The following is a 230,410-nucleotide window of genomic DNA, read 5'->3' on the forward strand; positions in this document are numbered from 1 at the left end:
CGATCCGCTCCCACAGGCTGTCCCGCACGATCCACGGAGGCTGCTCGCCCTTCTTCACGGAAGATGATCAAAGCTGCCCGGCAGCCACCGTGGGACCAAAGTGATCATTTTGTTAGGACCTCTTAGGGGAGCTGGCCGCCACGAGTCTGGCGGGCATGAGCCGCCGGCTGCCCACCCTGGTCGGCGCGGCCATCCGCCTGGCCTGGCGGGCGAGCCGGTTCGACACGACGGCGACCGTCCTGCTGAACCTCGCCGCCGGCGTCTTCACCGCGTACGGCCTGCTGGCCACGTCCGGTGTGCTGACGGCGCTGTTCGCCGGTGGGGCGACGCCCGACCGGGTGCGGGCGGCCCTGCCGTCGCTGGCGCTGGTCGCGGGGGCGGCGGCGTTGCGCTCCGGGCTGCAGGCGGGGGCGGGCTGGGCGCAGGCCCGGCTCAAACCGAAGGTCAACCGCATGGTCGAGACCCGCTTGTTCGACCTGACCATGCGGGTGGACCTGACGGCCTTCGACGACACCGACTTCCACGACGCCATGCACCGGGCCCGCCAGCGCGGCCTGTACGAGGCGTCGGCGGTGGTCCAGGAGGCGATCGACATCCTGACCGGCCTCGTCGGGCTCACCGCGGCGGCCGGGGCCCTCGGCCTGCTCCATCCCGTACTGCTGCCGCTGCTGCTCCTGACGGCGGTGCCCGACGGGTGGGCGGCGGCGCGATCGGCCCGGATGCGTTACCTGGCGATCTTCACCCTGTCCCCGGTGCGCCGGCGCAAGTGGGTGCTCGCGGAGCTGATGGCCGACCGGGACTCCGCCGCGGAGATCCGGGCCTTCACGATGCGCGGTTTCCTCGGCCGCGAACACGACCGGCTCGGTGCCGAGGAGTGCGGGGTCCACGTGGGTCTGGCCCGCCGGCAGACGGTCGTGCAGGTGCTCGGTGAGATCGTCGGTGGTCTGGCGACCGGGGCGGTGTACGTCGTGCTGGGCGTGCTGCTCGCGACCGGTGCCGTGCCCCTGGCCGTCGCGGGAACCGCGGTCCTGGCGATCCGCAGCGGGAAGACCTCGCTCGCCTCGCTCCTGTTCGCGGTCAACCAGTGCTACGAGTCGGGCCTGTACTTCGCCGACTACCTCGACTTCTGCGCCCAGGCCGAGCAGCGGATCCCCGAGCCGCGGAACGGACCGGTGCCGGTGACCTTCGCCGCCATCTCCGCCGAGGACGTCTGGTTCACCTACCCGGGAGCGGAGGAGCCCAGCCTCCGCGGCGTGTCGGTCCGGATCCGCGCGGGGCAGGTCGTCGCCCTTGTGGGCGAGAACGGCTCCGGCAAGACGACCCTGGCCAAGATCCTGGCCGGGCTGTACCGGCCCGACGCGGGCGAGGTCCGCTGGGACGCCGACCGCCTGTCCGAGGTGGACCTCGAACGTCTCCGGGAGAACGTCGCGATGATCCCGCAGGACTACACCCACTGGCCGATGACGGCACGGCACAACATCGCCATGGGCCGTACGCCCGACGACGCCGGGATCGCCGAGGCGGCGAGGGCCTCCGGGGCGGACGAGGTCATCGAGCCGCTCTCCCACGGGTACGGCACGCTGCTCGACCGGCGTTTCAAGGACGGCCATGAGCTGTCGGGCGGGCAGTGGCAGCGGATCGCGGTCGCCCGCGGCTTCTACCGGGACGCTCCGCTGCTGATCTGCGACGAGCCCACCGCCGCCCTCGACGCCCGTGCCGAACACGCGCTGTTCGAGCGGATCCGCGGCCACGCCGACGGCCGTACGGTGCTGCTGATCACGCATCGGCTCGCCAGCGTCCGCCTCGCCGACCAGGTCTACGTCCTCGACCACGGCAAGGTCGTCGAGGAGGGGCCGCCCGCCGCGCTGCTCGCGGCCGGCGGCGTCTTCCGTGAGCTCTACGACCTGCAGGCGCGGGCGTACCGGCTGGAGACCGGACGGCCGGGCGAACCGGATCCGGGGCGATGAGCCCGGCGGAGGTCAGAGGGTGGCGTGCCGCCGGATCCACTCGTACATCGCGACGCCGCTGGCGACACCCGCGTTGATCGAGCGGGTCGAACCGAACTGGGGGATGTGCAGGACGACGTCGGCGGCCTCCCGGGCCTCCTCCGACAGGCCCGGCCCCTCCTGACCGAACAGCATGAGACACGCGGTCGGCAGCTCCGCGCTCTGGATCGGACGGGACCCGGGCAGGTTGTCGATGCCGATGATCGGCAGGTCGCGCTCGCGGCACCAGGCCACCAGGTCGCTCGTCGCCGGATGGTGCCGTACGTGCTGGTAGCGGTCGGTGACCATGGCGCCGCGCCGGTTCCAGCGCCGCCGGCCGACGATGTGCACCTCCGCGGCGAGGAACGCGTTGGCGTTGCGGACGACCGCGCCGATGTTGAAGTCGTGCTGCCAGTTCTCGACGGCGACGTGGAAGGGATGCCGCCGGGTGTCGAGGTCGGCGACGATCGCCTCGTTGCTCCAGTACCGGTACTCGTCGACGACGTTGCGCCGGTCGCCGCCCGCGAGCAGAGCCGGGTCGAAGCGCGGGTCGTCCGGCCAGGGCAGCGGATGCGGCCCGACCCCCACCGGCTCGGTCTCGCTCTCCGGAGCGCTCACCGGCGCCACGCCGTCTCGCGGACCGGCCACGGCCCCTGCGTCGTCCCGCGGGTCGATCACGGGCGCCGCGCCGTCTCGCGGACCGGCCACGGGCGCCGCGCCGCGCGGCGGAACGCGATCAGGTGCCGCGGTCTGCTCCGGGCTCGTGCGGTTCGTCGGATCCTGTGGGGGATGCGGTGCGACGTCGGACGTCATGCGCCCGAGCATAGAAGGTCGTCACGCTAGTCCGGCTCGGCGTGCCTGCTGCGCTGGAACAGTGTGAAGAGCCAGACGAGCGACGGCACCAGGAGGACCAGCCCGATGAGGACCGAGGCCAGCGTCGTGCGCAGGACGGTGGCCTGGGCGGCGGCGTTCATCACGGTGACGTGCGGCGGCAGGAGCAGCGGGTACTGCGCGACGGGCCAGCCCCAGATCACCGCGGCGACGGCGAGGGCCGCGGTGACCCGCGCGAGGGCGTACCGCCGTGCCGCGAGCAGCGCGAGCGAGACGATCCCGGCGACCGCGGACAGGACGACGATGGGAAGGGCCCGGCCGATCAGGCCGGAGTACAGGCGCGGCGCGTCCTGGCGGATGACGAAGATGCCGCCGATCACGATGACGCCCGTGACCACCGCGGCGATGATCCCGCGGTGCCGGAACGCCTCCGCCAGGTCCCGCCGGCCCTCCCGGCGCGCGTCCGCGGTGAGGTAGACGGCCGCGAGGTACGCGGTCGTTCCGATCGCGAGCACCCCTCCGAGGAACGAGGTGGGGTTCACCCAGCTCCCGACGATGTCGCCCTTCGCGAGGCCGGCCGGGACCCGCCCGGAGGCCACGCCGCCCGCGATGGCGCCGAGGAAGAACGGGGTCACCACCGAGGACAGCGCGAACGCGCCGCCGAACAGCCGCAACTGCCAGAGCTCGGTGCTGGCCTTGCGGAAGGCGAACGCCGCCCCACGCGCGATGATGCCGAACGCGACGAGCGTCAGCGGGATGTACATCGTGGAGGCGACCGACGCGAACACGATCGGGAAGCACGTCCAGAAGATCACCAGGACGAAGATCAGCCACACGTGGTTGGCCTCCCAGACCGGCCCGATCGCGTGTTCGATGAGCCGGCGCTGGCCGTAACCGCGCCGCGGGCTCCCCGCCAGGGTGTCCCAGAACCCACCGCCGAAGTCGGCGCCGCCCAGCAGGGCGTACATCATGACCCCGGCCCAGGCCAGGGCCAGCACGGCCTGGGCGGCGGTCACGGCGCGTACTCCTCGGTCCAGCCCTCCTGCGGCGCGGTGACCCGCTGACGCCGCAGGCGGTCGAGCACGTACACGGCCGCCACGGTCAGGACGGTGTAGACGGCCAGCAGCGAGAGCAGGCTGATCCACAGGCCCGGCACCGGGTTGACGGCGTCGGACGTGCGCATGTACCGCCAGACGATCCAGGGCTGCCGGCCCACCTCCGTGGTGACCCAGCCGGCCTCCAGGGCGACGACGGCGGCCACGCCCGCGATCGCCGAGAGCCGCAGGAACCAGCGGGACCGCGGGAGGTCGCGGCGCCGCCACCAGGCGAGCGCCAGCCAGAGCCCCAGCAGGACCAGCCCGAACCCGATGGTCACCATGACCTGGAACCCCAGGTGGACCGGGTTGACCGGAGGGCGGTCGGCGGGCGGGACCTCGTAAAGGCCGTGCACGACTGTGCCGGGCCGGTACCCGACGAGCAGCGACAGCGCGTCCGGGACCCGTACGGCGTACCGCATCCTGCCGCCGACGTACAGCCCGCCGATCGAGAGGGGCACGTGGGACCCGGTCTCGTTGAGGCCCTCGATCGCGGCGAGCTTGGTCTGCTGGTTGGTCGCCAGGAACCGCGCCATCGAGTCGCCGACGATGACCTGCACCGGGGCGATGATCGCGGCCGCGGTGAAGGGGAGCAGGAACCCGATGCGGTGGTACCGGTCCCGGCGGCCGCGGAGCATGCCCACCGCGTAGACGCTCGCGATCCCGAAGCCGGAGACCATGAACGCGGCCAGGACCATGTGGAGGACCTGGCGGGGCATCGCCGGGTTGAACATCGCCGCCCACGGACGGACGTTGACGGGCATCCCGTTCACCAGGTCGAAGCCGCGGGGCTGGTTCATCCAGGCGTTCGCCGACACGATGAAGAACGCGGACGCGACGCCGGCCACGCAGACCGGCAGCCCGGTCAGCACGTGCCAGCGGCGCGGCAACCGGTCCCATCCGTACAGGTAGATGCCCAGGAAGATCGCCTCGATGAAGAACGCGAATCCCTCCAGCGCGAACGGCAACCCCACGACCTGGCCGTACCGCGCCATGAGTCCCGGCCACAGCTGGCCCATCTCGAACGACAGGATCGTGCCCGAGACCGCGCCGACGGCGAACAGCACTCCCATCGCCTTGGCCCAGCGGTGCGCGAGACGGATGTAGTCCTCGTTCCCGGTACGGTGCCCGCGCCACTCGGCGAACACCGTGAACGCGGGCATGCCGACGCCGAAACAGGCGAGGATGATGTGCCAGCCGAGGGAGAATCCCATCTGCCCCCGCGCCGCGAACAGGTCGATCGGGCCGCCTCCGGCCCCGAACGGTTCCGGCATGGCGACCGTGTACCCGCGCAGCACGAACATCACTCTCCGTGATCGCCTCGAATCCCGGAAATGTCGGCGGGTCCGGTCATAATCGGCGGATGACCGTACGGGCGATAAAGAGCGAGGAGCGCCGGGCGCGCCTCGGAGCACGGCACCACCTGGCGGATCCGGCGGACACCGCCGTCGACGTCGCCCGCGCGCTGGTGGCGCTGCACGGTACCGACCCGGCGTCGGTGCACCTCGCCGCGGCGGCCCGCATGCGGGTTCCCGACGTCGGCGCGGTCGAGCGGGCGCTGTACGACGACCGCCTGCTGCTTCGGATGCTGGCCATGCGGCGGACCGTGTTCACCGTCCCGGCCGAGTCGGCTCCGATCGTCCAGGCGGCCTGCTCCGACGAGGTGGCGCGGCGTGAGCGCCGTAAGACCGTGCGGTACATCGAGGAGGCGGGCCTCGGCGACGACGCCTGGCTACGGGAGGTCGAGGAGGCCACGGTCGCCGCGCTGCGGGCCCGCGGTGAGGCGTTCACGCCCGACCTGTCCGCCGACGTGCCGCGACTCAAGGAGCGGATCGTGCTGTCGGAGGGCAAGGCGTACGAGGCCCGGCCGACCATCGCCAACCGGGTACTGCTCGTCCTGGCCGCCGAGGGCCGGATCATCCGGGGCCGGCCACGCGGCTCATGGACGAGCAGCCAGTTCAGCTGGTCCCCGGCCGAGGCGTGGTGGCCCGGCGGCCTGCCGCGCGTCCCGGCGGAGGAGGCGCGCGCCGAGCTGATCCGCCGATGGCTCGGCGCGTACGGGCCCGGGACCGCCGCCGACCTGAAGTGGTGGACCGGGCTCACGCTCACCCAGGTCAGGAGGGCGCTGGAGCTGATCGCGGTCGAGCGGGTCGAGCTCGACGGCGAGGACGGGTACGTCCTGGCCGAGGACGTGGAGCCCGGGCCCGACCCCGGTCACTGGGTCGCGCTGCTGCCCGCCCTGGACCCGACGGTCATGGGCTGGGCGGGCCGGGACTGGTATCTCGGCGAGCACGGCCCGCTCCTGTTCGACCGCAACGGCAACGCCGGTCCCACGGTCTGGTGCGACGGGCGGGCCGTCGGCGGCTGGGCGCAGCGCGCCGACGGCGAGGTGGTCTGCCGGCTGCTGGAGGACGTCGGCACGGAGGCCGCCGCCGCGATCGCCGCCGAGGCCGCCCGGCTCACCTCCTGGCTGGGCCCCGTCCGGCTCGCCCCGCGCGCCCGGGGCCGCTCCCCGATCGAGGCGGAGCTCGTCGCCTAGGACCTGTCTCGAAGCCGCGCAGTAGGACAGCGGGGCTTTGAGGCAGACCCTGGGACCGGGGATCAGGAGGCGGTGGCCTGGTCGAGGGCCTTGAGGATGCGCTTCTCCGAGACGGGGTAGGCGGTGCCGAGCTGCTGGGCGAAGACGCTGACCCGCAGCTCCTCGATCATCCAGCGGACCCGCCGGATCTCGGCGTTCCCGGGCCTGGCGTCGCGGGCCCGGATGTAGGCGGCCTCGACCTGCTGGACGCGCTGCATGCGCAGGCGGTCGCCGTGCGGGTCGTCGGGGAGCTTGTCGAGACGGCGTTCGATCGCGCGCAGGTAGCGCAGGAGGTCGGGCAGCCGACGGCGGCCGGTGACCGTGACGAAGCCGGGGTAGATCAGCCGGGACAGCTGCGCCCGGATGTCGGTCAGCGCGGGGATCAGCGTCGGGCTGTTCGTGCTCTTCAGCCTGCGCTCGACCTGGTGCGCGGCCGCCAGGACGCGCTGCACGTGGGCGAGGACGTCGGCGGCGGTGTCGGCGAGGTCGGCGCGGACGTGGTCGGTCAGGCGCCGGAACCCGGCCTCGTCCCAGGCGGGGCCGCCGCCCTCGGTGATGAGATGGTCGGCGGCGCAGGCGACGCAGTCGTCCAGCAGCTTCGGGACGCTGCCGTGGGGGTTGTGGCTGAGCACCAGCTTGGCCTGGTTGTCCAGTTTGCTCTGCAGGTACTTCAGCGGGGAGGGGCTGTTCAGCAGGACGAGCCGCCGGGTGCCGCGCCACATCGCCCGCTCCTGCTCGGCCTCCGTGGCGTACGTGCGCACGGCAACGCTGTCGCCCTCGTCGGTGAGCGCCGGATACGCCCTGACCCGGCCCTGCTCGTACACGCGCGGGAGCGTGCCGATGTCCCAGGCGCGCAGGCCCTTCCGCTCGATGTCGTCGGCGGCCTTCGACAGCGTCGCGGACACCTTCGGCGCCAGGCGGCGCTTCAGCGCGGCGAGGTCCTTGCCCTCGGCGAGGGTGCGCCGCCGGTCGGTCACCCGGTAGGTGATCTTCAGGTGGTCGGGGACGCGGGACAGGTCCCAGGCCTCGCGCGGGACCGTGACGCCGGTCATCGCGCGCAGCTCGCGCTCCAGGGCGTCGAGGAGCGGCCCCGAGCCGGGGGTCATGCGGGCCAGGACCTCGCGGGCGACGTTCGGCGCGGGCACGAAGTTGACGCGCAGCTGCTTGGGCAGCGACCGGATCAGCTCGGTCACGAGGTCCTGCCGCAGGCCGGGGATCTGCCAGTCGAACTCCTCGCCGCCGACCTGGTTCAGCACCGGCAGCGGGATGTGCACGGTCACGCCGTCGGCGTCCGTGCCCGGCTCGAACTGGTACGACAGCCGGAACCGGTGCCCGTCCGCCTGCCAGGCGTCGGGGTAGTCGGCCTGGCTGACCTCCCCGGCGGCGTCGTTGACCAGCATCGACGTCGAGAAGGTGAGCAGCTCCGGCTCGTCGCGCTGCGCCTTCTTCCACCAGGCGTCGAAGTGGCGCGCGGAGACGACGTCGGCGGGGACCCGCTCGTCGTAGAACGCGAACAGGGTCTCGTCGTCGACGACGATGTCGCGGCGCCGCGCCCGGTGCTCCAGCTCCTCGGCCTGCTCCAGCAGCCGGCGGTTGTCGCGCAGGAACCGGTGGTGGGAGTCCCAGTCGCCCTCGACCAGCGCGTGGCGGATGAACAGCTCACGGCACAGCTCCGGGTCGATCCTGGCGTAGTTCACCTTGCGCTGCGCCACGATCGGCACGCCGTACAGCGTGACCCTCTCGTACGCCATCACCGCGCCCTGGTTCTTCTCCCAGTGCGGTTCGCTGTAGGTGCGCTTGACCAGGTGGCCGGCGAGCGGCTCGACCCACTCCGGCTCGATCTTGGCGGCCATGCGCGCCCACAGCCGGGACGTCTCGACCAGCTCCGCCGCCATCACCCAGCGCGGCGGCCGCTTGGCGAGCGCGGAGCCCGGGAAGATGGCGAACCGGGCGTTCCGGGCGCCGAGGTACTCGCGGGGGCCGCGCCGGGCGTCGTCCTTGCCGCCTCCGCCGTTCTTCTTCTCGGTGTCCAGGAGGCCGATGTGCGACAGCAGGCCCGCCAGGAGCGAGACGTGGACGCGCTGCGGGTCGGCGGGCGTGGTGTTCATCGTGACGCCGAGGTCCCTGCCGACCTGCCGCAGCTGCCCGTAGATGTCCTGCCACTCGCGGATGCGCAGGTAGTGGAGGTACTCCTGCTTGCACATCCTGCGGAACTGGTTGCCGGACAGCTCCTTCTGGCGCTCTCTCAGGTAGTTCCAGAGGTTGAGGTACGCCAGGAAGTCCGACTCCTTGTCGGCGAACCGGGCGTGCTGCTGGTCGGCGGCGGCGCGGTTGTCCGCCGGACGCTCGCGCGGGTCCTGGATCGACAGCGCGGCCGCGATCACCATGACCTCGTCCACGCAGCCGTTCCGGTCGGCCTCCAGCACCATGCGGGCCAGCCGCGGGTCGACGGGGAGCTGCGCGAGCTTGCGGCCCAGCTGCGTCAGCCGGTCCCCGTCGAGCGCGCCGAGCTCCTGCAGGAGGTTCACGCCGTCCTTGACGTTGCGGCGGTCCGGCGGGTCGATGAACGGGAAGTCGAGGATGTCGCCCAGGCCCAGGTCGGTCATCTGCAGGATGACCGAGGCGAGGTTGGTGCGCAGGATCTCCGCGTCGGTGAACTCCGGGCGCGCGAGGAAGTCCTCCTCGGAGTACAGCCGGATGCAGATGCCCTCGGAGACCCGGCCGCACCGGCCCTTGCGCTGGTTGGCCGACGCCTGCGAGATCGGCTCGATCGGCAGCCGCTGGACCTTCGTACGGTGGCTGTAGCGCGAGATCCGGGCGGTGCCCGGGTCGATGACGTACTTGATGCCCGGCACGGTCAGCGACGTCTCCGCGACGTTGGTGGCCAGGACGATGCGGCGGCCGCGGTGCGACTGGAAGACCCGGTGCTGCTCGGCCGTCGACAGCCGGGCGAACAACGGCAGCACCTCGGTGTTCTTGAGTTTGCGCTTCTCCAGGGCGTCGGCGGTGTCGCGGATCTCCCGCTCGCCGGACAGGAACACCAGGACGTCGCCCGGCTCCTCCAGGGCGAGCTCGTCCACCGCGTCCATGATCGCCTGGACCTGGTCGTCGTCCTCCTCGACCGGCCGGTAGCGCACCTCGACCGGGTAGGTGCGTCCGGACACCTCGATGATCGGCGCGTCGTCGAAGTGCTTGGAGAACCGCTCGGGGTCGATCGTCGCCGAGGTGATGATCACCTTGAGGTCGGGGCGCTTGGGCAGCAGACGCTTGAGGTACCCCAGGATGAAGTCGATGTTCAGGCTGCGCTCGTGCGCCTCGTCGATGATCAGCGTGTCGTAGCGGCGCAGCATCCGGTCGCGGGACATCTCGGCGAGCAGGATGCCGTCGGTCATCAGCTTGACCAGCGTGTCCTCGCCGGAGTGGTCGGCGAAGCGCACCTGGTAGCCGACGGTCTCGCCGAGCTCGGTGCCCAGCTCCTCGGCGATCCGGTCGGCGACGGTCCGCGCGGCCAGCCGGCGCGGCTGCGTGTGCCCGATGAGCCCCTTGACGCCCCGGCCCAGCTCCAGGCAGACCTTGGGCAGCTGGGTCGTCTTGCCGGACCCGGTCTCCCCGGCGACGATCACGACCTGGTGGTCCGCGATCGCCTTGAGGATCTCGTCCTTCTTCTGGCTGACCGGGAGGGCCTCGGGATAGGTGACCGCGGGGATCGCGGCGCGGCGGCGCGCGACGCGGCGCTCGGCGGCCTCGACCTCCGTGGCGACCTCCGCGAGGATCTTCTCCCGGGCGTCGGCGGCGCGCACCTTGCGCAGTCCGTCGAGACGACGACGTAGCCGATGCCGGTCGCGCAGCATCAGCTCGGGCAGGCGGGTCTGCAGGTCGGTAATCGAAGATCCCATCGCAACCGGAAGGATAGGCAGGCAGCCGGACAGTCCAGCCTCCGGCGTCCACCGTGCCCGATCGGCGGGCACCGCGCCACCCGATTTTCGCCGCCCTCAGGCCGGCGGACCGGGGCGCACGTTCCAACACCGTTTCGTCGTGATCTGTTCCGGCACGATCACCCGCGCCGGATCTCGATCGGTATCGCGCTCACTCCAGCCAGATGAGCCCGGCGAACCGGCCGGTACGGCCCTCACGGCGGTAGGAGTACAGCTCGGGGCTCTCGATGGTGCAGCGCGCGTCGTGCCGTACGTCGGCCACGCCCACGGCGGTGAGCTGCGCGGTGATCCCCGCCCTGATGTCGAGCGCGGGCGTCCCCTGCCGGGTCGTCGACCAGGCCGCGGGCAGCACGGCGGACACCTCGTCGCGCAGCTCGGCGGACACCTCGTAACACGAGCCGCAGGCGTTCGGGCCGATCAGCGCGATCATCCGGGCCGGGTCGGCGCCGCGCGCCGCCATCGCCTCGACCAGCGCGGGGACGACACCGGCGGCCGTGCCCACGCGGCCCGCGTGGGCGCCGCCCACCAGCCGTGCGACCGGATCGGCGACCAGCACGGGAGCGCAGTCGGCGACGAGCACCGCCAGGGCCAGGCCCCTCTCGCCGGTGTGGACGCCGTCGAGGGCCGGCGGGTCGTCACCGAAGGGCTCGGTGACGTACCGGACGTCGGCGCTGTGCACCTGGCGCATGTACACGACCCGTTCGACCCCGAGCTCGGCGGCGGTCTTGGCGCGGTTCTCCCGGACCGCGGCCGGATCGTCCCCGACGCCGCCCCCGAGGTTGCGCGAGTCGTACGGCGCGGCGCTCGTCCCGCCGGACCGGTCGGTGAAGACCGCACCCACTCCATCGGCCAGCTGCATCGGCCCGCTCCTCCCGCTCTCGGCCCCCGACGTTACCGGGTTCTCGGATGCTCGTCCGGGTCCGCGCCCGTCGCCGCCCAGGCGGCGAGGATCCGGCGCTCCTTCTCCGGGGCGATGCCCTGTCCGCCTTCGACGGCCCGGTCCCTGGTGATCTTCTCCTCGAGGATCCAGGACCACGTGTCGCGGACCGTCTCGGTGACCGGGCGGCAGCGCAGCCCGGCGCGCAGCGCCTTCTCGGAGGAGGGCAGCCAGACGCCCGCCGACGCGGGGCCGTCCGCGGTCCACATCGGCAGCTCGGTCCACTCGGTCACCTCCTGGGCGAGGAGGAAGTCGTCCTCCACCCACGTCGGCACGGCGTCCGACCCGGTGACGCGGACGCACTCGTCCAGCAGCGCGCCGAACGTCGTGTTGCCCGGAACCCCGCTCAGCAGGAACCGTCCGGTCGCGCCGTCCGTCAGCCGCGCCAGGCCGAACGCGGCGATGTCCCTCGCGTCGATCAGCTGCATGGCGCGGCCGGGGTCGCCCGGTGCGAGGACGGGCCCGCCGGCCGCGACACGGGTCAGCCACCACGTCAGCCGGGGCACCTGCTCGCGCGGCCCGACGATCAGTCCCGGGTTCAGGATCAGGACCCGGCCGTCGAATTCGGACTCGACCGCGCGTTCGCATCCGGCCTTGAGGGCGTTGTACGGGACCTCGGCGTCCGGCCCGGCGTCCGGCGGGCACGGCAGCAGCGCGGAATCCTCGTCGACCCGCCGCTCCGGCCAGTCGGCATGGGCGTGCACGGAGGAGACGAACAGGTAGGCGTCCGCGTGGCCCGACAAGGCCCGCGCCGACCGCCCGACGACCCGGGGCACGTACCCGCAGGTGTCGATGACCGCGTCCCAGCGGCGGCCCTCGACGAGCCGGCGCAGGTCGTCCTCGTCCTCTCGGTCGCCTCGGATCACCTCGGCCCCGGGCACGTCCGTGCCGCTCCGCCCGCGGTTGAACGTCGTGACCCGGTCGCCCCGCCGGAGCGCCTGCGTCACGAAGTCACGGCCGAGGAAGACGGATCCGCCGATCACCAGGAGTCGCATGATCCGATCGTCGATCATCCCGACCGGCCCGAGCGAGATCTTTCGCGAGCGGCGGAAGCCGGACCCCGGGATTTCCGCTCAGCGGAAGGAACGCGGTGGCCGGGGCCGGGCGGATTGACAGGGTGGGGACATGGACAAGGTGCTTCCCTCGGCCGCCGAGGCCGTGGCGGACATCGGCGATGGCGCGTCGATCGCGGTCGGCGGGTTCGGGCTGTGCGGCGTCCCCTTCACGCTGATCGACGCGCTGTACGAACGGGGCAGCTCGGAGCTGTCGATCGTGTCGAACAACTGCGGCACCGTCGGCCGGGGGCTGGGACGCCTCCTGGACGCCGGCCGGATCATCCGGGCGATGGGGTCCTACGTCGGGGAGAACAAGGAGCTCGCCCGGCGCTACCTGTCAGGGGAGATCGAGCTGGAGCTCGTGCCGCAGGGGACTCTGTCCGAGCGCCTGCGCGCGGGCGGGAGCGGCATCCCGGCGTTCTACACCCCCGCGGGCGTGGGCACGCTCGTCGCGGAGGGCGGTCTGCCGTGGCGGTACGGGCCGGACGGCGACGTCGTCGTCGCCTCCCCGCCGAAGGAGGTCCGCGAGTTCGGCGGCCGGTCGTACGTCCTGGAGGAGAGCGTCCGGACCGACTTCGCGCTCGTCCGCGCCGCGCGCGGGGACCGGCACGGCAACCTGGTGTTCGACAAGGCCGCCCGGAACTTCAACCCCCTGTGCGCCATGGCGGCCCGGACCGCGATCGCCGAGGTCGACGAGCTCGTCGACTTCCTCGATCCGGACGAGGTCCACCTGCCGGGGATCTTCGTGCGGCGCGTGGTCGCGCTGACCCCGGAGCAGGCCGCCGACAAGCCGATCGAGAAGCGCACCGTTAGAAGGTCGAGCGACCGATGAGCTGGAGTGAGGCCGCCGCAGCGAGTGGAGTGGCCGGGGGAGGAACGAGTCCGGCCGCGGAGCGAGTGAGAAGGTCGAGCGACCAATGAGCTGGAGCAGGGACGAGATCGCCGCGCGGGCGGCGGCGGAGCTCTCCGACGGGATGTACGTCAACCTGGGCATCGGGCTGCCGACGCTCATCCCCGGGCACCTGCCCGCGGGCGTGGACGTGGTGATCCACTCGGAGAACGGCGTGCTGGGCGTCGGCCCGTACCCGGCCGATGACGAGGTCGACCCCGACCTGATCAACGCGGGCAAGGAGACGGTGACGGTCCGTCGCGGGGCGTCGTTCTTCGACTCGGCGATGTCCTTCGGGATGATCCGCGGTGGTCACGTCGACCTGGCCGTGCTGGGCGCCATGCAGGTGTCGGCCCGCGGCGACCTGGCGAACTGGGCCGTTCCCGGGAAGATGATCAAGGGGATGGGCGGGGCGATGGACCTCGTCCACGGCGCCCGGCGGGTGATCGTGGTGATGGAGCACACCGCCAAGGACGGCAGCCCGAAGATCGTCGAAGAGTGCTCTCTGCCGCTGACCGGCGCGTCGTGCGTCCAGCGGATCATCACCGACCTGGGCGTGCTGGACGTCACCCCGGACGGTCTGGTCCTCGTCGAGACCGCGCCCGGCGTGAGCGAACAGGAGATCCGCGACCGCACCGAACCCCCGATCGGAGCATCTCGATGACCGACCCGAATCCGCCGTATCTGTACCCGCCGTACGGGAGCACGCCGCTGCGGGCGCCGTCCCGGCCGCTGGTCATGCCCAAGTACGGGCCCGACGCGATCGAGCTGGTCAGCCCCGTCTTCGGCCATGAGGAACTGGGCGTGCTCGACAACGACCTGACCAAGCACCACTCCGGCGACCCGCTCGGCGAGCGGATCGTCGTCACCGGCCGGGTCCTGGACTCCACCGGCCGCCCCGTCCCGGGCGCGCTGGTCGAGATCTGGCAGGCGAACGCCGCCGGGCGCTACATCCACCTGCGCGAGCAGCATCCGGCGCCGCTGGACCCGAACTTCACCGGCGCCGGCCGCTGTCTCACCGACGCCGACGGCCGGTACCGCTTCGTCACGATCAAGCCGGGCGCCTACCCGTGGGGGAACCACCACAACGCCTGGCGGCCCGCGCACATCCACTTCTCGGTCTTCGGGACGGCGTTCACGCAGCGGCTGGTCACCCAGATGTACTTCCCGGGCGACCCGCTGTTCGCCTACGACCCGATCTTCCAGTCGATCCCCGACGAGAAGGCCAGGGAACGTCTCGTCTCCCGTTTCGACATCGACACGACCGTGCCGGACTGGGCCCTCGCCTACCAGTGGGACATCGTCCTCGGCGCGACCCCGATGGAGGCCTGATGACCGAGCGGCACACGACCACCCCCTCGCAGACGGTCGGCCCGTTCTTCGGCTACGCCCTGCCGTACGCCGACGGCCCGTACGTCGTGCCGGAGTGGCATCCGGACGCGATCCGGATCCGCGGCCGGGTCCTGGACGGCGCCGGTGAGCCGCTGCCGGACGCGCTCGTGGAGATCTGGCAGGCGGACGCGGACGGCAACGTCCCCCGGGGCGGCGGCGCGCTGCGGCGCGCCGGCAAGGACTTCTCCGGCTTCGGCCGCTGCGGCACCGACGCGGCCGGGAACTACTGGTTCTCCACGCTCAAGCCCGGCGGACCGGCCCCGCACATCGCGGTGCTGGTCTTCGCCCGCGGCCTGCTCAAGCCGGTCGCGACCCGCATCTACTTCCCGGGCGAGCCGGGCAACGCCACGGACCCCGTGCTGTCCGCGGTGCCGGACGACCGGCGTGACACGCTGGTCGCCGTACCGGAGGGCGAGCGGTCCTACCGCTTCGACGTCCACCTGCGTGGAGAACGGGAGACGGTCTTCTTTGAGCGGTACTTCGGCTGATCTGCTGTCCCCGGTCGCCGCCGGGACCGCGGCGGAGGCCGCGACGTCCGCCGAGGCGTGGGTGCGCGCCCTGATCGACGCGGAGGCGGCCCTGGCCCGGGCCCAGGCCCGGCTCGGGCTGGTCTCCGATGACGTCGCGCGCGCCCTCGCCGGCGCCCGGATCGACCCGGCCGACCTGGCCGTACGGGCGCGCGGCGCGGGCAACCCGGTCGTGCCGCTCGTCGCCGCGCTCCGCGAGGTCGCGGGCGACCAGGTCCACGCCGGCGCGACCAGCCAGGACATCATGGACACCGCCGCGATGCTGGTGGCGTCGCGCGTCCGCGCGACGATCCTCGCGGACCTCGGCCGTACGGCGGACGCCCTCGCCGGCCTGGCCCGCCGGCACCGGGACACCCCCATGGCGGGGCGGACCCTCGGCCAGCAGGCCGTGCCCACGACCTTCGGGCTGCGGGCCGCCGGCTGGCTCACCGCGGTCGCGGAGGCACGGGACCGGCTCGCGGCCGTGCGGCTGCCCGCCCAGCTCGGCGGCGCCGCCGGGACCCTGGCCGCGCTCGGCACCACCGACCTGCTGCCGCTGTTCGCCGAGGAGACCGGACTGGCCGAGCCGGTGCTGCCCTGGCACACGCTGCGCGCGCCCGTCGCCGAACTCGGCGCCGCGCTCGCCCTGGTCGCCGGCGCCCTCGGCAAGATCGCCACGGATGTCGTGCTGCTCGCCCAGACCGAGGTCGGGGAGGTCGCCGAGCCGGCCGCGCCCGGACGCGGCGGGTCCTCGGCGATGCCGCACAAGCGCAACCCGGTGCTCGCCACGATGATCAGGTCCGCCGCGCTGCGCGTTCCCGCGTACGTCCAGATCCTGTTCGCCGCGCAGACCGCCGGCCTCGACCGGCCGACGGGGGAGTGGCACGCGGAGTGGCAGCCGTTCAACGACTGCCTGCGCCTGGTCGGCGGCGCCGCCGAGACCGCCGCCGAGCTGACCACGGGCCTGGAGGTCCTCCCGGACCGCATGCGCGCCAACCTCCGCGACGAGCTCCTCGCCGAGTACGTCGCCGGCCGGCTCGCCGAACGGGAGGGCCGGGCGGCCGCCAAGGAGACGGTCGCGCGGGCGGTGCGCGAGGGACGCCCGCTCGGCGACCTGCTCGCGGAGGACATCGACCTGGCCGAGGTGATCGGCCGCGCGCCGGAACTCGTCGACCGCGCCCTCGACGCCTACGCCGGAAAGGACCGGAGTGAGTGAGCTGAACCATCGTCTCGACGGCCCGGAGGAGGCGCCCGTCCTGATCCTGGGCCCCTCTCTCGGCACGACCCTCGACCTGTGGCGGCCGCAGCTGCCGGCCCTGACCGCCTCGTGGCGGACCCTCCGGTTCGACCTCCCCGGCCACAACGGTTCTCCCGCGCTCCACGGCTCGATCGCGGACTTCGCGGACGCGGTCGCGGACCTGCTCGACGGGCTCGGCGTCGGCCGCGCGGCCTACGCCGGAGTGTCCCTGGGCGGGGCGATCGGCACCAGCCTCGCGCTGCGTCACCCGGACCGGCTGACGAGCCTGGCCCTGTGCTGCACCTCGGCCCGGTTCGGGGACCCGGGTCCGTGGCACGAGCGCGCCGCGCGGGTCCGGGCGGGCGGACTCGAGCCGCTGACCGGCATGTTCCTGGAACGCTGGTTCACCGCCGGTTACGCAGGCCCCGGTGTGGCCGCCGTACGGGACATGCTCCGGCGGATCGACCCGGAGGGGTACGCCGCGTGCTGCGAGGCTCTCGCCGGCTTCGACGTCCGGGACCGGCTCGGCGACGTGACCGTTCCCACCGTGATCATCGCGGGCGCCGAGGACGTGGCCACCCCGCTCGACCACGCCGAGATCCTCGCCGGCGGGATCCCGGGCGCGGAGCTCGTCGTGGTGCCCGGGGCCCATCTGGCCGGCCTGGAGAACCCCGGTCCGGTCACCGAGGCGCTGGTACGCCACGTGGAGAGGACGGCATGAGCGAGGGAATGAGGGTTCGCCGGGAGGTCCTCGGCGACGCGCACGTCGACCGCGCGCAGGCCCGTACGACGGAGTTCACCGCCGACTTCCAGGACTTCATCACGCGGTACGCGTGGGGGGAGATCTGGACCCGGCCCGGCCTGGACCGCCGGACGCGCAGCTGCATCACGCTGACCGCGCTGGTCGCCCGCGGGCACCTGGACGAACTCGCGATGCACGTGCGCGCCGCCGTCCGCAACGGGCTCACGGTCGACGAGATCAAGGAGGTCCTGCTGCAGACCGCGGTATATTGCGGTGTCCCGGCGGCCAACTCCGCCTTCGCGGTGGCCCAGCGGGTCCTCGCGGAGGAAGGGCTCATCGCCGAGAGTGAGTGATCGATTTCTCTCCGTGTTCGCTCTGAGCATAATCTGTCGCTCACGCTCCGCGTCGGCGGGTGCGTGATCGAGTTCCCCGATCCCCCCAGGGAACGCGAAGCACGGGAGGTAGGGTCATGGACGTGGCGGACACCGAGCGGCGGATCAGCCAGCTCAACAACGACGTTTACGCGATCTACGACCAGCTGACGATCATTCAGCAGACGCAGCAGTCGCACGGTCGTCAGCTGACGGCGCACGGTCGTCAGCTGGCGGAGCATGGCCGGCAGCTCACAGAGCACGGCCGTCAGCTCACAGAGCACGGCCGTCAGCTCACAGAGCATGGCCGGCAGCTGACAGAGCACGGCCGTCAGCTGGCGTCCCTGAACGACACGGTCACCCGCATCTGGACCACCCAGCAGGACCACGGCGAGCGGCTCAACCACCTCGACAGCGCCATCGCCGTGCTGACCGAGAAGGTCGAAGGGTACGACGAGCGCTTCGCCCAGGTCGACAAGCGGTTCGGGCAGATCGACGCGCGCTTCGGGGCGATCGACGAGCGGCTCGACGAGCAGGGCAGGAAGCTGGACCTGATCATCGAGGCGCTGCACATCCGCGCCAACTGATCGGGGCTCTTACGCCCCGCGACCCGGTGCCGGGTCGCGGGGCGTTGCCTATCGTGAAGGTCCAGGGTGAGAAAGCGGGAGCGATGCCGAGTGTCGAGCGCCCCCCCAGCGTGGCGGGCAAGGTGATGGCCATCCTCGAGTCGTTCGCGCCCGGCGGCGTCCGGCTGACCCTCACCGAGATCTGCGGCCGCGCGGGGCTGCCGCTCGCCACGGGGCATCGCCTCGTCCGGGAGCTGACCGGCGGCGGCTTCCTCGAACGCCTGCCCGACGGGTCGTACCGCATCGGAACACGTCTGTGGCGCATCGGCGCGCAGGCGTCGGCGGCGCGGAGCCTGCGCGAGCTCGCCCTGCCCCACATGGAGGAGCTGTACGCGGCCACCCACGAGAACGTCCAGCTCGCGGTGCTCAGCGGCGACAAGGCGCTCTACCTCGAACGGCTGCGCGGACCCCGGTCGGTGCCGATCGTGACGCGGGTCGGGGCCGAGCTCCCGTTGCACGCCACGGGGGTGGGCAAGATCCTGCTCGCCTTCGCCGAGGGCGACTTCGCCGAGAAGGTCATCGCGCAGGGGCTGCCGCCGTACACCCCCCACACCGTCACGGACGCCGATCGCCTGCGGGCGTGTCTCGTGGAGGTGCGGCGCTCCGGATTCGCCGTGACCCGTGAGGAGATGTCCCTCGGGACCTGCTCGGTCGCGGCGCCGGTCCGTGATGCGGCCGGTGAGGTGTTCGCGGCGTTGTCGCTCGTCACCCGGCGGAACGTCGTGGACCTGCGGCGTCTGGTGCCGGCGGTCCTCGCGGCGGCGAACGCGCTGGCCCGGGACGTCGACGCCCATGGCGGTTCCGCTGAGTGGAAAGACTGGGGGTGACAGCGGGGGCGCCGGCGCGAGGATCGTGCCGAGGACATTCGAAAGAGGATGATCGATGCGCACCCAAGTCGCGATCGCCGGGGCCGGACCCGCCGGACTGCTGCTCTCTCACCTGCTGCGGCTGCGCGGCATCGACTCGGTCGTACTGGAGAGCCGGGACCGCGCGTACGTGGAGAAGCGGCAGCGGGCCGGGATGCTGGAGCAGGGCACCGTGGACGTACTCCGCGAGAGCGGCGTCGGAGAACGGCTCGACCGCGAAGGCCTCACCCATCACGGCCTCGAACTCCGCTTCGCCGGCGCCGGGCACCGGATCCCGCTGTCCGAGCTGACGGGCGGGCGCACGGTGACGGTCTACGCGCAGACCGAGATCGTCAAGGATCTGATCGCCGCGCGGCTGGGCGCCGGGGGACAGATCCACTTCAAGGCCGAGGTGCTGGAGGTCGACCCGAGCACGCCGACGGTGACCTTCCGTCGTGACGGACGCGTCGAGACGCTGGAGTGCGACGTCATCGCGGGCTGCGACGGCTTCCACGGCGTGTGCCGCCCGGCCGTTCCGGACACGCGGATCCGCGAGCGCGAGTACCCCTTCGCGTGGCTGGGCATCCTCGCCGACGTCCCGCCGTCGACGGACGAGCTGATCTACGCGTACAGCGATCGCGGGTTCGCGCTGCACAGCCTGCGCTCCCCGAAGATCAGCAGGCTGTATCTCCAGGTCGACCCCGCCGAGGACATCGCCGCGTGGCCCGACGAGCGGATCTGGTCCGAGCTGCGGGCGCGGTTCGCCACCGACGACGGCTGGGAGCTGCGGGACGGGCCGATCCTGGAGAAGTCGATCACCCCGATGCGCAGCTTCGTCGCGGAGCCGATGCGCCACGACCGCCTGTTCCTCGCGGGAGACGCCGCGCACATCGTCCCGCCCACCGGAGCGAAGGGCCTGAACCTCGCGATCTCCGACGTCGTCGTCCTCGCCGAGGCGCTGGGCGCCTGGTACGACTCCGGGACGACCGAGCTGCTCGACGCCTACTCCGACACCTGCCTGCGCCGGGTGTGGCGGGCCGAGCACTTCTCGTACTGGATGACGACGCTGCTGCACAAGGACCCGCGCCAGGACGCCTTCGGGCACCGGCTTCAGCTGTCCCACCTGGAGTACGTCGCCGCGTCCACGGCGGCCGCGACGACGCTCGCCGAGAACTACGTCGGCGCCGCGCCCCTGCTCTGAGGACCTGGGCGGACGGTCAGAAGATCCCCTTGGGCGGGGGAGGCGACGGGCGGGCGGTCGCGTCGGTGACCGGGGCGGCCCCGGCCGTGAACCTCGCCAGCTCCTCCCCGTCCAGGACCCGGCCGGGGAAGGGATCCCCGGCGGCCCTGCGGGTGAGCTCCGCCACGGGCGGCGGTGTCCGCCCGGCGATGAGGATCAGATTGCCGAACCGGCGGCCGCGCAGCACGGCGGGGTCCGCGATGAGGCACACCTCCGGGAGGACGGCCCGCAGCGTCGCGACCTGCGCCCGGGCGAAGGACAGCGGTGCGCCGTCGGCGACGTTCGCGGCGTACCACCCGTCCGCGCGCAGCGCCCGGGCCACGGCGCCGGCGAACTCCACGGTCGTCAGGTGCGCGGGCGACCGGGTTCCCGCGTACGCGTCCCCGACCACCAGGTCGAAGGAGTCCTCGTGGGTCCGGGTCAGGACCTCACGGGCGTCGCCGTGCCGGATCCGGATCCGATGGCCCTTCTCCAGCGGGAGTTCGCGCCGGACGAACTCGATGAGCGCCGCGTCGATCTCGACCACCTGCTGGGTCGAGCGCGGCCGGGTCGCGGCGACGTAGCGCGGCAGGGTGAGGGCGCCGCCGCCCAGGTGCAGCACCCGCAGCGGACGCCGCTCCGGAGCCGCCAGGTCGACGACGTGGCCGAGCCGCCGCACGTACTCGAAGTCGAGGTAGGCCGGGTCGTCGAGGTCCACGTGCGACTGCGGCGCGCCGTCCAGCATCAGGACGTGGGCCCGGGGGCGGTAGGGATCGGGGACCAGCTGCGCGATGCCGGAGTCGACCTTCGCCTCCACGGTACGAGCGCTCTGCCGGTGTGCCACCGGCCCACATTAATGGACCTGCGCACCGAACGAAGATCGCGATACCGTGCGTCCTGCCAGAAAGGGGGCATGGTGGCGAAACTGAACCAGATCATCGCCGTCGAGAAGGGGATCAAGAGCGGAACGCTCCGCGACCTGACCGACGCTCACCACGGGCTGCAGAAGCAGGCTCTGCTGTCCGGCATCTCGCGTACCTACCAGCCGAAGGACGAGGAGGGCGAGCAGCTTCCGCCCGAGTCGACCCGGGTGCAGGTGAAGGCCGATGAGGTTCTGCGCCGGACGGCCGAGATCATGACGCGGCTGTTCGACGTGACCGCCACCAAGGACTGGGCGAACTGCGAGGCCAGGGCGGACGTCACGGTCGACGGCCAGACGCTGCTGCGGGACGTCCCCGTCACGTACCTGCTCTTCCTGGAGAAGCAGCTCACCGACCTGCACACCTTCGTCAAGAAGCTCCCGGCGCTGGACGCCGCCGAGACCTGGGCGTTCGACGACTCCGCGGACGCCTGGCGGACCGAGCCGGTGCGCACCATCCGCACCAAGAAGGTCCCGCGCAACCACGTCAAGGCGGAGGCGACGGACAAGCACCCGGCGCAGGTGGAGGTCTACTACGAGGACGTCGCCGTCGGCTACTGGACCACGGTGAAGTTCTCCGGCGCGCTGCCCGCCCGGCGGATCAACGAGCTGCTGGAGCGGGTGGAGAAGCTGCAGCAGGCCGTGAAGTTCGCCCGCGAGGAGGCCAACGGCGCGGAGGTGACCGACCGGCGCGTCGGTGACGTGGTGTTCCGCTACCTCTTCGGGTAGCGTCACAGACTCCCCCGTCTCTGCGGGGGAAGCGCAAGGAGCGCAAGCTGAAACTGAAGTTCAGTCTGATCGCGGTGGACAGTTGGGGGTTCGAGTCCCTCTCCCGGCACTCGCGCCGGGATGGCCCAATGGCAGAGGCGGCCGCTCAAGCTCAGGCTCTCGCTCCAGATTCAGCATTCGCCGCCGAACGCCGGATCACGTGAGAACGGACGAAACTCGTCGGGGTGCCGGTTCGAGCCCGGCATGCGCCTCTCCGCGGCGCGTTAGCTCAATAGGCAGAGCACGGCGATCTCAGGACTGATCCGTTCTCTTAAACGCCGCCGGCGTGCGCAAATGGGCGGCAACCCGGGGTCCGGGAGATGGACAAGCTCCCGGACCCCACCGCCGCGCGTCAGCGAATGCCGCCGCCGGGTCAGAGGCGTTCGATGATGGTGACGTTGGCCTGGCCGCCGCCCTCGCACATGGTCTGCAGGCCGTACCGCCCGCCGGTGCGCTCCAGTTCGTGCAGCAGCGTCGTCATCAGCCGGGCGCCGGTCGCCCCGAGCGGGTGGCCGAGCGCGATCGCGCCGCCGTTGGGGTTGGTCACGGCCGGGTCGGCGCCGGTCTCCTTCAGCCAGGCCAGCACGACCGGCGCGAACGCCTCGTTGATCTCGACGACGTCGATGTCGCCGATCGTCATCCCGGCCCTCTTCAGGGCGTACGCGGTCGCGGGGATGGGCGCGGAGAGCATCCGGACCGGGTCCTCGCCGCGTACGGACAGGTGGTGGACGCGGGCGCGCGGGGTCAGGTCGTGGTCGCGTACGGCGCGTTCGGAGGCGAGGAGCAGGGCCGCGGCGCCGTCGGAGATCTGCGACGCCAGCGCGGCGGTCAGCCGGCCGCCCTCGACGAGCGGTTTCAGCGCGGCCATCTTCTCCAGGGACGTGTCACGGCGGGGCCCCTCGTCGGCGGTGACGCCGGCGTACGGGGCGATCTCCCGGTCGAACCGGCCCTCGTCGATGGCGCGGACCGCGCGCCGGTGGGACTCCAGCGCGAACTCCTCCATCTCCGCCCGGCCGACGCCCCACCGTTCCGCGATCATCTCGGCGCCGCGGAACTGCGAGACCTCCTGGTCGCCGTAGCGCGCCTCCCAGCCACGTGAGCCCGCGAACGGGCCGGCGAACCCCAGCTGCGCCCCGGCGGTCATCGCGTACGCGATCGGGACCTGCGACATGTTCTGCACGCCGCCCGCGACGACGAGATCGCAAGTGCCGCTGAGCACGGCCTGGGCGGCGAAGTGGACGGCCTGCTGCGAGGAGCCGCACTGACGGTCGACGGTGACGCCCGGCACCTCCTCCGGCAGTCCCGCCGCCAGCCAGCAGGTACGGGCGATGTCACCGGCCTGCGGCCCCACCGTGTCGACGCACCCGAAGATCACGTCCTCGACCGCCGCCGGGTCGGCGCCGGACCGCGCGACCAGCGCCGTCAGCACGTGCGCGCCGAGATCCGCCGGGTGAACCCCGGCCAGTCCGCCGTTCCGCCGGCCGACGGGCGTACGGACCGCCTCGACGATGTAGGCCTCCGCCATCACATGCCTCCTACTCGTGCTGGATCCCCCCGAGGACCATGGCGAGGTACTGCCCGGCGATCTCCTCCGCGGTCAGCCGCCCGCCGCGCTGGTACCAGGTCGCCGCCACCCAGACGGTGTCGCGGATGAAGCGGTAGACGAGGGCGGTGTCCAGGTCCGCCCGGAACGCGCCCTCACGGACGCCGCGCTCCAGCAGCGTCATCCACATGTCCTCGAACCGGCGCCGTGACTCGGTCAGGTACGCGAACCGGGGGCCGCTCGCCAGGTGCCGCGACTCGTTCTGGTACATCACGACCGCCGGCCGGTGCCGGTCGATGCAGCGGAACGACTCGACGACGAGGGCGGTCAGGGTGTCGCGCGCCCCGAGGCCCGCGGCGAGCACCCGGTCGTACGCCGCCCACATCTCGTTCAGGAAGGTCGAGAGGATCTCGTCGGCCATCGATTCCTTGGAATCGAAGTGGTAGTAGAGGCTGCCGCCGAGGATGCCGGCGGCGTCCGCGACCTCCCGCACGGTGGTGGCGGCGTAGCCGCGGGTGGCGAAGACCTCCGCGGCGGTGGCGAGCAGTTCGGCCCGCCGTTCGGCTCGTGCGGCGGCGGTGCCCTCGGCGTCACGCCGTCGTGGACTCATGGGATACCTCGGAGCTGGCTCAGGGGTGCTGGCTGGAGACGGCGACGACCTCGCCCGTCATGTACGACGAGTAGTCGGTGGCCAGGAAGACGATAACGTTGGCCACCTCCCACGGCTCCGCGTACCGGCCGTACGCCTCCCGGCGGGTCAGCTCCGTCAGCAGCTCCTCGCTCGTCACCTTCACCAGGTGCGGGTGCATGGCGAGGCTGGGCGCCACCGCGTTGATCCGCACGCCGTACTCCGCGGCCTCCAGCGCGGCGCAGCGGGTCAGCGCCATCACCCCGGCCTTGGCCGCCGCGTAGTGCGACTGGCCGCGCTGCGCCCGCCAGCCGACCACGGACGCGTTGTTCACGATCACGCCGTGCCCCTGGCCGCGCATGATCCGCAGGGCCGCGCGCGTGCAGCGCATGGTGCCGTTCAGCGTGACGTCCAGCACCCGCGACCACTGCTCGTCGGCCATCTCGACGAGGTCCGCCGTGCCGCCGAGGCCGGCGTTGTTGACCGCGACGTCGATCCGGCCGAACCGCTCGGCCGCCGCGGCGAACAGCCGCCGTACGTCGTCCTCGGAGGTCACGTCGCAGGGTGCGGCCGCCACCAGGTCCTCGCCGAACTCGTGTGCCAGCTCCGCCAGGGACCGGCCGAGCCGTCGTTCGTGCGCGTCACTGATCATCACCCGCGCGCCCTCCTCCAGGCAGCGCCGGGCCGTCGCCCCGCCGATGCCCGCGCCGGCCGCCGCCGTCACCACGACGACGCGGTCGCGCAGGAGCCCGTGGCCGGGGACGGGCGTCGCCCGGGTGGAGGGAGTGCCGGTCTCGCTCACGTGGGTTACTCTACCAAACACTTGTTAGAAAGAATCTGAGGCGGACGGCCATGGATCTGGACCTGTCGTCGGTGGAGCCCTTCCGGGCCGAGGTGCGCGACTGGCTGCGCCGGAACGTTCCGGCGACGCCGCCGCCGTCGCTGGAGACCGAAGAGGGCTTCGCCGCCCACCGGGAATGGGAGCGGACGCTCGCGGCGGCCCGGCTGTCCGTGGTGTCCTGGCCCGAGGAGTACGGCGGCCGGGGCGCGTCCCCGCTGGAATGGCTCGTCTTCGAGGAGGAGTACTACGCGGCCGGCGCCCCGGGCCGGGTGAGCCAGAACGGCATCAACCTGCTCGCCCCGACGCTCTTCACCCACGGCACCCCGGACCAGCGCGAACGCGTCCTGCCGCCGATGGCCTCCGGAGAGGTGATCTGGGCCCAGGCCTGGTCCGAGCCCGGCGCCGGCAGCGACCTGGCCGCCCTGCGCGCGACCGCCACCCGCGTCGACGGCGGCTGGCGGCTGAACGGCCAGAAGACCTGGAGCTCGCGCGCCGCCTTCGCCGACCGGGCGTTCGGGCTGTTCCGCTCCGACCCCGCCGCCGAACGCCACCGCGGGCTGACGTACCTGATGTTCCCGCTCGGCGCCGACGGCGTGACCGTACGGCCCATCGGGCGGCTCGACGGAAAACCCGCGTTCGCCGAGCTGTTCCTCGACGAGGTGTTCGTGCCCGACCGGGACGTCATCGGCGAGCCTGGTCAGGGCTGGGCCGTCGCGATGAGCACGGCCGGCAACGAACGCGGGCTCACCCTCCGCAGCCCCGGCCGGTTCCTTGCCGCCGCCGACCGCCTCGTGACGCTGTGGCGCGCGCACGGCGCCGACCCGCTGCTGCGCGACCGCGTCGCCGACGCCTGGATCAAGGCGCGCGCCTACCGGCTCAAGGGGTTCGAGACGATCTCCCGCGCCGACGACGTCGGCGCCGAGGCCAGCGTGAACAAGGTCTTCTGGTCCGAGCTCGACGTCGAGCTGCAGGAGACCGCGCTCGACATCCTCGGCGCGGACGCCGAACTCGACGGGGACTGGCTGGAGGGCTACGTCTTCTCCCTCGCCGGCCCGATCTACGCCGGCACGAACGAGATACAGCGCAACGTCATCGCCGAGCGCGTCCTCGGCCTGCCCAGGGAGGCCCGGAGATGAGGTTCGCCCTCGACGCCGAGCAGCGGCTGTTCGGCGACACCCTGCACGAGCTCCTCACCGAGGCCGGCACTCCCGCCCTGATCCGGCGATGGGTGGCCGGCGACCACGACCGCACGCTGTGGTCCGCGCTGGGGGAGGCCGGGGTGTTCACCCTGACGGTGCCCGAACGTCACGGTGGGGCCGGGCCGCTCCCGGTCGAACTCGTCGTCGCCGCGCACGAGCTGGGCCGCCACGCGGCGCCCGGGCCGGTCGTCGAGACCCTCGCGGCGGCCGCGCTCATCGACGGGAGCGGCGACGCGGGCCCGGCCGCCGAATGGCTGCCGAGGATCGCGGGCGGACAGGCCGTCGTCTCGCTGGCACCGCCCGGCCCGGTCCGCCGCGCCCTCGACGCGGACACCGCCGACCTGGTCCTGCTGGCGGACGGGGAGTCCCTGGCGTCGGCCGCGCCCGTAGGCCCCGCCGTACGCTCCCTGGACCCCGCACGCCGGCTGTTCCCGGTGCGCGCGGCGGAACGCCTGACCGCCGGACCGGCCGTGTCCCGCGCCGCCGCGACGGCGTACGCCCTGGCCGCGCTTGCCTGCGCCGCGCAGCTGCTCGGCCTGGGACGGGCCCTGCTCGACGCGACGGTGGAGTACGCGCGGACCCGGCGGCAGTTCGGCCGCCCGATCGGGGAGTTCCAGGCGGTCAAGCACCACCTGGCGAACGCCCTGACCGGCCTGGAGTTCGCCCGGCCGCTGGCGTACGGCGCCGCGCTGTCCTTCGGCTCACCGGACTTCCCGCGCGACGTGTCGGCGGCCAAGGCCGCGGCCTCCGACGCGGCGTACGCGGCCGCCCGGATCGCCCTCCAGGTGCACGGCGCGATCGGCTACACCGACGAGTACGACCCGTCCCTGTGGATCCGCAAGATCCGTGCGCTGCGCTCGGCCTGGGGCACCCCCGCCGAGCACCGCGCCCGCGTCCTGGCCGCGCTGCGCTGACCGACGGGCTCCGGCGCTGCGCGGCTCCACCGCGTCCGGGACCGAACGCGCCGGGGAACGCGATTGCGCGGCGGGCGGACGACGGGAGAGGATCCGATCCGCCGGTGCGCGTCAGCGTGCACCGGTCCTGGCCCGGCGTAGGGGAGACGATGGTGGCGGGGGAGACCGATCTGCGGCGACTGCTGGCCGGGTTGGATCCGCTGCTGCACGAGGACGAGTACGTCTTCGTCACGTCGCGGGACCGGGAGACGCCGGCCGGAGTCGAGCCGGTGCTCGTCTTCGAGGAGACGGAGGGGCGGACGCTCGTCCTGCCGCGGGCACAGGCGGAGAAGGCCGGGCTGGACGGGGTCTTCCCCAGCGCGTGGATCACACTGCGGATCCACTCGTCGCTGGAGGCCGTCGGGATGATGGCGGCCGTCACCGCCGCGTTGGCGGAGGCGGGCATCAGCTGCAACGCCGTCTCGGCCTTCTACCACGACCATCTCTTCGTCCCCCGGGACCGCGCCGGGGATGCGATCGCCGTCCTCCGCGATCTCGCCGGATGAGCCGGCGGGCCGGTGAACCCGGATCGGCGGACGAGGGCGAGCACTGTTGTGACGGCATGCGGCGCCGCCTGACCTGGGACTGTCCCACGCACCTCGACCCGTACGACTGCCCGGACGCGGTCGTCGTGTACGTCCCGAAGTTCCGCGAATACGGGCTGATCGTGCACGACGGCGGCCGCTCGTCCATCGTCATCGACTTCTGCCCGTGGTGCGGATCCCGGCTGCCGGAGTCCCGGCGCGACCGCTGGTTCGACGAACTCGAACGCGAGGGCATCGATCCCTGGGCGGACGAGGTACCCGCCGAGTACGAGGACGGCCGCCGGCTGGAGGGATGAGGCCGGTGACGTACGGCCGAGGGTCTTCGTCGCCGGGACGACGAAAACCCTCGGCGCCGGCGCTCAGCCGGTGGTCAGGCGCGGAAGGGCCGTTACGATCTCGGTGGCCTCCGCGATGATGCGGTCGATCAGGTCGCGGCAGGAGGGCAGGTCGTCGATGACGGCGACGGCCTGGCCGGAGGCCATCACGCCGAGGTCGGGGCGGCCGTCGACCATGGCGGCCTTGAGCAGCATCGGGGTGTTCGCGGCCATCAGCACCTGCGACCAGGACAGCTCCTTGCCGTGACGCATCGCCAGCCCGTCGCGGACCATCGTGCGCCAGGACGTCCCGGACACGCGTTTGAAGCGGGCGGCGTTGCGCAGCGCGCGGGCCAGGCCGGTGACCCGGCCGGAGCGCTCCAGCGCGTCGACCAGGTCGGTGCGCAGCACCCGGTGCGGCATGCCGTCGACCCGCCGGGTGACGACGGTGTCGGCCATGCCGAGGTAGACCCGCTTCACCGCGTCGGGCACCGGACTGTCGGAGGTCAGCAGGAAACGGGTGCCCATCGCCACGCCGGCCGCCCCGTACGCCAGCGCCGCCGCCAGCCCCCGGCCGTCGAAGAAACCGCCCGCCGCGATCACCGGGACGTCCACCGCGTCGAGGACCTGGGGGAGCAGCAGCGTGGTGGCGATCGGGCCGGTGTGCCCGCCGCCCTCGCCGCCCTGGACGAGGACGGCGTCGGCGCCCCACGCCGCCACCTTCTCGGCGTGCCGGCGCGCCCCGACGGAGGGGATGACGACGACGCCGGCGTCCTTCAGCCGCGCGATCAGCTCCGGTCTGGGCGCCAGCGCGAAGGACGCGACCCGTACGCCCTCCTGGATGAGCAGGTCGATCCGCTGCGCGGCGTCCGCGGCGTCGGCCCGCAGGTTCACCCCGAACGGCGCCTCGGTGCGCTCCTTCACCTCGCGGATCGCGGCGGCGAGTCCGCCGGCGGTCATGGTGGCGGAGGCGAGGATGCCGAGGCCGCCCGCGTTCGCCACCGCCGACACCAGGCGCGGGCCGGCCACCCAGCCCATGCCGGTCTGCACGACCGGGTGCCGCACGCCGGTCAGGTCGGTCAGCGCCGTCCGCACGGTTCGCCCCTCTCTCGTCTCTCACCGGTCGGGCCCGGGTCCGGCCGGCGCCGTCCGCATGGTTCGAACCCCTCCGGTCTCTCGCCGGCCGGGCCCGGAGCCGGCCGGCGCCGCCGCGTCCGCTCCCTCACCGGCGGGAGCCTTCCGGGACCTCGCGGTCGCGCAGGCCGTCGGGGTCGAGGACCTCGCGGATGACGCGCAGCTCCTGCGCGTCCGGGACGCGGGTGGTGGGGACCTCGTCGGGGACGGTGAGGTCGAAGCCCGTGGCCGCGACGACCTGGTCGACGGTCACGCCGGGGTGGGCCGAGCGGAGTCGCATCCGCCGGTCCGGGGTGGCGAAGTCGAGGACGGCCAGGTCGGTGACGACGACGCGGATTTCATGGGCGCCCCGGTCGTACCCGACACCGCTGACCATGTCGACCGTCTCGACGAACACCCGCGGCGAGTGGCGGGGGATCCAGTAGCTGGTCGTGCCGCACCGGGTGTTGCCCGGCACGCCGCGCACGCCGAGCAGCTGGGCCTTCGGGCGCGCCCAGTCGCCGATGCACGAGATGTTCGTGTTGCCGAACCGGTCGATCTGGCTCGCGCCGAGCATGACGTGGCGGCGGCCGTTCAGCACCAGCCACAGGTGCTCGCGGAACGGCAGCCAGCCCTCGACCTCACCAGGGCTCTCGCCGAGCGCGGGAACGTCGCCGGTCAGCAGGCACACGCCGTCGTGCGTGAGCAGGGCGGGCTCGAACGTCAGCCGCGCGAGCCGGGCGGCCAGGACGGTGACGGCGCCGCCGATGCCCGCCGCGAGGACCTCGCCATCGCCGCGGAACGCCTCCGCGCACGCCGTCACGCACACCTCGGCCCTCGTCGCGCTCATGGAACGTCCTTCGTCGGCCCCATCCCCAAGGCGCCGTGCCGACCCGGTCATCGTTCCTCCTCCTGCCGCCAGGCACGGACGGCGGACTGGTAGGCCGCCTCGTCGCCGGCCAGGAACCGCTCGCGGAACGCCGTCCAGGCCGCCGGGTCACCGGCCGCGGCGGCGTACGCCCGCTGGAACGCCTCGTCGCGGCCGTGGTCCGGTTCGCAGGAGGTGAAGTGGGCGCCGTTCGGCGTCTCGACGACGCCCGTCACGTGTGACCGGCTGATCAGCAGGCTCTGCACCGGCCCCTCCTTCAGCAGGTCGGCCGTCTCGACGAGGCGTTCGCACGAGACGTACGTCCGGGCCGCCGCCTTGGCGAACAGGTCGTCGAGGTACGGGTCGGGGCCGAGGTACTGACCGTTGCCGCGCCGGTCCGCCCGGTTGAGGTGGATCAGGGCGACGTCCATCGTCAGCGCGGGCATCGCGACCAGCTCCTCGCCGTCCTCGTACGGGGAGCGGACCGTCCTCAGCTCGGGGTTCACGCGCATGACGTCGGAGCCGAGGCCGGAGGGGGTGGGCAGGAAGGGCAGCCGGTGCGCCGCCGCGTACAGCCCGAACATGAACATGCCCTCGTCGTACTCGGTGAAGGCGATCGTCCCCTGCTGCCGGGCCCGGCGGAAGTGCGGTTCGAGGGGGATCGAGTCGAGCGTCGCGAACGGCGCGACGACGCGCCGGACCTTGCCGTACGCGCACAGCAGCCCGACGTCCGGGCCGCCGTAGGAGACCACGGTGAGGTCGGTGAGGCCGGAGCGGCAGATCGCCCGGACCAGGGCCATCGGTTTGCGCCGCGAGCCCCAGCCGCCGATGCCGACGGTCATCCCGGACTCGATCGAGCCGACCACCTCCTCGATCGAGAGCTCCTTCGCGGGGGCGTTCGGCGCGGTGGTCACGCCGTCTCCTCGTCCGCGATGAAGGCGGCGCGGTGGCGGTCGCCGGCGCCGGCGAGGTTCAGCTCGAAGGTGAAGCCCTGTTCGAACCGGTAGCTGCGTTTCGGATCGACCGGGTCGATGCCGTTCAGCGACTCCTTGGCCCGGCGGATGACGTACGGGTCCTTGGCGGCGATCGTCCCGGCGAGCTCCAGCGCGCGCTCGCGCAGGTCGGCGGCGGGAACGACCTCGAGCACGGACCCGTGCCGGTGCAGCTCCGCCGCGGTGACGGTACGGCACGTGTAGACCATCGCCCGCATCAGGTGCTGCGGCACGAGCCGGGCCAGGTGGGTCGCCGCGCCGAGGGCCCCGCGATCCACTTCGGGCAGGCCGAAGTAGGCGTCCTCGGCGGCCACGACGATGTCGGCGTTGCCGACCAGGCCGATGCCGCCGCCCAGGCAGAAGCCGTGCACCGCCGCGATGACCGGCACCGCGCACTCGTAGACGGCCGCGAACGCGGCGTAGCAGCCGCGGTTGGCCAAGAGCAGCGCCGTGTGCCCTTCGGCGGCCTGCATCTCCTTGATGTCGACGCCGGCGTTGAAACCGCGCCCCTCGGCGCGGAGCACCACCGCGCGGACGGCCGGGTCGCGGCCGGCGGCCAGCACCGCGTCGGCCAGGTCCTGCCAGCCCTGGGCGGTCAGCGCGTTGACGGGTGGGACGTTCACGACGACGTCGGCGACGCCCGGTCGGTGAAGCGTGGTGGAGATGCCCATGCGCTACCTTTCCACCAAACGTTTGTTAGAAGTATCGTACAGGGGGAGGGTGCGATGGCCTACACGCTCGATCTCACCGGCAAGGTCGCGGTCGTGACCGGGGGCGTGCGCGGGGTCGGCCTCGGCATCAGCCGGGCGTTCCTCGACGCCGGCGCCGACGTGATCGCCGTCGCCCGCCACGCGCCGGAGCGGCCGCCGCCCGGTCTGGGCTTCGTCCCGCTCGACGTACGCGACGCCGGCGCCGTACGGGACCTCGTCGAGAGCCTCGACCGGCTCGACGTCCTGGTGAACAACGCGGGCGGCACCCCGTACCTGCCGGCCGCCGACGGCGACCCCCGCACGCACGCCAAGATCATCGAGCTGAACCTCGTCGCCCCCCTCTTCGCCGCCCGGGCGGCCAACGCGGTCATGCAGCGCGGCGACGGTGGCTCGATCATCATGGTCGGCAGCGTGAGCGGGGGGCGCCCGTCGCCGGGCACCGCGGCGTACGGCGCGGCGAAGGCGGGCCTGGACAACCTCACCCGCAGCCTGGCCGTCGAGTGGGCGCCGAAGGTGCGCGTCAACGCGCTGACCCTCGGCATGGTCCGCACCGAGCGATCGCACCTGCACTACGGCGACGAGGAGGGCATCGCCGCCGTCGAGCGCACCGTGCCCCTGGGCCGGTTGGCCGACCCGTACGACGCCGGGGCCGCGTGCGTCTTCCTCGCCTCCGACCTCGCCGGCTACGTCAGCGGTTCGGCGCTGCTGGTGCACGGCGGCGGCGAGCGTCCCGCCTTCCTCGGCGCGGCCAACGCGAACCGGACGAACCGGGAGGACGAATGATCTGTGAGGGGCGTGTCGTCGTCGTCACCGGGGCCGGGCGCGGGCTCGGGCGTGCCCACGCCCTGGAGTTCGCCCGGCAGGGCGCGGCGGTCGTGGTGAACGACATCGGGGTCGGGCTGGACGGCTCGGGCGGCTCCCCGGGCCCGGCCGACGACGTGGTCGCGGAGATCCGGGGGACGGGCGGCGAGGCGGTGGCGGCGCCGTACGACGTCGCGACCTCCGAGGGCGCGGAGGCGCTGGTGCGGACCGCCCTCGACGCGTTCGGGCGGCTCGACACTCTGGTCTGCAACGCCGGGTTCCTGCGGGACCGGATGCTCGTGAACCTGTCGGAGGAGGAGTGGGACGCGGTCACGCGCGTCCACCTCAAAGGGCACTTCCTGCCGCTGCGGCAGGCGGGTCTGCACTGGCGGGCCGAGGCGGAGGCGGGCCGTCCCGGGATCGGCCGCGTCGTCATGACGTCCTCGGGGGCGGGGCTGCTCGGCAGCGTCGGTCAGGGCAACTACGCGGCGGCCAAGGCGGGCGTCGTCGGGCTGGCCCTGGTGGCGGCGGCCGAGCTGGGGCGCTACGGCGTACGGGTCAACGCGATCGCCCCGGCGGCCCGTACCCGCATGACCGAGGAGGTGTTCGCCGCGACGATGGCGGCGCCCGGGGACGGCGGCTTCGACGCGATGGCGCCGGAGAACGTGTCGCCGCTCGTCGTCTGGCTCGGGTCGTCCGGCTGTGACGTCACGGGCCGGGTGTTCGAGGCCGAGGGCGGCCGGATCTGCGTGATGGAGGGGTTCCGGCACGGGCCGTCCGTCGACAAGGGGGCGCGATGGGACGCCGCGGAGCTGGGGCCCGTGGTCCGCGGCCTGCTGGCCGGGGCCGCGTCACCGGAGCCGGTGTACGGCGCCTGAGGCCCGCCCGGCACGGACCCGCCCGGCGGGCGTTCTCTTCCTGATTGCCCACTTGGGGGGTATCTCGCCGGGCCGGGCGTCTTGGACGAACCGGGTTGCTCTATAGTTAGTTAGCGCTAAGCAACATTTGTGCTGACGAACTATCAGGAGCGCATCCCCCATGACGACGGGCGCACACGCGACCGGACGACCAGACCACCGGGCCCTCGGGCCCGGATACAAGTGGATCGCGCTGTCGAACACGACGCTCGGCGTGCTGATGGTCATGATCAATCAGTCGATCGTGCTCATCGCGCTGCCGAACATCTTCGACGGCATCGGTCTCGACCCTCTCGGCGCCGGAAACACCAGTTACCTGCTGTGGATGATGATGGGCTTCATGGTCGTCACCGCGGTGCTGGTGGTGTCCTTCGGCCGGCTCGGCGACATGTACGGCCGGGTCCGGATGTACAACCTCGGCTTCGCCGTCTTCACCGTCTGCTCGATCCTGCTGTCGATCTGCTGGATGCACGGATCGGCGGCGGCCCTCTGGCTCATCGGCTGGCGGATCGTCCAGGGCATCGGCGGCGCGCTGCTGTTCGCCAACTCGACCGCCATCCTCACCGACGCGTTCCCCGCCACCAAGCGCGGCATGGCGCTCGGCATCAACGCGATCGCGGGCATCGCCGGCTCGTTCATCGGGCTGATCCTCGGCGGCATCCTCGGCCCGGTCAACTGGCACTACGTCTTCCTGGTCTCGGTGCCGTTCGGCATCTTCGGGACGTTCTGGGCCTACATCAAGCTGCACGACACCGGCGTCCGCAAGAAGGCCAAGATCGACTGGTGGGGCAACCTCACCTTCGCTATCGGTTTGATCTCGGTTCTGATCGGCATCACCTACGGGATCCAGCCGTACAAGGATCACACCATGGGATGGACCAACCCGTGGGTGCTCACCGCGCTGATCGGCGGCGCGCTCGTCCTGTGCGTCTTCCTCTTCATCGAGACGAAGATCGCCGAGCCGCTGTTCAACCTCTCGCTGTTCAAGAACCGCACCTTCACCGCGGGGAACCTGGCGAGCCTGCTGACCGCGCTCGGCCGCGGTGGCCTGCAGTTCATGCTGATCATCTGGCTGCAGGGCATCTGGCTGCCCCAGCACGGCTACAGCTTCGAGGACACGCCGCTGTGGGCGGGCATCTACATGATCCCGCTGACCGTCGGCTTCCTGCTGTCGGCACCGCTGTCCGGGATCCTGTCGGACCGGCTCGGCGCCCGGGTGTTCACGGTCGGCGGCGCGCTCGTCACGGGGCTCAGCTTCCTGCTGCTCCTCGCCATCCCGGTGAACTTCTCCTACTGGGTGTTCGCCCTGCTGCTGGTGATCAACGGCATCGGGTCCGGCATGTTCGCCTCCCCGAACCGCGCCGACATCATGAACTCGGTCCCGGCCGACCAGCGGGGCGTCGGCGCCGGCATGACCGCGACCTTCCAGAACGCCGCGATGGTGCTGTCGATCGGCATCTTCTTCAGCCTGATGGTGGCGGGCCTGTCGCACAGCCTGCCGTCGTCGATGGAGAGCGGCCTGACGGCCCAGGGCGTCCCGGCCCAGACGGCCCACGGAATCTCGCAGCTGCCGCCGATCGCGGTGCTGTTCGCGGCGTTCCTCGGCTACAACCCGATGCAGCAACTGCTCGGCCCCGAGCTGCACAAGCTGCCCGCCGACCACGCCTCGTACCTCACCGGGCGCAGCTTCTTCCCGCACCTGATCACGCAGCCGTTCCACGACGGCCTGACGGTCGCGTTCTGGTTCGCGATCGTCGCCTGTGTCGTCGCCGCGATCGCGTCGCTGCTGACCAAGCGGAACAAGCCGGGCCAGGAGCCCGCCGAGCACGAGTCGCTCGGCTCGGAACTGGCCGGGGTGACCGGCGAGGCCGGGATCGCGCTCAGCGAGCCCACCGTCCCGCAGATGGTCCCGACGGCCGGCCACGCGCCGGCGGACGCCCGGCCCACGGCGCAGGTCCCCGTGACCACGCACGCGCCGGGAGCGGCCCAGCGGGCCACGTCGAACGGCCGGCAGGGCCCGGTCATCGCGGGTCTCATCCACGACGGGTCGGGCGCGCCCGTGAGCGGCGCCGCCGTCACGGTCACCGGCCCCGACGGACACCAGCTCGGGCGGGCCACGACCGGCCCGGACGGCCGGTACTCCATCGCGGTCACGGACGGCGACCACCTCGTGATCGCCACCGCGCCCGGCCGCGTCCCGCAGGCCGCGACCGTCATCGTGGGGGAGGCGTCGGTCGTACGGGACTTCCCGCTCGTTCCCGACAGCGTCGTCCCGACCGGCGCGCTGCACGGCGTGGTGCGCTCCCCGCACGGAGAGCCGGTCGCCGGGATCACCACGACCGTCACCGACGAGAACGGCGAGGTGGTCGCGACCACCGTCACCGACGAGAACGGCGCGTACCGGATCACCGGGCTGGCGGACGGCGGCTACACGCTGGTCGCGGCCGGCCACCGTCCCGTGACGGCGACCGTCCAGGTGGCGCCCGGCGTGCCGTCCGACGTGCGCGTGGCGCTGGGCGACTGACCGTGGACGCCGATCCGCGGGCGGACCGCGCGGACGCGGACTGCCTGGACGGGGTCCGTACGGACGCGGGCAGCACGGGCGCGGGCCGTACGGGCGCGGACCGTGCGAACGGGGAGCGCGCGGGCGCGGGCCGGGAGCACGCCGGCGAGGGGTCCGGGGCCGTCGCGGGGCGGCTCAGGGTCGCCCTCGTCGCCCTCAACCGCAGGATGCGCAAGGACTGGCCGGAGCACCTGACCCCGAGCCGGCTGTCGGCGCTGACCACCATCGCCGCCGACGGGCCGCTCCCCGTGGGGGAGCTCGCCCGTCGGATGGCGGTCAGCACCCCGACCGTCTCCCACATCGTGGACGCGCTGGCGAAACTCGAACTGATCGATCGGCGGCCCGACCCGCGGGACCGCCGGGTGTGCCGGCTCGTCCTGAGCGACGCCGGCGACGAACTGCTGGACGATCTCGGGCGGCGTACGACCGGGTTCCTCGAGGAGGAGATCCGGCGGCTGCCGGCGGAGCAGCGGGCCGGCCTCGCCGCCGCGCTGCCCGCCCTCGAAGCCCTGGCCGCGGCCCCGGAACGGCCGCACGACGGAGGAATGGACCGATGACTGAGAACACGGCGCTGAGCGAGACGCTCACCGTCTTCGGCACGGTGCAGCGGACGGAGGGACCGCCGGTCGCCGACGCGGTGGTCACGCTGGCCGACATGGCCGGCCGCAAGATCGGCTCCGCGTACACGGGGATGGACGGGGAGTACCGCCTGACCGTGCAGAAGGGCGGCACCTACCTGATCATCGCCTCGGCGCCCGGACACGAGCCGATCGCCTCGCTCGTGGCGGTCGGAACGGGGACCGTCCGCCACGACATGACGATCGCCGGCGTCGGGGGACTGATCGGCATCGTCCGGATCTCCGGCACCCGCCGGCCCGTCTCGGACGCCACGATCACCGTGACCGACGTCCAGGGCGACGTGGTCGCGACGGCGCGCAGCACGGAGGGAGGCGGCTTCTCGTTCATCAGCCTCCCCGAGGGCGCCTACACGCTAGTCGCCTCGGCGCCCGGACAGCGACCGGTGGCCGTCGCCGTGACGGTCCGGCAGGGCACGCAGACCCGTCAGGACCTGGAACTCCTCGCCCGCGGCACGCTGAACGGCGAGGTGCGGCTGCACGACCGGCCGTACGACGGCGCGCGGATCACGCTGATGGACGAGGCGGGCGGCATCGTCGGGAACGCCGTGAGCGGCGCGGCCGGTGAGTTCTCCTTCGAGGACCTCGAACCGGGGACGTACACCGTCGTCGCCGCGGGTCCCGGCCCGGCCGCCGTCCCCGTCCACATCATCGGCGGCCGGCCCGTCGAGGCCGACGTCACGCTGACCGCCTGAAAGGGGCCTCTGAGTGAACAACGCGAACGCCGTCACGGCCCGGATCGTCGCCCCCGGGGGATGGCCGGTCGAGCACGCGATCCTGACGCTCACCGACGCGATGGGCCGCCAGGCGGCCCGCGTCGCGGTCGACTCGACCGGCCGCGCCGCCCTGGAGGGGGTCGCGCCCGGCGTCTACACGCTGATCGTCTCCGCCGCGGGACACCAGCCGGAGGCCCGGACCGCGGTCGTCGGCCCGTCCGGCCTCGACCTCGGGGACATCGAGATCGCGGGGACCGGCGGGCGACGGCTCCCCGAACCGGGGGTCTGGGACATCGACCCGGTGCACTCCTCCGTCCAGGTACGGGCCCGGCACATCGGGCTCGTCAGCGTGCGCGGGCGCATCGCCGACTTCAGCGGCGAGATCGTCGTCACCGACCCGGTGGAGAACTCCACGGTGGAGGTCGCCCTGCGGGCCGCCAGCATCGACACCGGGAACTCCGACCGCGACACCCACCTGCGCAGCAAGGACTTCCTGTACGTCGACGAGTACCCCGAGATCACCTTCCGCAGCAAGGGGCTGCGGCGGCTCGCCGACGACCGGTGGGCGATGGACGGTGAGCTGACCATCCGCGGGACCACGCGCCCGGTGACGCTCGACACCACCTACCTCGGCACGGGCCCGGACCCGTGGGGCGGCGTGCGCTGCGGCTTCCACGCGATCACGGAGCTGAACCGCGACGAGTTCGCCGTCGACTGGAACCAGGCCGTGCGCGTCGGGATCGCCGCGGTGGGCGGGACGCTCCTGGTCGAACTCGACATCGAACTCGTGAAGCGCTGAGGAGGGCCCCGGCCGGCGCTCCGGGGCCGCCGATCGCCAGTACTACATCCCGTAGTACGGTCTTCGTCCTGGAGACGAAGCGAACGGCGAACCCAGAGAAAGGCTGACGCGTGGTCCACGCCCTGGCGGTGTCACTGATCATCGGCGTGCTCGTGCTCGCCGGTCTGGCCCTGGTGACGGCCGCCCTGAACCACCGGGTCGGTGTCGTCCTGCTGGGCGCGGCCGCGCTGGGCGAGGCGGGGCTGCTCGTCCAGGTGATCTGGGCGATCGTCCGGCTGGCGGGCGGCGCCCGGCCGGCCGGCGGGATGCCGATCTTCATCGGCTACCTCGCGGGATCGCTGGTCATCCTGCCCGTCGCCGCCTTCTGGGGACTGGCCGAGCGCACCCGATGGGGCCCGGTCGTCCTCGCCGCCGGCTTCCTCGTGATCGCCGTCCTCGTCGTCCGGATGCAGCAGGTATGGCATGGCTGAGCCGGGCGCGCGGCGATCCGGACCCGGGCGGGTGCTGGTCGCCGTCTACGGCGTGTTCGCCCTCGCCGCTGGATCGCGGGCGGGTCTGCAGATCGCCACGAAGTTCCACGAGGCGCCGGTCGCGTACCTGCTGTCGGCGTTCGCCGCGGCCGTGTACGTGCTCGCCACGGTGATGCTGGCCCGCTCCGGCCGTACGTCGCATCGCGTCGCCGTCGTCTCCTGCACCGTCGAACTCGTCGGCGTCATCGCGGTCGGCACCTACAGCCTGGCCGACCGCGCCGCCTTCCCCGACGCGACGGTGTGGTCGGGCTACGGCAGCGGGTACGGATTCGTGCCACTGGTGCTCCCGGTGCTCGGCCTGCTCTGGCTTCGCCGGACCGCGCCCCGTTCGGCCTCCTGAGCCGCGCCGGCCGCCCGCGCCGGCGTCGAGGCGGCGGATCGACCCGGTGCGGTCGCCATGCTCACCGCCACGTCCGCGCCCGGACCCGCAGCGCGAAGGCGGCGCAGGCGGCGGCGAACGGCAGTTCCAGCGTGAGCGCCATCACGATCGACGTGGGCCGGTAGGCGGGCCGGGCCGTCATCACGTCGAACCAGACGTCGGCGAGCATGAGCGCGGCCAGCCCGGCGGCGGTCAGGGCCGCTCGCCCGTCCCGGCGGCGGGCCAGCCATCCGGTCAGCGCCATTCCGGCGACGAGTAGCAGGTCGAATCCGACCCAGAGGGGACGGACGGCGGCGGAGGCGTAGAAGCCGAGCAGCACGGTCCATACCCCGACGGCGATGGCTCCGCCGAGGAAGACGAACGCCGCGATGGCACTGTCCCGGTGGGCGATGTGTGTCGTCATGCCCCTACCCTCCGCGGCGACGTCCGGGTGGCGCGTCCGCCGGGCGGCCCGACCCGGCGGCCGGTCGGAGGAGCCGTCCTCCTCCCGCAGGAGGACGGCGGGGCTTCGGGACAGGACCTAGTCTCGGTCGATGTGGAGAGGATCCGGCTCGGCCGCCTGCGCGGGAACGACCTTCCCCCGGCGCGGACGGCCCTGCTCGGGAGCGGGTTCGGCCCGCTGCGGGCGGTCCTGCTCGCCTGTGCGTTCGGCTACCTCCTCCTGCACCGGACCGCCGCTCCGCAGGCGCCGGCCGACTGGGGCCCGGCCCTCTGCTCGCTCGCACTGGGAACGCTCGGCGGGCGGCTGCCGCTGACCGTGGCCCTCGGGCAGGCGGCGCTCCTCGCCCTGGCCGAGCGATTCGGCCACCTGCCGCCGATCGGCATCAAGATCATGGCGAGCACGGCACTGTTCGAGGTCGCGCTCCGCCGCTGGGGCGTGCCCGCTCTGCTCACCGCGTCCGCGCTGACCACGGTCTACCTCGCCATCGGCCTGCCGGGCGACGTCCCGGCCCTGCTGTACAAGCTGGCCGCGGTCGTGGGCGGCCCGATGCTGCTCGCCGCGTACGTCCGCTCGCTCGAACAGGTCGCGCGCAGCGCTCAGGAACGCGCCGCGGAGGCGGAACGAGCCACCCGGATGAGCGAGCGCACCGCGATCGCCCGCGAACTGCACGACATGGTCGCCCACCACCTGGCCTCGGTGGCGCTCCGGGTCGGCGTGGCCCGGCACGTCATCCCGCGCACCGACCCGAGAGTGACCGAGGTGCTCGACGACGTGCACGCCAGTGCCTCCAGCGCCCTGGCCGACCTGCGGCGACTGCTCACCGCGCTGCGCGACCCGGATGACCCCGGCCGCCTGCTCGCCGAGCCGGCGGACCTGCCCGTCGCGCTGGACGGTCTCGTGGACCGGGCCCGTCGGGCGGGGCTCACCGTGGAGGCGTCGGTCACCCCCGAACTCGCCGGGCTCGACGCCGTGCGCGGCCTGACACTGCTGCGGCTCGTCCAGGAGGGACTCACCAACATCGTCAAGCACGCGGGGCGGCAGGCGTCCGTACGGCTCGACGCGGTGATGACCGGGGACGGCTCCGTCAGCCTGGAGATCCGCAATGACGTGCCCGGCGGCCTCGCGGCGGCCGGCGACCGTTCGGCGGCCGGCGGCGCCGGGCACGGCCTGCTCGGCATGCGCGAGCGCGTGGACCTGGTCGGCGGCAGCCTCGAGGTCGGCCCTGCCTCCGGTGGATGGCGGCTGTCCGCCCTGCTGCCGGAGCCGAGGTCGTGATCGGATGAGGGAATGATCCAGGTGCTCATCGTCGACGACCAGCATCTCGTGCGGGCGGGCCTGCGGATGCTGTGCGAATCGACCGACGACATCGAGGTGATCGGAGAGGCGGCCGGCGGCGCCGAGGCCGTACGGCTCGCGGCGCGCCTGACACCGGACGTCGTCATCATGGATCTGCGGATGCCGGGCGTGGACGGCATCGCCGCGACGGCGCGGATCCTCGCCGAACGGCCCGCGACGCGCGTCGTCGTCCTCACGACGTTCGATGACGACGACCATCTCTACCCGGCGCTCGCCGCCGGGGCCTGCGGCTTCCTCGCCAAGGACGTCGCGCCCGGGACGCTGGTGGACGCGATCCGGAGGGCTGCCGACGGGGACAGCCCCTTCAGCGCGCCGGTGCTGCGGAGGCTGGTCGCCCAGGCGGTCGGCGCCCGCCAGGACGACTCTACGGCCCCCGACCTGAACCTCACGGAACGGGAGCGCACCGTCCTGTCCCTCCTGGCGGAGGGCTCGTCCAACGCGGAGATCGCCGAACGCCTGCACATCGGCGTCACGACGGTGAAGACGCACGTGGCGGGTCTCATGACCAAGACGGGATGCCCGAACCGGGTACGCCTCGCGGTCTTCGCCGCCCGGCACGGCCTGGTGTGACCGGGCCCCCGCACACGGGAGGGCTACAGCCCGTGCCTGCGGCGCAGGAGCCGGGTGCTGAGCACGCCCACCGGGACCGGCGCCCAGAAGGTCATGGCCCGGAACAGCAGGACCCCTTCGGCCGCCTGGCCGGTCGGGACGTGCGCGGCCGCCAGCGCGGTGATCAGCGCGGCCTCGGTCGACCCCACCCCGGCGGGTGTCGGGATCGCGGCGCCGGCCGTGGCGCCGAGCAGGTAGACGGCCGGCAGCGCGACGAAGGCCCCGCCGACCGCACCGGGGACGGCGAGCAGGCTGACCGCGAAAGCCAGCGCCAGCGCGACGTGCGCGCCGGTCGACGCGGCGAGCGTCCACAGCAGGCAGCGCGGCCGGTGGAGGAGGTGCCGCAGCGATCGGCCCACACCGGTGACGGTGGCGCGGGTCCAGGCACGGGCCCGGCCGCCCGGCCAGCAGAGAACGATCAGGGCGAGCAGGACCGCGGCGCCCGCCACCGCGAGGAGGACCGGGACGATCACCCCGGAGTGACGGCTCACGGCCCGGTCGAGGCGGATGGCCGGCACCGACGGGTCGTCCAGGCCGTTCCACACGCCCACGGCCAGCACCATGAGACCGAGCTTCGTCACGCCCCGCAGGACACCGGCCGCGGCCATCGCCGCCGTCGCCTCGTACACCGGCAGACCGCGCCGGGTGAGGTAGCGGCACGTGACCGCCGCGGAGCCGAGCCCGCTGGGCGCCAGGCGGTTGGCCGCGGCCCCGGCGAACTGCGACGCCGTCACCTCCCACAGGCGGAGCCGCCGGCCGGAGACGCCGTCGGCCGCGGCGCGTACGCCGAGGCCCGACGCGAGGTAGTGCAGCGACGCCAGGGCGACGATCAGCGGCACGAACTCCCAGCGGATCCGGCCCGCCCGGGCGGACAGATCCTCGGCCCAGTCGCCGACGTCGATGTCATGGAAGCCGAGGTCGGCCAGGCGCGCACCGGCGACCACCCCGCACAGCGCGGCGGCGAGCAGTCCGGCGGCCACCCAGGTCCGTACCGGAAATCGTGCGGCGATCGACCCGTCGAGTCGCTCGGCGACCGGCTCGGACACCCGCCGTCGGGTCAGGATGCGCGGGCTCATGACCTCGACCTCCCCCGTCGGATGAAGCATTCGTCGAACGGGGGATGAGGGACGGATGACGTGATGGGTTCCTCCAGGTCCACCGGCGGAGGGTGCCGGACTCGACCGGCGGCCGCCGTGGGTCTCACTGCCTGAATGGTACAACGTGACTGCTGTGGGTGATCATTGTTACCGCGCTGCCCGGTGCCGGAGAGACGATCGCACCCGGAGCCGAGCGCCGCATCCAGGGCGACTGGAAGAAAGGTGAGCGTTCCGCTAACCAGGCGTTGAACGAGTGCTGACCATCCGATTCCTACGCTGTCCGCAGCGATGTCGAGGGGATTGGATCAACGCTCCCGCGGGAGCAAGAACACATGCTGAACGCTCATTCGGTCGGCGGTCACCTGGCGCACCTGGCCCTGGTCGGCTGGGCGACGTTCGGACCGGTCCTGTACGCGGCCCTGCTCGTCGGCGGCTGGTGGACGGCCCGGCGCCGGCGCGCCGCCGCCATGGCCGCGGCGATCTGGGCGCCGTTGGGCGTCATCGCCGCCGTGCTGGTCAACCAGCCGCTCGAGGAGATGCCGACCGTACGGCTGCCAGTGCCGCACGAGGCGACGGCGCACACGGCCGAGCTTCCCGCGCCCAGTGATCACGTGGCGGTCGCGGCGGCCACCGCCGTCGGCCTGGTCCTCGTCCATCGCCGGCTGGGACTGGTGGCGGCCGGCGCTGCGCTGATCATGGCAGCGACCTTCGCCGTCGGCGGCGTGCCGCTGAAGGACATCGCGGGCGGCGCCGTCGTCGGGACCACGGTCACGCTGATCGGCTACGTCCTGTTCGAAGGGCCGGTACGGCGTCTCGTCGCGCGGGCCCGCCGGACGCGGCTGCGCCCGATCACCGGGCCGGGGAAGGCGTCCTGATGGGCCTGACCGACGGCCCGTTCGCCGCCCTTCTCGGCATCCTGGGACTCGTCGCGTTCGCGGCCTGCGTCGTCCTGCTGCCACGGGTCGCGGGCCGCGGTCCGCGACAGGTGGCGGCGCGGGCGGGCCTCGTGGTGGGCACCCAGTCCATCGTGGTGTTCGCGGTGCTCGTGGCGGTGAACTCCTCGTTCGGCTTCTTCGGGTCCTGGGCCGATCTGCTCGGCACGGACAAGAGCCGGGTACGAGTCGTCGGGGGAGCGGCCGTGGCCGCGCCGCCCGCCGTCGCGCAGCCGTCTCTGCGGCCCACCTCCGACGCGTTGTCGCGCGCCCTGTCCCCGAAGGACGGACGCCTGGACGCGGTGGTCTTCCACGGCCTTCGCTCCGGCGTCACGGCCACGGGCTACGTGTACCTGCCCCCGCAGTACACCCGGCGGGCCTACCGCCATCGGCGGCTGCCCGTCGTGCTCGTCCTCACGGCGGACGTGCGGGGCACGCTCACCCGGCTGCGCCTGCCGGCGGTCGCGGCCGGTCAGATCGCCGGCGGCGCGGTGCAGCCGACCGTGTACGTCCTCATGAGCCCGGTCGGCGCCTGCGTCGACGTGCCCGGCGGGCAGCAGGCGAACACCTTCTTCGCCGAGGACGTGCCGATGGCGGTGGCGACCTCCTACCGGGTCGCCCAGGACGGCCCCGGCTGGGGTGTCATCGGAGACGCGTCCGGCGGTTACTGCGCGGCCAAGCTCGCCCTGCGGGACGGTGACCGCTTCACCGCGGCGGCCTCCGCCGCGTCGTCGTACGGCGCTCCGCCCGGCGACCTGTACGGCGACCGGTACGGGCGCAGCACGGCGATCCAGCACGAGAACGACCTGCTCTGGACGCTGGGCCACCGTCCGCCGCCCCCGGCGCACCTCCTCGTGCTCACCGCCGGCGGCACGGGCGAGGCGGCGCGGCGGCTCACCGCACTGGTCCGCCCGCCGACGAGCGCCGACTCCCTCACCGTCCACGGTGGCGGCGCGCTCCCGACCTGGCAGCGGGACCTTCCTGCCGTACTGCGATGGCTCAGCGGCCGGCTGAGTCCGGAGAACTGACGTCAATGGGCCTCACCGGCACCCCGTTCATCCTCCTCATCTGCGTCCTCGCCCTGGCGGCCCTGGCCGGCGTGGTGTGGGCCGTGCCCCGTGCCGGACGCGTGCTCCCGGCGCGGGTGGGCCTGCTCCTGGTCTCCCAGATCCTCCTCCTGGCGGCCCTGCTCACCGTCGCCAACGCGTACTTCGCCTTCTACGGGTCGTGGGGCGACCTGCTGGGCATGTCCGGGGGCGCGGGAGGCGGCACCGGCGATCCGGCCGGCCACCGTCCTCAGGGCGGGAGCGGCCCGGACGGGCCGGACCCGCTGCTCGTCCCGATGCACGACGCCTTCATCGACGGCCATCGGCTCCCCGCCCAGGACGGGCGGCTGGAGGCGGTGACGATCCACGGCGCGCGGTCGGGGATCACCGCCCTGGCCTACGTCTACCTGCCGCCGCAGTACTTCCAGGACCGGACCCGCCGGTTCCCGGTGACGCTGGCGCTCACCGGCTACCCGGGGAACGCCCAGAACCTCGTCACGCGCCTCCGGCTCCCGCAGACCGCCGCCCAGGAGATCGCCGCCCACCGCATCAAGCCGATGATCTTCGTCATGATGCGGCCCATGGTCACCCCGCCGCGCGACACCGAGTGCACCGACGTCCCGAACGGCCCGCTCGCCGAGACGTTCTTCGCGCGGGACCTGCCCGCCGCGGTCCAGGCGGCGTACCGCACCGCCCCCGCGCCGGCCGGATGGAGCGCGCTGGGGGACTCCACCGGCGGCTACTGCGCGCTGAAGCTTGCCATGCGCCACTCGGACCGCTTCGCCGCGGCGATCTCGCTCTCGGGCTACTACAAGGCGCTGCGCGACATCACCACCGGCGACCTGTACGGCGGGAGCCCGGCGTACCGGAACGAGAACGACCTGGACTGGCGGCTCCGGCACCTGCCCGCCCCGCCGGTCGACGTGCTGGTCACGACCAGCCGGGTGGGGGAGAAGGACTACCAGGCGACCCGGCGGTTCATCGCGCTCGTCCGTCCCCCGATGCGCGTGGCCTCGATCACCCTGCCCACGGGCGGGCACCACTTCAGCGTCTGGAACCGCGAGCTCACCCCCGCGCTCCGCTGGCTGAGCGGCCGCCTCGGCGTGTGACCCGCCCGCCGGCGCCCCCCGTTCGTCCGGGCGCCGGCGCGGCCCAGGGCCCGGGACGCCGGCGCGATCCGGGAACCCCCGGGCGCCGACGCGGTCCAAGACCGTGGGGTGTCGGCGCGCTCCAGGAACTCGGGGTGTCGGCGCGCTCCAGGAACCCCGGGCACCGGTGCGGCCGAGGAGCCGGGCCACCGGCGTGGTTCAGCTCGAGCTCGGGCAGGAGGAGCCGCGGGGGAGGCGGTACGGCGCGCCGATGCGGTAGTGGCCGGGGGTGGGAGCGTACAGCCGGGTCCAGTCGCCGGCCTTCGCCAGGCAGCCCGGCCGACCGTCGAGGACCGCCAGCCACGGCGACCAGGGGACCCGGAGCAGCACGGAGCCGGTGGCCGGGACCGTGACGTCCAGTTCGTTGTCGAGCGCGCGGTTCACGGTCGCCGGCGGGTCGGCGAGCGGGACGGCGTCCGTGACGCGGTACAGCCGCCAGTGCCGGTTGTGCCACACCGGCTGCAGCCAGGGCTGGCCCGAGCGGACGATGCGGGCCTCGTCGATGGCCTGCCAGTCGGGCTGTGCGGAGGGCAGGACGACGTAGCCCACGGCCCAGCGGCGCAGCCAGGCGTGGTAGGTGTCCGGGTTCAGCGTCCCGTCGTAGAACAGGGCGTTGCGCTGGACGTCGGCCTGGCGGTTCCAGCCGCGCGCCAGGTTGATCTGCGAGGCGAGTTCGGACGCCTCCAGGTGGGTGCGCTCGGGCACGACCTCGACCCGGCTCTGGTCGGCGCGCACCCGGCGCAGTTCGCCGACCAGGCTCGTCGTGTGCCCGACGGTCGCGGCGGTGTTGACGAGGTCGAAGACCGGCCGGGCCACCTGGGAGACGACCGTGGCCGCGAAGGCGACGAACAGGACGGCCGTACGCCGGTGCAGCGCCGCGGCCAGCAGCGCGGTGCCGCCGAACAGCAGCGCCATCCGGTCGACGTTGCTGCCCACCTGGGACGGGATCACCCAGGTGAGGAGGGTCCCGATCGCGTACACGACCGCTCCCAGGCGCACGGTCCGCCACTCGCGCGGCGCGAACGCGACCAGGGCCACCGAGGCGACGACGGGCGCCACCACGAGGTACCAGGGGAACGGCTGGACGCCCTGGAAGGGGAAGAGCAGCGCGGAGCCCGCCACGACGACCGGCGGACCGGCGGCCACCGCGTACGCGGCCGGGCGGCGCCGGGTGAGGAACAACGCGCCGGCGACCACCTCGAGGAAGAGGCCCGCGACCGGGCTGGCGAGCGTGGCCAGCACGCCGAGGCCGATGATGGCGACCGCGCGGAGCGCGCGAGGGCCGCGCGTCACGAACACCACCGTCACGGCGGCCAGCCCGAAGAACACGCCCAGCGCGAAGGTCACGCGGCCGGACACGGCGTTGCAGGACAGGGAGAACGCGGCCCACAGCGCGGGCGCCAGCGGGCGTGAGACGCCCGAGCGGACGAGCAGCAGGGCGACGAGGGCGGCGGAGAGCGTGCCGGCGATGACCGCGGCCGTGCGCACCCCGATCAGCGCCATGAGGTACGGCGAGATGACGCTGTAGGACATCGGGTGCATGCCGCCGTACCACGCGAAGTCGTACGCGGAGCCGGGATGACGCCCCACGAATCGCGTCCAGGCGTACTGCGCGGCGAGGTCACCGCCGTCGGTCGCGGCGTATTTGGCCCACAACAGGTGCAGGATCGCCGCGGCGGCCGTCGCGACCACGATCGGATGGAACAGCCATCGCCGATGGGTCGCGCGGCGGGTACGTGGAACGTCGGCCCTGGGGGCCGGCTGCAGGGTGGTGGTCATCGCCCGGCGGCACTCTCCGGATGCGCCTGGTGAGACGCTTGAGGCTCGGGGGACATTCGGTCAATGATCGAGGATGCGCGGCTCGGGGGCAAATCAGGCGCGCGAATGTGAGATGAATGTCCTCCCCGGCATATCGCTCCCAAGGGGATCCATCCCAGTTTTGCGAAACATTGCAGCGTATGTCAGCGAAGCCCTAGTGTTTAGCCTCGGCCAGGGGGCACGCGTGCGGAGAGCCGCTCCACCCGGCTTACGGGGCAGTGACGGGAAGGCGGTTTCGTGACTCAGCTTTTCGTGGATGGCAACGGCACTTCGGTGGCTCTGGATCCACGACGCGCCTACCGCGTGGGCCGGGATCCGGGATCGGACATCGTCGTCGCCGTCGACGGCGTCTCCCGGACGCACGCGATCCTTCGCTTCGAAGCCGGTCAGTGGCTGCTCGAGGACAACGGCAGCGCCAACGGCACCTACCAGGACGGCCACCGGATCCAGCGGATCGTCGTCGCCCCCGGCAGCCAGGTCCGTCTCGGCCACCCGGCGGAGGGCGTCCCGCTCGTCTTCCGGGCCGCCCAAGCCGCGCCTCCCGCCGGCACGGGCGCCATGGGGCCGGGCTCGGCCGCCCCGGGATCGACCGCCGGCCTCCCGGGCTCGCCCGCCGCCCCCGGGCACCTGCCGCCGGGGTCCCCGGGCGCCGTGCCCGCCACCCAGGGCGGCGGCGTCCCCGCGCCGGGCCGTCCGCCCGTCTCCGAGCCGTCCCCCCGTCCCGCGGCGCCGTACCAGCAGGACGCCTCCTGGCAGGGGGCGCCGCCCGCCGGCCCGTCGCAGCCGGGCGCCCCCGGCCAGTACCCGCCGCCTCCGCAGGCCGCCGCGGGCGGGACCGCGCCCCACGCCTATCCGCCCGTCTCTCCGGGGGTCCCGGCGGGCGGGACCGGCTCGCACGGGTACCCGCCCGCGCCCGAGGCGTACCCCGGTCAGAACGCCCCGACGGTCGATCCGTCCGCCACGGGCCGGCCCGGTCCGTACCCCGGCGGGGCGCCCGACCGGCAGGCCGCGCCGTACGGCGGCCCCGCCCCTCAGACGCCTCCCGGATACGCCGGAGGCCCGGCCCCGTACCAGGCTCCCTCCGGCCCCGCCCCGTACCCGGCTCCGCCCGCCCCCGGCCCAGGCCCCGCGCCGGGCCCCGGCGGCGCGGCGACCGCGGCCGGTCAGCCGGGGCCCGGCCCCCGGCCGCGGTCGCCGATCGTGCAGACGATGAGCGGGCAGTACCGCGAGCCGACGCAGATCCGCAGGCTCGAAGGCTCGCGGGTGGTGCGCATCGGCCGCGGCCCCGAGAACGACCTGGTGGTCGCGGACCTGCGGGTGTCGCGCCAGCACGCCGAACTGCGCTCCAACGGCGGGTCGTACGAGATCGTCGACCTGGGCAGCCGGAGCGGCACCTACGTCAACGGCCGGCAGGTGCAGCGCGCGCCGATCGGGCCGCAGGACATCATCGGCATCGGGCCCTCGACGTTCCACCTCGTCGACGACGTCCTCATGCAGTACGTCGACACCGGCGCGGTGCGGCTGAGCGCGCACGACCTCACCGTCACCGTCGACAAGGGCAAGGTGCTGCTCGACCACGTGTCGTTCCCGCTCGGCGAGAAGTGCCTCGTCGCGGTCATCGGGCCGAGCGGCTCGGGCAAGTCGACGCTGCTGCGCGCGCTCACCGGCCTGCGCCCCGCCGACCAGGGCATGGTGTCGTACGACGGGCGCGACCTGTACCGCGACTACGCCGAGCTGCGCTCCCGGATCGGGCTCGTGCCGCAGGACGACATCCTGCACACCCAGCTGACGGTGCGCCGCGCGCTCCTGTACGCGGCCGAACTGCGGTTCCCCGACGACACCCGGCAGAGCGAGCGCAAGGCGCGCGTCGACGAGGTCCTCAAGGAACTCGCCCTGGACCACCGCAGGGACAACAAGGTCTCCGCGCTGTCCGGCGGTCAGCGCAAGCGGGTCAGCGTCGCCCTGGAGCTGCTGACCAAGCCGTCGCTGCTCTTCCTCGACGAGCCGACCTCCGGCCTGGACCCGGGCCTGGACAAGTCGGTGATGCAGATGCTGCGCGGCCTGGCCGACGACGGCCGCACGGTCGCCGTGGTCACCCACAGCGTCGCGAACCTCGACATCTGCGACCGCCTGCTCGTCATGGCGCCGGGCGGCCGGATCGCCTACTTCGGCCCGCCGAAGGAGGCGCTGCCGTTCCTGGGCTTCGACGACTGGGCGGACGTCTTCCAGGCGTTCGACGACCCGTCCATCGACTGGGGCGGCCGCTACCTGCGGTCCGCCGAGCACCAGCGGTACGTCCAGGCGGAGCTGGTCCAGCCGGTCGCGCCGCAGACCGGGCCGGTCGCCTCGTACCAGCCGCCGCCCAAGCCGCAGAAATGGCCGGAGCAGCTGAGCACGCTGATCCGCCGCTACGTGCGGGGCATCGCCGCCGACCCGATGTTCCTCGGCATCACCGTGCTGCTGCCGATCATCATGGGCCTGCTGGCCCGGGTCGTGCCCACCGGCGACCTGCTCGCGCGCCCCGGCACGAACGGCCAGGCGGCCAACCTCCTGCTCATCCTGTGCATCGGCGGCTGCCTCACCGGGGCCGCGAACGCGGTGCGCGAGCTCGTCAAGGAAAGACCGATCTATCAGCGAGAACGCGCGGTCGGACTGTCCAGATCCGCGTATCTCGCCTCGAAGCTGCTCGTGCTCGGCCTGATCACCATCGGCCAGGGGATCGTGCTGACCCTGGTGGCCATGCTCGGCGTCAAGACGCACGACAAGGGCGTGCTCACGACTCCGCTCACCGAACTGGTGCTCGCGATCGCCCTGCTGTCCTTCACCGCGATGACCCTGGGCCTGCTGATCTCGGCGATGGTCAAGACCAGCGAGATGACGATGCCGCTCCTGGTGATGTCGACGCTCGTCCAGGTCGTCTTCTGCGGTGCCCTCGTCCACCTGGACGGCAAGCCGGTGCTGGAGCAGATCTCGTGGCTGGTGCCCGCCCGATGGGCGCTCGCCGCGATGGCCGGCACGCTGAACGCGGGCCAGCTGATCCCGCACCGGGACACCCCGCCGGACCCCCTCTGGAAGCAGGACCTCGGTACGTGGAGCCTGGACATGGGCATCATGGTCCTGCAGGTGGTCGTGCTGTCGTTCCTGGTCGCCCGGATGCTCCGCCGCCAGGAGCCGGAGGTCATGCGGAAGTGACGCCGGACCCGCGCGGAACGGGCTCGCATCCGGGCATCGACACCTCGGTGCCGCACACGGCCCGCATGTACGACTACCTGCTGGGCGGCAAGGACAACTTCGCGGTCGACCGGGCGGCCGTACGGAAGGTCCTCGAGGCGATGCCGGACATGCCGCAGAGCATCCGGCTGAGCCGGCTGTTCCTGCGCCGCGCGGTCCGGTACGCCATCCGCCGGGGCGTCACCCAGTTCCTCGACATCGGCACCGGGATCCCGACCGCCGGCAACGTGCACGAGGTCGCCCACGAGCTCGCGCCTGAAGCCCGTGTCGCCTACGTCGACCACGATCCGATCGTGCTGACCCACGCGCGGGCGCTCCTCTCCCGCGAGCAGCAGGACCGCGTCACGATCGTGCCGGCCGACCTGCGCGAGCCGGAGAAGATCCTGGCGGCTTCCGAGATACGCGACGTCCTCGACTTCGACCGGCCGGTCGCGCTGATGCTGGTGTCGGTGCTGCACTTCCTGCGGGACGACGAGGACCCGTACGGCGTGGTGAAGAGGCTCTGCGACGGGCTGGCGCCGGGCAGCATGCTGATGCTGACGCACGCGTCCCTGGACCCGGACCCGGAGACCGGCCTGGCCGCCTCCGCCGGCTGGGCCAACGCCACGTCCACGATGAACATGCGGACCCATGAGGAGATCCTGCGGTTCTTCGACGGCCTGGAGCTGGTCGAGCCGGGCCTGACCGTCACGTGGAACCCCGACGGGGAGCCCACGGAGGTGCTGGAACGCGCCATCCGGAACGTCTGGGGATACGGCGGCGTCGCGGTCAAGCCGCCCGCCGGAGCCCACCCCGATCACTGAGCCGGGCGGGTCCACCCCGGCGGACCGGAAGGCGTCCCGAGCGACCTCGGGACCAGGGCCGCGGCCGGCCGGGGGCGACCGAGCACGGACGGACGACCCGCGGCCGGATCAGGCCCCTCACGGTGCGCGCGTCGCCGCGAGCCGTACCATCATGGGGCCGAAAGGGGATGCGGAATGCCGGACACGTGGGTGGTCGTCGGACTGGACAACGGCGGTACCAGCAACAACGCGACCGTGCTGGACGCCTCGGGGAACTTCCTCGTCGACCGTCTCGTGGAGACTCCCAGCCGGGTGCTCGAAGGGCCGGAGGTGGCCGTGGAGGCCCTGGCCGCGTCCCTGGCGGGGGTCCTGGAGGTGACCGGTACCGATCCGGCGCGGGTCCGCGCCGTCGGCCTCGACACCCCGGGCCCGGCGAGCGCGACCGGTGTCATCTCCAGCAAGGGCGCCACGAACTTCCCCCAGCCCGAGTGGTGGGGCTTCGACATCCGCGCCGCCCTCGAGGAGCGCCTGGGACTGCCCGTCGTCTACAACAACGACGGGAACGCCGCGGCGCTGTACGCCCACCACGCCCACTTCGGCGCCGACGCGTCCCGGCACTCGTCCGTGTCCGCGATCGTCGGCACCGGCCTGGGCGGCGGCGTGGTCGAGTCCGGAAAGGTCGTCAAGGGCGCCGCCGGGATGGCCGGCGAACTCGGGCACGTCCACATCCCGATGCACGGGCTGATCGAGGACGGGCAGCCGGTGCCCGCCTGCAACTGCGGCTTCTCCGCCGACGCCGAGAGCGTGGCCTCGCTGACCGGGATCGCCAACAACCTCCTGCCGTACTGGCTCACGAGGTTCGAGGGGCACCCACTGGCCGACGAGCCGCCGGGCAAGGCCGCCAAGCTCGTGCGGGGCTACGCCGAACAGGACGACCCCCTCGCGCTCAAGATCTTCGAGCAGCAGGCGATCGCGCTCGGCCGCCTCTTCACCATCGCCGCGAACTTCACCGACCCCGGCGCGTACTTCGTCGGCGGCGGCGTCGTCGAGACCGGCCCGAGGTTCCGGGAGTGGTTCCTGGGCAAGGTCCGTGAGCACACCGTGCTGCGGGAGGAGCAGGCCCGCGCCGCGCGGTTCTCCCTGGTGCCCGACCTCGACATGGCGGGGGCGCGCGGCGCCGCGATCGCCGCGCGCGACGCCCTGCCGCGGTAGCGCGTTCCCGCTGTGCCGGGCACCTGCCGCAGGAGCAGTCCCGCGCATCGTCGCAGGTCACATACGCTTTGCGGCATGGCGGGACGCTGGAGCGCGGCAGGCGGCTGGGTGATCGAGGCGATCGTTCTCGGCGACCGCCCCTGCTATCGCGTCAGCCGGCGGGGCTACCTCGTCGGCGACGGCTACTGCTACCGCCTGGCCGAGCTGGAGCGGCTGCTGCGGCGGCACGGGATCGGCCTGGGCGACCTGACCGAGGAGGGCCCGCCCGCCGTAACCGGTTGAAGGCTCAAGCACGTGGCTAGACTCGCCGGGATGAGCGAGACGCGATGGCTGAGCCCGGACGAGCAGCAGACCTGGCGCGCGTACCTGACCGCCCATCGTCTGCTGCTCGACGAGATCGACGCCCAGCTCCGCCGCGACTCGGGCATTCCGCACGCCTACTACGAGATCCTGGTGCGCCTCTCGGAGACGCCCGGCCGCACGCTGCGGATGTCCGTGCTCGCCGAGGGCACCCGTGTCTCCCCGAGCCGGCTGTCCCACGCGATCACCAGGCTGGAGGAACGCGGCTGGGTGCGCCGGGAGGACTGCCCCACCGACCGGCGCGGTCAGCTCGCCGTCCTCACCGACGAGGGGTACGCCGCGCTGGCCGCCGCGGCGCCGGGCCACGTCGAGGCCGTACGACGGGCGCTGTTCGACGCGCTCGACGCCGAGCAGGTCCGGTGGCTCGGCACCATCAGCCAGACCCTCGCCGACCACCTGGACACCGCCGGATCTCCGGAGGCGTGAGCGAGCCGGTCTCGTGGAGCGCGGGCGGGCGTCAGGGCGTCTTGAAGCGCATGGCGAGGGCGGGGCACATCTCGATCGCCTGATGGGCCTGCCGCAGCAGGCGCCGCGGCACGGACTTGCTCTCGACGACCGGGAAGCCGTGTTCGTCCAGGCTCACCAGGTCGGGGACGAGGTGCCCGCACAGTCCGTGCCCGGCGCAGCGCGTCCAGTCCACAGTCAGGCGCATCCCGGTGTCCTCGGACTCCTCCGCCGCGGCCACCTCCTCGCCGTCGATCGGTAGCAGACCGCGTACCGGGCGGCCGCAGGTCCCGGAGGACAGGTGGACGGCGACGTCCTCCTGGAAGACCTCGAGCGCCGAGGCGATGAAGCGCGACGTGCCGTCCGGGTGGTGGCAGGCTCCGCGGCCCTTGACGACCTGCATGCCCTGCCGGACGGCCGACAGCGCCTCGGACCGCGAGTCGCCCTCCGCCAGCGCGCGCAGCGACCGGGCGAGGGCCGGCAGGCCCAGGCGGCAGGGACCGCACTGCCCGGCGGTCTCCATGCCCATGTAGACGGCGACCCGGGCGACCTCGCCGAGCGGGCAGACGTCCCGGGCGAGCGGCAGGATGATGCCGGCCCCCAGACTGGCGCCCGCGCGGGCGATGTCCTCGCGTGAGACGCGGGCGCGGTTCGCGGCGGCGGGGGCGAGCCAGGCGCCGTGGTAGCCACCCATCAGGACGCCCTGGCCGACGTCGGCCCGGCACAGGTCGAGCACCTGGAACAGCGGGGTGCCGGCCGGGGCCTCGACGACGGTGGGCCGCCCGCGGGGCCCCCAGACGGTGAGGAGCACGGTGCCCGGTTCCTCGGCCGTGCCGATGGCCCGGTACAGGTCCGGGCCGAGCTGGGACAGCAGCGCGAGCTGGGCGAACGTCTCCGCGTTGGACAGCAGGGTGGGCAGCCCGTCCACGCCGCGTTCGGCGGCCCGCACCTTGCGGCCCGGAGGCAGCGCCGGCGCGCCGTTCACGCCGTTGACCAGCGCGCCGCCCTCACCGGTGACGAACCGCTCCGGCAGGCGGACGACGCGGATGAAGCCGCCGAGGTTGCTCTCCACGACCGCGCTGCGGATGGACCGGCCGGCCCGGCCGCCGTCGGTCACGCCGATGACGACCTCGCGGGCGCCGAGCGCGAGGGCGGCCAGCATCGCCCCGTCGAGGATGAGGTGCGGAACGCGGGACATCAGGAGCTTGTCCTTGGCGCTGGCCGGCTCGCCCTCGGTGGCGTTGACCAGGACGACGGTCTGGGCGTCCTGCCGGCGGGCCGCGGAGACGACCGCCTTCAGCTTCCGCGCGAACGGGAAGGCCGCGCCGCCGCGGCCGCGCAGGTCGACCTGCTCGGCCATCGCCTGCAGTTCGCGCAGGCTGCGCCGCCGGAACTCCCCGTGCACCTCACGGTGGGCGGTCTGGTCGATGCGCTGGTGCCGGTCGAGACCACGGCCGAGGCGCGGCGGCCCCACGTACCGGAAGTCCATCACCGCCGGTCACCGAGCCAGGGCGAGGTCTCGGCGCGCAACGCCGCCCAGAACTGCTCGTCGGGCAGGTCGCCGGTCTCCGCGGCCGCCCGGGCGTCCGCGCTGACCCGGTCGCGGGGGTCGGCGGCGCCGTGGCGCGCCCCGCCCCCCGTGACCCGGCCGTCTCCTCTGGCCTTGCGGGCGCGCAGCATGCGGCGGTCACGGGCCAGGCGCGGCAACCGGGCCATCGCCGCGACCAGCACCAGCGCGGCGCAGACGAGGTAGCTCCAGGTGACCCAGGCCTTGGGCGTGCGGCCGGCCGCCAGGCCGTGGACGAGCGCCACGGCCCACATCACGTACGCGAGCGCGTGCACCGTGCGCCACAGCCACGGACGGGGGCCGGTGACGAACCGGCCGCGCAGCACGCCGGTGGCGACGATGACGATCAGCAGGTCGCCGGCGATGGTGCCCAGGCCGACCAGGACGGCGCGCCGGCCGTGGCCGGTGAAGGGCAGGAACGCGTCGAGGACCGTCGCGTGGGCCTCCATGACCTTCAGGACGATGTGGGCGACCAGGAATCCGACGGCCATGACCGCGGTCGCGCGGTGGGCGCCCTGGGCGAGGATGCGCAGCCCGATCGGCAGGACCCGCTGTGCGGCGACGACCCCGGCGACGACCGCCGCGGTCGCGGCCAGGAGGGTGAACACGCCGACGTAGAACTCCAGGAACCGCCGCAGCCGCTCGATCTCGGCCGCTCCCCAGGAGGTCCGGCCGGCGACCAGGACCACCGCGAGGAGCACCAGGGTCACGAAGACGGCCCGGGCACGGCCGGGTCTTCGGGAGGGACGGCGACGCGCCCGCCTCCGCCGCGCCCCCGGCTCCCTGGGGGCGTGGCGGGGGGCGGCGGTCCGCTCAGAGGACGCCATCGGGGCTCCCGCCGGGCAGGGGGACGTTCGGGACGCGCGTGCTGGGCCCGCCCGGTTTGGGCGTACGGCTGGGGGAGGGGCTCTTGGACGGTGCGGGCGTCGGGGACGCGGACACGGCCCCGAAGTTCAGCAGCGGGTTGCCCGCGTCGACGCGGACGCCGGCGCGCTCGGCGAACGTCGCCGCCGCCGTCTCGCGCAGGGTCCAGCCGCCCAGCTGGAAGTGGTCGAGCCGCATGGTGCCGGTCGCGTCGCCGATCGCGAACCGCACCATCCGCTGGGGCGCCTCCCCGCCGCCGCACGGCTGCTCCGTGCCGGTCCGGCCGAGGTAGTCGCCGCGTTTCACGAGGCTGCCGTCGCGCACCTTCGTCACGTCGGACAGCTGGTAGTACTGCGTGGCCAGGCCGTTCGGGTGGATCAGGAGCACGAGCCCGTGGCCGGCCGCGGAGGAGCAGAGCCGGTAGATTCGGCCGTCGCCCGGGGCGAGGACCCGCCCGTCCCCGCCGTCGAAGCCGGACACGCCCTTGTCCGTGGCCAGGAGGGTCCAGGACTGACCGACCCCCCAGGGCAGCATGAGGCCCGTGTCCAGTGGCGTGTCGGCCGTGCCGCTGAACTTCTCCAGCACCGGGCGTTCGCCGGCCGGTACTACCGAGGCGGGCGCCTTCCGCAGGAGCGCGGTGAACCGCGGGGTGCCGGCCAGGGCCACCTGCCAGCCGGCGCCGGTGCGCTGCGCGACGTACAGCGAGGACTCCGGCATGACCGCCATCCCGCGCGGCGGCGGGATCGTCTCGGTGCCGAACGCCCAGGTGCGCGCGTGGTCCATCCTGCTCAGCCGCACGATGGGGGCGGACAGTGTGCCGACGCCGTAGTCCTGGCGGACCGCGTGGCTGCGTTCGGCGAGGACGACCGTCTCGACCTTCTTGCTGAGCTGGACGGCCGGGCTGACCGGAGCACGGGACGGCGAGGAGCGGGACGGCGCGGGACGTGGCCGGTGGGAGCGCCCGGCGTGTACGGGACGGCGGTCGGCGACCGGGTGCCGGGAGGCCGGCGGCATGACGGCCTGCTCGACGATGGCGGCCAGCGCGAGACCCACCGCGACGACGACCACTCCGCCCAGGGCGGAGATCCTGTCGCCCAGCGACGCCGTCAGCCTCCGGCGCCGTGGGGTGCCGGGCCGTCCCTGCCTTCGGTGCGTCCTCGGCATCGACCTGCCCTTCCAAGGACGATCGCATTAGTGATCGAAACCGGATTGCGTGAGGAGTGTAGGAGGCTGGGGGCCTTTAAAGTGTCGAAAACATGAAAAATCGTCATGGAGCCGATCGTCTTAGCGGAGCGGAATGGCGCCGTCACCCGATGCCGCCGAACGCGCGGGGTGAACCGTCATCAGGCCACGTCAGGCGGGGTGTGAAGAACCGCCCGGAGAGCGGGCCGGACGGGACGGCGGCCTCGCGGGACCGCCATTTCCGCCGGACACGCGCCTCCGGGCGGTGTCGATTGTCCGGATCCGGTCACGATTCCGGACAGTGCGAAATAAGTCGCGAACGGTATCAGCCGCGTGCGGGCACGGTGAGAGCGGCGAGGTTCCAGCCCGTGATCCCGACCACCGGGGCCGCGCCTCGCAGGTCCGCGACGCGGTACCGCGCGGTCAGTGTCTGACTCTGCCCCGGCCAGAGGGTGACGTCGTTGTCGCTCCACTCGATCGGCAGGACCTGGTCGTCACCGCCCAGCGCGCGGCCGCCGGACGTGCCCCGGCGGACGTCGGCGCGGGTGAACACCGCGGGCACCGGCTTGGAACCGACGTTGCGGATGGTCACCGTGGTGGTCGCCTCCCCGCCGTTCCGGCGCGTCGACGCGGAGACCTTGACGTTCGCCGCGGGCAGGCTCTGCAGACCGGTCAGGTCCGCGTAGCCGCCGGGCTTGAACACCGCGCCGAAGCCCTGGCCGAGCGACTTGGGCCAGTCGACCTCGTCCTGCTTCGTGGAGAGCCAGTAGACGTTGCGGCTCACCGTCGCGCCCGGCCGTGTCAGCGTCAGCTCCAGGAAGTACGTACGGGAGATGCCCGCCGGAACCTTCGGCGTCAGCACGGTCCGTACGTCCTGGCTGGACAGGGTGGGCACCGCCTGCCGGGCCGTCGCCCGGACCGTGCCGTTCAGGTCGATGAACCGCGCCGTGGCGGTCAGGCCGGACTGCCGGGCGTTGGTCAGGTTGGCCACCCTGATCGAGCCGTCGGCGTAGTCGTACATGACGTGGACGGGCTCGCCGGCCTTCTTCGCGCCGAAGTACACGCCGGGCTGGTCGAAGTCGTAGTTGTACAGGTTCCAGTGCAGCGACGGCCAGGCCTTGTTCAGCATCCAGTAGATGACGCCGGTGCTGGGATTGGCCGGGTCCTTGAAGTGCCCGAGGTAGGCCTCGAACTGCGCCCGCGTGACCTCGTACCCGCCCATCTGCGCGATCCGTTGGTAGGAGGCCATGTCGGACCAGTGGCCGTAGCGGTTCCACAGCGGGGTGTTGTACTGCCCCATCCGGGCGGTCTTCGTGTAGCTCGTGAACTTCTGATAGACGTGGAAGATGTCCGGACCCGTTCCCGGACCGTTCGTCGTGCTCAGGTCCCAGATCTTCTTCTGGTCCGCCGCGGTCAGGAACCGGTTCAGCGAGTCCTGGGTCGGCACCGTGTTGCCGGCGCTGGTCTCGGTGTCGTACGCCCAGGCGCTTCCCGCGTTCGTGAAGGTCGGGTCGCCGGGGTCGACCGTCTCCGGTCCGTTCGCCCACCAGTAGCCCGGCGGGACGTAGTTGTACGGGCCCTCCTTGTTACCGGACGGGCCGAGCTGCGGCGAGGACTTGTACTCCGCGGCGGCGACCTGCGGCGTCGGCCAGTCGGCCGCCGCGAACGCCTTCAGGTAGATGGCCTCCTTGGCCGCGTCGGGCGCCTCGTCACTGCCCTGGTAGAACACGAAGACGCTCGGGTGGTCGCGCAGCCACCGCGCCACGTGCGCCGCCTGGACGCCGGCGTTCTCCTTCAGGGCGTCCGGCCACTTCGACGACGGGTCCTCCCACCGGTCGCAGCACTGCCAGCCGGGCATGGCCAGGATGCCCGCGCGGTCCATCTGGGCGAACATGTCGTCGGGCGGCAGGTTCCCCTCGAAGCGCAGGGTGTTCAGACCCAGGTTCTTCACGTAGGCGAGCTGGTCGCGGATGTTCTGCGGCGAGTAGCGCATGAACATGTCCGGTGACCATCCGCCGCCCCGGATCACCAGCGGGACGCCGTTGATGACGAACTGCCGCGAGCCGTGCGTGGTGTGGGTGCCCGCCTTGACCGGCGTCAGGTGCGAGGTGACGGTGCGGATGCCGAAGTCCTCGTCCGTGCGGTCGGAGACCCGGCCGCCGGCGTTCGCGGTCGCGGTGAGGTGGTAGAGCGGCTGCCCGCCGAGCTGGTACGGCCACCAGACGGCCGGGTGCGTCAGGTGCAGCGCCCGGTGGTCCGCCGGCGTCAGCGTCACCGTCCGGGTGGTCCCGGCGGGGACGGTCGCGTTCGCCGACACGGCGATCCGCGTGCCGCCGTGGGTGATCGTGGCGTCCAGCCGCGCCTTCTGCTCGGTGTTCGTGTCGTTGCGCAGGTCGGCCTTGACCGTGAGGTCCGAGCTGGCGAGGTCGGCGGCGTTGTGCTGGACGACGTGCACGTTGCGCAGCGCGACCGGGCCGGCCTGGGCGAGCTGCGGCGCGAAGCGCAGGCCGGTGTTCTGGTCCGGCGCGGGCGGGTTCCAGTCCAGCGTGCTGTCGGTGAGGTACGTCTTCGGGGCGTTCTTGGCGATGTCGAGCGCGATGGCGTTCTGGCCGTCCCGGACGTACGGGGTGATGTCATATTCGAACCGGCCGTACGCGCCCTGCAGCTGTGACCGGTCGGCGACCTTGGTGCCGTTGACCCACAGGTCCGCGGTGCCGAGCACCCCGTTCATGATCAGAACGGTGCGGCCGTCACGCCGCGGGTGGACGGTGAGCTGCTCGCGGTACCACCAGTTCGGGGTGAACTGGTCGGTGGGGACCTTGGCCAGGTTGTCGGAGAAGAAGACGTTCGGGTAGCGCCCGTTCTCCAGCAGGCCCGCCATCAGCGTCTCGGGGCGGCTGATGGGCAGCCAGCCGGTGGTCGCGTAGCCGGGCCGGGAGATCGCCGCACCTGACCCGCCGGCGACGGCCGAGGACTGGATCTTCCAGCCGGTGTTCAGGTCGGTCGCCGAGGAGGGCGTGGCGGAGGTGGTGACCGAGGCCGTGCCGGGCGGCGGCGTGCCCTGGTCCGCGGGGAGTGTGCCGGCCGCCCGCGCCGCGCCACCGGCGGGGGAGGCCGGGCGGGCGGCCGCCGCGGCCGGAGTGGCGACGGCGAGCAGGGCGCATGCCGCCAGGATGATCGGATGTGACCTCAACCTGGTCACGGCGCCTCCTGAGGATCGTCGGATCGCATCCGGTGGTGTCCTGTGCGTGATCGTTAATCACCTTAACGATTTATTGTTAGGAACATTAACGATGGCCGGAAGTGGACAGCGGCCGTCGCGCGGATCGGTTCCGGGCGCCTCCCCGGGCCGGGGCGGCGCGGGTGAACGGCCCTGGTGCGGAAAGAGCGCCTGCCGTCAGGGGCCGCGCCGTCGCATGCGTCGAATCGGTGGCGGCGGTGGCGGCCCCGAGCCGGGACGACGCCGCCGCGCGTTCCTGCCAGCGTACCCGCGGGGCGCGGACCGCCCGATGGCCGGACCTGCGAGGTCTCCGGCGTGAACGGCCGTGAAAAGGTCTTCCCCGGCTCCGGCCGCCAGGGTTACCTTCGCCCGGATCGGGAGCGCTCCCACGTCATCTCCCACCACCCGCATGGAGCCGTCAATGCGACCTCGACGCGCGATCTCCTTCCTCGTGGCCTTCCTGCTGAGCATCTGCGGGGTCGGCCTCGTCACCGGCACGGGCACCGCGCACGCCGCCGTGGCGTGCGACGTCACCTACGCGAAGAACGACTGGGGGTCGGGCTTCAGCGCCACCATTACCCTCAAGAACCTCGGCGACGCGCTGAGCGGATGGACGCTGACCTACGCCTACGCGGGCGACCAGAAGCTGACCCAGGGCTGGAGCGGCACGTGGTCCCAGAACGGTAAGAACGTCACGGTCACCAACGCGGGCTGGAACGGCGCGCTGGCGAACGGCGCCACCACCCAGATCGGCGCGAACTTCACCTACACCGGCACGAACACCGACCCGACGTCCTTCTCCATCAACGGCACCGTGTGCAACGGCTCGGGCTCGGGCGGCGGTGGCGGGGGCGGGGGAGGCGGCACGACCGGACCCGCCCCCGCGCTGCACGTCTCCGGCAACAGGCTCGTCACCGCGAGCGGCGCGACCGTACGCCTCCGCGGGGCGAACCGCTCCGGCGGCGAGTTCATGTGCGTCCAGGGCCGCGGGATCTGGGACGGCCCGGTCGACGACGCGTCGATCAACGCCATGGTCGCGTGGAAGATCACGGCGGTCCGCATCCCCCTGAACGAGGAGTGCTGGCTCGGCCTGAGCAACATCGACTCGCGGTACGGCGGCACGGCGTACCAGACCGAGGTCAAGGGATACGTGTCGCGGCTCGAGGCGCACGGCATCACCCCGATCGTCGAGATGCACTGGAACTACGGCACCTACACCGGTCCCTCGTCCGGCTGCTCGGACGTCCACGCCACCTGCCAGAAGCCGATGCCGGACGCCCAGTACGCGCCGTCGTTCTGGACGGGGGTCGCGAACGCCTTCAAGGGCGATGACGCGGTGGTCTTCGACCTGTTCAACGAGCCGTACCCGGAGCGCGCGACCGGCGGCGAGACCTCCGGCTGGACCTGCTGGCGGGACGGCGGGACCTGCTCCGGCATCCCCTACCAGGTGGCCGGCTTCCAGAGCCTCGTGAACGCCGTACGGGCGACGGGTGCCACCAACGTGATCCTCGTCGGCGGGCTGGCCTACTCCAACGACCTGACGCAGTGGCTGCAGTACCGGCCGACCGACCCGAAGAACAACCTCGCGGCGTTCGCGCACATCTACAACTTCAACAGCTGCTCGAGCACGTCCTGCTACGACGGCCAGCTCGCTCCGGTCGCCGCGCAGGTGCCGCTGACGCTGAGCGAGATCGGGGAGAACGACTGCTCGCACGGCTTCATCGACACCCTGATGAACTGGGCCGACGCGCACGCCGTCGGCTACCTGGGGTGGACGTGGAACACCTGGGACTGCAGCAGCGGCCCGTCGCTGATCAGCTCCTACGACGGCACCCCCACCTCCTACGGCGTCGGCCTCCGGGACCACCTGGTCGCCACCAACTGACGCGTCACTGCGACGGAGGCGCCGCCGCCGGCCGAGACGGGGGCGGCGCCTCGTCGAGACCGCGCGGGCCGGTGTCCGGTCGACGCCGGCCCGCGCGCCGTTCAGCCGGCGAGCGCGGCCGCGACCGTGTCGGCGATCGGGGTGGTCGGACGGCCGATGAGGGCCTTCAGGTCGCCCGGCGTGTCGGCCAGCGCCCCGGTCGCGATGCCGCGGTCGACGTCGACGAGCACGTCGGCGAACGCCTCGGGAACGCCCCCCGCGATCAGGGCCGCGCGGTGCTCCTCGGCGGGCAGGTGCCGGTACACGACCTCCTTGCCGGACGCCCGGGAGATCTCGGCGGCGAGGTCGCCGAGGCTCCAGGCCACGTCCCCGGCGAGCTCGTAGATCCGGTTCTCGTGGCCCGGTCCGGTCAGCACGGCGACCGCCGCGGCCGCGTAGTCCGCGCGGGTGGCGCTGCCGATCCGCCCGTCACCGGCGCCGCCGATGACGGCGCCGGTCTCGACCGCCTGGGTGATCGCCGGCACGTACATCTCGCTGTACCAGTTGTTGCGCAGGAGCGTGTACGTCAGCCCCGTCTCGCGGATGATCTCCTCGGTCGCCTTGTGCTCGGCGGCCAGGCCGAGGACCGACGTGTCGGCGTGCGGCGCGCTGGTGTAGACGATGTGCGGGACGCCGGCGCCCTGCGCCGCCTGGACCGCCGCGGCGTGCTGCGGGACGCGCCGCCCGACCTCGCTGCCGGAGATGAGCAGCAGCCGGCTCCCTCCTTCGAACGCGGGGCGCAGCGTCTCGGGACGGTCGTAGTCGGCCTCGCGGACCTGCACGCCGCGCGCGGCGAGGTCGGCGGCCTTCTCCGGGCTGCGCACGGCGGCCACCACCTGGTCCGCGGGCACCTTCTCCAGCAGCCCGTCGATCACCAGACGGCCGAGCTGACCGGTGGCGCCGGTAACGATGATCATAAAAGTCTCCCGCTTCGAAAGAACCTCGGCCGCAGGGCCCGAGGTGAGCACGCCTCGACGGTAGTACTAACTTTTCCACAGTGCAATCTTTGAGTGAGTACCGGGCCTGAGGTCAGTGCGGTGGAGAAGTATGCTGGGCGCCATGGACAGCGGCGCGACTGACGGATCGCCGACCCCCGCCCCCGGCGGCGGAGCGGCCTGCGACGCCTACGGCGACGTCGTCTTCGACGTGTTCGCCGGCCGGTGCACCTCCCGCGAGGCGCTCGGGCACGTCACCGGGCGCTGGGGGATCCTCGCGCTGGGCGCGCTGAGCGAGGGGACGTACCGGTTCAACGCGCTGCGCCGCCGGGTCGACGGCGTGAGCGAGAAGATGCTCGCGCAGACCCTCCAGGCGCTCGAACGCGACGGCTTCGTACTCAGGAAGGCCGAGCCGACCATTCCGCCGCGCGTGGAGTACAGCCTCACCCCGCTCGGCCGGGAGGCCGCCGAACGGCTCCTGGGCGTCATCGAGTGGCTGGAGGCCCGCATGCCCGAGGTGATGGCGGCGCAGGCCCGCTACGACGAGGCCCGGACCGCCGGCTGACGGCGAGGGCTCCTCAGCCGTCGCGCGGGCCCGGACGGGTGATCGCGGGCACCAGGCGATAGTCGCGCTGGAAGACGAGGTTGTGCAGGTCGGCCGCTGCGACGGCGCGCATCGTGCACACCTCCGCGGCGGCCTGCTGGTCGGTGAAGACGTTGAGCGGCCACTCGCCCACCGTCGCGCCGCGCAGATGCGGATGGTGGAAACCCCGCTCGAAGTGGGCCTCCAGCGTGATCGGCCGGACGCCCGCCGCGCGCTGCTCCGGCCAGGACAGGGTCCAGGACGCGGCCAGACCGCCGTCCTCGGTCCGGCACAGCCCGGACTCGTCGACGCGGCCCGTCCCCTCCAGCAGGGAACGGTCGATCTCGGCCAGCACCCGCCGGGCGTACGGGGCGAGCAGCACGACCGTGTCGGCGAACCGCTCCTCCTTGTCCGCCCGCGCCTCCACGCCGCCGTGGGTGCCGTCCCGCAGGTCCTCGAAGTGCCGCCGCAGAGCCGGCAGCGTCGGGTTGTCCCCGTACGCGGTCGATGGTTCGCTCATACGTTCATTCTGCGCCGCGACGCCCCGTGCGGGCGTCGCGGCGCGGGGGGCGGGTCAGGAGGCGGCGGCGAGCGTCGCGTTGACCAGGTCGCGGGCCTCCTCCTGGACGCGGGCGAGGTGGTCCGGGCCCTGGAAGGACTCGGCGTAGATCTTGTACACGTCCTCGGTCCCCGACGGCCGGGCGGCGAACCAGGCGTTCTCGGTGCAGACCTTCACGCCGCCCAGCGGCGCCCCGTTGCCGGGCGCCTCGGTGAGCACCGCGGTGATCGGCTCGCCGGCGAGCGTGTCCGCGGTGATCTGCTCGGCCGACAGCTTCTTGAGGACCGCCTTCTCCTCGCGGGACGCGGGCGCGTCGACCCGCGCGTACGCGGGGTCGCCGTACCGGGTGACCAGGTCGGCGTAGTTCTCGCTGGGGGAGCGGCCGGTGACCGCGGTGATCTCCGAGGCCAGCAGGGCGAGGAGGATCCCGTCCTTGTCGGTGGTCCACACCGAGCCGTCGCGCCGCAGGAACGAGGCGCCCGCGCTCTCCTCGCCCCCGAACCCGAGCGAGCCGTCCAGCAGACCGGGCACGAACCACTTGAATCCGACCGGCACCTCGACGAGGCGGCGGCCGAGTCCGGCCGCGACCCTGTCGATCATGCTGCTGCTGACGAGCGTCTTGCCCACGCCGGCGTCACCGGGCCAGTCGGGCCGGTGGGCGTACAGGTAGGAGATGGCGGCCGCGAGGAAGTGGTTGGGGTTCATCAGGCCGCCGTCCGGCGTGACGATGCCGTGCCGGTCGGCGTCCGCGTCGTTGCCCGTGGACACCGCGAACTCGTCCTTGCGGGCGATCAGCGAGGCCATCGCGTACGGCGAGGAGCAGTCCATCCGGATCTTGCCGTCCCAGTCCAGCGTCATGAACCGCCAGGTCGGGTCGGTGTGCGGGTTGACGACCGTGAGGTCGAGCCGGTGGCGGTCGGCGATCTCGCCCCAGTACGCGACGCTCGCGCCCCCGAGCGGGTCCGCGCCGATCCGTACGCCCGCCTCGCGGACGGCGTCCAGGTCGAGGACCGAGGGCAGGTCGTCCACGTACGCGCCGAGGAAGTCGTAGCGGCCGGTGGTGTCCGCGGCGAGCGCCCGGGCGTACGGGATGCGCCTGACCTCCTTGAGATCCTCGGCGATCAGGGCGTTCGCCCGGTCCTGGATCCACGACGTGGCGTCGGTGTCGGCCGGGCCGCCGGACGGCGGGTTGTACTTGAAACCGCCGTCGGCCGGCGGATTGTGCGAGGGCGTCACGACGACGCCGTCCGCGAGGCCGGACTCGCGACCGCGGTTGTAGGTGAGGATGGCGTGCGAGACGGCGGGCGTCGGCGTGTAGCCGTCCCGGCTGTCGATCAGCACCCGTACGCCGTTGGCGGCGAAGACCTCCAGGGCCGACACGCGCGCGGGCTCCGACAGGGCGTGCGTGTCGATGCCCAGGAACAGCGGCCCGTCGACCCCCTGGGCGGCACGGTACTCACAGATCGCCTGGCTGGTGGCGAGGATGTGCGCCTCGTTGAACGCGGTGTTCGACGCGGATCCGCGATGCCCCGACGTGCCGAAGGCCACCCGCTGCTCGACCCGTTCGGGATCGGGGCGGAACGCGTAGTACGCCGTCACCAGCCGCGCGACGTCCACCAGGTCTTCGGGCTGCGCGGGCCGCCCCGCACGCTCATGCGCCATCGGTCACTCCTTCGGCCCTCGCGGGCCGTCGACGTTCGGTTCTCCAAGTCTGTCCCAGCGCGAGGAAGGTAATCGACGCGGGTCACGGCCGGCGCCCGCGGGCGCCGGCCACGGCGACGGCGCGGGCCAGGGAGTCGGCGCTCCGGGCCAGCAACGGCCCGGCGACCGCGAGGATCAGGACGTACGCCGCGGCGAGCGGCCCGAGCCGCGGGTTCGTGCCGGCGCCGACCGCGAGGCCGGCGACGACGATGCTGAACTCCCCGCGGGGGACCAGCGCGGTCCCGGCGCGCAGCCGGCCCGCCGGGCCGACACCCGCCCGGCGGGCCGCCACCCACCCCGTGGCGAGCTTGGTCGCCACCCCGGCGATCGCCAGGACGGCCGCGACGCCGGCGACCGGCGGCAGGTCCGCCGGATCGGTGTGCAGTCCGAAGAAGACGAAGAACACCGCCGCGAACAGGTCCCGGAGCGGGCTGAGCAACTGCCGGGCGTCATGGGCGAGCGGCCCGGACAGCGCGATGCCGACGAGGAACGCCCCGACGGCGGCCGACACCTGCAACTGCTGGGCGAGCCCCGCCACCAGGACGGTGAGTCCGAGGACCTTCAGCAGGAGCACCTCCCGGCTGGGGCTGGCGACGAAGCGCTGCACGACCTCGCCGTGGCGGAGCGCGACGAACAGGATCAGGCCGATGGTGACGGCGGCGGCCAGGAGCGCGACCACGCCGCCGAGCAGGCCGGCCCCGGCCAGCAGCGCCGTGAGGATCGGCAGGTACGCGGCCATCGTGAGGTCCTCGAAGACCAGGACCGACAGCACGCTGGGAGTCTCGCGGTTCCCGAGCCGGCCCAGGTCGCCCATCACCTTCGCGGTGATCCCGGAGGAGGTGACGTACGTGATGCCGCCCAGCGCCACCGCCGCGACCAGGCCCCAGTGCAGCAGGAGTGCGGCGGCGACGCCCGGGACGGCGTTCAGCGCCAGGTCGGACAGGCCGATCGGAGCGGACGTCCGCATGGTGGTCACGAGTTCGTCGGCCGTGTACTCGAGGCCGAGGGTGAACAGCAGGAGGATCACCCCCACCTCGGCGCCGACCGAGACGAAGTCCTCGCTGGTCGTGAGCGGGAGCACGCCGCCGGATCCGAAGGCGAGCCCCGCCAGGAGGTACAACGGGATCGGCGAGACGGAGAACCGGACCGCGACCGCGCCGAGCAGTCCCAGGCCCAGGATGATCGCGCCGAGTTCGATCAGTTGGGTCGTCGAGTGCATGGGCGGCTACCGCGTGCCGAGCAGCGCGGCGACCGCCGTGGTGCCGTCGGCGGTGCCGACCACGAGGACGATGTCGCCGGCCTCGAAGACGAAGTCCGGGCGAGGGCTGGCGACCACACCGCCGCCGCGGACGACGGCCACGATCGACGCGCCCGTGCGGGTCCGCGCACGGGTGTCGCCGAGCGGCCGTCCGTCGTAGGGCGAACCGGCGGTGATCGGGACCTGCCGGCTGACCAGGCCCTCGACGTGGCGGTGCAGTTCGGCCAGGCGTTCGACGACGCGGGCGGTGCCGAGGAGTTCGGCGACCGCGCCGGCCTCTTCCGAGGTCAGCACGATCGTCGTCGCCGCGGTGTCGGGGTCGTCCCGGTCGAAGGCGACCAGGTCGCGCCGGCCGCTGTGGTGGGAGACGATCCCGACGCGGCGTCCGCGGGCCGTCGTGAACACGTGCTGCAGGCCGATTCCGGGGAGGGAGGTGCGTTCGATCTCCACGAGAGTCCTCTCAGGCTCGTCGATCGGAGGTGAGGGGATCATTGGTCGAGGGCGGCGTACACCATCGCCATCACGGTGGCGATGATCAGGACCGCCAGCGCTGGCAGGCCGAGACGCGCGTCGTCGCGGCGGAACATCGAGCCGAGCAGGAGCACACCGCCGAGCACGAAGACGGCGATGGCGAGGAACAGGTAGGTCACGGTCGTCTCTCCACGTCGGAACGCCGATGCGGCACACCGGCGGCCCACGGGACGGCGGCACGCGCACGCCGCCCGCGGACAGGGAACGGTCGGGGAACGGGCGCGCGCCGTCACGCGGCGGGGCGCCCGTCTTCCGGGCGGTGGACGCCCGGGCACACGCGCGCCGGCGACCGACGGCGCGGTTCGCGACCGTGCGGCTACGCCGACGCGTACGAGGAGAGGACCGGAGGCGCCCGGCCGCCCCGCGCCGGCAGGTCACCCGCCGGCGTACGGGAGGAGGCCCGGTGCGGCCCGCGCCACCAGACGGGCAGCCCGGCCGCCACCGAGGCGCCCTCCGGGCCGGCCGCCCTCAGCGGCGTCTTGCCGGTCTGCCGGTGCTCGCCGAGCCGGGGCGCGTGCCGGCCGTGCTCGGCGGCGGGACTCACGCCGGCGAAGGGAGCGGTCGCCGCGACCGCGGCGGTCAGGGGACGGGCGTCCGGAGAGGAGGACGAGGCCGCGCCGAGCCCGCCTCCGACACCGAGGAACAGCAGCAGTGAGACGAGGATCGCCGGAATCCGCCGGCGCGCCCGCTCACCGGACACCGCACACCCTCCCCACCTGGCCGGAGCCGTCCACCTGACCTCGACCCTACCGGGAATCCGCGGACCCGGCCGTGGACCGCTGCGGGGCCCGGCCGCGGATCACGGCCCGCGGACCGGCGGGCGGGCCCCGTGACCGGCGGGGGCCGGCCCGGGTGGTCGGCTGTGCAGGGGCGGAGTCCGGACGTGAGCGGCGCACTCCCGGACCGGGCGCCCGCGAGCCCCTACGAGGTCCGGGGGACGGCCCGACGAGTGGTACGGAGGCCGCCTTATCCTGGTCGTTCAGACGTAACCTCACGGTAGTGTTGCTCAGTGGCCCAAGAGCGAGGTACCGGGATGAGCATCCCCGCCCCCTTCTCCCACCCGGCACTCATGTACCGCGGTGAGGGGGAGTACCTCGCCGGGACGCTGCCCTTCGTGCGAAGCGGTCTCGACGCGGGCGAGCCGGTCGCGATCGCCGTTCCCGGGGACCGGCTGGCGCTGCTGCGCGCCGGCCTCGGCGCGGCGGCCGGGCGGGTACGGCTCATCGACATGAGCGTGGCCGGACGCAATCCGGGCCGGATCATCCCCGGTGTCCTGCGCCGCTTCGCCGACGCGCACCCCGGACGACGAGTGCGGATCATCGGGGAGCCGATCTGGCGTGGCCGCTCGGCGGCCGAGTACCCCGCCTGCGCCCAGCACGAGGCCCTCATCAACCTGGCCTTTGCCGGGCGCGCGGTCACGATCCTCTGCCCCTACGACGCGGCGGCACTCGATCGGCGGACGCTGGCGGACGCGGCTCTCACCCACCCTGTCCTCATCGAGCGCGGCGTCGAGCGTGTCAGTCCCGACTTCAATCCGGAGAAGGTCATCGAGGTGTACAACGACGTGGGCCCCGAGCCCGTGGACACGGCGGCCCTCGACTTCGACGCCGACGCGCTCGGCGAGGTGCGCCTCTTCGCCACGGCCGAGGCCGCCCGGCGCGGTCTCACCGGCGACCGCCTCCTCGACCTCGAGCTCGCGGTCAACGAGCTGGCCGCCAACTCGATCGTGCACGGCGGTGGCCGCGGCACGCTCCGCGTGTGGTCGCTGCCCGGATACGTCGTCTGCGAGGTCAGCGACGAGGGCCGGCTCGCCGACCCGCTGGCCGGACGGCGACCGGTGCCCGCCAACGCCCACGGCGGGCGCGGCCTCCTCCTGGTCAACCAGGTCGCCGACCTCGTCCGGATCGCCCGCTCCGACGACGGCACCCGCGTCCAGGCCCATTTCGCCGTGAACCGCTGACGGCGAAGAGCCGCGACCGGCCGCGAAGGCCGAAGGACCACGACCGATCGGGGAGGCATGAAGAGTCACGGCCGATCGGGGAAGGCTGAGGAGTCACGACCGATCGGGGAAGGCTGAAGAGTCACGACCGATCGGGGAAGGCTGAAGAACCACGAGCGAGACCGATCGGGGAGGACCGCGATCGGCCGTGACGGGCGATCGGGATCGTCTCCCGATCGCCCTTCCGGGAAGGCCTGACCCGGATTCGCCGGTCCGGCCCGGTAGCCCGTAGGGCGCCCGAGTCAGACGACCGGCGATTAATGTGCCATCGCATTCCGAAACGACCGCATTGCGCGGTCTCCTCAACTGTGCCGGTAACGGACAGTAGCGTCAAGAGCGCAAATAGTAAACAATCGTTCACCGCCCAGGGGCGGAATCACCCCCGCATCACTTCCGCTCGCGGCCGAGCGCCTTGCGCACCACGTCCCGCGTCCGGTCGGCGGCGGAGGCGAATGTGCCGATGAGGATGTTCTTGGCGGCGGACTCCACACCCGGGTGCGGGTGCGTCGGCGCCATCGCCTCGGCCGCCTTGATCGCCGCTGCCAGGCCGCGCAGTTCGGTGCCGCCCATCTGGCGCAGCCGGGTGAACTCCTCGCGCTCCTCGTTCTCCGCGTGCTCGATGACGGACTTGCGGAACTCGGCGAACAGCGGTTCGAAACCGGCGGCCGAGGTGCCCATCTTCTCCAGGGCCTGCAGGACGCGCTTGCCCTCGTTCTCCTCCTCCAACCGGGCGTCGATCACCCGGTCGCCGTCGGGGATGACCCGGCGGGCCAAGGGGTGCACGACCTCCTCTTCGGCCGTCTCGTGCACGGCCAGGAAGCGGCAGAGCTTCTCGAACGCCTCCTCGCGGGCGTGGCCCGTGCTCCGGTCGACGTCCTCGAACAGGCGGCGGATCTCCTCGTGCTGGCGGATCAGCAGGTCGATCGCGTCTCTCTCCGGCATCGTCTCAGGTCGCTGAGTCATCTCGCGGTACCTTCCCCCCTGTGTTCCCCGTATGTGCCTATTGCGACATTTCCGGTGCCGACCTGGTTAAACGCGGTCCCCGGCCGGACGCCGTGGGGCGGGAGGCCGGTGAGGATCGGCCGCCGGGGCCGGGACGACCGGCCGGACTTTCTTCGATCATGTAGGTCGGGCGACCCTGGTTTTGATCGACGATCTCTAGCCTGATTCCCGGAGTGGTCACGGACGGTGGCGTCCGTCCACAGGGGCCGTCGTCCGACCTCGGGAGGGGCACCATGCCCGGCACGATCAGGTGGGTCGTCGAGAGCGGGCGGCCGTGCCGCCGTGGCTGACGGCGGCGGGCGCGGCCCTCGCCGCGCTCCTGCTGGCCGACATGCTGAGCGCCGGGCTCGGCCGGTACGCCCTGCGGCGCGGGATCGTCGACCGGCCGGGCGTCCGTAAGGCCCACGACCGGCCGACGCCGTACCTCGGCGGAGTCGCGATCGCCGTCGCCGCGCTGACGGGGGGCGCGGTGTCGATCCCTTACTGGGACCGGCGGGTCACGGTCCTCGTCGTGGCCGGCGTCGTCGTCGCGCTGGTCGGGCTGCTCGACGACCTCAGGCCGACGCATCCGGTGCTCCGGCTGGCCGTCGAGGTCGGTGCGGCCACCGCGGTCGTCCTGGCCGGGGGCCGCATCGGCGTCTTCGGCCACTGGGCGGACCCCGTGGCGACGGTGGCGTGGGTCGTGGTCCTCGCCAACTCCTTCAACCTGCTGGACAACATGGACGGGGCGGCCGCGGCGGTGGCCGTCCCGGTCGGCTGCCTCATCGCCGGCGCGGCCTACCTCCAGGGGCGGAGCGGCCTGGCGCTGCTGCTGATCACGCTGTCCGCGGGGTGCCTGGGGTTCCTCGTGCACAACTGGGCGCCCGCGCGGATGTTCATGGGGGACGCGGGCTCGCTGTTCATCGGCTTCCTCCTGGCGGCCGCCACCGTACTGGTCCGGGTGCCGGGCGGCGCGGGCGCCAGGCTGGCCGAGCTGCTCCTGTTCACCTTCGTCGCCACCGTGGACACCTGCCTCGTCGTCATCGCGCGCCCGCGCGCCGGACTGTCCTGCTTCACCGCCGGCACCGACCATGCGGCGCACCGGCTGCGCGCGATGGGGCTCACCGTCCCGCAGGTCGCCCTGACCCTGTTCGCCGTCGCCGGCCTGGCCGGGCTCTGCGGCGTGGGAGTCACCGCCGCCCGGCTGCCCGGCGTCCTCACCCTGGCGGCGGCCGGCACCGGGGCCGCGGCGCTGATCCTGTCGCTGATCAAGGTGCCGGTGTACGCGACGGTCCCGGAGGAGACGCCGGGCACCGCGGACGTGCTGCCGATGACGGTCCGTCCGGTCGCCGAGGCCGACGACCGCGACCTCCCGCTGAGGAGGACGCCGGCGGCGGGCCCGGGTTCGGTCCTGCACATCGACGAGTGGCGGAAATGACGCCGGCCGTCAGTCAGTGGGGGTTGCCGGCGAGGAGTTCGCTGAGCAGGTCGTCGAGGCTGACGATGCCGATGAACGGGTTCTCCGGCGTCGCGACGAGGGCGAGCTGCGCGCGGGCGCGGCGCAGCGTGCTGACCGCGGCGAGCACCGTGGTGTCCAGGGAGAGGGTCGGGACCGGGTAGGTCATGTCGCCGGCGGTCCGGCCGTCCGGCCCGTGGGGGAGGGCGTCTCGTACGTGCAGCAGCCCGGCGACGCGGGCACGGCCGTCCCGGACGAGCAACCGGGTGTGCCCGCTCGCCGCGGAGGCCCGGCGGATCTCCTCCGGGGCCGCGTCGGCGGGAACCGTGGTGACCCGCTCGGCGGGCACGACCAGATGGTCGATGCCCTCCTGCCGGGTCGTGATGGCCCGGCCGAGGAGGTCGTGCTCGGCCCGGTCGATCAGTCCCAGCCGGCGCGACTCGCCGATCAGGTGGGACAGGCGCTGCGGGTCGGCCGGGGGGTCCGCCCCCGCGCCCGGCCGTACGCCGCAGAGCCGGAGCAGGCCGTCGGTCACTCCGCCCAGAACGGCGAGGACCGGGCGTGACAGCCGGGCGAACCCGCGGAAGGGGATCGCCAGGGCCAGGGCGGAGCGTTCGGGGTGGGCGATGGCCCAGGACTTCGGCGCCATCTCCCCGGCCACCATGTGCAGGAAGGTCACGACGCCCAGCGCCAGGGTGAACGCCACCGGGCGCGCGGCGGACTCCGGGACGCCGACGGCCGCCAGCGGCGCGTCCAGCAGGACCTCGAAGGCCGGCTCGGTGACGACGCCGAGCCCCAGCGAGCACATAGTGATCCCCAGCTGCGCGCCGGCGAGCATCAGTGACAGCTCGTCGATCCCCGCGACGGCGGCCCGGGCGGCGGCGCCGCCGCGCGCGGCCGCCCGCTCCAGGCGCGGGCGCTTGGCGGCGACGAGGGCGAACTCCGAGGCGACGAAGAAGGCGTTGCCCGCCAGCAGCAGGAGCGTGACCGGGGCGGAGGTCAGCGGGCCCACGAGACCTCCTCCTCCGTCGCCCCGGGGGCGGCGGTGGCGAGCGGGAGGGCGCGGAGCCGTACGGTCCGGGCCACGCGACGGCGTACGGCGAGGACCTCGATCGCGGCGCGTCCCGGCGGGCCGTGCTCGGGATCGAGCTCGACCTCGATCCGGTCGCCCGCGCGCGGCAGGCGGTGCAGCCGCGTCATGACGAGCCCGCTGAGGCTGTCGTACGCGGAGCCAGCGGGCAGCGCGAGCCCCGTCAGGTTCCGGACCTGCGCGATCCGGGTACCGGCGGCCAGCACCCACACCCCGTCACCGCGGGTGGGATCCGCCGCGGCGGCGTCGTTCTCGTCGGCGATCTCACCGACGAGCTCCTCGGCGATGTCCTCGAAGGTGAGGATCCCGGCGAGGCCGCCGTACTCGTCGACGACGGCGGCGAACTCCTGACCGGCCTCGCGCATCCGCGCCGTGACCGCCTGCAGTTCGAGGGTGTCCGGGACGAGCAGCGCGGAACGCATCACCGTCTCGACGGTGCGCCCGGCGCCCGGCCCACCCGTGCCCGCGGTGCCTGTACCGGCCGTGCCCGTGCCCGCGGTGCCTGTACCGGCCGTGCCCGTACCCGGCGTGTCGGCGCCGGTCCGGCGGGGCGGGCCGGGCGGGCCCGCGACGTCGAGCGCGGCCAGTTCGCGCACTCCGACGACGCCGATGACGTCGTCGATGTCCCGTCCCCACACCGGATAGTCGGTGTGACCGGCGCGGGCGACCAGGTCGGTCAGCTCGGTCACGGTCGTGGACCGGGGAACGGCGACGACGTCGGGGCGCGGCACCATGACCTCGGCCGCCGTACGCTCCCGGAAGGTCAGCGCGCGCTGGAGCAGGTCGGACAGGTCCGGGGGGAGATGGCCCGCGCGGCGGGACTCGCCGATGATGTCGCCGAGCTCCTCCAGGGTCGCGCCGTGGTGCAGCTCCTCCACCGGCTCGACCCCGAACAGCCGCACCAGCCGGGCGGCCGCCGTGTCGAAGAGCCTGATCACCGGGCCCGCCACCGTCAGGTAGGCCAGGGTCGAGGCGGCGAACGCCTTGGCGACCGGCTCGGCGCGGGCCAGCGACAGGTTCTTGGGCAGCAGTTCGCCGAGCACCATCTGGACCGCGGTCGCCAGCAGGAACCCGGCGACGACCGCGGCGCCGCCGGCCGCGCCCGCGGACAGGCCCGCAAGCCGCAGCAGCGGGGCGATCAGCCGGGACGTGGCGGGCTCGGCGATGAAGCCGACGACCAGCGCGGTGACCGTGATCCCGAGCTGCGCCCCGGACAGCATGAACGACAGACGGTTCGTCACCGCCAGGGCCCGCCGGGCCCTGGCGTCGCCGCGCTCGGCCTGCGCGCCGAGCGTCGCGCGGTCGACGGCGACGAAGGCGAACTCCTGGGCCACGAAGTAACCGGTCGCGGCCGTCAACGCCAGGATGGCGGCGATTCCGGCGAGGGCGCTCACCATCGCGGTGTCCCCGCCGCCCTAGGACTGGAAGGGTCCGGCGCCGCGGACACCCGCATCCCCCCTCTTATCGGTCGTACAGCCGGAACGACCGGACTCCGCGTCGGTGTTCCCGTACGGATCGCCGGGCGTCCCGGACGGCCGCCGGAGGCCCGGCCCGGGATCGGGTGTCCTACCCCTCTTCCGGGATCGCGTTCCTCGTGGCATCGTCCTGTCCAAGGGAGAAAACGCCCTGTTTCGGGGGGTTCCGAGTTGCTCGGACCCGAGGGTGCGAGCGGCTTGGACTCGGTACCAACACGCCCGTGTAACGAGCCGGAAACGTGTTGGACATCTGCTTGACACGACTTCTCGCGTGGTGGCAATTTGAACGATCAAATCGCCCCGGTCACCAGGAATTTCGCGAAACGCGAGGGAAAGAATGAGCGGTCGAGACGCCAACGGAGTGACGATCTCCGATGTCGCCGCGGCCGCCGGGGTCTCCCGCCAGACCGTGTCGAACGTGCTGAACCGCCCGGCCCGCGTGGCGCCGGAGACCGCCGAGCGCGTGCGGCAGGCGATCGACGAGCTCGGCTACCGGCCGAACCGCGCGGCGCAGAACCTCCGAGAGCGTGCCAGCCGGTGCATCGGCCTGAAGATCCCCGCGCCGATCGGCGTGAGCAACTTCCTCGACCGTTTCCTGTACTCGCTGACGGTGGCGGCCGGGTCGGCCGGCTACCACCTGCTGCTGTTCGCCCCGACGGCCGTGGACGAGGAGCTCGCGACCTACGAGGACCTGATCCGCACCGGCACGGTCGACGGCTTCGTGGTGGCCGACGTGTCGGCGCGGGACCGGCGGCTGCCGTGGTTCGCCGAGCGCCGCATCCCCTTCGTCTGCTTCGGCCGGCCCTGGGGGCAGGAGGACGGGCCGTACACCTGGGTGGACGTCGACGGGGCGCACGGCATCGCGCAGGGCGTCGACCACCTGATCGGCCGCGGGCACCGGCGCATCGCCTACCTCGGCTGGCCCGAGGGCACCGGGTTCGGCGACGAGCGGCGGAGGGGCTGGCAGCGGGCCATGAGCCGGCACGGCCTGGACACCGACGGGCTGATCGGCGTGTGCGCCGAGGGCGTCGCCGTCGCCGCCGAGGCGGCCGAGCGGCTGCTGGCGCGGCCCGAGCCGCCGACCGCCTTCGTCTGCGGCAGTGACACGCACGCCGTCGGAGCCAGGCTCGCCGGTGGCCTCGACGCGCAGGGCCGCCCGCGCGTCGAGGTGGTCGGCTTCGACGACTCGCCGGCGGCGACCTTGATCTCGCCTCGGATGTCGAGCATCCGGCAACCGCTCGACGAAGTGGCGCGCCGTGTCGTCAGCCTGCTGACGACACGTGTTCAGGGCAGTGATTCCCCGCCCGAGGGGGTGATGTTGCGCCCAGAGCTCGTGGCACGGGAGTGACGAGGGCCGGGGGTCTCCGGCAGCAGTACCGAAGAAATCCTCAGGATGGAGTGAAGGTGGCATCCGTTTCGAGAATGACCCGCTTCGCGGTCATCGCGGCGAGCGTCGCCGTGGTCGCCGCTGCCTGTGGCGGTAGCAAGAGCGACGACAAGAAGGACGCGTCCGGCGGCAGCGGCGGCGCGCTGACCGGCCGGGGGCCGATCACGCTGGCGACCGGCAAGGACACGTCGGGCAACCTGCAGAACCTGGTCAACACCTGGAACCAGCAGCACCCGAAGGAGCAGGCTCGGATCATCGAGCTGCCCGAGGACGCGGACGCGCAGCGGCAGCAGATGGTGCAGAACGCCCAGACCAAGTCCAACGCGTACAGCGTGCTGAACCTGGACGTGGTCTGGACGGCGGAGTTCGCCGCGAACCGGTGGATCGCGCAGCTGCCGAAGGACCAGTTCGACCTGTCGAAGTTCCTGCCCGCGGCGACGAAGACCGGTGAGTACCGGAACAACCTGTACGCCGCCCCCTGGAAGACCGACTCCGGTCTGCTGTACTACCGCAAGGACCAGCTGGACAAGGCGGGCATCAAGGAGCCGCCGAAGACCTGGGCGGAGATGCAGCAGGACTGCAGCAAGATCAAGGGCTTCAACTGCTACGCCGGCCAGTTCGAGAAGTACGAGGGCCTCACGGTCAACTTCTCCGAGGCGGTCAACAGCGCCGGCGGCCAGGTCGTCGACGACTCGGGCAAGCCGAACGTCAACACCCCGCAGGCCAAGCAGGGCCTGGACTTCCTCGTCAACGGCTTCAAGAGCGGGATGATCCCCAAGGAGGCCATCAGCTTCAAGGAGGAGGAGTCCCGCCGCGCGTTCGAGAAGGGCAACCTCCTCTTCTACCGGCAGTGGCCGTACGCGTACGCCCTGTCGAACAAGAAGGGTGACTCCAAGGTCGTCGGCAAGTTCGCCGTCGCCCCGCTGCCGGGTCTGAACGGCCCGGGTGCGCCGACCCTCGGCGGCCACAACCTGGCCATCTCCCAGTTCACCCCGAACAAGGCCACGGCGCTGGACTTCATCAAGTACCTGACCAGCGAGCAGACCGAGCGCGCCAACCTCATCGCGTCCTCGGAGGCGCCGACCCTGGCCTCGCTGTACGACGACCAGGAGCTGCAGAAGAAGTTCCCCTACCTGCCGACGCTCAAGGCGTCTCTCCTCAACGCCAAGCCCCGGCCGCAGGTCGTTCGCTACAACGACGTGACCACCGCGATCGAGGAGGCCGCCTACTCGGCCCTCACCGGCAAGTCGACCACCGACCAGGCGCTGGCCGACCTGCAGAACAAGCTCGGACAGCTCATCACGCCGTAGCCGCGTTCCCGTGGCGGGACGCCCCCCGCGTCCCGCCACGGGCCCCGAGGAGGGCTCAATGACTACTACGACCGCCGAACCGGGAACCGTGGCCCCGGTGAAGCAGAAAAAGAAGAGCGACGTCCAGGGCTCGGGTCGCCTGGCCGCCGTCCTGCTCTCGCCGACCTTCCTGGTCCTCGCCCTGGTGGTCGGCTACCCGCTCATCGACGCGCTCCGTGAGTCGCTGTACCAGAAGAACCAGGGACTGGACGCCAACGGGTTCGTCGTCAGCGGGGACAAGTTCGTCGGCCTGAAGAACTACACCGACATCCTCACCGGCGCCAACTCGCACGCTTTCTGGAACGCGTTCTACAACACCACCTTCTTCACCGTGGTCGGCGTCATCATCGAGACGATCCTCGGGGTGGCGATGGCGCTGATCATGCACCAGGCCTTCCGCGGCCGGGGCTTCGTCCGGGCGAGCATTCTGGTGCCCTGGGCGATCCCGACGGCGGTGTCCGCGCTGCTGTGGCGCTGGGTGTTCCAGGCCGACGGCGTGGCCAACGCGATCACCGGTCACCAGATCCTGTGGACCACCGAGGGCTTCCACGCGAAGGTCGCCGTGCTCATCGCCGACACGTGGAAGACCGCGCCGTTCGTCGGCCTGCTCGTCCTCGCCGGCCTCCAGCTGATCCCCGCCGAGGTCTACGAGGCCGCCAAGGTGGACGGGGCCGGCACGTGGTACACGTTCCGCAAGATCACCCTGCCGCTGATCAAGCCGGTGCTGCTCGTCGCCGTGCTGTTCCGGCTGCTCGACGTGCTGCGGTTCTTCGACCTGCCGTTCGTGCTGATCGGCCCGCACAAGGACTCGGTGAACACCCTGTCCATGCTCGCCTACGACGAGGCGAACAACCTGCGGTACGGCCCCGCGGCCGCCTACGCGACGATCCTGTTCGTCTACGTCGCGCTCGTCGCGTACGCCTTCGTCAAGCTGCTCGGCGCCGACATCATCGGCGACGCGCGGGCGCGTAAGAAGTCCACGCCCTCCAAGCGCGCCAAGAAGGGCTCGCGCACCACCCGGGAGGCAACGGCATGACCGCCATTTCCACCGCGAAGTCCGGCCCGCCGAGGCGCCGGAGCTTCAGCGCGGGCAGGGCGCTCTCGTATCTGGGCATGATCGTGGTGGCGCTCTACTGTCTGGCGCCGTTCTACTGGATGGTCGTCTCGGCCTTCCGGCGCCCGGAGGACCAGTTCGACAACTCGCCGATCCCCTCGCCGATCTCGATCAAGAACTTCACGGCGGTGTTCAAGCACGACGTGGGGTTCCAGCGGGCGCTGCTGAACAGCGTGATCGTGGCGGGCGTGACGACGGTGCTCACGCTGGTCGTCGGCACCTTCACGGCGTACGCGCTGGCACGGCTGGACTTCCGGTTCAAGAACATGGTGCTCGGCATCATCGTGGCGACCTCGATGTTCCCGACGATCTCCCTGATCGTTCCCCTGCTGCACCTGTTCACGAACATCAAGTGGATCAACTCCTACCAGTCGATGATCATCCCGAACCTCTCGTTCGTGCTGCCGCTGGCGGTCTGGAACCTCAACGCGTTCTTCCGGCAGATGCCGTTCGAGCTGGAGTACGCGGCGATGGTCGACGGGTGCACCCGCGGCCAGGCCTTCCGGAAGATCATCGTGCCGCTCGCGGCGCCGGGCGTCTTCACCACCGCGATCATCGCGTTCATCGCCGCGTGGAACGAGTTCATGATCGCCTTGAGCATGGTGAACAAGAAGGAGATGCAGACGGCCACCGTGTCGATCTCCAAGTTCACCGGGGCGTACGGTTTCGACCAGCCGTTCGGCACGCAGATGGCGGCCGGCGTCCTCGTCACCGTGCCTCTCGTCATCGTCGTGCTGATCCTCCAGCGCCGCATCATCGCCGGTCTCACCGCCGGTGGCGTGAAGTAGGTTCGCGCGACAACGTCCCCGACCCCCCTGAAGGGAAACCGTGCACGTCAACGCCCCCTGGTGGCGCAGCGCCGTCATCTACCAGATCTACATTCGCAGCTTCGCCGACGCGAACGGTGACGGGATCGGTGACATCGCCGGAATCCGGTCCCGGCTGCCGTACCTGCGCGACCTCGGCGTCGACGCCGTCTGGATCACGCCGTGGTACCCCTCGCCGATGGCCGACGGGGGCTACGACGTGGCGGACTACACCGATATCGATCCGATGTTCGGCACCCTGGCCGACGCGGACGCCCTGATCCGTGACGCACACGACCACGGCATCCGGGTGATCATCGACATCGTTCCCAACCACACCTCCGACCGGCACAAGTGGTTCCAGGCCGCGCTCGCGGCCGGCCCCGGCAGCCCCGAGCGCGACCGGTACGTCTTCCGGACCGGTCGCGGGGCCGACGGCGAGCTGCCGCCGAACGACTGGCGCAGCACGTTCGGCGGCAGCGCCTGGACCCGGCTGCCGGACGGAGAGTGGTACCTCCACCTGTTCGCCCCCGAGCAGCCGGACCTGAACTGGGAGAACCCCGAGGTCCGCGCCGAGTTCGAACGGGTGCTGGCGTTCTGGTTCGACCGCGGCGTCGACGGCTTCCGCATCGACGTCGCGCACGGCCTGATCAAGCAGGACGGGCTGCCGGACCTCGGCGGCGAGGCCGAGGACGTCCTGGAGCCGAGCATGCGGCTCGACCACCCGCACTGGGACCGCGACGGGGTCCACGAGATCTACCGCGGCTGGCGGCGGGTGGCCGACCGCTACGACGGCGACCGCACGTTCGTCGCCGAGGCGTGGGTGGCGACGCCGGAGCGGCTGGCGCGGTACCTGCGCTCCGACGAGCTGCACACCGCGTTCAACTTCGACTACCTGCGGGCCTCCTGGGACGCCCCGAGCCTGCGCGAGGTGATCGACGCGAGCCTGGGAGCGTTCGCCCTGGAGCACGCCCCGGCCACGTGGGTCCTGTCCAACCACGACGTGGTCCGCCACGTCACGCGGTACGGCCGGACCCACACCGGCGGCCGCGGCCCGCAGAGCGACGTCGAGGAGCCCGTCGACCTGGAGCTCGGCACCCGCCGGGCCCGGGCGGCGGCGCTGCTCATGCTGGCCCTGCCCGGCGGCGCGTACGTCTACCAGGGTGAGGAGCTCGGCCTCCCGGAGGTCGAGGACCTGCCCGAGTCCGCGCTGCAGGACCCGGTTTGGGAACGTTCCGGCCACACGTCGCGTGGGCGGGACGGCTGCCGGGTGCCGATTCCGTGGTCCGGGGACACCGAGCCGTACGGATTCGGCCCGGACGGCAGCACCCCCTGGCTGCCGCAGCCGGAGTCCTGGAAGGGCTGCACGGCCGAGGCGGAGGCCGCGGATCCGGCGTCCACGCTGGAGCTGTACCGCGCCGCGCTGCGGCTCCGGCGAGAGCACGCGGCCCTGGGCGACGGCGACCTGACCTGGGACGACGGCGCTCCCGACGGGGTGCTGCGGTTCACTCGCACGCCGGGCTTCGCCTGCGTCGTGAACCTGTCCGGGACGCCGCAGGAGCTCCCCGCCGACGCCGAGGTGCTGCTGGCCAGCGGCCCGCTCGACGGCGGGCTGCTGCCCACGGACACCGCCGCCTGGCTCGCGGTATCCGACTGATGAACGCGCGCCGGTGCCGGGGCGCCGCCGACCGGCGGCGTCCCACCACCGGCGCGCCGTACCCCCCGGAGCCGGCCCGACCGGCCGGCCCGGGGGTCCGTGCACGTTCGGGGGCGATCCACGAGAGGTGATGACATGCGGCTTCCTTCGTCAGAGGAGAGATCCAGAGATGCTGTGCCCATGGTTCGCTCGCTTCGCTCGCTCATGCGAGGACATGTCCTGAGGCCGCTGCCGACGGCGGCGGTCGCGCTCGTACTGGCGGCCGGGACGGTCGCCGCCGCGCGGCCGGCACCGGCGCGCGCGGCCACGAGCCCCGCGGTGTCGGCGGCGCCGGCCGAACTCTCGGAGACGACCCGGCTGCCGGACCGGCGTTCGGTCGTCATCGGGGACCGCTTCTACTCGGTGTCCACCGAGGACGGGCTGTACCCGGCGGCGGGCTGGCACACGACCGGCGAGATGGGCGGGCTCTGGACGCCGCCGCTCAAGCTGCTCGACGGCGTCTGGTTCGGCCTGGACGGCGCGTGGCTCGGCAAGCAGGCCGCCGCGCAGCGCTTCACCAGTGGGCAGGGGTACACCCGGATCGCGTACGCGGCGGCGGACGGGGTGCGCGCCGAGCGCACGGACGTCGCGCCCGACGGCGTACGCGCCGGGCTCATCGGCATCACCCTCAGCTCCGCGTCCCGCAAGACCGTGCGCCTCGACGTGGACGCGCACTCGGAGCTGATGACCGCCTACCCGTGGGGCTCGACGACGCCGAGCCAGCAGGCGATGAACCTTCCGGACACGGGCGCGTACGACAAGGGGACGCTCGTCTTCCGCGAGCAGGGCACCCCGGACGTCCCGAACGCGACCCGGCACGACTACGCCGCGCTCGTCGCCGCCGACCGCGCCCCGGCCGCGCACCAGCTCGGCCCCGACCACCGGGGGCCGCAGGACCCGGCCGTCGTCTGCCCCGCGAGCGGCGACCAGCCGAAGCGCTGCGACGACACCGCGCTCGGCAAGGGCACCGGCGGGCGGCTCTCCTACGACGTCACCGTTCCGGCGGGCGGCAAGGCCACCGTCTGGATCGCGGTCGCCGGCTCGGACCACGGTCTGCCGGAGGCCCGGGACGCGCTGCGCACCGCGCTGCGCGACCCGGCCGGCCTGCTCGCCCGTAAGATCGCCGCGCGCCGCGCCGTCGCCGCGAACACCGTCGTCGACCTGCCCGGCGACCGGCTCCTGCAGCAGAGCGTCGAGTGGAGCAAGCAGAACCTCGCCGACTCCGTGCAGGAGGCCCGCGACCTGAAGATGCGGGTCACCCACGAGGGCAAGGACTATCCGGCGCCCAAGGGCACCGTCGCCAAGGCCCGCTGGCTCGGCGCCGGCTGGCCGGACTACCCGTGGCTGTTCGGCACCGACGGTGAGTACACCGCCTACGCGACCGTGGCGGCGGGGCAGTTCTCCTCGATCGAGGACCACCTGCGGGCCGTCCGTGACACGAGCGACATCGTCAACGACCGCAGCGGCAAGGTGATCCACGAGGTCGTCTCGGACGGCTCGGTCTACTTCGGCGCGAACGGCGAGGCCGGCAACACCGACGAGACCGCGAAGTTCCCCAGCGCGGTCGCGCTGGTGTGGCGCTGGACCGGCGACCGGGCCTTCCTCGACTCGATGTACGACTTCACGAAGCGCAACATGCACTACATCGTGGAGAAGCTGGACGCCGACGGCGACGGCTGGCCGGAGGGCTCCGGCAACGTCGAGCGTCCCGGCATGGGCGTCGAGAAGCTCGACAACGCCGTGTACACCATCCGCGGTCTGCGGGACCTGGCCGACCTGGCCACCGCCGAGGGCGACGGCGCCACCGCCGCCTGGGCGGGCGGGCGCGCGAGCGCGCTGGAGAAGAAGTTCGAGGCGGCCTGGTGGTACGGCGGCGACACCGCCCAGTACGCCGACTCCATCGACCGGCCCGACGACCCGGCGAACGACAACACGAAGATCTTCCAGCGGCACTGGATCGGCGTGACCCCGATGGACGCCGAACTCGTCCGTCCCGGTCAGGTCACCCGTCCGCTCGCCGACGACCAGCACGCCCGGGCGGCGCTGGCCCGGCGCGAGCAGGCCTGCTACACCGGCACCACCGGGCTCTACCACACGGGCACCGGCCCGACCTCGGCCGACGGCGGGAACAAGGGACCGTCCTGTGACGGCGTGGTCTCGTCCGTGCAGAGCGACCGCGAGGTCTTCTCGCTCGGCAACGGGATCATGGCCGTCGCCGAGGGCAACTACGGCCGCCTGGCCCAGCAGCGGACCTACACCACCGACAACGCCCGGATCCAGCTCGACCCGTCGCTGTGGGAGATGCCCGGCGCCATGCCGGAGATCGCGCCGAGCCCGGACTTCGACCCCGCCAACATCGACCGTCCCCTGACCGGGCGTTCGATGGTCCTGCAGGCGTGGGGCGCGTACGGCAACCTGTGGCCGGTCGTCCACCAGCAGCTCGGCGTCTCCCCGGACATGGGCCGGGCGCGGCTGGAGGTCGTCCCGCAGGTGCCGCCGGGCCAGTCCCGCGTCGCCGGACGTCACATCCGGGTCGGCGGCGGCACGGTCGACGTCACCGCCGAGGCCGCGGGCAAGGTGCTGCGCACCACCGTCACCGGCCGGTCCACCCGGGCGAGCCTGCTGATCGGCCAGGTCCTGCCGAGCGGCGCGACGGTCGCGTCGGTGACCCTCGACGGGCACGCCGTGAAGTACCAGGTGTGGAAGACGGCGCGCGGCTCCGAGGTCGTGGCCGACGCCGGATCCGCGGGCGGCACCGCCGTCCTCGCCGTGACCCTTCGCTGATCCCCTGAGGGACGCCCCGCCGGCCCCGGCGGGGCGTCCCTCACCTCTTCTTCACTCCCCCGGAGCTCTGCGTGTCCCAGTCCCTCCACGAGCACCTCACCTGCGTGGCCGCGCCCGCCGTCTGGCTCTCCCCGCCGAGCGGGCAGCTCACCGGCGGCGCCGACGGGCTCTACGTCGCCGACCGCCGTGTCCTGTCACGGCTCGTGCTCACGCTCGACGGCGCCGAGCCCGCGCCCGTCGGCGCGACCATGGCCGGCGCGGACCGGGCCCGCTTCACCGCGGCGTCCGGCGCGCTGACCGTGGAGCGGACCCGTACGGTCGGCCGCGACGGCGGCACCGAGGAGATCCGCGTACGGAACGACGGTGCCGACCCGGTCACGGTGGCCGTCGCGGTCGAGGCGGCCGCGGACCTGGCCGAGATCAGCGACGTCAAGGCCCGGCACGCCGGAGAGCCGGGCCGGGCCGGCGACCGCGACGGCGGGCACGGGACGGACGGGACGCCGCTGCGCGACGGGGTCGCGCACACCGGGCCGGACGGCTACACGGTGCTGCTGACCGGGCGCCTGCGGGCGGAGCCGACCCTGGCGCCGGGGGAGGAGTTCACGACCACGCTGACCGTACGGGCGACGCCACCGCCGGTGGAGGGGTTCCGGCCGCTGCCGCCGGGCGCGCCGCCGCCCTGGTCGGCGACGCCCCTCACCGTTCGCTCCGAGGACCGGCGCCTGGACGCGCTGGTCGGCCAGGGGATCGCCGATCTCGGTGCGCTGCTGCTCGCCGACGAAGGAGACCTGTACTGCGCGGCGGGCAGCCCGTGGTACCTCACGCTCTTCGGCCGCGACTCCCTGTGGAGCGCCCGGCTGGCCCTCCCGCTCGGGTACGAACTCGCCGCCGGGACGCTGCGAACCCTGGCCCGGCACCAGGGCGTCCGCCACGACCCGGAGACCGAGGAGGCGCCCGGCAGGATCCCGCACGAGTTGCGGCCCGCGCACGCCGCGGGGTGGCTGCCGCCGGTGTACTACGGCACGGTCGACGCCACGCCGCTGTTCGTCACCACGCTCGCGGAGGCGTGGCGGTGGGGGATGCCCGAGGCGGAGGTCGCGGCGCTGCTGCCCGCCGCCGAGCGGGCCCTGACCTGGATCGAGGGCTTCGGCGACGCCTTCCTCTCCTACACCGGGTCGCCGGACCGGCTCGTCAACCAGGGCTGGAAGGACTCCACCGACGGCGTCCAGCACGCCGACGGCCGCACGGCGACGCCGCCGGTCGCCCTGTCGGAGGTCCAGGCGTACGCCTACCAGGCCGCCGTGCTCGGCGCCGATCTGCTCGACGCGTTCGGCCGGCCGGGCGGCGAACGCCACCGCGAGTGGGCGGCGGCCCTCGCGGAGCGGTTCCGCGCGCGGTTCTGGGTCGACGGGTACCCGGCGATCGCGCTCGACGGCGGGGGAGAGCCGGTGGACGGCCCGGCCTCCAACATGGGGCACCTCCTGGGCACCGGCCTGCTCACCCCGGCCGAGGAGGATCTGGTCGCGGCCCGTCTCGCCGGGCTGGACTCCGGCTGGGGGCTGCGGACGCTGGGCACGGCCTCGGCGGGCTTCGACCCGCTGTCGTACCACCTCGGCTCGGTCTGGCCGCACGACACCGTGATCGCCGTGCTCGGCCTCGTACGGTCCGGTCATCCCGACGTCGCCGGGAGCCTGGCGCGCGGCCTGATCGCCGCCGCCCCGAGCTTCGGTCACCGGCTGCCCGAGCTGTTCGGCGGCCAGGCCGCCCCGCCGGGCCACGGGTCGCACGCCGAGCGGAGCCACCGGACGGTCGAGGACTCGGGGCACAGCGGCCCGGCCGGCCGGACGGGCGACGCGGCGGTGGGCCCCGTGCCGTACCCGGCCGCGTGCTCGCCGCAGGCGTGGGCCGCCGCGGTCTCGCCGGCCCTGGTCACCGCGCTGCTCGGGCTCGACGTCGACGTGCCGGCCGGCCGGCTGGCCGTGTCCCCGGTCCCCGGCATCGGACCGCTGTCCGTGAGCAACGTCCGCGTCGGCGCCGCGACCGTCTCGATCGACGTCGACCCTCAGGGCGCCGTGTCGCTCATCGGCGTGCCGCCCGGGCTGACCGTGGACCTCTGAGCCGCCGCGTCGCGCGGAGCCGGAAGGCACGCCCGCGCTGACGCCGGACCGCGGAGCCTCCCCGTCGGGGAGATCGCCGCCATGGCGGGATACCGGTACGCGGAGACCACTCCGGCCGAGTTCGCCGCCACACTGCTGCGGCGCGGCGAGGAGCCGTGGTGGGCCTACGCCTACACCGGCATGCTCGAGTCCATGCGGCAGGGCCGGTGGGCCAAGGCGCCGGGCGCGGTCACCGAGCTGACCGGCCGCCCGCCGATCTCCATCGGGGAGTTGCTGGGCGGGTGACGCTCTCCGCCCGGAACCCGCCGGGCGGGTGCGGAGAAAATATTTACGAGTGAAATACCTGTTAAGCTTCTCGCGTGGATCGACAGGGGACGGACGGGAGGCGGCTGCTGTCGCTGCGGGGCGTGTTGCGGGTCGGCCGGGGCGGCGACATCTGGCGCAAGGTGGCGTTGAGCGTGGTGACGGCCCTCGCCGTTCCGGACTTCACGCTCCTCGCCCTCGGCCGGCTCGACCTGGTCCTCTACACCTCCGGCGGGGCGATGTGCGCGCTGTACGCCCACGGCCGGCCGTACGCCGCCCGCTCCCGCACTCTGCTGTGGGTCGTGCTCGGCATGCTCGGGAGCATGGCCGTCGCGCTGCTCACCTCCGCGTCGACCGAGTCGGTGGTGATCCGGGTCGCGGTGGCCGCCCTCCTCGCGGCCGCGCACAAGGTGGTCTGCGACGCCGTCCGCATCGGCCCGCCCGGGAATCTGGTCTTCACGTTCATCGCCGCGAGCTGCGCGTTCGTGCCGCAGCGGCTCGGTGACGTCCCCGCCCATGTGGGGCTGGGCCTGCTCGGCGGCTGCGTGGCCTGGCTGGTGTGCATGGCGCCGGCGCTGGTCCGCCCGGACGGCCCGGAGCGCGTCGCCGTCGCCCGTGCCCTCGACGCGGCGGCCCGGCTCCTCCGCGCCGCGCCCGGGCAGACGGCGCGGGCCCGCCATGACGCCGCCGCCGCGGCGAACGCCGCGTGGCACACCCTGGCCCTCGTGCCCGCCCGTAAGCCCGGACGGGGCTCCGCCCGTAAGCCTGGCCGGGGCGCGACCCGCGCGACGCTGGAGCGCTTCGTCGCCCGCGCCGAGTCCGCCCTCGCGGCCGGGCCGGGACACGCCGAGGAGGCCGACCGGCTCACCCGGTGGGCCCGTGACCTGCGCCGCGGCCGGACTCCGGTGATGCCCGCGCCGAGTCCCGCCGAGGCGGGCGAGCTGGTCGGGCTCGCGGTCGAACGGGCCCAGGGTTCCCGGCGCCTCCTGCGCGCGCTGCGGCCCGGTTCGCCGGTCATCCCGATCGGCGCGCGGGTGGCCGTCGGCGCCGCCCTCGCCGGGTGGTGCTCGGCCGCCCTCGGCGTGGGCCGCCCCTACTGGGCGGTGGTCACCGCCGCCGCCGTCTTCCAGGCGAACCTGTCGCTCACCTGGCAGCGCGCCGTGCAGCGGGTGCTCGGCAACCTGGTCGGCCTGCTGGTCTTCACGGCGGTCCTGCCGCTGACCCGCACCGCCCAGGTGGCGCTCGTGGTGACCGCGCTGGCCTTCCAGTTCGGCGCCGAGGCGCTGATCGGCCGCAACTACTGGCTCGGGACGGTCTGCGTCACGCCGATGGCGCTGCTCGTCGTCGAGTTCGCCGGGGCACGGCCCGCCGGACGGCTCATCGCCGACCGCTGGCTCGACACCTGCGTGGGCGCGGTCGTCGGCCTGCTCGGCTGCTTCCTGATCGCCGACCGCCGGGCCGGGCACCGGATCGACGAGCTCCTGGACCGGGTCGTCCTCGCGGACGCCACCGCCCGTGCCCTGCTCGGCACGGCCTGGGGCATGGACCCGCGCGACCTGGCCACGGCCCGGGACCGCCTGGTGGCGTCGCTGGTGGAGCTGCGCGAGGCGGTCGACGCCGTGAACGGGGAGTGGTGGCGGCACCCGCTCCCGGAGGAGCGGATCGCGTCGGCCGAGCGGGAGGGGCACCGGACGCTCGCCCGTACGGCACTGCGCCTGTCGACGCCGGTCGCCACGGCACTCGCCTCCTGACCGGGGAAGGAGTAAGGACATGGAGGACGCGGTCGCCGAGGTCCTGCGCCAGTGGCAGCGGGTCCATCCCGACCTGGACACCCTCCCGATCGCGGTGATCGGCAGGCTCACCCGCTGCGCGACGCTGCTCCAGCAGGCGGCGGACGCCCCGCTGACCCGTGAGGGGCTCGCCCGTCCGGAGTTCGACCTGCTCGGCGCGCTGCAGCGGGTCGGCCGCGAGCTGACCCCGACACAACTCGCGCGGGAGACGTTCTCCTCGGGCGCCGCCGTCACCAAGCGCCTGCGCCGCCTGGAGGAGCGGGGACTGGTCGAGCGCCGCGCCGACGAGCGCGACCGCCGGGTCGCCCACCTGTCCCTCACCGAGGAGGGCCGGCGGCTCATCGCCCGCCTCGTTCCCGAACAGGTCGGCTATGAGGCCTCCCTGCTCTCCGCGCTCGGGGTGGACCGGCAGCGGGAGCTGGCCGACGTCCTGAGCGAGCTGCTCGTCCTCCTCGAAGGCCGTCTCGGCGGCCTGCCGATCTGACCTGCCCGGATGCCTCCGCTCCCGGCGTGGACGCCGCGCCGGCGCGCGCGAGTTCGTCACCGTTCTGTGACAAAGGTGGCATCCAAGATCATCTTTCGGTCTACGCTGGCGCGGTGATCTCACTTCGAATCCGACAAGGCCGTCAAGCCGTGGTCGCGCTCGGCGGCGCCGCGGTGCTGCTGGCCACCCTGGGCCGGCCGGCGCACGCGGCCACGCACCCGTCCGACGCGCTCGCCCAGCGACTCCAGCAGACCATGGCCGGGCTGAACTTCGGCGACCTCATCGACACCACCCCGCCCGGATCGGCCCAGGCCCGCGCCCTCGCCGCCCAGCCGGAGACCGAGTCGGGCCTCCCGGACCACGCTCCCGCGCTCAAGGCCGCCGCCGGCACGACGATCCACCAGCAGCCGCAGGTCGACGTCACCGTCATCGAGCTGGACAAGAAGGGACGGCCGGTCTCCTCGGGCACCGTCCTGATGAGCCCGCAGTACAAGAACGGCGTCGTCGTTCCGGTGGACAGGAACCTCCGCACCACCGCCGTGCGGTACCGCCTGTGGGACGACAACGAGTGGGACGCCAACGGCGGCCAGGGCACGATCGACACCGTGCCGGGCCGCGAGAACGCGCCCATCGACTTCATGGAGCCCTACCCGGCGTCGATCATCAAGCTGACGGTCGGCTTCGGGATCCTGCAGCTGGTGGACAAGGGCGTCATCAAGCTGAGCGACACCTACGCCTACACGCCGACGAAGCCCTCCGACCGCTGCGAGGGCGCGACCACCCGGACCATCGGCGAGTACTTCGACCGGATGATCACCATCTCCGACAACGGCGCGACGTGCTCGCTGATCAAGGTGATGCACGAGCACGGCGGGGTCGACTGGCTCAACCAGCGGTTCCAGGACCTCGGCCTGGACATGCTCCAGCTCAAGGGCACGGACCCGGCCAACGGCGACTGGTCCCCGCAGGTCACCATGTCGTCGCTGGACACCGCCAAGCTGCTGATGCTCATCAACGGGGTTCCCGGCAAGGCGTGGACCGCTCCGAACGGCAAGCCGGTCACCAGCGACGTCCTCAGCAGGTCCTCCCGCGAGTACTTCCTGAAGGAACTCGGCGACCAGGGCTGGAACAACGTCCTGTCGACGACCAACTACTGCGGCTACAGCTACCCGACCCAGGGCATGCCGCAGCGGATCTCGCAGCGGTGGATCGGCCCCGACGGGACCGTGACGGTCAACCAGGACCCGACCGACGGGAAGTACCTCTACCCGGTGCAGCCCTGCCAGGACGCCGCGGAGGTGACGTTCGCCCACAAGACGGGGCTGACGGCGGTCGCGGCCGGTGACGCGGGCATCGTGCACTCCCTGCCCGGCAAGGCGAAGCGCGACTACATCATCGTCGCGTTCAGCAACCTCGGCTGGCGCTACCAGGACACGAACCGTCCGAACCCGGGCGTCCAGCCCGCCGTGAACCGCACCGAGAAGTTCGCCAAGCTCGGCCGCGCGATGGACGACTACGAGGCGGGGCGGTAACCGTACCTCCACAGAGGTCGAGCCCGGGCGGCACGGGCGAGATCCTCAGGACGAGGAAGGGCCGGACACCCGGCCCCTCCTCGTCGCACGGGGACGCGTGGCACGGACGCCACGGAGGGGGAGCCGATGGATGAGGTCCGGCTGGTTCCGGTGGTCGAGGCGTACACGGGCGTGCTCGACGACGTCGATCTCGGTCCGATCAATGAGGCGCGGTGGGACGCGTACTGCCGGGAGCGGATCGTCGCGGCCGGTCTGCCCGCGCCGGTGGCGGCGCATCCCTGGCTGGTGCCCGCCGCCGGCCTGCGGGGAGCCGGCCTGGCCCGGCTCGTCCGCGCGGCCTCGTTCACGGACGGGCCGGACGACGACGTGCTGCTCGACCGGCTCCGCGACCCGGCGACGCGGCAGGACACGCTGGAGGAGGTTCCGGTGCTGTCGGGAGGCTACGTGCTGGAGACCCGCGAAGGCCGGTGTCTCGCGCTCCCCGGCTGCTGCGGAGACCTCGGGAACCTCGACGAGTGGCGGACGGCCGTCCGGCACGACGCCGCGGCGCCCGCAACGCTGTGGATCGGTCATCCGTGGCTGCTGGTCGGCGGCGACGGGCCCGTGCTGACGCTGAGCGGACCCACCGAGGACGGCGCGGCCCCCGCGCCGGTGGTCGCTCAGGTCTCGCGGGACGCGCTCGCCGCGGCGGTCGTCACGGCGGAACGGGACGTCGCGGGCTTCGCCGAACGGCTCCGCGCCGTCTGCGCGGACCTCGTGGGCACGGACGTGGCCCCGCTCATGGCAGGCGCGCTCCTCGGGTGAGCGCAGTGCGACGAGGAGCGTCTTCTGGAACGAGCGAGCCCCGGGTCACTCGGTACGGCGTGACCCGGGGCTCGTGAGGCGCGATCGACGGTCAGTTGCGCCAGACGCGGCGGCGACGGCTGGTGAGGGGCTCGGTCGAGGCCCAGATCCGGCGCCAGTCGGCGGTCTCGGCGGCCTTCTCGCCGTCCTCGCGGACCGCGCCGGGACGGGTCGGCTGGGAGCCGCCCGGGACCTCGAGGCGGTCGTCGGCCGCGTGGCGCAGCGCGTCGTACCAGCCCAGGTCCTCCTCGGCCGCGAGCGCGGCGACCGCCTTGGCCATCCGCGCGCGGAACGCCCGGACGTCCTCACCCTCCTCGGGAACGAGGGGACGGCCGTACCGGACGGTGACGCGCGGCTTGCCCGGCTGCGGCCAGTTGCGCCCGCGCGGCATCGCGGCGTACGAGCCCCGGATCGCGATCGGCACGCACGGGATGCGCTTGGAGACGCACAGCACCGCCGCGCCGAGCTTGAAGGGGTTCATCCAGCCGTCCTCCGACCGGGTGCCCTCCGGGTACAGCAGCAGGCTCCAGCCGTCGTCGACCAGGTCGAGGGCCAGGCTGCGCAGCCGCTTCGAACCGTACCGCTCCACGGGGAAGGCGTTGAAGAACACCGCCGTCAGCGTCGCGCGCCAGCGTACGTCGAAGAAGTAGTCCGACGCGGCGCCGACGGCGACGCGGTTGGCGAACCGCTCCGGCAGCGAGCCGAGGATCAGCGGGGTGTCCAGGTGGCTGGAGTGGTTCGCCACGAACACCACCGGACCGCGCACGCCGTCGAGGTACTCCGTGCCCTCGATGACCGGGGTGATCTGCCGCCACGCGACGGGCTTCAGCAGTCCCTTGCGCAGCACGGACCGCGCCGCGACCGCGAACGGCGTGCGCGCCCACGCGGTCGGGAAGACCTTCTCCTCCGGCTCGACGACGTGCGGCTCAGCCGAGCGGGGCACCGTGGAGCGCCCGCGCCAGTCCCGCCCGTGCCGCAGCAGGCGGAGCTCCCCGCGAATGCTCGTCCGCTTCCGGCTCATCGCACGTCCGCCAAAGCCAGCGGCGGGGCGTGGAGGTAGGAGATCGACGGGCTGCCGCCGACGGTGTCCTTGGCCATCTCCAGCGCGTCGGCGAGGGTCGTCGCCGAACGGAAGCCCATCCGCGCGGTGGTCTTGCGGTTGCCCCCGACGAAGATGACGTCGCCGAGGTGCTCCAGCGCGTGCGCCCCCCAGTACCACATGTAGAACGGGTGGACGCCGTGGTAGGCGTAGCTGTTGCGGTACAGCTGGATGTACCACGGGTCCGTGGCGAACTGCTCCTCGTACTTCGTCTCCAGGAGCACCGGGTCGGTGCTCTCGGTGAGGATCTCCTCGAAGAAGTCGATGTAGCTCGGGTGGTGCACCGGGTGGAACTCGTTCGGCACCGGGTGGTAGAAGATCGCCACGCCGCCCTGCCGGACGATCGGCTTGTTCATGTACAGGTTGAAGAAGTAGCCGAGCCCGAGCGACATCACCAGGATCGGGTTCATCACCGAGTTGACGTTGTACGGGCAGATGTACGGCAGCCCGTAGATCGCGATGTCGGACTGGCCGTTCACCTCGGTGCGCTGCTGCCGGTGGACGTTCTGCAGCGTCAGCGGGTGCACCTCGGACTGCAGGCCGGCGTGCACGCCGGTCACGCCGTACGGCGCGGCGGTGTTCTGCCAGATGCGCCGCCGCGTCTTCTTCGGCATCAGCTCGTTGGCCCGCTTGACCCCGAGGTAGGTCGCCTGGTCGCGGACGTTCCACTCCCACTCGCGCTTGTTGAGGAAGCCCATCGAGGAGGGGAAGGTGTCGTTGTTGAGCGTCGTCTCGATCGTGAAGACCTTGACGTGCTCATCGATCAGGCCCTTCATCCGCTCGTACGAGTGGTGCATCGCGGAGTTCGGCGGGTCGTTGAAGGAGTTGGAGTGCCGCAGCGTGTGCACGTTGTGGTGGTGCCGCAGGCTGCGGTAGCTCGCCAGGCCGACCGACACGGACTTCGCGCCGCCGCTCATCGCGGTCAGCGTGATGTTCACGTAGACGATCAGGTCGCTCTCGGCGGCGCGCCGGTTGATCTCGACGTCCTCCCCGTGGCGCGTCTTGCCCATGTGGAGGAGGTTGTCGCGGTCCTCGGCGTCGTGGTTCTTCAGGTGCTCGGGGAAGAACGCGCGGAACACCCGGTCGCCGACGGTGCGCCGCAACTCCGCCGGGGTCATCCGGCGGTGGAGGGCGTTGGCCGCGATCAGCTCGACGTCGTCGACGCCCTTGGCCGCCGCCATCTCCAGCACCTGCTCGATGATGCGCTGGCGCACGTCCGGGGTCTGCATCTGCGGCAGCGGCAGCGACAGGTCGTCGAAGACGATCGTGAGCCGCATACCGGGGCGCAGCAGCTCCGGGAGCGGCTCGGTGCCGTGCGGGTGCAGCAGCGCGTTGCGGATCGCGGCGTCGACGTCGCGGATGCCGGGCAGGGAGTCCGGCGGATAGATGACCTTGGACCCGAGCGGCAGCCGCTCCAGCCGGAAGCCCTCGCCCTGGTGCACGACGAGCGGCGGCGTCCGCTCATCCACATCGAGTACGAAGCCTGGTCTGCTCACTCGTAGTTCCTTTCCAAACCAACCTGCACCCGGCCTACCTCCCGGTCCTTTTCCAACAACCCTGTTACGCCGCTCAGCGCGCCAGGTCGAAGGCGACTTTGACGGTTCCCAGCCGTCCGGAGTCGGCCGCGTGGTTCAGTGCCTCCCGCCAGCGGGCGAGAGGGTAGGTCGTGCCGACGTAGCCGTCCAGCGGCGCCGAGCCGGCGAGCCGCAGCGCGTCGGCGAAGTCGGCCCCGTCGGCGCCGGAGCAGTACGCCCCGACCAGCTCCAGCTCCCGGAACCACAGCGGCGTCAGGTCGACGCCGCCGGACGGCATGCCGGACATCACGACGGTACCCCCCGCGCGCGCCAGCCGCAGGGAGGTGTCCAGACCGCTCGCGCCGCCGGTGCACTCGAAGACGGTGTCGACGCCGCCGAGCAGGAAGTCCGCGCCCATCTCCGGCGTGTGCATCCGCGCGGTGGTGACGCGCCGCAGCGCGCGCACGGCCTTGCGGGGCTCGATGACGGCGGTGGCGCCGAGCGCCTTGGCCTTCTCCTTCTGGTGGCCGTGCTTGGCGATGACGTACACCGCGCCGACCTGCGTCAGCTCCCGCAGCGCGAGCAGCGTCAGCAGCCCGACCGTGCCCGCGCCGACGACCACGGCCGTGGAGTTCGGCTCGATCGGCACGCGGCGTACGGAGTGCACGGCGCAGGCGAGGGGCTCGGCGAGCACCGCCCGCTCGTCGGGCAGCGCGTCGGGCACGACGTGCAGCTGGCTGGCGTGCGCGACCATCTGGCGGCTCCAGCCGCCGCCGGTGTCGGCGCACGTGCCGGTCTGGATGCCCGCCGAGATGCGGCCGGCGGTGACGTGGTCGCAGCGGCTCTGCTGGCCCGAGGCGCACCAGCGGCAGGGCTCCATGCCCCGCACGGCGCACGACAGGACCGGGTCGATGACGACGCGGCTGCCCTTCGGGACGCCGGGCAGCTCGTCCATGGTCCGGCCGACGACCTCGTGTCCCGGCACGAACGGCATGGACGTCATCGGAGAGAGGTACGGCGAGGAGTGCCCGGTGAGCAGGCTCAGGTCCGAACCGCAGATGCCGGACAGGACCGGCGTGACGCGCGTCCAGCCGTCGCCGGGCAGCTCGGGCGCCTGCCGGTTGACCAGGCGCAGCGGCGCGACGTTCCCGGCGACCATGCCGCTGAGCCTGCTGCCCATCCGGGTGGAGGTCAGGCCGCGGGCGGCGACGAACCGGCCCGGCGAGCGGTGGTATTCGAGCGCGAGGATCATCGGGCGGACCTCGCTCCCACGGTGTCGATCAGCACGTCGCCCCGTCCACGGGTATGGGCGCCCCACTCATGGATGCGCCAGTGCTTGCGCTTGGCATGGCGGTACAGCGAGGGGTCCGGGTTGACCGCGTTCGCGTTGCCCACGGCCTCCAGCAGCGGCCGGTCGGAGTAGCTGTCCGCGTAGGCGTACGACTGCGACAGGTCCAGGCCGGTGTCGGCGGCGTGGCGGCGCAGCCACGCGGCCCGCGCCTCGTCCACCAGCGGCGGCGCGTCGAGGTAGCCGGTCAGCCTGCCGTCGCGCTCGTGCATGCGGCTGGCGACCACCTCGTCGAACAGCGTCGCCAGCGGCTCGACGAACACGTCGATCGTGCCGGTGATGAGGATCGTCTTGTGTCCGGCCGCGCGGTGCGCCCGGATCCTGCGGACGGCCTCCGGCATGACCCGCTGCAGCACCGCCTCGCCGAGCACGTCCTTGACCAGCGCGTGCAACTCGGCGACATCGGCGCCCTGGTAGCGCCGCAGGAACGCCCGGACGAAGTCGCCACGGTCGCGCCGCTCGGCCCGCAGGTAGCGGGGGAGCGAGCGGGCCAGGTCGGCGAGCTCGCCGCTCCACTGCGAGCGCGGCATCGACGACAGCCGCGCCCACAGGTACGACTCGATGAGGTTCGAGGCGATGATCGTGCCCTCGAGGTCGAACACCGCGGCCACGTCGGTGCGCTCGGGCAGCACCGGGTCGGCGCTCTTGCGGCCGCCGCCGCGGCCCTTGGAGAAGCCGCGCATCAGCTCGGTGACGCTGGGGGAGTGCACCTCCTGCAGGTAGTGCTCCCAGTCGATGACCGACGGGTCGAAGCCGTGCTCGTCGACCCGGTCGGCCGGCACCGTACGGTGCAGCGCGTGCGTGCGGCTGTCGTCGTAGATGACCTCGGCCTTGGTGTACGCCTGGTACAGGTCGGAGTAGCGGCGCAGGAAGTCGAGGTTCGTCTGCTGCCGGTGCACCGCGGTCATCCACTCGCGGGTCTTGGCCGACGCCGGCAGCCGCAGCAGCGCGCGCTCGGCCGCGGACGTCGCCCGCTCGCTGCTGCTCAGCATCATCTCGACCTGACGGCTGCCCGGGAACCGCCACTGCGGGACGCGGATGTGGCCGCGCTCGCCGGCCGGCATCGGGTGCCGCCGGAAGTAGTCGCGGACGTTCTCGTACAGGCCGCGGAAGGACAGCGGGTTGCGCGAGCCGGAGCCGACGTGGAAGTAGCCGGGCGTGCCGCGCTCGGGCGGCGTGGCCGCGACCGCGATCGTGGCGTTGACGACCAGGTCGACCGGGATGATGTCGACGACGCTGTCGGGCAGGCCGGGGAACTCCGGCAGGATGCCGCGCCCGTACGCGATGATCAGCGGGTCGGCCATCTTGTAGCCGTCGATCCAGCCGGGGTACGGGTGGCGCAGCGAGCTCTCGACGATCGCCGGGCGGACGATGGACAGCCGCCGCTCGCCCCACAGCTCCTCGGCGGCGCGCTCGCCCAGGGCCTTGGTGAAGGTGTAGACGTCCGGCCAGCCGAGGCTCTGCGCCCGCGCCCGGCCGTAGTCGACGAGACGGTCGGTGACCCACGCCTGCCGGGCCTCCTCGGCGGCCGCGACCACCGACTGCGGACCGGCCTTGCGGTGCTCGCCCTGCGCCCGCGCCATCGACTTGCGCAGGACCTCCGGGCGCCGCGAGTCGCGTTCGACGTCGGCGTGGGCGGCCAGAGCCTCGGCCAGCTCGGTGCGCCAGTCGACGCCGTGGTCCAGCCGGGCCTCCGGCACGACGCCCTTGCGGACGCCCGCGACGTACGCGGTGGACACGTGGACCACGTGCGGGTCGGCGCCGGCCTTGTGCAGCGCCTCGTACAGCGTGACGACACCGGAGACGTTCGTGCGGAACGCCTCGTCGATCGGCGGGTCGAAGGACACCGTGGACGCGCCGTGGATGACCACGTCGATGTCGGAGGGGAGGGTCACCTCGCCGAGGTCGCCCTCGATGACGTTGACCCGCTCGGCCGCGATGCGGCGCAGCTCGTCCTCGCCGATCCGCTCCCGCATCGTGCGGAAGACGGGCTTGCGCAGCAGGCCGTCGAACCGGCGCTGCGCGGACGTGCCGCCGCGCGGCCGGATCAGCACCGAGACGCGAACGCCCGGGTGCGCCGACAGCAGCTTCTCCAGGGTCGCCTGCCCGAGGAAGCCGGTGGCGCCCGTCAGCAGGACGTGGGAGTCACCCAGGGACGGGAACTCGTGAGGTCGGTCTGGCGTCATCCGCTGTTCTTCTCCGATCATGGGCATGAGCCGTCCCGGCCGCGATCTGACAGGGAAACCCTAACGGTTAATGGACACTCCACGAACGGCCGGACGCGTCACCCGTCGTTCATGTCTCGCACATCGAACCGCCGGGTGGCCCGCGGGCCCGTGTGCGGTCAGCGTTCGGACGCGGCGAGCCGGTCGTTCATCGAACCGGACCGGAACACCTCGACGCGGATCGGCGCGGCGGTGAACCCGGCCTCGCGGATCGCGGCGTGCACGGCCTCGTCGTCGCGGGCGCGGTCGACCAGGTCGGGGTCGACCTCCAGCCGCACGGCGTCGCCCAGGTCGCGGACCCGCAGGTCCCGGACCGCCCCGCCGAACAGCCCGCGCACGGCCGTCTCCGCGCGCTCGATCCGCTTGAGCCGGGCGGAGGTCACCTCGATGCCGTACGCGACGCGGCTCGCCATGCACGCCGCGGCGGGCTTGTCCCACATCGGCAGGTCCCAGTGCCGGGCGATGGCGCGCACCGCGTCCTTGTCCAGACCCAGGTCGGCCAGGGGCGTACGGGCGCCGCGCTCGGCGGCGGCGCGGATGCCGGGCCGGAACCCGGCGACGACGTCGGAGGCGTTCGTGCCGGTCGTGATGGTGGAATAGCCCAGGTGGTCCGCGAGCGCGTTGGCGGTGTCGAGCAGGACGCTCTTGCAGAAGTAGCAGCGCTGCGGCCCGTTCTCCCGGTAGCCGGGCACCTCCAGCTCGGACGTGGCGGGCGTGTGATGCGTCACGCCCAGGTCCGCGCAGAACCGCCGCGCCGCGTCGAGTTCGGCGGCCGGCAGCGACGCCGACACGGCCGTCACCGCGGCGACCTGCTCGGGCCCGAGCGCGCGCGCCGCCGCGGCGAGCACGACACTGGAGTCCACGCCGCCGGAGAACGCCACCAGCGTTCTGCCGTAGCCTGCCATCTCGGTCAGCAGTGAGTCGGAGAGGACCACGACGTCCACCATGCAACCCCGATCCGTTGAGGAACATCGATGACGGTATCTCAGCCGGACGGCGTCGCCGATCTCGGCTTCGCGCGGCTCGACGTGGACCGCGCCGCCCGGACCGGTGACCCGGAGGTGGTGTTCGGCCAGGGCAAGACGCCCGAGCAGATCGTCGCCGCGCTGCGCACCCTGCACGAGGCGCACCCGGACCGCGCCGTGCTCGCGACGCGGCTGTCGGACGAGGCGATCGCGATGTGCGCGGAGCGACTGCCGGACGCCGAGGTCGACCCGGTCGGCCGTACGGCGGTGCTGGGCACGGCCGAGACGCACGGGACGGTCGCGGTCGTCGCCGCCGGCACGTCCGACCTGCCGGTCGTGCGCGAGTGCGCGACCACCGTGCGGGTGTTCGGCGCCGAGCCGGACGAGATCGTGGACGTCGGCGTGGCGGGCCTGCACCGGCTGCTCGCCCAGCGCGACCGGATCGCCGAGGCCGACGTCGTCGTCGCGGTCGCGGGCATGGAGGCGGCCCTGCCGTCGGTGCTCGGCGGGCTCGTCGGCGCGCCCCTGATCGCGGTGCCGACGAGCGTCGGCTACGGCTGGCACATGGAGGGCGTCACGGCCTGGCTGGCCACGGTCAACAGCTGCGCCCCCGGCATCGTGTCGGTCAACGTCGACAACGGCTTCGGCGCCGGCGTCGCCGCCGCCCGCATCGCCCGCCGCACCGCGCGGACGCGCCCGTGAGTCCTTCCGAGGATCCCGTGGGCCCTTTCACGGAGTCAGTGAGCCCTCTTTCCGAGGAGACGCGTCCGGCGCGGACGTTGTGGGTGGACGCGGGCAACGGCGCGGCCGGGGACATGCTGCTCGCCGCCCTGCTGGACGCCGGCGCCGACCCGGAGGTCGTCCGCTCCGGGCTGCGGGGGCTGGCCGTCGAGCCCATCGACGTCGAGGTGACCCAGGTGCGCCGGCACGGGCTGCGCGCCCTGCACGCCGACGTACGGGCGCCGCGCAGCGACGTCTCGCGCGACCTCGCCGCCGTCACCGCGATCCTCACCGCCGCCCCGCTCCCGGACGAGGCGAGGGCGTTCGCGCTCGCGGTGTTCGAGCGGCTCGCCCGCGCGGAGGCGCGCGTGCACGGCGTGGCCGTCTCGGAGATCCACTTCCACGAGGTCGGGGCCCTGGACGCGATCGCCGACGTCACCGGCTGCGCCCTCGCCCTGCACGACCTCGGCCTGCTCGGGTCCGCCGTGCGCGTCGTGTCGCCGGTCGCGGCCGGCTCCGGCGTCGTGCGGGCCGCGCACGGCCCGCTGCCCGTCCCGGTGCCCGCGGTACTGGAACTGCTCACCGAGGCAGGCGTCCCGCTGCGCTCGCACCCCGCCGCGATGGAGCTGTGCACGCCGACCGGCGCCGCGCTGCTCGCCACGCTGGCCACCGGCTGGGGCCCCGCGCCGGACTGCGTGCCGCGCGCCACCGGTACCGGCGCCGGCAGCGCCGACCCCGAGGGCCACCCGAACGTCCTGCGCGTGCTGATCGGGGAGGCCGCCGGAGCCTCCGGGTGGTCGTCCGCGGAGATGCGGCGCGTCGACACGACCGTGGACGACCTGGACCCCCGGCTGTGGCCCGACGTTCTGGAGGCGCTCCGTTCCGCCGGGGCCGCCGACGCCTGGTGCGTCCCCGCGCTCATGCGCAAGGGCCGGCCCGGTCAGGTGCTGAGCGTCCTGGCGCCGCCGGACCGGCTCGACGCCGTGTGCCGCGTCGTCTTCGAGCAGACGACCACCCTCGGCGTCCGGGTGTCGGCGGTGGAGCGGCGCTCGCTGCGCCGCGACCAGGTCACGGTGACCGTGGCCGGGGGAGCGACGGTCGCGGTGAAGCGCGGCCTGCTCGGCGGCCGGGTCGTGACCGCGCAGGCGGAGTACGACGACGCCCGCGCCGCCGCCGAGCGCACCGGCCGTCCCGTGCGCGAGGTGCTCACCGAGGCGCTGACCGCCGCCCGCGCCCTCTCCTGAGCGGCTCCTGAAAGGCCCGGGCGGTGAGTCCGGGTTTCCAGTGCATTATCACGGTGATGCCTTAGCGGGTGATTTGAATCTCACGAGGGTTGATATGCGGCTAGGTAAGGCTAGCCTTAGCAGCATCAGGCTTCTGGAGGATCGATGACACTGCGGGGCTGCGCGGTCGGGTCGCGTCTCGAGGTCTGCCGGGTCACCGGCGGCCGGCGGCACCGGCGGCGTCTCATCGAGCTGGGTTTCGTGCGGGGCGCCGTCCTGTCGGTCATCGGCAGGGGAACGATGGGCGGGCTCGTCCTCGCGCTCGGCGACTCGCGGATCGCGGTCGACTCGTTCACCGCCGAGACCCTGCTCGTCAAGCCCGCTCATGTCTGAGCGCCCGCTGACCCGGCTCGTCCTGGAGAAGCCCTGCTGCGACGCCGACATGCCGGGCGTCGACGAGGGGCACGCGCGCGTGGCGCTCGTCGGCAACCCCAACGTCGGCAAGTCGACGCTGTTCAACATCCTCACCGGAGCGCGTCAGCGGGTCGGCAACTGGCCCGGCAAGACCGTCAGCGTCGCGCGCGGCACCTGGCGGACGCCCGACGGCGAGATGACGCTCATCGACCTGCCCGGCACCTACAGCCTGCTGCCCGACTCGCCGGACGAGGCGCTGACCCGCGACCTGCTCGTCGACCGGGGCATGGACGACCGCCCCGACGTCGTCGTCCTCACCCTCGACTGCTCCAACCTCGCCCGGAACCTCTACCTGCTCGCCCAGGTCATGGAGACCGGCGTCCCGATCGTCGTGGCCCTCACGATGGTCGACATCGCCGAGGGCCGCGGCATCCGGGTCGACGCCGACCGGTTCGCCGAGCTCATCGGCGCACCGGTCGTCCCCGTCGTGCCGCGCCAGAACCGCGGGCTGGACGCGCTGCGCGCGGCCGTCGCGGGCGCGCTCGCCGCGCGCCGCCCGCCGGGCGAGCCGGACCTCGGCGAGGACGTCGAGACGGTCCTGGCGGACGTCGCCGCCCTCCTGCCCGCCGACGCGCTGCTGCGGTACCCGGAGCGCTGGCTGGCCACCGCCCTGCTCACCGGCGAGACGGTCCCGGGCGTGCCGGAAGAGGTCGGCGCGCGGGCGCGGGCCCTCGGGGCGGGACTGCTCGCCGAGGACGGGACGGACGACCTCGACGGGCTCGATGACCTCGACGACCTTGAGATCATCGTGGCCGAGCAGCGGTACGCCTGGGCGCACCGGCTGATCGCCGAGACGGTCCGCCGGAAGAGCGACGTACGCGCCACCGTGTCGGACCGGGTGGACCGGCTGCTGACCTCCCGCTGGGTCGGCCTGCCGATCTTCTTCCTGGTCATGTGGGGCGTGTTCATCCTCACGACGAAGATCGCGGCCCCGCTCCAGACCGGCCTGCAGGACCTCATCGACGGCCCGGTCACCACCGGGGCGGCGCACGCCCTGCGCGGGATGTCGGCTCCGGGCTGGCTGTCCGGCCTGGTGCTCAACGGCATCATCGGCGGCGTCGGCCAGCTCCTCAGCTTCGTGCCCCTTATGGCGATCATGTTCGTGTTGCTGTCGGTGCTGGAGGACTCCGGCTACATGGCGCGCGCGGCGTTCGTCGTCGACCGGCTGATGCGCCTGATCGGCCTGCCGGGCCGGGCGTTCCTGCCGCTGGTCGTCGGGTTCGGCTGCAACGTGCCCGCCCTGGCCGGCACGCGCATCCTCGCGGACCGGCGGCACCGGCTCCTGACCGGCCTGCTGATCCCCTTCGTGAGCTGCAGCGCACGCCTCACCGTGTACGTCCTGGTGGCGGGCGTCTTCTTCGGCAGTAACGCGGGCACCGTGGTGTTCGCGATGTACGTCCTGTCCATCGTCCTGGTCGTCGGCATGGGCCTGCTGCTGCGGGGCACGCTGTTCCGCGGGATGAGCTACGAACCACTGGTCCTGGACCTGCCGCCGTACCGCCTGCCGACCCTGCGGGTCATCGGCACGCAGACCTGGCAGAAGCTCTGGGCGTTCCTGCGGACCGCGAGCGGCCTCATCGTCGCGACGGTCACGGTGGTGTGGCTCTTCGCCTCCATCCCGGCGGGCGGCGGCCACGGCGGGTTCGGCCGGACCCCCATCGAGCACAGTCTGTTCGGGAGCACCGCGCGGGCGGCCGCCCCGGCGTTCGCCCCCGCGGGCTTCGGCGACTGGCATCCGTCCGCGGCGCTGATCACCGGCTTCGTGGCGAAGGAGGCCGTGGTGTCCACGGTCGCCCAGACGTACAGCATGAGCGAGCCGTCCGACAACCACCGGGCCGGGAGCCTCGGCCCGGCCCTGCGGCAGACGTTCGAGCGGACCTCCCACGGCCATCCGATCCCGGCCGTGCTGGCGTTCATGGTCTTCCTGCTCGCGTACACCCCGTGCATGACGACCGTCGCGGCCCAGCGCGCCGAGCTCGGCGGCAGGATGACCCTGTTCGGCATCGGCATGCAACTGGTGGTCGCCTGGCTCCTCGCGGTCGCCGTCTTCCAGATCGGAGCGCTGTTCCTGTGAGTGAGCGAAGCGAGCGAACCATGGGCACGGCGTCTCCGGTCCCTCCCCCGACGAAGGAGGGCGCATGACCGCGTTGCGCCAGATTCTGAAGGAGATCACCAACTCGCGCGGCGCGAGCCTCGACGAGATCGCCCGCCGGGTCGGCGTCAGCCGCGAAGAGGCCGAGTCGATGGTCGACTACTGGGTCCGCAAGGGCCGGCTGTCGGCGGAGGACATGGCGGCCGCCTGCCCGAGCGGGGGCTGCGGCGGCTGCCCTCAGGGCGACCACGGCAAGCCGGGCTGCGGCACGCGGCGCGACGGCCCGGTCCTGCTCGCCATCAGCGTCCGCCGTCCCTGACCCCCGCGCCCCGGCCGGTCCAGCGCAGGAAGCCCCAGGCGAGGGCCGCGACCACGGCCGCCAGGCCGTACGTCACGGACGGGCCCGCGCCGAGGGTCGCGCCGCCGAGGGCGGTGCCCGCGCCGATCCCGACGTAGATCGACGAGGCGTTGAGCGAGACGGCGAGCGGTGCCTCCTGCGGCGCCGCGGCGATGAGGCGGTGCTGCTGCGGGGGCGTCTGCGTCCAGGTGCTCGCGCCCCACAGCAGCACGAGGGCGCCGGCGGCCGGCGCGGACCCGGCGCCCGTCGCCGCGACGATCCCGAGCGCCGCCAGGGACGCGGTCAGGACGAGGTAGCCGCCGCTCAGCACGCGCATCGGCCCCCACCGGTCCGTGGCGTAGCCGGCGACGAGGTTCCCGGCCACGGCCCCCGCGCCGTACAGGAAGAGCATCAGCACCATCGAGCCCTCCGGCACGCCGACGCCCTTCAGCGCCGGGACGCTGTAGGCGTACACGGTGTAGCTCGCCCCCATGCCGAGGACGGTCAGCGGCAGCACCGACGCCACGGCGGGCCGCCGCAGCAGCGCCAGGCGCGTCCGCAGCGGCACGCGCGGGCCGCCGGGCAGCGACGGCATGATCAAGGAGACCCCGGCGGCGGCGACCAGCGAGAGCGCCGCCACCAGGCCGAGCGCCGTACGCCAGCCGAACCAGTGCCCGGCCAGGTCGCCCAGCGGCACCCCGATCGCGGTCGCCACGGTCAGCCCGCCCACGACCACGGCCAGCGCGCGCGCCCGCACCTCCGCGCGGACCAGGGCCGCGCTCACCGCGCCGGCCCCCGGCGTGTAGACGGCGGCACCCGCCGCGGCCAGCACCCGGCTCGCGATCAGCAAGGGGAGGTCCGGCGCGAGCGCCGAGGCGAGGTTGGCGAGGCCGAGCACGACGAGCGCGCCGACCAGCAGCGTACGGCGCGGCAGCCGCGCCGTCGCGGTCGCCAGGACGGGCGCGAGGACGGCGTACGCGACGGCGAAGACCGTCACGGACTGGCCCGCCGCCCCGGCGGAGACGTGCAGCGTACGGGCCATGGAGGGCAGGAAGCCCGCCACGACGAACGCGTCCGTTCCGACGGCGAACGTCCCCAGGGCCAGGACCAGCGTCGAGGTCAGGCCGCCCGCCCGCCCCCGCTCGCCGGCACGATCAATCAGGACATCGGACATCCAGATTCTCCTCACACGTCGTTCCGTGCTCGTTCGCCCATGTTCCGGTCAGCCGTTCACGCGCTCGTGCCAGCGCCGGGCGCGCGCGGGGGCGGAGGGCGGCGCCTCGGCCATCAGGTCGGCGAGCGTCTGGGCGGCCAGTTCGCGCCGCCACGCCAGCTCAGCGCGCCGCATCGCGACGGAGACGCCGCACGCGTGCCGGAACTCGCTCGCGGGCGCCTCCGCGCCCGCGCCCCGCTGCCGGATCTCGGAGCAGCGGAACGCTTCCTCCGGCCCCTCGATCGCGGCGACGACGTCCATGAGCGTGATCTTCTCCGGCGGGCGGGCCAGGCGGAACCCACCACGCGCCCCGGCGGCCGAGGTCAGCACCCCGGCCCGTACGAGCGCCTGAAGGCGCTTGTTCAGGTACGCGGGCGGCAGCTCGAACCACCTCGCGAGCTTCGCCGTCGACAGCGCCTCGTCGTCACCGATCCACGCCAGCACCAGACAGCAGTGCAGGCCCCACTCGACCCCTTCGCCCATTCGCACGATCCTGGATACTACATGTCCAGGAAGCAGGATCGTGAGCAGTGCGGGCGCCGGGGGTGCAGGTCCTGAACTGAGCTCGCACGGCCCGGCGTAGGCTGTTCGGCATGGCCAGGAAGCCCGTCTCCGACCCGTCTGGCGGGCCGGTCGGGGGCGGAGCGCACAGCGCGCGATTGGACGCCGAGGACCTGGACCGGATCCAGGCAGGCCTACGCCAGGCGGTGCATGCTCAAGAGCGGATGTGCCAGCTGCTGGACGCGGTGCTCGCCATCAGCAGCGCCCTGGATCTGAGAGTGGTCCTGCATACGATCACGGACACCGCCAGGCAGCTGGTCCGGGCCCGGTATGCCGCGGTCGGTGTGCTGGGCCGGGAAGGGGAGTTCGCCGAGCTGATCACCTCGGGATTCGGCACGGATCAGTCCCGGTCGGCGGGGGACGAGATGCCGCACGGCGCAGGCCTGCTCGGTGACCTGGTGCGTGACCCGCGCCCGCTGCGCGTGGACAACGTGGTCACCCATCCTCACGCGGTCGGCTTTCCTGAGGGCCACCCGATCATGACGACCTTGCTCGGGGTGCCGATTCGGGTCCGGGAGACCGTCTACGGCAATCTCTACCTGGCCGACAAGGCGGACGGCCCGTTCACCGGCGAGGACCAGGACATCGTCACCGCGCTGGCCGGCGCTGCCGGCGTGGCCATCGAGAACGCACGTCTGTACGAGCGGCTGCGGCAGGCGACGGAGGAGTTCCAGCGGCGCCTGCTGCCCCCGATGCCGCGCCCGGAGGGCCTGGAACTGCAAGCCCGCTACCAGCCTTCCACCGAGACTCCCAGGATCGGCGGGGACTGGTACGACGTGATCCATTTCCCCGGGAAAGTGTGCTGTCTAGTGGTCGGCGACGTGATGGGTCACGGCCTGGAGTCCGCCACCATCATGAGCCAGATCAGCAACATGCTCCGGGTGATCGCGTTCGAGGAGCGCGAGCCGCCCAGCCACATCCTGCACCGCCTCGACGAAGTCCTGCACGCACTGCACGGAGGCCCCCTGGCGACCGTGCTGGTGGCCCGCCTGGAGCCCGCGGCCGGCGGCGGCAGGCTGATGCGCTGGTCCCCCGCCGGTCACCTGCCGCCCCTGCTGGTCACCGCCGATCAAGAAACCTGCTATCTGCACGCCGATGCGGGCCTGCCGCTCGGCGTCGACCCCACACTGCCCCGGCCCGACAATGAACACTTCATCCCTGCGGACTCCACGGTGCTGCTGTACACCGACGGGCTGGTCGAGCACCCCGCCGAGGCCCTGGAGGACGGTATGCGTCACGTCGCCGAAATGGCGGCCGCTCGCGCCACCGAGCCGCTGCCGCACCTGTGTGACGCGCTGCTCACCCACCGCCGAGGACACTTCCACGACGATGTCGCTCTCCTCGCCGCACGCGTCACACACTGACTGAGTGGCCCTGGGGCGACGACGAGACCACCGAACTCGATCGAGCCTGTGCGCGCGTGATCGCGCCGGACTAGACGCTTTCCAGGACGGTCACCTCGACGCACATGCCGCCGTTCTCGGTACTGCGAGCGGACTTACGCCATTCAGCGCGGCTTAGGTCCATCGTTCCGCCACCACCCTCTTGATGAACTCGACCGACTCCTGCTGTGACATGGTGAAAGTCCGGATGGACTCCCAGGTATGCGACAGAACGGAGATGTCCTCTCGGTTGCTGGTGACCACGCCACGAACGGCCGTTTCCACGTAGGCTACCTCCCCGCCGTCTACGGTCGCGAGGGTGAAACCGCCCCCTCTGTGGGGATTCACCGCAGCGGGAACTACCTGGACGGTTATCAGAGGAGATACGCGGCTCACCAGATATTCCAGCTGTGCGCGCATGACGCCGGCGTCTCCCACCTGGCGGTAGAGGGCCATCTCGTCGATGACACAGCGAAGTGTAGGGGGCTTCTCGCGCGTGAGGATTTCCTGGCGCTCCAGTCGCGCCGCGACCGCCGCCTCATCGCCGTTGAGTAGCGCACGAGCGTACTCCTCCTGCTGAAGGAAACCCGTAACGACCATGGGCTCGAACGAGCGAAAAGCTGTGGCGGCGCGCTCCTCTTCGAGCCAGGGGCGGAACCAGCCGGGCGGAGTCTCCTCCATGAGCAGGTCGTAGAGGTCCATGAGGGCGCCGCCGGGAAGGCCGAGTGCCTTCTCGACCGAGCCGACGGCCTCGCGCCGGGGGCGGAGCTGGCCGGTCTCCAGGTTGCTGAGCCAGCCTTCGGAGTAAGTGACCCGCTGAGCGAGTTGCGCTTGTGTGAGCCCGCCGGCCTGCCGATAGCGGCGGATGGCCGCACCGAGTTTGAGCAATATCGGGCTGGGGGGATTGCCCATTTGTTCCTCCGTGCCGGAGTTCAGTGTCGCTTCGGGAACTCCTCAGGTCTATTTCGTTGTTCGTGATCCGTGTTCGATCGAGTACGAATTGTAGTCGACGCGGCGCATCGTAGGGGGCAATCGAGACGACGGGAGGACGGCTCATGACGTCGCGAGAAATGACCGGGGTGAGGATTCTCGGAGGATTCCGCATGCCGGCGGCGGCTCCGGAGGTCGCCCGAATGCGCCGCTGGGCGTACGGCATGCTCGTACCGGCCTACGAGGCGATCGCCGACGACACGGTGCTCCTCGCCTGTGAATTGGCGACCAACGCGATTCGCCATTCGGGCTCCGGGACCGTGACGGTCACGCTGCTCTCGCTCACCGACGCGATCCGCGTCGAGGTGGCGGACTCCGGGGCCTCCGGTGACGTTCCACGGATCGTCGAGTCGGGCCCGGACGCCACCGGAGGGCGCGGACTGCACATGGTCGCCACCCTCACGGGCGGACGGTGGGGCACCTACGCCGGTGACACCGGGCGGGTCGTCTGGTGCGAGGTCACGCTCCCGCTCGGGCGGAACGCGGGGGAGGGGCCGACCGCATGACACCGGAGGAGGGGCTGCGGCGCTCGCTCGCGGAGTTCCAGGCGACGCTCGACTCGATGAGGCTCGCCGGAGTCTCGCAGGTCGCGGAGGTCCAATCGGCGTCCTGCCGGGCGCCCGTTGAGCCGACCGGGATGGTCGCGCCGGGTGCCGGAGTCCTCACCGGACATGCATGCCGGGAGGGCTCCGGCTTCTCGGGAAACCCTTAGTGGACGGTCACGCCGGCCGTGGCGGAGACCGCCGCCACGTAGATGCTGCTGCCGGCGTAGCGCGCCTGCCAGGTGCCGGACTTGGAGGCGGTGACCTTCTTGGTGAACTTCCCGCCGCTCCCGGTCGTCGTCGAACCGGCGTAGGCGTAGGTCTTCGCGCCCTTCTTCTTGAAGTAGAAGGTGACCTTCTGCCCCTTGTAGCCCACGTACTGGTAGGAGCCGTCCCAGCGCTTGAGGGTGCCGGACAGCGTGAACTTCCTGCCCTTCTTGACCTTCGTCGAGGAGGCCTTGAACTTCGAGAGCGAGATGTTCCGCTTGACCGAGATCTGGACCGTCTTCGAGGCGTCCGGACCGTCGGCCTCGTAGTCGGTCGCGTCGATGTCCACGTTCCAGGCGCCCGGGGCGTCGTAGTTGTAGATGAAGTCCGAACCGCTCCACCACCCGGGGGACGTCTGCTTCAAGACGATGAAGCCGAAGCCGCTGCCCTTGACGGGCTCCAGGGTCGCGGTCACGTGGTCCGTTTCCGTGCTGGTGTGGACCTGGACGGTGACGGTCTTGCGGTTCGTCGTCGACTGGACGACGGTCGACGGCGTCACCTTGACCGACGTGATGACCGCCTCGCGGGCCTGGGCGGTGGTCGAAAGGCCGGTGAGGGCTGCGGCGCATACCGTGACGCCGATGCCCATGGTGAGGCGTTTACGCATAGTTCTCCTTTTGTGCGGGTGATCAGACATGCGTAGGACGCCGGAGGGACTGATGAGGTTGCAGGAGCCCCGCGAGGAAGATCGTTTCGGGGTGCGCGGAGGCTCAGAAGGCGGCGGAGTCGAACTGCTCGAGGAGGGCGTCGGCCAGCGCGCCGCCGGCTGCGGCCGGGACGCCGCCCCCGAGAGCCTGGTCGGCCCAGATGACCTTGCCCCTCGACGTGTACCGCGTCCCCCATCGCTGGGAGAGCTGCGCCACGAGGAACAGGCCCCGCCCGCCCTCGTCGGTGGTCGCGGCGCGCCGCAACCGGGGGGAGGTGCTGCTGCCGTCCCACACCTCACAGGTGAGACAGCGCCCGTAGAGCAGCCGCACCTTGATCGGCGGAGCTCCGTACCGGATCGCATTCGTGACCAGTTCGCTCACGATCAGTTCGGTCGTGAAGGCGATCTGCTCCAGGCCCCACTCCCGCAGCGTCTTCGCGCAGTTCGCCCGCACCGGGGGGACCGCCGCCGCGTCGACCGGGACGTCCCACTCGGCCACGCGCGACCGTGGGAACGACCGGGTGCGCGCCACCAGCAGCGCGATGTCATCGATGGGGTGTTCCGGTGCGACGGCGTCGATCACCGCCTGACACGTCTCCTCCGGGCCGTACCCCTCCGTGCGCTTCAACGCCCGGCGCAGTTCCTCCAGCCCGCCGTCGATGTCGCGGTCCCGGCCCTCGACCAGGCCGTCGGTGTACAGCACCAGTCGCGAGCCCTCCGGCAGGCGCAGCTCGGCGGTCTCGAAGGGGTGGCCGCCGAGTCCGAGCGGAGGTGAGGCCGGCACGTCCGGGAAGGCGACCTTCCCGTCCTCGTACACGACCGCCGGGCCGGGGTGCCCCGCGCGGGCGATCGTGCACGTCCCCGCCACCGGGTCGTACACCGCGTACAGGCACGTCGCACCCGTGACCCCGTCTCCGCCGGGTCCCTTCGGGTCCTCGCCGGGGCTCTCCTCGTTGTCCATCCGCGCGACCAGCTCGTCCAGGTGGCCCAGGACCTCGTCCACCGGGAGGTCCAGCGTCGCGAAGTTGTGCGCCGCGGTGCGCAGCCGCCCCATCGTCACCGCCGCGTGCAGCCCGTGACCGACGACATCGCCCATCGCCAGCGCCACCCGTGCCCCCGGCAGCGGGATCAGGTCGAACCAGTCCCCGCCGACCCCCGCCTCCGCGGGCAGGTACCGCCAGGCCACCTCCAGCGCGTCCTGTTCGGGCTGCCTGCGCGGCAGCAGGCTGCGCTGCAGCGTGACCGCCATGGCGTGCTCCCGGGCGAAGCGCCGGGCGTTGTCGATGGCGACCGCCGCCCGCGCGGTCAGCTCCTCGGCCAGCAACAGATCCTCGTTCTCGAACGCCGGCGTGCCCCGCACCCGGTAGAAGCTCGCCACGCCCAGCGAGACGCCCCGCGCCTGCAACGGCACGGCCACCAGCGAGTGCAATCCCTGCTCCAGCGCCTCGCGGGAGCGCTCCGGGGCCTGCTCCCGCCACCCGCGCGCCTGGTGGAGGTCCGCGTGCAGGACCCCGTACCCCTGCTCCAGCGCTCGTATCTGCGGCGCCGCCGAGGAGAACGAGACCTGCTCGCCCACCGGCCACAGCGGCGAGAGCAGCCGCTCACCGCCGATCGCCACGCGCCGCAGCCCCCGCCACCGCCCCGCGACCGGTTCCTCTCCCCGCAGCACCGCGTCGAGCAGGTCCACCGTGGCCGCGTCGGCGAACCCCGACACGGCCACCTGGGTCAGCTCCCGTGCCTCCCGGGTCACGTCCAGCGTGGTCCCGATCCGTACCCCCGCCTCGTACAGCAGCTTCAGACGCTCCCGGGTCACCTCCGCCCGCCCCGTGACGGCCGCCAGTTCGGTGGTGTCCCGCAGCGTCACCACGCTGCCGCCCTTCGCCGTGCCCGGGAACGGGGACCGCTTGTTCACCGCCAGCAGCCGGCCCTCGGTCAGCTGCACCTCATCGGTGACGGGCTCTCCCGACAGCAGCAGGCGCGTCATCTGCTCCGGCAGCCCCAGCTCGCGGACGTGCCGTCCCTCCGCGTCCTCCGGCAGGCACAGCAGCCGCCGCGCCTCGTCGTTCGCCACCACCAGCCGCCCGTCGGCGTCGGTGATCAGGACCCCCTCCCGTACGGCGTGCAGGACCGCGTCATGGTGCTCGTACATCCGGGTCATCTCCGCCGGGCCCAGGCCGTGCGTCTGCCGCCGCAGCCGCCGGGACACCAGCACCGTTCCGGCGGCGCCCACCGCCAGCGCGGCCGCTCCGCTCCCGAGGGTCAACGGCAGTTGCGGCGTCCAGACCTTCGCCACGCTCTTGACCGTGATCCCGGCGGCGACCACGCCGACCACGGCGCCGCGGTCGTCGGTCACCGGGACCACCGCCCGGACGTCCGTTCCCGTGCCCGCCGGCAGGGGCGGCCCGCCTCCCTGCTGGATGACGGTGCGGCCTTCCAGCGCCGGCCGGATGTCGGTGCTGAACTTTCCGCCGATGTACTCCTTGTAGGGGTACGTGTAGCGGATGCCGTGGGTGTTCAGGACGACGATGTAGTCGACGCCCGCCTTCTTCCGCGCCGCCTCGGCGCGCGGCTGCAGCACCGCCGTCGGATCCGGCGCGCGCAGCGCCTGGACGGTGCCGGGGGCGTTCGCGAACGTCTGGGCGGCGACGAGCGACTCGCGGATGCCCTCCCGCAGGGCCTCGTGCGCCGCCTGGTACACCTCCATCGCCACGGCCACCGCGACCAGCAGGATCACGATCAGGACCTGGAGAAGGAGCACCTGCCCGGCGACACTGCGCAGGCTGAGCAGCGACACGCGGTGGTCGCGCGGACGCCCGTCGGGCGGATGGCGTGATTGCCTCCGGAATCGCCGGAGGAATGCCTCCATGTCCTATTCATAACACCACCCTCCGTGCCGTCCCGGACTCACCCGGTGCCGCGTCACCTCGGTCCCGGGCCGCTGTCTCGGATCCGAGACGGTTCATCGAGAAGGGTTCTTGCGGGGTGCGGGGCGTGGGCGTGAGGGTGCGCACATGGCAAAACAGGAGGTCAGTGGCGGCTCGCGGGTCGCCGGCGGGCAGGCGGAGGGCGGTGCGCTCGGGGTCGAGCGGCGATCCATCGACTTCGTCCCGCCCGAGGAGCGGCACGGGTCGGTGCGGAGCCTGTTCACCGTGTGGTTCGGCGCCAACATGCAGGTGACCACGGCGGTCACCGGAGCGCTGGGAGTGATCCTGGGGCTGCCGTTGCCCTGGGCGATCGTCGCCCTGATCCTCGGCAACCTGCTCGGTGCGATCTTCATGGCGCTGCACTCGGCGCAGGGGCCGAAGCTCGGCATTCCGCAGATGATCCAGAGCCGGGCCCAGTTCGGGTTCTACGGCGCGATCCTGCCGCTGCTGCTCGTCGTGCTGATGTACGTCGGGTTCTTCGCGACCAGCGCGGTGCTCGGCGGGTCGGCACTGGCCGGCTGGTGGGGGATCGGCCGGACGCCGGCCACGATCATCGTGTCGGCGCTCTGCACGATCCTCGCAGCGTACGGGTACCGGCTGATCCACCAGTACGAGCGGTGGATCAGCCTCATCGCCGCCATCGGGTTCCTCTACCTGACGTACCGGCTGCTGGCCGACCACCACGTGGGCCGGGTGTGGCACTCCGGGCACGTCGGGGCGGGTACGTTCCTGCTCGTCATGGCGATCGCGGCGACCTGGCAGATCACGTACGCGCCGTACGTCGCCGACTACTCCCGCTACCTGCCAGAGACCACCTCGGTACGGGCGGCGTTCTGGTGGACCTATGCCGGCAGCGTGATCGGCACGGTCTGGATGATGGCGTTCGGCAGCATCTGCGCCGCCGTGGCGGCCAAGTCGTTCGAGGGCGGGTCGGTGTCCTTCGTGGTCGGCCTGGGCGGCCCGCACTGGGCGTTCTCGCTGATCATCGTCCTGGGCATCATCGCGGTGAACGTGCTGAACCTCTACGGCATGTTCATGTCGGCGACGACGACGCTGACGGCGCTGCGCCCGATGCGGATGAACGGCGGCGTCCGCCTCGGCTTCATCATCGTGGCCGCCCTCGTGGGGACGATCGTCGCGCTCGCCGCCAGCGCCGACTTCCTGCACAACTTCGAGAACTTCATCCTGTTCCTGGCGTACTTCCTGATCCCGTGGACGGCGATCAACCTCGTCGACTTCTACTTCATCCGCAGGGAGCGGTACGACATCGACGCGATCTTCCGTCCGGACGGCGTGTACGGCGGAGTCAACTGGCGGACCATCGGCGCGTACGTCATCGGCGTCCTGGTGGAGGTCCCGTTCGTGAGCTCCACCTTCTACACCGGCCCGTTCGTGAAGCACCTGGGCGGCGCCGACATCTCGTGGATCATCGGCCTGATCGTCGCCTCCGCGCTGTACTACGCCTGGATGCGCCCGGTCGCCGCCCGGACGGCGACGGCCTGACCGGCGAAGAGCACCGGCGCCCGCCGGCCCCTTCGGGCGGCGGGCGCCGGTGCCCGGACTCCAGTGGGCGTACGGCGGGCGGGGTGGCCCCTGATGACACCCCGCCCGCACGATTCGGCGCGGCGGGCCGCGCGGGAGCCGGTCAGGAGACGGCCCGCTCGGCGAACAGGCCCGGCGCCCGGCCGCGGGCGGCGGCCGCCGCGGCGTCGTCCGCCTGCCGGCGGGCCTGCCGCTCGGCCTCGACCTGCCGCACGTAGTACTCGGTCTCGCGCTTCACCGTCTCGTCGTCCCAGCCCAGCACCGGCGCGACGAGCGCGGCGACCTCGGCCGCGGCGGCGGCGCCCTGGTCCCACTCCTCGATCGCGGCGCGGGTACGGCGGCGCAGGACGTCCTCGACGTGCAACGCCCCCTCGTGCGACGCCGCGTACACGGCCTCGGCCTTCAGGTAGTCACGGGCGGCGTCGAGCGGCTCGCCGAGGGAGGGGTCCTGCTCGATCAGTTCCAGGAGCTCGTCGACGCACGAGCCGTACCGCTTCAGCAGGTGCTCGACGCGGGCGACGTGCAGGCCGCTGCGCCGGGCGAGGCGGTGACGCTCGTTCCACAGCACCTCGTACCCGACCGCGCCGATGAGCGGCAGCCGGTGGGTGACGGAGGCGGGGACGGTCATGGGCAGGTCCTCGGCCGCCGCGTCGACGGCGTCCTCGGCCATCACCCGGTAGGTCGTGAACTTGCCGCCGGCGATCACGGTGAGCCCCGGGACCGGCTGGGCGACGGTGTGCTCACGGGACAGTTTGGTCGTGTCGTCGGCCCCGCCGGACAGCAGGGGACGCAGCCCGGCGTACACGCCCTCGATGTCCTCGGGGACGATCGGGGTGCGCAGTACCGCGTTGACGTGCTCGAGGATGTAGTCGACGTCGGCCTGGCTGGCGGCCGGCTCCTCCTTGTCCAGGTCGTACGGTGTGTCGGTGGTGCCGATGATCCAGTGCCGGCCCCACGGGATGACGAACAGCACGCTCTTCTCCGTACGCAGGATCAGGCCGGTGTCGAGCCGGATCCGGTCGCGCGGGACGAGGAGGTGCACCCCCTTGGACGCGGTCACGTGGGGACCGCCGCGCGCGTGCGCGAGCCGGCCGGCGTCGTCGGTCCACACGCCCGTCGCGTTGATGACGTGCCGGGCCCGTACGGTCAGCTCCCGGTCGTTCTCCAGGTCGAGGACCCGCGCCCCGATGACGCGGTCCGCCTCGCGGAGGAAGCCGACGGCGCGGGCCCGCGTCAGCACGGACGCGCCGTACGCGGCGGCCGTACGGGCCAGCGTCAGCGTGAACCGCGCGTCGTCGACCTGCGCGTCGAAGTACTGGATCGCGCCGACGAAGCTGTCGCCGCGCAGCGCCGGGGCGACCTTCAGGGCGGCGCGGTGGCTCAGGTGGCGGTGGCGCGGCATCGACCGGGCGCCGCCCATCGTGTCGTACAGGCCGACGCCGGCGCCGACGTAGAAACGCTCCCACATGCGGTGGGTGAGCGGGTACAGGAACGGCACGGGCCGTACGAGGTGCGGCGCGAGCCGGTTGAGCAGGAGGCCGCGCTCGCGCAACGCCTCCCGTACGAGACCGAAGTCGCGCTGTTCGAGGTAGCGCAGGCCGCCGTGGATGAGCTTGCTGGACCGGCTGGACGTCCCGGCCGCCCAGTCCGCGGCCTCGACCAGCGCGACGGACAGGCCGCGTGACACGGCGTCGAGCGCCGCTCCGGCGCCCACGACTCCGCCGCCCACGATCAGCACGTCGAACTCGCCTGCCGCCAGGTCCCGCACGGCCTGCGCGCGGTAGGCCGGTCCGAGGGATACGGCTTTCACGTTCGGGTTCTCCTCCGAGGTGTGCGCGGGCGGGGTGGTCCCGGTGGGGCCACCCCGCCCGCTGGGGGAAGGGGCGTCTGCGGGGGGAAGGGGCTAGTCGACGTCGACCCAGTCGAGGGTCCGGGACACGGCCTTCTTCCAGGCGGCGTATCCCTTCTCGCGCTGTTCGTCGTCCCAGCGGGGCTCCCAGCGCTCGTCCTCGTTCCAGTTCTGGCGCAGCTCGTCGGTCGAGCTCCAGAAGCCGACGGCCAGGCCGGCGGCGTACGCGGCGCCGAGCGCCGTGGTCTCCGCGACGACCGGCTTGGAGACCGGCACGCCGAGGATGTCGGCCTGCACCTCCATGCAGAGGCGGTTGGCGGTGATGCCGCCGTCCACCCGGAGGACGTCGAGGGCGACGCCGGAGTCCTGCCGCATCGCCTCGACGACGTCGCGGGTCTGGTAGCAGATCGACTCGAGCGTGGCGCGGGCCAGGTGGGCGTTGGTGTTGTAGCGGGACAGGCCGACGATGGCGCCACGCGCGTCGGACCGCCAGTACGGCGCGAACAGGCCGGAGAACGCCGGGACGAAGTAGACGCCGCCGTTGTCCTCGACCTGCCGGGCCAGCGACTCGCTCTCCGAGGCGCCGGAGATGATGCCGAGCTGGTCGCGCAGCCACTGCACGGCCGAGCCGGTCACCGCGATCGACCCTTCGAGGGCGTACACCGCCGGTTCGTTCCCGAACTGGTAGCAGACCGTGGTGAGCAGGCCGTTCTTGGAGCGGACCAGCTCGGTGCCGGTGTTGAGGAGGAGGAAGTTGCCGGTGCCGTAGGTGTTCTTGGCCTCGCCGGCGTCGAAGCAGACCTGGCCGACCGTGGCGGCCTGCTGGTCGCCGAGGATGCCGGACAGCGGGATCTCGCCGCGGACCGGGCCGTTCGCCCGGGTCGTGCCGTAGAAGTCCGGGTTGGAGGAGGGGCGGATCTGCGGCAGCATCTGGCGCGGGATCCCGAAGAACGACAGCAGCTCGTCGTCCCAGTCCAGCGTCTCCAGGTTCATCAGCATGGTGCGGCTGGCGTTGGTCGGGTCGGTGACGTGCACGCCGCCGTCGACGCCGCCGGTGAGGTTCCACACGAGCCAGGTGTCGGTGTTGCCGAAGATGGCGTCGCCGGCCTCGGCGGCCTCGCGGACCCCGTCGACGTTCTCCAGGATCCACTGGATCTTGCCGCCGGAGAAGTACGTCGCGGGCGGCAGCCCGGCCTTCTTCCGGATGATGTCGCCGCGCCCGTCGCGGTCGAGCGCGGAGGCGATGCGGTCGGTCCGCGTGTCCTGCCAGACGATCGCGTTGTAGTAGGGGCGTCCGGTGCGGCGGTTCCACACGACGGTGGTCTCGCGCTGGTTGGTGATGCCGAGGGAGGCGAGGTCGCTCGCCTCGAGGTTCGCCTTGCCCATCGCCGTCTCGATGACGGCGCGGGTGCGCTCCCAGATCTCGGTCGGGTTGTGCTCCACCCACCCGGGGTTCGGCAGGATCTGCTCGTGCTCGAGCTGGTGCTTCGCCACCTCGTTGCCGCCGTGGTCGAAGATCATGAAGCGAGTGCTCGTCGTACCCTGGTCAACCGCTCCGACGAAGTCGGCCATGTCTCGCCTTTCTACTTCTTCTAGGCCGTCCGGCCGGGCCATGGGGGGATGCCCGGCCGGACGGGTCACGCGGATCATCCCGCGCGGGGGGGGAAACCGATCAGGCCTGGTGACGGCGTGTCAGAGCTTTTCGAGTTCGGAGTCGCTGGGGACGCGACCGGGCTCCTGCTCGCCGGCGGGCAGGAACCGCCCGATGAACACCTCGTAGAGGCCCGCGCCGATGATCCCGCCGATGAGCGGGCCGACGATGGGCACCCAGAAGTACAGCCCGCCGTACTGGTCGCGGAAGGCGGTGCCGTACCCGGTGAAGAAGGAGGCGAGACGCGGGCCGAGGTCACGCGCGGGGTTGATCGCGTAGCCCGCGTCGGTGCCCCAGGCCATGCCGATGGCGACGACGATCAGGCCGACGATGAACGGTGCCAGATTGGCGGCGGGGGAGGAGTTGCGCAGGTCGGTGACGGCGAGGATGAGGAACAGCAGGATGGCGGTGCCGATGATCTGGTCGCGGAGCGCACCGCCCGTGTGCACGGGGAACGTACCGTTGCCGGGAAGGGTCGAGAAGACGCCCTGGGACTTGATGGTGTGGCCGGGGTCGAACTTGGCCAGCACCTCGCTGTAGTTCCAGCGCACGATCAGCGCCGCGACGAACGCGCCGACCAGCTGGGCCAGCGAGTACGGCAGGACCTTGCGCCAGGAGAACCCCTTGAAGACCGCCAGCGCGACGGTCACGGCGGGGTTCAGGTGCGCGCCGCTGATGCGGCCCGCGACGTACACGCCGAGCGTGACGCCGAGGCCCCAGGCCCACGCGATGCTGTCGTGGTTGCCCACCCCGCCTGCGGCGACCTGGGCCACCACGCCCACGCCGAACAGGATGAGCACCAGGGTTCCCGCGAATTCGGCGGCCAGTTCGCCGGCCAGCCCGGGGATCTTGAGTCGCTCTGCCACGTCTCCTCCTAGGGGGCGATGCCCGCTCAGGGCACCGTGAGACACCGTTCGCGAGGTTGTTGTGAACTTCCTCACGACGGGGGGGACGCTAAGTCGCGCGGAAGACCCGGTCAACAGACGGGTGCCGACATTGTCGAACAGCGGCCAGCATCATCACCCGATTCGGGCCCTGACCGAGTGGCGCAACTCACAGAAAGGCCCGAATAATAACTCTGGTCACGGCGATTGAGCCGCTTCACGTGGCGCGAGTGCCGACATTGTCGAATAAGTGCCGACCTGCACTAACATGGCCTGCGTGCCAGGACCGGTCCAGTCGATCGAGCGAGCCGCCGCCATCCTCCGCCTGCTCGCCCGGGGTTCAGGCCGCCTCGGAGTCAGCGAGATCGCGGCCTCTCTCGGGCTGGCCCGGGCCACCGCGCACGGGATCCTGCGGACGCTGCAGGGGGTCGGCTTCGTCGAACAGGACGAGGAGAGCGGCAAGTACCAGCTCGGCGCCGCGCTGCTCCACCTCGGCACGAGCTACCTGGACGTCAACGAGCTGCGGTCCCGCGCGATCAACTGGGCCGACGCCCTCGCCGCCCGCAGCGGCGAGGCGGTCCGGATCGGCACCCCTCTGGACGGCAGGGTCCTCGTCGTGCACCATGTCTTCCGGCCCGACGACACCCTCCAGGCCCTCGAGGTCGGCGCGCTCCTCCCGGCGCACGCCACCGCGCTGGGCAAGGTGCTGCTCGCCTTCGACGCCGGAGCCGCCGCCGCGCTGCTCGAGACCGGACTCGAGTCCTTCTCCCGGCGGACCATCACCCATCCCCGCGAGCTCAGCCGGGCGCTGGTCGAGATCCGCGAGATGGGCTGGGCGTCCGAGGTGGAGGAGTTCACCGTGGGGGAGGCCGCCGTGGCGGCGCCGATCCGCGGGCAGGGGGGCCTGGTGGTCGGCGCGATGGGCATCTCGGGGGCCGTCGAGCGCCTGTGCGACCCGAGGGGCCGGCCGAAACCGACGCTGGTGACGTACGTGCGCGACGCCGCGCGCGCCGTCTCCCGAGACCTTGGGGCCTCCCGGTGGTGAGCACCGCCCGCGGCGGCCGGAACGGCAGGACACGATGGTAGAGCGCTATGTGATGTCCGTTGACCAGGGCACGACGTCGACGCGCTGCATGCTGTTCGACCATGGAGGGCGGCTCGTCTCGGTCACCCAGCGGGAGCACAAGCAGCACTTCCCGCGGCCCGGCTGGGTCGAGCACGACGCCATGGAGATCTGGAAGAACCTCGAGCGGATCGCGCCGGAGGCCCTCGCCCAGGCCGGGGTCGTCCCGGAGCAGGTCGCCGCGCTCGGCATCGCCAACCAGCGCGAGACCTCGGTGCTGTGGGACCGGCACACCGGCCGGCCCGTCGGCCGCGCCGTCGTCTGGCAGGACACCCGCACGGACGCACTCGTCGGCGAGCTCTCCGCCCGCCCGGACGCCGACATGATCCGCGAGCGGTGCGGCCTGCCCATCGCGACGTACTTCTCGGCGCCCCGCGTCCGCTGGCTCCTCGACAACACGCCGGGCCTGCGCGAGCGCGCCGAACGCGGCGACGTGCTGTTCGGCACGATCGAGAGCTGGCTGATCTGGAACCTCACCGGCGGCCCGGAGGGCGGCCTGCACATCACCGACGTCACCAACGCCAGCCGCACCCTGCTGATGAACATCACCACGCTGGCCTGGGACGACGACCTGCTGGCGTTCTTCGACGTGCCGCGCGCCATGCTGCCCGAGATCCGCCCCTCGACCGAGACGTACGCCCGCGCGAGCCGCGTCCTGCCCGGCGTGCGCATCGCCGCGGCGCTCGGCGACCAGCAGGCCGCGCTGTTCGGCCAGACCTGCTTCGCGCCCGGCGAGGCCAAGTGCACGTACGGCACGGGCAGCTTCCTGCTCCTCAACACCGGCACCGAGCCCGTCCCGTCCACCCACGGGCTGCTCACGACCGTCGGCTACCAGATCGCCGACGAACCGGCGGTGTACGCCCTCGAAGGCTCCATCGCCATCACCGGCGCGCTCGTCCAGTGGTTCCGCGACGGGCTCGGCCTGATCACCAGCGCCCCGGAGATCGAGACCCTCGCCCGCTCCGTCGAGGACAACGGCGGCTGCTACATCGTGCCCGCGTTCTCCGGGCTGTTCGCGCCGTACTGGCGCAGCGAGGCGCGCGGCATCATCGTCGGGCTGACCTCCTACATCACCAAGGGGCACCTGGCCCGCGCCGTCCTGGAGGCGACCGGCTGGCAGACGCGCGAGGTCGTCGACGCGATGAACGCCGACTCCGGTCTCGCCCTCAAGGCGCTGAAGGTCGACGGCGGCATGACCGCCGACAACCTCCTCATGCAGTTCATCTCCGACGTCCTCGACGTCCCGGTGATCCGCCCGATGGCCGCCGAGACGGTCTCCCTCGGAGCCGCGTACGCCGCCGGGCTCGCCGTCGGCTACTGGGCGGACCTGGAAGGGCTGCGCCGCAACTGGCACCGCGCCGCGCAGTGGCTGCCGAGCATGGACCCCGGCCGCCGCGAGACCGAGTACGACAACTGGCGGCGGGCGGTCGAGCGGACCTTCGACTGGATCAAGCCCACCGGCAAGTGACCCGGGCCGTCAGTACCAGTGGTGGGCCTGCCACCACGACCAGGCCCGGCAGGGGTCGCCGTAGCGGGAGCCGATGTAGCTCAGGCCCCAGGTGATCTGGGTGATCGCGTTGTTGTGCCAGTCGGGCGCGACCGAGCCCATCTTCGAGCCGGGCAGGGCCTGCGCGATGCCGTAGGCGCCGCTGCTGGGGTTCTCGGCGTGCTCGTTCCAGCCGCTCTCGTGGTTCCACATGGTCAGCAGCGAGGGCCAGCACCGCCCCCAGCCCTTCAGGGCGTTCATCTTCTTGGCGTACTTCTGGTTGTCCGCGGCGCTGGGGTTGTTGCTCATCTTCTTCTTGAACGCCTCCCACTCCCGGCGCTTCCGCTCGGCCGCGGCGCGCTTCTTCGCGTCGCGCTCGGCGGCCTGCTCGGCCTTGTAGGCGCGCTCCCGCGCGCTGGCCTGGGCCTGGGCCATCATCGGGTCCATCGTGTAGCCCTCGAGGGCCCGCGCGAGGTCGTTCGTGGAGGTGTCCGCGGCGGCGCCGGCGGGAGGCTTCCCCTTGCCGAAGTCGATGTTCGCGACGACGAGGACCGCGGCCACGACGACGAGCGTCAGGATCACGCCCGTGTTGCCGAGCGTACGCCGCAGGATCCGCAGCGCGCGGGAACCCGCCGGCCGTTCAGGGGAGGAGGACTTCCGGGGGGACATGCACCCTAGCTTGCACCAGTCGCGACACTGGTGACCCCGTTTGTCCACATATTCGGCTGTGACCTCTGTGACGAAACTCGGGTCTCAGGTCGTGAGGGAGGCCGCGAGTTCGGCGCGCGTGGGCGGGTCGGCGCCCCGCCGCCCGCACGTGATCGCGGCCGCCCGCGCCGCCTCGGCGCACACCTCGGTGATCACCGAGCCGGGGGCGGCGCGGAGGGCGTCGCGGCGCTCCGCGCCGAGCAGCCCCCGCTCGTACAGGCCGGCGAGGACGGCGCTCATGTAGGAGTCGCCCGCGCCGACCGTGTCGACGACCTCGACCGCCCGCGCCGGCAGGTGGAGCGGCGCCAGGCGCGGCGCGGCGACGAGAACGCCCTCCGCCCCCAGCGTCACGATCACCACCCCGCCGGTCTCCTCGACCAGCCCGGCCGCGAACCGCCGCGGTTCGGCGTCGGACCGCAGCCACTCCAGGTCCGCGTCGCTGATCTTGACGACGTCCGCCGTACGCAGGAGCGCCTCGATGCGTGCCCGGGCGTCCGGCACGGCCGCCATGACGTCCGGGCGGCAGTTCGGGTCGTACCCGATCGTCGCCGTCTCCCGCGCCCGGCGGACGAGACCGGCCAGCGCATCGGCCCCCGGCGGCAGCACCATGGCGAGGGAGCCGACGTGGAGGGCGGCGACGTCGCCGAGCGGCACGCGGGCCAGCTCCTCGGCGGTCCACTGCCAGTCGGCGGTGCCCGCGAGCCGCAGGTCGTACGACGGCGGCCCGCCCGCCTCGTGATGTACGAACGCCACCGACGAGGGCTCCGCGGCGGCTGCCGCCGCGCGGGTGTCGACCCCGTTCCGTACCAGGTGGTCCCGGAGGGTCCGGCCGAACGGGTCCTCTCCGATCCGGGCGATCATGCGGGTCGGGACGCCGAGCCGGGCCAGCCCGACGGCGACGTTGGCCGGACTGCCTCCGGGCAGCGCGAGGTACGGGCCGCCGGGCCGCTCGGCGACGAGATCGATGATCGCTTCACCGGCGACCGCGACGACGCGGGCGTCAGGGATCCGCACACACTCTCCTCTGTTCGGGTCCGCGGGGCCGGCCGGGCGGACGACCCGTCCGGCCCCGCGGACCGGTCAATTCGTTCCGCCGCTCGCGGCGCCGTCCAGGTTGCCCGGCGCCGCTCCCGTCATGATGGCAACCGTCTCGGCCATGTCCGTCTCCGAGGGGCGTACGACGGCCACCCGCCGGCCGAGGCGCTGGACGTGGATCCGGTCGGCGACGTCGAAGACCGCGGGCATGTCATGGCTGATCAGAATGACCGGCAGCCCACGGTCGCGGACCTGACGGATCAGCTCCAGCACCATGCCCGACTCCTTCACACCGAGCGCGGCCGTCGGCTCGTCCATGATGACGACGTGCCGGGCGAACGCCGCGCTGCGCGCCACCGCGACGCCCTGCCGCTGACCGCCGGACAGCGTCTCCACCGCCTGTCTCGTGGACGTGATACCGATCTTCAGATCCCGCATGTGGCCGTCCGCCTCGGCCTGCATCCTCTTGTGGTCCAGCATCCGGAACACCCGGCCGAGGACGCCCCTGCGGCGCATCTCCCGCCCGAGGAACATGTTGCTCGCGATGTCCAGCGCCGGCGCCACCGCCAGATCCTGGTACACCGTCTCGATCCCGGCTCGCCGGGCGTCCGCCGGGCTGTGGAAGCGCACCGGCCGGCCGTCGAGCAGGATCCGCCCCTCATCCGGGATCAGCGCGCCGGACAGTGCCTTGATCAGGCTCGACTTGCCGGCGCCGTTGTCGCCGATCACGGCCAGGATCTCGCCGGGCAGGAGCTCGAAGTCCGCGCCCGCCAGCGCGGTGACGTGGCCGTACCGTTTGACCAGGCCGCGCGCCTCCAGGACCGGGCGCACGCTTTCCCCCGTCATGCTCGAATGCTTCGCGGCATGCGACGTCACGCGCGCCTCCTTCGGGCCAGTTGGTCGACGCTCACGGCGACGATGACCAGGATGCCGGTGATGAGGACCTGGTAGATGGACGGGACCCCGGTGAGCTGGAGGCCGTTGCGGATCACGCCCACGATCAGCGCGCCGCACAGTGCGCCGATGATGCTGCCCCGCCCGCCGAACAGACTGACGCCGCCCAGCACCACCGCGGTGATGCTGTCGAGGTTGTCCGTCTGCCCGGCCTGCGGGTCGCCGACGGACGTACGCCCGATCAGCAGGAGCCCGGCGAGGCCGTAGACGGCCCCGGCGACGGTGTAGACGGTCAGGAGCAGGCGGCGGTCGGGGATGCCGGTGAGGCGGGCGGCCTCGCGGTCGTCGCCGACCGCGTACAGGTGCCGGCCCGCCGCCGTCTGGCGCAGCACGTACCAGGCGACCGCGAACAGCGCCAGCATCACGACCGAGCCGTACGTGACGTCGGTGTCGCCCAGCGGGAACGTCCGGCCGAAGAAGGTCAGCGACGCGGGCAGGCCGGTGATCGTCTGCTCGTTCGAGTACACGTGGGTGAGCGCGAACGCGATGTTCCAGGTGCCCAGCGTCACGATGAACGGCGGGAGCTTCGCCACCGTGACCAGGCTGCCGTTCAGCGCGCCGAAGGCCGTGCACACGGCGACGCCGATCAGGATCGCCCAGACGCCCGGCACCCCGCCGCTGACGGCGAGCTTGGTCATGAAGATCGTGCCGAGCGCCATCACCGCCCCGTTGGACAGGTCGATGCCGGCGGTCAGGATGACGATCGTCTGGCCGACGGCGAGCGCGCCGACCACCATGACCTGCTGGACGATGAGGGAAAGATTCGCGCCGGTGAGGAACCGGTCGGTGCGGACGGTGAAGTAGACGCAGGCCAGCAGGAGGGCGAGGAGCGGCCCCACGGCGGGGAGGGCGAGGAACCGCGCGGCGCGGGCCGGCAGACCGCGCCGGTGCCCCGCCTCGGCACGGTCGGTGGCGGTGGCGGTCGACATCGGCTCAGCCCCAGCAGTTGGCCAGGCCGAACTGGACGTCCTTGGAGTCCACCCCGGGCTGCGCCTTGTTCGTGATCAGGTTGACGCCGGTGTCGGTGTAGCCGCTCGTCTTCTTGCCGGTCTTGGCGAAGTCGACGATCGCGTCCACGCCCTGCGTGGCCATCTTCAGGGGGTACTGCTGCGAGGTGGCCGCGATCTGCCCGGACTGCACGGCCCGGACGCCGGTGCAGCCGCCGTCGACCGACACGATCATGACGTTCTTCTCCCTGCCGGCCGCCTTCAGGGCGGTGTACGCACCGAGTGCCGCCGGCTCGTTGATCGTGTAGACGAGGTTGATGTCGGGGGCCTTCTGCAGGCAGTTCTCCATGGCGGTCTGGCCCTTGGCCTGGTCGCCCTGGGTGTTCTGCGCGCAGACGACGCTCGGATCGCCCTCCTTGACGCCGAATCCCTGCAGGAATCCGTTGTGCCGGAGGACGCCGACGGTGATCCCCGGGTTCAGGTCGAGCATGGCGATCTTCGCCGGCTTGGAGCCGAAGGCGGCCTTGGCGTACCTGCCGATCAAGACCCCGGCGTTGAGGTTGTTCGTGGCGAACAGGGCGTCAGAGGCGCTCTGCGGGTCGGTCGGCGTGTCGAGCGCGATGACCTCGATGCCCTTGGCGCGCGCCTTCTGGATGCTGGGCACGATGGCCTTGGTGTCGCTGGGGACGATCAGGATGCCCTTGACGCCCGCCGCGATCATGTTCTCCATCGCCGTGACCTGGCTGGCGTTGTCGCCATCGAACTTCCCGGCCGCGGTCATCAGCTTGACGCCCTTGGCCTGGGCCTCCTTCTGCGCGCCCTCCTTCATCTTGACGAAGAAGGGGTTGGTGTCGGTCTTGGTGATGAGGCCGACGGTGATCTCGCCGCCGGAGGCGGACCCTTTCGCGCCCTTGCCGCAGCCGGCCGCCACGAGGGACAGGGCGGCGATGGCGACCATCGCGCCGGCACGACGGCGGCGTGATGCCCAGACGTCACACTTCATGCTGATTCCTCCAACCCCGCCGCGGACTGTGCCGCGGCAGGTGACAGAGCGGTTGCCCCGAGGTTTCGGAAACGTTTCCCGGAAACGTTTCCGAGAATGTAAGACCCGGGCGTACGGTCTGTCCAGAGCTGCGGGCACAATCGACCGGGGCATGAGGGGGAGGACCGGGTGACACTGATTCCGGGCGAGGAGCGGCGGCGCCGCAAGGTGACGATGCGCGACGTCGCGGACCGGGCGGGCGTGGGGCTCGCGACCGTCTCACGAGTGATCAACGGCAAGCCCGGTGTCGCCGCCGACCTCGTCGAACGCGTTCACGACGCGGCCCGCGACCTCGGCTACCGACACGATCTCACCGCCAGCAGCCTGCGCCGCGCCGACCGCCGCACCGGGACGATCGCGCTGATTCTCGAGGACGTCGCCAACCCCTTCTCCTCGGCCCTGCACCGCGCCGTCGAGGACACCGCGCGCGCCGAGAATCTGCTCGTGCTCACCGGCAGCAGCGACGAGAATCCCGAGCGCGAGCGGGAGCTCATCGACACGTTCACCCTGCGACGGGTGGACGGCCTGATCGTCATCCCCACCGGCGGCGCGAACGCCGACCTGGCGGCCGTCCGGCGGCAGGGCACGCCCGTCGTCTGCGTCGACCGGCTGGTCGAGCTCGACCAGGTCGACACCGTCACCGTGGACAACCGGCAGGGCGCCCGCGTCGCCGTCCGGCGACTGCTCGACCTCGGCCACCGGCGCGTGGCGTTCCTCGGGGACATGGCGTCGATCTGGACGGCCCGTGAGAGGTACGCGGGCTACCTCGAGGGGCACGCCGGACGGCGGGTCGACGAGCGGCTGATCCACCGGGAGATCCGCAGCGCCGACGCCGCCGAGCACGCGATCCGCGAGATCCTCGAGGGCGACGAGCCGCCGACGGCCGTCTTCGCCGCGCAGAATCTCCTGACCATCGGCGCCGTCCGGGCCCTGCAGCACCTCGGCCTGCAGGAGCGGGTCGCGCTGATCGGCTTCGACGACTTCCCGCTGGCCGACATGCTGCGCCCCGGCGTCTCGGTCGTCGCCCAGGACCCCGCCGAGATCGGTCTGATCGCCGCGCGGCTCCTCCTCGGCCGTATCTCCGACGGTGACGACCGGCCCGCCCGGCACGTCGTCGTCCCGACGACCTACGTCGCCCGTGGCTCGGGCGAGATCCCGCTGCCGGATCGACCCGCCGGTCCCGCCGCCTCGGATCGGCGGATCAGGTGACGATGGTGCAGGCGGTGCCGTTCAGGGCGAACCCGGCCGGCGACGCGTTGGTGCCGCTGTAGGTGCCCTGGAAGCCGAAGCTCGCCTGGGCGCCGGGAGCGATCGTGGCGTTGAAGGAGGCGTTGCGGGCGGTGACCTGGGCGCCCGACTGGGTGATGGCGGCGTTCCACGTGCCGGTGATCTGCTGGTTCCCGGGCCAGGTCCAGGTGAGGGTCCAGCCGTTGACCGGGGCGGTGCCGTGGTTGGTGATGGTGACGTTGCCGGTGAAGCCGTTGTTCCAGGTGTTCGGGGTGTACGCGACCCAGCAGGCGGAGTCCGAGGGCGGCGGGGTCGGGGAGGTGGGCGGTGTCGGGCCGCCGGTGTCGAGGCCGAAGAACCGGATGGCGGCGGCGGCCATGCCGCTCATCGGGAGGGTGTGGCCGGCGCCGGCGACACTGATCGCCTCGACCTGGACGGCTCCGGAGGAGTCGGCGAAGCGCTGCCGGGTCCAGCCGGACTGCGGCGTGTCCGTGGAGGTGGGCGTGGTGCTCAGGCCGTGCACGTTCGTCCACTGCTTGACCTCCTCCGCCAGCTCGGCGTAGGAGACCACGGGGTCGGAGGTGCCGTGCCACAGCTGCATCCGCGGCCACGGGCCCTGGTAGGAGGGGTTCGCCTGGCGCACCGCGTCACCCCACTGCTGCGCGGTCTTGCCGACGCAGGGGGCGGAGTTGCCCCCGGGGTTGTAGGACGCCTCGTTGGGGAAGCAGGTGAACGGCACGCCCATGAACGCCGCGCCGGCCTTGAAGACCTCCGGGTAAAGGGCGGCCATCGCGTTGGTCATCATGGCGCCGGAGGAACTGCCGGTCACGAAGACCTGGTTCGGGTCGCCGTGATATTGCCGTTCCGTATACGTCACCATGGACATGAGCGAAACCGGGTCGGTGCGGCCGCCGCGCACCTTCGACGCGTCGGACCAGTTGTCGAAGCAGTTCATCTTCTTGGACGCCGACGGGAAGATCACGATGAAGCCGTACCGATCGGCCAGCGACGCGAACTCGCTGGAGGAGTAGAACCCCGGCCCCGAGCCTCCGCACGGGTGCATGGCCAGCACGATCGCGGGCGAGGCGGGGACCGAGTCGGGCCGGTAGACGTACATCTGCAGGTTGCCCGGGTTGTCGCCGAAGTCGGTCACCTGCACGAGGCCGGCCGCGGTGGCCTGGTGCGCGAGCACCACGGCCAGCACGGCGCACAGCACCGCGGCGCAGGCCCCGGCGAGCATCGTGGTGAGTCGTTTCATTCGCCCTCCTCTTATCGGTATTCGGGGCGTGGCCCTATCGACGCGCGCGGCATCGATATCGGTCGCTGGAAAGTAGAACGGCGCCGATCGGGCGTCAACGCCCAACGCGCGCTTTCGAGCGCGCTCCGCCGGGAGAAATAGATTTCCGCTGCTTATCAAGGCACTTGCTATCAAGATCCTTGATATAGTCCGGGAAAGTTACATCGGGCGGGCCGCGGGCGACCGCGATATCGTCTCCCGGTGACCGACCGCCGTAACCCCTCGGCCCCTCGGCCGGCCGGGTCCCCACCGCGCGTCAGCTACCTGGTCTTCCGCCTGGAGCGCCGCATCCGGGCCCGTCTGGACGAGGCGCTCGCCCGGCACGGCGTCACGACCACCGAGTACATGGCGCTCAGCGAACTGCGCCTGCGGGACGGGCCGTCGTCGGCGGAGCTCGCGCGCATCGCCTTCGTCACGCCGCAGGCGATGAGCCTGGTCATCCGCGATCTGGAGGGGCGGGGGCTGGTGCGCCGGGAGCCGCACCCCGACGGCGGCCGGGTCCTGCGCACCCGCCTCACGGCCAAGGGCCTGTCCACACTGCGCCGCTGTGACCGCTCGCTCGACGACATCGAGGCGGTCATGCTGGCCGGCGTCGACGACGCCACCCGCAAGGCCCTGGCGGAGAGCCTCATGGGGTGCGCGGGAGCCCTGCGCCCCGACTCTCGTAGCTGATCCGACCGGTTCGTGCCTAGGCTTGATCACCTGGCTTCGTCGGAAGGCTGGCTGTATGGGCATGAACGCCACGGAAGGGTATGTGCTCAACACGGAGGAGGGGCGCAGGCTCCTCGCCCTGTTCGACTCGTTGACGAGGTTGAACCCCTGGCGTCTCACCGGTCGGCCGTTCCCGGTGGTCGCCCTGGAGTCCGCGGATCCGCAGGCCGACGTCGGCGCCTACGTCGACGCGCTGGAACAGGCGGCCGCCGACGCACGGGTGCCCCACATCAGTCCCGTGCTCGAGACGGACGGGGAGGACGCCGACCTTCGCCTGCTCGACACGATGTCCGAAGCCGGAGCCTGGCGATCCGTCCGCCCCGACTTCGGGCGGCTCAAGTTCCCCCGTTCCGACCTGGTCAAGTCACTCGAGCGGGCCATCGCGCGCGCCGCCGCGAACGATACGAACCCCGCCGACGAGTGGAATGACGCCGCGGCGTCGTTCTCCTCGACCCTGCGCCCGGGCAGGGCGCCGGTCTGGTGGTCGGCGGCCGGCGTCACCGCGACCGTGCTGCTGGGCGGTTTCGCCCAGGGGTTAGCGGACAAGGTGACCCTTCCCGTGCTGCTCGTCGGCGCGGCCCTGCTGCTGGTGCTGCTGGGGCTGCTCGGCCTGCTCCTGCGACCGCGGTCCTGGCTGGCCGTCCTCACCCGGCTGGGGTTCGGAAGCCGCTATCGATGGTTCGCGACCTCCTCCTTCTTCAGCGTGCTGGGCGGCGAGGGTTTCGAGGGCCGGCTCAAACGGGTGCTCGGCCGGATGACCGCCAAGCACGGTGCCGACGAGTTCCGGTTGCAGCTGAAGTGCTTCGCGTTCCTGGAGGACCTGCGGGCGGCGCACGGCAGGCTGTCGCCCGATCTTCGAGGGTTCAAACGTCCCGTGCCGCCGGTGGTCTTCCTCAAGGGCATCACGAAGGACAACGGCGGCATCGAGCTGCTGTCGGCGATGAGCGACATCCGCAGCCGCCGCAGCGAGCTGCACCCCCTGCTCGTGATCGCCTCCGTGGACCACGCGCACCGGCGGGACCTCGACGACCTGGCGCCCCCGCAGCACCGGACCGACGCGTCCATCGACGACCGCTACGACGACTGGGAGGCGTCGCTGGGGACCGCGCAGGCCCCCAGCCAGCAGGTGGCGCTGCCCTGGGTGCTGCGCCTGCCGATCCCGGCCAGGCGGCCGGGCCGTAACCCGCCCGCCCCGCTGCCGGCCCGGCGCCGGCCGCTCTGGACGTGGCTGTGGTCCAGGCGATCCCTGGTGGTCGCCCTGCTCCTGATCGCGGTCGGCGTGCCGTACCTCCACACCCGGCTGGCCGCGAGGTACTGCCAGGTCGGGTTCCCCTTCTCCGCCAACACCGACGCACGGCTGCTCACCGACGCCGACGGCAGCCGCGAGTGCGTCGGCATCGCGACGGGGGGCGTCCGGTTCGAACGCGGGGCCACGAGCATCGGGGTCGACGGCAACCGCATGCCGCCGAGGGACGACGCGGACCTGGCCCTCTCTCAGGGCAGGTTCACGCTCGCGGACCTGCAGACCCGGATCGACCGCGAGAACCGGACCGTCCTGCGGCTGCACCAGCCGTACGTGACCGTGCTGTACGCCGGGATCCTCACCGCGGCCGAGGGCCACGACCAGAGCGTGGTGAGCGGCATCCGGGCACTGGCCGGCGCGTACCTCGCGCAGATCGGCAACAACCGGACCGGCCAGCCCGGCGCGGTCGGGAACCGGCTGAAGATCCGGCTGCTGCCCGTCAACGTCGGTGAGAACATGAACTTCTCCCGGCAGGCGAGCGACGTCATCCTCGCGCTGGCACGGCGGGACCCGACGGTGGTCGGGGTCGTCGGGATGGAGCGCAACACCGACGCCTCACAGGCCGCGATAACGCGCCTGAACGACGCCGGGCTCGCGGTGCTCGGCACCGTCAACTCCTCGGACCTGCTCCCGCGCCTGTCCCACTACTACGGGCTCGCCTCGACCGACCACGATGAGGCGGCCCTCGCCGCCTACGCGGCGCGGAAGGCGCTCGGCGGACGCCTTCCGCGCCACGCGATGATCGTCTCCCGGGAGCCCGGCGCGACGAAGGACCAGTACAGCGCCGAACTGGCCGCCGACGTCGAGCGGCAGTCGCGTTCGGCGCGCGTGTCGACCGTCCGTTACAACGGCGCGGACGACATCGGCGGCCAGATCAGGACCGCCTGCGCCGCGGCCGCCGGTGATCCTTTCGACCTGGTCTATTTCGCCGGCCGCGCCGAGGACCTGTACAACCTGATCAACAACCTGGGGGACGGCGGGTGCGCGAAACGACCGCTGGCGCTGCTGGGCGGCGACGAGGTCGCGCGGGCGCGGTTCGGCAACGGACCCCATGACGTCATCCTTCCGCCGGGGATCAGCGTCTACTTCACGAGCGCCACCTATCCGAGCAATCTCACCGCCGGCGGGAGGGACCGTTTCACGCCTTTCTTCACGCTGGCCCGCAACAACCTCGGCGTGAGCCCGGCGAATCAGGCACTGCTCGCGGACGGCCAGATGGCGCTGACCTATGACGCGACGTCCGTGCTGGCGCAGGCGGCTCAGCAGGCGTTCACCGCCCTCGCCATCCCGGCGAAGAGCGCATCGCTGGTCCCGGGCAGCCGGACGATCACCTCGGGCAGCGTGCTGCTGGAACTGACGTCCCGGCGGTGGGACAACGCGGCGACCGGTGCCGTCGACTTCACCAAGGACGATCACGATGCGAACGGCCCGGGGAACCGGGGACTGACCCTCGTCCGGGTCACCGTCGGCGGTGGGGGCCTACCGGGGTACCAGCCGCTCTGCGGCCGGATGAACGGAGGAGGCAAGGTCGCCGGACTGCCGCTCTGCCGGTGACGATTATTGATCTACAACGTAAAGGCGGTCGCCGGAGCGGTCACCGGAAGTCGCGGCTGCGGGTCAGCGTGGCGACGGGCAGCCGTTGCAGGCGTGTGGCGACGAGGTTCACGGCGCCGTCCTGGCGTTCGAGCCGGCCGTGGATGAGCAGCGCCTGCGCCTGGAACGCGATGGTGCGGTGGCGCTCCCAGATCTGCGGGCGGCACAGGACGTTGAGCATCCCGGTCTCGTCCTCGAGGTTGAAGAAGATCACCCCGTTGGCGGTCCCCGGGCGCTGCCGGTGCGTGACGACGCCCGCGACCAGGATGTTCGTGTCGCCCGGCACGTCCTTGATCGCTGCCAGGGGGACGGCCCCGCGCTCGTCCAGGACGGCCCGGACGTGCGCCATCGGGTGGTGCTCGGCCGTTCCGGTGGCCCACAGGTCGGCGATGGTCTGCTCGACCATGGTCATCGGCGGCAGTTCGGGCGCGGCGGTGCCCGGCGCGGTGCCGGGCAGGTGACCGGGGCGGGTGTGGGCCAGCGCGCCCGCCGCCCACAGCGCCTCGCGGCGGCCGAGGCCGAAGCAGCCGAACGCGCCCGCCGTCGCGAGGGCCTCCAGCGCCGCCGTCGGCGGCGCGGCCCGGCGCACCAGGTCCTCCAGGTCCGCGTACGGCCGGCCCGCGGCGATCCGCTTCGCGGCGTCCTCGCCGAGGTTCCGCACGGACGACAGGCCCAGGCGGATCGCCGGCTGCGGCTCCCCGGGCGCGTGCGGGAGGTCCCCGGCGGGCGTGTACGGCGCCTCCAGCGTCGCCTGGTCGGAACTGGCGTTGACGTCGACGCCGAGGACGCGTACGCCGTGCCGGCGGGCGTCGCCGAGCAGGGTGTGCGGGCTGTAGAACCCCATCGGCTGGTTGCGCAGCAGCCCGGTGGTGAACGCCGCCGGATAGTGCCGCTTCAGGTACGCGCTGGCGTACACGATGTGCGCGAAGCTCTGCGCGTGCGACTCGGGGAACCCGAAACTGGCGAAGCCGAGGATCTTGTCGTACACCTCCTCGGCGATCCCGGCGGGGATGCCGCGCTCGGCCATGCCGCTCAGCAGCCGGTCGCGGAGCCGCTCGACGCGCTCCGGCGCCCGTTTGGCGCTCATCGCCTGCCGCAGCGCGTCGGACTCGGCCGGGGTGAACCCCGCGCAGTCCACGGCCAGCTGCATCATCTGCTCCTGGAACAGCGGCACGCCCATCGTCCGCTCCAGCGCGTTCCTCATCAGCGGATGCGGGATGTCGGGTGGCTCGTGCCCGTTCCGGCGGCGCAGGTACGGGTGGACCGAACCGCCCTGGATCGGGCCGGGCCGGATCAGCGCGACCTCCACCACCAGGTCGTAGAACGTCCGTGGCTTGAGCCGGGGCAGCGTCGCCATCTGCGCGCGGGACTCGACCTGGAACACCCCGACCGTGTCGGCGTCGCACAGCATCGCGTACACGTCCAGGTCGTCCGGCGGGATCGTGTGCAGGTCGTAGCGCCGCCCGTGGAACTCGCCCACCAGGTCGAACGTGTCGTGCAGCGCCGCCAGCATGCCCAGCCCGAGCAGGTCGAACTTGACCAGCCCGACGGCGGCGCAGTCCTCCTTGTCCCACTGCAGCACGCTGCGGCCCGGCATCCGCGCCCACTCGACCGGGCACACCTCGCCGATCGGCCGGTCGCAGATCACCATGCCGCCCGAGTGGATGCCCAGGTGCCGGGGGAGCCGCTGCATCCGGCCCGCCAGCGCGGTCACCGCCTCCGGGATGCCCTCCGGCGGCCGGGAATCCGGCGAGAACTGCCGGGACCAGGCGTCCTGCTGGCCGGGGGAGAAGCCGAGCGCGCGGGCGGCGTCGCGGACCGCCATCCGCGGCCGGTACGTGATCACGTTGGCGACCTGGGCGGCCCGGTCCCGTCCGTACTTGTCGTAGACGTGCTGGATGACCTCCTCGCGCCGGCGGTTCTCGATGTCCAGATCGATGTCGGGCGGCCCGTCGCGGCCGGGCGACAGGAACCGCTCGAACAGCAGGTTGTGCCGTACGGGGTCGACGCCGGTGATGCCCAGCGCGTAACAGACCGCGGAGTTCACCGCCGAGCCCCGGCCCTGGCAGAGGATGTCGTTGTCCCGGCAGAACTCCACGATCTCGTGCACGATCAGGAAGTAGCCGGGGAAGCCGAGCTGCTCGATGACGCCCAGCTCCCACGCGATCTGCCGGTACGCCCGCGGCGCCCGCCGCCGCGTCCCGTACCGCTCCCGCGCCCCCTCCTCGACGAGGTGCCGCAGCCAGGTCGCCTCGGTGTGCCCGGGAGGCACGAGCCAGTCCGGCAGGTTCGGCGCGACCAGGTCCAGGTCGAACACGCAGGAGCGGCCCAGCTCGACCGTCCGCTCCAGCACGCCGGGGAAGCGGGCCAGCCGCGCCGCCATCTCCGCCGCCGACCGCAGGTGCGCGGTGCCGGTCGCGGGCAGCCAGGAGTCCATGTCGTCCAGGCCGCGCCGGGCCCGTACGGCGGCGAGCGCCTCGGCGAGCGGAGCGTCCCTCGGCGCGGCGTAGTGCACGTTGTTCGAGGCCACGACGCCGACGCCGACGCGCCGGGCGAGGTCGTCCAGGGCGTCGTTGCGCGCGTCGTCGAGGGGCTGGTCGTGGTCGATCAGCTCGGCGAAGACGTTCTCCCGCCCGAACATCTCCACCAGCGCCCGCAGCTCCGCCTCGGGGTCCGCGCCCGCGTGCACCGCGCCCTTGCGGCAGCCGGTGAGGACCACCCAGTGCCCGCCGTGCGCCGCCGCCAGGTCCGCCAGGTCGTAGACCGGGCGGCCTTTCCCACCCCCGGCCAGCTGCGCGCGGCTGATCGCGGCGCTCAGTCGCCCGTACCCCTCGACGTCGCGGGCCAGCACCAGCAGGTGCCGCCCGCCCGGATCGGGCTCGCCCGCCGCGGCGGCGGGCAGGTCCAGGCTCAGCTCCGCCCCGAAGATCGTGCCCACGCCGGTCCCCCTGGCGGCCTCCTTGAGGCGCACGGCCCCGTACATGCCGTCGTGGTCGGTGATCGCCAGCGCCTCGACGCCGAGCCGGACCGCCTCCTCGACCAGCTCCTCCGGGCTGGACGCGCCGTCGAGGAAGCTGTACGACGAATGGCAGTGCAGCTCCGCCCAGCCGCCCCGGAGCGACGGCAGCCGCACGGGCGGGGCGGGGCGGGTCGCCGGTTCGGGCCGCCCGCGCGGGGTGGGCCGGTCCGCCGGTTCGGTGGTCTCGCTCGCGGGCGGGGACGTGCCCCAGGACAGCCGCCGCTCGAACTGCCGCCACGGGATCCGCGGATTATCGAACCCCATGAGGCCCTCCCCCGCGGGGCGCGGCCGGCCGATCCAGGGCGGCACTCGCGGATGACGGGAGGGTCTCCCGGCTCGAGACGGACCGGTCAGGCATAGTCGGCCTCGACGTACCAGCGGCCGCCTTCGACGACGAGCAGGCGCGCGCCGCCGTCGGCGGTGACGACCTGGAACCGCGCGCGGCGGCGGAACCGCGCCGGGTCCCACCAGCGCTCCCGGGCCGGCCAGGGGCCCGCCCACGCGGTCACCGGCAGGACGCGCCCGTCGATCTCGAGCTGGCGGGGCGGGGCGGAGACCGCGCAGCGGGCGCTGACCGTGACCGGCGCGCCGTCGGCGCCGGTCACGCGGACGGGCAGCGGGTCGGGATGGACGACCGCCGGCGCGGGGTCGGGGATCCGCCCGGGCCACCGCCCCTCCGAGGCGGCCGGCCCGGGCGGGAGGTCGCCGACGGGGACCCGGACGACGCGCTCGCCGGGCGCGCGGCCGCCCGCGGGGTACGGCCGGGTGATCGCCTGGTGGCCGAGCATGGCCTGGACCCGCGCGGCCGCCCGCATGATGCGGTCGGAGATCGTGACCTGTCCCCACAGCGCCTCCTGCCGCCCCTCGTCCGGGACGAGCTGGTCGGGCAGGAGCCGGAGGAGGACGATGCCGCCGACCCCCTCCTCGTCGGGCGGGGCCTCCCAGGACGACAGCTGCCAGCGGACCCGCTCGGCGACGGCGAGGGCGGACAGCGTCCCGCTTCCACCCCCGTGGCCACGCCCCACCACCCCCGTTTCACCCCCGTGGCCACGCCCCACCACCCCCCCGTCGTACCGCCACAGCCGGGACTGCGTACGGCCGTGGGCGTCCGTCACCTCGACGCCGATCCGCACGCAGGTCAGGGCCTCGGCGGCGAGCGCCTCGTGCAGGCGCTCGGCGAGCGCCTTGGCGGCGAAGACGACCTGTTCGGCGGCCGCGGCGGGCGGGTCGAACTCCGTCGTCACACTCAGGTCCGCGTGCGGCGGCCGTGGCGCGGGCGGCCGGGCGTCCAGGCCGCGGGCCAGCCGGTGCGCGCGCACCTCGTCCGCGCCGAAGCGGCTCGCGACGTGCCGGGCCGGCAGCGCCGCGAACGCGCCCAGCGTGCGGATGCCGAGCCGGGGCAGCAGGTCGGCGAGCTCCGGCCGGTTCAGGACGGTCACCGGGTACGGCGCGAGGAACTCCGCCGCCCCGCCCGGCGGCACGATCGCGCCGCCGTCCGCGGTGCGCGCGGCAAGCTCGGCGGCGAACAGGCCGTCCGCGATCCCGACGCCGCAGTCGAAGCCGCGCTCGACCACGGTGTCCTGGACGTGGATCCGCAGCGACTCCTCCGCCGTCTCCCGGTCCACGCCGCCGTGGTAGCGGGCGGCGCCGCGCACCGGGATCGCGCAGACGCCGGGGCGTACGACCTCGACCCACGGGGTGATCGTCGAGACGGCGGCGGCGACCGTCTCGAAGAGCCGGCCCTCGGCGTCGGGGTCGCGGTCGCGGACCACCAGGCCGGGGCAGTGCCGCTGCGCGTCGCGGAGCCGCTGCCCCCGGCGTACTCCGGTGGCGCGCGCCGCCGCCGAGCACGCCTCGACCCGGCCCGAGGCGACCACCGCCGCGGGGACGCTCGCGTCCAGGCCGACCGCGGTGACCGGCCAGTCCGGGCACCACACGACGAGCACGCGCGGCACGGTCCCCGCCCCACCGCCGGTGCCCGGCCCACCGGAGTCCTGCGAACCGGGCGTCCCCGGGCCCGGCACCTCGGTGCCCGGCGTCCCCGGGCTCGGCACCTCGAAGCCAGGGGTCCCAGGGCCCGGCGCCTCGGCGCCCGGCCCGCCGGGACCCGGCGCATCGGGGAGTGACGCACGGCTCATCCCGCCAAGGCCTCCAGACGCGCCGGACCCTCGTGCTCGGCGACGGTCACGGAGCCGTCCGGGCCCGGCAGCCACAGCCAGACCCGGCGGCCGGGGCCCGCCGCGCCGCGTCCGGAGACCGTCACGAGCGCACGGCGGCCGCGCAGGTGACCGGTGCCGTCCCCGACGCCGGCCCAGTGGTTCGCCTCGACGCGCAGCCGCAGGGCCGCGCCCGCCCACGGCCCGGTCGTGACCAGCGCGCAGCCGTTCCGGCGCGCCAGCGCGGTCAGCCGCCGGGCGACGGGCGCGGGAGGCTCCTCCGGCGGCCGTACGATCACCATCGCGCACCCGTCGGTCAGCGCCGCGACCACGTCGGCCCACCGACGGCCCGGGTCGTCGACGAGCAGGACCCGCATCGGATCGAGGCCGCCGTCCGCGCCGCCGAACGCCGCGGCGGCCGGGACGTACGCCTCCGGAAGGCCGACGACCGCGCACCAGCGATCCCCGAGCCCGGCCGCCAGCGCGAGGGCCAGCGCGGTCGAGCCGTCCACGCCGGTGACCGTGCCGGGACGCAGCCCGCCCCCGGGGATCACCGCGCGCAGCGCAGGCAGGACAGGGACGAGGTCCATGCCCGCCAGAGGCGAGAAGCCCTCTGTGACCTGCGACGATAGCTCACTCACTCGACCATCATCGAACATCTATTCGACTGAAATCAAGTCGATCGCCACGCGCAACGTCGGCCGGCATCCGTGAGGCGGAACGTTCTGGTTCCGGAGACCTCATGGTCACGACGGATGTGTCAGGAGTGAGACCGGGCTTCGGCGGCCGGGGCCCGGGGGAGGCGGACGACGAAGGTGGTGCCCTCGCCCGGCACGGAGGTGACGGCGACGCTGCCGTCGTGGGCCTCGGCGACGGCGGCGACGATGGACAGGCCCAGCCCGGCGCCGCCGTGTTCGCGGGAGCGGGAGGAGTCGGTCCGGTAGAAGCGTTCGAAGACCAGCGCGCACTGGTCCTCGGTGAGCCCGGGGCCGTGGTCGGTCACGGCGATCTCCACCTCGCCGTCGGCGGCGCCGATCCGCACGGTGGCGGGGGAGCCCGCAGGCGTGTGCCGCCGTACGTTGGCGAGCAGGTTGTCCAGGACCTGGCGCAGGCGCATCGCGTCACCGAGCACCACGGCGCCCTCCGCCGCCTCCAGGTCGATGGGCCGGTCCGGCTCGACGGCGCGACCGCCGGCCACGGCCTCGGCCGCGATCCGGGCCAGGTCCACCGGTTCGCGGTCGAGTGGGCGCCCCTGGTCGAGCCGGGCCAGGAGGAGCAGCTCGTCGACGAGCACCCCCATCCGTTCGGCCTCCGCCTCGATCCGGGCCATCGTCTTGGCCAGGTCGTCCGGGCGGTCGGCCGCGCCCCGCCGGAACAGCTCGGCGTACCCCCGGACGGTGGCGACCGGCGTGCGCAGCTCGTGCGAGGCGTCGGCGACGAACCGCCGGAGCCGCTCCTCGGACGCCTCACGTTCGCGGAAGGCCGTCTCGATCTGGCCGAGCATGTCGTTCAGCGCCTGGCCGAGGCGGCCGACCTCGGTGCGGGGTTCGGCGGGCTCGACGCGGCGGGACAGGTCGCCGGCGCCGATCGCGCGCGCCGTCCCGCTGATCTCCTCCAGCGGGCGCAGGCCGCGGCGGATCGACCGGCGCGCGAGGAGCCCGACGGCGGCCAGCGCGGCGATCGAGACGACCACCTCGACCCGTGCCAGGTGATGGATGGCGCTGTCGGAGTCCCGGGTCGGATTGCCGATCAGCAGGATCCGCCCGTTCGGCAGCCGGGAGACGCGGACCCGCCAGGGGTGGATATCACCGACTTTGAAGATCCGCGCGCCGTCGGGGTTCCGCGCCGTGACGGCCGCGGGGGCGGGGTGGGGCGGCAGCGGCGGCGCGTTCTGCGCGGCGAACGTCTGGACGATCCCGCCGTCCGCCGCGCGGACCTGCATGAGGGACGGGATGGCGCCGCTCTCCGCCAGCGCCTGGGCCAGCATCGCGCCGTGCGCGCCGACCGGGAGAGCGCCGCCGGACCCGGCGCGGTCACCGATCGCCGTCTCCATCGCCCTGCCCACCGCGGTCAGCTGCCGGTCGGTCCGGCGGACGATGTCGTGCCGCAGCGTCGCGAAACTGCCCAGCGCCGCGACCGCCAGGCCCGCCGCGAGCAGGCCGAGCAGGGTGAGGACGAGGCGCCCGCGCAGGGACATCACGACGACCGGGGGAGCCGCAGGACGTACCCGACGCGGGGCACCGTGTGGATCAGCGGCGGGTCGACGACGTCGACCTTGCGGCGCAGGTAGCTGATGTAGGTCTGGACGACGCCGTCGTTGCCGCCGAAGTCGTAGTCCCAGACGTGATCGAGGATCTGCCGCTTGGACAGCACCCGCCCGGCGTTGATGACGAGGTACCGCAGCAGCTTGAACTCGGTGGGCGTGAGCTCCAGCGGAGCACCGCCCCGCGATACCTCATAGGCGTCCTCGTCGATCTCCAGGTCGGCGAAGCCGAGCCGCGCGGCCTCGGCCCCGCCGGGGCGGCTCGTCCGGCGCAGCACGGCGCGGATCCGCGCGATGAGCTCCTCCAGGCTGAACGGCTTGGTGACGTAGTCGTCGCCGCCGACGGTCAGTCCGGCGATCTTGTCCTCCGTGGCGTCGCGGGCGGTCAGGAAGACGACGGGCGCCTCACATCCCTCGCGGCGCAGCCTCCGGCAGGTGTCGAGCCCGGACCCGTCCGGCAGCATCACGTCCAGCACGACGAGGTCCGGCCGGAACGCCGTGACCTGCGCGAGGGCCTCGGCGCCCGTGCCGGCCACGGCGGGCTCGAACCCCTCGTAGCGCAGCGCGGTCGCGACCAGATCGGCGAGGTAGGGCTCGTCGTCGACGACGAGGACCCGGATGGGGCGGTCGGTCACGGGCCCCAGTGTCCCGCGCCGTTCTGTGAGAACGCTGTGAGAACCCTGTGACAGGGAACTCCCAGAACACCCACACGGCGCCGGAAGCGCGGGCTGCTGTGCTGGCCCGCATGGAAGGACTCTCCCGATTCGTACTGCGGCACAAGCTCGCCGTGACGCTCGCCTGGCTCGCCCTCACGGTCGCGGGCGTGCTTGCGACGTCGCAGATCGGCGGGCGGCTCACCGCGCGCAACGTCGTCCCCGGGCAGCCGTCGTACGAGGCGAACGCGGCCATCGTGAAAACGTACGGCACCGGCGGTCGCGACCCGCTGGTCCCGGTGATCACCCTGCCCGCGGGGCGCACCGTCGACTCGCCCGGCGTCCGCGCCGGGATCGGCCGGGCCTTCGCGGCGGCCGCCACGGCCGTGCACGGGCGCGCCGTCTCCTACGCCGACACCGGCGACCGCCGTCTCGTGGGCCGCGACGCCCGTACGACCTTCGGCCTCGTCTACGGGCCCGCGGCCGGGCAGGCCGGCGTGATGCGCGGCCCGGACCTGACCGGGCGCGTCACGGCGGCGATGCGCGCGGCGCTCCCGCCCGGCGCGACGCTGCGCGTCACGGGGATGCAGCCGCTGGAGTCCGGCGGCGGCGGATCCGGCCGGGGCCCGAACGTCCTGTCCGAGACACTGATCGGCGGGCTCGGCGCGCTGGCCGTGCTGGCGTTCGTCTTCGGTTCCCTGCTCGCCCTCGTCCCGCTGCTGATCGCGGTCTGCTCGATCCTCACCTCGTTCCTCATCGTGTACGGGCTCACGACGTTCACCGACGTCAGCGTGATCGTCCAGTTCATCGTCGCGCTGATCGGCCTCGGCGTGGCCATCGACTACTCCCTGCTGCTGGTCACCCGGTGGCGTGAGGAGCAGGCCGCCGGGCACCGGGGCGACGACGCGGTACGCCGTGCGATGGCCACCGCCGGGCGCGCGATCGTCTTCAGCGGAGGGGCGGTCGCCATCGGCCTGGTCGCGATGGTCGTCCTGCCGGTGCCGTTCCTGCGCAGCGTCGGCTACGGCGGCATCATCATCCCGACCGTCAGCGTCGTCGCCGTCCTCACCCTGCTGCCGGTGCTGCTGGCGAGGTTCGGCGCGCGGATCGACCGGCCCCGGCTGCGCAGGGGCGGCGCCGCCGGGCGCGGCTGGTCCGCCTGGGCGCGGGGCGTCGTACGGTTCCGGTGGGCGGCGGTCGCCGTATCGAGCGCGGTCCTCGCCGCCCTCGCGGTCGCGGCCCTGGGCCTGCACCTGGGCGACCCGGAGAGCGACGCGCTCGCCTCGTCGGGGCCCGCGTACGAGGGGCGGGCCGCCCTGGTCCACTCGGGCGTCCCGACCGGCGTCCTCACCCCGATCGATGTCCTCGTGCCCCGGGGCGACCCCGCGGCGACGGCCGCGCGCCTGTCCCGGCTGCCCGGCGTCGCCGCCGCGGTCGCCCCGGACACGCCCTCCTGGCGGCGCGACGGGACGGCGCTGATCGCGGTGCTCCCCGTCGCCGAGGGCGGCTCCGCCGCGGGGAAGGACACGGTCCGGCGCGTCCGCGCCGCCGTTCCCGCCGGAACCGGGGTCACCGGCTCCGCGGCCGCCGGCGTCGACTTCGCCAGGGCCGTGTACGGGGCGTTCCCCCTGATGCTGACGCTGATCGCGCTGGCGACGTTCGTGCTGCTCGCCCGGGCGTTCCGGTCCCTGCTGCTGCCCCTGAAGGCGGTGCTGCTGAACCTGCTGTCGCTGGCCGCGATCCTCGGCGCCATGGTCCTGGTCTGGCAGGAGGGCTACGGGTCCAAGCCGATCTGGGGCATCGCCGCGACCGGCTCGATCACGGAGTTCGTCCCCGTGATGGTGTTCGCGTTCCTGTACGGGCTGTCCATGGACTACGAGGTCTTCATCCTCGCCCGGATGCGCGAGGAGTACGACCGGACCGGGTCGACGCGGACCGCCGTCGTCGAGGGCATCGGCCGTACCGGCCGGCTGGTCACGAGTGCCGCGCTCATCCTCTTCCTGGCGTTCGCCTCGCTGGCGTCCGCGCCGATCACCGAGCTGAAGGTGTTCGCGACCGGCCTCGGCCTCGGCGTGCTCCTGGACGCGACGGTCATCCGCGCGCTGCTGGTGCCCGCCCTCGTGTCACTGTTCGGCCGCTGGAACTGGTGGCTGCCCGCCTGGGCCGCCCGGGCGCTGCGGGTCCGCCCCGCCCCGCTCCCGCCGGCGGCCGCCCCGGAGCCGGTCCCCGCCGGCCACCCCTGACCGCGGCCGGGCCCGAGGTCAGGGGAGCGGCGGCACCTCACCGCAGGGCGCCCACGCGACCGTGACGCCGCGCAGAGTCGAGGCCCAGGGCCCGGCGATCGCGGCGAGCCGGGCGGCGTCCGGCGGGGTGCGGCCCAGCCCCACGGCGAAGCGCGTCGCCTCCGGCCCCGTCTCGAACGGGCGGGGCCAGGCGTGCGCGTCCGCGATCCCGGCGTCCTCCAGCCCGGACAGCAGGGCCCGGACCCGGCCACGGGCCCGGCCGAGCGTCACGCCGAACTCCTCCACCGGGGTCCGCCGTACGGTGACGACCGCCCACGCGGCGTGCCGCCGGTGCATCGGCGGCGGCGACAGGAGCGCGGCCGGCGGGTCACCGCCGTTTTCGCCCTCCTCCAGGATCTCCCACGCGCGGTAGAGCTCCCGCGTGAGGAGGTCGCGCACGCCGGGCCCGACCTGGCCGGTGCAGGACCGTACGGGCGCGGTCGGAGTCATGACGCGTACGGCCGGCGGTGCGGCCGGATCCGGCGCGGCGACCTCGGCGACGGGACGCTCCGGCGCGGCGACGTCGGAGGCGGAGCGCTCCTCTGCGGCAGCGGAGGCGGCGGAGCGTTCCGCCGCGGAAGCGCCGGAGGCGGAAGGCTCCACTGCGGAGGCGTCGCGGGCGCGGGGCTCCGGCCGGAGCACGACCGGCCGCCGCCAGTCCCAGGCGGCCCAGGTGCCGAAGAAGTGGCGGAGCAGGTCGCCGGGCGGCAGATCCTCCGCCGCCTCGCGCACCGTACGCGCCGCCAGGACCGCCCAGGCCAGGCCGGGCAGGCCGCCGAACGGGGCCGAGTCCAGGCCGCGTACCCGTGCCCACGCCTTCACCGTCCGGGCGAGACCGGAGAACCGGTCCCGGTGCCCGGCGACCGAGGCCAGGACGGCGTCGGCGTCGCTGACGGCGCTCAGCGCGATCGCGGACGTCTCGCCCAGGTCCGTACGGCGTGCCACCGCCTCGGCCGGCGCGAGATCGCCCGCGGCGACCACCATGAGGTCGACGGCGAGCCCGGCGCTCCGGAACCGCAGGCCGGGCACCCGCGCGCCGGTCACGTGGCGTACGCCGGCCGCCTCCGGCAGCGCCGCCGTCACCCGCCTCCGGACGTCCGCCGGGTCGGGGGTTCCCGGCAGCACCGCGACCAGGTCCAGGTCCGCGCCGGCCGGCGCGCATTCCATGCGCCGGGATCCGACGACCTCGACGAGGCCCTCCGCCAGGCACGCGCGGAGCCGCTCGGCCACCGTCCGCGCCGGCGCGTCGTCCGCCGCGGGGACGACGAGCGGTGCCGCCGGCTCGGGCCCCGCGCCGGCGGAGACGTCGACGACCACGCCGTAATGGTCGGAGGCGAACAGGCCGTCCGGCGTCATCGGGGAGTCTCCGGTGAGACGCGCGGTGGTGGCGCGCAGGACGGAGCCGCCCAGGAACACCCGGTCGAGCCGGGACGCGCGGCCGGACAGCGAGGACACGGCGGCCAGCGGATTGGCTGCCGGATCGAAGGTCACGGTCCGGTCGCCCGGGCCGTGGACCTCGGTCCAGGCGTCCCGTGCCCCGAGGACACCGGCCAGGCCGTCGTCGCCGTCGTTGAAGTCGCCGAGGAGGACGACCTCGCCGTCCACGTGCGCCGGCAGCTCGGCGAGCCGCGTGAGCTCGGCCTCGCGCCGGGCGGCGCCGTTCTCGGTGTGGTCGCTGGTCAGATGGGTCGCCGCGACGACGACCGTACCGCCGCCGAACTCCACGGTGACGGCCGCGACCCCCTTGTGCGGGCCGAGGACGTGCAGGCCGGCCTCGCGCACGGGCAGGCGGCTGAGCAGGAGCAGCCCGGTCTCGTCGACGTCGGGTCCGGCCGGGTCGGTGCCCAGCGTGTAGCCGGCCCGCACCCAGGGGGCCCGCAGCAGCAGGTCGAGCAGCCCGGCCTCGACCTCCTGCAGCGCGATGACGTCCGCGTCCGCGCGTTCGAGGGCCGCCAGCAGCAGCGGCCTGCGGCGGGCGGTGTCGATGCGGTCGGCGTCGTAGCGGTCCCACAGGGTGTTCCACGTCAGCACCCGGAGGCGGGCCGGCGCGGTACCCGCGGCGGCAGCGGGGCCACCGGCGGCCGTGTGAGCGGCGGTGATGGAGTCGGCGGCGATGGGGGTGGTGGCGGCCGTGGGGCCGCTCGCGTCCGGGGCCGGACGCGCCGTCGATCCCCGGTCGCGGCCGGGGGCGTCCGCCTCGGCGGGACGCCAGCCCGCGGCGGGATCCCAGGCCACCGGTGTCCTGGCGGCGAAGAACGGCGCCCGGAGCCGGCGCGCCTCCCGGGCCCGCCCGGCCGGTGACGAGTCGACGCGGTCCACGCCCGCCCGGCGGTCCCAGACGACCTCGCCGTCGGCCTCGACGAACAGGACGCGGTGCCAGGGGATGTCTCCGCCGGGAACGAACGCGGGCAGGGGAACCCGCTTGGGCGGCGCTCCGCGGACGTTGATCCCCAGCAGGAACCGCGCGGGGTCGAACCGCGGATCCCAGCGGATCCGGTGGTAGATCTCCTCACTGGTCCGCACGGCCGCTCCTCGTGTCCGCCGGGATCGCGTCGTCGATGGCCCCGGCCACGTCCTCCACCCGTCCGTCCGGTCCGGCGTACCAGGTGCGGTGGGCCTCACCCGGATAGGGCGGGGAGAAGCGGCGGAGCTGGGCGGCGAGCACGTCCGGGGGGACCGGATGCGCGCGGTCCGCGTTGCGCCGGGCCAGCAGGTCGCCGGGGACGAGCATGACCGCGTGCGTCGTCAGCGCGTCGTGCCGCTCGGCCACGGCGTGCACCAGGGAACGCTGGTGCCGGTTCAGCGCGGTGGCGTCCCAGACGACGGTCGCGCCGTCCGCCAGGAGCGCGCCGAGCCGGCGCAGGCCGTCCCGGAGGATCTCCGGGTTGGCCCGCTGGTCCGCGCGCGAGCCGCGGGCCTCGCGCAGGTCGTCGAGGGAGACGACGGCGTCCACCCCGGGCAGGCCGCGGGCGAAGGTGCTCTTCCCGCTGCCCGCCGGCCCGGTCATGACGACGAGACGGGGGAAGGCCCCGGTCCGCCACCGCCAGGTGAGCGCCACGGCCTCCTCCGGCGTGGCGATCCGGCCCGCCGCGTACGCCTCCCGCGCCTCCGCCCAGCAACGGTCCAGAACGTCCCGGTCGGGGACCGCCCCCGGGCCGCCGGCGAGGGCACGGCGCAGGCCGGCCCGCAGCGGTTCCAGCGGCGACTCGGCGAGGAGCCCCGCCTCGTCGGCGTGCAACTCGGACCAGCCGGCCTGCTCGCGGGCCTCGGCGTCGTCGCGCCCGGTCAGCGCCGCGGCGGCGACCGCGTGCAGCACGCCGACGTCGGCCGTACCCGCCAGCCGGGTCAGGCCGGCGCGCCGCGCCTCGTCCGGGAAGGGACGGTACAGCCGGGGGTACGAGCCGACGAGGTCCGCGACCCGCCGGGCCGCCGGCACGCCGAGAGACGCCACGAGCCGCGGCATCAGCCGGGCCCGGTCGGCGTCGTGGAACAGGCCGGCCAGCAGACCCGCGAGCCGTTCGTCGCCGGAGCGCCCGAGCAGGTCGAGACGGGCGGAGACCTCGGCGACGACCGCCTCGGCGCGTTCGAGGGCCGCCTCGTCGCCCCGGCCTCCCCCTCCGACGTCGGGCAGGTCGCCGGGCGTCATGCCCACCGCGCCGAGGAGCGCTGCCGGGCCCGGGGTCGCCCCGGACCGGGCCTGCCAGAGCGCGGCGGCGGGACTCAGGCCGTTCTCGACGACGGGGCCGAGCATCCAGTGCTCGTCCGTGCGCACGTGCCCCGGCCGCACCCACTTGGCGACCCGGTGGGCGAACTCGTCCCCGCCGAAGCCGTCGGCGGTCCGCACGACGTAGCCCTCCTGCCGCTCCGCGTCGAGGCGGAGCGCCCGCAGGCGCCGCTCGTCGAAGACGCCGCGCCACAGCACGGCGGGGACGGGCACGCCCAGCCGCCGGGCGAACCGCACGGTAGCGTCCCAGTCCAGGCAGTGGTCGCCGTCCCAGACGGAGAAGAGGTAGAACCAGCTCTCCAGGTCGCGGTAGGCGATCGAGTGCCGGGCGTAGAGATTCTCCCCGCAGACGCGCATGCCCGCGGGGATCCGGCGCGCGATCCTGCCGTGCAGCGCCTTGACCCAGGCGCGGGACGGGTGGTGCGCGCTGTCCAGCGAGCGGGCGTGCAACCCGTCCGGGTACAGCGTGGTGTTCTCCCCGTCGAGCTTCTCGGTGACGACGACCTCCCGGCCGGCGAACCCGGCCAGGTCGCCCGCGCGCACGTCGTCCGGCGTGGCCCCCGGAGACCAGGGCAGGTGGGGAGTGCGGGGGTAGTGCACTCGCATGATCCACTCCTGCCGGCGACCTGAACGACCTCGAAACCGCGACGACCCTAGAGGGAGGCGGGTCGGCGAATCCATCGAATTACCGGCCGCTCCGCGCGTTCGTCGGCCGTGCCAGGCGGGAGGGCCGGTGAGGTACGCGGGGCCGGTGGGGGATACGACACGACCGGTCGGACATGTCTGGGTCGGGCCCCCGCAATGACCCACGGCCCGTAGACTGCCCGGGTGTCGCTTACCCGGATCACGCTCTCCCGCGTCCCCGCGCCACTGCGCCCGCTGCTGGTCAAGCACCGTGAGCTGGTGAAGTTCGCCTTCACCGGCGGTGTCTGCTTCCTGCTGACCGCCGGGGTCAACTACGGGCTCAAGTTCACGGTCATGCGGACGAAGCCGGTCACGGCCCTCACGATCGCGATCATCGTCGCGACGATCGCGTCGTACCTGCTGAACAGCGGCTGGTCGTTCCGGGCCCGGGGCGGCCGCAGGCGTCACGTCGAGGCGGTGCTGTTCTTCGTCGTGAGCGCCCTGGGCGTCGTCGTCAACGACATCCCGCTCTACCTGGCGCGCTACGCGTTCGACCTGCAGTACCCGAACGTCAGCCATGTCGCCCAGGAGGTCTCCGACTTCCTCAGCGGCATGATCATCGGCACCCTGCTCGGGATGGCCTTCCGCTGGTGGGCCATGAAGAAGTGGGTCTTCCCGCACGAGAAGACGGCGGGTCTCGCCTCGACGGCGAGCGTCGCGCCGGTCGCCGCCCCCGCCGACGAGGAGTCCGAGCTCGTCGCCTGAGGCCCCGTTCGCCGACTGGGTCAGGTGGGCTGCACCTCCACCGGTACGCCGTTGAGCACGGCGTTGCCGGACAGCGGGTCGAGGGCGAGCGGGTCGGTGACGGCGTTGGCGTTGACGCCGGCGTGCGCGGCGGCGACGGACATCCGCGTGCCGGGCCGCCCGTGACCCCATCCGTGGGGGAGGCTGACGACGCCGGGCATGACCTCGTCGGTGACCTCCACCTCGGCCTCGATCGTTCCGCCGGCGCCCGTCACCTTCGCCGTTCCCGCGTCGGCCAGTCCGAGGCGGCCGGCGTCCTCGGGGTGGACCTGCAGCGTGCAGCGGTTCGAGCCCCGGACCAGGCCCGGCAGGTTGTGCAGCCAGCTGTTGTTGGACCGCAGGTGGCGGCGGCCGATGAGGACCAGGCCGGTACGCCGCCGGGCGAGGCCGTCGCGGAGCCGTGAGACGTCCTCGGCCAGTGGCGGCGGGCACAGGTCGATCCGGCCGGACGGTGTCCGCAGCACCTCGGGCAGCCGGGGCTTCAGCGGGCCGAGGTCGACGCCGTGCGGCGCGTCCCGCAGCGTGGCCAGGGACAGGCCGCCCGGCGCCGCCCCGAATCCGTCGCCGTACGCGCCGAGGCGCAGCATGAGGTCGAGCCGGCGCAGCGCCGGGGTCTCTCCGGTGAGCAGCGGCAGCAGCTCCGCCGGGTCCCGGCCGTGGACGGGCGAGGACGGGTCGGCGATCGCCTTGCCGAGCAGGTGGGCGATCACCGGCTCGTCGACGTCGGCGCCGGCGTCCTGCCCGGACACGAGGGCGATGAGGCGGGCCAGGATCGCGCACTCGTCGAGTTCGCCGTCCCGGAGCGGGATCGCGGGCGGGGAGTAGCGCGCGGTGTTGCGCACCGCGAGGTCCCCGAACGCGATGTCGAAGTGCGGTGAGCGGCTCGGCGGGGGCGGCGGGAGGATCACGTGGGCGTGCCGCGTCGTCTCGTTCAGGTAGGGATCGACGCTGACCATGAACTCCAGGTCGCCGATCGCGTCGCCGAGGCGTTCGCCGCCGGGCAGGGACAGCACCGGGTTGCCGGCCACCGTGATCAAGGCGCGCACCCGGCCCTCGCCGGGCGTGAGGATCTCGTCGGCCAGGGTCGTGGCGGGCAGTTCGCCGCGCACCTCGGGCAGCCCACGGACGCGGCTGTGCCAGCGGCCGGTACGGAACCCGCGCCCGCTCCCCGTGCCCGGCCGGCGATGCGGGGCGAGGGGGAACATCGCGCCGCCGGGACGGTCCAGGTTGCCGGTGAGGACGTTGACGACGTCGACCAGCCAGCTGGTGAGCGTGCCGAACTCGGCGGTGCAGGTGCCGATGCGGGCGTACACGGCGGCGCTCGGGGCGGCGGCCAGCTCGCGAGCGAGCCGCCGGATCTCCCCGGCCGGGACGCCGCAGACGTCCGCGACGTCCTCGGGGGCGAAGTCGCGGCTCAGCCGCTCCACGTCCGCGACGCCGTCGACGCCGGGCGTGTCGGCGACCAGGCCCTCGGTGAACAGGGTGCGCACGACGCCGAACAGCAGGTACGCGTCCGCGCCCGGCCGGATCGGCAGGTGCCGGTCGGCGAGACGCGCGGTCCGGGTGCGGCGCGGGTCGACGACGATGAGGGTGCCGCCGCGCCGGCGCAGCGCCTTGAGCTTGCCGGGGAAGTCGGCGGCGGTGCACAGGCTGCCGTTGGACTCCAGCGGGTTGGCGCCGAGCATCAGCAGGTACGACGTGCGGTCCAGGTCCGGCACCGGGATGGCCAGGGGGTCGCCGAACAGCAGGCCGCTGGAGACGTGCTTGGGCATCTGGTCGACGGTGCTGGCCGAGTAGAGGTGCGTGCTGCCCAGCGCCCGGGCCAGCGGACCGGCGTACAGGCCGCCCGCCAGGGTGTGGACGTTCGGGTTGCCGAGGTAGAGGGCGAGCGCCTGCCGGCCGTGGCGCCCGGTGACCTCGCCGAGGCCGCGGCGCACCACCGCGAACGCCTCGTCCCAGCCCGCCTCGCGCCAGTGGTCGCCGTCGCGGACCATGGGGGAGCGCAGCCGGTCGGGGTCGTCCTCGAGCTCGCCGATGGTCGCGCCCTTGGGGCAGATGAAGCCGTGACTGAAGACGTCGGCGCCGTCGCCCCTGGCGCCGGTGACCCGGCCGTCGGTGATCGTCAGCTTGAGACCGCAGGTGGCCTCGCACAGGGGACAGATCCGGTACGCGGTCGTCTCGGGCATCGGCCCTCCACAGCGCTGGGTTGTTTCACGCAACCATAGGACCGCCGAACAAGAATTGGAACCCGATTCGGTTTGCCGGATCGGAAGGCGGGAACCTCGGACGCGGGGTGGCGGAACGGCGACGGGCGCCGGCGGGCCCACCGAAGTGGGCCCACCGGCGCCCGTGCGCGCGCGTCAGCGGGCGAAGACCTCGAAGTCGGCCGCCCGGACCTGCCCGGAGTAGGGGCTCGCGGTCGTGCAGTCGGTCGGGACGTTCGGGTCGTTCGTCTGCTGCCCCGCGTAGTCCGGCCCGCCGGTGCACTGCGAGGCGGCGACCTCGAGGCGCAGGTGCGTGGCGGTGGTGCGCGGGATGGTGAAGGACCGCATGGTCAGGTCGGGCGCGACCGGGCGGGGCCGGACGGACGGGAAGGCGTCCTTGTCGCTCGTGTAGACGGTGCGGTAGTCCGCGGCATTGGAGCAGTCGACCGTGGCCGAGGCCGTGCAGGCCAGGACCTTGAACGACCGCAGCGCGGTGAACCGGTTCTGGGAGCCGGTGTCCCCGCCCGGGTCCTTGGAGTCGGCCGGCCGCAGCAGCGCGCTGACCTGGATCCGCCGCACCTGCTGCGGCGTGCCGCCCGCGAGCCGTACGGTGACGCCGCGGCCCGCCACCGGGGTCCCGGCGGCGGACAGCGAGGCCCACGTGGTGCCCTCGTCGTCGTCGATGAGCGCGCCGAGGTCGACGCCGTCGCCGGTCGCCGTGGCGCCGTTCGCCGCCGAGGCGAGGTTGCGCGGCAGCGACACCCGCACGGTGCGGTGCGAGCCCGCCGTCACCCGCTCGGTGATCCGGGCCAGGCCGTGCCCGGGTGCCTGGGCGATGAAGCGGTACCGGCCCGCCACCATGGCCGCGGTGTCCGCCAGGCCGGTGGTGGTGTCGGTGTCGGCGACCGGGACCGCGCGGGCCTGGTAGTCGCCCACGTAGAAGCGGGCGCCCGGCACCGGCCTGCCCGCCTCGTCGACGGCCTCGAACCGGACGGTGGCGTTCTTCGCGGTCGGCGAGGCGAAGCTCGGCGTCGCGTCGGCGTCGGCGTTCGTGTTGCTGGCCGCGCCGTCGCCCATGCCACGGGCCGCGAAGGCGTCCCACAGCAGGGTCTGGTTCGCGCCGCCGAACCGCATCCGGTCGGCGGCGAGCATCGCGTCACGGGCGTCGAGCATCGTCACGTCGCCCCGGGCCATCAGCAGCCACGCGTCGAAGACGAGCTGGACCCAGCGGCGGTCGCCCGGGCAGGCGGTGACCGGGGTGCGTCCCTCCGCGCAGGACCTGCGCAGGGGGGCGGTGCCCTTGCCGTAGCGGTCGAGGAACGCCTGCCGGATGTCGTAGTTGACGGCGTTCCAGATCTCGCCGTCCGCGTGGACCTCCGGGCCGGTCAGGTCGAAGCCGAGGTCGCCGTAGTTGAGCGGGTTCTTCGCCAGGTCGTAGTCGCGGATGCCGCGCACCTTGTTCCCGGTGACGTACTGGCCGGTGACGGACTCCTTCTGGCCGGCCGGCACGAGGCCGTTCGAGGCGAGGTACTCCATCGAGACCAGGTCGGACCAGGACTCGCCCATCGCGCCCGCCTGGTAGCCGGTGAGCCGGTCGTCGGGCCCGGCCACCATCCGGTTGGAGATCGCGTGGGTGTACTCGTGGCCGATGACCGACTGGTCGTAGTCACCGTCGACGCAGGGGGAGTAGAACGAGCCGGCGATCGACTGCCAGAGGTACATGTTCGTGGTCGGCGGGTTGCCGTCGGGCGGCGTGGCCTGGTTGGCGTTGTCCCGGATCAGGCTGGTCGCGACCCGCGCTCCGGACTGGGCGTTGCCGTGCTCGGGGTCGCCGCCGAGCCCGCCCTTGCCGAAGTTGTCGTCCTGCAGGTTCCAGGCGCTCTCGGTGAACCCGAGGGCGTAGGAGAAGTCGTGCATGCGGTTGTGCATGGCCAGCAGGTTCGCGTCCGCCGCGTCGATGTCATTGCGCTGCGGGCTGTCGAAGACGCCGGGGGCGCACTTCTGGGCGTACCACTGGTTGGTCCAGGGGTAGGTGTACCGCCGGTCCGGGCGCGGGGTGGCGAAGCCGTTCAGGTTGAACCCCGTGCCGGTGGCGTTGTTCCACGCCTCGGCGGCCCACTCGTTGTTGCCGCGCGTCGTCTGCGTGGAGGCGGTGCCGCTCACGCCCGGGTCGACGTCCCAGGCGAGCGGGGAGGCGGGGTTGCCGACGACGCGGTCGCAGCCGGCGGCCTTCGCCGGGCACCACGTCTCGCGGGTGTCCTTCGTGCGGTAGTCGGCCGGCGGGTTCTCCGGGAACGCCTTCCACCGCGGGTCGTCGGTCTCGTCGTCCACGTTGTCCTGGCGGATGAGGACCTCGCCGGTACGGGCGTCGACGTAGCTGGTGTAGGACCTTACGCCGTCGGGCGCGTCGTCGTTGAGCGACACCTCGTAGGCCGCCCGCGCGCCGCCGGCCGGCATCGGCACCGCGACGAGCTTGACGCCCTGCGTGCCCTTCAGCCCGTCGGCCGCGTACCGCCGCCAGCCGCCGGTGGCCGCCTGGGCGGTCACGGTGCCGGCGTCCAGCCGCACGTCACGGGCCGCGGCGCGTACCGCGTCCTTCTCGGTGAGCGTCGCCGGCGCCGGGGACGGGACGTCCGGCGCGAGCGACGAGCTGACCTGGTAGACCTTGCCGCCGGCGACGCCGACGACCGCGAGACCGTCATGGCCGGCCGGCAGGCCGCCGAACCGCTGGCGGAACAGCACGGCGGCGCCGGAGCCGATCGGGTTCTTCGCCACGACCTCGAGGGAGTCGACCGCCTGCTGCGACAGCCCGAGCAGGTCGCGGTGCTGCGTCAGGTAGGTCCGCGCGGCCGTCACCGGGTCGGCGGGCAGGCCGGTCGCCAGGGCCGTGGTCCCCTGGGGGACCAGGCCGGCGGGCGTGCCCAGCCGGTTCCACCGGGCGGCGACCCGCTGCCGGCGGGCCAGGTCGCGCTGCGTGCTCGACGGGGCGCGGCCGCCCGGGCGGGCGTCATGGTCGCCCGCCCCCTGGTGCTCCGTCTGGACGCGTGTCTTGGGGGTGGCCGCGGCGGTCGGCTGGGCGGCGGCGACCGCGCCCTCTCCGAGCGCGAACAGCGCTCCCGCCGACATCACCGCGATCAGCCGATTGGCCCTTGCGTGTCTGCGCCACGTGCGCACGGCACACCGCCTTTGGGGTCTTTGGGGCAATTGCGGCGCGAGCTTAAAGCGGGAGTAAAAGCCGCGTCAATGAAATGAAAGGCACGATCCAGCAACGCTTATGGTAACTCACGGTAAGGGGGTCATCTGGCCTGATCGCGGTGGGTGACGAGGCGATGGGGCCCCTGGTGCGGGACGCCGGTACGGTCGGCGCCCCTCTCTTGTCGCCGCACCCGCGAGGATCTACGGTTTTCCCGAGTCCTGACCAAGATCCGCTCTGGGATGACATGTGCTGTCAATGATGGCGGAGGCCGAGTCTCGCGACGCGTCGCGCGCTCGCCTCCTGCTCGTCGAGGACGACGACGAGCTCAGCGAGATGCTGGTCCGGCTGTTCACCGAGGAGGGCTACTCGGTCGAGCTCGCGCGCGACGGCCAGCGAGGCCTGCACCTCGGCCTGAGCCGGCCGTACGACGCGATGATCATCGACCGGGGGCTTCCCGTGCTCGACGGCCTGGACCTGCTGGTCCGGCTGCGCCGCCGGGCGGTCGTCACCCCGGTGCTGGTGCTCACCGCGCTCGGCGCCGTCGCCGACCGGGTGGCCGGCCTCGACGCGGGCGCGGAGGACTACCTCGTCAAGCCGTTCGAGATCGACGAACTGCTGGCACGGGTGCGCGCGCTGCGCCGCCGCAACCGGGACAGCGCGCAGGTCCTGCCGCTGGGCGCCGGCCGGTTCGACCTCGCCACCAGGGTCGTGACCCTTCCGGACGGCGCGCAGGTGACCCTGTCGGGGCGGGAGTACGAACTGCTGCGCGTGCTGACGAGCCGTCCCGACCAGGTGCACACGCGGGCCGTGCTGCGCGAGCGCGTCTTCGACGCCGCGCCGGCGGAGTCGATCGTCGACACCTACGTGTACTACCTGCGCACCAAGCTCGGCCGGACGGTCATCCGCACCGTACGCGGCGTGGGCTATAGAGCGGGAGAGCTGTGACCACACGACCGGACGAGGCGCCGTGAGCAGAACCCCGGACCTGGAACGGCGGCTGCTGGTCCGCGCCCGCGCCGTCATCACCGCGGAGGTGGCCGGGGCGGTGACCCTGGTGGTGGCCCTCGTCGGGATGCTCGTCTACTGCGTCACGATCGAGGGCCAGGAGTCCTCCGCGCGACGCGACCTGGCCGTCGCGGTCGAGCGGGCCGACATCGCCCACCCGCCGCCCTGCGTCTGGCTGTTCGACCTGCGCGGGAACGCCCTGACCACCTCGCCCGGCGCGCCCGCGGACCTGCCCGTGCGCTCGGTGCTCCGTCGCGTCGCGGCCGACCGCCGCACCCGCGTCGGGCGGGTCACGGTCGGCGGCCGGGCCTACGTCGTACGGACGGCGGTCCGCGGCGGCGTGGTCCGGCAGGCGGCCATCGACCTGCGCTACCAGATGGAGGAGCGCCGCCGGCTCTATGTCGCGCTCGCCGCGGCGGAGGCGGCCGGGCTCGCGGCGGCGCTGCTCGTCGGTCAGCTGCTCTCTCGCCGGGCGATCGCGCCGCTGGGCGAGGCCCTCGCCCGTCAGCGCAGGTTCGTCGCCGACGCGAGTCATGAGCTGCGCACGCCGCTGACCCAGCTGCACACCCGCGCGCAGCTGCTGGAGCGGCGGCTGAGGCCCGGCGGCGACCCGTCCGACCTGGCGACCGAGCTGGGACGCATGGTCACCGGCACCCGCCGGCTCGGCGAGGTGATCGACGACCTGCTCCTGTCGGCGCAGCTGAGCCAGAGCCGGCGGCCGTTCGGTGTGGTCGACCTCGGAGCCCTCGCCGACGACCTGGCCGCCGCCGAGAGCGCCCGTGCCGAGGAGCGGCAGGCGACCGTCGAGGTCCGGCGCCGGGGCGCGGGACCGTACGTCGTCCAGGGCGTCGAACCCGCGCTGCGGCGCGTGGTCACATCGCTGATCGACAACGCCTTCGGCCACATCGCCCCCGGCGGGCACATCACGGTGACGCTGACCCGGAGCGGCGCGATGATCGAGCTGGAGGTCCGCGACGACGGCGTCGGGCTCGATCCGCGGGACGCCGAGCGGCTGTTCACCCGCTTCGCCCGAGGGGAGCACGGGACCGGGCGCAGGTTCGGCCTCGGCCTGGCCCTCGTCCGCGAGGTCGTCGACGGCCACGGCGGCACGATCGAGGTGGACGGGCGGCCCGGCGCGGGCGCGGCCTTCACGGTCCGGCTGCCCGCCGAACTCCAGACCGTCCGCGCCGAAGCCGCTCGCGCCGAAGCCGTCCGCGCCGAGGCCGCTCCCGAGCCCGTCCGCGCCGCGGCCGAACCCCGGACGGGGCGCGTCTCGGCCGAGCCCCGGACCGTTCGCGCCGCGGCCGAGCCCCGGGCCGTACGCGCCGAGCGTGTCGAGGTCACCCCGTCTCCGCCTCCACCAGTGGCCGCCCCGCGGTCTCCATCCCGGTGAGCCACAGCACCAGCGCCGCCGCGCCGACGGGCGCCGCGACGATCAGCGCCATCGTGGGGAGCTTCGGCGCCGAGGTCAGCAGCAGCGGGCCGAGCATCCCGCCGATCTTGCCCGCCGCCGCGGCCAGGCCGCTGCCGCCCGCGCGCAGGGCGGTCGGATAGACCTCGGTGGAGTACGGGGACAGCAGCGCGATCATGCCGCCGGCCCCGGCCAGCAGCGTGACCAGCAGGGCGAGGAGGAGCGCCCGCCCCCGGTCCGCGTCCACGCCGAACACCGGGAACAGCACGAGCACCACGCCGGTGACCGCGGCGTAGCAGAACATGGTCCGGCGACTGCCCCACCGCCCGTACAGGTAGGCGGCCAGGGCGGTGTTCGGCACCGCGAACAGCGAGGAGAAGAACAGCAGGCCGCCCGCCGAGTGCTTGCCGCCGTCGCCCAGGAACGTCGGCAGGAACGTGATGAATCCCCAGTTCACGATGCCCCAGCCCAGGCCGTACAGGGTGATGGTGGCCGTGCGGCGGCGGAACGGCGGCACCACGAGCGCGCGGATCCGGGACCGGAACGACGACCAGGCGGGCGGCGTCACGGGCGCGGCGCCGGACGCGCGGGTCGTGATCCCGTACCGCGCCATCACCCGCGCCGCCTCCTCCTCCCGGCCCACCGACAGGAGGAACCGCGGTGACTCGGGAATCCAGCGGCTCAGCACGAGGAGCAGCGCGCCGGTCGGCGCGCCCAGCACCCACAGGATCCGCCAGCTGAAGTGCGGGACCAGCAGGGCGGACGCGCCGCTGGCCACGAGGTACCCCAGCGCCGCGCCCAGCCCGCTCTGCAGCACGATCAGCCCGCCGCGCCGCCGGGCCGGGATCGACTCGGCCATCAGCGAGTACACGGTCGGCAGCATCCCGCCCGCCGACGCGCCCATGAAGAAGCACATGACGAGGTTCCAGCCGAGGCTGGGCATGAAGCCGCAGATCGAGGTGGCGATGTAGATGATCGAGGACAGCAGGATCGTCGACCGGCGGCCGAAGACGTCGGCGAGGAACCCCCACAGCACGGACCCGGTGACGGTCCCCGTGATGGCGACGAAGGGCAGCGACGCGGCCTCCCGCGTGCTGATGCCGTACTCCTTCGCCATGCCGGGCACCACGAAGCCGAGCGAGGCGGGCTTCATCGTGTCGACGACCAGGCCGATCGTCAGCACGGCGACGAGCAGCCAGTGCGCGCGCGTCAGCGGCGCCTCGTCGAGCGCGGCGTACGGCACGGCCGAGGCCCGCCGCGCCCGTGCGGCCCGTTCCTCCCGGCCGGGCAGCAGGGACCAGGTGCACAGGGCGAGGCCGAGCACGATCAGCGCCATGCCGAGCGACATCACCCGGCCCATCGCCATCCCGGCCATCATGAAGTGGTCGTGCCGCATCATCACGTAGTCGGGGACGTGCATCAGCACGCCGGCCGTGACCAGCAGCGCGCCGATCCAGAAACCGTGTCGTTTCACCGTGTCCTCCCGGTGACGGGGCAGGCCGCCTCGGCGGCCGCGAAGTGGCGCTCGCACAGCCGCTGCCGGCGGGCGTCCCACACCATGAAGGCGCCGAGGACGAGCTGGACGACGCTGCGCCAGACGTCCTCCCAGCGATCCCGGATCCGCATGGCCGCCAGCAGCGCGGCCCGCCGTACGCGCGGGACGGCGGCGTCGCGGGGGAGGAGCAGGCAGGGGCCCCGGTTCGGGACGGACCGGGTGTGCGCGGCGGACGTCCGCAGCGCGAACCGCCGGAGGACCTCCCGCGCCGCGACCCGCATCGTGATCGGCGTCAGGCGCCAGGCGGGGCAGGGCCGGTTCGCGGCGATCCCGAACGGGATGTGGTCGGCGTCCCGCGCCGACAGGGTCTCCCAGCGCTCGGGCCGGAACTCGTCCGGGTTCTCGAACCGGGCGCGGTGGAACTCCGGATAGGAGAAGAGAAGCACCGAGCCCGCCGGGATCGTCGTGCGGTCGTCGACCTGGATCTCGCCCGAGGTGATCCGGTGCGCGACGCCGAACAGCGGGTACAGCCGCAGCGTCTCGTCGATCACCCGCTGGACGTACCGGTCGTCGGCGTCGCGCAGCCGCTCCTGCGCGTCCGGGTGGTCCGCCAGCACCATGAGCAGGTGCGTCATGGCCTCCGACGTCTGCACGACCGCGGTGTTGAAGAACGTGCCCTGCAGGTACAGCGCCCGTTCCCGCGCCGACAGGCCCGCCGGCAGCGGGTGCCGCACGTCGGCGAGGCGGCCTTCCAGGTAGTCGGTGAGCCGGACCCGCCGGTCCATGTGCCGCAGCCCGCAGCACTTCAGCGAGGTCACCACGTCGTCGGCGTTGGCGGCGATGAGGTCGCGCGCCTCCGGCGGGCACGGCTCGCCGAACACCACCTCGTAGAAGAACTCCGCCCAGATCGGCATCATCAGGTCCCGGAGCCGTACGGCCGTCATGCCGTCGATCCCGCGCAGGCCCCGCTCGACGCACCGGGCCGTGAGCTCCTCGACCCGGGCGGTCGGCATGGCCAGGAACGCCCGCGTCGTCCGGGCGACCTCGTCGTACCGAGGCCCGGGCTCGAGGTGCTCCTGGTGGATGTGCGGGCCGGGTGCCAGCCAGTACCAGAACAGGTCGGACAGGGCCGCGCCCCTGCTGCGGCCGTCCGCCGCCTGATGGGCGTACACCTCCTTGAACCGGGACACGTCCACCAGGGGACCCGGGATCGGGATGCCCTCGTCGCCGTTGACGCGGGCGAAGATCCACACGCGGAGCGCGACGACGCGGCCGGGCAGCCAGTACGGCAGGCTGAGCAGGAGAAGGGCCGCGACGGCCAAGACGATGATCAGCATCGGACGTACGTCCTGTCGAGATCCCGGACCGACGCGCAGCCGCACTGGATGAGGGCCTCGCCGACCTCGTCGCGGATCCGTTCCAGCACGCCCTTGACGCCCTGCTCGCCCTCGGCGGCCAGGCCCCAGACGACCGGGCGGCCGATCGCCACCGCGCTCGCGCCGAGGGCGAGGGCCTTGAGCACGTCGGTGCCGCGCCGGATCCCGCCGTCCATGAGCACGGGCAGGCCGTCCGCGGCGTCCACGACCTCCGGGAGGACGTCGATCGTGGCGGGCGTCGTGTCGAGCTGGCGGCCGCCGTGGTTGGACACGATGAGGCCCGCGACGCCGGCGTCGGCGGCGAGCCGGGCGTCTTCGGGGTGCAGGACGCCCTTGAGCACGATCGGCAGGTCGGTGACGCCCCGCAGCCACGCGATGTGCTCCCAAGAGATCTCCGGCGACATCGCGATCGGCCGCACGTCCCCGGGGGAGCCGCCGGTCCGGAGGTTCTCGCAGTACAGGCCGTCGGGCAGGTCGTGGAAGCCGTTGCGGTCGTCGCGTTCGCGCCGGCCACGGGCGGGGGAGTCGACGGTGACGACCAGGGCCCGGCAGCCCGCCGCCTCCGCCCGCCGGACGATCGCCTCGGTGAAGGCCAGGTCCGGCTGGACGTACAGCTGGAACCACAGCTTCGCGCCCGGCGCCTCGGCCGCGATGTCCTCCACCGCCACGGTCGCGGCCATGCTCACGATCATGATGGTGTCGGCGGCGGCCACCGCCCGTACGGTGGCGCGCTCGCCGTCGGGAGCGGCGAGGCGGTGGAACGCCGTCGGCGCGACCAGCACCGGCATGGACGCGTCGGTGCCGAGCACGGTCACGCCGAGCTCGTGCCGCGCATCACCCCGCAGGATGCGCGGCACGAGTGCCAGGCGGGCCAGTGCGGCCTCGTTCGCCCGCAGTGTGACCTCGTCGCCCGCGCCGCCGGCGAAGTAGTCGTAGTGGGCGGGGTCGAGGCGCTCGCGCGCCACCGCCTCGTACTCGCGCAGGGTCCGCACCGGCCCTCCCTCAGGCCGGCACGGCCGCGGCCTGCGCGGCGAAGAACGCCCGCAGGGGTTCCCGGTGGACGTCCGGGGAGTCCCACTCGTTCTCGAGGTTCTCGGTGATGTGGTGGGTGGCGACGAGCTCCCCGCCCCGGTAGTGCCGGACGATCGGGTGCAGGTAGTGGCCCTCGTCCGCCCGGCCGGCGTCGCTCTGCGCGATGCGGCGGACGGAGATGTCGAACGGGTCGTGCTTGTCGTGGTCCGGGCCGTAGTCCAGCGTGATCCGGTAGTGGTCGGGCAGGTCGACGTGGTCGAACGGCATCTCCTCCAGGTACCGCGCGCCGTCGCCGTCGATCGCGATCACGTCGGCCAGGAACCCGAACTGCTGCCACAGCGCCGACGTGCGGTTGACCCGTTCGAGCACCGCGTCCGCGAGCGCGTCGGGTGTGTTCGGCACGGCCCGGTGCGGCCACTCCACGCCCTCGTACCTGCTCTCCAGGATCCGGTGCAGCGCGCGCACGCTGTACCGGAACCCGTGGATGAACCCGCTCGTCCCCTTCTTGAAATCACGCGACTGGGTGATCGTCCCGGCGAAGTACAGGTCCGGGACGTTCACCGACTCCCACGCCGTCGTCAGGGAGGGGAACCGGTCGCGGATGATCAGTTCGGGCCGGCAGGTCTCATCGAAGATCGACGCGTCGAAGCGGAAGCCCGTGCACACGATCACCCGGTCGTACGGCACGTCCTTGGTGACCTCGTTCGCGCGGGCGAAGCTCACGGTGACGAGGTAACCGCCGTCGTCCCGCCGCTCGATGTTCTTGACACTCCCGTCGAGGATCGCGTTCTGCGCCTTGAGCTGGTACGTGTCGAGGAAGTTGTTGTTGACCGCGCGCAGGTGCCCGACGAAGTGCGTCTGCCACGCCAGCCGTACGGAGTGCGGTCCCGCGACGTGGATCACCGCGGCCTTCTCGATCAGGTTGTCCGCGGTCTCGAACGCCGAGTTGCCCTTCCCGAGGATCAGCACCCGCTGGTCGGTGAAGTCCGCCGGGTCCACCGACACGTCCGTGTACAGCTCGGCCGTCTCGATGCCGGGGATCGGCGGGACGTACGGCTTCGAGGGGCCGGTCGCCGCGATGACCCGCCGGGCGCGGTGGACCTCACCGCCCTCGGTCCGCACCGTGAAGCCCTCGTCGTCGCGGGTGACCTGCACGACCCGGCTGTCGCAGGCGATCCGCAGCTTCGTCGCCTCGGCGAAGTCGCTCAGGTAGCGCACCATCTCGTCGGCGGGCGGGAAGTACCGCTCGCTGTACCGGGTGAACAGCAGCTCCGGGTCGTCGGTCAGCAGCGAGTTCCAGTCCGCCCGCAGGTTCAGCTCCGGGTCGGTCCACCCGGTGTGCAACTTGTTGTTGGAGATCAGCGTGCGGTGCCGGGGGTACGTCCTGAAGAAGTGCCCGGCGGTCGGCCCGGCCTCGAGGATCAGGTAGTCGCGGCCCGCCTTCTCCAGCAGGTATCCGAGCTGCAGCCCGGCCGGTCCCGCGCCGATCACCAGATAGTCCTTCACCACGCCACCTCAGCCGTTCAGTCAGGGGTCGGACGCGGTAAGGATGGGCTCGCGAATCTCAGAGCTTCCTCAGAGGCCGTTCGGCGGTGTGGCCGCGCTCCCCAGTGTCACGAACCGGTCATCTGGCGTGATTGCCGAAAGTGATCTTGGGTGCGATGGTAACGCTATGTCGCGTTCCATGCACTTTGTTGGAAGTCTGCCGCCGGACGTGTGCGGCACCCCGCGCCAGGCCATGGAGTGGATCACCGACCAGGTCGGCGACCACCGGCTGACCGCGCTGCCCTGTGACGTCGATTCCGACTGGATCGTCGCCTACCTGCGGACCATCGCCGAACGGCCGGCCTTCGAGGTCAGGCGGCCCGGCGAGTACACCGGCTACGAGGACATGCGCAGGTACGGCGTCCGGCGCGGCCACCGGCTCCGGCCCGCCGACGTGTCGATGGAGCGAGAGGACGTGCTGCGGAGGATGCTGGAGGACTTCCGCGCCCTGCGCGCCGAACGCCCCGAACTCGCCGACGTCCGCCTGCAGCTCAGCCTGCCGAGCCCGCTCGACCTGGCGATCTTCGTGTTCGAGGGACGGCCGTGGCTGTCCCTGCGGCACCTGTCGGTGTTCACTCAGGCGACCGTCGACGAGGTGACCGCCTTCACCCCCGTCGGCGGCCGGGACGTCGTCTGGCAGCTGGAGACGCCGTCCGTCCTGGTCGGCATGGACATGGCGAAGCGGCTGCCGGGCGGCCGGTCCCTCGCCGCGCGGCTGCTCGCCCGCCAGGTCGCCGGCCTGCTCGGCCGACTCCCCGCGGAGGCGGAGGTGATCCTGCACCTGTGCTACGGCAACCTCGGGAACACCGAGCTCGTCGCGCCCCGCGACCTCGGCCCGGCCGTGACCTACCTCAACCTGCTGGCCCCCGCGCTGCGCCGCCACGGCCGCGCGCTGCCGCCCGTGCACCTCCCCGCGGCGTACGGCGCGCACCCGTCACCGGTGACCGAGGAGTTCTACCGGCCGCTGCGGCGGCTCGACCCGGAATGGCGGATCATCGCCGGCATCGCCGCCGCAGCCGACCCGGAGGGCGGCGCCGAGAGCCTGCGGCTCCTCGAGACCGCCGCCGGCCGCCGGGCGTACTCGGTCGCCACGGCCTGCGGCCTGGGCCGCCACACCGTCGACCAGGCCGAGCAGGCGGTCGCGGCGATGGCCGTCGCGGCCGACACCGCCCCGCACTGACGCCCCGGCGCCGGCCCGCGCTGACGTCCCGGCGCCGGCCCCGCTGACGTTGCCTCCGCCGACCCGCGCCGGCCCGGGCGCCGTCCCCGTCAGGACGGTGCCCGGGCCAGCAGGTCCTCCATCACCGCCAGCTGCTCGTCCGGGTGCGTCCGCATCGCCCACAGCACGTGCGCGGCGCCCAGCGCCCGCACCCGGTCCAAGTCCTCCAGCACCTGGTCCACCGATCCGGTGAGCGGCGTACGCTCCTCACGCGGCTTCACGGTGATGGAGCCGTTGACCCGCACGACGAGGGGCAGCGAGGCCGGGTCGTGCCCGGCCTCCTCCGCCGCGCGCCAGAACGTCGAGACCGTGTCGTCGAGTTGCTTCCACGCCATGACCACCGGGTTCAGTCCTAGCCCCAGCCGCGCGGCGCGCTCCACGGCGACCGGCGCGACCGCGCCGACGACCAGCGGCGGCCCGCCCGGCCGTACGGGCTTGGGCCCGATCTGCGACTCGGGGATCGCGTAGAAGTCACCATCGAACCGCACGGGATCCGGCCCCCACACCGCCCGCATCGCCGCGATGTGCTCGGCGAACCGCTCGCCGCGCCGCTCCCGTGGCACACCGGCCACCGCGAACTCCTGCGCCATCCACCCCTGCCCGAGACCGACGACGAGGCGCCCGCCGCTCAGCACGTCCAGGGTCGCCAGCCGCCGCGCCAGCACGACCGGAGGGTGCAGGGGAGCGGCCATCACGCTGGTGCCGAGCCGGATCCGGCTCGTCCGCGCCGCCAGGAAGCTCAGCGTCTCCAGCGGGTCGTAGACCGTGGCGTACGCCTCCGGCAGCGGCGCGAGGGGCGCGAACCCGCCGTACGAGACCGGCTCCATCGGGCGCAGCAGCCGCTCGAACGTCCAGATCGCGCCCAGCCCGATCCGCTCGGCCTGCTCCGCCACCCGGACCACCGTCTCGGGCGACGCCCCGGAACCGTACGAGGGAAGGTTGAGCCCGAAGTCCATTCGCCACTCCCGTCGGCCGTGCGGAGAGATCCGTTCCAAACTACGTACCCGGGCACCCGTCGTCCGGTCACCCGGCTCTCCTCCGTCATTCCTCGACGTACGCGCGGAGTTGCTCGGCCGTCATGCGGTCGAATCGGGACAGCGATACCCCGAGGAAGTGGAGCTGGTCCAGATCGGCCGTAGCCACGTACGGGGTGCCGCCGTGCCATTGCCACAGCAGGATGCCGTTGAGGCTCGCGGCGGCCGACCAGCCGGGAGGCGCGGGAAGGTCGGCGGGGATTCGCTGCGCCAACCTCAGGCCCAGCGCCGCGGCGGCTGGATATTTGCGGATAAGGCGGTCGAGTTGCAGCAACTCGGCCGACGTCGAAGGCGTTTCCTCGGTCAAAGCGCCGACCAACTCGCGAAGCCTGGAGAGGGAGCACATCAGACCTTCCTCCGGCGTCATCGCCGACGGATTTGAATCGAGACGACGTTCTTGATCGCCGCGACGAGGTCGTCGACTTCGTCGGTGGTGAGAATTCGCGTCGCGTCGCGGAGGTGGGCGATCGGCTTCCCCCAGGACCAGTACCGCCGGAGGACGCCGTTCTCGTCGACCTGGCAGGTGACCTGCTCGGACAGGAAGTGGTCGGTCGCGATGATCAAAACCGTCCGCCCGTACTGCTCCGCGTCGAGGCCGGCCTCCTGGCAGGCCTGCGTCAGCCATCTCGCGTAGGCGGATATCTCTTCGGCCGTGGGCTCTTTCATTCCGGATCCCCTTTTCTCTCGAAGGGAACACAGAATCACCGCCTCCCGCTTATGATCGGAATATCTTCGAGCCTTTGTCACGGCGAGGCCATGAGGGGACCGCGCAAGATAGTGCGCGTTATGGTCCGGCGAAAGGGGACAAAAATGGGCAGGATGCCGAGCCCGGCACTGATAACTCTCGGCCGTCAGGTGCGGCGGTACCGCGACGCCGCCGGGCTCCGCCAGCGGGAGCTGGCCGACCACCTCGGGTACAGCGAGCCCTGGGTCAGCGCGCTGGAGACCGGCCGGCTGCTCCCGAAGGCCGACCAGGTCGCGGCCCTCGAAGCGGCGCTGCACATCCCGTCCGGCGTCCTCCTGGAGGTCTGCCGGCAGCTCGACATCGACCCCACACCCCAGTGGTTCCGCGAGTGGCGCGACGTCGAAATCGACTCCGACGTGCTCCGGTGGGTCGAGCTGTCGAACGTCCCCGGCCTGCTTCAGACCGAGGACTACGCGGCCGCCATGCTGGGCGGCGACGAGGCGGCCGTGGCCGCGCGGATGGAGCGCCGTGAAATCCTCACCCGGAACGACCCGCCGCCGCCCGTCCTGCATTTCGTGCTCGACGAAGCGGTCCTTCATCGAGGACGCGGCGGGCCGAAAGTCATGCACGACCAGTTGATGCATCTCGCCGACTCCGTCGGGCCTCGTCTCACGATCCAGGTTGTACGCTCAGACGTGAATCCCCGATCAGCAGGGGCGTACATCCTCGCGACCGTGGACGGGCGCGACGTGGCATATCTGGAGACGGCGGTGCGCGGACTCGTCACCAGCACCCAGGAGGACATCGCGATCCTCTCGGGGGCGTGGGAGTCCGTCCGGTCCTTCGCGATGCCACAGCACGAGTCGATCGATTTCATTCGCAGAACGGCGGAGGAACGATGGGGCTGATCACCGACTGGCGGAAGTCGAAGCGCAGCGCAGAGAACGGCGGCGCCTGCGTCGAAGTGGCCGTGGCGGAGAAGGCGGCCGGATGACCGGGAGGGCCGCTTCGAGGTCACGGGGCGGCCCCTCACGGGTCATGTGACGGGCTCCGGGCTGAGGCCGAGGTCGATCGACGGTCTGCGACGGGCCGCGATGAGCGCGGTTTCGGAAAGGGAGGCCCTGCACCGGGTCATTCCGGATCGTAGGGTGTCCGGTGTGCACGATGATACGTGCATGCGTCGTTTCCTGATCATGACCGTTGCCGCGCTCGCGGTGACGTCGGCCTGTTCGAGCGGTTCCCACCCGGCCAAGTCGACCGGTGCCACGCGCGCGGACTCGCCGAAGCCGAACGCCGCGACCGAGCCGGCGACCAAGGCCAACATCCCCGGTTTCTCCGGGCCGATCGAGTCGTCCAGCGGCGTCACCCACGTGTTCGGCACGTGCCTGAAGTCCTGGTACACCCCGGCGAAGGCCGGCACGCGGGTCCACGTGGCGTACCCGGGGCCGGCGAACGTCAGCGTCGACCTGCTGATGACGGACCACTCCGAGCCGCCGCCCGAGGCGCACAAGCAGTTCACGCTCGCCCAGGGGCAGCAGACGAAGGACCTGCGGTTCCCGGCGATCCCGCATGCCGGTTACGCGCAGATCACCGTGACCTCCGGAAGCAAGACGCTGACCTGCGACGCGGCGAAGCACTGAATCGTCGCACAGCGCGGGTTGCGGCCTGGTGAAATCAGGCGGATACCCGCGTTAGCGCCGATTCCCCCTCGCCGACCGGCCCATCGCATTCTGCGCCGTCTACTCAGAGGAGACGAATTCTCCTCTGAGTAGACGGCCTCGGAAGCGAGCTACCGCCGCCGGTGCCCGACATGCTCCAATTCGAAGGTTTGCCCCGGTGGTGCGAGAGCACTCCCATTCCCGGGGCCGCGAGCGAGGTGCCGACCGGCGGCGACCAGGTCGGCCGGGAACCAGGTCCTGCCATCCAACGGCTCCCCGCCCGATGCGATGGGCGGTCGCCTGAGGCCCGAGTTGACCTTCACATCAATGTGAAGGCTGCATCGTGTGGCCATGCGAACGACTGAGGACACACTGCACCACGTCGAGTTCGGCCGGGGAGTGCCCGTGCTGATGGTCCACGGGTTCACGGTCGACCACCGCCTCATGCTGCCGCTGGAGTCCGCGTTCACCGATCGATCGGGATGGCGCCGCGTGTACGTGGACCTGCCCGGGTCGGGGCGCTCGCCGCGGCTGCCGGCTCCCGTCACGGCCGATCGTACGGCGGCGGCGCTCATGACCTTCATCGACGAGGTGATCGGCCGTGAACCCTTCGCGATCGTCGGCATCTCGTTCGGCGGCCAGCTCGTCCGGCATGTCGTCGCCGAGCTCGGCGCACAGGTGATGGGCATGTGCCTGCTCGCGCCCGTCGTCGCCCCGGTCGGGCGGCGCGAACTGCCGGCGCGACAGGTGCTCGATCGCGACGACGAGCTCCTCGCCGCGCTCGACCCGGCGGACCGGGCCGTCTTCTCGGACATCGCCGTCTGGCAGACGGCTGCGGGATGGGCGGCGTTCCGAGACCATGTCCTTCCCGGCCTCCGCGCCCATCACCGGGATGACGCGAGGGAGCTGGCTGCGGCGTACATGCTCTCCGCCACTCCCGAGACCCGCTTCACCACGCACGACGGTCCGCATCTCCTCGTGACCGGGCGGCAGGATCACATGGTCGGCTGGCGGGATCAACTGGCCTTGCTCGAGCACTATCCACGCATGACGTACGCCGTCCTCGACGGATGCGGCCACAACGTGCACCTCGACCAGCCGGAGCAGGTCAACGCGCTGCTCCGGTCGTGGCTGGATGCTCTGGAGGCCGAGTCGGCGGTGGACAGGGCGCTCCGAGCCGGCCGGTGATCATCGATATCGTCGGGCGACGCAGGCGCCAGGCCCAGAGGAGGATGAGATCCGGTGCTCTATCCGGAGACCGAGCCGTATGACCAGGGCATGCTGGACGTCGGTGACGGGCACCGCGTCTACTGGGAGGTCTGCGGCAACCCGGACGGCAGACCGGCCGTCGCGCTGCACGGCGGCCCGGGCTCGGGCTGCGGGCCGTGGTGGCGCCGGTACTTCGATCCCGGGGCCTACCGGGTCGTGCTGTTCGATCAGCGTGGCTGCGGCCGCAGCACGCCGCACGCGAGCGCCCCGGTCGTCGATCTGAGCACCAACACGACCGACCATCTGATCGCCGACATCGAACTCCTGCGCGGCCACCTGGGCATCGACCGGTGGCTGGTGCTCGGTGGATCCTGGGGATCCACCCTCGGCCTGGCCTACGCCGAACGCCATCCCGAGCGGGTCGGCGAGCTCATCCTCTTCGCGGTCGCCCTGACGGGGCGGCGGGAGGTCGAGTGGATCACCCATGACGTCGGCCGGATCTTTCCGGAGCAGTGGGCGCGGTTCCGCGACGGCGTGCCCGCCGCCGACCGGGACGGCAGCCTCGCCGAGGCGTACAGCCGGCTCTTGCATGATCCCGACCCCGCCGTCCGGGAGAAGGCCGCGCAGGACTGGTGCGCGTGGGAGGACGCGCACGTGGCCGTCCTTCCGGACCACCGTCCCGATCCACGGTACGACGATCCGGCCTTCCGGATGTGCTTCGCCCGGCTGGTGACGCACTACTGGCGCCATGCCGGATTCCTCGAGGACGGGGCACTGCTTCGCGACGCGGGACGCCTCGCCGGAATCCCCGGCGTGCTGATCCACGGCCGTCTCGACGTCAGCAGCCCGCTGCAGGCGGCCTGGGAGCTGGCTCAGGTCTGGCCGGACGGCGAACTCGTCGTGGTCGACGACGCGGGACACGGCGGGGGCGGCATGCGCGACGCGATCGTGGCGGCCACTGATCGTTTCGCCGGGGTGGCCGGGGCGGCGGGGTGACGCACCCTCAGATGCTCCGGTGACGCCAGTGCTCGCCGTGTACCCAGAGATAGGCCGCGACCAGCGTCACAGCGGAACCGACCGGAATCCCGAGCCACAGGTACGGCAGGTCCAGGCCGGCGGACGTGGCGACGTACGCCCATCCGAGGACGATCGCCGTCCACACGACGCTCAGGATCAATGCCGTGTCCGTCGCGGCGGCGCCTTCCAGCACCGCCAGCCACATCTCCGCGGGCGCCACGAGCAGCATGGACAGTGCGACGAGCCGAAGCGCGGTCTCGCCTCCCGCGATCCCCGTCACGTCACTGCCGAAGATCGACAACACGATGCCGGGGAAGAGTGACGTCACTGCCGCGAGAGGCAGTGTCGCCAGGTAGCCACGGGGGACGATCGCGCGCATGAAGGCCCCGATCCGGCTTCCCCGCCCGAAGCCGATCAGTCTGCTCACGAGCGAGACCACCGTCTCGCGGAAGGCGTCGGTGGGGAGGATGAGCACGTTGAAGACGCTGTAGACGACGTTCGACATCGCGAGCATGTCCTGGCTCACCCGGGAGATGATCAGGAAGAAGGCCAGCCAGCGCGTCGAGTCGAGGAGCACGTCGAGGGCGACCGGCAGGGCGAGGCGCAGGAGCGGGCGTGCGCCACCGGCTTCGGACGGCGCCCCGGATCGACGCCGGTACCACGGTCCGTACCTCCGCCGTATGTATCCGCTGAGGATGACGAACGTGATCGCTTCGGTGATCACGTACGCCCAGGCCGCTCCGTCCATGCCCAGCGCGGGAAGTCCCAGCCGCCCGAAAATCAGCACATAGCCGAACAGGAAGTTGGTCAGCGCGACCTGAGAGGTCACGACGATGAGGATGCGCGTTCGGGCCGTTCCCACCACGAGGCCGCCGTAGGCGAGATTCAGGGCTTCGACGAAGAGACCGAGGGCGGAGATGCGCAGGAAGGATCCGATCGCGTCGCCCATGCGGCCCGGCGGGGCGAGGAGTTCACCGACGTGCGGCGCCGCGAGGGCGAGTCCGATGGAGAGCGCCGCGCCGAGGACGGCGGTGAGGGCGAATCCTCGCCGGAACGCCGCCAGCATGGCATCGCCCCGGCGCTCACCGACCCGGCGCGCGATCTGTATCTGCAGTCCTTGAGCCAGACCGACCGCGGGAGCGAGCCAGATCTCATGCGCCTCATCGGCGAGCGCGATCGCACCGAGTTGGAGGGTTCCCAATCTCGCCAGCAGAGCCGTGTCGGTGACGTGGATGACCGCCTCACCGACCTCGGCGAGGAGAAGGGGGAGGGAGATGGCCCAGATCCGACGGCCGGACACCGGGCTCCGGTCGACCTGGCCGTTCTGATCGCGCCGCATCTCCGTCTCCGCCCTACGGTCGGCCGGCGACCGAGACTCAGAGCAGCCGGAAGGCGTATGAATGATGGTTCAGGTGCATGACCATGCAGGACAGCAACGCGCCGCCCTTGTGATATTCGGTCAGATTGAAATACGTGACTTCGAAGGCGAGCTTCGCGGCGATGTCCTCGAGCAGCCGGTTCTTCGCCGCCTCCTCGTCGTATTCCTCGGTCCCCGCCCTCAGATGCTGGATATGTGAGCCGTTGAGGATGGTGTTGTTCAGTCGTGCCGAATTGCATATCCCGGCGAGGGCCGCGCTCGACGGTACGTCGATGATATCGGTGTACCTCTCCAGCTCAGAGATCTCCGGGTGATCGTACATTTCGACACAGACGAGGGTCTGCTCTTTGGTGATCGGGAAGACCGTGCAGTCCAAATGGTAGAGGTAGGGATCGGTCATCGGCATCTTGACGATCCTCATGCCGAACCTCTCAGCCATCCAATCGTAGGTCTCCGCCTGCGAGCGAATACCGTAGCCGCCGACATAAACATTGTCATACAGGTACTTGAGTTCGGCCTCGCCCTCGAACTTCGTCTCCGGCACATGGACGTTGTAATCCATTGATTCGAAGAAACGCCGTCCGACGTCGGTCTCGCCGCGCCGTGGCTCCGAGGTGAAGTTCGACAGGACGACCGTGTTGCGGTCGCTCGTGTGCTCGAGTACGACGCCGATGTTGGCGGTGAACGTCAGATCCTGCAGGTCTCTGCCCTGGGGCGTGGGAAGCAGGTACACCAGCGCCTCCGAGGCGATGAATCCGTAGAGGTTGAGGAATTGGATCATCGCCTGGGTGATGTCCGGCTCCCGCTTGCCGTCCTCGATCTCCTCCATCCAGACGTTGTTCACGGCTTTGGTGGCATAGGAGAAGGGCGCGTTCATGAGAAATGCCGGTCGATTCAGCTGCGTCGGGTTCCTCGGTGGTGAATCCGCACTCGGGACGGTGGTCATCGCTTACACCCGGACTCTGGCTCGTCGGCTCATTTCTTGCGTACGGCGACGACTGGATCGATGCCGGCCTCCACGTGCACGCCCGATTCCTGAAGTGGGACGAAGTCGTACTCCGCCGAGAGGGGGATCGCCAAGTCGACCTGCGATCCGTAGCGGATCTGCGAGAAGCGGGCACCCTGATGGCAGGGCTGGTTCTGTCGCAGTTCGAATGGAGTGATCGAATCGACATCGTAGTCGGCGATCTGCAGGATGTAGTACGACTGTCCGAGTTCGAAGGCGTCGACCCGGTTCAGCACTCGCTCGTTGTACTGCAGATAGAGTCCCGGCGGATTCGGGATCTCGAGGTCGGCGAGTATGCGGTGTTCCAGCTCGAGCATCGGATGGTTGAATGTGTCGATCGGGTCGAGCAGTCGATAGGACAGGCGTCCGGTGTACGGCACCCGATTCACGTGAACGTCGTAGAACGTCATGAAGATCCCGGTGACGAGGCACGTCTGGTCGAACTGCTCGTTCCGGAAGGCGGACCGTAGCGTATAAGGCTTACCCTTGATCATCACCAGCGGTTCGTCGGGCGGCACGGTCTTCTGATACAGCACCACTCCGTCGGCCGGCGAGAAGAAATAAGAGCTGTCCGCATACATCGGTCGCGGCGGGTCCCGGAAGAAGAAATATTGCGAAAGCCATTCGACGGGTTTGCTCTGGTACTTCTTCACGTCGGAAGCAAGCCACTCCGACAGTGTCTTCGCCATCTCGATCACCGTTGCCGTGCACTCGGTGACGCCGGTCCCCGCATCGAGGCGGTGCCGCCACGGCTCCCCCGATCTCGGCCGAGAGAAACTCACTGTTTGTTCTTGGTTCCCGCAGACATGACCTCACTGCCCGGCTTTGCCGTCCCCGAACACCAAAGTAGTCCCTTGTCTGGGCAAAACCCGGCCCAAAGTGGATTCGTCTGGTCGACGATGCGGCTGGGGCGGACGCCGTCCGTGTGATGGCGGCGTCCGACGGGCAACGAGTGGGAGGTGGGGCGGTGGCTCGCCCGTGCGGCGGGTCGGCCGAGAAGGTCCGTTCAGCGGCCGATGATGACCACTCGCTGCTGGATATTACAGAAACGCCGCTTCCTGCAGATGGCATTATTGCGGCCGACCCTCGCGAGCGCGTTCGCGTCAGCGACCTGCTGTATCCCGTGCAGGCGCGTGGGACTTCGGATGGTGCTGTTGCTAACGTTATGATGACCGTTTGCGATATGGTTGTTGTCGCCGGGCAGGGCGAAGACCTGTGCGCCTTGGAAATACTGTTCCGCTTCCGCGCCGGTGTTCATCGACATGCCGAGAGTCATGAAGAGGCCAAAGCCGATAAGGGCGAGGGGACGGCGTGCGGTCTTTGCTCTCATAAGCCCTTCCTTTCGCAGACGCGCTGAACGAGACGTTTCTGCGGAGTCAGCCGTTGTGCAATGGCGGAACGTTTCGTGCCCGGACATCCGGCGTGCTCAGCTACATACCCGATGACCGGCTGGGGATAGCGCTGCGCCGGCTCTTGGTGCAGATGGTTACCCCCGCTTTGCCGCCGAGAGGTCACCTGGGCGACGGACCCGAAGGCGGTCACCGGGCACGTGGCGGTACGGGCGGACGATCCCGAGGATCGTCAGCGCGGCGACGGCGAGGAGGCAGAGCCAGGCGAAGGCGTCGCCGACCAGGTCGTACACGGTGGTGACGCCGCGGGTGGGCACGTCGGCCACCATCGTCTGACGGTCGGTCGTGAAGTAGTCGCCGGCGGCGAGGACGCGACCCTTGTCGTCGAAGGCGGCGGACAGGCCCTCGGCGTCCTGGCGCACCAGCGCGTACCCGCCTTCGATCGCGCGCAGCGAAGCCTTCTGGGTGTGCGCCCGGCCGTACTCCCGCCAGTCGTGCGCGGGCACGAGCATGATGTCCGCCCGTACGCGCATCAGGTCGGGGAAGTCGGCGTCGTAGCAGATGACGTTCGCGATCCGGCCGTACGGCGTGTCGACCACCGGCACGCGTCCGTCTCCCGGCGTGAACGTCTCCGAGCCGGGAATGGGATGGGCCTTCTGGTACGTCCACAGCACGCGCCCGTCCGGGCCGATGAAGACGGTCTCGTCCCGCCCGTAGGCCGGGGCGGCCGTGCTGTACACGCCGAGGCCGATCTCCAGGTAGACGCCCGACGTGCGTGCCTCCTGCCGAGCCTTGGCGATGGCAGCGGGCTCGTCCGCCTCCAGCGTCTTGACGCCCTCCTCGGGCCAGACCACGATCCGGGCGCCGGCTTCGGCCTCGCGCCGGGTGGTCGCCAGCAGGTCGTCCTCCACGGCCGTCATGGCGGGCCGGACCGCCGAGGGTGGGGCGGCGGCGACGTCACGGCGGCCACCGGGGATCCGCTGGAGCGCCGCCTGCAGGGCCTCGGTCGCCTCCCGGCTCGGGCTGATCCCGGCGATCCGGACCGTCGCCCCGCCGCCGGGCGAGAACGCGAGCCGCGCGCCGCCGCAGAGGAGGACCGTGGACAGCACGGCCACGTACACGACGGCGCTGCGGGCCGACCGCCGGGAGGGCCGCTCCCAGAACCGGTTGACGGCACTGGCGGCCCACGCGATCAGGAAGCCGATGCCGTACGAGCCGATGATCGAGGTGACCTGCAGCAGTGGCAGGTCGCCGTACTGGGTGACGGCGCGCGAACCGTACGCGGTGCCGAACGGCGACAGCAGCGTGATGAGGAACTCCGACCCGGCGACCGCGGCGGGGAACGTCAGCACCGACATCCACGGGCGCAGCCGGCCGGCGAGCAGCCGGTCCAGCAGGAACGGCAGCGTCTGCAACAGGCTCAGGGCGGCCGCTCCCGCGATGATGACGGCGTTGAAGCCCATCGCCGACTCGTCGATCCAGAACACGGCCGCGGCGAGGTTCGCGAGCAGGATCCACGGGGCCGCCGACCACGCGCGGCCGGTACGGGCGAAGCGCAGCAGGAGCACCGGGGAGATCCAGGCGGCGAGGGGGATGTCCCATCGGCCGCCGACCGCGAACAGCATCGCGGCGGTTCCCAGGATGAGGAGCGCGTACCGCGCCCACGTCGGCGTCTTGCGCCGGGCATCGTCCATCTCGTGACTTCCGTTCTCAGGAGGGTTCGTCCGCACGCCGTGCGGGAGCGCCGTTCACCGGCCGTGCTCAGAACGCTACGAGCGCGCGTCCGCCCGCCGCCTCGTCCTCTTCGCCGATTCCTCGGCGATCCGCGCAACTTTGGATGCGGCCGTGAGGACGAGTACGTGACCTCGTGAACGGCATACCGTTGCGGTCAGAGATGACGACATATATGACGGCCGGCCTGCGCCGGACACGCGGATGGCTGACCGGCAGGCCGTGGCTGACCGACCTGGCGTTCGGTGGTGGGCTCACCACGTTCGACGTGGTGACGTTGTCGGCCAGGACACCGGCGCCGAGCGTGGCGGGCCTGGTGATGTGGGGGCTGCAGACCGTTCCGTTGTTCTGGCGGCGGCGCCGCCCGCGTCTGGTGCTGACGGCGATGACGATCGCCTTCGCGGTGTTCGAGGCGGCCGACCCGGTCCCGGGGAAGACACCGGGCCCGTACTTCCTGATCTTCGGCGTGTTCGCGGTCGCCCGCCGGGCCTCGGCACGGGCGAGCCTGGCGTGGACGCTGCCGGCCCTCGCCGTCGCGGTGACGGCGGACCTCCTCACCGGCCGGTCCGGACCACCACGTCTCGACTCCATCGAACCGATCACCGCGACGACCTTCGTCGCGTACTTCTTCGTCGCCTGGCTCCTGGGGTACGGCGCCCGGCGGATCGACCTCGACGCCCGCCGGCTCCGGGACCTCAACGAACGGCTCCGCGCCCAGCAGGAGATCAACGCGCGTCAGGCCGTCGTCACGGAGCGGGCGCGCATCGCCCGTGACCTGCACGACGTCGTTGCGCACCACGTCAGCGCGATCGCCGTGCAGGCGCGTTCCACCGAGGAGATCGTTCAGGACGATCCGCGGCTCGGCCGGCGGGGCGTGGCGCGCATCGCGGAGACGGCCGACACCGCGCTGGTCGAGATGCGCCGCATCCTCGGCCTGCTCGCCGCCGAGCCCGAGAGCGTCGGCCCGGAACCGTCCCTGCGCAACGTCGACCGCCTCATCGAGGCGGCGGAGGCGACCGGCTGCCGCGTCACGGCGGCGCTCGACGCGCCGGCCGACGCGGTGCCGGCGGCCATCCAGGTCTCGGCCTACCGGATCCTGCAGGAGGCGGTCACGAACGTCTTCCGGCACGCCGGTCCCGTCGACGTCCGGGTCGCCGTGCGCATCGGCGACCGCGGCCTGACGATCGAGGTCGAGAACGCCCCGGCCGCCGCCGGCCACCGGCCGGTCCCGGGATCCGGCCGCGGGCTGCTCGGCATCCGCGAGCGCGTCACGGCCTTCGATGGGACCCTTCACACCGGTCCGCGCCCGCACGGCGGGTGGCGGGTCCACGCCACGCTTCCGCTCCAGGAGCTTCGATGACCATCCGGGTGCTGCTCGCCGACGATCAGGAGATGGTACGGGCGGCGCTGCGGGCCGTCATCGACCGCCGCGAGGACCTGTGCGTCGTCGGGGAGGCCGCCGACGGCGACCAGGCGGTCGACGCCGCGTCCCGCCTGCGGCCCGACGTCGTGGTCATGGACGTCCGCATGCCCGGGACGACCGGAGTCGAGGCCACCCGCCGCATCCTCACCGAATGGCCGTACGAGGACGCGCCGCCACGGATCCTCGTGCTCACGACCTTCGACCTGGACGAGTACGTGCACGCGGCCCTGCGCGCCGGCGCCTCCGGCTTCCTCCTGAAGAACAGCCCGCCCGACCAGCTCGCGCACGCGATCCGGGTCGTCGCCGGCGGTGAGGCCATGCTGGCCCCGAGCGTCACGCACCGGCTCATCAGCGCGTTCACCGCACTGCCCACCGGCCTCGTCCCCGGCACGCCCGCTCCGGCGCCGGACCACCGGGGACGCCTCGACGCGCTCACCGAACGCGAACGGGAGGTGCTCATCCTGATCGCCCGCGGGCTGTCCAACGCCCAGATCGCGGACGCGCTCGGTCTCACCCAGGCCAACGTGAAGAGCCGCGTCAACCGCATCCTCACCCGGCTCGGCCTCGAGAACCGCGTCCAGGCCGCCATCCTCGCCCGGGAGGCCGGCCTGATCCCGCCCGGTCGGTGAAGCGGAGGCTCCGCCGGTGGCAGAGCGGCGGAGCCTCCACGGCGCCCGCCCATCGAGGACGACGGCGGCCCGGCCGCACCGGGACCGCCGTCGTACCGATCAGCGGGACAGGATGTGGTCGCGGGCCTCGGCGTACCGTTCGCGGATCGACGGGACCGCGTCGGCCTCGTACGTCTCCAGGCCCGCGCGCTCCCAGCGCGGCGGCTCGGCCGCGCCGGACAGCGCCCAGGCGGCCTGGGCGGCCGCGCCCTCGGCGACGTACTCGCCGGTGGGCGGAACCAGCACCGGCCGGCCGAAGACGGTCGGCGCGATGCGGCGTACGGCCTCCGAACGGGCGGCGCCCCCGATGAGCAGCACCCGGTCGGCCCGCGCACCCTGGGCGAGCAGCGCGTCCAGCCCGTCGGCGAGGCCGCACAGCATGCCCTCGATCGCCGCGCGGGCCAGGTGCGCCGGCGTGGACGTGGCCAGGCGCAGGCCGTGCACCGAGCCGGTGGCGTCCGGCCGGTTCGGCGTGCGCTCGCCCTCCAGGTACGGCACGAGGACGAGGCCGTCCGCGCCGGGCGGCGCGGACAGGGCGAGCCGGGAGACCTCCTGGTGGTCGACGCCGAGCAGGGCCGCGGCGGCGTCGAGCACCCGGGCGGCGTTCAGCGTGCAGACCAGCGGCAGGAACCGGCCCGTCGCGTCGGCGAACCCGGCGACGTCACCCGCCGGGTCGGCGGACGCCCGCTCCGCCGCCGTGAACACCGTCCCGGAGGTGCCCAGGGACACCACCACGTCGCCGGGCCGCAGGCCCAGCCCGAGAGCCGCCCCCATGTTGTCGCCCGTGCCGGCCGACACGAGCGCGCCGGACGGCGTACGCCCGGCGGCCTCGGCCGGGCCGAGGACGCGCGGGAGCTCCGGCACCCGCCCGAGCGCCAGCTCCAGCAGGTCCGGCCGGTACTCCCCGGTGGCGGGGGACCAGTAGCCGGTGCCGGACGCGTCACCCCGGTCGGTGACGAACTCACCGGTCAGCCGCCACGTGAGGTAGTCGTGCGGCAGGCACACCGACGCCGTACGGGCGGCGGCCTCCGGCTCGTGCCGGGCCAGCCAGCGCAGCTTGGTCACCGTGAACGACGCGACCGGCACGCTGCCGACCGCGTCGGCCCACTTGGCGGGCCCGCCGAACTCCTCGACGAGGTCCCGGGCCGCGCCGGCCGAGCGGGTGTCGTTCCACAGCAGCGCCGGCCGGACGACCTCGCCGGTCTCCGTACGGCAGACCATGCCGTGCTGCTGGGCCGCGACGCCGATCGCGGCCACGTCGTCCAGGCCGCCCGCCGCCTCGGTGGCGCGGCCGAGCGCGTCCCACCAGGCGGCGGGGTCCGCCTCGGTGCCGTCCGGGTGCGGCGCCTGACCGGCGCGGACGACCGCGCCGGTCTCGGCGTCGGCGACGACGACCTTGCAGGACTGGGTCGACGAGTCGACCCCCGCGACGAGACTCATCGCCGCCCCCGGGACGGCGCCGTCAGGACGCGGTTCACCGGGCGCCGAGGATGTGCTCGACGGCCAGCTGGTCGAGGCGCTCGTAGTGGTAGCCCCGCTCGGCGGCGGCCTCGACGTCGAAGTCGTCCTGCGCCAGGGACTCGTAGGTCTCGCCCTCAGCGAGGGTCGGCACCGCGAGCTGGTCGGTGCGCGAGGCGGCCAGGGCCTCCTGCACCTCCGGGTCGGCGCGGAACGCCCGCGCGCGCTCCTTCAGGATGAGGTAGGTGCGCATGTTCGCGGCGGCCGAGGCCCACACGCCGGAGAAGTCCTCGGTGCGGGTCGGCTTGTAGTCGAAGTGGCGCGGCCCGTCGTACCCGCCGTTCTCCAGCAGGTCGACGAGGAAGAACGCGCTCTTCAGGTCGCCGTGGCCGAAGACCAGGTCCTGGTCGTACTTCGGGCCGTGCTGGCCGTTCAGGTCGATGTGGAAGAGCTTGCCGTGCCACAGCGCCTGGGCGATGCCGTGGACGAAGTTCATCCCGGCCATCTGCTCGTGCCCGACCTCGGGGTTGAGGCCGACCATGTCGGCGTGCTCCAGCGAGCCGATGAACGCCAGCGCGTGGCCGATGGTCGGCAGCAGGATGTCGCCGCGCGGCTCGTTCGGCTTCGGCTCGAGCGCGAACCGGATGCCGTAGCCCTTGTCGGTGACGTACCCGGCGAGGGTGTCGATGGCCTCGCGGAACCGGTCGAGGGCGACCCGCACGTCCTTGGCGGCGTCGGACTCGGCGCCCTCGCGGCCGCCCCAGAAGACGTACGTCTTGGCGCCCAGCTCGGCGGCCAGGTCGAGGTTGCGCATGACCTTGCGGAGGGCGTACCGGCGGATGTCGCGGTCGTTGGAGGTGAACGCGCCGTCCTTGAACACCGGGTGGGTGAACAGGTTCGTCGTCGCCATCGGGACCTTGAGGCCGGTCTCGTCGAGCGCCTTGCGGAAGGCGGCGATCGCCTTGTCCCGGTCGGGCTCGACGGCGAGGAGGTCGTCGTCGTGGAACGTCACCCCGTAGGCGCCGAGCTCCGCGAGCCGGTGCACCGACTCCACCGGGTCGAGCGGCGGCCGGGTCGCGTCACCGAACGGGTCGCGCGCCTGCCAGCCGACGGTCCACAGCCCGAAGGTGAACTTGTCCTCAGGGGTGGGTTCGAACATCTCGTCTCCTCATTTCGTTCAAGCTCTGGACTAATTAAAACCCGCAGGTGCCCGGTGTCAACAGGGGAGGGGTTGCATGATTAGTCTGTGAACATGCGAAATGAGATCACGCCCGTCCGGCACGGCACCATGCGGGCCCGTAACCTGGCCGTGGTGCTGGGCGAGATCTCCCGCCGCCAGCCGGTCAGCCGCGCTCGTCTCGCCGACGTCACCGGCTTCACCAAGACCACCGTATCCAGTCTCGTCGCCGCGTTGAAGGCCGCGGGCCTGGTCCGCGAGGACGGGCCCGTGCGCGACGGCGAGCGCGGTCGCCCCGCCACGGCCGTGTCGGTCAACGGCGACCGCGTCGCCGGCCTCGGCCTGGAGGTCAACGTCGACTACCTCGCCGCCTGCGTGCTCGACCTCGGGCGGCGGATCCGGCACCGGCACATCGTCGCCGCCGACAACCGGGGACGCGCGCCCGAGCGCGTCATCGGCGCGCTGACGGACCTCGCCGAGCGGGCGATCGCCGCGGCGGGGGACCAGGGCCTGACGGTCGCCGGCGCCGTGGTCGCGCTGCCGGGCACGCTCGACCGGGCGGGCGGCCGCGTGCGCACCGCCCCGAACCTCGGCTGGCGCGACGTCGCGGCCGGGGAGCTGCTGGCCGGCGGCCTGCCGACCCTCGCGCTGCCCGCCGACCAGGACAACGAGGCGAACCTCGCCGCACTCGGCGAACTGTGGTTCGGCCACGGGCCGGAGCTCGGCTCCTACGTTCACGTCTCGGGCGAGATCGGCGTCGGCGCGGGCATCGTCGTCGACGGCCGGGTGTTCCGCGGCGCGCACGGGTTCGCCGGCGAGCTCGGCCACGTCGTCGTCGACCCGGCCGGGCCGCCCTGCGCGTGCGGCGGCCGGGGCTGCCTGGAACAGGTCGCCGGTCAGGAGGCGATCCTGCGGGCGGCGGGCATCCCGGACACCGTCGGGACGTCCACCGCCGGGCCCGACGGCCCGCTCGCCGCGCTGGTCGCGCTCCTGCGCGACGGCGACGGCCCGGCGCTGGCGGCGGTGCGCCGGGCGGGGGAGGCCCTGGGCCAGGCCCTGTCCGCGGCGGTCAACCTGTTCGACCCGGACACGATCGTGCTCGGCGGCATCTTCTCCGCGCTCGCCCCGTGGGCGTCCCCGGCCGTCGAGGAGGCGCTCGGCGGCGGCACCGGCGTCGTACGGCACGCGCCGCCCCGCCTGACCGTCTCCCGCCTGGGCGGCGACGCCGCCGCCCTGGGCGCCGCCGCGCTCGTCGTCGAACGCGTCATGAACGACCCCGCCCTCCTCATGGAGGCTCCGGCGCGCCCGCACAGCCGGTGACGCGAGAATTCGGCGGAGTCGTGCGGCGGACACCGGCGCTGGCCGGCCCCTTCGTGACGGGAGGCCCGGTGGCCGCCCGCCGGGACTGACGGGCTGAGTGACCGCGCCGGCCGGGCGCCGGCCACGGGTCGGCGCCCGGCCGGTGTCTTCTTGGTGGCGGATGTTCGACGAAAGCGCGGATTTGGCGCTGATTTATGTAGAATTTATGGGTGACCGCTCCGCGACCCACGCTGACCCGACGGCATGCCCTGGGCGAGACGAGCGCACGTTCTCTGCTGCTGACCCTACTGGGCGAGTTCGTCCTGCGGTACCAGGAGCCGGTCTGGACGTCCACGCTGGTCGAGGTGCTCGACGAACTCGGGGTGGAGGAGAAGTCCGCGCGGCAGGCGCTCGCCCGCACGGCCGCCGACGGATGGCTCACCTCCGAACGCGTCGGGCGGAGTGTCCGCTGGTCCCTCACCCCTCCGGGGCGGCACCTGCTCACGGAGGGCGCGGAGCGCATCTACGGCTTCGGCGCCGAGGCCGCCGCCTGGGACGGCGTCTGGCTCATCGTCTACGTCTCCGTCCCCGAGTCCAAGCGCCGCCTCCGGCACCAGCTCCGTACGAAGCTGAGCTGGGCCGGCTTTGGATCGCCCGGCCCGGGCATGTGGATCGCGCCGTCGGCGGCGCGTGAGGCGGAGGCGCGGTCGGTCATCGAGGGCCTCGGACTGCAGGCCGGCGCGATGTCGTTCACCGCGCGGTTCGCCGGGGTCGGCAGCGAGCGGGCGATGGTCGAGCGGGCGTGGGACCTGGACGGGGTCGCGGCCGAGTACGAGGCGTTCATCGACGAGTTCGGCGCCCTGCGCCCCGCGTCGCCCGAGTCGATCCTGCTGGCGCAGGCGCGGCTCGTCCACGAGTGGCGGCGCTTCCCCTTCCTGGACCCGCGGCTGCCGCCGGCCCTGCTGCCGGCCGGCTGGGTCGGTGCCCAGGCCCGCGAGCTGTTCGACGCCCGCCACGACGAGTGGCACGCCGTCGCCCAGCGGCGCTGGCGCGAACTCGCGGCCGGCTGACCGGCCGCGTTCCGCGACGACGGGTGGCGCCGCACAGGGAGCCGCTTCTGCGGATCGGGTGAACCATCGCCGGGAAACCGGCGTATACCTAGCCGCACGTGGCCGTATGCCTAGTCATATACCTATCCATATGCCTAAGTGCGGGAATGCACCCCACGACGACCGTTCGCCGCGAACTAGCCTGGACGCGCTCACGCTTCATCGCGGTTTCGGGGAGCATTTCCAATGGCAGCTCATGTGCGAATGTTGTCGCGTTCTTCGGCCATATCAATGTGTGCGTCGACAGGATTTCCGGCGGCATGAAGGCAAAGATCGATCCACCGTACGTGGCAGCGGTGGTCGTCACCGTCTGCTCTTTCTCGGCCACCGCTCCGTTGACGGCCTACGCGGCGGCACCCGCCCTCGCCCTGGCGTTTTGGAGGAACGGCCTGGGGCTCACGACGAGCGTCGCGATCGTCACCGCGCTTCGTCGTGGCGAGTTCCACCGGATGTACCGTGGCGAGCGTCGCATGGTACGCGGCGAGCAGTACCGATTCATGGCACTCGGTGTCCTGGCGTCCCTCTGCCTGACGGCGCACTTCGCCACGTTCATGTCGAGCGCCAAATTGACGTCCGTTGCCATGTCGACGGCCCTCGTCGCCACCCAGCCCGTCTGGCAGGCCCTGATCGCGGTCGTGCAGGGGCAACGCCTGCCGCGTCGCATCTGGATCGGGCTGAGCGTGGCCGTGATCGGGGCGGTCACCGCGAGCGGGATCGACATCCGATCAGGCGGTAACGCGCTGCTCGGGGATCTCCTCGCCCTGGCGGGCGCCCTGACACTGGCCGGCTACACCGCCCTCAGCGAGCGCGCACGAGGCGGGCTGAGTACGCCGCTGTACTCCACCTTGAGCTCCTTCGTGTGCGCGACAGGCCTGCTGGTCACCTGCCTGGTGACCGGTACTCCGCTCATGCATTTCGACCGGCACACCGAAATCGCCGTGCTCGGCATGCTCGTACTTCCCCAGCTTCTCGGCCTGGGCTCGCTGAACTTCGCCCTCGGCAGGGGATCCGCGACGACCACGAGCGTGCTGCTCCTGCTGGAGGCGCCGGTGGCCACGGTCATCGCGTGGCTGTGGATGGGTCAGAAGCCGGAGCCTTCGACCCTGCCCGGCCTGTTGCTCGTCATCGTCGGTGCCGTCGTCGTCGTCTCGAGCAGCACCACCCAAAGTGAAAGCCTCATCGGCCGGCATCGGGCACCGCACTCACGTCGCAGGCCGCGTCGCGCCGGGACCACCGTGTCCGGGGAGGCGCCCCTCGCCCGGCATCGGGTAGCGCGCTCACGCTCGGAGGCGCCCCGTGTCGGCGCCTCCGTGCCCGTCCTCGCCCCGGGCGGCCGGGACGCCGTCGCCTCCACCGAGGCTCTCGCGGACTAGTCGGCGCTGGATCTTCCCGGTCTCCGTCGTGCGGTGACGCCACGGAACGTACCGCGCGGGGCCGCACGGCGGGGCCGCAGGAGAAGCGGTGAACGGCCACTCCACAATGTCAGTGTTCGAACGTATGATCGAACCATGGCCGAGAACGCGACGCTCGCAAGCCGTACCCGTCCCCCACTTCCGGCCCCCGAGGTGGCGGCCCTCGCCCTCTCGCTCGCCCACCTGGGCGCCGGCCCGCAGGCCGCCACGGCCCGCCGGGCCCTGCGCCGCCTGTTCGACGATCTCGACCCGGCCGAGACCGTCGGCACGACACTCGACACCCTGGCCCGCCCACTCGACCCGGCGACGGCGCACCGGGCACGGACCGCGGCGAGCGCGATCACCGCGCGGCTCGTGGTCCGCCTGCACTACGTCGACGCCAAGGGCAACGTCACGGTCCGCGAGGTGGAGCCGGTGACCTGCCTCGTCCACCGCGACCACTGGTACCTCGTCGGCTGGTGCCGGCTGCGCCGGCACATCCGCGCCTTCCGCTTCGACCGGATGCTGGCGCTGGAGGCCACCGAGATCCCGGCGCGCCCGCACCGCGCCGAGCGCTTCCTGCCCTTCCAACCACGCGCGACGCGGACCGCGCACTGCCGCCGGTGACCCTTCGCCGCGGGTGACTCCGCGTCGCCGGTGCGGACGGCGCGCGGTCCGGTTCGCCCGGGCCGCCCCGTCCGCGCCGACGGTGGGGTCCCCGCGGCCGGCCGGCTCCGCGGTCCGTCCGTGCCGGCGGCGCGGTGGTGTCGGCCGGCCGGCTCCGCGGTCCGTCCGTGCCGGCGGCGCGGTGGTGTCGGCCGGCCGGCTCCGCGGTCCGTCCGCGCCGGCGGCGGAGCCGTCTCAGCCGACCAGTTCGGTGCGCAGCTTCGTCTTCAGGATCTTGCCCGCGGGGTTGCGCGGCAGCTCTCCCTCGCGGAACCAGATGTGGGTCGGCACCTTGAACGACGCGATCCGCTCGCGGAGGAACGCCTGCAGCTCCTCCGGCGTGACCGTCATGCCGGGGCGGAGGCAGACGACCGCGCCGACCTCCTCGCCGAGCGCCTCGTGCGGCACCCCGATCACGGCGGCGTCGGCGACCGCGGGGTGGTCGTACATGGCGGACTCGACCTCGGCGCAGTAGACGTTCTCCCCGCCGCGGATCAGCATGTCCTTGGCCCGGTCGACGATGTAGACGAATCCCTCCGCGTCGACACGGGCCAGGTCCCCGGTGTGGAACCAGCCGTCGCGGAACGACCGGGCGGTGGCCTCGGGGGCGTTCCAGTAGCCCTTGATGACGTTCGGCCCGCGGACGAGGAGCTCGCCGACCTCGCCGACGGGCAGCTCCGCGCCCGCCGGGTCCACGACCTTGACGTCGCACACCGGGACCGGCGGGCCGACGCTGTCGGGGTGGGTCAGGTAGTTGATCCCGCTGTTGTACGTGGTCACCGCCGACGTCTCGGTGAGGCCGTACCCGTTGCTCGGGACGCGGTCGGGGAGCAGCTCCTTGATCTTCTCGACCAGGGCGGGCGGTGCGGGCGAGCCGCCGTACGACACGGACCCGAGGCTGGAGGTGTCGTACTTGTCGAACTCGGGGGACGTCAGCAGCTGCCAGGCCATCGTCGGCACCCCGCCGAACGCCGTGACCCTCTCGCGTTCGATGAGCTGGAGCGCGCGCTCGGCGTCCCACTTGCGCATCAGGACGATGGTGCTGCCGAGGACCGCGCTTGCCACGAGCACCGTGTGGCAGCCGGTCGCGTGGAAGAGCGGCAGGCTCGTCAGCGTGATGCGCTGCCGGGGGTTGGCCAGTTCCTCGATCCGGCCGCCCGCCTGCAGGCCGGCGCCCAGCATGGCGTACGCCAGGCTCAGGGTGTTGCCGGTGATGTTGCGCTGCGTGCCGAGCGCGCCTTTCGGCCGTCCCGTCGTGCCGGAGGTGTAGAAGATCGTGGCGTCGTCCTCCGGGCCGATCTCGGCGGCCGGGAGAGCGGTCTCGGTGACCTCGCCGAGCACGGTGTCGTACGCGTCGGCGCCGGGCGGCGGCGTGCCGTCGCCCCGTACGACGATCACGGCGAGGCCGAGGTCCGGCAGGACGTCCGTGAGCCGGCCGGCGCGCTCCTCGTCGGCCACCAGCACGCTAGCGCCGCTGTCCCGCAGGCCGTACTCCAGCTCCGGCCCCGTCCACCAGGCGTTCAGCGGGACGACGACGGCGCCGATGGCCGCGGCGCCCCAGAACGCCACGAACCACTCGGGGCGGTTGCGCATGGCGATGGCGACCCGGTCGCCCTTGCGCACGCCGTACCGCTCGGTGAGCCGGCGCGCGAAGGTCGCGGCGTGCCGGAAGTGCTCTTCGAAGGTCAGGCGCTCGTCCTCGTAGACGATGTACGTCTTGTCGCCGTGCCCGCGGCTGTTCTCGAGGACGGTGCGCAGGGACGGGGAAGCGTACTTCCAGACACGGGTCGCCGTGCCGCGGATGTCCACCTCTTCCATCTCGAACAGCTGCCCCGGCGCGGTCAGCTCGGCCCTGACCTCATCCACACTCTTCATCCGCACCTCCGGACCGGAGCCTACGATCCGAACGCCATTCTAGAAAAGCCCCTTCCGGGAGACCGCTTCTACGGTTTGCGGGCGACCCCGGCCCAGCAGACGGAACGGCCGGGGGTATCCCGGAGCGGGCTCGACGCCTCGTCGGGACGCCACAGCGGCGTCCACACCACGCCCGGCTCGATCAGCTCCAGGTCCGCGAAGAACGCCTCGACCTGGGCGTGCGTACGGACGTGGGCCGAACTCGAGGTCTTGTAGTTGTCCTTCAGGGCCGTCTCGACCTCGTCGTCCCCGTCGTCGGTGGCATGGGAGATCACCAGGTGGCTGCCCGCCGGGAGCGGCTTGATGAGCCGGCGGACCAGGTCGTACGGGTCCTCGTCGTCGGCGATGAAGTGCAGGACCGCGACGAGCAGGAGCGCGACGGGCCGGTCGAGGTCCAGCAGGCGGCGCAGCGCGGGATCGGCCAGGATGCCCTCGGGGTCACGCAGGTCGTGGCGCAGGATCGCGGTGCCGTCGACCCCGTGCAGCATGTCCCGCCCGTGGGCGAGCACGACCGGGTCGTTGTCGACGTACACGATCCGGGACTCGGGTGCGATCTCCTGGACGATCTCGTGGACCTGCCCGTACGACGGCAGGCCGGTGCCGATGTCGAGGAACTGCCGGACGCCCGCCTCGGCCGCGAGATGGCGGGCGGCGCGGCGGAGGAACCCGCGGTTCTCCAGGGCGGCGTCCCGCGCGCTCGGCAGGGCCGCCATGGTGTTCTCCGCCACGACGCGGTCGGCGGGATAGTGGTCCTTGCCGCCGAGGATGTAGTTGTACACGCGCGCCGGGCTGGGGATGTCGGGCCGGAACTCGTCCTGCCGGTCGTCGTCGGTCACGAAGAGCCTCATCGCCGGGATGTCGGAGGCGGCTGATTCTTCCATGAACGTCCGTGCCCGGCGGCTGGATCCGGGAATCCGCCGCCGAACACGGACGACCGTAGGGCGGCCACAGGATCGCCCACATCACCATCACATGCCTGGCCACGGCTGACAATGGGATTGCATCCAGCTATGGGATAGCATCGCGTCACGACGCTGAGGATGCAAGCCCATTGGGAGGTGGGATTGCATCGCGACGGTCCCCGGCCGGTCGTGCGAGACTCGGGGATCCGCCGCGAGGGAGGTCGAGGTCATGGCGAACGCTGGAGCGAGCGGCCCCACGGCGCTCCGCATCCTTCTCGGATCGGAGTTGCGCCGGCTGCGGGACAAGGCCGGAGTCGCCTCGGCCGAGGCCGCCAGGGCCATCGGCGGATCCGAGTCGAAGATCAGCCGGATGGAGCTCGGCCGCAGCGGCTTCAAGGAGGCGGACGTCGCGATCCTGCTGTCGCGGTACGGCATCACCGACGAGGAGGAGCGCGACCAGCTGCTGACGCTCGCCCGCCGCGCCAACCAGCCCGGCTGGTGGCACAGCTACGGCGACGTCCTGCCCTCCTGGTTCCAGTCCTACATCGGGCTGGAGCAGGCGGCGGCCCGCATCCGCACCTACGAGCCGCAGTTCGTCCCCGGCCTGCTGCAGACCGAGGACTACGCCGCGGCCGTCATCTCCCTGGGCGACTTCCCGCCCGAGGAGGTGGAGCGCCGGGTCTCACTGCGGGCCACGCGGCAGCGGCGCTTCCGCGAAGGCGCGCTGCGGCTGTGGGCGGTGATCGACGAGATGGCGCTGCGCCGTCCCGTCGGCGGCCCCGCGGTGTTGCGCGGGCAGCTGGAGTACCTCATGACCGTGGCCAAGCAGCCGGGGCTCACGCTCCAGGTCACGCCGTTCGCGGCCGGCGCGCTGCACGCCGCGCCCGGCGGGTTCACCATCCTGCGGTTCGCCGACCCGCAGCTGCCCGACGTGGTATACGTCGAGCAGCTGGGCAACGCCCTCTACCTCGACAAGTGCGAGGACATCGACCGGTACACCCTCGCCATGGACCGTCTCAGCGTCATCAGCGCCACTCCCGAAGAGTCCATCGATCTCATCGGCACGATCCTGGAGGGTCTCTGATGCGCACCGACGACCTGTGGCGAAAGAGCTCCAAGAGCACCCCGGAGGGCAACTGTGTCGAGGTGCGCGTCGTCGTCCGCTGACCCGCCGTCCCGCCGGACACGCGGTATGACGGAAGTGGATCGACCGGACACGCTCCGTGTACGGTGCGGGCCGTGGAGAACCTGCGGATAGGCGTGGTCGACATCGTCCACGACGACCAGACCACCAACGACCACCTGGCCTGCGCGGTGTGCACCTGGCGGCTCGGAGTGTCGCCGCGCGAGTACGCCCTGCGCCTCGCCCGCCGGCACGACGAGTCCCACCAAGGCGGGCCACGTCGTCCTCGCCCGGGCGGCGTCGCGCGGACGGGCTAGGGCATTCGCCGGAGCGCCGGCTCCGCCGCGCGGACGGGCCAGGGGATTCTGTCGGCGTGCCGCCTCCGGCTCCGCCGCGTGGAAGGGTTAGCCGGCGGCCCGCTCGGGCTCGGCCGCGCGGCGGGCCAGGCTCACCAGGTCGTCGGCGCGCAGACCGGGCCAGCCGTGTACCGCGGCCCGCCACTCGGCCGGCACCGCGGACAGGCCGTACCGCGCGCCCAGCAGCGCCCCGGCGATGGCCGCGACCGTGTCGGTGTCGTTGCCGACGCGGACCGCGGTGACGAGGCCGTCCGGGAGGCTCCCGGTGCAGGTGACCGCCGACCAGGCGGCCTGCAGCGCGGGCACGACGAAGCCGTTCGGGCTGAAACGCCACGGCGGGCCGGTCTCCGCGTCGCGGAGCCAGGCCGCCCAGTGGCCACGGCGCTCGGCGGGCAGCAGGTCCAGGCCCTCCCGTACGCCGTCGAGCGTCGCGTCCAGCACCGCCCGCCGTACGCCCGAGCACCACAGCACGCAGGCGTCGCCCGCCAGATCGTCGAAGTGGGTCAGCGAGCTGACCAGCCGCGCGGCCTCGGCCAGCCCCTCCGGGTCGGCCAGGTAGGACAGGGCCACGACGCCGGTCCGCATGAGCGAGCCGTTCCCGGCCGTGCGCCCCGTCTTGCGGTGCAGGTCCGCCGAGGCCTCCCGCATGGCGCGGGAGAGCCCGTCGGCGCGCGCGGTGGCCGCCAGCACGCCGGCCGTCTGCAGCCCGACGTCGCTCGCGCCGCCGTGGAACCACCGCAGGAACCGCTCGGCGATGCCGTCGAGCGCCTCCTCGGAGCGCAGGTCGGCTCCTGACGCGGCGACCTCGGCCACGCAGACCTGCATCTGGGTGTCGTCGCTGTACTCGCCGGGCGCGTAGGGGCCCAGCCCGCCGCCGACCATCTCGGGCACGGCGGTCTCCGGCAGGGGCTCGGCGAACTCGTACGGCACGCCGAGCGCGTCTCCGCAGGCCGCGCCCAGGAGCACGCCGGCCGCCCGGTCTCGCTGATCACTGGTGAGCATCATGAGTACGGACGTGCCGGCGGCCCCGGTGGTTCCGTCGGTCATCCCGCGGAGCCGGTGAGCCGGGCGACCTCGCGCTCGTGCGCCTCGGCGTCGGCGCGGGCCGCCTTGGGGCTCCACCGGCCCGCCAGCGGCAGCATCAGGAGGACGAAGGCCACTTCGGCGGCGATGCAGATCCACCACCAGTGCTGCCACTGGTGCGGCCCGTCGGCCGCCGCCTTCTTGAGCTTGCCGAGCTCCTGCAGCAGCGCGGGCGGCGGGGGCGTGCCGGGCGGCACCTTCTTGGCGGCGGCCAGGATCTCCGGCGCCCGCGTGAGCGTGTCCATCGCGCCGACCACGTACGGCAGGACGAAGTAGGCGACGCAGACGACGATCCGCAGGGTCCAGCCCCAGACGGCCAGGCCGGTGGCGGTCAGCGCGGGGTTGCGCCGTTCGACCGTCTCGGTGAACGCCGCCATCCACGGGGTGTACGCCACGCCGAGGCCGACGGCGAGCAGGCTGATGATCCAGATCAGGGTCGACGCGCTCGTGTGCGGATGGGTCGTGCGGGTCATGAACACGTACGTCATCACCACCGCGAGGACCGTGCCGCCCACCATGAAGGGCTTGCGCACCCGCAGCCGGTCCGACACCACGCCCACGATGACGAGGGAGATCGCGTTCATCGCCCAGTACCAGCTGTTGACGCCGTTGGCCTTCGCGGTGGTGAGGCCGAAGTTCGAGGTCAGGTAGATGGTGAAGAACGCGACCGCGGTGTAGTAGATGAGCAGGAACACGCTGACGCCGAGCGCGGGGGCGAGGATGTTCAGGCGCAGCATCTGCCGCCAGGGGTTGCGCAGGTCGGCCTCGCGCTCGGCGGTCGCGGCGCGGGCCTCGACCAGCGTGCGGTCCGCCATGCTCACCATCACCTGGTCCCGCAGCCCCGGCCGCAGTTCCCGCAGGCCGAACAGCGCGACGGCGAACGCCACGAGCCCGACGACGCCGACGATGTAGTACTGGCTGGACCAGGACTCGTCGAAGTGCGGCAGCGTGCGGTTGGCCACGAAGCTGACGACCAGGCTGCCGATCACCGGGCCCAGCGTCCAGAAGCCCATCGCCGAGGCGCGGCCGATCTGTGGAGAGAAGTCGCGGACGAGCGCGGGGGTGGCCACCAGGCACATGCCCTCGACGAGCCCGGACAGGATGGCGAAGACCGCGAAGGTCGCCTTGTTCGGCGCGGCCGGCGTCAGGATCGCGAGGACGCCGGTGGCCAGCAGGCCGTACGTCACGAGGTTGGCGCGGCCCCACCGGTCGGCGACGCCCGCGGCCAGGGACCCGAACGCGCCGACCAGGTTCGACAGCACCAGGATGTCGACGTAGTAGATGAACGACATCTTGAAGTGCGCGAGCATCAGCGGGGCGACGCCGCCCGCGACGTACAGCTCGTAGTACAGGACGATCGTGACGAACACCGCCACGGCCAGGTAGCGGTAGCGCGCGGCGGTGTCCGGATAGCGGTCGAGGCCGCGCCGCCACAGTCGGTCCGGCGAGAGGCCGGACGGGGTCGTCGTGCGATCGGTGGGGGCCATCGCCACCTCGTTTCCTGCGGAGATCGATACGGGCGAAACGCTCCGGAGCGCACACGGCACCCCGCCCCCCGAAGACCCGGATGAGCTGTGACATCCTGGTAAATGAGCGTTCATTCATAGATTGAGATCAATTAGTACGCTCGGGTCGGGCGGCCGTCAAGAGGAGGAGCGAAGCCGGTGACCGAATCGGATCTGCCGCTCGGGGGGTCGCGCGTCCAACGCCGGCTCGCCGGGGCCGCGGTCGAGTTGTTCTACCGTCAGGGCGCGCTGGCGACCCCGGTCCGGCAGATCACCGAGGCGTGCGACCTGACGCCCGGTGCGCTGTACAACCACTTCGGGTCCAAGGACGAGCTGCTGTACGTCCTCGTCCGCGACATCCACCTGCGGCTGGAGGACGAGGTGGCCGAGGCGGTGGAGGCCGTCGCGGGCGACCCGCTCGAAGAGCTGCGGGCGATCGTCGCGGTGTACGTCCGGCGGCACGCCGACCACCGGGAGACGGCGCGGGTCGCCAACCGGGAGTACCGGCTGCTCGGCGGCGCGTGGTACGACGAGATCGTGGCCATTCGCCGTCGACTGCGCGACCGCCTGGCGGACGTCCTGCTCGCCGGGCATGAGAAGGGGATGTTCCGGCTGGTCGGCGACGCCGGCGGTGACGGCCGGGCCGCCGCCGTCCGCACCGCGGTCCCGATCCTGGACATGTGCGTGCACATCAGCGAGTGGTTCCACGACCGCCATCCGCTCGGCGCCGCCGAGCTGCAGGCCCACTACGTGGAGCTCGCGCTGCGCATGGCGGGTGCCCGCACCGACTGATCGGAGGTCCTCATGGCGCGACTTCTCCGCCCGTACGCCCAGGCCCGGCCCGACGAGCCCGCCGTCGTCGACGAACGCGGCGCGGCCACCTGGCGGGAGTTCGAGGCGCGGGTCGACCGGCTCGCGGGCGCCCTGCGCGGGCTCGGCCTGGAGACGGGCGACGTCATCGCCCTCCACTCGGGGAACCGTCGCGAGTGCGTCGAGGTCATGGCGGCGGCCACGCACATCGGCCTGCGGTACGTCCTCGTCAACTGGCACTGGAGCGCGGACGAGCTGGCGTACGTGCTCGCCGACTCGGGGGCGACGGCGCTGTTCTCCGAGGACCGGTTCGCCGAGACCGCCGTGGCCGCCACCGCGGAGGCGGGTCCGCGGATCAGGATCGGGATCGGCGACGTGCCGGGCTTCCGGCCGTACGAGGACCTCCTCGCCGCCGGCCCGGACGGCGAGCCCGGCGACCAGGCGCTCGGCTGGCCGATGATCTACACCTCGGGCACCACCGGCCGTCCGAAGGGGGTCAGCCGCAAGCTCGTACGGGCGGGCGCGCCGATCGACACGATGGCGACGGTCGCCCCCACGTACGCGCAGGCCCTCCACATCCCCGAGGACGGCCGGTCACTGCTGGTCGGCCCGGTGTACCACTCGGCGCAGTGGCTGTTCTCGTACGTCCTGCTCTGCGCCGGGCGCCCGCTCGTCATGCGGCAGGGCTTCGACCCGGAGGAGACGCTGCGGCTGATCGAGCGGTACCGGATCACCAACGTGCACCTCGTGCCGACGCAGTTCGTCCGGCTCCTGCGCCTCGACGAGGAGACCCGGCGGGCGTACGACCTGTCGAGCCTCGCCGCCGTGTGGCACGGCGCCGCACCGTGCCCGCCGGAGGTCAAGCACCGGATGATCGAGTGGCTCGGGCCGGTCGTGTACGAGTACTACGGGTCGACCGAGGCGTCCATCAACACGGTCGTGACGTCCGAGGAGTGGCTGGAACGGCCGGGTACGGTCGGGCGGCCGCTGCCCACGGTGGAGACCCACGTGCTGCGCCCCGACGGCACCCCCTCCAAGCCCGGCGAGCCGGGGCAGCTGTGGTTCCGCTACGCGAGCGGCGACGACGTCGAGTACTGGGGCGACCCCGACAAGACCGCGTCGATCCACCGGAACGGGCTGTTCACCACCGGCGACATCGGCCACCTGGACGAGGACGGGTACCTCTTCCTCGCCGACCGGGCCATCGACATGATCATCAGTGGCGGCGTCAACATCTATCCGGCCGAGATCGAGAACGTGCTCATCACCCACCCGGCGGTGCGCGACGTTGCGGTGTTCGGCGTGCCCGACGAGGAGTACGGCGAGCAGGTGAAGGCGGTGGTCGAGCTGGAGGAGGGCCACGAGCCCTCGCCCGCGCTGGCCGGGGAGCTGATCGACCACTGCCGCGCCTCGCTGGCCCGCTACAAGGCGCCGCGCTCGGTCGACTTCGCCGAGGCGCTGCCGCGCACGCCCACCGGCAAGCTCTACAAGCGGCTCCTCCGCGACCCCTACTGGACCGGCCGGGACAGGCGCATCTGACCCGGACACGCGAGGGCCTGTACCGGGGCGCGATCGGTCGCCCTGACCCGGCGTGCGCGGTTCAGCACCGGGGCGGTCGGGCGCCCTGGCCGGGGTGCGCGGTTCAGTACCGGGCACGGCCGGGCGTCGTGGCCAGGGTGCGCGCGGTTCAGTACCGGGCACAGCCGGGCGTCCTCGCCGCGTACGCGTGGCTCAGCACCAGGGGCGGAGCTCGGCGTCCTCCAGGATCCGACGCAACTCCTCCTGGTCGGCCCGCCAGCCGACCAGGTCGTGGTAGCGCTCGGACGGCTCGTGGACGACGGGGACCCCGGGAGCGTGCGCGCGCATCGCCCGGGCCAGGGGAGTGGCGCGGTACCGCCAGCCACGGGTCTCGGCGTGCACGCTGACTGCGAGCACGAGCCCCTCTCTCGACGGCCGCCGGTCGAGCCGGCGAATCCGGTCCCACGCGTCCAGCGGAAGGTCGTGCCGGGAGACCGCCTGATCGAACTCGGCGAGGTGCCGCTCGGGGGAGCCCGGGGCGGTGGGATGCAGCCGTAGCCCCACGCACCGGACCGTGCCCTGGACGAACTCCGTGCGCCGCGAGAACAGCACCAGCGCGCTCACCTCGTCCCAGGGGAACCGCCGGGCGCCGTCCGGTGACGCGACCATGAAGATACCGTCCGCGTCGACGGCGAAGGCGATCCCGCCGGTGCGCCGGGCCCGCGCCAGGCGCACCGCTCCGGCGGCGGTCAGCAGGATCGACGCGACCGCCAGCGCGAGAGGCGGGGGGATGCGGGCCGGATGCCCGCCGTGCGCGGCGTCGGCGATCCAGCGGATCGCCTTGCCGCAGAGGAGCGCCCCGGCCACGACCATGAGGACCGGCGGGAGACGCCGGAACCGCACGACGTACGGCGCCGGCGCGGGCTCGGCCGGGAGCTCGGTGGTCACCGCGCGAATCCTCCGCCTCTGAGGCTGACGTCCTCCGGCGCACTGTACTGGGCGGCGTCCGGGACCGCATGAGGAAGGGCGGCCCTCAGGCCCCCGACGGACGGGGGCCGGTCGCAGACGCCGAGCGGACGGGTGGCCGGTGTACCAAGCCCGGGGAGGATGGGCGGTCTGCCTCGGGCCCCGAGTGGATCGCGGTCGGTCTCAGGCCCCGAGCGTACGGGGCGTCGGTGTCTCAGGCGCCGAGTGACGGGTAGTCGGTGTAGCCGCGGTGGTCGCCGCCGTAGAAGGTCGCCGGGTCCGCCTCGTTGTACGGGCCGCCCGCCGCGATCCGCTCCGGCAGGTCCGGGTTGGCGAGCCACAGCCGGGCGTGCGCGATCGCGTCGGCCAGCCCCTCCCGCAGCGCGTCGGCACCGGCCTCGGGCGTCGACGGGAGCGGATCCGTTCCCGGATGCGGGTTGAGGATGAGCGCGCCCGGCCACGCCGCCCGGATCGCGCGCGTCGACTCGCGGTCGCCCGTCTCCATCACGTGCAGGTACGCGAGGCCGAGCGGCGCGAGCCCGCGGGCCAGCGCCGGATAGAGCTCCGCGGTGTCGGACTCGGTGATGCCGTTCACCGCCGCGCCGGGGGAGACCCGGATCCCGGTCCGCTCGGGTCCGATCGCGTCCGCGACCGCCTCGGCGGCCTCCACCGCGAACCGGATCCGGGCCGCGACCGCGCCGCCGTACGCGTCGGTCCGCCGGTTGCTGCCGTCGGCGAGGAACTGGTGGATCAGGTAGCCGTTGGCGCCGTGCAGCTCCACGCCGTCGAAACCGGCCTCCCTCGCGTTCCGCGCGGCGGCCGCGAAGTCCTCGATCGCCTGGGCGATGTCCTCGGCCGTCATCTCCCGCGGGGTCGGGTGGTCGAGCATCCCGTCGGGGGTGAACAGCTTCTGCCCGGAGGCGATCGCCGAGGGGGCGAGGGGGAGGGCACCGTCCGGGTACAGGACCGGGTGGCCGATCCGGCCGGAGTGCATGAGCTGCACGACGATCCGGCCGCCCTTCTCGTGGACCGCATCGGTCACCTTCCGCCAGGCCGCCACCTGCTCGGGAGAATGCAGGCCCGGCGTGTTGACGTATCCCTGGCCGATCACGCTCGGCTGGGTGCCCTCCGTGACGATCAGCCCGGCGCCCGCCCGCTGCGCGTAGTACTCCGCGGTCAGCTCGGTGGTGAGGCCGCCGTACGCGCGGCTGCGCGTCATCGGCGCCATCACGAGGCGGTTGGGCAGCTCCAGCGCGCCGACGGTCACCGGCTCGAACAGTTCCCTCATCGAGGTTCTCCTTCGTGAAATCGCTGGTGAGAACGCTAGAACCCGTTGACCACGGGGCGAATCAGTAATGTTTCGGTACTCGGCCACGTAGGTTTGTGGGGTGCTGTACGGGCGGGACGCCGAACGCGAGCGGCTGACACGACTGATCGACGACGCGCGTACCCTGCGCCGGAGCGGCGCCCTCCTGCTGCGCGGAGAGGCCGGAATCGGCAAGTCCACGCTGCTCGACCACGCCGCGGGCGCGGCCTCCGGGTCGCGGGTCCTGCGCGCCACGGGCATCGAGGCCGAGCGGGACCTGGCGTACGCCGGGCTCCTCCAGCTCCTGTGGCCGGTGCAGGAGCGGCTGGCGGACCTGCCGGATCCGCAGGCGGACGCGCTGCGCACGGTGTTCGGCTCGGGCGGCTTCGCGGGCTCGGGAGACTCTGACGGCTCCGGAGACGTTGACGGCTCCGGGGCTTCGGGTGGCTCCGCGGGTTCGGGCGGATCCCGAAGCTCAGGCGGACGCCGGGGGCCGGGTGGCTCCGAGGGGCCGGGCGCCGGCCGGGGCGACCGCTTCCTGATCGGGCTGGCCCTGCTGACGCTGCTGGCCGACCTCGCCGACGAGGAGCCCGTGGTGTGCCTGGTCGACGACGTCCAGTGGATCGACCGCGCGAGCGTGGACGCCTTGTTCTTCGCGGCGCGCCGGCTGTCGGCGGAGGGCGTCGTCATGGTGTTCGCCGCCCGCGACGACGGCGTCGCCGGGCACGGCCTGCCCGAGATCGAGCTGGCCCGGCTCGGCCACGCCGACGCCGCGCGCGTGCTCGCCGGCCGGCGGCTCGCGCCCGACCACCGGGCGCGGATCCTGGCCGAGGCCGACGGCAATCCGCTCGCGCTGCTGGAGCTGGGCGCCGCCGGGTGGCGGCACGACGGCGGGCACGGGCCGCTGCCGGTGGCCGACCGGGTGCTCGCGGCCTTCCGCGCCCAGATCGGCCGGCTGCCCGAGCGGACCCGGCTGATGATGCTCATCGCCGCCGCCGAGGGGCGTGGCCACCTGCCGACGATGCTCGGCGCGGCGACGGACCTGGGCGTGTCCCTCGACGACCTCGAGCCGGCCGAGCAGGCGCGGCTGATGGAGGTGACCGGCACGGCCGTCTCCTTCCGGCACCCCTTGATCCGCGCCGCCGCCTACCAGGGCACCTCGCTCGCCCGCCGTGTCACCGTCCACCAGGCCCTCGCCGCTGCCGCGAGCGACCCGGACTGCGGGGCGCGCCACCGCGCCGCGGCGGCGACCGCGCCCGACGAGGACGTCGCCGCCGACCTCGAGGCGGCCGCCGTGCGCGCCCGCGACCGCGCGGCCGGGGCGGCGGCCGCCGCCCTGTTCCAGCAGGCCGCCCAGCTGACGCCCGAGACCGGCGGTCAGGCCCGTCGCCTCACCGAGGCGGCCGGGGCGGCCCTGCTCGCGGGCGGCGCCGACCGCGCCGGCGAACTCGCCGTATGGGCCGAAGGGCTCACCGCGGATCCGGCCGCCCTCACCCGGCTGGCTCGGATCCGCGCCGCCGTGGAGTTCGAGCGCGGCGACCCCCGGCAGGCGGCACGCATCCTCGTCGGGCAGGTCGCCGACGACCGCCAGGCGGCCGCGATGCTGCGCATGGGCGCCTCGTACGCCTGGCTCTCCGGCGACGCGGAGACGATCCGCGCCGCCGCCGAACGATCCGCTGCCGCCGGCCGCCGCGATCCGCTGATCCAGGGGCTGGCCCATCTCGTGAACGACGACTTCGCGCGCGGCGTCCCGCTGCTGCGGGAGGTCCTCGACGGCGCGCCCGACCTGCCGGGCGACGGCCGTACGGCAGTACCCGGAGCGGCGAGCGGCAGCCGTACGGGCGTGTGCGGAGACGCGGGCCGTACGGGCCTGTCCGGCGAGGCGGGTGGTGGTGGCCGTACGGGCGTGTCCGGCGTGAGGGCCGAGGAGCCCGGCGCGCTCGTCGAGGCGATCCACGCCGGCCTGATCCTCGGCGACGACGACGCGGCGATCCGGCTGGCCACCGCCGAGGTCGCCCGCTGCCGGGAGCGCGGCCAGATCGGCGAGCTGGCGGGCGCGCTGCAACGGCTGGCCCAGGCGCAGGTCGCCGCGGGGCTGTTCCGCGACGCCGAGGCGAACGTCGCCGAGGCGATCACGGTCGCCCGCGACACCGGCCGGTCGCAACGGGTCGGCCGGCTGGAGATCGTGCTCGCCCGCGTCGCCGCCGTTCAGGGCGACGAGGAGCGCTGCCGCGCGCTGACCGATGAGGCGCTCGGCGCCGGCGGGAGCGCGCCGGGCGCGGAGGCCGCCGCCGCGGCGTGCGCGCGGGGCCTCCTCGACCTCGGCCTCGGCCGGTACGACGACGCGCTGGACCGGCTGGAGGATGCGCGGCACGGTCCGGGCGGCTTCACGACCGTCGTGACCGCCGGGGCCGCCGACCAGGTGGAGGCGGCGGTCCGTGCCGGGCGTCCCGAGCGGGCGGAGCCGGCGCTCCACCGGTTCGAGGAGTGGGCGCGGGCCGCCGGCCTGCCCTGGGCGCGGGCGGCCGCTCTCCGCTGCCGCGCGCTCCTGCACGACGACGAGGCGGCGTACGCGGAGGCGCTGCGCCTGCACGACAAGGGCGGGCGGCCGTTCGAACGGGCCCGGACCGAGCTGCTCTACGGGGAGTGGCTCCGCCGCGCCCGCCGCCGTTCCGACGCCCGCGAGCCGCTCCGCTCGGCGCTGGAGGTCTTCGAGCGTCTTCGCGCAGAGCCGTGGGCCGAGCGCGCGCGGATCGAGCTGCGCGCGACCGGCGGGTCCGCCGCCACCGCACGCCCGGCCGCCGCCGACCTCCTGGAGCGGCTCACCCCCCAGGAGCTGCAGGTCGTACGGCTGGCGGCGGAGGGGAACAGCAGCCGGGACATCGCCGCGCAGTTGTTCCTCAGCCCGCGGACGGTGGAGTACCACCTCTACAAGGCGTATCCGAAGCTCGGCGTGTCCTCCCGCCGTGAGCTCGCCCGCCTGGAGCTGACCCGGTAGCGACTTATACTCCGGGTCCATGGCCGACGAAGCGCTCTCACCGGATCCCGACCTGGTCCGCGCGTTGCAGGCGCTGTCGAACCCGATGCGGCTGCAGATGCTGTCGTGGCTGCGCGAGCCGGAGCGGCACTTCCCGCCGGAGCAGGCGATCGCCGACCCGGCCGAGGTCGGCGTGTGCGTGAGCCACATCCAGGCCAAGGCGGGCCTGGCCCAGTCGACGGTGTCCGCGTACATGGCCGAACTGCAGCGGGCCGGCCTCGTGCGGGCCACGCGCGTCGGCAAGTGGACGCACTACAAGCGCGACGAGCGGCGCATCGCCGAGCTCGTCGCCGCGCTCGGCCGTACGCTCTGACCCGCGCCGGACGTCCTCGCCGTGGGTGCCAGGTTGCAACTCATATCGAAGATCTGCGATATTTCGATGCGTTCGCCACGGTGACGGGAACGAGGAGATGTTCGATGGGCGACATCAACGGCCTGGATCTCGGGACGTTCGGGATCTACACGTTCGACTTCGAGCACCAGCCGCCCGCGCTCATGCGCGAGTCGATCCAGGAGCTGGAGGAGCGGGGCTGGCGGGCGTTCTGGTTCCCCGAGGTCGGCGGGCGCGAAGCCCTCACGCACGCCGCCTACCTGCTCTCCTGCACCGAGCGCATCCACGTCGTCAACGGCATCGCGCAGATCTGGGCGCGCAGCGCCCGGGCCGCGTACGGCGGCGGCCGTCTCCTCGCCGACGCCTACCCGGACCGGCACGTGCTCGGCCTCGGGTTCGGCGGCGAGCGGCGGCCGGGCGTTCAGCCCCTTGCGGCCATGCGCGAGTACCTCGACGAGATGGACGCCCTCGAGGCGGCGAGCCCCGCCCCGCGGGTCCGCCGGGTCCTCGCCGCGTACGGGCCCAAGATGCTGGAGCTGGCCCGCGACCGCGCCGCCGGCGCCCACACGTACCACGTCACGGTCGCGCACACCCGGCAGGCGCGGGAGGTGCTCGGGCCGGACGCGTTCCTGGGCGTCGAGCACCCGGTGCTCTTCGAGACCGATCCGGAGAAGGCACGCGCGATCGCGCGCGAGCACCTTCACCCCTACCTGACGACCCCGTACAACGTCGCGAAGTTCCGCCGGCTGGGCTACTCGGACGAGGAGATCGCCGGCGGCGGCAGCGACCGCATCGTCGACGACCTCGTCTTCTGGGGAGACCCGGACACCATCGTGGAGCGGCTCCGCGGCCACGTCGAGGCCGGCGCCGACCACGTCGCCGTCCAGGTCATCGGCGTCGAGCCCGGCCGGTCGGCGATGCCGCACTGGCGCGCGCTCGGCGACGCGCTCCTGCCCCCGTCCGGAGCCTGAGCCCTGGGACACGGCGTGGGCACGGCCCGTACGGGCGAGCGCCCACGCCGGACCGGCTCAGGCCAGCGATGCGTCGAGCGTGATCTTCGTGCCGGCCAGCGCCTTGCTCACCGGGCAGTTGGCCTTCGCCTGCTCGGCGGCGTTCTGGAAGTCCTCGGCGGACAGGCCGGGAACCGACGCGCGCACGGTCAGGTGGATGCCGGTGATGCCCTCACCCGGCTGGAAGGTCACGTCGGCGCGGGTGTCGACCGACTCCGGCGGCGTGCCGGCCCCGGCGAGACCGTGCGACAGCGCCATGGAGAAGCAGGTGCTGTGCGCGGCGGCGATCAGCTCCTCGGGGCTGGTCTTCCCCTCGGGCTTCTCCGCACGGGACGGCCAGTCGACCTCGAACTCCCCGACCTTCGAGGAGTCCAGCGACACCTTGCCCTGCCCGCCCATGAGCGGGCCTTCCCAGTGAGCGTTCGCGGTACGGACGGTGGCCATGTGATGCTCCTTCTGGACGTGCACGGGGTCCGCCGCCGAGCGGCGGCGCGCCCGGATGGTGTAATTCACTGGACTCGGCGCAACGACGCCCCGATCATCGAGGGCATGTCCGAACCCGTCGTTCCGATCATAGGGGCGGAGCCCGAGGCGCCCGTGGACTACCGCCTCGAGACGGCCGACACGCTCGGTGACGCCATCGAGGTCCTCGCCCTGCAGCCGTTCACGATGGGCCGGCAGCCGTACGCGCGGAGCAAGCGACTGGACCGCGTACGCCCCGACGCGCCGCTGCGCCCGAAGGACGCGCGGGTGCTCCGCGCCGCGCGTGAGGAGACCCGCGACTCGTTCCTGGCCTGCGGCGAGGGCTGGACGCTCCGGGCGGTCCGCTGGCGCGGCGGGTCGGGCACCGTCGAGGTCACCGCCATCAGCGACGAACTGGCCGCGGCGGTGATCGAGGAGTCCGTCCGCGACGCCGTCGAGGAGTCACCGGACCAGGACCGCGTCGACATGGGCTTCTGGTACGCCGGCCAGCGCGGGGCGGAGCGTCGCGAGCGATCGATCACGGCGCCGACGTGGGCCGAGATCCGGCGCAACTACGCGGCCGAGGCCGCGGCGGCCGTCGACCGGCTCGCGGCGTTCCACACCTCCGACGTGGCCGGCCGGCTGCTCCTCCTGCACGGACCGCCCGGCACCGGGAAGACCACGGCCCTGCGGGCCCTGGCCCGCGAGTGGGTGAAGTGGTGCCAGTTCGACTGCGTCCTCGACCCGGAGGAGCTGTTCCGGAACCCCGCGTACCTCATGGAGGTCGCCGTGGGGGAGGAGGACGACGAGGACGAGGACCGTCGCTGGCGGCTGCTGATCCTCGAGGACTGCGACGACCTGATCCGCGCGGACGGCGGCGAGAAGACCGGGCAGGAGCTCTCCCGCCTGCTCAACCTCACCGACGGCCTGGTGGGCCAGGGCCGCGACGTGCTCGTCGCGCTCACCACGAACCGGCCCCTCGCCGGCCTGCATCCCGCCGTCGTCCGTCCCGGCCGCTGCCTGGCACAGATCGAGATGGGACGGCTGTCCCACGCCGAGGCGGCGGCCTGGCTCGGCACCACGGAGGGCGTCCCGGACGGCGCGACACTGGCCGAGCTGTACGCCATCCGTGACGGCCGCCCCTTCGAGACCGCGCCTCCGGCCTCCGGCACCGGCTTCTACCTCTGAGCCCGCCGGTGCCGCAGGCGCTGAGCCGGGCCATCGTTACGGCGTCTTGTCCTCCCGGTACAGCACGAGGTGCTCGTGGTAGAGCACTCCGTCCCGGATGTCGCCGGTCGCCGTGAACCCGGTGTCGTCGACGTAGTCCAGGTGGTCACCGGTCACGGTGTACCGGCCCGTGTACGCGCTGCGCCGCGTGCCCCGGGCCTCGTCGTAGCGGCCGTCCGGCAGCAGCTCCTGGCGGATGTGACCGTCCGCGGTCACCCACATGCCGACCACGTCGGCGTTCGCGGTGTCCTCGTCGTTCTCGGCGCCGTGCGGGCCGGTGGTCTCAGCCATGGGCGGGCTCCCTTCCTCGGTGTGCGGTACCGAGTCTCGGCAGTTCGCCGGCGGTCTGCCAGGCCGTGCCCCGCCCTGGGTGCGGCGCACCCAGGGCGGGCCGGGCACTGCCCCGGGCGCGGGGTTCAGCCATCGTGCTGTGCCGTGGCGACGACCGTGAACGGTGATCGGACACCGGTGGAGAAGTGCGCTGCGGCCTCGAGCGCGGCGATGGCGCGGGCTTGGAGCGGCATATCCGTGCCGGCCGTGGCGTGAAGGGCGCCGAGAGCGATCTCCGCCCCGCACCCGACCGCCGTGTACCCGTCCGCCATCTCGCCCACCTGGTAGTCCGCGCAGATCTCGAAAAGACGGCCGCGGATGCCGACGAGGAACGACCCGCCTTCCTCCTGATCGTTGTCCTTGCTGGCCCATCCGCCCTCTTTGAGGCTTTCCCGGACGCCGTTGATGAAGCCGGTGCACATGAACGCGTGCAGGCCGTCCTCACCGTCGGGCGGGACCGGAGCCTTGAAGGCGTAACGGAGGATCTGGCCCATGCGGAACGAGGTGGTGTAGCCGACCACGTAGGGCCCGTTCGTGAAGACCTTGGCGTCCAGACGGGGCTGAGTGATGTCTCCGCCTACTCCGGCGGAGTCTCCGGCGATGACGACGGTGCTGCCGTCAGTGATGCCGACGATCGCGGTCATATGGGGGCTTCCAGGCGTTGGGGGACGAGTCACTGGACAGTCTGCAACGCCGGAAGACGCCATGGCGTCGAACACTGGCGATTTCACCGATGCCGGGTGCGTTCCCGGAGCGGACACTTTGCGGCGTATCTCTCGTCCCACCCCGCAGGAGGAGTTCATGCGCCGAACACTCGGCTCGCTGCTGGCGGCCGTCCTCGCCGCCGTCGGCGTCGTCTTCGGCACCGTCGGGCCCGCGCACGCCGCCGGCCACACGCCCGTCGTGTTCGTCCACGGTTACACCGGCAACTCGACCAACTGGGTGACCGCCGAGGCGGTGTTCGAGGCGGCCGGCTACAGCGCGAACGAGTTGTACGCCTTCAACTACGACTCGTACGGCGACAACAAGACCAACGCGGCGTCCCTCGCCTCATATGTGCAGCAGGTACTGCGGCAGACCGGCGCGTCCAAGGTCGACATCGTCAACCACTCGATGGGCGGCCTGGTCAGCCTCTGGTACATCAAGGAGCTCGGCGGTCAGCAGTACGTCCGGCACCTGGCGTCGCTGGCCGGCGCGAACCACGGCACCACCGCCGCGCTGGCGTGCGAGATCTACGTCACCTGCCAGGAGATGACTCCGGGCTCGTCGTTCATCACCACGCTGTCGTCGGGTGACGAGACGCCGGGCGACACGAAGTACGCGACCTGGTACTCACCGTGCGACGGGGTCATCAACCCCTACACCAGCACGGAGCTGAACGGCGCCACCAACAACTACGTGGCCTGCGAGAACCACCTCACGTACCTGACCGACACGGTCGTGCTGTCCGCCGTCCGCGCCTTCCTGGCCACCTGAGCAGAGATCGCGGATCGACGGCCCGCCGGGGCACCCGGCGGGCCGTCCGCGTGTGGCCCGCGGAGGCCGGCGCCGAGGGTTTTCGTCGTCGTGACGACGAAAACCCTCGGCGCAGATGGTCGGCTCCGCTCAGCGGAAGAGGTGGACCAGCTCCACTCTCGAGCGGACGCCCAGGCGTACGAAGATGTTGCGCAGGTGGTGGTCGACCGTCCGGGGGCTGAGGACGAGGCGCGCCGCGATCTCCCGGTTGGTGGCCCCGTCGGCGACCAGCCGGGCGATCTCCTGCTGGTGGGGGGTGAGGTCGTCGGTACGGCGCCGGGCGCCCGGCTCGGCCGGTTCGCCCGCCGCGCGCAGCTCCGCCTGGGCGCGCTCGGCCCAGAGCGCCGCGCCGCAGTGCTCGAACAGCTGCCGGGCGTCGCGGAGGTGACCCCGGGCCGCGCGCGGCCGGCGGCTCCGGCGCAGCCGCCGGCCGTACATGAACTCCGTGCGCGCCAGCTCGAACGCCGAGCCGCCCTGACGATGCAGTCGCAGCGCCTCGGTGAAGTGCTCCTCGGCGGTGGCGTCGTCCTCGGCGAGCAGCGCGCGGCAGCGCTCGGCCAGAGCGGTCCGGGCGGGACCGGCCGAGCTGCGCGCCCAGCGGTCGAACGCCGCCAGGGCGGCCTCGGTCCCCTCCCGGTCGCCGCAGCGGACCGCCGCCTCGACGAAGTCGGGGGTCGCAAGGACGCCGGTGAACAGGTCCGCCGGACGGGTTCCGGCCAGCGCGCGAAGGCGGGCCGCGCCCTCCTCGGGGCGGTCCTCCGCCAGGTCGAGGCAGCCGAGCGCCCAGGCCGCGAACGCCGCGGGGCGGGTCAGGCCGCGTCTCTTCGCCGTCTCGGTGACGCTCTTCGCGCGGGTCCGCGCGGTCTCGCGGTCGCCCTGGACGGCGGCGAGCAGCGTCAGCATGGCGAGATGGTCGGCGGCGCCGTTCTCCTGGCCGCACGCCCGCGCGGCGCGCAGGCCCTCCAGGCTCACGGCCGTCGCCGCCGAGAACTCGCCGAGGACCATCTGGGTGAGCGCGAGCGTGCTCAGCGCCCACGGCAGGAGGGCGGCGGTGCCGCGCAGCCGCGCCCGGTTGACCGCCATGGTGGCCAGGTCCCGCGCCTTGCGGTCCTCCCCGAGCGCGAACGCCGCGAGGCTCGCCCAGGACTTCATCGCGCAGCCGTCCAGGCCCTCGGCGAGCTTCAGCACCCGCCGGAGCGGGTCGGTCGCCTCCTCGTGCCGGCCGCCGAACGTGGCGGCCATCCCGTCGAGATGCGCGAGCATCAGCTCGGCCACCGGCGTGCGGGCGCCGTCCCGGCCGATCGCGGCCGCCCGCTCGCCGATCCGCCGGTACTGACGGTGGTCCCCGGCCACGCAGCCGGCCTCCGCCGCGAACATCAGCGCCAGCACCGCCCGCGTGCGGTGCGTCCCGGCCAGCCGGTCGGCGGCGTCGACCAGGATCTGCACCGCCGAGGCCGGCGCGCCGTCGCGCAGCTCGATCTGCCCGTACACCAGCCCGGACAGCCCGCGCAGCTCCTCGGACCGCGTGTACGGGCGCGCGGCGCGCAACAGGGAACGGGCTGTGCGCGTGCGGCCGGCCAGCCAGGAGTCCGTGGCGGCCGCCAGCAGCCGGACGGCCCTGCCACCGGCGTCGGCGGTCAGCGCGGCGGCCTGCCGCCAGGCCGACGCGGCGTCCGCGTGCCGGCCGGACCGGCGCGCCGCGGCCGCCTCCCAGGCCAGTTCCTCGCACAACCGGGCGTCCGGCTCCCCGGCGCTCGCCGCCCGGTGCCGGCTCTGCCGCAACCGGTCCTGGTCCAGCACGGCGGCGAGGGCGCGGTGCGCGGCCAGGCGCTCGGTGAGAGAGGCGTCGGCGTACAGGGAGGACCGGACCAGCGGGTTCGCGGTCTCCACGGTCTCACCGTCCACGCGAATCAGGCCGGACCGCCGGGCCGTCTCCAGCGCCCGCGCGTCGCCGCCCGCGCGGGCGGCCGCACGGGCCAGCGTTCGCAGCTCCAGCCGCTCGTCACAGGCCGCCAGCAGCACGACCCGCCTCGCGTCGGGCGGCAGGGCGCCGTAGCGCCTCCGGTGGAGGGCGCGCAGCCGGCTGTGGACGGGCAGTGCGACCGGGGGCGGCGCCACGCCGGCGAGCTGGTCCGGCGTCAGCGCGGCGGCGAGCTCGGACAGGGCCAGCGGGTTGCCCGCGGCCAGGTCGATGAGGTCGGCCGCGAGGTCCGTGCCCGGCTCGGCGCCGAGGAGGTCGTCCAGCATGGCGCGGGCCGCCCGGTCGCCGAGCGGGCCGAGCCGCAGCGACGGGACGCCGCGCAGCGAGTCCGACACCGCGGGCGCCTCCGGGTCCGCGGTGAGCACCATGGCGAGCGGCCGGTCACCGGGCCGGCGGGCGGAGAAGGCCAGCGCCTCCAGCGACACGCGGTCCAGGAGGTGGGCGTCGTCCACCCAGCACAGCACCGGGCCGTCGGCTGCGGCGTCCGTCAGCAGCCGGTGCACCGCCGTGCCCACGAGGAACGGCCCCGCCGGCGGAGCCGCGTCCTCTCCGGCCACCGGGGCCAGGGCGGCCGCCTGGGCCGGCGGCAGGCCGCCGATCCGCTCGGCGACCGGCCACAGCAGCTTGTGCAGGCCCGCGTACGCTAACGCCTTCTCCTGCTCGAAGCCCGACGTGCCGAGCGTGCGGAACGACGCCGTGGCCCGGCCGAGCACGTGCTCGAGCAGGGCCGTCCGCCCCGTTCCCGGCTCCCCGACGATCGCCAGCGCCGCGCCGTTCCCATCTCGTACGCGGCTCAGGGTCTCCTCCACGACCGCGAGCTCGCGCTCTCGCCCATGCAACACGAGGGCTCCTCCCAAAAAAGGGACGTTCGCGCCCATACGGCAGCAGGCTTCCGGCGGTAAGTCCAGAGGGCGGTCCGGAACCGGGGCGACGGCACAACACGAAGGCACCCCGCCTGTGCCCGGCCACAGAGCGGACGGCGAGGGCGGCGGGACGCTGGCGGCCGTGCGCCGGCGGTGGCACCATGAGCGATCACCGGCCCTCGGAGGTGACGTGTGGACGCCCGTACCGTCACGACCGGCCACACCGCGGGCGCCCTGACCCGCAGAGCGGCCTCACGCCTCGTCGCGCGGCTGCCCGACCTCGCCGACCGGCTGACCGCCGAGATCCTCAGCGGCGACGGCGCCATGCGGCCCCCCGGCCTGACCGACGACCTGTGGGACGCCTGCCACATCGGCCTGCGGCACGGCATCGAGGCCATCCTCGATCCCAGCAGCCGGCCCGACCTGAGCTGGGCCCGCGAACTCGGCCGCCGCCGTGCCGAGCAGGGGCTGCCCCTCGACCAGCTCCTGCGCTCGTACCGGCTGGCGGGCCGGGTGTTCTGGGAGTCGCTCGTCGAGGTCGCCGCGCAGCAGGACCCCGACCAGCTGCCCGCCCTGGCCCACCACGCCGTACGGGTCTGGCAGACCATCGACCAGCAGTCGAGCGTCGCCGCGGAGGCGTACCGCCGCACCGAGTTCGAGCTGCTCCGGCGGGACGAGGAGCAGGTGCAGGCCATCGTCGACGCGCTGCTGGAGGGCCGCGGCGCGGACGGGCGGCTGCTCGCGGCCGCGACGACCGTGCTCGGCCTGCCGGCGCGCGGCCGGTTCGCCGTGGCGGTGCTCCGGCAGGACGACGCGCTGAGCCGGCCCGTCGCCGGCCGCCCCGAGACGGCCGGCGGGATCCGCTTCCTGTGGCGGCTGCGCGCCGACGCCCGGATCGCCGTGGTCGACCTCGGCGACGCGGACCTGGACGACCTGGCCGAGGTGCTGCGCGCGCACGCCTGCCACCACGCCGGCCTGAGCCCGGTCGTCGACTCGCCCGCCGACCTGGGCCACGCCCGGTGGCTCGCCGAGCTCGCGCTGCGCACCTGCCGGTCGCCGCGCCAGGAGGTGGCCCGCCTGGACCGGCGGCTGCCGGCGGCGCTCGTGGTCTCCCAGCCGGAGCTCGCCGAGCACCTCCGGCGTTCGGTCCTCGACGGCCTGACCGCGCTCGACCCGGCGAAGCGAGGCCTGCTGCTGGAGACCCTGGACGCCTGGCTGGAGTGCGGCGGATCGGCGACCGCGGCGGCGCGGCGCCTGTACTGCCACCCCAACACGGTGCTCAACCGGCTGCGCCACCTCGAACGGATCTCCGGCCGTTCCACCGCCCGGCCGCTCGACCTGGTCGAACTCGTCCTCGCCCGCCATGCCCTGCACCGGAACGACGGGAACCCGGCCTGACGGGCGCCCCCCGCGGGTCCGCCACACTGGTGGGGTGCGTTCGTCCGACCTGCCCGTCTCCACCGCCCTGCCGGAACTGCGCGCCGCCCTCGACACGGCCGGGACGGCGGTGCTGGCCGCGCCGCCGGGAACCGGCAAGACCACGCTCGTGCCGCTCGCCCTGGCGGAGACGGGCCGCCGGGTGATCGTGGCCGAGCCCCGCCGGCTCGCCGCGCGCGCCGCCGCGCGCCGGATGGCCTGGATGCTCGGCGAGCCGGTCGGCGAACGCGTCGGATACGCCATCCGCGGCGAGCGCCGGCCGGGCAGCGCCGTCGAGGTCGTCACGACCGGCGTGCTGCTGCGCCGCCTGCAGCACGACCCCGACCTGCGTGCCGACGTCGTCATCCTCGACGAGTGCCACGAGCGCCACCTCGACGCCGACACCGCGTTCGCGTTCCTCCTCGACGTCCGCGCGACCCTGCGGCCCGACCTCGGCCTCGTCGCGGCGTCCGCGACCGCCGACACCGGGCCGTGGGCGGAGCTGATGGGCGGCGCCCCGGTCGTCGCCGCGGACGGCGCCGCGCACCCGGTCGAGGTGGTCTGGGCGCCGCCGCCCCGTCCCGTACGCCCGCCGCACGGCCTGTCCGTCGACCCGGCGCTGCTCGACCACGTCGCGGCCACGGTCCGCCGGGCGCTGGCCGAGCGGGACGGCGACGTCCTGTGCTTCCTGCCGGGGGCCGCCGAGATCGACCGGGTCGCGCGCGCCCTCGGCGACCGGCGCGTGCTGCGCCTGCACGGCCGCGCCCCCGCCGACGTGCAGGAGGAGGTCCTGCGTGGCCCGGACGGCGGCCGGCGCGTCGTCCTGGCCACCTCGGTCGCCGAGTCGAGCCTGACCGTGCCGGGCGTACGCGTCGTCGTGGACGCCGGGCTGTCACGGGAGCCCCGCACCGACCACGCGCGCGGGCTCGGCGCGCTGACCACCGTACGGGCGTCGCGGGCCGCCGCCGACCAGCGTGCCGGGCGCGCCGGGCGGGAGGCGCCGGGAACGGTGTACCGGTGCTGGTCGCAGGCCGAGCACGACCGGCTGCCCGAGCGCCCGCGGCCGGAGATCGCGCTCGCCGACCTGACCGGGTTCGCGCTGGAGGCGGTCTGCTGGGGCGACCCGGACGCCACCGGCCTCGCGCTGCTGGACGCACCGCCGCCCGCCGCGATGCGCGCCGCCCGTGACACGCTGCGGGCGATCGGCGCCGTGGACGACGACGGCAGGGTCACCGGCCGTGGCCGGAGGATGGCCCGCGCCGGCGTCCACCCCCGCCTGGCCCGCGCCCTCCTCGACGGGGCCGAGCACGTCGGCGCACGGGCCGCCGAGGTGGTCGCGGTGCTGTCCGACCAGCAGCGGACGGACGAGGACCTCGTCCGGCAGTGGCGCGGCCTGCGGGGCGACCCGCGGTGGCGGGACGAGGCGCGCCGGCTGCGGCGCGCCGTCCCCGACGCCCCCGACTCCGGGCCGGACGACGAGACGACGGCGGGCGTGGTCGTCGCCCTCGCGTTCCCCGAGCGGGTCGCCCGCGCCCGTACGGGCGGCGGATACCTGATGGCCTCCGGGACCGCCGCCGAGCCCGCCAGGGGCTCCGCGCTCGGCGGCGCCGAGTGGCTGGCCATCGCCGTCGCCGACCGGCCCGCGGGCGCGCCGGCGGCGCGGATCCGCCAGGCGGTGCCCATCGACGAGGAGACGGCCCGGCTGGCCGTCGGCGCGGTGGTCGAGGAGGAGGTCGCCTGGCGGGGCGACGTCGTCGCGCGCCGCGTCGAACGGCTCGGCGCGATCGAACTGTCGGCCGTGCCCCTGCCGGACCCGGACCCCGGCCTCGTACGCGCGGCGCTGCGCGAGGGCCTGCGCCGCGAGGGACTCGGCCTGCTGACGTGGACTCGCGAGGCGGAGGAGCTGCGCGCCCGGCTGGCGTTCTGCCACCGCGTCCTCGGCCCGCCGTGGCCGGCCGTGGACGACGACGCGCTGCTCGCCTCCCTCGACCTGGCCGCGAGCGGAGCCCGGAGCCGCGCCGACCTGGCGCGTCTCGACGTGACCGCGCTGCTGCGCGGCCTGCTGCCGTGGGAGTGCGCGGCCCGGCTCGACGAGGTCGCCCCCGAACGCGTCGCCGTGCCGAGCGGGTCACGGATCCGGATCGACTACTCCGGCGAGCGGCCGGTGCTGGCCGCCAAGCTGCAGGAGCTGTTCGGCTGGACCGAGACGCCGCGCGTCGCCGGGGTGCCGCTGCTCGTCCACCTGCTGTCGCCCGCCGGCCGTCCCGCCGCGGTCACCGCCGACCTGGCCTCCTTCTGGCGCGAGGGCTACCGCGCCGTCCGCGCCGAGCTCCGCGGCCGCTACCCCCGCCACCCCTGGCCGGAGGACCCGGCAACGGCCGAGCCCACGAGGAGGGCGAACCCCCGCCGCCGCTGACCCGGCCGCTCCCGCTAGGGACTCCGCGTCTCGGTCACTTCGCCGTGCCGGCCGGCGCAGCTGTGCTGCCGGCTGCCGTCGTGGTCACGATGCCGTCGCTGGTGACGGGTGGATGGCCGGTTCGCCGGGCTTGGTGCGTCAAAGCCGGCGCCGATGACGAGCAGCCGCGTCAGGCCCTCAGGAATCGGTCGGCGGGAGAAGGCGGCGCTGGAAGACGACGCGGTCGACCGTAGGGCCGTCGTAGTCGGCGACGGGGCCGGTGACCGTGAAGCCCATCGCGGTGTGGAAGGCGATGGAAGCGAGGTTCTGCGGCGAGGTGATCGCCTTGACCTCCGTGCGGTGCTCGGCCGCGGCGAGGTCGAAGAACCGCTCGTAGAGGCGGCGGGCCAGCCCGTTACCACGACGACGGGGCGCGACGCCGACGAAGTGGATGTAGGCGGCATCGGGCATCGAAGGAGACAGGAGTCCGACGAGGAATCCCGCCAGGCCGTCACCGTCTTCGGCCACCAGGCTGGTGCGATGGAAGTGATCCAGGAACAGGCGGGGCAGGATCGACCTGACCGGCCGCCCCCACCAGTCGTCCACCACCCCGACGATGTGATCGTAGTCATCCGGTTCGGCCGGTCGCAGCCGCAGGTCCTGGTTCACGACCATGAATCGTCCCGGCACCGCCCGTACCCTGTCCAGAGTTGGCTGAACAGGACGGCAGTGGATGATCACTGGCGGATGCTGCCGCGAGAAGCGCAGCGGACGCCGGCGATCACGCATCACGAGATGCCGCCGTTGTGGCGTGTACTGCGTTCGCAGTACTCGCGAGGTCACGAAGGCCATGTTCGGCCACCGGCAGGTGGTCGTCACCGCGCGGCCGGCTCCAGGCGGTCAGCGCCGAGGATCCTCGTTGTTGCGGCGACGGGAACCCTCGGCGCAGAGCCGCGAGCAGCGGCCGCCGCCACGGGGCGCTAAGGTGGCGGCGTGTTCGTTCCCTGTGTCTAGACACCACTCCTGACCGCGCCACCACGGTCGCGCGGTCCTTCGGTGTCCCCTGACGCTCCCGGCGCCGACTCCGTGCGCGCCGGTCCCCCCGAGGAACGTTCCCGTGTCTTCTCCCTCCCTCTCGTACGCCGCCGTCCTGCGCGCCCCGTACGCTCGGCGCACCTTCGGCGCCGCGCTGCTGGGCCGCCTCTCGTACGGCATGGTCTCGCTGTCCCTGACGCTGGCGGTGGCCGGTGCGACCGGCTCGTACGCCACGGCCGGCGCCGCCGTCGCGCTGTTCGGGCTGGCGATCTCGGTGCTGTCCCCGGTGCGCGCCCGGCTGATCGACCGGTACGGCCCACGGCGCGCGCTGCCGCCGATGGCGGCCGGGTACGCGCTGCTGCTGGCGGCCCTCGCGCTCGTCACCGCGCGGCATCACGTTCCCGCGGCCACGGTCGCCGTCCTGGCGCTCGGGGCGGGCGTGTTCCCGCCGCCGCTCGGCCCGGTCATGCGCACGCTGTGGAGCGACCTGCTGCCCGACCGGCGGCTGCTCCAGCGCGCGTACAGCCTGGACACCGTCGCGGAGGAGCTGCTGTTCGTGACGGGGCCGCTGCTGGCGGGCCTGTTCGCCGCGCTCCTCGATCCGGCCGTGGGCGTGGCCGTCAGCGCGGGGCTCGTCCTCGCCGGGACCCTCGCCCTGGTCTCGTCACCGGTCGCCCGGTCCCGGAGCGGCGGCGCGGTCGCTGCCGAGGACGGCCCCGCACCGCACCGGCCGGACGGAGGCTCCTTCGGCGGGCTCGGGCGGCCGGTCGCCCTGTCGGCGGGGATCGGCATGTGCCTGGGCGCGCTCGGCCTGCTGGTGGTCGCCTTCGCCGCCCGTCGCCACGAGGCCGCCGGGGCGGCGTGGGTCGAGGCGGCGCTCTCCGTCGGGAGCGCGGCCGGCGGCCTGGCGTACGGGTCGCTCTCCTGGCGGGCGGCGGCGCGGGTGCGGCTCCCGCTGCTGACCACCGCCCTCGCGGTGCCGCTCGCGGTCGCCGGCGCGGCGCCGGGCCTGTACGTGCTGTCGGCGGTGGCCTGCGTCGCAGGGCTGTTCGTCGCGCCCGCGCTGACGACGGCGTACCTGCTCGCGGAGGAGTCCGCCGCCCCCGGCGGCCGTACCCGGGCGGGCACCTGGGTCAACACCGCGTTCAACGCGGGGTCCTCGGCCGGTGCGGCGGCGGTCGGTCAGCTGGTCGGCCGGCTGCCGCTCGGGTGGTGCTTCGCGGCGGCGGCGGCTCCGGCGCTGCTGCTCGCGCTGACCGCGCTGGCGCGCCGAGGCGGGCCGGCCCGTTCCTGAGCGCGAGGGCTCCCGGCGGTCCTCGCCGGGAGCCCGGCTTTTCCCCGGATGAATTCCTGTGAAGTGGCGAATGCGACGCGGCCTGGTCTGATCTCATACCGGAGTGGGAGGACCGCGTACGGTCACGGCCGAGTAGAGAGGGGTGCCTGGTGCTCACCGGGTCACGGCCATCGCCGCGGCGCAGAACGGAGTCGCGAGACCGCGCCCGTTTTGTGGCGATAAGGAACGATGAAAGGTTCGCCATCCTGAAGGGGAGATCCCGGAGATTAGCGCTGATCATCCTTTCGACGTTCCTTGGGTGGTATTTCCTCTACGTCCTGGCGGCGGCCTTCGCTCGCGACGTCATGGCGTACCGGCTCTTCGGGAACGTCAACGTCGCGCTCGCGTCCGGGGTGCTGCAGTTCGTCGCCGTGTTCGTGCTCGCCTGGCGCTACACGCGCCACGCCCGGGCGGCGCTCGACCCCCTCGCAGCCCAGATCGTCGCGGACGCGGAGGAACGCGTCGACGAGGCGGTCCGCCGCCGCGCGACAGGTCCGTCCGCCGTCTCGTACGGCACCGCGTTCGGCGATGAGCGGCCGTACCTGGGGCCCACGCCGCCGGACGGCATGACGTCGTATCCGGGCCCCACGCCGCCGGACGGGATGGCCGCGTACCCGGGGCCGACACCTCCGGACGGGATGCCGCTGACGGGAGGGACGCGATGACCCTCGCGAGTGCGGCCTCTCTCGCCGGTAACGGGCGGACCATCACGTTCGGCCTGTTCGTCGCGCTCGTCTGCGTGACGCTGGCCATCACGGTCTGGGCGCGGACGCACACCGACGGGGCCGTCGACTTCTACGCGGGCGGGCGGAGGTTCTCCGGCCCGCAGAACGGCCTCGCGCTCGCGGGCGGCCACATGTCCGCGGCGTCCTTCCTCGGCATCGCCGGGATCATCGCGCTGTCCGGGTACGACGGCTTCCTGTACTCCGTCGGGTTCCTCGTCGCCTGGCTGCCGGTGCTGCTGCTGGTGGAGCTGATGCGCAACACCGGCCGGTTCACGATGGCCGACGTGCTCGCCCAGCGCGTACGCCGGCAGTCCTCGGTGCGGATCGCCGCGGCGGCGTCGACGGTGACGGTGACGGTCTTCTCCCTCATCGCGCAGATGGTCGGGGCCGGCGCGCTCGTCGCCCTGCTCCTCGGCGTGCGACCGGGAGCCTCCTTCCTGGGCATGTCCGCGGGCACGGCCGAGGTGGTCACGATCGTCGTGGTCGGCGCGCTGATGATCTCCTACGTGACCTTCGGCGGGATGAAGGGCACCACCTGGGTGCAGATCGTCAAGACGGCGCTGCTGATGTTCGGCGCGGCGCTGATGACGGTGCTCGTCCTCGGCCGGTTCGGCTTCGACCTCGGCCGGCTGCTGGGCGCGGCGGCCGGAGCGAGCGGCAAGGGGCACGCCTTCCTCGAACCCGGCCTGAGGTACGGCAGGGACGTCGCCGGGCACTCGTCGCGGACGCTGTTCAACAAGCTGGACCTCGTGAGCCTGGCGCTCGCCCTCGTGCTGGGCACGGCCGGTCTGCCGCAGGTCGTCACGCGGTTCTACACCGTCCCGGACGCCCGGGCCGCGCGCACCTCGGTGAACTGGGCGATCGGCCTGGTCGGCGCGTTCTACCTGATGACGATGGCGCTGGGCTTCGGCGCGACCGCGCTGGTCGGGCGGCGGGAGATCCTCGCCCGCGACCCGTCGGGCAACACGGCCGCGCCGCTGCTGGCCCGCGAACTCGGCCGGCACGTCGCGGGACGGATCGGCGGGGACGTCATGCCGGCGTTCGTCGCCGCGGTGGCGTTCGCGACGATCCTGGCGGTGGTCGCCGGGCTGGTCATGGCGTCGGCGACGTCGCTGGCGCACGACTACTTCGGCAACGTGCTGATGCTGGGCCGGCCGCGCGAGCGGCAGGAGGTGGCGGTGGCCCGGTTCGCGGCGGTCCTCGTCGGCGCGGTCGCCATCGTGCCGGCCGTCTTCGCCCGGCACCTGAACGTCGCCTTCCTGGTCGCGCTCGCCTTCGCCATGGCCGCGTCGGCGAACCTCCCGGCGATCGTCCTCTCGCTCTTCTGGCGCCGGTTCAACGCGGCCGGGATGGTGGCCGGGATCTACGGCGGGCTGGCCGCCTCGATCGTGCTGGTCGTGTTCTCGCCGGTGGTGTCGGGGAAGGTCGACCCGGTCACCGGGCAGAGCCTGTCGCTGTTCCCGAAGGGCACTGACTTCCACTGGTTCCCGCTCGACAACCCGGGCCTGGTGTCGATCCCGGTCGGGTTCCTGTGCGCGGTCGCGGGCACGTTCCTCCGGCGGGGCGAGAGCGACCCGGACCGCTACACCGAACTGTCCGTACGGTCGCTGACCGGGGCCGGCGCGCACTGAGATCACGGCCGCCGCCCGCCCCGTCAGGGGAGGAGACCCCGTTCGTACGCCTTGGCGACGGCGGCGGCACGGTCCCGGACGCCGAGCTTGTCGTAGATGTGCAGCAGGTGCGTCTTGATGGTCGCCTCGCTGACGAACAGCCGCCGCGCGACCTCCCGGTTGGTGGTGCCGTCGGCGACGAGGGCGAGCACCTCGCGCTCCCGCTTGCTGAGCGTGCCGGGGGAGGGGCCGCGCACCCGGCCCATCAGCCGGCCGGCGACGGACGGGGACAGCACCGACTCGCCGCGGTGGGCCGCGCGGACCGCACGGATCAGCTCGTCGCGCGGAGCGTCCTTCAGCAGGTAGCCGGTGGCTCCGGCCTCGATGGCGGGCAGTACGTCGCTGTCGGTGTCGAACGTGGTGAGGACGAGGACGCGCACGCCGGGATGGGTCTCGCGGAGCCGGGCGATCGCCTCGACGCCGCCCATCTCCGGCATGCGCAGGTCCATGAGGACGACGTCGGCGCCGCCGGCCAGCGCGAGCGCCTCGGCTCCGTTGGCGGCCTCGCCGGCCACCTCGAAGTCCGGGTCGCCGGCGAACACCCCGCGCAGGCCGTCCCGGACGATCGGGTGGTCGTCGACGATCAGCAGGCGGATCACGGGTTCCCTCCCGGGGGCAGCGCGGGGACGGTCGCGTTGATCGCGGTGCCCTCTCCGGGCCCGCTCTCGATCGCCAGCCGCCCGGCGACCCGGAGCAGCCGCTGACGCATCGAGGTCAGCCCGAAGCCGCCGTCACCCGCCTCGGGGTCGAAACCGACGCCGTCGTCCCGGACGTCCAGCAGGACCACGTCGTCGAGGTAGGACAGGGTCAGGCCGACCCGGGACGCGCCGGCGTGCCTGGCGACGTTGGTGAGCGCCTCCTGGGCGACGCGGAACAGCGCGACCTCCACGTCGGGGAGCATCGGCCGGGCATCCCCGGTGACCTCGACGCCGACGGGGACGCCCGACGTGGTGGACCAGCGCTCGCTCAGCCCGGTGATGGCCTCCGGCAGCCGCGCCTTCTCCAGGTGCGGCGAGCGGAGCGCCTGGACCGACCGGCGCGCCTCCGCCAGGTTGTCCCGGGCCAGCGCCTGCGCCAGGTCCGCGTGGCGCCGCCACTCGGCGGGGTTCTGCCGGGCCGCCTCCAACTGGGCGACGATCCCGGTGAAGCCCTGCGCCAGGGTGTCGTGGATCTCGCGGGCCATGCGCTGCCGCTCGTCCAGCACACCGGCCTCACGCGCCTGGACCAGCAGCTGGGCGTGCAGCCCGGCGTTCTCCTCCAGCGCCGCCTCGAGTGAGGCGTTGGCCTCGGCCAGCCGGTCGAGGAGCTCCCGCCGTCTCATCTCGAGGACCGTGAACAGCATGCCCACGGAGCCCGTGGCCGCGGCGAGGATCAGGTAGACCGGGACGGTCGCGGCGCGGAAGGACTGGAAGCCGCCGATGTAGGTGACGGAGACGATCAGCGCCGTCGCCACCACGCCGGCCTGCTTCCAGCGCCCCCGCAGGTAGACCACCTGCACGTAGCCCGTCCAGCCGAAGAGACCGAACAGCGGGCTGCGCAGGATCAGCAGTGCGAACAGGATGAGCTGGCCGGCGTAGTAGACGCCGCCCAGCCGCGGCCCCGGACCGGACGTGCCGGGCAGCGCGACGATCAGCATCCACCCGGCGGCGGCCGCCGCCAGGCCCAGCGTGGTCCCGACCTGAGCGGGCGTCTTCGCGTCGGCGAGCAGCACGAGGACCGTGGAGATGACGAGTGCCCCGTACGGGATGACCCGGAGCAGGATCGCCTCGCGCCGGTCGAGGCCGCCCGAGGGCCGGTCGACGCCGTCCGAGAGCACTGCCATCGTCTCTACTCCCAGCGGAAGGTCTTGGCGGCCACGAGCCCGGCGGCGACCGCGTACGCGGCCATTATGGCGAGTTGGGCGAGGCGGGGCTCGCTGCCCATCCAGGCGTCCCGCATCGTCTTCAGCGTCGCGCCCAGCGGGGTGTAGTCACCGACGGCGCGGAGGGCGCCGGGCATCTGCTCGCGGGGGATGTACACGCCGCCCAGGAAGAGGCTCGGGAAGAACAGCAGCATGCCGATCCCGGTGCCCGCCTTGGAACTCGGCGCGACGGAGGCGATGACCAGCCCGATCCCGAACAGCGCGCCCATCCCGAGGACGAACGCCGCGAGGAACGCGGGGAACCGCTCGGGCACGGGAGTGCCGAAGATGATCCGGGCGGCGGCGATCAGCATGGCGACGGCGGCGGTCGCCATGGCGACGTAGAGCAGGAGCTGGACCATCAGCAGGTACGCGGGACGGACCGGGGTCGTCGCCATCCGGCGCAGCACGCCCTTCTCCCGGTATCCGGCGAGCGTGGTGGGCAGGATGGACAGGCCGAGGATCGTCACCGCGATCCCCACCCCCAGCGCGGCCATGTACTCGGGGGCCGTCTGGCCGCCGAGGTTGTGCTGGGCCTTGTTCGCACCGGGCTGGAATCCGAATCCGAGCAGCAGCGCGAGCGGCAGCAGCAGGACCACCGCGGGCACGATGATCTCGCGGGCGAGGAGCTTCAGCTCCAGGTAGGTGAGCTTGGCGAGCATGGATGTCTCCTTGGGCGAGTCGGTCAGTCGATAGGCCGAGGGCGCGGCCGGTCGGTCGAGGGTGCGGCCGGTCAGTCGAGGGTGCGGCCGGTCAGCGCGACGAACGCGTCGTCGAGGCTGCTCTGCTCGACGCGCAGGTCGGCGGCGATGATGTGGTTGCGGGCCAGGACCGAGGTGACCGCCTGCAGGAGACCGTCGGTGCCGGTGACCACGATCTGCCCGCCCGTCCTGGTCACGGTCCGTACCTCGGGCAGGTCCCGCAGCAGGTGGTCCTCCAGCGGCGCGGAGGGCCGGAACCGTACCCGCTGCTCGGGGCTGACCCGTGACACCAGGCCCGCGGGCGTGTCGACGGCGACCACCCGGCCGGCGTCGATGATGGCGAGCCGGTCGCAGAGGCGCTCGGCCTCCTCCATGAAGTGGGTGACGAGCACGATCGTGACGCCCCGGTCGCGTACGTCCTCGATCAGCCGCCAGGTGTCGCGGCGCGCCTGCGGGTCCAGGCCGGTGGTCAGCTCGTCCAGGACCGCGATCCGCGGGTCGCCGACCAGCGCGAGCGCGATCGACACTCGCTGCTGCTGGCCACCCGAGAGCCGGCCGAAGCGCGTTTCCCGCTGGTCGGCGAGGCCGAGCTCCTCGATCAGCCGTCCGGGGTCGGCGGGCCGGTCGTAGAAGGAGGCGTACAGCTCCACGGCCTCGCGGACCTTCATCTTGTCCGGCAGCCGGCTCGCCTGGAGCTGGACGCCGAGCCGGCGGGTCAGCTCGGCGCGGTCCCGGCGGGGGTCGAGTCCGAGCACCGAGACCGTGCCCCCGTCGGAGGCGCGCAGCCCGGCGACGCACTCGACCGTGGTGGTCTTGCCCGCGCCGTTCGGGCCGAGGACGCCGAAGATCTCCCCTTCCTCCACGGCGAAGGACACGTCCTCGACCGCGACCTTCGCTCCGTACCGCTTGTGCAGGTTCCTGACGTCGATGACCGGCATGGCCCCTCGTTCCTCGTCTCCGGGGTGGTGGATCTCGAGGATGGCCCGCGGCGGGGTGCGCGCGGATCGACCGGTCGGGTACGGCTCCGGTGGATCCCGGGCATCAACCGATCGGTCGATGTCCCCGGGCGAGGGTCAGGTACGTGAGGAACGCGGCGGCGGTCAGCGCGGCGATGACCACGCCCATCGGGACGGCGGTGTGGGAGCCGGCGACGCCGACGAGCGGCGCCGCGACCCCGCCGATGACGAACTGCCCGAGGCCGAGCAGGGCGGAGGCGCTGCCCGCCACGGCGGGCGGGCGGCCGGTCAGGGCGAGGGCGGTGGAGCTCGGCATGACGAGCCCGACCGCGGCCACGACGAGGAACAGCGCGGGCAGGACGCCCGGCAGGCCGAGGCCGGTCCCGATCGCCACGGCGAGGGCCACGCCGCCCGTCAGGGACATGACCAGCCCGGCGGCGAGCAGCGTGCGCAGCGGCACCCGGCCGGCGAGCCGCCCGCTGACCTGGCCGGCCGCCACGATGCCGAGGGCGTTCACCGCGAAGATCAGGCTGAAGTCCTGGGGCGACAGCCCGTAGATGTCCTGGACGACGAACGGCGACCCGGAGATGTAGGCGAACATCGCGGCGAAGGCCAGGCCGCCGGACAGGGCGTAGCCGACGAAGACGCGGTCCGCGAAGAGGCCCGCGAACGTCCGGAGCGTCGAGCCCAGCCCGCCGGTGTGGCGCGCGCCCGGCGGGAGGGTCTCGCGCAGCCCGGCCCACGTGGCGGCGACCATGAGCGCGCCGATGACGGCGATCAGCACGAACACCCCGCGCCACGACGTCGCGCGCAGCAGCTGCCCGCCGACGACGGGCGCCGCGACCGGCGCGACGCCGTTGACCAGCATCAGCAGGGAGAAGAACCGGGCGGCCTCCGGCCCGTCGTACAGGTCGCGGACGACGGCCCGGGCGATCACGATGGCCGCCGCGCCCGCCGCGCCCTGGACCAGGCGCAGCGCGATCAGCGTGGGCACGTTCGGCGCGACCGCGCAGAGGAGGGAGGCGAGCGCGTACAGGGTCACGCCGGCGAGGAGCGGCCGGCGTCGTCCCCAGGTGTCGCTGAGCGGTCCGGCGACGACCTGTCCGACGGCGAGGCCCACGAGGCAGGCGGTCAGGGTGAGCTGGACGAGCGACGCCCCCGCCGACAGGTCGTGGGTCAGCTTCGGCAGGGCCGGCAGGTACATGTCGATGGACAGGGGACCGATGGCGCTGAGCGCTCCGAGGATGAGGGCCAGCCGGAGCCGATCGGTGCGGGTCGGCGTCACCTCGATGGTCTCGCTCGCCGTCGCGGGCATGTCACCTCTCTCCGTCGACGCGCCGCGGGGCGGGCGCGGGTCCGATGGAGGCAACCGGCTCTCCTGCGGGGCGAATTCCCGCTTCGATCCGGGAATGCGACAGATCACCCGCCGGAGGCGTCGTCAGGAGCGGGGGCGCAGCCCGTCCATCATGAACGACAGCAGCAGCTCGGTGTCCTCCGGCGCCCGTTCGCTCGCCACGGAGAGGGCGTGGGCCAGGCGGAGCACGTCGCAGGGCCGCAGATCGGGCCGGGCGGTGCCGGCCTCCTGGGCCCGGGTCAGGACCGTCTCGGCCGCCTGCTCGATGTCCTCGTGACAGCGGATGAACGTCTCGGACTGCAGGTCGATGACGGCCTTCAGGGTCTGCGTGAGCCCGCGCTTCTTCCGGGAGTACTGGGAGATGGTCAGGATCCAGGCCGCCAGCCCCTCCTCGGGAGGGGCGGTCTCGGCGAGCTCGTACGCCTTGGCCGCGAGCTCGTCCATCTCGACGCGGTAGACGGCCTCCTGGAGGGCCAGGCGGGTGGGGAAGTGGCGGTAGAGCGTGCCGATCCCGACGCCCGCGCGCCGGGCGATCTCCTCCAGGGACGCGTCCGCGCCGTGCTCGAGGAACGACGCCTTGGCCTCGGCCAGCAGCCGCTCGTAGTTGCGGCGCGCGTCGGCCCGCATCGGACGCTGCCCGGTGGTCGTCGACATCGCCCCTCCCAAAGCACGGTTGCCAACCGGAGGATACCTCCGTATTGTTTCGGAGGCACCCTCCGGTTAGATCGGCCGATCCCCGACAGCCACTTCGGGGGACGGCCGTAACCCTTCCTGCACGAGGAGTCTACGACCCATGTCCCAGCAGACCGTCCAGATGGGCGACCCGCCGCTCGACTCCGAGCGGCGACGACGAACACGGCACCCGGGACTCTCGCTCGCCGTCATCGTGGCCTGCCAGTTGATGGTGGTCCTCGACGCGAGCGTCATGTTCGTCGCCCTTCCCAAGATCCAGCACAGCCTCCACTTCTCCGCGACCGGTCTGTCGTGGGTGACCAACGCCTACTCGCTCGCCTTCGGCGGGCTGCTCCTCCTCGGCGGCCGGGCCGGCGACATCCTCGGGCGGCGGCGGATGTTCATCGCCGGCATCGCGCTCTTCACTCTCGCCTCGCTGCTCGGCGGGTTCTCCGGGTCGGCCGCGTGGCTGCTCGCCGCCCGTACCGCGCAGGGCGTCGGCGCCGCCCTGGCCGCGCCGAGCGCGCTCGCCCTCATCGCCACGAACTTCCAGGAGGGACCGGAGCGCAACCGGGCACTCGGGGTCTTCTCGGCCACCTCGTCGGCCGGTGCCTCCATCGGCCTGGTCCTGGGCGGCCTGCTCACCGACTGGGCGTCGTGGCGCTGGGTGCTGTTCATCAACGTCCCGGTCGGCGCCGTCGTCCTGTTCCTCGCGCCGCGGATCCTCCAGGAGACCCAGCGGCACCGCGGCCGCCTCGACGTCGCGGGCGCCGTCACGGTCGTCACCGGCATGGTCGCGCTGGTGTACGGCTTCATCCGCGCGGCCGACGCGGGGTGGGGTGACGGCGTGACCCTGGCGGCCTTCGCCGGCGGCGTCGTGCTCCTCGGCGCGTTCGTCGCCGTGGAGACGCGGGCGGAACAGCCGATCATCCCGCTGCGGCTGCTCGCCGACGGGGCGCGCGCCGGCTCGTACCTGAACATGCTCCTGCTGGCCGCGGCGATGTTCGGGATGTTCTTCTTCATCGTCCAGTTCCTGCAGAACATCCTGGGCTTCAGCCCGCTCAAGGCGGGCGTGGCGTTCCTGCCGATGTCGGGGCTGCTGTTCGTCATGGCGCGGATCACGCCGCGGCTGGTCCCACGGGTCGGCCCGCGGCGGCTCCTGCTCGTCGGCCTGCCGCTCATCGCGGTGGGAATGGTGTGGTTCACCCGGCTGTCCGCGCACAGCGGGTACGCGTCGGGTGTGCTCGGTCCGATGTTGTTGTTCGGGCTGGGCGCCGGCCTGGTGTTCCTGCCGATCACCGCGACCGTGCTGGCGGGAGTGCGGCCGGAGGACTCCGGCGCCGCGTCCGGCACGCTGCAGACCACGCAGCAGGTCGGCGGCGCGCTGGGGATGGCCGTGCTGGTCTCGGTGTACGGCCCGGCGCTCCGGCACGGCGGCCTGACCCACGGCGTGAACGTCGCCTTCACGGTCGGCACGGTCTTCGTGCTGGTGGCCCTGGTCGTCACCGCGCTCTTCCTCCGGCCGCGCGCCGCCTGAACCGGCGCGGCGGCCCTGACGCCCGCCGGGCCCGCGCGACCGCGGCCCGGCGGGTATTCAGGTCAGAGCCGGACGACCATCTTGCCGGTGTTGCGTCCGCGGAGCATGGCCAGGAACGCGTCGACGGCGTGGTCGATGCCCTCGAACACCGTCTCGTCGAACTCGATCCGCCCCTCCGCCAGCCAGCCGCCGACCTCGCGGACGAAGTCGCCGAACCTGGCGGAGTGGTCGCTGACGATGAAGCCCCGCAGGGTGAGGCGCTTGCCGATCATGAGGGCCAGGTTGCGCGGGGCGGGCTGGGGCTCGGTGGCGTTGTACATCGAGATCGCGCCGCAGATCGCCGTCCGCCCGTGGTCGTTGAACGCCTCGATCGCCGCCTCGAGGTGGTCGCCTCCGACGTTGTCGAAGTAGACGTCGATGCCGTCGGGCGCGGCCTCGGCCAGCAGCCTGCGCACCGGGCCGGACTTGTAGTTGAAGGCCGCGTCGAAGCCGAGCGGGCCGGTGAGATGGGCGACCTTCTCGTCGGAGCCGGCGCTGCCGATGACGCGGGCGGCCCCGCGCAACCGGGCGATCTGGCCGACGAGCGAGCCGACCGCCCCGGCCGCGCCGGACACGAAGACCGTGTCGCCCTCCTTGAACCCGGCGACGTCGAGCAGGCCGACGTACGCCGTCAGCCCCGGCATGCCGAGGACTCCCAGGTAGGCCGACAGCGGCACGCCGTCGATCGGCCGTACCGCGCGGAACCGCCGCGCGGGCGCCACCGCGTGCTCCCGCCAGCCGAGGTCGTGCAGGACGAGGTCGCCCTCCTTCAGGTCGGGGGAGCGGGACTCCACGACCTCGCCGATCGCGCCGCCGGTCATGGCCTCGTCCAGGCCGAACGGCGGAACGTAGGACTTCACGTCGTTCATCCGCCCGCGCATGTACGGGTCGACGGACATGAAGTGGTTCCGGACGAGCACCTCGCCTTCGCCGGGAGCCGGCAACTCCCTCTCCACCAGCGCGAAGTCCGTCGGCTCCGGCCAGCCGTGCGGGCGGGACACGAGGTGCACCTCACGCGTCTTCATGGTCTACGTCTCCTCTACGGGTGAAGGAAGGCTGGTGCCGCCTACGTTACTCACGGGTAGGTGCCGGTCGCCGGGGCGGGTCGGCGGTAACGGGACGGTGGCGACTTTCGGATCGGTCGAAATCGGGCGTTAGTGACACTTTGTCGCGGGTACTCAGGGCGCACCGAGGCACTGACCGGTCGTCGAGACAGGAGGCTCGAACCATGACCGCAACCCGATGGGCGAGCGGAAGAACTCCATACCGACACGTCCCGGCGCGAGAAGGGTGAGGGGCGATGGCCGTGCTGTTCGCCCTGCCCGCGGTGGCCTTCGCCGTCCTGGTGACCATCCTTTACGAGGACCGTCTCCTGCCGCAGACCGGCTCCGGGCCCGAGCCGTCCGCCGACGCCGAACCGGCGCGGGGAACGGCCCTCGCGTCCCCTTCCGTCGCCACCGCGACGGCGGAGGAGACCGTCTCTCCCTCTTCGCCCGACATGGCCGCCGTACCCGCGGCCGTCGAACCCGCGGCCGTCGAACCCGCGGGTGCTCCGGCCCCGTCCCACGCCGCCCGGCCGCGCGGCCGGCAGTGCGACGTCCGCCGGGACGCCGTCTCCCAGGGCCGCCCGCGGATCCACCGGCCCGTCGCCGGCTCGGCCGCACCCCGGGTGGCCGCCGCGCAGGCGCGTTCCGTCCGTGAGGTCCGCCTCGAAGGCGCCGTCTCGATCCCACGGCACTGATCCGCCGCCGCTCGGCGCTGCTACGGGACCCCATGAGTTCCGCGGCACGACTCGTCAGGACGGGTCGCGCCGCGGCGGCACGTCAGGGCGCCGATCCGCACCGGAGGAGACGGACCTCCGGCTCAGCCACAGCCCTCGAACTGCGGGACCGTCGTCGTGACGTTCAGTCCCGTCGAGCCGAACCACCGCTTGAGCAGCTTCGCGGCCGTGCCGTCCTGGTACATCTCCGTGATCGCCTTGTTGACGTCCTCGCAACCCCGGATGTCGCCGGGGCGCAGCCCGACGCCGTACCGTTCGTCGGAGAACGGCGCGTTGACGAACCGGACCTGGTTCCCGCGCTGCGCGGCGAAGCCCGCCAGGATCAGGTCGTCGGTGGAGATGGCGTCGACCTTGCGGGAGATGAGGTCGTCCAGGCACTCACCGTACGACGCGGCGGGCACGAGGCCGGCGTCGATCTTGTGCTCCTCGGTGACGCGCCGCCAGGAGACCGAACCGGCGACCTGGCACAGCCGCCTGCCGCGCAGGTCCCGGACGCCCCGCACCGCCGTCTCCGTGCCGCGCACGAGGATGTCCTGGTGCGCGACGTAGTACGGGCCGGCGAAGACGACCTGGGTCTTGCGCTCCTGCGTGATGGAGTAGCTCGACACGACCATGTCGACGTCGCCGCTCCGCAGCGCCGCCTCCCGCTGGCCGGGGGTCACCGGCTTGAACGTCAGCTGCGTGGCGCCGAGCCGCCGCGCGACGTCGCGGGCGACGTCGATGTCGAAGCCCTTGTAGGCGCCGCTCGCGTCGCGGACGCCGAGGCCAGGCTGGTCCTTGGCGACGCCGACGACCAGATGGTCCCTGCCGCTGACCGACGCGGTCGCCCCGCCGGCCATCCCGCACCCGGCCGACGCCAGCAACAGCGTGACGGCGATGCCGATTCGACGTAGTCGCATCTGCGCGCTCCCTTACCGGTACTCGGACAGCCGCGGCCGGACCCCGGCGAGGATGAGGATGATGAGGACGATCGCCGCGCCGGGCAGGACGACGTTCCACCCGCGCAGCCCGTGGTCACCGGAGGCGATCGCCCGGTCGAAGGCGCGACCGTGCAGGTCCTTCAGGGCGACCAGCGCCTTGTCGTAGGCGTCGAAGTCGCCGGTGCCGCCGCCGAGCTTGGTCGTGAGGGCCGCGCGCCGGTCGCCGGAGGCCGCGACCAGCCGGATCGCCCGGTCGTCGTGCTGGACCTTCTGGTACCCGGTCAGCACCTTCCGCAGCGCCGCCTGCTGCCCGGGCAGCGTGATGTGGTGCGCCTCGGTGCCGTAGAAGCCGAGGAAGTCGCTGCCACCGATCTTCTCGTCGAGCAGGGAGTAATAGCTGTCGAGGTTGCCCGCCGGGACGTAGAGGATCGCCTCGGACTTGTCCAGGTAGACCTGCTCGTACGTGTCGGCGCGCCCGGGGTCGAGCAGGTAGCGGCTCTCGTCCGCATGGGCGCTGTTGCTGATCGCCCGGGCCCGCGACAGCGCCAGCACCGAGTCGAAGCCGTCCTCCTTGGCGGTCCGCAGGCGCCCGGCCTCGCTGGACAGGAGTGCCACGCTCACCACGACGAGCACGAACGTGCCCACCGTGGCGAGGGCGAGGAACGGGTTGACCAGGCGCCGGAAGCGAGCGGCGAAGTAGATCTGCACGCCGACGAGGACGACGACGAGCAGCAGGCCCGTGAGCGCCACCCAGACGCGGCCCCGCAGCACCGCCGACCGCTTCGCCTCGTACGTGCGGCGCACCTTCGTGCCGTTGTCCAGCGTCAGGTTGTACGCCTTCGGCAGCACGTCCAGCTTCATCAGGTCGGTCGCCTGCCGGTACAGGGCGGTGACGGCGGCCGGCGGCGGCCCGGCGGCGTGTCTGGACTGCTCGTCGGTGAGCAGCGCCTGGCCCGCCAGGCGCTCGTACCGGCCGAGCGCGTCCAGCATCTCCTGCGCGGTCCGCTGCTCGGTCGGGTCCGTGCCCGCCAGCCGCGAACCCTGCAGCAGCGCGCCGTTCGCCTCGGACCGGCGCTGCTCGTACACCTTCAGCGCCGCGGCCCGGCGGCCGGCCAGCCCGGCGTCCCCGCCGATCAGCAGCGCGTCGGCGAGCTGGGCGTCCATGTCGCTGAGCGCGAAGTACAGGTCGCCGGTGGCGACCACCTGCGGGCCCGCGTCGTGGCCGATCACCCGCAGCCCGTCGCGGGCGTCCCGTACGGTCAGCGTGGTGACGAGGAGCACGACGAGCACCGCCAGGGCCGCCAGCGCGGCCAGCGCGCGGATCCGGCCGGGCATCGTCCGGATCCGCAGGCGCCCGGTCAGCCGCCCTTCCCGCCGGGCCGGGGCGGGCGGGGGAGTCGTCGTGATCGTCACCGCAGCCTCCGCAGCGTGATGGTGGTCCAGACGCCCACGTGCACGCGGTCGCCGTCGCGCAGCGGCACCTCCACGTTGACGGGGATGGGCGTGTCGCCCTCGTTGATGGTCGTGCCGTTCGTGGACCCGGGGTCGACCAGCGTCCAGGTGCCGTCGGGCTTGGCCAGCAGGACGGCGTGCGTGTGCGAGACGCCCGGGTCGGCGGGCGGCTCACTGAGGTCGATCTCCGGCGTGATGCCGCGCGACGCGCTCCGCCGCCCGATCAGCACCTGTTCGCCGGCGAGCGGGATGCGCCGGGACGGGCAGTACGGCGGGAACGTGAAGTCCTCGTCCTCGGTCACCACGCGGTCGTAGTACTCCCGGTCGGCGATGACGATGGCCGCCCAGTCGGTGGCCGGCGGCTCGGGCGCCGGCGCCTTCGCGGGCGCCCAGTCACGCGTGACCGGATCCTCCTCGTTCGGGTCCCCGGGAGCCGCGGCCTGCGGCGCGGGCGGCACCGGCACGGCGGGAGAGGACACGGGCGCGGGCGCGGCCGCCGGGGGACGCGGGGTGGGCCGGCCGCCGCCGACCGCGTAGTCGTACCCGCAGTCCTCGCAGAACCGCCCGGTGCGGGGCGCGCCGCAGTCGGGGCACCCCTCACCGGCCGTGGGCGTCCCCGTCGTTGGCAGCCCGGGGGCGGGCGTCCCCAGCGGCGGCGTCACCGGCGCGGAGGACGCCGGCGGGGCGGCCGGCGCCCCGCCGATGCGGGCGCCGCACACGTCGCAGTAGTCGGTGGCCGTCGAGGTGTGCCCGGCCGGACAGATCGCCATGCTCAGCCCTCGCCCCGGCGCGTGCGCACGGTCTTGGTGGAACGGGTGTCGAGGGACATCTCGTCCGCCTTGTCGACGTCCTTCTTGAGCCGTACGCGGCCGGTCGCCGGGTCGTCGACGTCGACGACCTTGCCCAGGAGCGAGGCGATCGCCTCGTTGCCCGACTGGTGGGCCAGCGCGACGGCCCGGCCCAGCCGTGCCGTCGCGGTGTCGAGGTCGCCGTCCTTACGGGCCTGCAGCCCGACCTGGATGTTCTCGGCGAGCTCGGCCTGGCCGGTGTAGTGGGCGACCTTCGGGTTGATCCGGGTGGACTGGGCCTCGTCGTCGGTCCACTCGGCCAGGACGTTGCCGCTGGCCACCACCTGGTCGCCGAGCATCAGCTTGACCCACGCCGCCCGCATCTCCCGGCCGACCTCGCCGGCCGGGACCTCGACGCAGATGTGATAGTCACGGCTCTCGCTGCCCCAGGCGCCGAGCGGGTAGTCACCCGACCGCTCGTCGACGTCGGTCCGCCGTCCGGTGAGGTCCTCCACGGTCGGCAGCACCTGCTTGACGAACCGCAGCTTGGCGAACTGCGGCGTCCACACCCGCAGCGCGACGTCCGCGACGGCCTTGCCCATCGCGGCCTCGGTCATCGCGCGGAAGTCGGCCTCCAGGGCCTCCGGGCTCGCCACCATGTCCAGGCTGCCGAGCAGCGCGGAGGCGACCTTCCGCAGCTCGGCGACCTCCCAGTCGGTGCCCACCCCGCGGCAGTCGCAGACGAACCGGCCGACGACCTGGGCGATCGCCGCGTCGAGCTGTTCCGGCGACTCGTGCTGGTTCTTGCCGTCGGTGAGCAGGATCGCGTGCCGGATGCCGTCCGGGTGCCCGGCGAACAGCCGCCCGGCGAGGGTCAGCCACGCGCCCATCGCGGTGCCGCCCGTCGCCTTGAGCCGGCTCAGGGCGGCCTTGGCCTCCGCGCGGGTCTGCGCGTTCGCGGGGACGAGCTCCTCGGCCTGCGGATACACCATCTTCGCGCGGCTCGACCCGGACACCACGGCGAAGTTCACCCCGTCGCGCAGCGTGTCCACCGCCGCCTGCGCCGCCTTGACCGCCGAGGTCATCTTGTTCCGCGGGTAGTCCATCGACCCGGAGGTGTCGATGATGATGACCTCGGCCGCGGACGCCCCGGTGCCGGTCGCGACGCCGACCGGCGCCCCGGTCGACTCGACCGTGACGATCGCGTGGACCTCCCGGCCGCCCTGCGGCAGGTACTTGTTCTGGTCGATCCGGATGCTGAAGTCCGGCTGTTCGGTCATGCGGCGTGCTCCTGTGTCAGGGGGATCACCACCACGGTGATGTTGTCGCGGCCTCCGGCGTCCAGCGCGAGGCGTACGAGATGGCGGGCCGCGGTGAGCGGGTCCGCGTCCGGCAGGACGGCGGTCAGGGCCGCCGCCTCCGGGTAGTAGTTCCACAGCCCGTCGCTGCACAGCAGCAGCGTGCCGGGCCCCTCCGGGACGAACGTCGTGACGTGCGGCTCGATCTCGCCCGCGTCCGCGCCGAGCCAGGCCACGATGGCGTGGGCGTTCGGGTGGACCCGCGCCTCCGCCTCGGTCAGCGCGCCGTGCGCCACCATCTCGGCGGCCCAGGAGTCGTCGGTGGTGAGCCGCCGCGACGCCTGCCCGTCGAGCCAGTACGCGCGGCTGTCGCCGACCCAGCCGACGGTGACGCCGGACGGCCCGGCGTACGCCGAGACGTACGTGCAGGCGGGCGCGTCGCTCGGCGAGCCGGCGAGCGCCGTGACCGCCTCGACGGCACGCGCCAGCGCGGCGCGCGTGGCCTTCTCGGGGTCGTCGCCCGCCCCGAGGCGCTCGGTGAGCGCGGCCAGGCCCGTGTCGGCGGCGGTCCGGGAGGCCACCTGCGGCAGGGGAGAGCTCGACACGCCGTCGCAGACGACCGCCGCGACGCCCCCGGCGACCGCGGCCAGGGCCATGGCGTCCTCGTTGCGGCTGTGCCGCAGGCCCCGGTCGGTCACCCCGGCGGCGCCGCCCGCCTCCGTCTCGACGTGGTCGCGGTCGCCGGGCCGCAGCAGGCCGCACCGCTCGCAGTACCCGTCCTCGCTGAACGCCGTCGAACCGCATCCCGCGCAGGCCCCGGCGGGCGCGGCCCCGCGCTCCGTGGAGGATGCGCCGGCCGGGAACCGGCCGTCTCCGGCGGAGGGCGTCTCGGTCAGGGACCGGCCGCACGCCTCGCAGAACGCCTCACCGGCGAACACCTCGCTGCCGCACCACGGGCAGCTCTCCTGGGCGCCCACGCTCAGACCACCGTCACCGGGCGTACGGCGTTGGCCTGGTCGACCAGCCGGTGCCGTTCGGCGCGGGTGGTGGCCAGCCGGGCGAGCGACCGATAGGTCTCCTCCAGCTTGCGGCGCAGCCCCGACTCGGTCAGCGGCGTGCCGAGCACCGAGCCGGTGCCGTCACCGGCGTGGCGCACCCGGTCGAGCGCCGCCTCCAGCACGCCGAGGGCGAGCAGCCCGTGGCGGCCGGGGTCGAGGTCGAGCGCGGCGAGCCGGGCGCCGGCGCCGACGAGGTCCCCCTCGCCGATCTCGGCGGGGTCCCGGTCGCGCACGGCCGTGTTCACCGCGGAGATCTGCGCCGCGATGTGGTGGCTGGAGATCCTCGGCACCGAGTCCAGCGCCCGCAGGGCGCCCGCGCGGTCCCCCATGGCGAGCCGCGACCGGGCCAGCCCGTAGCACGCCGAGACGAACGCCCGGTCGGTGCGCCACACGGCCTCGTGCAGGCCCGCCGCGCCGGCCGGGTCGCCGAGCAGCTCCCGGCAGTACGCCAGGCCCAGCTTGGGCGCCGCCTCGCCCGGCATGAGGGTGTACAGCTCGTCGAACAGGCCCGCCGCCTCCGCGACGTTCCCGGCCGCCAGCACCGCGACCGCGCGGTACCAGCCGACCCGCCAGTCCTCCTGTGGCAGGGCGTCCAGCACCGCGTGCGCACCCGCCGCGTCGCCCAGCTCGATGCGCACCCGGGCCAAGGTCAGGTCGACCTCGGGCGTACGCGTCGGCGCGCTCGTCAGGGCGTCGGCGAGCCGCTCCGGCTCCAGCGCGGTCAGGCCGGCGAGGAACCCGGCGGCCGGGTCGGCGGAGTCCACGAGCGGCGCCGGCAGCGTCGCGGCGGCGTCCGCCGGCAGGAGGAGGTCGAACACGTCCCCCGCCGTGAACCGCTCCGGCCCGAACAGCGTCGAGGCGGCCGGGCGCGGCTCGCCGTCCTGGGCGGACAGCACCTCGCGCAGCACGCCGGTGAGCTGGTCCGCCATGTCGGAGGCGTCCTGGAACCGGAAGTCCGGGTCGGGATGGGTGGCGCGGCGCAGCAGCCGGTCGTAGGACTCATGGCGAGCGAGGACGGGCACCTCCGCGCGCGGCGGCAGGTCCGCCGCCCACTTGGTGGTGTAGCCCTTGAAGGGGAAGCTCAGCACGGCCAGCGTCCGGCCCACGGTGTACAGGTCGGAGCTCACCGAGGGGCCGACGTCGGCGATCTCGGGGGCCTGGTAGCCGACCGTGCCGTAGATCGCGCCGTCCACGTCGTCCACGCGCCGGACGCCGCCGAGGTCGATCAGCTTGAGCTGCTCCTCGGACTGGATGGCGTTGTCCGGCTTGAAATCGCAGTACAGCACCCCGAGGCCGTGCAGGTAGTCGAAGGCGCGCAGCACCTCGATGCCGTACGCGATCACCTGGGGGAGCGGCAGCGCGGCGTCCGGTCCCTCCTGCTCGCGCCGGTCCTTGAGGATGTCCTTGAGCGGCCGGCCGCCGACGTACTCCATGACGATGTAGCCGGAGCCGCCGTGCTGCACGAAGTTGTAGATCTTGACGATGTTGGGGTGCTCGACCTCCGCGAGGAACGCGCGTTCGGCCGCCGCAGCGGCCAGCGCGTCGGCGTCCCCGGTGTCGAGCAGGCCCTTGAGAACGACCCATCGGTCGCTGACGTTCCGGTCCCGGGCGAGGTAGATCCAGCCCAGGCCGCCGTGCGCGAGACAGCCGAGCACCTCGTACTGCCCGCCGACCAGATCGCCCGCCTTGAGCTTCGGCGTGAACGAGAAGGGAGTGCCGTCCTTCGGGCAGAACCCCTCCGTGCGGCCCGGCCGGTCGCCGCGCGACCGCCCCACCGGCTCGCCGCAGACGCTGCAGAAGCGCTTGCTCTCCGCGACGACCGGGTCGGCCATGATCGCAGAGGCGGGGTCGCGGTACGGCACACGCGGCACCTCGACCAGGCCCGCCCCCAGCATCCCGCGCCGGCGCGACGACGACCGCGACGAGCCGGTGCGGACGCTGCGGCTCGACGTGCTGCCCGTGCTCCCCGTGATCCCGGTGGACCCGCTGGACCCGCTGGACCCGGTGACGCCCGTCCCGCGGCCGGCCGTGGTGACCGAGGCGGACCGCGCCGAGGCCGGCGTCCCTCCCGCCGCCGACCCGCTCGCCGAGGGCGGCGCCGACCCGGCGGCCGGGGCCAGCCCGCAGACGTCGCAGTACCCGTCCACGATCGTGCCACCGCACCCCGGACGCGCGCAGCGGTCATCGGGCGCCGCGGCGGGAGGCGGCACGGCGGCCGCCTGAGGGACGACCGAGGCGGCCGCCGGGGCCGGCGCGCCGGCGGCCATGCCGCAGACGTCGCAGTAGCCGTCCTGGATGGTCCCGGAACAGCCGGGCTGAGCGCACCGGTCGTGCACCGGCGCGGCGGCGGTGGGTGCCATACCGCATACGACGCAATAGCCGTCCTCGACGGTTCCGGCGCAGCCGGGCTGAGTGCAGTTCACTTTCTGTCTCCGATCGCGCGCTGGTACTCGGCCAGCGCCGCCGTGGATCGCCGCAGGTCGCAGGGGGAGGTCCAGAGCAGGTCGTAGGCCCGCTGGTAGAGCGCCGTCAGCTCGGGGTCCTCCAGGCCGCCGAGCCGTCCGGCCTTCGCGCGGTACGCGTCGAGCCGGCCGCGCAGCTCGTCCCGCCGCTCCAGGAGCCCGGCGATCGTCGCCACGGTCGTCCGCGCCTGGTCGAGGGCGCTCGCGGCGGCCTCCTCCAGCCGCGCGACGCGCACCGCGACCTCGGTCCACCGGCCCCGTACGGCGCCGAGCGCGGCCAGCCGGTCGGCCAGCGCCGCCGACGAGTCCGGCAGGTCCGGCAGCATCGGTGCGGCGATCTTCGCGAGGACCCGGTCGCGTACGGTCCGGGCCTCGTCCTCGGCCGCGCGGATCAGGCCGATCGTCTCCTCGACGCGCCGCAGCCGCTCGCCGTACTCGGCCCGGACGCGTGCCGCCTCCTCCAGCCGGGAGCGGAGCGCGTCGAGGGTGGCGTCGACGTCGTCGAAGGCGGCCGGTCCGATCGACAGCGGGTCCGTCCGCACGGTCTCGCGGAGACCGTCGAGCTCACCCTTCACCCGGTCGTACTCCGGGTCGGGGCCGAGGGAGTCCAGCATCCCCTCCACGGCCCGCGCCGTCCCGGACGCCCGGTCCAGCCGGGTGAGCAGCGCCGACCAGGCGGTGTCCACCTCGGCGATGTCCCGCGCCGTCTCCTCGTACAGCGCGGTCATCCGGGCCACCACGTCGTCCAGGGACATGCGCTCGGTGGACGGGCCGAGCAGCGTCCGCCGCTCGAGGGGGATCCGGGTGGCCAGCTCGATCGACGGGCCGCGCGTCAGGTGTTCGAGCTCGGCGAGCCGCTCCTGGTCCGGCCGGCCGCGTCGCGCCCGGATCTCCTCGGCGCGGGCGAGCACTCCGCCGTACGCCTCGAACAGCCGCCACAGCGACGCCATCCGGTCGCCGATCCCGGCCCAGCGGTCGGCGGTGAGCCCGGTCAGCGGCGCGCCCTTGAGGAGCTTGTAGCCCTGCTGCGCCTCGAGATCGAGCAGCCCGGCCGTGATGCGGTCCCGCTCGTCGCGCAGGCGGCCGAGGACGCGGTCGACCTCATCCCGGTTCACCGGCCCCCGCCCCACTTCTAGCCCGCGCGCGCCGACCCCGGAAAGGGCGCCATGCGGACGAATTTTGCGCTGTTATGGCTTTTTGTCGGGTGCCTAGTTTTCCCCAAAGCCGGAGCCGTCACAAGCGATCCCGCCGCCATCCCCGAGTGGCCGGGCCGACCGCCCCGCCTTTCACCCCGCCGCCGAGCGGCGTTCCCATCGGCCGCCGGCGGTGAGCCCGGAATCGTCGGTGCAGAACCGTCCGCCCGTTCTGAGGGACGGTGTCACACTTCCGGGGCGGCGTCGCTCTCAGGTGGTGACCCGAATGCCGACGGCAGAAGGAACTTCCCAATCGTGTTGTCAAGCCGCGAGTGTGACGGGAGGTGACTCTTGATAGCACTGTCCGTCACGGATCATCGCCCACAGGACGTTGAGGCGTCGACGCGCGAGAGCCAGCAGTGCCT

At 72.9% G+C, this 230,410-nt stretch carries 197 protein-coding genes; 98 read left to right on the forward strand and 99 right to left on the reverse strand.

Going from position 1 to position 230,410, the window contains the following annotated elements; all coding sequences use genetic code 11:
- Nucleotides 1-155 precede the first annotated feature (155 nt).
- A complete protein-coding gene (locus NE234_RS32465) occupies nt 156-1,967 on the forward strand; it encodes an ABC transporter ATP-binding protein (RefSeq protein ID WP_252784695.1) in 1,812 nt (603 codons plus the stop codon).
- Nucleotides 1,968-1,979: 12 nt separating this feature from the next.
- Here the strand turns inward: NE234_RS32465 and NE234_RS32470 are convergent, their stop codons facing one another.
- From NE234_RS32470 to NE234_RS32480, 3 genes are read right to left on the reverse strand one after another with little or no spacing between them, the layout of a single operon-like run.
- Nucleotides 1,980-2,798, reverse strand: coding sequence for a TrmH family RNA methyltransferase (locus tag NE234_RS32470; RefSeq protein WP_256529800.1), 819 nt, complete (start codon nt 2,796-2,798; stop codon nt 1,980-1,982).
- Between the two features lie 26 nt (nt 2,799-2,824).
- Nucleotides 2,825-3,832, reverse strand: a complete 1,008-nt coding sequence (locus tag NE234_RS32475; RefSeq protein WP_252784696.1) for a cytochrome d ubiquinol oxidase subunit II — start codon at nt 3,830-3,832, stop codon at nt 2,825-2,827.
- Nucleotides 3,829-5,214, reverse strand: a complete 1,386-nt coding sequence (locus tag NE234_RS32480) for a cytochrome ubiquinol oxidase subunit I (RefSeq protein WP_252784697.1) — start codon at nt 5,212-5,214, stop codon at nt 3,829-3,831. The genes NE234_RS32475 and NE234_RS32480 overlap by 4 nt, the downstream gene beginning before the upstream one ends.
- A gap of 59 nt (nt 5,215-5,273) precedes the next feature.
- Between NE234_RS32480 and NE234_RS32485 the strand changes: the two genes are divergently transcribed.
- Nucleotides 5,274-6,449: a winged helix DNA-binding domain-containing protein gene (locus NE234_RS32485; protein WP_252784698.1), complete on the forward strand. Its 1,176-nt coding sequence runs from the start codon at nt 5,274-5,276 to the stop codon at nt 6,447-6,449.
- A gap of 62 nt (nt 6,450-6,511) precedes the next feature.
- Here NE234_RS32485 and hrpA read toward each other — a convergent pair whose 3' ends face one another.
- The 3 genes from hrpA to NE234_RS32500 all read right to left on the reverse strand — a co-directional run bounded on the left by hrpA (nt 6,512) and on the right by NE234_RS32500 (nt 12,355).
- On the reverse strand, nt 6,512-10,384 hold the full coding sequence (hrpA, locus tag NE234_RS32490) for an ATP-dependent RNA helicase HrpA (RefSeq protein ID WP_252784699.1): 3,873 nt from the start codon (nt 10,382-10,384) through the stop codon (nt 6,512-6,514).
- A gap of 190 nt (nt 10,385-10,574) precedes the next feature.
- A complete protein-coding gene (pgeF, locus tag NE234_RS32495; protein WP_252784700.1) occupies nt 10,575-11,282 on the reverse strand; it encodes a peptidoglycan editing factor PgeF in 708 nt (235 codons plus the stop codon).
- 32 nt (nt 11,283-11,314) lie between these two features.
- Nucleotides 11,315-12,355, reverse strand: coding sequence for an NAD-dependent epimerase/dehydratase family protein (locus tag NE234_RS32500; RefSeq protein ID WP_252784701.1), 1,041 nt, complete (start codon nt 12,353-12,355; stop codon nt 11,315-11,317).
- 130 nt (nt 12,356-12,485) lie between these two features.
- On the opposite strand from NE234_RS32500, the gene NE234_RS32505 reads away from it, so the two are divergent.
- The 10 genes from NE234_RS32505 to NE234_RS32550 all read left to right on the forward strand — a co-directional run bounded on the left by NE234_RS32505 (nt 12,486) and on the right by NE234_RS32550 (nt 20,224).
- Entirely contained in the window at nt 12,486-13,247 is a 762-nt protein-coding gene (locus NE234_RS32505) for a CoA transferase subunit A (protein ID WP_252784702.1), read from the forward strand.
- Nucleotides 13,248-13,332: 85 nt separating this feature from the next.
- Nucleotides 13,333-13,968: a CoA transferase subunit B gene (locus NE234_RS32510; RefSeq protein ID WP_252784703.1), complete on the forward strand. Its 636-nt coding sequence runs from the start codon at nt 13,333-13,335 to the stop codon at nt 13,966-13,968.
- Nucleotides 13,965-14,636: a protocatechuate 3,4-dioxygenase subunit beta gene (pcaH, locus tag NE234_RS32515; protein ID WP_252784704.1), complete on the forward strand. Its 672-nt coding sequence runs from the start codon at nt 13,965-13,967 to the stop codon at nt 14,634-14,636. The genes NE234_RS32510 and pcaH overlap by 4 nt, the downstream gene beginning before the upstream one ends.
- Nucleotides 14,636-15,184: a protocatechuate 3,4-dioxygenase subunit alpha gene (gene pcaG, locus NE234_RS32520; protein ID WP_252784705.1), complete on the forward strand. Its 549-nt coding sequence runs from the start codon at nt 14,636-14,638 to the stop codon at nt 15,182-15,184. Before pcaH ends, pcaG begins: the two co-directional genes overlap by 1 nt.
- Nucleotides 15,165-16,418: a 3-carboxy-cis,cis-muconate cycloisomerase gene (pcaB, locus tag NE234_RS32525; RefSeq protein WP_252784706.1), complete on the forward strand. Its 1,254-nt coding sequence runs from the start codon at nt 15,165-15,167 to the stop codon at nt 16,416-16,418. Before pcaG ends, pcaB begins: the two co-directional genes overlap by 20 nt.
- Entirely contained in the window at nt 16,411-17,160 is a 750-nt protein-coding gene (locus NE234_RS32530) for an alpha/beta fold hydrolase (protein WP_252784707.1), read from the forward strand. The genes pcaB and NE234_RS32530 overlap by 8 nt, the downstream gene beginning before the upstream one ends.
- Entirely contained in the window at nt 17,157-17,534 is a 378-nt protein-coding gene (gene pcaC, locus NE234_RS32535) for a 4-carboxymuconolactone decarboxylase (RefSeq protein WP_252784708.1), read from the forward strand. Before NE234_RS32530 ends, pcaC begins: the two co-directional genes overlap by 4 nt.
- 122 nt (nt 17,535-17,656) lie before the next feature.
- The gene (locus NE234_RS32540; RefSeq protein WP_252784709.1) at nt 17,657-18,139 is read left to right on the forward strand and encodes a hypothetical protein; all 483 of its coding nucleotides are present in this window, start codon (nt 17,657-17,659) and stop codon (nt 18,137-18,139) included.
- 83 nt (nt 18,140-18,222) lie between these two features.
- Nucleotides 18,223-19,005: an IclR family transcriptional regulator gene (locus tag NE234_RS32545; protein ID WP_252784710.1), complete on the forward strand. Its 783-nt coding sequence runs from the start codon at nt 18,223-18,225 to the stop codon at nt 19,003-19,005.
- A gap of 55 nt (nt 19,006-19,060) precedes the next feature.
- Nucleotides 19,061-20,224: a 4-hydroxybenzoate 3-monooxygenase gene (locus NE234_RS32550; RefSeq protein ID WP_252784711.1), complete on the forward strand. Its 1,164-nt coding sequence runs from the start codon at nt 19,061-19,063 to the stop codon at nt 20,222-20,224.
- Nucleotides 20,225-20,240: 16 nt separating this feature from the next.
- Here the strand turns inward: NE234_RS32550 and NE234_RS32555 are convergent, their stop codons facing one another.
- Nucleotides 20,241-21,086 carry a spermidine synthase gene (locus NE234_RS32555; RefSeq protein ID WP_252784712.1) on the reverse strand — a complete coding sequence of 282 codons (846 nt, stop codon included), beginning with the start codon at nt 21,084-21,086 and terminating at the stop codon, nt 20,241-20,243.
- 72 nt (nt 21,087-21,158) lie between these two features.
- Here NE234_RS32555 and NE234_RS32560 point away from each other — a divergent pair, with 72 nt between their 5' ends.
- Nucleotides 21,159-21,890: a DUF7873 family protein gene (locus tag NE234_RS32560; RefSeq protein WP_454923404.1), complete on the forward strand. Its 732-nt coding sequence runs from the start codon at nt 21,159-21,161 to the stop codon at nt 21,888-21,890.
- Nucleotides 21,891-22,302: 412 nt separating this feature from the next.
- On the opposite strand, the gene NE234_RS32565 is transcribed toward NE234_RS32560, so the two are convergent.
- From NE234_RS32565 to NE234_RS32575, 3 genes are read right to left on the reverse strand one after another with little or no spacing between them, the layout of a single operon-like run.
- Entirely contained in the window at nt 22,303-23,454 is a 1,152-nt protein-coding gene (locus NE234_RS32565) for an acetyl-CoA C-acetyltransferase (RefSeq protein WP_252784714.1), read from the reverse strand.
- Between the two features lie 10 nt (nt 23,455-23,464).
- Nucleotides 23,465-24,082, reverse strand: coding sequence for a TetR/AcrR family transcriptional regulator (locus NE234_RS32570; protein WP_252784715.1), 618 nt, complete (start codon nt 24,080-24,082; stop codon nt 23,465-23,467).
- Nucleotides 24,083-24,101: 19 nt separating this feature from the next.
- The gene (locus tag NE234_RS32575) at nt 24,102-24,902 is read right to left on the reverse strand and encodes an SDR family oxidoreductase (protein WP_252784716.1); all 801 of its coding nucleotides are present in this window, start codon (nt 24,900-24,902) and stop codon (nt 24,102-24,104) included.
- Between the two features lie 50 nt (nt 24,903-24,952).
- Here NE234_RS32575 and NE234_RS32580 point away from each other — a divergent pair, with 50 nt between their 5' ends.
- The 4 genes from NE234_RS32580 (at nt 24,953) to NE234_RS32595 (ending at nt 27,934) form a co-directional block, all read left to right on the forward strand.
- Nucleotides 24,953-26,077: an acyl-CoA dehydrogenase family protein gene (locus tag NE234_RS32580; RefSeq protein WP_252784717.1), complete on the forward strand. Its 1,125-nt coding sequence runs from the start codon at nt 24,953-24,955 to the stop codon at nt 26,075-26,077.
- The gene (locus NE234_RS32585) at nt 26,074-27,054 is read left to right on the forward strand and encodes an acyl-CoA dehydrogenase family protein (protein ID WP_252784718.1); all 981 of its coding nucleotides are present in this window, start codon (nt 26,074-26,076) and stop codon (nt 27,052-27,054) included. Before NE234_RS32580 ends, NE234_RS32585 begins: the two co-directional genes overlap by 4 nt.
- Nucleotides 27,055-27,158: 104 nt before the next feature.
- Entirely contained in the window at nt 27,159-27,599 is a 441-nt protein-coding gene (locus tag NE234_RS32590; RefSeq protein ID WP_252784719.1) for an ACT domain-containing protein, read from the forward strand.
- Nucleotides 27,596-27,934 (forward strand): DUF6980 family protein, encoded by a 339-nt coding sequence (locus NE234_RS32595; RefSeq protein ID WP_406567099.1) that lies wholly within the window; start codon nt 27,596-27,598, stop codon nt 27,932-27,934. The genes NE234_RS32590 and NE234_RS32595 overlap by 4 nt, the downstream gene beginning before the upstream one ends.
- A 63-nt stretch (nt 27,935-27,997) precedes the next feature.
- Here NE234_RS32595 and NE234_RS32600 read toward each other — a convergent pair whose 3' ends face one another.
- The 4 genes from NE234_RS32600 to NE234_RS32615 form a co-directional block, all read right to left on the reverse strand.
- The gene (locus NE234_RS32600) at nt 27,998-29,047 is read right to left on the reverse strand and encodes an NAD(P)H-dependent flavin oxidoreductase (RefSeq protein WP_252784721.1); all 1,050 of its coding nucleotides are present in this window, start codon (nt 29,045-29,047) and stop codon (nt 27,998-28,000) included.
- 127 nt (nt 29,048-29,174) lie between these two features.
- Nucleotides 29,175-29,915 (reverse strand): CoA-transferase subunit beta, encoded by a 741-nt coding sequence (locus tag NE234_RS32605; protein ID WP_252784722.1) that lies wholly within the window; start codon nt 29,913-29,915, stop codon nt 29,175-29,177.
- A gap of 47 nt (nt 29,916-29,962) precedes the next feature.
- On the reverse strand, nt 29,963-30,847 hold the full coding sequence (locus NE234_RS32610) for a CoA transferase subunit A (RefSeq protein ID WP_308206956.1): 885 nt from the start codon (nt 30,845-30,847) through the stop codon (nt 29,963-29,965).
- The gene (locus NE234_RS32615) at nt 30,844-31,596 is read right to left on the reverse strand and encodes an enoyl-CoA hydratase family protein (RefSeq protein WP_252784723.1); all 753 of its coding nucleotides are present in this window, start codon (nt 31,594-31,596) and stop codon (nt 30,844-30,846) included. The genes NE234_RS32610 and NE234_RS32615 overlap by 4 nt, the downstream gene beginning before the upstream one ends.
- 54 nt (nt 31,597-31,650) lie before the next feature.
- On the opposite strand from NE234_RS32615, the gene NE234_RS32620 reads away from it, so the two are divergent.
- The 8 genes from NE234_RS32620 to NE234_RS32655 all read left to right on the forward strand — a co-directional run bounded on the left by NE234_RS32620 (nt 31,651) and on the right by NE234_RS32655 (nt 38,936).
- Nucleotides 31,651-32,418 (forward strand): SDR family oxidoreductase, encoded by a 768-nt coding sequence (locus NE234_RS32620; RefSeq protein WP_252784724.1) that lies wholly within the window; start codon nt 31,651-31,653, stop codon nt 32,416-32,418.
- Nucleotides 32,415-33,314 carry an SDR family oxidoreductase gene (locus NE234_RS32625; protein ID WP_252784725.1) on the forward strand — a complete coding sequence of 300 codons (900 nt, stop codon included), beginning with the start codon at nt 32,415-32,417 and terminating at the stop codon, nt 33,312-33,314. Before NE234_RS32620 ends, NE234_RS32625 begins: the two co-directional genes overlap by 4 nt.
- 160 nt (nt 33,315-33,474) lie before the next feature.
- On the forward strand, nt 33,475-35,877 hold the full coding sequence (locus tag NE234_RS32630; RefSeq protein WP_252784726.1) for an MFS transporter: 2,403 nt from the start codon (nt 33,475-33,477) through the stop codon (nt 35,875-35,877).
- A gap of 2 nt (nt 35,878-35,879) precedes the next feature.
- Nucleotides 35,880-36,473, forward strand: a complete 594-nt coding sequence (locus NE234_RS32635) for a MarR family winged helix-turn-helix transcriptional regulator (protein WP_252784727.1) — start codon at nt 35,880-35,882, stop codon at nt 36,471-36,473.
- Nucleotides 36,470-37,246 (forward strand): MSCRAMM family protein, encoded by a 777-nt coding sequence (locus NE234_RS32640; RefSeq protein WP_252784728.1) that lies wholly within the window; start codon nt 36,470-36,472, stop codon nt 37,244-37,246. Before NE234_RS32635 ends, NE234_RS32640 begins: the two co-directional genes overlap by 4 nt.
- Nucleotides 37,247-37,259: 13 nt before the next feature.
- The gene (locus NE234_RS32645; RefSeq protein ID WP_252784729.1) at nt 37,260-38,066 is read left to right on the forward strand and encodes a YceI family protein; all 807 of its coding nucleotides are present in this window, start codon (nt 37,260-37,262) and stop codon (nt 38,064-38,066) included.
- A 110-nt stretch (nt 38,067-38,176) separates the two neighbouring features.
- On the forward strand, nt 38,177-38,536 hold the full coding sequence (locus tag NE234_RS32650; protein WP_252784730.1) for a hypothetical protein: 360 nt from the start codon (nt 38,177-38,179) through the stop codon (nt 38,534-38,536).
- Entirely contained in the window at nt 38,529-38,936 is a 408-nt protein-coding gene (locus tag NE234_RS32655; RefSeq protein ID WP_252784731.1) for a hypothetical protein, read from the forward strand. The genes NE234_RS32650 and NE234_RS32655 overlap by 8 nt, the downstream gene beginning before the upstream one ends.
- 61 nt (nt 38,937-38,997) lie before the next feature.
- Here the strand turns inward: NE234_RS32655 and NE234_RS32660 are convergent, their stop codons facing one another.
- Nucleotides 38,998-39,378 (reverse strand): hypothetical protein, encoded by a 381-nt coding sequence (locus NE234_RS32660; RefSeq protein ID WP_252784732.1) that lies wholly within the window; start codon nt 39,376-39,378, stop codon nt 38,998-39,000.
- Nucleotides 39,379-39,510: 132 nt separating this feature from the next.
- Here NE234_RS32660 and NE234_RS45555 point away from each other — a divergent pair, with 132 nt between their 5' ends.
- Together NE234_RS45555 and NE234_RS32670 are read left to right on the forward strand one after the other, a co-directional pair.
- On the forward strand, nt 39,511-40,692 hold the full coding sequence (locus NE234_RS45555) for a sensor histidine kinase (RefSeq protein WP_252784733.1): 1,182 nt from the start codon (nt 39,511-39,513) through the stop codon (nt 40,690-40,692).
- A 12-nt stretch (nt 40,693-40,704) separates the two neighbouring features.
- Complete coding sequence (locus NE234_RS32670; protein WP_252784734.1) at nt 40,705-41,343, forward strand: response regulator; 639 nt, start codon at nt 40,705-40,707, stop codon at nt 41,341-41,343.
- A gap of 23 nt (nt 41,344-41,366) precedes the next feature.
- Here the strand turns inward: NE234_RS32670 and NE234_RS32675 are convergent, their stop codons facing one another.
- Entirely contained in the window at nt 41,367-42,458 is a 1,092-nt protein-coding gene (locus NE234_RS32675) for a lysylphosphatidylglycerol synthase transmembrane domain-containing protein (RefSeq protein ID WP_252784735.1), read from the reverse strand.
- 353 nt (nt 42,459-42,811) lie between these two features.
- Between NE234_RS32675 and NE234_RS32680 the strand changes: the two genes are divergently transcribed.
- Genes NE234_RS32680 through NE234_RS32690 form a run of 3 tightly spaced genes read left to right on the forward strand, consistent with a single transcriptional unit; the run spans nt 42,812 to nt 45,566 of the window.
- Nucleotides 42,812-43,354: a hypothetical protein gene (locus NE234_RS32680; protein WP_252784736.1), complete on the forward strand. Its 543-nt coding sequence runs from the start codon at nt 42,812-42,814 to the stop codon at nt 43,352-43,354.
- The gene (locus NE234_RS32685) at nt 43,354-44,439 is read left to right on the forward strand and encodes an alpha/beta hydrolase (RefSeq protein WP_252784737.1); all 1,086 of its coding nucleotides are present in this window, start codon (nt 43,354-43,356) and stop codon (nt 44,437-44,439) included. The genes NE234_RS32680 and NE234_RS32685 overlap by 1 nt, the downstream gene beginning before the upstream one ends.
- Nucleotides 44,440-44,444: 5 nt before the next feature.
- A complete protein-coding gene (locus tag NE234_RS32690; protein WP_252784738.1) occupies nt 44,445-45,566 on the forward strand; it encodes an alpha/beta hydrolase in 1,122 nt (373 codons plus the stop codon).
- Between the two features lie 198 nt (nt 45,567-45,764).
- Here the strand turns inward: NE234_RS32690 and NE234_RS32695 are convergent, their stop codons facing one another.
- Nucleotides 45,765-47,384 carry an MFS transporter gene (locus NE234_RS32695; protein ID WP_252784739.1) on the reverse strand — a complete coding sequence of 540 codons (1,620 nt, stop codon included), beginning with the start codon at nt 47,382-47,384 and terminating at the stop codon, nt 45,765-45,767.
- Nucleotides 47,385-47,660: 276 nt separating this feature from the next.
- Between NE234_RS32695 and NE234_RS32700 the strand changes: the two genes are divergently transcribed.
- The 5 genes from NE234_RS32700 to NE234_RS32720 all read left to right on the forward strand — a co-directional run bounded on the left by NE234_RS32700 (nt 47,661) and on the right by NE234_RS32720 (nt 53,434).
- Entirely contained in the window at nt 47,661-50,615 is a 2,955-nt protein-coding gene (locus tag NE234_RS32700; RefSeq protein ID WP_252784740.1) for an FHA domain-containing protein, read from the forward strand.
- A complete protein-coding gene (locus tag NE234_RS32705) occupies nt 50,612-51,457 on the forward strand; it encodes an SAM-dependent methyltransferase (RefSeq protein WP_252784741.1) in 846 nt (281 codons plus the stop codon). Before NE234_RS32700 ends, NE234_RS32705 begins: the two co-directional genes overlap by 4 nt.
- Before the next feature lie 174 nt (nt 51,458-51,631).
- Nucleotides 51,632-52,648 (forward strand): ROK family protein, encoded by a 1,017-nt coding sequence (locus tag NE234_RS32710; protein WP_252784742.1) that lies wholly within the window; start codon nt 51,632-51,634, stop codon nt 52,646-52,648.
- Nucleotides 52,649-52,723: 75 nt separating this feature from the next.
- Nucleotides 52,724-52,930 (forward strand): hypothetical protein, encoded by a 207-nt coding sequence (locus NE234_RS32715; RefSeq protein ID WP_252784743.1) that lies wholly within the window; start codon nt 52,724-52,726, stop codon nt 52,928-52,930.
- Nucleotides 52,931-52,960: 30 nt separating this feature from the next.
- The gene (locus NE234_RS32720; protein WP_252784744.1) at nt 52,961-53,434 is read left to right on the forward strand and encodes a MarR family winged helix-turn-helix transcriptional regulator; all 474 of its coding nucleotides are present in this window, start codon (nt 52,961-52,963) and stop codon (nt 53,432-53,434) included.
- A 31-nt stretch (nt 53,435-53,465) separates the two neighbouring features.
- Here NE234_RS32720 and NE234_RS32725 read toward each other — a convergent pair whose 3' ends face one another.
- The 4 genes from NE234_RS32725 to NE234_RS32740 form a co-directional block, all read right to left on the reverse strand.
- Entirely contained in the window at nt 53,466-54,941 is a 1,476-nt protein-coding gene (locus NE234_RS32725; RefSeq protein WP_252784745.1) for an NADH-ubiquinone oxidoreductase-F iron-sulfur binding region domain-containing protein, read from the reverse strand.
- Nucleotides 54,941-55,729 (reverse strand): hypothetical protein, encoded by a 789-nt coding sequence (locus tag NE234_RS32730; protein ID WP_252784746.1) that lies wholly within the window; start codon nt 55,727-55,729, stop codon nt 54,941-54,943. Before NE234_RS32730 ends, NE234_RS32725 begins: the two co-directional genes overlap by 1 nt.
- A gap of 103 nt (nt 55,730-55,832) precedes the next feature.
- Nucleotides 55,833-57,047 carry a M23 family metallopeptidase gene (locus NE234_RS32735; protein ID WP_252784747.1) on the reverse strand — a complete coding sequence of 405 codons (1,215 nt, stop codon included), beginning with the start codon at nt 57,045-57,047 and terminating at the stop codon, nt 55,833-55,835.
- A 343-nt stretch (nt 57,048-57,390) separates the two neighbouring features.
- Entirely contained in the window at nt 57,391-60,267 is a 2,877-nt protein-coding gene (locus NE234_RS32740) for a glycoside hydrolase family 2 protein (protein WP_252784748.1), read from the reverse strand.
- A gap of 439 nt (nt 60,268-60,706) precedes the next feature.
- Between NE234_RS32740 and NE234_RS32745 the strand changes: the two genes are divergently transcribed.
- Nucleotides 60,707-62,170: a cellulose binding domain-containing protein gene (locus tag NE234_RS32745; RefSeq protein ID WP_252784749.1), complete on the forward strand. Its 1,464-nt coding sequence runs from the start codon at nt 60,707-60,709 to the stop codon at nt 62,168-62,170.
- Between the two features lie 101 nt (nt 62,171-62,271).
- Here the strand turns inward: NE234_RS32745 and NE234_RS32750 are convergent, their stop codons facing one another.
- Nucleotides 62,272-63,126, reverse strand: coding sequence for an SDR family oxidoreductase (locus NE234_RS32750; protein WP_252784750.1), 855 nt, complete (start codon nt 63,124-63,126; stop codon nt 62,272-62,274).
- 142 nt (nt 63,127-63,268) lie between these two features.
- Between NE234_RS32750 and NE234_RS32755 the strand changes: the two genes are divergently transcribed.
- Nucleotides 63,269-63,709 carry a winged helix-turn-helix transcriptional regulator gene (locus tag NE234_RS32755; RefSeq protein WP_252784751.1) on the forward strand — a complete coding sequence of 147 codons (441 nt, stop codon included), beginning with the start codon at nt 63,269-63,271 and terminating at the stop codon, nt 63,707-63,709.
- Between the two features lie 13 nt (nt 63,710-63,722).
- On the opposite strand, the gene NE234_RS32760 is transcribed toward NE234_RS32755, so the two are convergent.
- The 6 genes from NE234_RS32760 to NE234_RS32785 form a co-directional block, all read right to left on the reverse strand.
- Nucleotides 63,723-64,247, reverse strand: coding sequence for a hypothetical protein (locus NE234_RS32760; RefSeq protein ID WP_252784752.1), 525 nt, complete (start codon nt 64,245-64,247; stop codon nt 63,723-63,725).
- A 54-nt stretch (nt 64,248-64,301) separates the two neighbouring features.
- The gene (gene pgm, locus NE234_RS32765; RefSeq protein ID WP_252784753.1) at nt 64,302-65,948 is read right to left on the reverse strand and encodes a phosphoglucomutase (alpha-D-glucose-1,6-bisphosphate-dependent); all 1,647 of its coding nucleotides are present in this window, start codon (nt 65,946-65,948) and stop codon (nt 64,302-64,304) included.
- A gap of 82 nt (nt 65,949-66,030) precedes the next feature.
- Entirely contained in the window at nt 66,031-67,206 is a 1,176-nt protein-coding gene (locus tag NE234_RS32770; RefSeq protein WP_252784754.1) for a cation:proton antiporter, read from the reverse strand.
- Between the two features lie 6 nt (nt 67,207-67,212).
- Entirely contained in the window at nt 67,213-67,695 is a 483-nt protein-coding gene (locus NE234_RS32775) for a cation:proton antiporter regulatory subunit (protein WP_252784755.1), read from the reverse strand.
- A gap of 38 nt (nt 67,696-67,733) precedes the next feature.
- Nucleotides 67,734-67,895, reverse strand: coding sequence for a hypothetical protein (locus NE234_RS32780; RefSeq protein ID WP_252784756.1), 162 nt, complete (start codon nt 67,893-67,895; stop codon nt 67,734-67,736).
- A gap of 197 nt (nt 67,896-68,092) precedes the next feature.
- Nucleotides 68,093-68,476, reverse strand: coding sequence for a hypothetical protein (locus tag NE234_RS32785; RefSeq protein WP_252784757.1), 384 nt, complete (start codon nt 68,474-68,476; stop codon nt 68,093-68,095).
- Nucleotides 68,477-68,809: 333 nt separating this feature from the next.
- On the opposite strand from NE234_RS32785, the gene NE234_RS32790 reads away from it, so the two are divergent.
- A complete protein-coding gene (locus tag NE234_RS32790; RefSeq protein WP_252784758.1) occupies nt 68,810-69,736 on the forward strand; it encodes a sensor histidine kinase in 927 nt (308 codons plus the stop codon).
- Nucleotides 69,737-70,162: 426 nt separating this feature from the next.
- Here the strand turns inward: NE234_RS32790 and NE234_RS32795 are convergent, their stop codons facing one another.
- A complete protein-coding gene (locus NE234_RS32795) occupies nt 70,163-70,738 on the reverse strand; it encodes a hemerythrin domain-containing protein (protein ID WP_252784759.1) in 576 nt (191 codons plus the stop codon).
- A gap of 289 nt (nt 70,739-71,027) precedes the next feature.
- Between NE234_RS32795 and NE234_RS32800 the strand changes: the two genes are divergently transcribed.
- Complete coding sequence (locus tag NE234_RS32800; protein ID WP_252784760.1) at nt 71,028-72,194, forward strand: glycosyltransferase family 4 protein; 1,167 nt, start codon at nt 71,028-71,030, stop codon at nt 72,192-72,194.
- Between the two features lie 13 nt (nt 72,195-72,207).
- Here the strand turns inward: NE234_RS32800 and NE234_RS32805 are convergent, their stop codons facing one another.
- A complete protein-coding gene (locus NE234_RS32805; protein ID WP_252784761.1) occupies nt 72,208-73,224 on the reverse strand; it encodes a CNNM domain-containing protein in 1,017 nt (338 codons plus the stop codon).
- Nucleotides 73,212-74,699, reverse strand: a complete 1,488-nt coding sequence (locus NE234_RS32810; protein WP_256529804.1) for a hemolysin family protein — start codon at nt 74,697-74,699, stop codon at nt 73,212-73,214. Before NE234_RS32810 ends, NE234_RS32805 begins: the two co-directional genes overlap by 13 nt.
- A 415-nt stretch (nt 74,700-75,114) precedes the next feature.
- Here NE234_RS32810 and NE234_RS32815 point away from each other — a divergent pair, with 415 nt between their 5' ends.
- The 12 genes from NE234_RS32815 (at nt 75,115) to NE234_RS32870 (ending at nt 90,943) form a co-directional block, all read left to right on the forward strand.
- Nucleotides 75,115-76,125, forward strand: coding sequence for a LacI family DNA-binding transcriptional regulator (locus tag NE234_RS32815; protein ID WP_252784762.1), 1,011 nt, complete (start codon nt 75,115-75,117; stop codon nt 76,123-76,125).
- A 74-nt stretch (nt 76,126-76,199) separates the two neighbouring features.
- Nucleotides 76,200-77,474 carry an ABC transporter substrate-binding protein gene (locus tag NE234_RS32820; RefSeq protein ID WP_252784763.1) on the forward strand — a complete coding sequence of 425 codons (1,275 nt, stop codon included), beginning with the start codon at nt 76,200-76,202 and terminating at the stop codon, nt 77,472-77,474.
- 58 nt (nt 77,475-77,532) lie between these two features.
- Nucleotides 77,533-78,549, forward strand: a complete 1,017-nt coding sequence (locus tag NE234_RS32825) for a carbohydrate ABC transporter permease (protein ID WP_252784764.1) — start codon at nt 77,533-77,535, stop codon at nt 78,547-78,549.
- Nucleotides 78,546-79,415, forward strand: coding sequence for a carbohydrate ABC transporter permease (locus NE234_RS32830; RefSeq protein ID WP_252784765.1), 870 nt, complete (start codon nt 78,546-78,548; stop codon nt 79,413-79,415). The genes NE234_RS32825 and NE234_RS32830 overlap by 4 nt, the downstream gene beginning before the upstream one ends.
- Before the next feature lie 40 nt (nt 79,416-79,455).
- Nucleotides 79,456-81,090: a glycoside hydrolase family 13 protein gene (locus NE234_RS32835; RefSeq protein ID WP_252784766.1), complete on the forward strand. Its 1,635-nt coding sequence runs from the start codon at nt 79,456-79,458 to the stop codon at nt 81,088-81,090.
- Nucleotides 81,091-81,270: 180 nt separating this feature from the next.
- Nucleotides 81,271-83,913: a glucosidase family protein gene (locus NE234_RS32840; protein WP_252784767.1), complete on the forward strand. Its 2,643-nt coding sequence runs from the start codon at nt 81,271-81,273 to the stop codon at nt 83,911-83,913.
- A 71-nt stretch (nt 83,914-83,984) separates the two neighbouring features.
- Nucleotides 83,985-86,030, forward strand: coding sequence for a glycogen debranching N-terminal domain-containing protein (locus tag NE234_RS32845; RefSeq protein WP_252784768.1), 2,046 nt, complete (start codon nt 83,985-83,987; stop codon nt 86,028-86,030).
- Between the two features lie 81 nt (nt 86,031-86,111).
- On the forward strand, nt 86,112-86,315 hold the full coding sequence (locus NE234_RS32850) for a Rossmann-fold NAD(P)-binding domain-containing protein (protein ID WP_252784769.1): 204 nt from the start codon (nt 86,112-86,114) through the stop codon (nt 86,313-86,315).
- 74 nt (nt 86,316-86,389) lie between these two features.
- On the forward strand, nt 86,390-88,084 hold the full coding sequence (locus tag NE234_RS32855) for an FUSC family protein (RefSeq protein WP_252784770.1): 1,695 nt from the start codon (nt 86,390-86,392) through the stop codon (nt 88,082-88,084).
- Nucleotides 88,085-88,103: 19 nt separating this feature from the next.
- On the forward strand, nt 88,104-88,607 hold the full coding sequence (locus tag NE234_RS32860) for a MarR family winged helix-turn-helix transcriptional regulator (RefSeq protein ID WP_252784771.1): 504 nt from the start codon (nt 88,104-88,106) through the stop codon (nt 88,605-88,607).
- 113 nt (nt 88,608-88,720) lie between these two features.
- On the forward strand, nt 88,721-90,139 hold the full coding sequence (locus NE234_RS45560) for a serine hydrolase (protein WP_252784772.1): 1,419 nt from the start codon (nt 88,721-88,723) through the stop codon (nt 90,137-90,139).
- A gap of 126 nt (nt 90,140-90,265) precedes the next feature.
- Nucleotides 90,266-90,943: a hypothetical protein gene (locus NE234_RS32870; RefSeq protein WP_252784773.1), complete on the forward strand. Its 678-nt coding sequence runs from the start codon at nt 90,266-90,268 to the stop codon at nt 90,941-90,943.
- A gap of 91 nt (nt 90,944-91,034) precedes the next feature.
- On the opposite strand, the gene NE234_RS32875 is transcribed toward NE234_RS32870, so the two are convergent.
- The 5 genes from NE234_RS32875 to larE form a co-directional block, all read right to left on the reverse strand.
- Entirely contained in the window at nt 91,035-92,003 is a 969-nt protein-coding gene (locus NE234_RS32875) for a lysophospholipid acyltransferase family protein (protein WP_252784774.1), read from the reverse strand.
- On the reverse strand, nt 92,000-93,577 hold the full coding sequence (locus tag NE234_RS32880; RefSeq protein WP_252784775.1) for a lactate racemase domain-containing protein: 1,578 nt from the start codon (nt 93,575-93,577) through the stop codon (nt 92,000-92,002). The genes NE234_RS32875 and NE234_RS32880 overlap by 4 nt, the downstream gene beginning before the upstream one ends.
- Before the next feature lie 73 nt (nt 93,578-93,650).
- Nucleotides 93,651-94,847 (reverse strand): zinc-dependent alcohol dehydrogenase, encoded by a 1,197-nt coding sequence (locus tag NE234_RS32885; RefSeq protein WP_252784776.1) that lies wholly within the window; start codon nt 94,845-94,847, stop codon nt 93,651-93,653.
- The gene (locus tag NE234_RS32890) at nt 94,844-97,129 is read right to left on the reverse strand and encodes an HAD-IB family hydrolase (protein WP_252784777.1); all 2,286 of its coding nucleotides are present in this window, start codon (nt 97,127-97,129) and stop codon (nt 94,844-94,846) included. The genes NE234_RS32885 and NE234_RS32890 overlap by 4 nt, the downstream gene beginning before the upstream one ends.
- Nucleotides 97,130-97,287: 158 nt before the next feature.
- On the reverse strand, nt 97,288-98,115 hold the full coding sequence (gene larE, locus NE234_RS32895; protein WP_252784778.1) for an ATP-dependent sacrificial sulfur transferase LarE: 828 nt from the start codon (nt 98,113-98,115) through the stop codon (nt 97,288-97,290).
- Nucleotides 98,116-98,142: 27 nt separating this feature from the next.
- Here larE and larB point away from each other — a divergent pair, with 27 nt between their 5' ends.
- The 5 genes from larB (at nt 98,143) to NE234_RS32920 (ending at nt 102,961) form a co-directional block, all read left to right on the forward strand.
- Nucleotides 98,143-98,835 (forward strand): nickel pincer cofactor biosynthesis protein LarB, encoded by a 693-nt coding sequence (larB, locus tag NE234_RS32900; protein WP_252784779.1) that lies wholly within the window; start codon nt 98,143-98,145, stop codon nt 98,833-98,835.
- 38 nt (nt 98,836-98,873) lie between these two features.
- Nucleotides 98,874-100,097: a nickel pincer cofactor biosynthesis protein LarC gene (gene larC, locus NE234_RS32905; RefSeq protein ID WP_252784780.1), complete on the forward strand. Its 1,224-nt coding sequence runs from the start codon at nt 98,874-98,876 to the stop codon at nt 100,095-100,097.
- Nucleotides 100,098-100,241: 144 nt separating this feature from the next.
- Nucleotides 100,242-100,469 carry a FeoA family protein gene (locus NE234_RS32910; protein WP_252784781.1) on the forward strand — a complete coding sequence of 76 codons (228 nt, stop codon included), beginning with the start codon at nt 100,242-100,244 and terminating at the stop codon, nt 100,467-100,469.
- On the forward strand, nt 100,462-102,624 hold the full coding sequence (feoB, locus tag NE234_RS32915; RefSeq protein ID WP_252784782.1) for a ferrous iron transport protein B: 2,163 nt from the start codon (nt 100,462-100,464) through the stop codon (nt 102,622-102,624). Before NE234_RS32910 ends, feoB begins: the two co-directional genes overlap by 8 nt.
- Nucleotides 102,625-102,688: 64 nt before the next feature.
- Complete coding sequence (locus NE234_RS32920; RefSeq protein WP_252784783.1) at nt 102,689-102,961, forward strand: FeoC-like transcriptional regulator; 273 nt, start codon at nt 102,689-102,691, stop codon at nt 102,959-102,961.
- Here NE234_RS32920 and NE234_RS32925 read toward each other — a convergent pair.
- Together NE234_RS32925 and NE234_RS32930 are read right to left on the reverse strand one after the other, a co-directional pair.
- Nucleotides 102,942-104,153, reverse strand: a complete 1,212-nt coding sequence (locus NE234_RS32925) for an MFS transporter (protein WP_252784784.1) — start codon at nt 104,151-104,153, stop codon at nt 102,942-102,944. The two genes, NE234_RS32920 and NE234_RS32925, sit on opposite strands and share 20 nt — an antisense overlap.
- Nucleotides 104,154-104,201: 48 nt before the next feature.
- Nucleotides 104,202-104,675 (reverse strand): RrF2 family transcriptional regulator, encoded by a 474-nt coding sequence (locus NE234_RS32930; RefSeq protein ID WP_252784785.1) that lies wholly within the window; start codon nt 104,673-104,675, stop codon nt 104,202-104,204.
- A 110-nt stretch (nt 104,676-104,785) separates the two neighbouring features.
- Between NE234_RS32930 and NE234_RS32935 the strand changes: the two genes are divergently transcribed.
- Complete coding sequence (locus NE234_RS32935) at nt 104,786-106,117, forward strand: PP2C family protein-serine/threonine phosphatase (protein ID WP_252784786.1); 1,332 nt, start codon at nt 104,786-104,788, stop codon at nt 106,115-106,117.
- Nucleotides 106,118-106,187: 70 nt separating this feature from the next.
- Here the strand turns inward: NE234_RS32935 and NE234_RS46140 are convergent, their stop codons facing one another.
- Both NE234_RS46140 and NE234_RS32940 read right to left on the reverse strand, forming a co-directional pair.
- Nucleotides 106,188-106,280: a DUF397 domain-containing protein gene (locus tag NE234_RS46140; RefSeq protein ID WP_406567100.1), complete on the reverse strand. Its 93-nt coding sequence runs from the start codon at nt 106,278-106,280 to the stop codon at nt 106,188-106,190.
- Nucleotides 106,271-107,047 (reverse strand): helix-turn-helix domain-containing protein, encoded by a 777-nt coding sequence (locus NE234_RS32940; RefSeq protein WP_252784787.1) that lies wholly within the window; start codon nt 107,045-107,047, stop codon nt 106,271-106,273. The genes NE234_RS46140 and NE234_RS32940 overlap by 10 nt, the downstream gene beginning before the upstream one ends.
- Nucleotides 107,048-107,238: 191 nt before the next feature.
- Between NE234_RS32940 and NE234_RS32945 the strand changes: the two genes are divergently transcribed.
- Both NE234_RS32945 and NE234_RS32950 read left to right on the forward strand, forming a co-directional pair.
- Nucleotides 107,239-107,631, forward strand: coding sequence for an ATP-binding protein (locus tag NE234_RS32945; protein WP_252784788.1), 393 nt, complete (start codon nt 107,239-107,241; stop codon nt 107,629-107,631).
- On the forward strand, nt 107,628-107,837 hold the full coding sequence (locus tag NE234_RS32950; RefSeq protein WP_252784789.1) for a hypothetical protein: 210 nt from the start codon (nt 107,628-107,630) through the stop codon (nt 107,835-107,837). The genes NE234_RS32945 and NE234_RS32950 overlap by 4 nt, the downstream gene beginning before the upstream one ends.
- Here the strand turns inward: NE234_RS32950 and NE234_RS32955 are convergent.
- Both NE234_RS32955 and NE234_RS32960 read right to left on the reverse strand, forming a co-directional pair.
- Nucleotides 107,834-108,541, reverse strand: a complete 708-nt coding sequence (locus tag NE234_RS32955) for a hypothetical protein (RefSeq protein WP_252784790.1) — start codon at nt 108,539-108,541, stop codon at nt 107,834-107,836. The two genes, NE234_RS32950 and NE234_RS32955, sit on opposite strands and share 4 nt — an antisense overlap.
- A 103-nt stretch (nt 108,542-108,644) precedes the next feature.
- Nucleotides 108,645-111,446 (reverse strand): SpoIIE family protein phosphatase, encoded by a 2,802-nt coding sequence (locus NE234_RS32960; protein ID WP_252784791.1) that lies wholly within the window; start codon nt 111,444-111,446, stop codon nt 108,645-108,647.
- A gap of 145 nt (nt 111,447-111,591) precedes the next feature.
- Between NE234_RS32960 and NE234_RS32965 the strand changes: the two genes are divergently transcribed.
- Nucleotides 111,592-113,007 carry a purine-cytosine permease family protein gene (locus NE234_RS32965; protein WP_252784792.1) on the forward strand — a complete coding sequence of 472 codons (1,416 nt, stop codon included), beginning with the start codon at nt 111,592-111,594 and terminating at the stop codon, nt 113,005-113,007.
- Between the two features lie 142 nt (nt 113,008-113,149).
- Here NE234_RS32965 and NE234_RS32970 read toward each other — a convergent pair whose 3' ends face one another.
- The 3 genes from NE234_RS32970 to NE234_RS32980 form a co-directional block, all read right to left on the reverse strand.
- Complete coding sequence (locus NE234_RS32970; protein ID WP_252784793.1) at nt 113,150-114,856, reverse strand: glycerol-3-phosphate dehydrogenase/oxidase; 1,707 nt, start codon at nt 114,854-114,856, stop codon at nt 113,150-113,152.
- A 93-nt stretch (nt 114,857-114,949) separates the two neighbouring features.
- On the reverse strand, nt 114,950-116,467 hold the full coding sequence (gene glpK / locus NE234_RS32975; protein ID WP_252784794.1) for a glycerol kinase GlpK: 1,518 nt from the start codon (nt 116,465-116,467) through the stop codon (nt 114,950-114,952).
- 120 nt (nt 116,468-116,587) lie between these two features.
- On the reverse strand, nt 116,588-117,412 hold the full coding sequence (locus NE234_RS32980; protein ID WP_252784795.1) for an MIP/aquaporin family protein: 825 nt from the start codon (nt 117,410-117,412) through the stop codon (nt 116,588-116,590).
- A gap of 295 nt (nt 117,413-117,707) precedes the next feature.
- On the opposite strand from NE234_RS32980, the gene NE234_RS32985 reads away from it, so the two are divergent.
- Both NE234_RS32985 and glpK (NE234_RS32990) read left to right on the forward strand, forming a co-directional pair.
- Nucleotides 117,708-118,475, forward strand: a complete 768-nt coding sequence (locus NE234_RS32985; protein ID WP_252784796.1) for an IclR family transcriptional regulator — start codon at nt 117,708-117,710, stop codon at nt 118,473-118,475.
- A gap of 34 nt (nt 118,476-118,509) precedes the next feature.
- A complete protein-coding gene (gene glpK / locus NE234_RS32990) occupies nt 118,510-120,021 on the forward strand; it encodes a glycerol kinase GlpK (RefSeq protein WP_252784797.1) in 1,512 nt (503 codons plus the stop codon).
- Between the two features lie 9 nt (nt 120,022-120,030).
- Here the strand turns inward: glpK (NE234_RS32990) and NE234_RS32995 are convergent, their stop codons facing one another.
- The 5 genes from NE234_RS32995 to NE234_RS33015 all read right to left on the reverse strand — a co-directional run bounded on the left by NE234_RS32995 (nt 120,031) and on the right by NE234_RS33015 (nt 124,686).
- The gene (locus NE234_RS32995; protein ID WP_252784798.1) at nt 120,031-120,708 is read right to left on the reverse strand and encodes an aggregation-promoting factor C-terminal-like domain-containing protein; all 678 of its coding nucleotides are present in this window, start codon (nt 120,706-120,708) and stop codon (nt 120,031-120,033) included.
- A gap of 84 nt (nt 120,709-120,792) precedes the next feature.
- Nucleotides 120,793-121,761: a carbohydrate kinase family protein gene (locus NE234_RS33000; RefSeq protein WP_252784799.1), complete on the reverse strand. Its 969-nt coding sequence runs from the start codon at nt 121,759-121,761 to the stop codon at nt 120,793-120,795.
- Between the two features lie 66 nt (nt 121,762-121,827).
- Complete coding sequence (locus NE234_RS33005; RefSeq protein ID WP_252784800.1) at nt 121,828-122,628, reverse strand: ATP-binding cassette domain-containing protein; 801 nt, start codon at nt 122,626-122,628, stop codon at nt 121,828-121,830.
- Nucleotides 122,629-122,654: 26 nt separating this feature from the next.
- On the reverse strand, nt 122,655-123,665 hold the full coding sequence (locus tag NE234_RS33010) for an ABC transporter permease (RefSeq protein WP_252784801.1): 1,011 nt from the start codon (nt 123,663-123,665) through the stop codon (nt 122,655-122,657).
- Nucleotides 123,666-123,669: 4 nt separating this feature from the next.
- The gene (locus NE234_RS33015; protein WP_252784802.1) at nt 123,670-124,686 is read right to left on the reverse strand and encodes a sugar ABC transporter substrate-binding protein; all 1,017 of its coding nucleotides are present in this window, start codon (nt 124,684-124,686) and stop codon (nt 123,670-123,672) included.
- Between the two features lie 168 nt (nt 124,687-124,854).
- On the opposite strand from NE234_RS33015, the gene NE234_RS33020 reads away from it, so the two are divergent.
- A complete protein-coding gene (locus tag NE234_RS33020) occupies nt 124,855-125,934 on the forward strand; it encodes a LacI family DNA-binding transcriptional regulator (protein ID WP_252784803.1) in 1,080 nt (359 codons plus the stop codon).
- On the opposite strand, the gene NE234_RS33025 is transcribed toward NE234_RS33020, so the two are convergent.
- The gene (locus NE234_RS33025) at nt 125,927-127,210 is read right to left on the reverse strand and encodes an extracellular catalytic domain type 1 short-chain-length polyhydroxyalkanoate depolymerase (protein ID WP_252784804.1); all 1,284 of its coding nucleotides are present in this window, start codon (nt 127,208-127,210) and stop codon (nt 125,927-125,929) included. The genes NE234_RS33020 and NE234_RS33025 overlap by 8 nt on opposite strands.
- Nucleotides 127,211-127,450: 240 nt before the next feature.
- Here NE234_RS33025 and NE234_RS33030 point away from each other — a divergent pair, with 240 nt between their 5' ends.
- Nucleotides 127,451-127,921: a MarR family winged helix-turn-helix transcriptional regulator gene (locus tag NE234_RS33030; RefSeq protein ID WP_252784805.1), complete on the forward strand. Its 471-nt coding sequence runs from the start codon at nt 127,451-127,453 to the stop codon at nt 127,919-127,921.
- Between the two features lie 61 nt (nt 127,922-127,982).
- Nucleotides 127,983-130,817 (forward strand): hypothetical protein, encoded by a 2,835-nt coding sequence (locus tag NE234_RS33035; RefSeq protein WP_252784806.1) that lies wholly within the window; start codon nt 127,983-127,985, stop codon nt 130,815-130,817.
- Nucleotides 130,818-130,857: 40 nt separating this feature from the next.
- Here the strand turns inward: NE234_RS33035 and NE234_RS33040 are convergent, their stop codons facing one another.
- The 5 genes from NE234_RS33040 to NE234_RS33060 all read right to left on the reverse strand — a co-directional run bounded on the left by NE234_RS33040 (nt 130,858) and on the right by NE234_RS33060 (nt 138,929).
- A complete protein-coding gene (locus NE234_RS33040; protein ID WP_252784807.1) occupies nt 130,858-134,139 on the reverse strand; it encodes an error-prone DNA polymerase in 3,282 nt (1,093 codons plus the stop codon).
- 86 nt (nt 134,140-134,225) lie between these two features.
- A complete protein-coding gene (locus tag NE234_RS33045) occupies nt 134,226-136,013 on the reverse strand; it encodes a DNA polymerase Y family protein (RefSeq protein ID WP_305886734.1) in 1,788 nt (595 codons plus the stop codon).
- Nucleotides 136,010-136,672 (reverse strand): hypothetical protein, encoded by a 663-nt coding sequence (locus tag NE234_RS33050; RefSeq protein ID WP_252784808.1) that lies wholly within the window; start codon nt 136,670-136,672, stop codon nt 136,010-136,012. The genes NE234_RS33045 and NE234_RS33050 overlap by 4 nt, the downstream gene beginning before the upstream one ends.
- A 119-nt stretch (nt 136,673-136,791) precedes the next feature.
- Nucleotides 136,792-138,228 (reverse strand): sensor histidine kinase, encoded by a 1,437-nt coding sequence (locus NE234_RS33055; RefSeq protein WP_252784809.1) that lies wholly within the window; start codon nt 138,226-138,228, stop codon nt 136,792-136,794.
- The gene (locus tag NE234_RS33060) at nt 138,228-138,929 is read right to left on the reverse strand and encodes a response regulator transcription factor (RefSeq protein ID WP_252784810.1); all 702 of its coding nucleotides are present in this window, start codon (nt 138,927-138,929) and stop codon (nt 138,228-138,230) included. The genes NE234_RS33055 and NE234_RS33060 overlap by 1 nt, the downstream gene beginning before the upstream one ends.
- Nucleotides 138,930-139,039: 110 nt before the next feature.
- Here NE234_RS33060 and NE234_RS33065 point away from each other — a divergent pair, with 110 nt between their 5' ends.
- Nucleotides 139,040-141,190 carry an MMPL family transporter gene (locus tag NE234_RS33065; protein ID WP_252784811.1) on the forward strand — a complete coding sequence of 717 codons (2,151 nt, stop codon included), beginning with the start codon at nt 139,040-139,042 and terminating at the stop codon, nt 141,188-141,190.
- An 18-nt stretch (nt 141,191-141,208) separates the two neighbouring features.
- Here the strand turns inward: NE234_RS33065 and NE234_RS45565 are convergent, their stop codons facing one another.
- Both NE234_RS45565 and NE234_RS33075 read right to left on the reverse strand, forming a co-directional pair.
- Nucleotides 141,209-143,752, reverse strand: coding sequence for a poly(A) polymerase (locus NE234_RS45565; protein WP_252784812.1), 2,544 nt, complete (start codon nt 143,750-143,752; stop codon nt 141,209-141,211).
- Nucleotides 143,739-145,559 carry an RNA ligase family protein gene (locus tag NE234_RS33075; protein ID WP_252784813.1) on the reverse strand — a complete coding sequence of 607 codons (1,821 nt, stop codon included), beginning with the start codon at nt 145,557-145,559 and terminating at the stop codon, nt 143,739-143,741. Before NE234_RS33075 ends, NE234_RS45565 begins: the two co-directional genes overlap by 14 nt.
- A gap of 222 nt (nt 145,560-145,781) precedes the next feature.
- Here NE234_RS33075 and NE234_RS33080 point away from each other — a divergent pair, with 222 nt between their 5' ends.
- Nucleotides 145,782-146,342 (forward strand): GtrA family protein, encoded by a 561-nt coding sequence (locus tag NE234_RS33080; RefSeq protein WP_252784814.1) that lies wholly within the window; start codon nt 145,782-145,784, stop codon nt 146,340-146,342.
- Nucleotides 146,343-146,362: 20 nt separating this feature from the next.
- Here NE234_RS33080 and NE234_RS33085 read toward each other — a convergent pair whose 3' ends face one another.
- A complete protein-coding gene (locus NE234_RS33085) occupies nt 146,363-148,567 on the reverse strand; it encodes a molybdopterin oxidoreductase family protein (RefSeq protein ID WP_252784815.1) in 2,205 nt (734 codons plus the stop codon).
- Between the two features lie 174 nt (nt 148,568-148,741).
- On the reverse strand, nt 148,742-151,711 hold the full coding sequence (locus NE234_RS33090; RefSeq protein ID WP_252784816.1) for a M36 family metallopeptidase: 2,970 nt from the start codon (nt 151,709-151,711) through the stop codon (nt 148,742-148,744).
- 328 nt (nt 151,712-152,039) lie between these two features.
- On the opposite strand from NE234_RS33090, the gene NE234_RS33095 reads away from it, so the two are divergent.
- Both NE234_RS33095 and NE234_RS33100 read left to right on the forward strand, forming a co-directional pair.
- The gene (locus tag NE234_RS33095; RefSeq protein ID WP_252784817.1) at nt 152,040-152,726 is read left to right on the forward strand and encodes a response regulator transcription factor; all 687 of its coding nucleotides are present in this window, start codon (nt 152,040-152,042) and stop codon (nt 152,724-152,726) included.
- A 22-nt stretch (nt 152,727-152,748) separates the two neighbouring features.
- On the forward strand, nt 152,749-154,179 hold the full coding sequence (locus NE234_RS33100; protein WP_252784818.1) for a sensor histidine kinase: 1,431 nt from the start codon (nt 152,749-152,751) through the stop codon (nt 154,177-154,179).
- On the opposite strand, the gene NE234_RS33105 is transcribed toward NE234_RS33100, so the two are convergent.
- The 4 genes from NE234_RS33105 to NE234_RS33120 are packed head-to-tail and all read right to left on the reverse strand — an operon-like array spanning nt 154,127 to nt 159,606.
- Nucleotides 154,127-155,671 carry an MFS transporter gene (locus NE234_RS33105; RefSeq protein ID WP_252784819.1) on the reverse strand — a complete coding sequence of 515 codons (1,545 nt, stop codon included), beginning with the start codon at nt 155,669-155,671 and terminating at the stop codon, nt 154,127-154,129. The genes NE234_RS33100 and NE234_RS33105 overlap by 53 nt on opposite strands.
- Nucleotides 155,668-157,029, reverse strand: a complete 1,362-nt coding sequence (locus NE234_RS33110) for a cytochrome P450 (RefSeq protein WP_252784820.1) — start codon at nt 157,027-157,029, stop codon at nt 155,668-155,670. Before NE234_RS33110 ends, NE234_RS33105 begins: the two co-directional genes overlap by 4 nt.
- Nucleotides 157,023-158,060: an alpha-hydroxy acid oxidase gene (locus tag NE234_RS33115; RefSeq protein ID WP_252784821.1), complete on the reverse strand. Its 1,038-nt coding sequence runs from the start codon at nt 158,058-158,060 to the stop codon at nt 157,023-157,025. Before NE234_RS33115 ends, NE234_RS33110 begins: the two co-directional genes overlap by 7 nt.
- 10 nt (nt 158,061-158,070) lie before the next feature.
- Entirely contained in the window at nt 158,071-159,606 is a 1,536-nt protein-coding gene (locus tag NE234_RS33120) for an NAD(P)-binding domain-containing protein (RefSeq protein WP_252784822.1), read from the reverse strand.
- A 178-nt stretch (nt 159,607-159,784) separates the two neighbouring features.
- On the opposite strand from NE234_RS33120, the gene NE234_RS33125 reads away from it, so the two are divergent.
- A complete protein-coding gene (locus NE234_RS33125; protein ID WP_252784823.1) occupies nt 159,785-160,825 on the forward strand; it encodes a hypothetical protein in 1,041 nt (346 codons plus the stop codon).
- Between the two features lie 89 nt (nt 160,826-160,914).
- On the opposite strand, the gene NE234_RS33130 is transcribed toward NE234_RS33125, so the two are convergent.
- The 3 genes from NE234_RS33130 to NE234_RS33140 form a co-directional block, all read right to left on the reverse strand.
- A complete protein-coding gene (locus tag NE234_RS33130) occupies nt 160,915-161,820 on the reverse strand; it encodes a TIGR03619 family F420-dependent LLM class oxidoreductase (protein WP_252784824.1) in 906 nt (301 codons plus the stop codon).
- A gap of 85 nt (nt 161,821-161,905) precedes the next feature.
- Nucleotides 161,906-162,265: a hypothetical protein gene (locus tag NE234_RS33135; RefSeq protein ID WP_252784825.1), complete on the reverse strand. Its 360-nt coding sequence runs from the start codon at nt 162,263-162,265 to the stop codon at nt 161,906-161,908.
- Entirely contained in the window at nt 162,262-162,564 is a 303-nt protein-coding gene (locus NE234_RS33140; RefSeq protein WP_252784826.1) for a hypothetical protein, read from the reverse strand. Before NE234_RS33140 ends, NE234_RS33135 begins: the two co-directional genes overlap by 4 nt.
- A gap of 144 nt (nt 162,565-162,708) precedes the next feature.
- Between NE234_RS33140 and NE234_RS33145 the strand changes: the two genes are divergently transcribed.
- The 5 genes from NE234_RS33145 to pip all read left to right on the forward strand — a co-directional run bounded on the left by NE234_RS33145 (nt 162,709) and on the right by pip (nt 166,446).
- Entirely contained in the window at nt 162,709-163,491 is a 783-nt protein-coding gene (locus tag NE234_RS33145; protein WP_252784827.1) for a helix-turn-helix domain-containing protein, read from the forward strand.
- Nucleotides 163,482-163,577, forward strand: coding sequence for a DUF397 domain-containing protein (locus NE234_RS33150; RefSeq protein WP_252784828.1), 96 nt, complete (start codon nt 163,482-163,484; stop codon nt 163,575-163,577). Before NE234_RS33145 ends, NE234_RS33150 begins: the two co-directional genes overlap by 10 nt.
- Before the next feature lie 181 nt (nt 163,578-163,758).
- Nucleotides 163,759-164,223: a hypothetical protein gene (locus tag NE234_RS33155; protein ID WP_252784829.1), complete on the forward strand. Its 465-nt coding sequence runs from the start codon at nt 163,759-163,761 to the stop codon at nt 164,221-164,223.
- A gap of 369 nt (nt 164,224-164,592) precedes the next feature.
- Nucleotides 164,593-165,429 (forward strand): alpha/beta fold hydrolase, encoded by an 837-nt coding sequence (locus NE234_RS33160; protein ID WP_252784830.1) that lies wholly within the window; start codon nt 164,593-164,595, stop codon nt 165,427-165,429.
- Nucleotides 165,430-165,483: 54 nt separating this feature from the next.
- Nucleotides 165,484-166,446, forward strand: coding sequence for a prolyl aminopeptidase (gene pip, locus NE234_RS33165; RefSeq protein ID WP_252784831.1), 963 nt, complete (start codon nt 165,484-165,486; stop codon nt 166,444-166,446).
- A gap of 7 nt (nt 166,447-166,453) precedes the next feature.
- Here the strand turns inward: pip and NE234_RS33170 are convergent, their stop codons facing one another.
- From NE234_RS33170 to NE234_RS33190, 5 genes are all read right to left on the reverse strand, one after another.
- On the reverse strand, nt 166,454-167,806 hold the full coding sequence (locus NE234_RS33170; protein WP_252784832.1) for an MATE family efflux transporter: 1,353 nt from the start codon (nt 167,804-167,806) through the stop codon (nt 166,454-166,456).
- 37 nt (nt 167,807-167,843) lie between these two features.
- On the reverse strand, nt 167,844-168,791 hold the full coding sequence (locus NE234_RS33175) for a dimethylarginine dimethylaminohydrolase family protein (RefSeq protein ID WP_252784833.1): 948 nt from the start codon (nt 168,789-168,791) through the stop codon (nt 167,844-167,846).
- 29 nt (nt 168,792-168,820) lie between these two features.
- The gene (locus tag NE234_RS33180; protein ID WP_252784834.1) at nt 168,821-169,540 is read right to left on the reverse strand and encodes a phosphatidylserine decarboxylase; all 720 of its coding nucleotides are present in this window, start codon (nt 169,538-169,540) and stop codon (nt 168,821-168,823) included.
- Between the two features lie 317 nt (nt 169,541-169,857).
- Nucleotides 169,858-170,181: a hypothetical protein gene (locus tag NE234_RS33185; RefSeq protein WP_252784835.1), complete on the reverse strand. Its 324-nt coding sequence runs from the start codon at nt 170,179-170,181 to the stop codon at nt 169,858-169,860.
- 156 nt (nt 170,182-170,337) lie between these two features.
- Complete coding sequence (locus NE234_RS33190) at nt 170,338-171,894, reverse strand: nitrilase-related carbon-nitrogen hydrolase (protein ID WP_252784836.1); 1,557 nt, start codon at nt 171,892-171,894, stop codon at nt 170,338-170,340.
- 200 nt (nt 171,895-172,094) lie between these two features.
- On the opposite strand from NE234_RS33190, the gene NE234_RS33195 reads away from it, so the two are divergent.
- Both NE234_RS33195 and NE234_RS33200 read left to right on the forward strand, forming a co-directional pair.
- Complete coding sequence (locus tag NE234_RS33195) at nt 172,095-173,291, forward strand: sensor histidine kinase (protein WP_252784837.1); 1,197 nt, start codon at nt 172,095-172,097, stop codon at nt 173,289-173,291.
- Nucleotides 173,288-173,983, forward strand: coding sequence for a response regulator transcription factor (locus tag NE234_RS33200; protein WP_252784838.1), 696 nt, complete (start codon nt 173,288-173,290; stop codon nt 173,981-173,983). The genes NE234_RS33195 and NE234_RS33200 overlap by 4 nt, the downstream gene beginning before the upstream one ends.
- 99 nt (nt 173,984-174,082) lie before the next feature.
- Here NE234_RS33200 and xylB read toward each other — a convergent pair whose 3' ends face one another.
- Nucleotides 174,083-175,462: a xylulokinase gene (gene xylB, locus NE234_RS33205; RefSeq protein WP_252784839.1), complete on the reverse strand. Its 1,380-nt coding sequence runs from the start codon at nt 175,460-175,462 to the stop codon at nt 174,083-174,085.
- Between the two features lie 34 nt (nt 175,463-175,496).
- Nucleotides 175,497-176,639, reverse strand: a complete 1,143-nt coding sequence (gene xylA, locus NE234_RS33210; protein WP_252784840.1) for a xylose isomerase — start codon at nt 176,637-176,639, stop codon at nt 175,497-175,499.
- Nucleotides 176,640-176,732: 93 nt separating this feature from the next.
- Here xylA and NE234_RS33215 point away from each other — a divergent pair, with 93 nt between their 5' ends.
- The 4 genes from NE234_RS33215 (at nt 176,733) to NE234_RS33230 (ending at nt 181,083) form a co-directional block, all read left to right on the forward strand.
- Nucleotides 176,733-177,977: an ROK family transcriptional regulator gene (locus tag NE234_RS33215; RefSeq protein WP_252784841.1), complete on the forward strand. Its 1,245-nt coding sequence runs from the start codon at nt 176,733-176,735 to the stop codon at nt 177,975-177,977.
- Between the two features lie 209 nt (nt 177,978-178,186).
- Nucleotides 178,187-179,026, forward strand: coding sequence for a PaaX family transcriptional regulator (locus NE234_RS33220; RefSeq protein ID WP_252784842.1), 840 nt, complete (start codon nt 178,187-178,189; stop codon nt 179,024-179,026).
- 146 nt (nt 179,027-179,172) lie between these two features.
- Nucleotides 179,173-180,438 carry a DMT family transporter gene (locus tag NE234_RS33225; RefSeq protein WP_252784843.1) on the forward strand — a complete coding sequence of 422 codons (1,266 nt, stop codon included), beginning with the start codon at nt 179,173-179,175 and terminating at the stop codon, nt 180,436-180,438.
- Between the two features lie 135 nt (nt 180,439-180,573).
- On the forward strand, nt 180,574-181,083 hold the full coding sequence (locus NE234_RS33230; protein WP_252784844.1) for a helix-turn-helix transcriptional regulator: 510 nt from the start codon (nt 180,574-180,576) through the stop codon (nt 181,081-181,083).
- A gap of 234 nt (nt 181,084-181,317) precedes the next feature.
- Here NE234_RS33230 and NE234_RS33235 read toward each other — a convergent pair whose 3' ends face one another.
- Nucleotides 181,318-182,997 (reverse strand): class I adenylate-forming enzyme family protein, encoded by a 1,680-nt coding sequence (locus tag NE234_RS33235; RefSeq protein WP_252784845.1) that lies wholly within the window; start codon nt 182,995-182,997, stop codon nt 181,318-181,320.
- A 68-nt stretch (nt 182,998-183,065) separates the two neighbouring features.
- Nucleotides 183,066-183,917 (reverse strand): SAM-dependent methyltransferase, encoded by an 852-nt coding sequence (locus tag NE234_RS33240; protein ID WP_252784846.1) that lies wholly within the window; start codon nt 183,915-183,917, stop codon nt 183,066-183,068.
- Between the two features lie 250 nt (nt 183,918-184,167).
- On the opposite strand from NE234_RS33240, the gene NE234_RS33245 reads away from it, so the two are divergent.
- Entirely contained in the window at nt 184,168-185,022 is an 855-nt protein-coding gene (locus NE234_RS33245) for a helix-turn-helix domain-containing protein (protein WP_252784847.1), read from the forward strand.
- Between the two features lie 155 nt (nt 185,023-185,177).
- Entirely contained in the window at nt 185,178-185,378 is a 201-nt protein-coding gene (locus NE234_RS33250; RefSeq protein WP_252784848.1) for a hypothetical protein, read from the forward strand.
- An 87-nt stretch (nt 185,379-185,465) separates the two neighbouring features.
- Here NE234_RS33250 and NE234_RS33255 read toward each other — a convergent pair whose 3' ends face one another.
- Entirely contained in the window at nt 185,466-186,464 is a 999-nt protein-coding gene (locus NE234_RS33255) for an ADP-ribosylglycohydrolase family protein (protein WP_406567101.1), read from the reverse strand.
- On the reverse strand, nt 186,461-187,987 hold the full coding sequence (locus NE234_RS33260) for an MFS transporter (RefSeq protein ID WP_252784849.1): 1,527 nt from the start codon (nt 187,985-187,987) through the stop codon (nt 186,461-186,463). Before NE234_RS33260 ends, NE234_RS33255 begins: the two co-directional genes overlap by 4 nt.
- A 177-nt stretch (nt 187,988-188,164) precedes the next feature.
- Here NE234_RS33260 and NE234_RS33265 point away from each other — a divergent pair, with 177 nt between their 5' ends.
- Together NE234_RS33265 and NE234_RS33270 are read left to right on the forward strand one after the other, a co-directional pair.
- Nucleotides 188,165-188,797, forward strand: coding sequence for a TetR family transcriptional regulator (locus NE234_RS33265; RefSeq protein WP_252784850.1), 633 nt, complete (start codon nt 188,165-188,167; stop codon nt 188,795-188,797).
- 12 nt (nt 188,798-188,809) lie between these two features.
- Nucleotides 188,810-190,354 (forward strand): AMP-binding protein, encoded by a 1,545-nt coding sequence (locus NE234_RS33270; RefSeq protein ID WP_252784851.1) that lies wholly within the window; start codon nt 188,810-188,812, stop codon nt 190,352-190,354.
- Between the two features lie 192 nt (nt 190,355-190,546).
- Here the strand turns inward: NE234_RS33270 and NE234_RS33275 are convergent, their stop codons facing one another.
- Together NE234_RS33275 and NE234_RS33280 are read right to left on the reverse strand one after the other, a co-directional pair.
- Nucleotides 190,547-191,281 (reverse strand): hypothetical protein, encoded by a 735-nt coding sequence (locus NE234_RS33275; protein WP_252784852.1) that lies wholly within the window; start codon nt 191,279-191,281, stop codon nt 190,547-190,549.
- A gap of 232 nt (nt 191,282-191,513) precedes the next feature.
- A complete protein-coding gene (locus tag NE234_RS33280) occupies nt 191,514-192,587 on the reverse strand; it encodes an alkene reductase (protein WP_252784853.1) in 1,074 nt (357 codons plus the stop codon).
- Nucleotides 192,588-192,687: 100 nt separating this feature from the next.
- On the opposite strand from NE234_RS33280, the gene NE234_RS33285 reads away from it, so the two are divergent.
- The 3 genes from NE234_RS33285 to NE234_RS33295 all read left to right on the forward strand — a co-directional run bounded on the left by NE234_RS33285 (nt 192,688) and on the right by NE234_RS33295 (nt 196,944).
- The gene (locus NE234_RS33285) at nt 192,688-195,603 is read left to right on the forward strand and encodes a helix-turn-helix transcriptional regulator (protein WP_252784854.1); all 2,916 of its coding nucleotides are present in this window, start codon (nt 192,688-192,690) and stop codon (nt 195,601-195,603) included.
- A 19-nt stretch (nt 195,604-195,622) separates the two neighbouring features.
- Nucleotides 195,623-195,955 carry an ArsR/SmtB family transcription factor gene (locus tag NE234_RS33290; protein WP_252784855.1) on the forward strand — a complete coding sequence of 111 codons (333 nt, stop codon included), beginning with the start codon at nt 195,623-195,625 and terminating at the stop codon, nt 195,953-195,955.
- 104 nt (nt 195,956-196,059) lie between these two features.
- Nucleotides 196,060-196,944: a TIGR03620 family F420-dependent LLM class oxidoreductase gene (locus tag NE234_RS33295; protein WP_252784856.1), complete on the forward strand. Its 885-nt coding sequence runs from the start codon at nt 196,060-196,062 to the stop codon at nt 196,942-196,944.
- 57 nt (nt 196,945-197,001) lie between these two features.
- Here the strand turns inward: NE234_RS33295 and NE234_RS33300 are convergent, their stop codons facing one another.
- On the reverse strand, nt 197,002-197,427 hold the full coding sequence (locus NE234_RS33300; protein ID WP_252784857.1) for an OsmC family protein: 426 nt from the start codon (nt 197,425-197,427) through the stop codon (nt 197,002-197,004).
- Nucleotides 197,428-197,532: 105 nt separating this feature from the next.
- On the opposite strand from NE234_RS33300, the gene NE234_RS33305 reads away from it, so the two are divergent.
- On the forward strand, nt 197,533-198,633 hold the full coding sequence (locus NE234_RS33305; RefSeq protein ID WP_252784858.1) for a DUF5925 domain-containing protein: 1,101 nt from the start codon (nt 197,533-197,535) through the stop codon (nt 198,631-198,633).
- 36 nt (nt 198,634-198,669) lie between these two features.
- Here NE234_RS33305 and NE234_RS33310 read toward each other — a convergent pair whose 3' ends face one another.
- The gene (locus NE234_RS33310; RefSeq protein ID WP_252784859.1) at nt 198,670-198,963 is read right to left on the reverse strand and encodes an Atu4866 domain-containing protein; all 294 of its coding nucleotides are present in this window, start codon (nt 198,961-198,963) and stop codon (nt 198,670-198,672) included.
- 125 nt (nt 198,964-199,088) lie between these two features.
- On the reverse strand, nt 199,089-199,646 hold the full coding sequence (locus tag NE234_RS33315; protein ID WP_252784860.1) for a hypothetical protein: 558 nt from the start codon (nt 199,644-199,646) through the stop codon (nt 199,089-199,091).
- Nucleotides 199,647-199,803: 157 nt separating this feature from the next.
- Here NE234_RS33315 and NE234_RS33320 point away from each other — a divergent pair, with 157 nt between their 5' ends.
- Entirely contained in the window at nt 199,804-200,478 is a 675-nt protein-coding gene (locus NE234_RS33320) for an esterase/lipase family protein (protein WP_252784861.1), read from the forward strand.
- 129 nt (nt 200,479-200,607) lie between these two features.
- Here NE234_RS33320 and NE234_RS33325 read toward each other — a convergent pair whose 3' ends face one another.
- Nucleotides 200,608-203,340 carry an AAA family ATPase gene (locus NE234_RS33325; RefSeq protein ID WP_252784862.1) on the reverse strand — a complete coding sequence of 911 codons (2,733 nt, stop codon included), beginning with the start codon at nt 203,338-203,340 and terminating at the stop codon, nt 200,608-200,610.
- 213 nt (nt 203,341-203,553) lie between these two features.
- Between NE234_RS33325 and NE234_RS33330 the strand changes: the two genes are divergently transcribed.
- Both NE234_RS33330 and hrpB read left to right on the forward strand, forming a co-directional pair.
- On the forward strand, nt 203,554-204,759 hold the full coding sequence (locus NE234_RS33330) for a PucR family transcriptional regulator (protein WP_252784863.1): 1,206 nt from the start codon (nt 203,554-203,556) through the stop codon (nt 204,757-204,759).
- A gap of 34 nt (nt 204,760-204,793) precedes the next feature.
- Entirely contained in the window at nt 204,794-207,193 is a 2,400-nt protein-coding gene (gene hrpB, locus NE234_RS33335; protein ID WP_252784864.1) for an ATP-dependent helicase HrpB, read from the forward strand.
- 177 nt (nt 207,194-207,370) lie between these two features.
- Here the strand turns inward: hrpB and NE234_RS33340 are convergent, their stop codons facing one another.
- Nucleotides 207,371-207,847, reverse strand: coding sequence for a GNAT family N-acetyltransferase (locus tag NE234_RS33340; protein ID WP_252784888.1), 477 nt, complete (start codon nt 207,845-207,847; stop codon nt 207,371-207,373).
- 442 nt (nt 207,848-208,289) lie between these two features.
- On the opposite strand from NE234_RS33340, the gene NE234_RS33345 reads away from it, so the two are divergent.
- From NE234_RS33345 to NE234_RS33355, 3 genes are all read left to right on the forward strand, one after another.
- Nucleotides 208,290-209,501: an MFS transporter gene (locus NE234_RS33345; protein WP_252784865.1), complete on the forward strand. Its 1,212-nt coding sequence runs from the start codon at nt 208,290-208,292 to the stop codon at nt 209,499-209,501.
- A gap of 212 nt (nt 209,502-209,713) precedes the next feature.
- Entirely contained in the window at nt 209,714-210,205 is a 492-nt protein-coding gene (locus tag NE234_RS33350; protein ID WP_252784866.1) for a DUF485 domain-containing protein, read from the forward strand.
- Entirely contained in the window at nt 210,202-211,896 is a 1,695-nt protein-coding gene (locus tag NE234_RS33355; RefSeq protein WP_252784867.1) for a solute symporter family protein, read from the forward strand. The genes NE234_RS33350 and NE234_RS33355 overlap by 4 nt, the downstream gene beginning before the upstream one ends.
- A gap of 23 nt (nt 211,897-211,919) precedes the next feature.
- Here the strand turns inward: NE234_RS33355 and NE234_RS33360 are convergent, their stop codons facing one another.
- The 6 genes from NE234_RS33360 to NE234_RS33385 all read right to left on the reverse strand — a co-directional run bounded on the left by NE234_RS33360 (nt 211,920) and on the right by NE234_RS33385 (nt 217,500).
- Nucleotides 211,920-212,534, reverse strand: coding sequence for a response regulator (locus NE234_RS33360; RefSeq protein ID WP_252784868.1), 615 nt, complete (start codon nt 212,532-212,534; stop codon nt 211,920-211,922).
- Nucleotides 212,531-213,757, reverse strand: coding sequence for a sensor histidine kinase (locus NE234_RS33365; RefSeq protein ID WP_252784869.1), 1,227 nt, complete (start codon nt 213,755-213,757; stop codon nt 212,531-212,533). The genes NE234_RS33360 and NE234_RS33365 overlap by 4 nt, the downstream gene beginning before the upstream one ends.
- A 5-nt stretch (nt 213,758-213,762) precedes the next feature.
- Entirely contained in the window at nt 213,763-214,497 is a 735-nt protein-coding gene (locus tag NE234_RS33370) for an ABC transporter permease (RefSeq protein WP_252784870.1), read from the reverse strand.
- 71 nt (nt 214,498-214,568) lie between these two features.
- Nucleotides 214,569-215,474 (reverse strand): ABC transporter ATP-binding protein, encoded by a 906-nt coding sequence (locus NE234_RS33375; RefSeq protein WP_252784871.1) that lies wholly within the window; start codon nt 215,472-215,474, stop codon nt 214,569-214,571.
- Nucleotides 215,475-215,577: 103 nt separating this feature from the next.
- Nucleotides 215,578-216,807, reverse strand: a complete 1,230-nt coding sequence (locus NE234_RS33380) for a multidrug effflux MFS transporter (protein WP_252784872.1) — start codon at nt 216,805-216,807, stop codon at nt 215,578-215,580.
- Between the two features lie 123 nt (nt 216,808-216,930).
- Nucleotides 216,931-217,500 carry a TetR/AcrR family transcriptional regulator gene (locus tag NE234_RS33385; protein WP_252784873.1) on the reverse strand — a complete coding sequence of 190 codons (570 nt, stop codon included), beginning with the start codon at nt 217,498-217,500 and terminating at the stop codon, nt 216,931-216,933.
- A 139-nt stretch (nt 217,501-217,639) separates the two neighbouring features.
- Between NE234_RS33385 and NE234_RS33390 the strand changes: the two genes are divergently transcribed.
- Nucleotides 217,640-219,055: an MFS transporter gene (locus NE234_RS33390; protein WP_252784874.1), complete on the forward strand. Its 1,416-nt coding sequence runs from the start codon at nt 217,640-217,642 to the stop codon at nt 219,053-219,055.
- A gap of 62 nt (nt 219,056-219,117) precedes the next feature.
- Here NE234_RS33390 and NE234_RS33395 read toward each other — a convergent pair whose 3' ends face one another.
- Nucleotides 219,118-220,119, reverse strand: a complete 1,002-nt coding sequence (locus tag NE234_RS33395) for an NADP-dependent oxidoreductase (protein WP_252784875.1) — start codon at nt 220,117-220,119, stop codon at nt 219,118-219,120.
- A 275-nt stretch (nt 220,120-220,394) separates the two neighbouring features.
- Between NE234_RS33395 and NE234_RS33400 the strand changes: the two genes are divergently transcribed.
- Nucleotides 220,395-220,835 (forward strand): hypothetical protein, encoded by a 441-nt coding sequence (locus tag NE234_RS33400; RefSeq protein ID WP_252784876.1) that lies wholly within the window; start codon nt 220,395-220,397, stop codon nt 220,833-220,835.
- Between the two features lie 122 nt (nt 220,836-220,957).
- Here NE234_RS33400 and NE234_RS33405 read toward each other — a convergent pair whose 3' ends face one another.
- The 6 genes from NE234_RS33405 to NE234_RS33430 are packed head-to-tail and all read right to left on the reverse strand — an operon-like array spanning nt 220,958 to nt 228,285.
- A complete protein-coding gene (locus NE234_RS33405) occupies nt 220,958-221,773 on the reverse strand; it encodes a glutamate ABC transporter substrate-binding protein (protein WP_252784877.1) in 816 nt (271 codons plus the stop codon).
- 12 nt (nt 221,774-221,785) lie between these two features.
- Nucleotides 221,786-223,207, reverse strand: coding sequence for a hypothetical protein (locus tag NE234_RS33410; RefSeq protein WP_252784878.1), 1,422 nt, complete (start codon nt 223,205-223,207; stop codon nt 221,786-221,788).
- Entirely contained in the window at nt 223,204-224,016 is an 813-nt protein-coding gene (locus tag NE234_RS33415; RefSeq protein WP_252784879.1) for an FHA domain-containing protein, read from the reverse strand. Before NE234_RS33415 ends, NE234_RS33410 begins: the two co-directional genes overlap by 4 nt.
- A gap of 2 nt (nt 224,017-224,018) precedes the next feature.
- Nucleotides 224,019-225,314: a vWA domain-containing protein gene (locus tag NE234_RS33420; protein ID WP_252784880.1), complete on the reverse strand. Its 1,296-nt coding sequence runs from the start codon at nt 225,312-225,314 to the stop codon at nt 224,019-224,021.
- Nucleotides 225,311-226,309, reverse strand: a complete 999-nt coding sequence (locus NE234_RS33425) for a PP2C family protein-serine/threonine phosphatase (RefSeq protein WP_252784881.1) — start codon at nt 226,307-226,309, stop codon at nt 225,311-225,313. Before NE234_RS33425 ends, NE234_RS33420 begins: the two co-directional genes overlap by 4 nt.
- Nucleotides 226,310-226,311: 2 nt before the next feature.
- The gene (locus NE234_RS33430; protein ID WP_454923405.1) at nt 226,312-228,285 is read right to left on the reverse strand and encodes a tetratricopeptide repeat protein; all 1,974 of its coding nucleotides are present in this window, start codon (nt 228,283-228,285) and stop codon (nt 226,312-226,314) included.
- On the opposite strand from NE234_RS33430, the gene NE234_RS46275 reads away from it, so the two are divergent.
- Complete coding sequence (locus tag NE234_RS46275; protein WP_454923406.1) at nt 228,221-228,613, forward strand: hypothetical protein; 393 nt, start codon at nt 228,221-228,223, stop codon at nt 228,611-228,613. The genes NE234_RS33430 and NE234_RS46275 overlap by 65 nt on opposite strands.
- A 196-nt stretch (nt 228,614-228,809) precedes the next feature.
- Here NE234_RS46275 and NE234_RS33435 read toward each other — a convergent pair whose 3' ends face one another.
- Nucleotides 228,810-229,967 carry a hypothetical protein gene (locus NE234_RS33435; RefSeq protein WP_252784882.1) on the reverse strand — a complete coding sequence of 386 codons (1,158 nt, stop codon included), beginning with the start codon at nt 229,965-229,967 and terminating at the stop codon, nt 228,810-228,812.
- Nucleotides 229,968-230,410: the final 443 nt, after the last annotated feature.

This window comes from Actinoallomurus rhizosphaericola, from assembly GCF_024055675.1.
Lineage (GTDB): Bacteria > Actinomycetota > Actinomycetes > Streptosporangiales > Streptosporangiaceae > Actinoallomurus > Actinoallomurus soli.

Coding starts and splice junctions, on each gene's coding strand:
- NE234_RS46140 (WP_406567100.1), bottom strand. CDS start 106,280: ATGGACCTAAGCCGCGCTGAATGGCGTAAGTCCGCTCGCAGTACCGAG.
- NE234_RS32965 (WP_252784792.1), top strand. CDS start 111,592: ATGGCAAAACAGGAGGTCAGTGGCGGCTCGCGGGTCGCCGGCGGGCAG.
- NE234_RS33145 (WP_252784827.1), top strand. CDS start 162,709: ATGGGCAGGATGCCGAGCCCGGCACTGATAACTCTCGGCCGTCAGGTG.
- NE234_RS33130 (WP_252784824.1), bottom strand. CDS start 161,820: ATGGACTTCGGGCTCAACCTTCCCTCGTACGGTTCCGGGGCGTCGCCC.
- NE234_RS33400 (WP_252784876.1), top strand. CDS start 220,395: ATGGCCGTGCTGTTCGCCCTGCCCGCGGTGGCCTTCGCCGTCCTGGTG.
- NE234_RS33065 (WP_252784811.1), top strand. CDS start 139,040: ATGGAAGGACTCTCCCGATTCGTACTGCGGCACAAGCTCGCCGTGACG.
- NE234_RS32690 (WP_252784738.1), top strand. CDS start 44,445: ATGGGCCTCACCGGCACCCCGTTCATCCTCCTCATCTGCGTCCTCGCC.
- NE234_RS33040 (WP_252784807.1), bottom strand. CDS start 134,139: ATGGGGTTCGATAATCCGCGGATCCCGTGGCGGCAGTTCGAGCGGCGG.
- NE234_RS32625 (WP_252784725.1), top strand. CDS start 32,415: ATGATCTGTGAGGGGCGTGTCGTCGTCGTCACCGGGGCCGGGCGCGGG.
- NE234_RS33095 (WP_252784817.1), top strand. CDS start 152,040: ATGGCGGAGGCCGAGTCTCGCGACGCGTCGCGCGCTCGCCTCCTGCTC.
- NE234_RS32925 (WP_252784784.1), bottom strand. CDS start 104,153: ATGTCCGATGTCCTGATTGATCGTGCCGGCGAGCGGGGGCGGGCGGGC.
- xylB (WP_252784839.1), bottom strand. CDS start 175,462: ATGAGTCTCGTCGCGGGGGTCGACTCGTCGACCCAGTCCTGCAAGGTC.
- NE234_RS32955 (WP_252784790.1), bottom strand. CDS start 108,541: ATGCGTAAACGCCTCACCATGGGCATCGGCGTCACGGTATGCGCCGCA.
- NE234_RS32770 (WP_252784754.1), bottom strand. CDS start 67,206: ATGCACTCGACGACCCAACTGATCGAACTCGGCGCGATCATCCTGGGC.
- NE234_RS33085 (WP_252784815.1), bottom strand. CDS start 148,567: ATGCCCGAGACGACCGCGTACCGGATCTGTCCCCTGTGCGAGGCCACC.
- larB (WP_252784779.1), top strand. CDS start 98,143: ATGACGGTATCTCAGCCGGACGGCGTCGCCGATCTCGGCTTCGCGCGG.
- NE234_RS33305 (WP_252784858.1), top strand. CDS start 197,533: ATGTCCGAACCCGTCGTTCCGATCATAGGGGCGGAGCCCGAGGCGCCC.
- NE234_RS33015 (WP_252784802.1), bottom strand. CDS start 124,686: ATGAAGTGTGACGTCTGGGCATCACGCCGCCGTCGTGCCGGCGCGATG.
- NE234_RS32675 (WP_252784735.1), bottom strand. CDS start 42,458: ATGAGCCCGCGCATCCTGACCCGACGGCGGGTGTCCGAGCCGGTCGCC.
- NE234_RS32480 (WP_252784697.1), bottom strand. CDS start 5,214: ATGTTCGTGCTGCGCGGGTACACGGTCGCCATGCCGGAACCGTTCGGG.
- NE234_RS32485 (WP_252784698.1), top strand. CDS start 5,274: ATGACCGTACGGGCGATAAAGAGCGAGGAGCGCCGGGCGCGCCTCGGA.
- NE234_RS32935 (WP_252784786.1), top strand. CDS start 104,786: ATGGCCAGGAAGCCCGTCTCCGACCCGTCTGGCGGGCCGGTCGGGGGC.
- NE234_RS32510 (WP_252784703.1), top strand. CDS start 13,333: ATGAGCTGGAGCAGGGACGAGATCGCCGCGCGGGCGGCGGCGGAGCTC.
- NE234_RS33320 (WP_252784861.1), top strand. CDS start 199,804: ATGCGCCGAACACTCGGCTCGCTGCTGGCGGCCGTCCTCGCCGCCGTC.
- NE234_RS32825 (WP_252784764.1), top strand. CDS start 77,533: ATGACTACTACGACCGCCGAACCGGGAACCGTGGCCCCGGTGAAGCAG.
- NE234_RS32815 (WP_252784762.1), top strand. CDS start 75,115: ATGAGCGGTCGAGACGCCAACGGAGTGACGATCTCCGATGTCGCCGCG.
- NE234_RS33370 (WP_252784870.1), bottom strand. CDS start 214,497: ATGCTCGCCAAGCTCACCTACCTGGAGCTGAAGCTCCTCGCCCGCGAG.
- NE234_RS33160 (WP_252784830.1), top strand. CDS start 164,593: ATGCGAACGACTGAGGACACACTGCACCACGTCGAGTTCGGCCGGGGA.
- NE234_RS33190 (WP_252784836.1), bottom strand. CDS start 171,894: ATGGACGATGCCCGGCGCAAGACGCCGACGTGGGCGCGGTACGCGCTC.
- NE234_RS33170 (WP_252784832.1), bottom strand. CDS start 167,806: ATGCGGCGCGATCAGAACGGCCAGGTCGACCGGAGCCCGGTGTCCGGC.
- NE234_RS33255 (WP_406567101.1), bottom strand. CDS start 186,464: ATGACCGACGGAACCACCGGGGCCGCCGGCACGTCCGTACTCATGATG.
- NE234_RS33355 (WP_252784867.1), top strand. CDS start 210,202: ATGACCCTCGCGAGTGCGGCCTCTCTCGCCGGTAACGGGCGGACCATC.
- NE234_RS33200 (WP_252784838.1), top strand. CDS start 173,288: ATGACCATCCGGGTGCTGCTCGCCGACGATCAGGAGATGGTACGGGCG.
- NE234_RS33290 (WP_252784855.1), top strand. CDS start 195,623: ATGGCCGACGAAGCGCTCTCACCGGATCCCGACCTGGTCCGCGCGTTG.
- NE234_RS33185 (WP_252784835.1), bottom strand. CDS start 170,181: ATGAGAGCAAAGACCGCACGCCGTCCCCTCGCCCTTATCGGCTTTGGC.
- pgeF (WP_252784700.1), bottom strand. CDS start 11,282: ATGCAGCTGGCCGATGGAGTGGGTGCGGTCTTCACCGACCGGTCCGGC.
- larE (WP_252784778.1), bottom strand. CDS start 98,115: ATGGTGGACGTCGTGGTCCTCTCCGACTCACTGCTGACCGAGATGGCA.
- NE234_RS33420 (WP_252784880.1), bottom strand. CDS start 225,314: ATGACCGAACAGCCGGACTTCAGCATCCGGATCGACCAGAACAAGTAC.
- NE234_RS32585 (WP_252784718.1), top strand. CDS start 26,074: ATGAGGTTCGCCCTCGACGCCGAGCAGCGGCTGTTCGGCGACACCCTG.
- NE234_RS32630 (WP_252784726.1), top strand. CDS start 33,475: ATGACGACGGGCGCACACGCGACCGGACGACCAGACCACCGGGCCCTC.
- NE234_RS32995 (WP_252784798.1), bottom strand. CDS start 120,708: ATGTCCCCCCGGAAGTCCTCCTCCCCTGAACGGCCGGCGGGTTCCCGC.
- NE234_RS32930 (WP_252784785.1), bottom strand. CDS start 104,675: ATGGGCGAAGGGGTCGAGTGGGGCCTGCACTGCTGTCTGGTGCTGGCG.
- NE234_RS33135 (WP_252784825.1), bottom strand. CDS start 162,265: ATGACGCCGGAGGAAGGTCTGATGTGCTCCCTCTCCAGGCTTCGCGAG.
- NE234_RS33405 (WP_252784877.1), bottom strand. CDS start 221,773: ATGCGACTACGTCGAATCGGCATCGCCGTCACGCTGTTGCTGGCGTCG.
- xylA (WP_252784840.1), bottom strand. CDS start 176,639: ATGTTCGAACCCACCCCTGAGGACAAGTTCACCTTCGGGCTGTGGACC.
- NE234_RS33390 (WP_252784874.1), top strand. CDS start 217,640: ATGTCCCAGCAGACCGTCCAGATGGGCGACCCGCCGCTCGACTCCGAG.
- NE234_RS33125 (WP_252784823.1), top strand. CDS start 159,785: ATGCACTTTGTTGGAAGTCTGCCGCCGGACGTGTGCGGCACCCCGCGC.
- NE234_RS33430 (WP_454923405.1), bottom strand. CDS start 228,285: ATGCTGGGGGCGGGCCTGGTCGAGGTGCCGCGTGTGCCGTACCGCGAC.
- NE234_RS32595 (WP_406567099.1), top strand. CDS start 27,596: ATGAGCCGGCGGGCCGGTGAACCCGGATCGGCGGACGAGGGCGAGCAC.
- NE234_RS33270 (WP_252784851.1), top strand. CDS start 188,810: ATGGCGCGACTTCTCCGCCCGTACGCCCAGGCCCGGCCCGACGAGCCC.
- NE234_RS32830 (WP_252784765.1), top strand. CDS start 78,546: ATGACCGCCATTTCCACCGCGAAGTCCGGCCCGCCGAGGCGCCGGAGC.
- NE234_RS32885 (WP_252784776.1), bottom strand. CDS start 94,847: ATGATCCTCGCGCTCGAATACCACCGCTCGCCGGGCCGGTTCGTCGCC.
- NE234_RS32620 (WP_252784724.1), top strand. CDS start 31,651: ATGGCCTACACGCTCGATCTCACCGGCAAGGTCGCGGTCGTGACCGGG.
- NE234_RS32695 (WP_252784739.1), bottom strand. CDS start 47,384: ATGACCACCACCCTGCAGCCGGCCCCCAGGGCCGACGTTCCACGTACC.
- NE234_RS32660 (WP_252784732.1), bottom strand. CDS start 39,378: ATGACGACACACATCGCCCACCGGGACAGTGCCATCGCGGCGTTCGTC.
- NE234_RS32680 (WP_252784736.1), top strand. CDS start 42,812: ATGCTGAACGCTCATTCGGTCGGCGGTCACCTGGCGCACCTGGCCCTG.
- NE234_RS33385 (WP_252784873.1), bottom strand. CDS start 217,500: ATGTCGACGACCACCGGGCAGCGTCCGATGCGGGCCGACGCGCGCCGC.
- NE234_RS33280 (WP_252784853.1), bottom strand. CDS start 192,587: ATGAGGGAACTGTTCGAGCCGGTGACCGTCGGCGCGCTGGAGCTGCCC.
- NE234_RS32750 (WP_252784750.1), bottom strand. CDS start 63,126: ATGATCATCGTTACCGGCGCCACCGGTCAGCTCGGCCGTCTGGTGATC.
- NE234_RS32570 (WP_252784715.1), bottom strand. CDS start 24,082: ATGAGTCCACGACGGCGTGACGCCGAGGGCACCGCCGCCGCACGAGCC.
- pcaC (WP_252784708.1), top strand. CDS start 17,157: ATGAGCGAGGGAATGAGGGTTCGCCGGGAGGTCCTCGGCGACGCGCAC.
- NE234_RS32790 (WP_252784758.1), top strand. CDS start 68,810: ATGAGCATCCCCGCCCCCTTCTCCCACCCGGCACTCATGTACCGCGGT.
- NE234_RS33310 (WP_252784859.1), bottom strand. CDS start 198,963: ATGGCTGAGACCACCGGCCCGCACGGCGCCGAGAACGACGAGGACACC.
- NE234_RS33155 (WP_252784829.1), top strand. CDS start 163,759: ATGCGTCGTTTCCTGATCATGACCGTTGCCGCGCTCGCGGTGACGTCG.
- NE234_RS33180 (WP_252784834.1), bottom strand. CDS start 169,540: ATGGCGAAGACACTGTCGGAGTGGCTTGCTTCCGACGTGAAGAAGTAC.
- NE234_RS32875 (WP_252784774.1), bottom strand. CDS start 92,003: ATGAGCCGGAAGCGGACGAGCATTCGCGGGGAGCTCCGCCTGCTGCGG.
- pgm (WP_252784753.1), bottom strand. CDS start 65,948: ATGGCGCATGAGCGTGCGGGGCGGCCCGCGCAGCCCGAAGACCTGGTG.
- NE234_RS32920 (WP_252784783.1), top strand. CDS start 102,689: ATGACCGCGTTGCGCCAGATTCTGAAGGAGATCACCAACTCGCGCGGC.
- hrpA (WP_252784699.1), bottom strand. CDS start 10,384: ATGGGATCTTCGATTACCGACCTGCAGACCCGCCTGCCCGAGCTGATG.
- NE234_RS32725 (WP_252784745.1), bottom strand. CDS start 54,941: ATGGACTTCCGGTACGTGGGGCCGCCGCGCCTCGGCCGTGGTCTCGAC.
- NE234_RS33415 (WP_252784879.1), bottom strand. CDS start 224,016: ATGGCGATCTGTCCGGCCGGGCACACCTCGACGGCCACCGACTACTGC.
- NE234_RS33025 (WP_252784804.1), bottom strand. CDS start 127,210: ATGAAACGACTCACCACGATGCTCGCCGGGGCCTGCGCCGCGGTGCTG.
- NE234_RS32605 (WP_252784722.1), bottom strand. CDS start 29,915: ATGAGCGCGACGAGGGCCGAGGTGTGCGTGACGGCGTGCGCGGAGGCG.
- NE234_RS33150 (WP_252784828.1), top strand. CDS start 163,482: ATGGGGCTGATCACCGACTGGCGGAAGTCGAAGCGCAGCGCAGAGAAC.
- NE234_RS32500 (WP_252784701.1), bottom strand. CDS start 12,355: ATGCGACTCCTGGTGATCGGCGGATCCGTCTTCCTCGGCCGTGACTTC.
- NE234_RS33035 (WP_252784806.1), top strand. CDS start 127,983: ATGAACGCCACGGAAGGGTATGTGCTCAACACGGAGGAGGGGCGCAGG.
- NE234_RS33240 (WP_252784846.1), bottom strand. CDS start 183,917: ATGGAAGAATCAGCCGCCTCCGACATCCCGGCGATGAGGCTCTTCGTG.
- NE234_RS32745 (WP_252784749.1), top strand. CDS start 60,707: ATGCGACCTCGACGCGCGATCTCCTTCCTCGTGGCCTTCCTGCTGAGC.
- NE234_RS33005 (WP_252784800.1), bottom strand. CDS start 122,628: ATGACGGGGGAAAGCGTGCGCCCGGTCCTGGAGGCGCGCGGCCTGGTC.
- NE234_RS32565 (WP_252784714.1), bottom strand. CDS start 23,454: ATGGCGGAGGCCTACATCGTCGAGGCGGTCCGTACGCCCGTCGGCCGG.
- NE234_RS32755 (WP_252784751.1), top strand. CDS start 63,269: ATGGACAGCGGCGCGACTGACGGATCGCCGACCCCCGCCCCCGGCGGC.
- feoB (WP_252784782.1), top strand. CDS start 100,462: ATGTCTGAGCGCCCGCTGACCCGGCTCGTCCTGGAGAAGCCCTGCTGC.
- NE234_RS33140 (WP_252784826.1), bottom strand. CDS start 162,564: ATGAAAGAGCCCACGGCCGAAGAGATATCCGCCTACGCGAGATGGCTG.
- NE234_RS32545 (WP_252784710.1), top strand. CDS start 18,223: ATGCCGAGTGTCGAGCGCCCCCCCAGCGTGGCGGGCAAGGTGATGGCC.
- NE234_RS32685 (WP_252784737.1), top strand. CDS start 43,354: ATGGGCCTGACCGACGGCCCGTTCGCCGCCCTTCTCGGCATCCTGGGA.
- pcaG (WP_252784705.1), top strand. CDS start 14,636: ATGACCGAGCGGCACACGACCACCCCCTCGCAGACGGTCGGCCCGTTC.
- NE234_RS33010 (WP_252784801.1), bottom strand. CDS start 123,665: ATGTCGACCGCCACCGCCACCGACCGTGCCGAGGCGGGGCACCGGCGC.
- NE234_RS32670 (WP_252784734.1), top strand. CDS start 40,705: ATGATCCAGGTGCTCATCGTCGACGACCAGCATCTCGTGCGGGCGGGC.
- NE234_RS32810 (WP_256529804.1), bottom strand. CDS start 74,699: ATGGTGAGCGCCCTCGCCGGAATCGCCGCCATCCTGGCGTTGACGGCC.
- NE234_RS33075 (WP_252784813.1), bottom strand. CDS start 145,559: ATGCGAGTGCACTACCCCCGCACTCCCCACCTGCCCTGGTCTCCGGGG.
- NE234_RS33260 (WP_252784849.1), bottom strand. CDS start 187,987: ATGGCCCCCACCGATCGCACGACGACCCCGTCCGGCCTCTCGCCGGAC.
- pcaH (WP_252784704.1), top strand. CDS start 13,965: ATGACCGACCCGAATCCGCCGTATCTGTACCCGCCGTACGGGAGCACG.
- NE234_RS32840 (WP_252784767.1), top strand. CDS start 81,271: ATGGTTCGCTCGCTTCGCTCGCTCATGCGAGGACATGTCCTGAGGCCG.
- NE234_RS32580 (WP_252784717.1), top strand. CDS start 24,953: ATGGATCTGGACCTGTCGTCGGTGGAGCCCTTCCGGGCCGAGGTGCGC.
- NE234_RS33235 (WP_252784845.1), bottom strand. CDS start 182,997: ATGAAGAGTGTGGATGAGGTCAGGGCCGAGCTGACCGCGCCGGGGCAG.
- NE234_RS32615 (WP_252784723.1), bottom strand. CDS start 31,596: ATGGGCATCTCCACCACGCTTCACCGACCGGGCGTCGCCGACGTCGTC.
- NE234_RS32820 (WP_252784763.1), top strand. CDS start 76,200: ATGACCCGCTTCGCGGTCATCGCGGCGAGCGTCGCCGTGGTCGCCGCT.
- NE234_RS46275 (WP_454923406.1), top strand. CDS start 228,221: ATGATCGCAGAGGCGGGGTCGCGGTACGGCACACGCGGCACCTCGACC.
- NE234_RS33195 (WP_252784837.1), top strand. CDS start 172,095: ATGACGACATATATGACGGCCGGCCTGCGCCGGACACGCGGATGGCTG.
- NE234_RS33055 (WP_252784809.1), bottom strand. CDS start 138,228: ATGTCCCTGCGCGGGCGCCTCGTCCTCACCCTGCTCGGCCTGCTCGCG.
- NE234_RS33175 (WP_252784833.1), bottom strand. CDS start 168,791: ATGACCACCGTCCCGAGTGCGGATTCACCACCGAGGAACCCGACGCAG.
- NE234_RS32720 (WP_252784744.1), top strand. CDS start 52,961: ATGAGCGAGACGCGATGGCTGAGCCCGGACGAGCAGCAGACCTGGCGC.
- NE234_RS33395 (WP_252784875.1), bottom strand. CDS start 220,119: ATGAAGACGCGTGAGGTGCACCTCGTGTCCCGCCCGCACGGCTGGCCG.
- NE234_RS32550 (WP_252784711.1), top strand. CDS start 19,061: ATGCGCACCCAAGTCGCGATCGCCGGGGCCGGACCCGCCGGACTGCTG.
- NE234_RS32735 (WP_252784747.1), bottom strand. CDS start 57,047: ATGCCGAGGACGCACCGAAGGCAGGGACGGCCCGGCACCCCACGGCGC.
- NE234_RS32710 (WP_252784742.1), top strand. CDS start 51,632: ATGCCGGACACGTGGGTGGTCGTCGGACTGGACAACGGCGGTACCAGC.
- glpK (WP_252784794.1), bottom strand. CDS start 116,467: ATGGCCGACTTCGTCGGAGCGGTTGACCAGGGTACGACGAGCACTCGC.
- NE234_RS33215 (WP_252784841.1), top strand. CDS start 176,733: ATGCGAAATGAGATCACGCCCGTCCGGCACGGCACCATGCGGGCCCGT.
- NE234_RS32945 (WP_252784788.1), top strand. CDS start 107,239: ATGCCGGCGGCGGCTCCGGAGGTCGCCCGAATGCGCCGCTGGGCGTAC.
- NE234_RS32870 (WP_252784773.1), top strand. CDS start 90,266: ATGGATGAGGTCCGGCTGGTTCCGGTGGTCGAGGCGTACACGGGCGTG.
- NE234_RS33295 (WP_252784856.1), top strand. CDS start 196,060: ATGGGCGACATCAACGGCCTGGATCTCGGGACGTTCGGGATCTACACG.
- NE234_RS32465 (WP_252784695.1), top strand. CDS start 156: ATGAGCCGCCGGCTGCCCACCCTGGTCGGCGCGGCCATCCGCCTGGCC.
- NE234_RS33375 (WP_252784871.1), bottom strand. CDS start 215,474: ATGCCGGTCATCGACGTCAGGAACCTGCACAAGCGGTACGGAGCGAAG.
- NE234_RS32655 (WP_252784731.1), top strand. CDS start 38,529: ATGGCTGAGCCGGGCGCGCGGCGATCCGGACCCGGGCGGGTGCTGGTC.
- NE234_RS32910 (WP_252784781.1), top strand. CDS start 100,242: ATGACACTGCGGGGCTGCGCGGTCGGGTCGCGTCTCGAGGTCTGCCGG.
- NE234_RS33340 (WP_252784888.1), bottom strand. CDS start 207,847: ATGGTCGTGAACCAGGACCTGCGGCTGCGACCGGCCGAACCGGATGAC.
- NE234_RS32850 (WP_252784769.1), top strand. CDS start 86,112: ATGGCGGGATACCGGTACGCGGAGACCACTCCGGCCGAGTTCGCCGCC.
- NE234_RS32715 (WP_252784743.1), top strand. CDS start 52,724: ATGGCGGGACGCTGGAGCGCGGCAGGCGGCTGGGTGATCGAGGCGATC.
- NE234_RS33245 (WP_252784847.1), top strand. CDS start 184,168: ATGGCGAACGCTGGAGCGAGCGGCCCCACGGCGCTCCGCATCCTTCTC.
- NE234_RS32960 (WP_252784791.1), bottom strand. CDS start 111,446: ATGGAGGCATTCCTCCGGCGATTCCGGAGGCAATCACGCCATCCGCCC.
- NE234_RS33300 (WP_252784857.1), bottom strand. CDS start 197,427: ATGGCCACCGTCCGTACCGCGAACGCTCACTGGGAAGGCCCGCTCATG.
- NE234_RS32760 (WP_252784752.1), bottom strand. CDS start 64,247: ATGAGCGAACCATCGACCGCGTACGGGGACAACCCGACGCTGCCGGCT.
- NE234_RS32890 (WP_252784777.1), bottom strand. CDS start 97,129: ATGACGCCAGACCGACCTCACGAGTTCCCGTCCCTGGGTGACTCCCAC.
- NE234_RS33230 (WP_252784844.1), top strand. CDS start 180,574: ATGGCCGAGAACGCGACGCTCGCAAGCCGTACCCGTCCCCCACTTCCG.
- NE234_RS33315 (WP_252784860.1), bottom strand. CDS start 199,646: ATGACCGCGATCGTCGGCATCACTGACGGCAGCACCGTCGTCATCGCC.
- NE234_RS33045 (WP_305886734.1), bottom strand. CDS start 136,013: ATGAGCCGTGCGTCACTCCCCGATGCGCCGGGTCCCGGCGGGCCGGGC.
- NE234_RS32470 (WP_256529800.1), bottom strand. CDS start 2,798: ATGACGTCCGACGTCGCACCGCATCCCCCACAGGATCCGACGAACCGC.
- NE234_RS32860 (WP_252784771.1), top strand. CDS start 88,104: ATGGAGGACGCGGTCGCCGAGGTCCTGCGCCAGTGGCAGCGGGTCCAT.
- NE234_RS32795 (WP_252784759.1), bottom strand. CDS start 70,738: ATGACTCAGCGACCTGAGACGATGCCGGAGAGAGACGCGATCGACCTG.
- NE234_RS32950 (WP_252784789.1), top strand. CDS start 107,628: ATGACACCGGAGGAGGGGCTGCGGCGCTCGCTCGCGGAGTTCCAGGCG.
- NE234_RS32640 (WP_252784728.1), top strand. CDS start 36,470: ATGACTGAGAACACGGCGCTGAGCGAGACGCTCACCGTCTTCGGCACG.
- NE234_RS33225 (WP_252784843.1), top strand. CDS start 179,173: ATGCACCCCACGACGACCGTTCGCCGCGAACTAGCCTGGACGCGCTCA.
- NE234_RS33110 (WP_252784820.1), bottom strand. CDS start 157,029: ATGCTGATCATCGTCTTGGCCGTCGCGGCCCTTCTCCTGCTCAGCCTG.
- NE234_RS32940 (WP_252784787.1), bottom strand. CDS start 107,047: ATGGGCAATCCCCCCAGCCCGATATTGCTCAAACTCGGTGCGGCCATC.
- NE234_RS33380 (WP_252784872.1), bottom strand. CDS start 216,807: ATGCCCGCGACGGCGAGCGAGACCATCGAGGTGACGCCGACCCGCACC.
- NE234_RS33090 (WP_252784816.1), bottom strand. CDS start 151,711: ATGTCGGCGGGAGCGCTGTTCGCGCTCGGAGAGGGCGCGGTCGCCGCC.
- NE234_RS33365 (WP_252784869.1), bottom strand. CDS start 213,757: ATGGCAGTGCTCTCGGACGGCGTCGACCGGCCCTCGGGCGGCCTCGAC.
- NE234_RS32505 (WP_252784702.1), top strand. CDS start 12,486: ATGGACAAGGTGCTTCCCTCGGCCGCCGAGGCCGTGGCGGACATCGGC.
- glpK (WP_252784797.1), top strand. CDS start 118,510: ATGGTAGAGCGCTATGTGATGTCCGTTGACCAGGGCACGACGTCGACG.